199 protein-coding genes, 4 tRNA genes and 2 pseudogenes (1 of these 205 only partly in view) are annotated in these 203,105 nt (G+C 65.4%); 131 read left to right on the top strand and 74 right to left on the bottom strand.

Annotated features, from left to right (window positions below; translation table 11 throughout):
* The 5 genes from ACIBJI_RS00565 to ACIBJI_RS00585 form a co-directional block, all read left to right on the top strand.
* Positions 1-75, top strand: the final stretch of a protein-coding gene (locus ACIBJI_RS00565; RefSeq protein WP_364353521.1) for an ATP-dependent DNA ligase. It extends 1,437 nt beyond the left edge of the window; only the last 75 of its 1,512 coding nucleotides appear in the window; the start codon falls outside the window, past its left edge; its stop codon occupies positions 73-75.
* 380 nt (positions 76-455) lie between these two features.
* A complete protein-coding gene (locus ACIBJI_RS00570) occupies positions 456-1,712 on the top strand; it encodes a lipase family protein (RefSeq protein WP_397082603.1) in 1,257 nt (418 codons plus the stop codon).
* A gap of 90 nt (positions 1,713-1,802) precedes the next feature.
* Positions 1,803-3,074: an inorganic phosphate transporter gene (locus ACIBJI_RS00575; RefSeq protein WP_364353515.1), complete on the top strand. Its 1,272-nt coding sequence runs from the start codon at positions 1,803-1,805 to the stop codon at positions 3,072-3,074.
* A gap of 11 nt (positions 3,075-3,085) precedes the next feature.
* On the top strand, positions 3,086-3,367 hold the full coding sequence (locus ACIBJI_RS00580; RefSeq protein ID WP_364353512.1) for a hypothetical protein: 282 nt from the start codon (positions 3,086-3,088) through the stop codon (positions 3,365-3,367).
* Between the two features lie 13 nt (positions 3,368-3,380).
* Positions 3,381-3,737, top strand: coding sequence for a DUF3349 domain-containing protein (locus ACIBJI_RS00585; RefSeq protein WP_364353509.1), 357 nt, complete (start codon positions 3,381-3,383; stop codon positions 3,735-3,737).
* Between the two features lie 177 nt (positions 3,738-3,914).
* On the opposite strand, the gene ACIBJI_RS00590 is transcribed toward ACIBJI_RS00585, so the two are convergent.
* The 7 genes from ACIBJI_RS00590 to ACIBJI_RS00620 form a co-directional block, all read right to left on the bottom strand.
* Positions 3,915-5,330: a glycosyltransferase 87 family protein gene (locus ACIBJI_RS00590; RefSeq protein ID WP_364353506.1), complete on the bottom strand. Its 1,416-nt coding sequence runs from the start codon at positions 5,328-5,330 to the stop codon at positions 3,915-3,917.
* Positions 5,331-5,459: 129 nt separating this feature from the next.
* Positions 5,460-6,287: a class II fructose-bisphosphate aldolase gene (locus tag ACIBJI_RS00595; RefSeq protein WP_397082605.1), complete on the bottom strand. Its 828-nt coding sequence runs from the start codon at positions 6,285-6,287 to the stop codon at positions 5,460-5,462.
* The gene (locus tag ACIBJI_RS00600) at positions 6,284-7,234 is read right to left on the bottom strand and encodes a hexose kinase (RefSeq protein ID WP_364353500.1); all 951 of its coding nucleotides are present in this window, start codon (positions 7,232-7,234) and stop codon (positions 6,284-6,286) included. The genes ACIBJI_RS00595 and ACIBJI_RS00600 overlap by 4 nt, the downstream gene beginning before the upstream one ends.
* Complete coding sequence (locus tag ACIBJI_RS00605; protein WP_364353496.1) at positions 7,231-8,379, bottom strand: amidohydrolase family protein; 1,149 nt, start codon at positions 8,377-8,379, stop codon at positions 7,231-7,233. Before ACIBJI_RS00605 ends, ACIBJI_RS00600 begins: the two co-directional genes overlap by 4 nt.
* Entirely contained in the window at positions 8,376-8,510 is a 135-nt protein-coding gene (locus ACIBJI_RS00610) for a hypothetical protein (protein ID WP_364353493.1), read from the bottom strand. The genes ACIBJI_RS00605 and ACIBJI_RS00610 overlap by 4 nt, the downstream gene beginning before the upstream one ends.
* The gene (locus ACIBJI_RS00615) at positions 8,507-9,454 is read right to left on the bottom strand and encodes an ROK family protein (RefSeq protein WP_364353490.1); all 948 of its coding nucleotides are present in this window, start codon (positions 9,452-9,454) and stop codon (positions 8,507-8,509) included. The genes ACIBJI_RS00610 and ACIBJI_RS00615 overlap by 4 nt, the downstream gene beginning before the upstream one ends.
* Positions 9,455-9,484: 30 nt before the next feature.
* The gene (locus ACIBJI_RS00620) at positions 9,485-10,399 is read right to left on the bottom strand and encodes an SIS domain-containing protein (RefSeq protein ID WP_397082608.1); all 915 of its coding nucleotides are present in this window, start codon (positions 10,397-10,399) and stop codon (positions 9,485-9,487) included.
* Between the two features lie 193 nt (positions 10,400-10,592).
* On the opposite strand from ACIBJI_RS00620, the gene ACIBJI_RS00625 reads away from it, so the two are divergent.
* The 5 genes from ACIBJI_RS00625 (at position 10,593) to ACIBJI_RS00645 (ending at position 15,361) form a co-directional block, all read left to right on the top strand.
* Positions 10,593-11,843, top strand: coding sequence for an extracellular solute-binding protein (locus ACIBJI_RS00625; RefSeq protein WP_364353484.1), 1,251 nt, complete (start codon positions 10,593-10,595; stop codon positions 11,841-11,843).
* Between the two features lie 82 nt (positions 11,844-11,925).
* Positions 11,926-12,831 (top strand): carbohydrate ABC transporter permease, encoded by a 906-nt coding sequence (locus ACIBJI_RS00630; RefSeq protein WP_397082610.1) that lies wholly within the window; start codon positions 11,926-11,928, stop codon positions 12,829-12,831.
* Positions 12,828-13,733, top strand: a complete 906-nt coding sequence (locus ACIBJI_RS00635) for a carbohydrate ABC transporter permease (protein ID WP_397082612.1) — start codon at positions 12,828-12,830, stop codon at positions 13,731-13,733. The genes ACIBJI_RS00630 and ACIBJI_RS00635 overlap by 4 nt, the downstream gene beginning before the upstream one ends.
* A 56-nt stretch (positions 13,734-13,789) precedes the next feature.
* A complete protein-coding gene (locus tag ACIBJI_RS00640; protein ID WP_364353475.1) occupies positions 13,790-14,443 on the top strand; it encodes a TetR/AcrR family transcriptional regulator in 654 nt (217 codons plus the stop codon).
* Positions 14,444-14,488: 45 nt separating this feature from the next.
* A complete protein-coding gene (locus ACIBJI_RS00645; protein ID WP_397082615.1) occupies positions 14,489-15,361 on the top strand; it encodes an alpha/beta fold hydrolase in 873 nt (290 codons plus the stop codon).
* A gap of 32 nt (positions 15,362-15,393) precedes the next feature.
* Here the strand turns inward: ACIBJI_RS00645 and ACIBJI_RS00650 are convergent, their stop codons facing one another.
* Positions 15,394-16,185: a DeoR/GlpR family DNA-binding transcription regulator gene (locus ACIBJI_RS00650; RefSeq protein WP_364353469.1), complete on the bottom strand. Its 792-nt coding sequence runs from the start codon at positions 16,183-16,185 to the stop codon at positions 15,394-15,396.
* 120 nt (positions 16,186-16,305) lie between these two features.
* Positions 16,306-16,890 (bottom strand): TetR/AcrR family transcriptional regulator, encoded by a 585-nt coding sequence (locus ACIBJI_RS00655; protein WP_397082617.1) that lies wholly within the window; start codon positions 16,888-16,890, stop codon positions 16,306-16,308.
* 78 nt (positions 16,891-16,968) lie between these two features.
* Between ACIBJI_RS00655 and ACIBJI_RS00660 the strand changes: the two genes are divergently transcribed.
* A complete protein-coding gene (locus ACIBJI_RS00660; RefSeq protein ID WP_396958264.1) occupies positions 16,969-18,117 on the top strand; it encodes an FAD-dependent monooxygenase in 1,149 nt (382 codons plus the stop codon).
* 90 nt (positions 18,118-18,207) lie between these two features.
* On the opposite strand, the gene ACIBJI_RS00665 is transcribed toward ACIBJI_RS00660, so the two are convergent.
* The 3 genes from ACIBJI_RS00665 to pnuC all read right to left on the bottom strand — a co-directional run bounded on the left by ACIBJI_RS00665 (position 18,208) and on the right by pnuC (position 21,422).
* Complete coding sequence (locus tag ACIBJI_RS00665) at positions 18,208-19,173, bottom strand: sigma-70 family RNA polymerase sigma factor (RefSeq protein ID WP_364353460.1); 966 nt, start codon at positions 19,171-19,173, stop codon at positions 18,208-18,210.
* 35 nt (positions 19,174-19,208) lie between these two features.
* On the bottom strand, positions 19,209-20,663 hold the full coding sequence (locus ACIBJI_RS00670) for a DHA2 family efflux MFS transporter permease subunit (RefSeq protein WP_364353457.1): 1,455 nt from the start codon (positions 20,661-20,663) through the stop codon (positions 19,209-19,211).
* A 75-nt stretch (positions 20,664-20,738) separates the two neighbouring features.
* Positions 20,739-21,422: a nicotinamide riboside transporter PnuC gene (pnuC, locus tag ACIBJI_RS00675; RefSeq protein ID WP_364353454.1), complete on the bottom strand. Its 684-nt coding sequence runs from the start codon at positions 21,420-21,422 to the stop codon at positions 20,739-20,741.
* Positions 21,423-21,564: 142 nt separating this feature from the next.
* Between pnuC and ACIBJI_RS00680 the strand changes: the two genes are divergently transcribed.
* From ACIBJI_RS00680 to ACIBJI_RS00695, 4 genes are all read left to right on the top strand, one after another.
* On the top strand, positions 21,565-22,374 hold the full coding sequence (locus tag ACIBJI_RS00680) for an ABC transporter ATP-binding protein (protein ID WP_364353451.1): 810 nt from the start codon (positions 21,565-21,567) through the stop codon (positions 22,372-22,374).
* Between the two features lie 222 nt (positions 22,375-22,596).
* Positions 22,597-23,343, top strand: a complete 747-nt coding sequence (locus ACIBJI_RS00685) for an ABC transporter permease subunit (protein WP_364353448.1) — start codon at positions 22,597-22,599, stop codon at positions 23,341-23,343.
* A 334-nt stretch (positions 23,344-23,677) separates the two neighbouring features.
* Positions 23,678-24,415 (top strand): ABC transporter permease, encoded by a 738-nt coding sequence (locus ACIBJI_RS00690; RefSeq protein ID WP_245672143.1) that lies wholly within the window; start codon positions 23,678-23,680, stop codon positions 24,413-24,415.
* Between the two features lie 77 nt (positions 24,416-24,492).
* Positions 24,493-25,584, top strand: coding sequence for an ABC transporter substrate-binding protein (locus tag ACIBJI_RS00695; RefSeq protein WP_364353445.1), 1,092 nt, complete (start codon positions 24,493-24,495; stop codon positions 25,582-25,584).
* A gap of 2 nt (positions 25,585-25,586) precedes the next feature.
* Here ACIBJI_RS00695 and ACIBJI_RS00700 read toward each other — a convergent pair whose 3' ends face one another.
* Both ACIBJI_RS00700 and ACIBJI_RS00705 read right to left on the bottom strand, forming a co-directional pair.
* Positions 25,587-26,624 carry an XdhC family protein gene (locus ACIBJI_RS00700; RefSeq protein WP_364353443.1) on the bottom strand — a complete coding sequence of 346 codons (1,038 nt, stop codon included), beginning with the start codon at positions 26,622-26,624 and terminating at the stop codon, positions 25,587-25,589.
* Between the two features lie 14 nt (positions 26,625-26,638).
* A complete protein-coding gene (locus ACIBJI_RS00705) occupies positions 26,639-27,226 on the bottom strand; it encodes a nucleotidyltransferase family protein (protein WP_364353440.1) in 588 nt (195 codons plus the stop codon).
* 141 nt (positions 27,227-27,367) lie between these two features.
* Between ACIBJI_RS00705 and uraD the strand changes: the two genes are divergently transcribed.
* The 11 genes from uraD to puuE all read left to right on the top strand — a co-directional run bounded on the left by uraD (position 27,368) and on the right by puuE (position 39,386).
* Positions 27,368-27,874: a 2-oxo-4-hydroxy-4-carboxy-5-ureidoimidazoline decarboxylase gene (uraD, locus tag ACIBJI_RS00710; protein ID WP_396958266.1), complete on the top strand. Its 507-nt coding sequence runs from the start codon at positions 27,368-27,370 to the stop codon at positions 27,872-27,874.
* Positions 27,871-28,188, top strand: coding sequence for a hydroxyisourate hydrolase (uraH, locus tag ACIBJI_RS00715; protein ID WP_396958267.1), 318 nt, complete (start codon positions 27,871-27,873; stop codon positions 28,186-28,188). Before uraD ends, uraH begins: the two co-directional genes overlap by 4 nt.
* Before the next feature lie 7 nt (positions 28,189-28,195).
* Positions 28,196-29,101 (top strand): factor-independent urate hydroxylase, encoded by a 906-nt coding sequence (gene pucL / locus ACIBJI_RS00720; RefSeq protein WP_364353431.1) that lies wholly within the window; start codon positions 28,196-28,198, stop codon positions 29,099-29,101.
* Between the two features lie 5 nt (positions 29,102-29,106).
* Complete coding sequence (locus ACIBJI_RS00725; RefSeq protein WP_396958268.1) at positions 29,107-30,468, top strand: 8-oxoguanine deaminase; 1,362 nt, start codon at positions 29,107-29,109, stop codon at positions 30,466-30,468.
* 147 nt (positions 30,469-30,615) lie between these two features.
* Entirely contained in the window at positions 30,616-31,245 is a 630-nt protein-coding gene (locus ACIBJI_RS00730; RefSeq protein WP_364353425.1) for a TetR/AcrR family transcriptional regulator, read from the top strand.
* Complete coding sequence (locus tag ACIBJI_RS00735) at positions 31,242-31,928, top strand: VC0807 family protein (RefSeq protein ID WP_364353422.1); 687 nt, start codon at positions 31,242-31,244, stop codon at positions 31,926-31,928. Before ACIBJI_RS00730 ends, ACIBJI_RS00735 begins: the two co-directional genes overlap by 4 nt.
* A gap of 522 nt (positions 31,929-32,450) precedes the next feature.
* Positions 32,451-33,308, top strand: coding sequence for an FAD binding domain-containing protein (locus ACIBJI_RS00740; protein WP_396958269.1), 858 nt, complete (start codon positions 32,451-32,453; stop codon positions 33,306-33,308).
* The gene (locus ACIBJI_RS00745; RefSeq protein ID WP_396958270.1) at positions 33,305-36,112 is read left to right on the top strand and encodes a molybdopterin-dependent oxidoreductase; all 2,808 of its coding nucleotides are present in this window, start codon (positions 33,305-33,307) and stop codon (positions 36,110-36,112) included. Before ACIBJI_RS00740 ends, ACIBJI_RS00745 begins: the two co-directional genes overlap by 4 nt.
* Positions 36,113-36,244: 132 nt before the next feature.
* The gene (locus ACIBJI_RS00750) at positions 36,245-37,432 is read left to right on the top strand and encodes a DUF6986 family protein (RefSeq protein WP_364353413.1); all 1,188 of its coding nucleotides are present in this window, start codon (positions 36,245-36,247) and stop codon (positions 37,430-37,432) included.
* Between the two features lie 17 nt (positions 37,433-37,449).
* On the top strand, positions 37,450-38,472 hold the full coding sequence (alc, locus tag ACIBJI_RS00755) for an allantoicase (RefSeq protein ID WP_397082620.1): 1,023 nt from the start codon (positions 37,450-37,452) through the stop codon (positions 38,470-38,472).
* A gap of 5 nt (positions 38,473-38,477) precedes the next feature.
* On the top strand, positions 38,478-39,386 hold the full coding sequence (gene puuE / locus ACIBJI_RS00760; protein WP_364353406.1) for an allantoinase PuuE: 909 nt from the start codon (positions 38,478-38,480) through the stop codon (positions 39,384-39,386).
* A gap of 82 nt (positions 39,387-39,468) precedes the next feature.
* Here puuE and ACIBJI_RS00765 read toward each other — a convergent pair whose 3' ends face one another.
* Complete coding sequence (locus tag ACIBJI_RS00765) at positions 39,469-40,590, bottom strand: lipase family protein (protein ID WP_364353403.1); 1,122 nt, start codon at positions 40,588-40,590, stop codon at positions 39,469-39,471.
* 432 nt (positions 40,591-41,022) lie between these two features.
* Between ACIBJI_RS00765 and aceA the strand changes: the two genes are divergently transcribed.
* From aceA to ACIBJI_RS00795, 6 genes are all read left to right on the top strand, one after another.
* Positions 41,023-42,312, top strand: coding sequence for an isocitrate lyase (gene aceA, locus ACIBJI_RS00770; RefSeq protein ID WP_364353400.1), 1,290 nt, complete (start codon positions 41,023-41,025; stop codon positions 42,310-42,312).
* A 371-nt stretch (positions 42,313-42,683) separates the two neighbouring features.
* Positions 42,684-43,553 carry a 3-hydroxybutyryl-CoA dehydrogenase gene (locus ACIBJI_RS00775; RefSeq protein ID WP_364353397.1) on the top strand — a complete coding sequence of 290 codons (870 nt, stop codon included), beginning with the start codon at positions 42,684-42,686 and terminating at the stop codon, positions 43,551-43,553.
* A gap of 328 nt (positions 43,554-43,881) precedes the next feature.
* Entirely contained in the window at positions 43,882-46,188 is a 2,307-nt protein-coding gene (gene metE, locus ACIBJI_RS00780) for a 5-methyltetrahydropteroyltriglutamate--homocysteine S-methyltransferase (protein WP_364356388.1), read from the top strand.
* Positions 46,189-46,296: 108 nt separating this feature from the next.
* The gene (locus ACIBJI_RS00785; protein WP_364356385.1) at positions 46,297-46,716 is read left to right on the top strand and encodes a VOC family protein; all 420 of its coding nucleotides are present in this window, start codon (positions 46,297-46,299) and stop codon (positions 46,714-46,716) included.
* The gene (locus tag ACIBJI_RS00790) at positions 46,716-47,282 is read left to right on the top strand and encodes a TetR/AcrR family transcriptional regulator (protein ID WP_364356382.1); all 567 of its coding nucleotides are present in this window, start codon (positions 46,716-46,718) and stop codon (positions 47,280-47,282) included. Before ACIBJI_RS00785 ends, ACIBJI_RS00790 begins: the two co-directional genes overlap by 1 nt.
* Positions 47,283-47,441: 159 nt before the next feature.
* The gene (locus ACIBJI_RS00795) at positions 47,442-48,338 is read left to right on the top strand and encodes an LLM class flavin-dependent oxidoreductase (RefSeq protein ID WP_364356379.1); all 897 of its coding nucleotides are present in this window, start codon (positions 47,442-47,444) and stop codon (positions 48,336-48,338) included.
* Positions 48,339-48,348: 10 nt separating this feature from the next.
* Here ACIBJI_RS00795 and ACIBJI_RS00800 read toward each other — a convergent pair whose 3' ends face one another.
* Complete coding sequence (locus ACIBJI_RS00800; RefSeq protein WP_364356376.1) at positions 48,349-49,080, bottom strand: ZIP family metal transporter; 732 nt, start codon at positions 49,078-49,080, stop codon at positions 48,349-48,351.
* Between the two features lie 240 nt (positions 49,081-49,320).
* On the bottom strand, positions 49,321-49,881 hold the full coding sequence (locus ACIBJI_RS00805; protein WP_397082623.1) for a TetR/AcrR family transcriptional regulator: 561 nt from the start codon (positions 49,879-49,881) through the stop codon (positions 49,321-49,323).
* Between the two features lie 124 nt (positions 49,882-50,005).
* On the opposite strand from ACIBJI_RS00805, the gene ACIBJI_RS00810 reads away from it, so the two are divergent.
* Positions 50,006-51,307, top strand: coding sequence for a hypothetical protein (locus tag ACIBJI_RS00810; RefSeq protein WP_364356370.1), 1,302 nt, complete (start codon positions 50,006-50,008; stop codon positions 51,305-51,307).
* Here the strand turns inward: ACIBJI_RS00810 and ACIBJI_RS00815 are convergent, their stop codons facing one another.
* Positions 51,308-52,510 (bottom strand): AI-2E family transporter, encoded by a 1,203-nt coding sequence (locus ACIBJI_RS00815; protein WP_364356367.1) that lies wholly within the window; start codon positions 52,508-52,510, stop codon positions 51,308-51,310.
* A gap of 46 nt (positions 52,511-52,556) precedes the next feature.
* Positions 52,557-53,609: an NAD(P)-dependent alcohol dehydrogenase gene (locus ACIBJI_RS00820; RefSeq protein WP_364356364.1), complete on the bottom strand. Its 1,053-nt coding sequence runs from the start codon at positions 53,607-53,609 to the stop codon at positions 52,557-52,559.
* Positions 53,610-53,794: 185 nt separating this feature from the next.
* Here ACIBJI_RS00820 and ACIBJI_RS00825 point away from each other — a divergent pair, with 185 nt between their 5' ends.
* Positions 53,795-54,913: a S1C family serine protease gene (locus ACIBJI_RS00825; RefSeq protein WP_397082625.1), complete on the top strand. Its 1,119-nt coding sequence runs from the start codon at positions 53,795-53,797 to the stop codon at positions 54,911-54,913.
* Here the strand turns inward: ACIBJI_RS00825 and ACIBJI_RS00830 are convergent.
* The 10 genes from ACIBJI_RS00830 to ACIBJI_RS00875 all read right to left on the bottom strand — a co-directional run bounded on the left by ACIBJI_RS00830 (position 54,910) and on the right by ACIBJI_RS00875 (position 63,897).
* Positions 54,910-55,476 carry a vitamin K epoxide reductase family protein gene (locus tag ACIBJI_RS00830; protein ID WP_364356358.1) on the bottom strand — a complete coding sequence of 189 codons (567 nt, stop codon included), beginning with the start codon at positions 55,474-55,476 and terminating at the stop codon, positions 54,910-54,912. The genes ACIBJI_RS00825 and ACIBJI_RS00830 overlap by 4 nt on opposite strands.
* Positions 55,473-56,249: a DsbA family protein gene (locus tag ACIBJI_RS00835; RefSeq protein ID WP_397082627.1), complete on the bottom strand. Its 777-nt coding sequence runs from the start codon at positions 56,247-56,249 to the stop codon at positions 55,473-55,475. Before ACIBJI_RS00835 ends, ACIBJI_RS00830 begins: the two co-directional genes overlap by 4 nt.
* 126 nt (positions 56,250-56,375) lie before the next feature.
* Positions 56,376-57,221, bottom strand: a complete 846-nt coding sequence (locus ACIBJI_RS00840) for a polyphosphate kinase 2 family protein (protein ID WP_397082629.1) — start codon at positions 57,219-57,221, stop codon at positions 56,376-56,378.
* Between the two features lie 120 nt (positions 57,222-57,341).
* On the bottom strand, positions 57,342-58,037 hold the full coding sequence (locus ACIBJI_RS00845; protein ID WP_397082631.1) for an ESX secretion-associated protein EspG: 696 nt from the start codon (positions 58,035-58,037) through the stop codon (positions 57,342-57,344).
* The gene (locus ACIBJI_RS00850; RefSeq protein ID WP_364356346.1) at positions 58,034-58,693 is read right to left on the bottom strand and encodes a hypothetical protein; all 660 of its coding nucleotides are present in this window, start codon (positions 58,691-58,693) and stop codon (positions 58,034-58,036) included. Before ACIBJI_RS00850 ends, ACIBJI_RS00845 begins: the two co-directional genes overlap by 4 nt.
* Positions 58,694-58,696: 3 nt before the next feature.
* Positions 58,697-59,116, bottom strand: a complete 420-nt coding sequence (locus ACIBJI_RS00855; protein ID WP_397082633.1) for a hypothetical protein — start codon at positions 59,114-59,116, stop codon at positions 58,697-58,699.
* A gap of 231 nt (positions 59,117-59,347) precedes the next feature.
* Entirely contained in the window at positions 59,348-59,980 is a 633-nt protein-coding gene (locus tag ACIBJI_RS00860; RefSeq protein WP_397082635.1) for a class I SAM-dependent methyltransferase, read from the bottom strand.
* Between the two features lie 258 nt (positions 59,981-60,238).
* Entirely contained in the window at positions 60,239-61,492 is a 1,254-nt protein-coding gene (locus tag ACIBJI_RS00865) for a saccharopine dehydrogenase NADP-binding domain-containing protein (protein WP_364356422.1), read from the bottom strand.
* A gap of 27 nt (positions 61,493-61,519) precedes the next feature.
* Positions 61,520-62,959, bottom strand: a complete 1,440-nt coding sequence (locus ACIBJI_RS00870) for an AarF/ABC1/UbiB kinase family protein (protein ID WP_364356337.1) — start codon at positions 62,957-62,959, stop codon at positions 61,520-61,522.
* 257 nt (positions 62,960-63,216) lie between these two features.
* The gene (locus ACIBJI_RS00875; RefSeq protein ID WP_364356419.1) at positions 63,217-63,897 is read right to left on the bottom strand and encodes a TetR/AcrR family transcriptional regulator; all 681 of its coding nucleotides are present in this window, start codon (positions 63,895-63,897) and stop codon (positions 63,217-63,219) included.
* A gap of 423 nt (positions 63,898-64,320) precedes the next feature.
* Here ACIBJI_RS00875 and ACIBJI_RS00880 point away from each other — a divergent pair, with 423 nt between their 5' ends.
* From ACIBJI_RS00880 to ACIBJI_RS00895, 4 genes are all read left to right on the top strand, one after another.
* Positions 64,321-65,538, top strand: a complete 1,218-nt coding sequence (locus ACIBJI_RS00880; RefSeq protein ID WP_364356416.1) for a DUF445 family protein — start codon at positions 64,321-64,323, stop codon at positions 65,536-65,538.
* 156 nt (positions 65,539-65,694) lie between these two features.
* Positions 65,695-66,195, top strand: coding sequence for a helix-turn-helix transcriptional regulator (locus ACIBJI_RS00885; RefSeq protein ID WP_364356334.1), 501 nt, complete (start codon positions 65,695-65,697; stop codon positions 66,193-66,195).
* Positions 66,192-66,842, top strand: a complete 651-nt coding sequence (locus tag ACIBJI_RS00890; protein ID WP_396958281.1) for a heparin-binding hemagglutinin — start codon at positions 66,192-66,194, stop codon at positions 66,840-66,842. Before ACIBJI_RS00885 ends, ACIBJI_RS00890 begins: the two co-directional genes overlap by 4 nt.
* A gap of 73 nt (positions 66,843-66,915) precedes the next feature.
* The gene (locus ACIBJI_RS00895; RefSeq protein ID WP_396958282.1) at positions 66,916-67,212 is read left to right on the top strand and encodes a DUF2516 family protein; all 297 of its coding nucleotides are present in this window, start codon (positions 66,916-66,918) and stop codon (positions 67,210-67,212) included.
* Between the two features lie 74 nt (positions 67,213-67,286).
* On the opposite strand, the gene ACIBJI_RS00900 is transcribed toward ACIBJI_RS00895, so the two are convergent.
* The gene (locus ACIBJI_RS00900) at positions 67,287-68,912 is read right to left on the bottom strand and encodes a GMC oxidoreductase (protein ID WP_397082637.1); all 1,626 of its coding nucleotides are present in this window, start codon (positions 68,910-68,912) and stop codon (positions 67,287-67,289) included.
* Positions 68,913-69,014: 102 nt separating this feature from the next.
* Between ACIBJI_RS00900 and ACIBJI_RS00905 the strand changes: the two genes are divergently transcribed.
* Positions 69,015-70,295: a cytochrome P450 gene (locus ACIBJI_RS00905; RefSeq protein WP_396958284.1), complete on the top strand. Its 1,281-nt coding sequence runs from the start codon at positions 69,015-69,017 to the stop codon at positions 70,293-70,295.
* 556 nt (positions 70,296-70,851) lie between these two features.
* Complete coding sequence (locus ACIBJI_RS00910; RefSeq protein WP_396958285.1) at positions 70,852-71,886, top strand: alpha/beta fold hydrolase; 1,035 nt, start codon at positions 70,852-70,854, stop codon at positions 71,884-71,886.
* A gap of 4 nt (positions 71,887-71,890) precedes the next feature.
* On the opposite strand, the gene purU is transcribed toward ACIBJI_RS00910, so the two are convergent.
* Together purU and ACIBJI_RS00920 are read right to left on the bottom strand one after the other, a co-directional pair.
* The gene (gene purU, locus ACIBJI_RS00915) at positions 71,891-72,781 is read right to left on the bottom strand and encodes a formyltetrahydrofolate deformylase (RefSeq protein ID WP_396958286.1); all 891 of its coding nucleotides are present in this window, start codon (positions 72,779-72,781) and stop codon (positions 71,891-71,893) included.
* Positions 72,782-72,962: 181 nt separating this feature from the next.
* Positions 72,963-73,511 carry a GNAT family N-acetyltransferase gene (locus ACIBJI_RS00920; protein ID WP_396958287.1) on the bottom strand — a complete coding sequence of 183 codons (549 nt, stop codon included), beginning with the start codon at positions 73,509-73,511 and terminating at the stop codon, positions 72,963-72,965.
* A 201-nt stretch (positions 73,512-73,712) separates the two neighbouring features.
* On the opposite strand from ACIBJI_RS00920, the gene deoC reads away from it, so the two are divergent.
* Positions 73,713-74,339 (top strand): deoxyribose-phosphate aldolase, encoded by a 627-nt coding sequence (gene deoC, locus ACIBJI_RS00925; RefSeq protein ID WP_364356413.1) that lies wholly within the window; start codon positions 73,713-73,715, stop codon positions 74,337-74,339.
* 388 nt (positions 74,340-74,727) lie between these two features.
* On the opposite strand, the gene ACIBJI_RS00930 is transcribed toward deoC, so the two are convergent.
* Positions 74,728-75,459 (bottom strand): DUF2993 domain-containing protein, encoded by a 732-nt coding sequence (locus tag ACIBJI_RS00930; RefSeq protein WP_364356310.1) that lies wholly within the window; start codon positions 75,457-75,459, stop codon positions 74,728-74,730.
* 123 nt (positions 75,460-75,582) lie between these two features.
* Here ACIBJI_RS00930 and ACIBJI_RS00935 point away from each other — a divergent pair, with 123 nt between their 5' ends.
* Both ACIBJI_RS00935 and ACIBJI_RS00940 read left to right on the top strand, forming a co-directional pair.
* Complete coding sequence (locus ACIBJI_RS00935) at positions 75,583-76,191, top strand: hypothetical protein (protein WP_364356307.1); 609 nt, start codon at positions 75,583-75,585, stop codon at positions 76,189-76,191.
* Positions 76,192-76,285: 94 nt separating this feature from the next.
* Complete coding sequence (locus ACIBJI_RS00940; protein WP_397082639.1) at positions 76,286-77,761, top strand: hypothetical protein; 1,476 nt, start codon at positions 76,286-76,288, stop codon at positions 77,759-77,761.
* An 85-nt stretch (positions 77,762-77,846) separates the two neighbouring features.
* Here ACIBJI_RS00940 and ACIBJI_RS00945 read toward each other — a convergent pair whose 3' ends face one another.
* From ACIBJI_RS00945 to ACIBJI_RS00955, 3 genes are all read right to left on the bottom strand, one after another.
* Positions 77,847-78,650 (bottom strand): class I SAM-dependent methyltransferase, encoded by an 804-nt coding sequence (locus tag ACIBJI_RS00945; protein WP_397082641.1) that lies wholly within the window; start codon positions 78,648-78,650, stop codon positions 77,847-77,849.
* Positions 78,620-79,141, bottom strand: coding sequence for a DUF2505 domain-containing protein (locus tag ACIBJI_RS00950; protein ID WP_364356298.1), 522 nt, complete (start codon positions 79,139-79,141; stop codon positions 78,620-78,622). The genes ACIBJI_RS00945 and ACIBJI_RS00950 overlap by 31 nt, the downstream gene beginning before the upstream one ends.
* A 126-nt stretch (positions 79,142-79,267) precedes the next feature.
* Positions 79,268-79,753, bottom strand: coding sequence for a DUF2505 domain-containing protein (locus ACIBJI_RS00955; RefSeq protein ID WP_364356295.1), 486 nt, complete (start codon positions 79,751-79,753; stop codon positions 79,268-79,270).
* Positions 79,754-79,793: 40 nt separating this feature from the next.
* On the opposite strand from ACIBJI_RS00955, the gene ACIBJI_RS00960 reads away from it, so the two are divergent.
* The 5 genes from ACIBJI_RS00960 (at position 79,794) to ACIBJI_RS00980 (ending at position 85,699) form a co-directional block, all read left to right on the top strand.
* The gene (locus ACIBJI_RS00960) at positions 79,794-80,885 is read left to right on the top strand and encodes a UDP-N-acetylmuramate dehydrogenase (RefSeq protein ID WP_397083029.1); all 1,092 of its coding nucleotides are present in this window, start codon (positions 79,794-79,796) and stop codon (positions 80,883-80,885) included.
* A 139-nt stretch (positions 80,886-81,024) separates the two neighbouring features.
* Positions 81,025-82,197, top strand: coding sequence for an Ig-like domain-containing protein (locus ACIBJI_RS00965; RefSeq protein ID WP_397083031.1), 1,173 nt, complete (start codon positions 81,025-81,027; stop codon positions 82,195-82,197).
* Between the two features lie 38 nt (positions 82,198-82,235).
* A complete protein-coding gene (locus ACIBJI_RS00970) occupies positions 82,236-82,670 on the top strand; it encodes a helix-turn-helix transcriptional regulator (protein ID WP_364356292.1) in 435 nt (144 codons plus the stop codon).
* A 20-nt stretch (positions 82,671-82,690) separates the two neighbouring features.
* Complete coding sequence (locus tag ACIBJI_RS00975; protein ID WP_364356289.1) at positions 82,691-83,101, top strand: VOC family protein; 411 nt, start codon at positions 82,691-82,693, stop codon at positions 83,099-83,101.
* 189 nt (positions 83,102-83,290) lie between these two features.
* Positions 83,291-85,699, top strand: a complete 2,409-nt coding sequence (locus ACIBJI_RS00980; protein ID WP_397082643.1) for an ATP-binding cassette domain-containing protein — start codon at positions 83,291-83,293, stop codon at positions 85,697-85,699.
* Positions 85,700-85,751: 52 nt separating this feature from the next.
* On the opposite strand, the gene mscL is transcribed toward ACIBJI_RS00980, so the two are convergent.
* Positions 85,752-86,198 carry a large conductance mechanosensitive channel protein MscL gene (mscL, locus tag ACIBJI_RS00985; RefSeq protein WP_364356283.1) on the bottom strand — a complete coding sequence of 149 codons (447 nt, stop codon included), beginning with the start codon at positions 86,196-86,198 and terminating at the stop codon, positions 85,752-85,754.
* 153 nt (positions 86,199-86,351) lie between these two features.
* Positions 86,352-87,086, bottom strand: a complete 735-nt coding sequence (locus ACIBJI_RS00990; RefSeq protein ID WP_397082645.1) for an SDR family NAD(P)-dependent oxidoreductase — start codon at positions 87,084-87,086, stop codon at positions 86,352-86,354.
* Between the two features lie 187 nt (positions 87,087-87,273).
* On the opposite strand from ACIBJI_RS00990, the gene ACIBJI_RS00995 reads away from it, so the two are divergent.
* The 6 genes from ACIBJI_RS00995 to ACIBJI_RS01020 all read left to right on the top strand — a co-directional run bounded on the left by ACIBJI_RS00995 (position 87,274) and on the right by ACIBJI_RS01020 (position 94,448).
* Positions 87,274-88,095, top strand: a complete 822-nt coding sequence (locus ACIBJI_RS00995; RefSeq protein ID WP_397082647.1) for an alpha/beta fold hydrolase — start codon at positions 87,274-87,276, stop codon at positions 88,093-88,095.
* A 155-nt stretch (positions 88,096-88,250) separates the two neighbouring features.
* Positions 88,251-89,687 carry a D-inositol-3-phosphate glycosyltransferase gene (gene mshA, locus ACIBJI_RS01000; RefSeq protein ID WP_364356274.1) on the top strand — a complete coding sequence of 479 codons (1,437 nt, stop codon included), beginning with the start codon at positions 88,251-88,253 and terminating at the stop codon, positions 89,685-89,687.
* On the top strand, positions 89,684-90,187 hold the full coding sequence (locus ACIBJI_RS01005) for a YbjN domain-containing protein (RefSeq protein WP_364356271.1): 504 nt from the start codon (positions 89,684-89,686) through the stop codon (positions 90,185-90,187). Before mshA ends, ACIBJI_RS01005 begins: the two co-directional genes overlap by 4 nt.
* 195 nt (positions 90,188-90,382) lie before the next feature.
* On the top strand, positions 90,383-91,288 hold the full coding sequence (locus ACIBJI_RS01010) for an ROK family protein (protein ID WP_364356268.1): 906 nt from the start codon (positions 90,383-90,385) through the stop codon (positions 91,286-91,288).
* A gap of 51 nt (positions 91,289-91,339) precedes the next feature.
* Positions 91,340-92,077, top strand: a complete 738-nt coding sequence (locus tag ACIBJI_RS01015; protein WP_364356265.1) for a phosphoglyceromutase — start codon at positions 91,340-91,342, stop codon at positions 92,075-92,077.
* Between the two features lie 319 nt (positions 92,078-92,396).
* Entirely contained in the window at positions 92,397-94,448 is a 2,052-nt protein-coding gene (locus tag ACIBJI_RS01020; RefSeq protein WP_364356262.1) for a CocE/NonD family hydrolase, read from the top strand.
* 207 nt (positions 94,449-94,655) lie between these two features.
* Here the strand turns inward: ACIBJI_RS01020 and ACIBJI_RS01025 are convergent, their stop codons facing one another.
* Complete coding sequence (locus ACIBJI_RS01025; RefSeq protein WP_364356259.1) at positions 94,656-95,315, bottom strand: NAD(P)-binding domain-containing protein; 660 nt, start codon at positions 95,313-95,315, stop codon at positions 94,656-94,658.
* Between the two features lie 91 nt (positions 95,316-95,406).
* On the opposite strand from ACIBJI_RS01025, the gene ACIBJI_RS01030 reads away from it, so the two are divergent.
* The 3 genes from ACIBJI_RS01030 (at position 95,407) to ACIBJI_RS01040 (ending at position 97,842) form a co-directional block, all read left to right on the top strand.
* Positions 95,407-95,790: a helix-turn-helix domain-containing protein gene (locus tag ACIBJI_RS01030; RefSeq protein ID WP_364356256.1), complete on the top strand. Its 384-nt coding sequence runs from the start codon at positions 95,407-95,409 to the stop codon at positions 95,788-95,790.
* A 130-nt stretch (positions 95,791-95,920) separates the two neighbouring features.
* Positions 95,921-97,156 (top strand): ATP-binding protein, encoded by a 1,236-nt coding sequence (locus ACIBJI_RS01035; RefSeq protein ID WP_364356253.1) that lies wholly within the window; start codon positions 95,921-95,923, stop codon positions 97,154-97,156.
* Entirely contained in the window at positions 97,153-97,842 is a 690-nt protein-coding gene (locus ACIBJI_RS01040; protein WP_364356250.1) for a response regulator transcription factor, read from the top strand. The genes ACIBJI_RS01035 and ACIBJI_RS01040 overlap by 4 nt, the downstream gene beginning before the upstream one ends.
* Before the next feature lie 67 nt (positions 97,843-97,909).
* On the opposite strand, the gene ACIBJI_RS01045 is transcribed toward ACIBJI_RS01040, so the two are convergent.
* Both ACIBJI_RS01045 and ACIBJI_RS01050 read right to left on the bottom strand, forming a co-directional pair.
* On the bottom strand, positions 97,910-98,242 hold the full coding sequence (locus ACIBJI_RS01045; RefSeq protein ID WP_364356247.1) for a hypothetical protein: 333 nt from the start codon (positions 98,240-98,242) through the stop codon (positions 97,910-97,912).
* 79 nt (positions 98,243-98,321) lie between these two features.
* The gene (locus ACIBJI_RS01050) at positions 98,322-99,203 is read right to left on the bottom strand and encodes a hypothetical protein (RefSeq protein ID WP_396958291.1); all 882 of its coding nucleotides are present in this window, start codon (positions 99,201-99,203) and stop codon (positions 98,322-98,324) included.
* Between the two features lie 65 nt (positions 99,204-99,268).
* Here ACIBJI_RS01050 and ACIBJI_RS01055 point away from each other — a divergent pair, with 65 nt between their 5' ends.
* From ACIBJI_RS01055 to ACIBJI_RS01095, 9 genes are all read left to right on the top strand, one after another.
* On the top strand, positions 99,269-100,300 hold the full coding sequence (locus ACIBJI_RS01055) for a Ppx/GppA phosphatase family protein (protein ID WP_364356244.1): 1,032 nt from the start codon (positions 99,269-99,271) through the stop codon (positions 100,298-100,300).
* On the top strand, positions 100,297-102,033 hold the full coding sequence (locus ACIBJI_RS01060; protein WP_397082649.1) for a hypothetical protein: 1,737 nt from the start codon (positions 100,297-100,299) through the stop codon (positions 102,031-102,033). Before ACIBJI_RS01055 ends, ACIBJI_RS01060 begins: the two co-directional genes overlap by 4 nt.
* A 142-nt stretch (positions 102,034-102,175) precedes the next feature.
* Entirely contained in the window at positions 102,176-103,039 is an 864-nt protein-coding gene (locus ACIBJI_RS01065; RefSeq protein WP_397083033.1) for a sugar phosphate isomerase/epimerase family protein, read from the top strand.
* A gap of 104 nt (positions 103,040-103,143) precedes the next feature.
* On the top strand, positions 103,144-104,028 hold the full coding sequence (locus ACIBJI_RS01070; protein WP_397082651.1) for a thioesterase family protein: 885 nt from the start codon (positions 103,144-103,146) through the stop codon (positions 104,026-104,028).
* A 52-nt stretch (positions 104,029-104,080) separates the two neighbouring features.
* Positions 104,081-104,917, top strand: a complete 837-nt coding sequence (gene proC / locus ACIBJI_RS01075) for a pyrroline-5-carboxylate reductase (protein ID WP_397082653.1) — start codon at positions 104,081-104,083, stop codon at positions 104,915-104,917.
* A 207-nt stretch (positions 104,918-105,124) separates the two neighbouring features.
* The gene (locus tag ACIBJI_RS01080; protein WP_364356232.1) at positions 105,125-105,415 is read left to right on the top strand and encodes a helix-turn-helix domain-containing protein; all 291 of its coding nucleotides are present in this window, start codon (positions 105,125-105,127) and stop codon (positions 105,413-105,415) included.
* 168 nt (positions 105,416-105,583) lie between these two features.
* On the top strand, positions 105,584-105,685 hold the full coding sequence (locus tag ACIBJI_RS01085; RefSeq protein WP_003402602.1) for a 30S ribosomal protein bS22: 102 nt from the start codon (positions 105,584-105,586) through the stop codon (positions 105,683-105,685).
* Between the two features lie 248 nt (positions 105,686-105,933).
* A complete protein-coding gene (locus ACIBJI_RS01090) occupies positions 105,934-106,965 on the top strand; it encodes an NAD-dependent epimerase/dehydratase family protein (protein ID WP_364356398.1) in 1,032 nt (343 codons plus the stop codon).
* Positions 106,962-107,993 carry a lysophospholipid acyltransferase family protein gene (locus tag ACIBJI_RS01095; protein WP_364356229.1) on the top strand — a complete coding sequence of 344 codons (1,032 nt, stop codon included), beginning with the start codon at positions 106,962-106,964 and terminating at the stop codon, positions 107,991-107,993. The genes ACIBJI_RS01090 and ACIBJI_RS01095 overlap by 4 nt, the downstream gene beginning before the upstream one ends.
* Here the strand turns inward: ACIBJI_RS01095 and ACIBJI_RS01100 are convergent.
* Complete coding sequence (locus ACIBJI_RS01100; RefSeq protein ID WP_040696263.1) at positions 107,990-109,000, bottom strand: HAD family phosphatase; 1,011 nt, start codon at positions 108,998-109,000, stop codon at positions 107,990-107,992. The genes ACIBJI_RS01095 and ACIBJI_RS01100 overlap by 4 nt on opposite strands.
* A gap of 129 nt (positions 109,001-109,129) precedes the next feature.
* On the opposite strand from ACIBJI_RS01100, the gene ACIBJI_RS01105 reads away from it, so the two are divergent.
* The 5 genes from ACIBJI_RS01105 to ACIBJI_RS01125 all read left to right on the top strand — a co-directional run bounded on the left by ACIBJI_RS01105 (position 109,130) and on the right by ACIBJI_RS01125 (position 114,673).
* Entirely contained in the window at positions 109,130-109,390 is a 261-nt protein-coding gene (locus ACIBJI_RS01105; RefSeq protein ID WP_364356226.1) for a glutaredoxin family protein, read from the top strand.
* A 251-nt stretch (positions 109,391-109,641) separates the two neighbouring features.
* Positions 109,642-110,463 carry a redox-sensing transcriptional repressor Rex gene (locus ACIBJI_RS01110; RefSeq protein ID WP_364356223.1) on the top strand — a complete coding sequence of 274 codons (822 nt, stop codon included), beginning with the start codon at positions 109,642-109,644 and terminating at the stop codon, positions 110,461-110,463.
* A 73-nt stretch (positions 110,464-110,536) separates the two neighbouring features.
* Positions 110,537-112,006 (top strand): glutamyl-tRNA reductase, encoded by a 1,470-nt coding sequence (locus ACIBJI_RS01115; RefSeq protein WP_396958293.1) that lies wholly within the window; start codon positions 110,537-110,539, stop codon positions 112,004-112,006.
* A complete protein-coding gene (gene hemC / locus ACIBJI_RS01120) occupies positions 112,003-113,037 on the top strand; it encodes a hydroxymethylbilane synthase (RefSeq protein ID WP_396958294.1) in 1,035 nt (344 codons plus the stop codon). Before ACIBJI_RS01115 ends, hemC begins: the two co-directional genes overlap by 4 nt.
* Positions 113,038-113,110: 73 nt before the next feature.
* Positions 113,111-114,673 carry a bifunctional uroporphyrinogen-III C-methyltransferase/uroporphyrinogen-III synthase gene (locus ACIBJI_RS01125; protein ID WP_364356214.1) on the top strand — a complete coding sequence of 521 codons (1,563 nt, stop codon included), beginning with the start codon at positions 113,111-113,113 and terminating at the stop codon, positions 114,671-114,673.
* Positions 114,674-114,865: 192 nt separating this feature from the next.
* On the opposite strand, the gene ACIBJI_RS01130 is transcribed toward ACIBJI_RS01125, so the two are convergent.
* Both ACIBJI_RS01130 and ACIBJI_RS01135 read right to left on the bottom strand, forming a co-directional pair.
* Complete coding sequence (locus ACIBJI_RS01130) at positions 114,866-115,195, bottom strand: hypothetical protein (protein ID WP_364356211.1); 330 nt, start codon at positions 115,193-115,195, stop codon at positions 114,866-114,868.
* Between the two features lie 226 nt (positions 115,196-115,421).
* Positions 115,422-115,574: pseudogene (locus ACIBJI_RS01135) on the bottom strand (amidase family protein); the annotation flags it as partial.
* 150 nt (positions 115,575-115,724) lie between these two features.
* Between ACIBJI_RS01135 and ACIBJI_RS01140 the strand changes: the two are divergent.
* The 6 genes from ACIBJI_RS01140 (at position 115,725) to ACIBJI_RS01165 (ending at position 120,335) form a co-directional block, all read left to right on the top strand.
* Positions 115,725-116,687, top strand: a complete 963-nt coding sequence (locus ACIBJI_RS01140) for an SDR family NAD(P)-dependent oxidoreductase (protein ID WP_397082655.1) — start codon at positions 115,725-115,727, stop codon at positions 116,685-116,687.
* 58 nt (positions 116,688-116,745) lie between these two features.
* A complete protein-coding gene (hemB, locus tag ACIBJI_RS01145) occupies positions 116,746-117,723 on the top strand; it encodes a porphobilinogen synthase (protein ID WP_364356205.1) in 978 nt (325 codons plus the stop codon).
* A gap of 212 nt (positions 117,724-117,935) precedes the next feature.
* Complete coding sequence (locus ACIBJI_RS01150; protein WP_397082657.1) at positions 117,936-118,610, top strand: hypothetical protein; 675 nt, start codon at positions 117,936-117,938, stop codon at positions 118,608-118,610.
* Between the two features lie 331 nt (positions 118,611-118,941).
* Positions 118,942-119,475, top strand: coding sequence for a hypothetical protein (locus ACIBJI_RS01155; protein ID WP_364356199.1), 534 nt, complete (start codon positions 118,942-118,944; stop codon positions 119,473-119,475).
* On the top strand, positions 119,472-119,738 hold the full coding sequence (locus ACIBJI_RS01160; protein ID WP_364356196.1) for a hypothetical protein: 267 nt from the start codon (positions 119,472-119,474) through the stop codon (positions 119,736-119,738). The genes ACIBJI_RS01155 and ACIBJI_RS01160 overlap by 4 nt, the downstream gene beginning before the upstream one ends.
* A 351-nt stretch (positions 119,739-120,089) precedes the next feature.
* Positions 120,090-120,335 carry a hypothetical protein gene (locus ACIBJI_RS01165; RefSeq protein WP_364356194.1) on the top strand — a complete coding sequence of 82 codons (246 nt, stop codon included), beginning with the start codon at positions 120,090-120,092 and terminating at the stop codon, positions 120,333-120,335.
* On the opposite strand, the gene ACIBJI_RS01170 is transcribed toward ACIBJI_RS01165, so the two are convergent.
* The gene (locus tag ACIBJI_RS01170; RefSeq protein WP_364356191.1) at positions 120,332-120,709 is read right to left on the bottom strand and encodes a hypothetical protein; all 378 of its coding nucleotides are present in this window, start codon (positions 120,707-120,709) and stop codon (positions 120,332-120,334) included. The two genes, ACIBJI_RS01165 and ACIBJI_RS01170, sit on opposite strands and share 4 nt — an antisense overlap.
* A 190-nt stretch (positions 120,710-120,899) precedes the next feature.
* On the opposite strand from ACIBJI_RS01170, the gene hemL reads away from it, so the two are divergent.
* From hemL to ccsB, 6 genes are all read left to right on the top strand, one after another.
* Positions 120,900-122,237, top strand: a complete 1,338-nt coding sequence (hemL, locus tag ACIBJI_RS01175; protein WP_364356188.1) for a glutamate-1-semialdehyde 2,1-aminomutase — start codon at positions 120,900-120,902, stop codon at positions 122,235-122,237.
* Positions 122,238-122,539: 302 nt separating this feature from the next.
* Entirely contained in the window at positions 122,540-123,157 is a 618-nt protein-coding gene (locus ACIBJI_RS01180) for a histidine phosphatase family protein (RefSeq protein ID WP_364356394.1), read from the top strand.
* A gap of 62 nt (positions 123,158-123,219) precedes the next feature.
* Complete coding sequence (locus ACIBJI_RS01185) at positions 123,220-123,777, top strand: TlpA disulfide reductase family protein (protein ID WP_364356391.1); 558 nt, start codon at positions 123,220-123,222, stop codon at positions 123,775-123,777.
* Positions 123,778-124,047: 270 nt separating this feature from the next.
* On the top strand, positions 124,048-124,884 hold the full coding sequence (locus ACIBJI_RS01190) for a cytochrome c biogenesis CcdA family protein (RefSeq protein ID WP_364356185.1): 837 nt from the start codon (positions 124,048-124,050) through the stop codon (positions 124,882-124,884).
* Positions 124,881-126,518 carry a cytochrome c biogenesis protein ResB gene (locus tag ACIBJI_RS01195; RefSeq protein ID WP_364356182.1) on the top strand — a complete coding sequence of 546 codons (1,638 nt, stop codon included), beginning with the start codon at positions 124,881-124,883 and terminating at the stop codon, positions 126,516-126,518. Before ACIBJI_RS01190 ends, ACIBJI_RS01195 begins: the two co-directional genes overlap by 4 nt.
* 2 nt (positions 126,519-126,520) lie before the next feature.
* Positions 126,521-127,489 carry a c-type cytochrome biogenesis protein CcsB gene (gene ccsB, locus ACIBJI_RS01200; RefSeq protein ID WP_364356179.1) on the top strand — a complete coding sequence of 323 codons (969 nt, stop codon included), beginning with the start codon at positions 126,521-126,523 and terminating at the stop codon, positions 127,487-127,489.
* Between the two features lie 187 nt (positions 127,490-127,676).
* Here ccsB and ACIBJI_RS01205 read toward each other — a convergent pair whose 3' ends face one another.
* Positions 127,677-128,078, bottom strand: coding sequence for a hypothetical protein (locus ACIBJI_RS01205; protein ID WP_397082660.1), 402 nt, complete (start codon positions 128,076-128,078; stop codon positions 127,677-127,679).
* Positions 128,079-128,389: 311 nt separating this feature from the next.
* On the opposite strand from ACIBJI_RS01205, the gene ACIBJI_RS01210 reads away from it, so the two are divergent.
* Entirely contained in the window at positions 128,390-128,986 is a 597-nt protein-coding gene (locus ACIBJI_RS01210) for a hypothetical protein (RefSeq protein WP_397082661.1), read from the top strand.
* 904 nt (positions 128,987-129,890) lie between these two features.
* Here the strand turns inward: ACIBJI_RS01210 and ACIBJI_RS01215 are convergent.
* On the bottom strand, positions 129,891-130,472 hold the full coding sequence (locus ACIBJI_RS01215; protein ID WP_364356176.1) for a hypothetical protein: 582 nt from the start codon (positions 130,470-130,472) through the stop codon (positions 129,891-129,893).
* Between the two features lie 372 nt (positions 130,473-130,844).
* Here ACIBJI_RS01215 and ACIBJI_RS01220 point away from each other — a divergent pair, with 372 nt between their 5' ends.
* Complete coding sequence (locus ACIBJI_RS01220; protein WP_396958300.1) at positions 130,845-131,465, top strand: hypothetical protein; 621 nt, start codon at positions 130,845-130,847, stop codon at positions 131,463-131,465.
* Between the two features lie 447 nt (positions 131,466-131,912).
* Here ACIBJI_RS01220 and ACIBJI_RS01225 read toward each other — a convergent pair whose 3' ends face one another.
* Positions 131,913-132,110, bottom strand: coding sequence for a hypothetical protein (locus ACIBJI_RS01225; RefSeq protein WP_040696246.1), 198 nt, complete (start codon positions 132,108-132,110; stop codon positions 131,913-131,915).
* Positions 132,111-132,237: 127 nt separating this feature from the next.
* Entirely contained in the window at positions 132,238-132,447 is a 210-nt protein-coding gene (locus ACIBJI_RS01230) for a BldC family transcriptional regulator (RefSeq protein WP_364356169.1), read from the bottom strand.
* 183 nt (positions 132,448-132,630) lie between these two features.
* Here ACIBJI_RS01230 and ACIBJI_RS01235 point away from each other — a divergent pair, with 183 nt between their 5' ends.
* The 5 genes from ACIBJI_RS01235 to ACIBJI_RS01255 all read left to right on the top strand — a co-directional run bounded on the left by ACIBJI_RS01235 (position 132,631) and on the right by ACIBJI_RS01255 (position 135,429).
* Positions 132,631-132,981 carry a DUF4229 domain-containing protein gene (locus ACIBJI_RS01235; RefSeq protein WP_364356166.1) on the top strand — a complete coding sequence of 117 codons (351 nt, stop codon included), beginning with the start codon at positions 132,631-132,633 and terminating at the stop codon, positions 132,979-132,981.
* On the top strand, positions 132,978-134,063 hold the full coding sequence (locus ACIBJI_RS01240) for a PLP-dependent cysteine synthase family protein (protein ID WP_364356163.1): 1,086 nt from the start codon (positions 132,978-132,980) through the stop codon (positions 134,061-134,063). The genes ACIBJI_RS01235 and ACIBJI_RS01240 overlap by 4 nt, the downstream gene beginning before the upstream one ends.
* Positions 134,064-134,165: 102 nt before the next feature.
* Positions 134,166-134,387 carry a hypothetical protein gene (locus ACIBJI_RS01245; protein WP_040696163.1) on the top strand — a complete coding sequence of 74 codons (222 nt, stop codon included), beginning with the start codon at positions 134,166-134,168 and terminating at the stop codon, positions 134,385-134,387.
* Complete coding sequence (locus tag ACIBJI_RS01250) at positions 134,387-134,965, top strand: Clp protease N-terminal domain-containing protein (protein WP_397082664.1); 579 nt, start codon at positions 134,387-134,389, stop codon at positions 134,963-134,965. Before ACIBJI_RS01245 ends, ACIBJI_RS01250 begins: the two co-directional genes overlap by 1 nt.
* Before the next feature lie 77 nt (positions 134,966-135,042).
* Positions 135,043-135,429: a phage holin family protein gene (locus ACIBJI_RS01255; RefSeq protein WP_040696159.1), complete on the top strand. Its 387-nt coding sequence runs from the start codon at positions 135,043-135,045 to the stop codon at positions 135,427-135,429.
* 149 nt (positions 135,430-135,578) lie between these two features.
* Here ACIBJI_RS01255 and ACIBJI_RS01260 read toward each other — a convergent pair whose 3' ends face one another.
* Together ACIBJI_RS01260 and ACIBJI_RS01265 are read right to left on the bottom strand one after the other, a co-directional pair.
* Positions 135,579-136,451 (bottom strand): 1,4-dihydroxy-2-naphthoate polyprenyltransferase, encoded by an 873-nt coding sequence (locus ACIBJI_RS01260; RefSeq protein WP_396958303.1) that lies wholly within the window; start codon positions 136,449-136,451, stop codon positions 135,579-135,581.
* Between the two features lie 45 nt (positions 136,452-136,496).
* Positions 136,497-136,973 carry an SRPBCC family protein gene (locus tag ACIBJI_RS01265; RefSeq protein ID WP_364356152.1) on the bottom strand — a complete coding sequence of 159 codons (477 nt, stop codon included), beginning with the start codon at positions 136,971-136,973 and terminating at the stop codon, positions 136,497-136,499.
* A 218-nt stretch (positions 136,974-137,191) separates the two neighbouring features.
* Here ACIBJI_RS01265 and ACIBJI_RS01270 point away from each other — a divergent pair, with 218 nt between their 5' ends.
* On the top strand, positions 137,192-140,749 hold the full coding sequence (locus ACIBJI_RS01270) for an AfsR/SARP family transcriptional regulator (protein ID WP_397082666.1): 3,558 nt from the start codon (positions 137,192-137,194) through the stop codon (positions 140,747-140,749).
* A gap of 24 nt (positions 140,750-140,773) precedes the next feature.
* Here ACIBJI_RS01270 and ACIBJI_RS01275 read toward each other — a convergent pair whose 3' ends face one another.
* The 5 genes from ACIBJI_RS01275 to ACIBJI_RS01295 all read right to left on the bottom strand — a co-directional run bounded on the left by ACIBJI_RS01275 (position 140,774) and on the right by ACIBJI_RS01295 (position 145,765).
* Entirely contained in the window at positions 140,774-141,604 is an 831-nt protein-coding gene (locus ACIBJI_RS01275) for an ABC transporter permease (RefSeq protein ID WP_396958337.1), read from the bottom strand.
* Positions 141,605-141,609: 5 nt separating this feature from the next.
* The gene (locus tag ACIBJI_RS01280) at positions 141,610-142,596 is read right to left on the bottom strand and encodes an ATP-binding cassette domain-containing protein (RefSeq protein ID WP_364356143.1); all 987 of its coding nucleotides are present in this window, start codon (positions 142,594-142,596) and stop codon (positions 141,610-141,612) included.
* Between the two features lie 287 nt (positions 142,597-142,883).
* Entirely contained in the window at positions 142,884-144,044 is a 1,161-nt protein-coding gene (gene menE, locus ACIBJI_RS01285) for an o-succinylbenzoate--CoA ligase (RefSeq protein ID WP_364356140.1), read from the bottom strand.
* Positions 144,045-144,479: 435 nt separating this feature from the next.
* A complete protein-coding gene (locus ACIBJI_RS01290; RefSeq protein WP_364356137.1) occupies positions 144,480-144,872 on the bottom strand; it encodes a VOC family protein in 393 nt (130 codons plus the stop codon).
* Entirely contained in the window at positions 144,872-145,765 is an 894-nt protein-coding gene (locus ACIBJI_RS01295) for a 1,4-dihydroxy-2-naphthoyl-CoA synthase (RefSeq protein ID WP_364356134.1), read from the bottom strand. The genes ACIBJI_RS01290 and ACIBJI_RS01295 overlap by 1 nt, the downstream gene beginning before the upstream one ends.
* A 227-nt stretch (positions 145,766-145,992) precedes the next feature.
* Here ACIBJI_RS01295 and ACIBJI_RS01300 point away from each other — a divergent pair, with 227 nt between their 5' ends.
* From ACIBJI_RS01300 to menD, 3 genes are all read left to right on the top strand, one after another.
* Positions 145,993-146,625: a PaaI family thioesterase gene (locus ACIBJI_RS01300; protein WP_396958338.1), complete on the top strand. Its 633-nt coding sequence runs from the start codon at positions 145,993-145,995 to the stop codon at positions 146,623-146,625.
* Positions 146,626-146,745: 120 nt separating this feature from the next.
* A complete protein-coding gene (locus ACIBJI_RS01305; RefSeq protein WP_364356128.1) occupies positions 146,746-147,189 on the top strand; it encodes a DUF6918 family protein in 444 nt (147 codons plus the stop codon).
* Between the two features lie 547 nt (positions 147,190-147,736).
* The gene (gene menD, locus ACIBJI_RS01310; RefSeq protein ID WP_364358647.1) at positions 147,737-149,380 is read left to right on the top strand and encodes a 2-succinyl-5-enolpyruvyl-6-hydroxy-3-cyclohexene-1-carboxylic-acid synthase; all 1,644 of its coding nucleotides are present in this window, start codon (positions 147,737-147,739) and stop codon (positions 149,378-149,380) included.
* An 89-nt stretch (positions 149,381-149,469) separates the two neighbouring features.
* Here menD and ACIBJI_RS01315 read toward each other — a convergent pair whose 3' ends face one another.
* Complete coding sequence (locus ACIBJI_RS01315) at positions 149,470-149,694, bottom strand: hypothetical protein (RefSeq protein ID WP_364358644.1); 225 nt, start codon at positions 149,692-149,694, stop codon at positions 149,470-149,472.
* Between the two features lie 137 nt (positions 149,695-149,831).
* On the bottom strand, positions 149,832-150,068 hold the full coding sequence (locus ACIBJI_RS01320) for a hypothetical protein (protein ID WP_396958306.1): 237 nt from the start codon (positions 150,066-150,068) through the stop codon (positions 149,832-149,834).
* Between the two features lie 178 nt (positions 150,069-150,246).
* Between ACIBJI_RS01320 and ACIBJI_RS01325 the strand changes: the two genes are divergently transcribed.
* Positions 150,247-150,825 carry a TIGR03086 family metal-binding protein gene (locus ACIBJI_RS01325; RefSeq protein WP_396958307.1) on the top strand — a complete coding sequence of 193 codons (579 nt, stop codon included), beginning with the start codon at positions 150,247-150,249 and terminating at the stop codon, positions 150,823-150,825.
* On the opposite strand, the gene ACIBJI_RS01330 is transcribed toward ACIBJI_RS01325, so the two are convergent.
* Positions 150,826-151,326, bottom strand: a complete 501-nt coding sequence (locus tag ACIBJI_RS01330) for an SgcJ/EcaC family oxidoreductase (protein WP_396958308.1) — start codon at positions 151,324-151,326, stop codon at positions 150,826-150,828.
* A 64-nt stretch (positions 151,327-151,390) separates the two neighbouring features.
* Between ACIBJI_RS01330 and ACIBJI_RS01335 the strand changes: the two genes are divergently transcribed.
* Positions 151,391-151,861: a MarR family winged helix-turn-helix transcriptional regulator gene (locus ACIBJI_RS01335; RefSeq protein ID WP_396958309.1), complete on the top strand. Its 471-nt coding sequence runs from the start codon at positions 151,391-151,393 to the stop codon at positions 151,859-151,861.
* Between the two features lie 64 nt (positions 151,862-151,925).
* Here the strand turns inward: ACIBJI_RS01335 and ACIBJI_RS01340 are convergent, their stop codons facing one another.
* Complete coding sequence (locus ACIBJI_RS01340; protein ID WP_364358628.1) at positions 151,926-152,540, bottom strand: TetR/AcrR family transcriptional regulator C-terminal ligand-binding domain-containing protein; 615 nt, start codon at positions 152,538-152,540, stop codon at positions 151,926-151,928.
* A gap of 81 nt (positions 152,541-152,621) precedes the next feature.
* Here ACIBJI_RS01340 and ACIBJI_RS01345 point away from each other — a divergent pair, with 81 nt between their 5' ends.
* Complete coding sequence (locus ACIBJI_RS01345; protein WP_397082668.1) at positions 152,622-153,656, top strand: aldo/keto reductase; 1,035 nt, start codon at positions 152,622-152,624, stop codon at positions 153,654-153,656.
* A 75-nt stretch (positions 153,657-153,731) separates the two neighbouring features.
* Here ACIBJI_RS01345 and ACIBJI_RS01350 read toward each other — a convergent pair whose 3' ends face one another.
* The 7 genes from ACIBJI_RS01350 to ACIBJI_RS01380 form a co-directional block, all read right to left on the bottom strand.
* On the bottom strand, positions 153,732-157,928 hold the full coding sequence (locus ACIBJI_RS01350) for a molybdopterin-dependent oxidoreductase (protein WP_397082670.1): 4,197 nt from the start codon (positions 157,926-157,928) through the stop codon (positions 153,732-153,734).
* A gap of 138 nt (positions 157,929-158,066) precedes the next feature.
* Positions 158,067-158,780, bottom strand: coding sequence for a demethylmenaquinone methyltransferase (locus ACIBJI_RS01355; protein WP_364358619.1), 714 nt, complete (start codon positions 158,778-158,780; stop codon positions 158,067-158,069).
* 153 nt (positions 158,781-158,933) lie between these two features.
* Positions 158,934-160,076: a glycosyltransferase family 4 protein gene (locus ACIBJI_RS01360; protein ID WP_397082673.1), complete on the bottom strand. Its 1,143-nt coding sequence runs from the start codon at positions 160,074-160,076 to the stop codon at positions 158,934-158,936.
* An 89-nt stretch (positions 160,077-160,165) separates the two neighbouring features.
* Positions 160,166-160,648 carry a DUF3592 domain-containing protein gene (locus tag ACIBJI_RS01365; RefSeq protein ID WP_364358613.1) on the bottom strand — a complete coding sequence of 161 codons (483 nt, stop codon included), beginning with the start codon at positions 160,646-160,648 and terminating at the stop codon, positions 160,166-160,168.
* A 119-nt stretch (positions 160,649-160,767) separates the two neighbouring features.
* Positions 160,768-161,205 carry a VOC family protein gene (locus ACIBJI_RS01370; RefSeq protein WP_396958314.1) on the bottom strand — a complete coding sequence of 146 codons (438 nt, stop codon included), beginning with the start codon at positions 161,203-161,205 and terminating at the stop codon, positions 160,768-160,770.
* Positions 161,206-161,270: 65 nt separating this feature from the next.
* Complete coding sequence (locus ACIBJI_RS01375) at positions 161,271-161,684, bottom strand: AraC family transcriptional regulator (RefSeq protein ID WP_364358607.1); 414 nt, start codon at positions 161,682-161,684, stop codon at positions 161,271-161,273.
* A 1-nt stretch (position 161,685) separates the two neighbouring features.
* Positions 161,686-162,966 (bottom strand): geranylgeranyl reductase family protein, encoded by a 1,281-nt coding sequence (locus tag ACIBJI_RS01380; protein ID WP_396958315.1) that lies wholly within the window; start codon positions 162,964-162,966, stop codon positions 161,686-161,688.
* Positions 162,967-163,160: 194 nt separating this feature from the next.
* Between ACIBJI_RS01380 and ACIBJI_RS01385 the strand changes: the two genes are divergently transcribed.
* Complete coding sequence (locus ACIBJI_RS01385; protein ID WP_364358601.1) at positions 163,161-164,183, top strand: polyprenyl synthetase family protein; 1,023 nt, start codon at positions 163,161-163,163, stop codon at positions 164,181-164,183.
* Between the two features lie 366 nt (positions 164,184-164,549).
* Positions 164,550-165,425, top strand: a complete 876-nt coding sequence (gene htpX, locus ACIBJI_RS01390) for a zinc metalloprotease HtpX (protein WP_364358598.1) — start codon at positions 164,550-164,552, stop codon at positions 165,423-165,425.
* Between the two features lie 24 nt (positions 165,426-165,449).
* On the opposite strand, the gene ACIBJI_RS01395 is transcribed toward htpX, so the two are convergent.
* The gene (locus ACIBJI_RS01395; RefSeq protein WP_397082675.1) at positions 165,450-165,914 is read right to left on the bottom strand and encodes a MarR family transcriptional regulator; all 465 of its coding nucleotides are present in this window, start codon (positions 165,912-165,914) and stop codon (positions 165,450-165,452) included.
* Between the two features lie 125 nt (positions 165,915-166,039).
* On the opposite strand from ACIBJI_RS01395, the gene ACIBJI_RS01400 reads away from it, so the two are divergent.
* On the top strand, positions 166,040-167,038 hold the full coding sequence (locus ACIBJI_RS01400) for a nitroreductase/quinone reductase family protein (RefSeq protein ID WP_364358591.1): 999 nt from the start codon (positions 166,040-166,042) through the stop codon (positions 167,036-167,038).
* A 55-nt stretch (positions 167,039-167,093) separates the two neighbouring features.
* On the opposite strand, the gene ACIBJI_RS01405 is transcribed toward ACIBJI_RS01400, so the two are convergent.
* Positions 167,094-167,176, bottom strand: a tRNA-Tyr gene (locus tag ACIBJI_RS01405).
* 201 nt (positions 167,177-167,377) lie between these two features.
* Here ACIBJI_RS01405 and ACIBJI_RS01410 point away from each other — a divergent pair.
* From ACIBJI_RS01410 to ACIBJI_RS01460, 11 genes are all read left to right on the top strand, one after another.
* Positions 167,378-167,869, top strand: a complete 492-nt coding sequence (locus ACIBJI_RS01410; protein WP_364358588.1) for a YajQ family cyclic di-GMP-binding protein — start codon at positions 167,378-167,380, stop codon at positions 167,867-167,869.
* 141 nt (positions 167,870-168,010) lie between these two features.
* Positions 168,011-168,083, top strand: a tRNA-Thr gene (locus tag ACIBJI_RS01415).
* A 74-nt stretch (positions 168,084-168,157) separates the two neighbouring features.
* Positions 168,158-168,233 (top strand) — tRNA-Met (locus tag ACIBJI_RS01420).
* Positions 168,234-168,276: 43 nt separating this feature from the next.
* Entirely contained in the window at positions 168,277-168,447 is a 171-nt protein-coding gene (gene rpmG / locus ACIBJI_RS01425) for a 50S ribosomal protein L33 (RefSeq protein ID WP_011211653.1), read from the top strand.
* 263 nt (positions 168,448-168,710) lie between these two features.
* Entirely contained in the window at positions 168,711-169,769 is a 1,059-nt protein-coding gene (locus ACIBJI_RS01430; protein WP_396958339.1) for a fused (3R)-hydroxyacyl-ACP dehydratase subunits HadA/HadB, read from the top strand.
* A gap of 231 nt (positions 169,770-170,000) precedes the next feature.
* Positions 170,001-170,073, top strand: a tRNA-Trp gene (locus ACIBJI_RS01435).
* A 106-nt stretch (positions 170,074-170,179) separates the two neighbouring features.
* Positions 170,180-170,563, top strand: a complete 384-nt coding sequence (gene secE, locus ACIBJI_RS01440) for a preprotein translocase subunit SecE (protein WP_397082678.1) — start codon at positions 170,180-170,182, stop codon at positions 170,561-170,563.
* Between the two features lie 105 nt (positions 170,564-170,668).
* Complete coding sequence (gene nusG, locus ACIBJI_RS01445; protein ID WP_364358656.1) at positions 170,669-171,448, top strand: transcription termination/antitermination protein NusG; 780 nt, start codon at positions 170,669-170,671, stop codon at positions 171,446-171,448.
* A 108-nt stretch (positions 171,449-171,556) separates the two neighbouring features.
* Positions 171,557-171,991: a 50S ribosomal protein L11 gene (rplK, locus tag ACIBJI_RS01450; RefSeq protein ID WP_062983809.1), complete on the top strand. Its 435-nt coding sequence runs from the start codon at positions 171,557-171,559 to the stop codon at positions 171,989-171,991.
* Between the two features lie 78 nt (positions 171,992-172,069).
* Complete coding sequence (gene rplA / locus ACIBJI_RS01455) at positions 172,070-172,783, top strand: 50S ribosomal protein L1 (RefSeq protein ID WP_354960268.1); 714 nt, start codon at positions 172,070-172,072, stop codon at positions 172,781-172,783.
* Between the two features lie 189 nt (positions 172,784-172,972).
* Positions 172,973-173,527 carry an NADPH-dependent FMN reductase gene (locus ACIBJI_RS01460; RefSeq protein ID WP_364358581.1) on the top strand — a complete coding sequence of 185 codons (555 nt, stop codon included), beginning with the start codon at positions 172,973-172,975 and terminating at the stop codon, positions 173,525-173,527.
* A 72-nt stretch (positions 173,528-173,599) separates the two neighbouring features.
* Here the strand turns inward: ACIBJI_RS01460 and ACIBJI_RS01465 are convergent, their stop codons facing one another.
* Positions 173,600-175,213 carry an MFS transporter gene (locus tag ACIBJI_RS01465; RefSeq protein ID WP_397082680.1) on the bottom strand — a complete coding sequence of 538 codons (1,614 nt, stop codon included), beginning with the start codon at positions 175,211-175,213 and terminating at the stop codon, positions 173,600-173,602.
* A 541-nt stretch (positions 175,214-175,754) separates the two neighbouring features.
* On the opposite strand from ACIBJI_RS01465, the gene rplJ reads away from it, so the two are divergent.
* From rplJ to ACIBJI_RS01550, 17 genes and pseudogenes are all read left to right on the top strand, one after another.
* A complete protein-coding gene (gene rplJ, locus ACIBJI_RS01470; RefSeq protein ID WP_364358575.1) occupies positions 175,755-176,294 on the top strand; it encodes a 50S ribosomal protein L10 in 540 nt (179 codons plus the stop codon).
* A gap of 144 nt (positions 176,295-176,438) precedes the next feature.
* Positions 176,439-176,819 (top strand): 50S ribosomal protein L7/L12, encoded by a 381-nt coding sequence (gene rplL, locus ACIBJI_RS01475; protein ID WP_040696004.1) that lies wholly within the window; start codon positions 176,439-176,441, stop codon positions 176,817-176,819.
* Positions 176,820-177,061: 242 nt separating this feature from the next.
* Entirely contained in the window at positions 177,062-178,138 is a 1,077-nt protein-coding gene (locus ACIBJI_RS01480) for an ATP-binding cassette domain-containing protein (RefSeq protein WP_364358571.1), read from the top strand.
* Between the two features lie 98 nt (positions 178,139-178,236).
* Positions 178,237-178,944, top strand: a complete 708-nt coding sequence (locus ACIBJI_RS01485) for an ABC transporter permease (protein WP_364358653.1) — start codon at positions 178,237-178,239, stop codon at positions 178,942-178,944.
* 105 nt (positions 178,945-179,049) lie between these two features.
* On the top strand, positions 179,050-179,814 hold the full coding sequence (locus ACIBJI_RS01490; protein WP_364358650.1) for an ABC transporter permease: 765 nt from the start codon (positions 179,050-179,052) through the stop codon (positions 179,812-179,814).
* A 42-nt stretch (positions 179,815-179,856) separates the two neighbouring features.
* Positions 179,857-181,209 carry an MCE family protein gene (locus ACIBJI_RS01495; protein ID WP_396958318.1) on the top strand — a complete coding sequence of 451 codons (1,353 nt, stop codon included), beginning with the start codon at positions 179,857-179,859 and terminating at the stop codon, positions 181,207-181,209.
* Positions 181,206-182,285 (top strand): MCE family protein, encoded by a 1,080-nt coding sequence (locus ACIBJI_RS01500; protein WP_364358565.1) that lies wholly within the window; start codon positions 181,206-181,208, stop codon positions 182,283-182,285. The genes ACIBJI_RS01495 and ACIBJI_RS01500 overlap by 4 nt, the downstream gene beginning before the upstream one ends.
* Positions 182,285-183,295, top strand: a complete 1,011-nt coding sequence (locus ACIBJI_RS01505) for an MCE family protein (RefSeq protein WP_397082682.1) — start codon at positions 182,285-182,287, stop codon at positions 183,293-183,295. Before ACIBJI_RS01500 ends, ACIBJI_RS01505 begins: the two co-directional genes overlap by 1 nt.
* A 1-nt stretch (position 183,296) precedes the next feature.
* On the top strand, positions 183,297-184,571 hold the full coding sequence (locus ACIBJI_RS01510; RefSeq protein WP_364358559.1) for an MCE family protein: 1,275 nt from the start codon (positions 183,297-183,299) through the stop codon (positions 184,569-184,571).
* Between the two features lie 98 nt (positions 184,572-184,669).
* The gene (locus ACIBJI_RS01515; RefSeq protein WP_397083036.1) at positions 184,670-185,884 is read left to right on the top strand and encodes an MCE family protein; all 1,215 of its coding nucleotides are present in this window, start codon (positions 184,670-184,672) and stop codon (positions 185,882-185,884) included.
* On the top strand, positions 185,881-187,122 hold the full coding sequence (locus tag ACIBJI_RS01520) for an MCE family protein (RefSeq protein WP_364358553.1): 1,242 nt from the start codon (positions 185,881-185,883) through the stop codon (positions 187,120-187,122). Before ACIBJI_RS01515 ends, ACIBJI_RS01520 begins: the two co-directional genes overlap by 4 nt.
* Before the next feature lie 154 nt (positions 187,123-187,276).
* The gene (locus tag ACIBJI_RS01525; RefSeq protein ID WP_364358550.1) at positions 187,277-187,951 is read left to right on the top strand and encodes a hypothetical protein; all 675 of its coding nucleotides are present in this window, start codon (positions 187,277-187,279) and stop codon (positions 187,949-187,951) included.
* An 11-nt stretch (positions 187,952-187,962) separates the two neighbouring features.
* Positions 187,963-188,673 (top strand): hypothetical protein, encoded by a 711-nt coding sequence (locus ACIBJI_RS01530; RefSeq protein WP_364358547.1) that lies wholly within the window; start codon positions 187,963-187,965, stop codon positions 188,671-188,673.
* Between the two features lie 421 nt (positions 188,674-189,094).
* Positions 189,095-192,604 carry a DNA-directed RNA polymerase subunit beta gene (locus tag ACIBJI_RS01535; protein WP_397082685.1) on the top strand — a complete coding sequence of 1,170 codons (3,510 nt, stop codon included), beginning with the start codon at positions 189,095-189,097 and terminating at the stop codon, positions 192,602-192,604.
* 106 nt (positions 192,605-192,710) lie between these two features.
* On the top strand, positions 192,711-196,664 hold the full coding sequence (locus ACIBJI_RS01540) for a DNA-directed RNA polymerase subunit beta' (protein ID WP_364358081.1): 3,954 nt from the start codon (positions 192,711-192,713) through the stop codon (positions 196,662-196,664).
* A 68-nt stretch (positions 196,665-196,732) separates the two neighbouring features.
* The gene (locus tag ACIBJI_RS01545; protein WP_397082687.1) at positions 196,733-196,933 is read left to right on the top strand and encodes a hypothetical protein; all 201 of its coding nucleotides are present in this window, start codon (positions 196,733-196,735) and stop codon (positions 196,931-196,933) included.
* A gap of 115 nt (positions 196,934-197,048) precedes the next feature.
* Positions 197,049-197,336, top strand: a pseudogene (locus tag ACIBJI_RS01550) (type II toxin-antitoxin system VapC family toxin); the annotation flags it as partial.
* 29 nt (positions 197,337-197,365) lie between these two features.
* Here the strand turns inward: ACIBJI_RS01550 and ACIBJI_RS01555 are convergent.
* Entirely contained in the window at positions 197,366-198,049 is a 684-nt protein-coding gene (locus ACIBJI_RS01555; RefSeq protein ID WP_364358090.1) for a hypothetical protein, read from the bottom strand.
* Between the two features lie 231 nt (positions 198,050-198,280).
* On the opposite strand from ACIBJI_RS01555, the gene ACIBJI_RS01560 reads away from it, so the two are divergent.
* The gene (locus ACIBJI_RS01560; RefSeq protein ID WP_364358093.1) at positions 198,281-198,601 is read left to right on the top strand and encodes a CD225/dispanin family protein; all 321 of its coding nucleotides are present in this window, start codon (positions 198,281-198,283) and stop codon (positions 198,599-198,601) included.
* Positions 198,602-198,671: 70 nt separating this feature from the next.
* Positions 198,672-199,142, top strand: coding sequence for a DUF4442 domain-containing protein (locus ACIBJI_RS01565; RefSeq protein WP_364358096.1), 471 nt, complete (start codon positions 198,672-198,674; stop codon positions 199,140-199,142).
* Positions 199,143-199,197: 55 nt separating this feature from the next.
* Here ACIBJI_RS01565 and ACIBJI_RS01570 read toward each other — a convergent pair whose 3' ends face one another.
* A complete protein-coding gene (locus ACIBJI_RS01570) occupies positions 199,198-200,205 on the bottom strand; it encodes an aldo/keto reductase (protein ID WP_364358099.1) in 1,008 nt (335 codons plus the stop codon).
* A 100-nt stretch (positions 200,206-200,305) separates the two neighbouring features.
* Here ACIBJI_RS01570 and ACIBJI_RS01575 point away from each other — a divergent pair, with 100 nt between their 5' ends.
* Entirely contained in the window at positions 200,306-201,172 is an 867-nt protein-coding gene (locus tag ACIBJI_RS01575; protein WP_397082690.1) for a helix-turn-helix transcriptional regulator, read from the top strand.
* On the opposite strand, the gene ACIBJI_RS01580 is transcribed toward ACIBJI_RS01575, so the two are convergent.
* Entirely contained in the window at positions 201,162-201,806 is a 645-nt protein-coding gene (locus ACIBJI_RS01580) for a hypothetical protein (RefSeq protein ID WP_364358105.1), read from the bottom strand. The genes ACIBJI_RS01575 and ACIBJI_RS01580 overlap by 11 nt on opposite strands.
* Before the next feature lie 133 nt (positions 201,807-201,939).
* A complete protein-coding gene (locus tag ACIBJI_RS01585; protein WP_364358108.1) occupies positions 201,940-202,929 on the bottom strand; it encodes a pirin family protein in 990 nt (329 codons plus the stop codon).
* Between the last annotated feature and the right edge of the window lie 176 nt (positions 202,930-203,105).

Genomic DNA, 203,105 nt, shown 5'->3' on the forward strand with positions numbered 1-203,105 from the left:
GTCGTGCGCTATCGACCGGATAAATCCGCCGCCGATGTCGACACCATCGAAACGGTTCGCGCGCTGCTGCCATGAACGAGTCGGCCCCGTAGCCGCCCGCCCCCCGAGTTGCCGATCCGAACTCGGGCGGATTGTGCGGCTGCCGAGCACCATCGCGTCGAGCGCAGTCGAAACGTGGTGTCGGACGGCGCGACGAGCGGCGTTTCGACTGCGCTCGGCGCGCAGCCGGAGCTGATAGCGAAGCAATCTCTCTGGGCGGGGCACCGATGGTTGTTCGGTCGAGTGTCCGCCGCCAACAGAATTGTTATGCCGACCGTGCCGTCCGGTTCCCGGTGTTCGAGCTGGTCATAGGCCAGACTGGCTCCGGTTCAGTCCGGTACACGCGCGGAAACGGGGACTCGGCGTTGCTCGGTACAGCACGAAAACGAGAGACGGGGTCGCCCATCGGTCGGCCGATGCGGAAGGTGGCGTTGCTCGGTGCGGTGACCTGTATCGGGGTGGTAGCGGCGGTCGGTATGGCGGCGCCGGGAACGGCTGCGGCGGACCCGAATCCGACGGCCGATTTCCTGCATCCCGCGCGTGATCCCGCCTCGGTCATGCCTACCCCGCTGGATGACCCGTTCTACACACCGCCGCGGGGTTTCGAAAACCTACGTCCGGGCGCGGTGGTCGCGGCCCGTGTCGTCGATATCGGGTTGGAGCCGACGCCGGTCACCGCCACTGAACTGCTGATCCGATCGACCGATGCGAAGGACCGTCCGGTGCCGGTGGTGGCCACCTTGCTCGTGCCATCGACACCGTGGCAGGGTTCGGGACCCCGCCCGCTCGTCGCCGACAATGTGCCGATCGATTCACTCGGCAACCTCTGTGCGCCGTCGCAGCAGCTCAAGATGGGGCTAGCGGCCGGTCTCCGCTCGGTGCAGGTGCCGCTGTCGAAGAACTACGCGGTGATCGTGCCCGATCACCAGGGCCCGCGACAGGCATATGCGGCTGGTCGCATGGCCGGACATGCCGTGCTGGACGCGATACGCGCCGCCGTACAGACGCCCGAGTTGGGGCTCTCGCCCGATGCGCCCACTATCGTGTCCGGGTACTCCGGCGGTGCCATCGCCTCGGGCTGGGCGGCGCAACTCGCACCGGCATACGCGGGCGAGCTGAATCTCGTCGGTGCGGTGGTCGGTGGCGTGCCCGCCGACTTCGGCATGCTGATCGACACGATGAACGGCGCCAATGCCGCCACCGGTGTTTTCCTGGCCGCAACCCTCGGGCTGGCCAGGGAGTATCCGGAGATGATGGCGCTGTTCAACGACAACGGTTGGCGGCTATCGCATTTCGCGAAGGATCTCTGCTTTCTGGACGCCGCGTTGCTCGGTGCGCTCGCGCCGATACCCGCGGAAACACTCACCGACGTGCCGCACCCGACGAAGCTGCCGATGATCAGGGAGATCCTGGCCGAGAACCGCCTCGGCACCGCCGCACCGCGAGTGCCGGTCTTCCTGTATCACGGCATCAACGAGTTCTGGCTGCCATTCGCCGGGGCCGAGCACCTCTACGACGACTGGTGCCGGTTGGGGGTTCCGGTGCGCTTCGAGGCCTACCCCGGCGAGCATCTGATCGTCGGCAATGTCGGGGCTCGGGCCGCCGATTCCTGGATCGATCAACGCTTCGCGGGTGCGCCCGCTCCGGTCGGCTGCTCGAAGATCAACAGGTAGAGCGCAGATTCACGGTAACCGATCGGAAATGCGTCCCGACAAGCGGCAACCGCATGGCAATCCGGATCGCGAGTGCCGCACACTGGAGGGGTGACCGCGGACCTCTTGGTACTCCTTATCGTCATCGTCACGGCACTCGCATTCGATTTCACCAACGGCTTCCACGACACCGCCAATGCCATGGCGACCTCGATCGCCACCGGCGCACTGCGGCCACGGATCGCCGTCGCGGTATCCGCGGTCCTGAATCTGCTCGGCGCATTCCTGTCGGTCGCGGTCGCCGCGACGGTGGCCAAGGGCATCGTCCGGCTCGACGCCGTGCAGGGCGAGGCGCTGCTCATCATCGTGTTCGCTGGTCTGGTCGGCGGCATTCTGTGGAATCTGCTGACCTGGCTGTTCGGCCTGCCGTCGAGTTCCTCGCACGCATTGTTCGGCGGCCTGATCGGCGCCACCATCGCCGCACTCGGTTGGGGCGGGGTGATCTGGGCGCACGGCGCGGACGGCGTGCTGACCAAGATCGTGTTGCCCGCCCTGCTCGCGCCGATCGTGGCCGCACTGGTCTCCGCCATCGGCACCTGGGGCGTCTACCGGATTACCGGTCGGGCCGATCCCGACAAAGTGAACGAGGGCTTCCGCTGGGGCCAGATCGGGTCGGCGTCGCTGGTCTCGTTGGCGCACGGCACCAATGACGCGCAGAAGACCATGGGCGTGATCTTCCTGGCACTGGTCGCGCACGGCACCTTGACCAAGAACGACGAAATGCCGCTGTGGGTAATGGCGGCCTGTGCCGTCGCCATCGCCGCGGGCACCTACCTCGGCGGCTGGCGGATCATCCGCACCCTCGGCAAGGGCCTGGTCGAGATCGACTCACCGCAGGGGCTGACCGCCGAATCCTCTTCCGCCGCCATCATCCTCACCTCGGCCCATTTCGGGCTTCCGCTCTCGACCACACAGACCGCGACCGGATCCATTCTCGGCACCGGGCTCGGCAAGGGGGTGGAGGTGCGCTGGGGTGTGATGGGCCGGATGACGGTCGCCTGGCTGTTGACGCTGCCGCTGGCAGGTGTGGCCGGTGCGCTCTGCTGGGCCATCGCGCATTTCATCGGCGGATTGCCCGGTGTGCTGGTGGTATTCGCGCTGCTGATCGCGCTGTCGTTGGTGATGTATCTGCGGTCGCGGCGGGATCCGGTGGACACCACCAATGTCAATGAGTGGCCGGGCGACACGCCGGACTCCGACGCCGAGGTTGCGAAGAACACCGCGCCGGTCGCAGAGGACGGGCTCGCGCCGCCCGACGGATCGCCCGCGCCGGGACCTAATGCGCCCGCGCCGGGACCCAATAGTCGTTCGGCCCAGGTCTGAGGAGTCACATCGTGCACACACTCGTCACGAATCTGAACGCGCTATGGAAGGTGACCGTCGCGGGTCTGCTGCTCGGCGCCGGACTGCCGATCGTCTTCGCCGTCGGGGTGCGGCTCTGGTCGGTCGCCGATACTGTGCCCGCGGAAGGTGGCGCCGCCCAGCGCAATTACCCGGCACTGGTTGGGGCCTACGCCTGCTTCGCGTTGATCCTGGCCGCGATTGTCACCGGAATTCTGTACACCGCGAAGGCCTTCCTGGCCGCTCAATTCGGTATTCATCTGTTCGGAGCATGAGGAGGGCGAAATCGTGACTGATCCAGCGAAATCCGCTCAGGTCCGGCCGAATCTGCTCGGCCGGGTGATCGGCTGGTTGCGCGCCGGTTATCCACAGGGGATTCCGCGGTCGGACTATGTGGCCCTGTTCGCGGTGCTGCACCGCCATCTGACCGATTACGAGGTGGTGGCGATCGCCGAGGAGTTGGTTGACTCCAATCCGGACAGCGAGATCAGCCACGCCGATATCGAGGCGGCGATCGCGCGGATGGCGAAGGAGCAGCCGGACGCGCACGATATCGCCAGGGTCGCTTCACATCTGGCGGCGGGCGGCTGGCCGTTGGCGACCCCACTGACCGATCCCGAATCTGCCGATCCAACGGCCGGCTAGCGCACGGCCGATCGAGTTCCGTCGGGTGCGAGCGGCAGCGGCTGGCCTAGCCGTCCGGCGGCAGCGCGGTCTGATCGGTTCCCAGACGATTCACAGCTGGATTGCCGGCATTCTCGAGGTGATCGGAGCAGGATGATCGGTGTCGGCGAACGAGAAGCGGCTTCCAGCAATGGGGCCTTACCCCACGGCTTCCAATTCGCTCGACCCCGGCGGTTCACTGCTCGGACCGTCTTCCCGCCGACCGGCGGCGCCCACCCCTCGCTCGCGCCGCCGGTCCGCGAACTCCTCGTCGGGCAGCTGCGCAGCGGTCGGCCGGAGCGGAATCAGCCAGACGATCGCGGCGATCAGCGCGATGGTGGCGAGCAGGGTATACGAATCACCGAGCAGGAATTGCCATAGTGTCCAACGGAATTCGCGGCCCTCGGTCTGCGGTACCTGCCAGATCAGCCCCTGCGGCAGCAGCGGCAGCTCCGGATCCCATGCGCCGAACCGGTCGGACCGCAGCGGCCAGGCGAATACGAACAGATAGATGAGCGTGGGTACGGCGATCCGGACGGCGAGCGGACGGTGGCGCAGCACATGGATTACCCACAACAGGGCGGGGGCGATCCACACCCAGTAGTGGGTCCAGGAAATCGGCGAGACCAGCAGCATTACCGTGGCCGCGAGCAGTGCGCCCAACAATTCGTCACCGCGCAAGTGGGCGATCCGCGCCGCCGCCATTCCGGCCAGCGCGAGCAGTCCGGCGCAGACGAACGAGGATGTGGTGTCGTTCCAGGTCGACCATTCCAGGCGGCCGAACATGCCGTTGATCGACTGATTCTGCACATAGGCGAAGCCGATGCGGTTCTGCGAGGTCGTGGTCGTGGTCCAGAACTGCAGCGCTTGGGTCGGCCGGTACCAGAAGCCGATCGCCACCGTGGCGCCGAAGGTCGCGGCGGCCGTCGCGGCGGCCCGGAACTGGCGGGTGATGAGCAGATAGACGATGAAGACCGCCGGGGTCAGCTTCAGTCCGGTCGCGATGCCGATGAGGATGCCCCGATATCGGCTCTGCTCGGGCATGGCGAGATCCGCCAGGACCAAGGCCATGAGGATCGCGCTGAGCTGACCGAACCGGAACGTCTGCTGGACAGGTTCCAACCAGATCGCGGCGCCGGTGACGGCGATGCTCAATGCCAGCAAACCGGTTCCACGGCGGATTCGCTGAAGTCTGGCGGCGCTCCAGACGCTCACGAACAGTGACACCATGGTGAGCACCGTGACGCCGGTCCCGATGTAGTTGATCGGGAATCGCGACAGTTCGGCACAGATCCACGCGGCGAAGACGGGATACAGGAAGGGCAGGCCGAGCGGTCCGCGGCCGTCGTACAGCAGTGCGGGATGAGTCGCCGCGGCCGCACCGCCCCACATATAGACCTGGAGATCGACTTGGTGCCAGTACATCTGCCAGTTGGGCCGCAGAAATAGCAGCCAGGCGCCGATGGACAGGGAGGCGAATACTATTGCGGCACTGAGCGTTGATTTGTGCGAGACCTTGGGCTGCGTCCCCACACCGGCAGCGCGCTGTTCTCCTGTTTGCAGGATGACAGCCATGGAGTTGTTATTCCTTCATCAGGTGATACAGCTCGAGCGGACAGCAAATCCTTAGCTAAACTAAAGGCAATCCATCGTATCATCGCTGTTCACCGTCGGCTGCCCATAATTTTCCGGGGTCGGTGCGAGCTACCGGGCCAGCACCCGCAGCAGATGTTCCACCTCGGACCGGATCGCATCGCGGGCGGGCCGCAGGTACCTGCGCGGATCGGCAATGGTGGGATTGTCCGCGAGCGCCGTCCGGATCGCTTCGGTGGCAAGGACATTCAGCCTGGTGGCGATATTGATTTTGGTCATTCCGTGCGCGACGGCGGCACTCAGACCCGCATCGGGGACGCCGGAGGATCCGTGCAGTACAAGGGGGACGGGAACTTTCGCGGCTAGTCGGGCAATCAGGTCGTTATCGAGTTCGGCCGTGCGGCTTTGCATGGCGTGCGAGGAGCCGACGGCCACGGCGAGGGCGTCCACGCCGGTCGTCGCGACGAATTCGACGGCCTCATCCGGATCGGTCCGAACACCAGGGGCGTGCGCACCATCCTTACCGCCCACCTCGCCGAGTTCGGCCTCGACGAAGACATCGCGGTCGTGGCACCAGCGGACGATATCGGCGGTGGCGGCGACATTTTCGGTGTAATCGAGGTTTGAACCGTCGAACATGACCGAGCCGATGCCGAGGTCGACCGCGGTGCGGACGAGTTCGAACGAGGTGGCATGGTCCAGGTGTACGGCGATATCCGCGCTGCTGTCAGCGGCAATTCGCAAGCAGGCCGACGCGATCGGGGCAAGAGTGCCGTGGTAGTGCACCGTATTCTGCGAAAGTTGGAGCAGCACCGGCCGTTTCGCCGTCTCGGCGGCTGCGGCGATGGCCTCGGCATGTTCGATGGTGATCACATTGAAGGCGCCGAGTCCGCCCGGGCGGGCGGCCGCGATCAGGTCCGCTACGGGTCTCGATGTCATGGGGAGGTCTCCTGCGGGGTGGCTAGTCGTTCGACGATCACCGTCGGTGCGATCTGGGTGCGTACGCGGCGGTCGATTTCACCGGCGACGGGGATGACGACCGCGGCGGCCGAGGTGGCTACGGCGTCGACCAGCACAGCGGGCCAGTCCGGGGTGTCCTTCGCATCCGACAGTGCCGCGATCACCGCGGCAGTCGCGGAATCGCCCGCGCCGGTGGGATTTCCGGCGAGCGCTTCGGGCAGCACCGCTGACCACGCGCCATCGGCGGTGACCACGACCATGCCCTCGGCGCCGCGGGTGGCGATGACAGCGCGCACCCCACGTTCGATGAGCGGCAATGCGGCCGTGACGACTTCGTCCGGGGTCACCGGTACGCGTCCGGTGAGCCGTTCCAGCTCTTCGGTATTCGGCATCAGCACGATGCCGGGGACCTGCGCGGCCAGGCGCAATGCCTCGCCGTCGACATCGCAGATGGTCGGGACACCGGCGGCGATGGCGGTGCGCGCGATTTCGGCGGGCAGGCTGTGGGCGATACCGCCCGGCAGTGATCCGGAGATGACCAGGCCGTTGATATCGGGCAGCATGCCTGCCACGCGAACCGAGAGTTGGTCGGCAGCATGTGGATTCGAGACCCGCGCGCCCGGTTCCCACAGTGCGGTCGCGGTTCCGTCACCGGATTCGCTGATCACCACAGTGCGCCGAACCCAGGGCAGTGCGTGCACGAAGTCGACCGGCATCTCCAGCTCGGCTGCGGCCGCGAAGGCATGGTCGGAGAAACCCGTCGCCCTAGCGTATTTTCCGATCTGATTGAGCACCCGTGTCACATTGATGCCCTTGCCGCCGATGCGCTGTTCGACCGAACGGACCCGATGGGCCTGGCCGCGCTCGAAATGCTCTACCCGGTAGGTCATGTCGTAGGCGGGATTCATTGTCACGGTGAGGATCACGTCAACAACTGTCCACGTCTGAGCACCCGGCGCAACTGTAGATTGTCATCGACTATCAGCAGGTCGGCGAAATGGTCGGTCCTGAAGTCGCCCACATCGGTCAGTCCCGCTGCCGCGGCCGGTACCGAAGTGGCGGCAATCACGGCCTCGCGCAACGGCACACCGCATTCTCGGACCGCCCATGCGAGGCAGCGCAGGAGGTGTGCGGTGCCGCCCGCGATGGATCCATTGGATATCCGGGCCACGCCATCGGCGACGTGGACAACCTGCGGACCGAGCTGATATTCGCCGTCGGGCATCCCCGCGGCCTGCATCGCATCGGTGATCAGCGCGACCTGTCCGGGTGCGGTCGCGAAAACCAATGCGCCGAAACCGGAGTCGACGTGTACTCCATCGCCGATCAGCTCGACGACGACCTGGCGCTGCGCCGCGGCGACGAGTGCGGCGGCCACCGGGCCCGGCGTTCGGTGATGCAGTGGCGGCATTCCATTCGCCAAGTGCGTGACCAGATTGCCGAACCCATTGGGTCGCAGGGCCTGTCGGAACCGGGTGAAATCGGTATCGCTGTGGCCGAGCGACACCACCACGTCGCTGTCGGAAAGACGTTGGGCTACCTCGTCGAATCCGGGCAGCTCTGGGGCGATCGTCATGACCCGCAGATGGCCGTCGGCGGCGGCGAGCAGGCGTTCGGTCAGCTCCAGATCGGGGTCGCGCAGATATCGGGGATCCTGTGCACCGCACCGTGCGGCGGCCAGAAATGGTCCCTCGGCATGGATTCCGGCGATGGTGCCGTCCGCGGCAAGCGTACGCAGCGTGGCGACTTGCGCGATCATATCGGCCGGGGCGCCGGTGACAACGGTGGCCAGCACGGTGGTGGAGCCGTGCTTGTGATGAAATTCGGCGGCCGCGCGGGCTTCGTCGCCGTCGACGGTGTCGAAGCGGTGGCCGAAGCCGCCGTGGTTGTGAATATCGACGAGGCCGGGCAGTACAGTGCCGGAAAACGGCGGCACGGTCGAATCCGGATGTGCGGCAATCCAGTCCGCGAGTGACTGCACCCGATCGATCCGGCCTGCGCGTACGGACACGACGCCGTCGTCGAATTCGGATGTCGCCGATACGATCCGGCCGCGAATGTCGAGACTCATGCGGGCACCCTCGTATGGGCTCGGGCCAGCGCCATATCGGCGACGCGCGTTTCGCAGCGTGCGAGCGAAACCATCGGCTGGATGCGCCGCAGCCGACGCGCTGGACGCGCACCCGTCTCGACGCGAGTCACGTGAGCGCTCCCTGTCTGGCGAACAGGGCCGCACCCATGAGCCCCGCGCGGGCACCGAACTCGCCGAGCACCACTCTCGGTGCGGGCACCACGCGCAGGCGTTCGGCGATGGTGTGGTGCAGGGGCTCGGTGAGTGCGGCTCCGGCCCCGGCCAAGCCGCCGCCGAGAATGATCAGTTCGGGGCAGGCCGCGTGGATGAGGCCGAGCAGTCCGTCGGCGAGTGCGCTGATCGCTTCGTCGACGACGGCTTTGGCGTCGGAATCGGTATCCAGTATTGCGAAAACATCGGCTGCGCTCGCTGTTTCGTGTCCCGTGCGTTTCGCATAGGCCCGGGCGATGGACGCACCCGATGCCACGGTCTCCACGCAGCCGATATTGCCGCATGGACAGCGCAATCCGTCCGCATGCCGAACCGGGATATGGCCGTATTCGCCGGTCTGTCCATAGGCGCTGCGCATCAAACGGCCACCGACGGAAAGGGTGCCGCTGATACCGGTGCCCAGAATGACCACGCAGACGTCATCGTGACCGCGCCCGGCGCCGAACCGCCATTCGGCCCAGCCCGCCACCGCGACATCGTGCTCGATCAGCACCGGCATACCCCAGCGACCGGTGAACCGATCACCGATGTGCACATCACGCCAACCGACATTGCTACTGAATACCGCGATAGAACGGACCGGATCGACAATGCCCGGCAGCAGTACCGCCGCGCGTGCGACGCGATCGCGCTGGTCATCGGTCAACTCGGCGAGCAACTGGTCGCCGAGTGCCCCGATGGTTTCGAAGGCCGCCTCGCCCTGGGGCGTGGCCACCACACCCGCGGCGAGCACCATGCCCGCGGCGTCGGTGACCTCGCCCTTCATCGTGGTGCCGCCGACATCGAGGCCGAGCACCAGCAGATCATCGGTCAAGGCCGTGACCGGGGGCTGTTCCGTTCCCATATCCGCACAGTAGTTGCTGGTAGTGACCGGTCATCGATCCAGAACGACGGAACGGTTCAGGTTGCGCGGATGGTCCGGGTCGAGTCCTTGGTCGGCGGCGCGCAGCACGCAGAGTTGGTGCACACGGACCAGATCGGCCATCGGATCGATATCGCGGTGTTCGAAGTGCGCGCCGGTGACCGCCACATCTTCCGCGAAATTGGGGACGAGCGGCCCGAACGCCCACACGGCGCGGCCGGGGGTGGAGATGCTGATCGGGCCGTGCCGGTATTCGGTCTGCAGATACGACTCGGTCCACGACTGGCAGGATTCGCGCAGCTTGAGCCCCGCCTCCTCAGCGATAGCGGCCGCGAAACCCATCCCGACGAAGCTGATCTGCTCGGCACGACGCACGTCGGCCAGTGCTGTCGCCGGGGCTTCGGCGAGTACGGCCCTGGCCTGTTCGATGGCCGGACGCAGATCCGCGCCCAGATGCCAGCGCAGGATCGCCAGCGCGGTGGTGGCGAAGCGGGTCTGCACCACCGATTGCTCGTCGACCTCGTCGATCAGAATCGGATCGCCCAGGTCGAGCACCGGGGTGCCCGGACTGCTGCAGATGACCGTGCGCGGAATCCGGGTCGGTATCGCCCGCATCGCATCGACCACCTCGGTGGTAGTGCCGGAGCGGCAGATGACGAGGTAGCGGTCGTAATCGCGACCGGCGCGGACCTCGCTCGCGGGCCAGGCATCGGTTATGCCCTGGCCCGAACTCTCGCGCAGTGCCGCGATGGCACGGGACATGAACAGCGAGGTGCCGCAACCGATAACGGCGACGCGCTCGCCCGGTTGGGGCAGTATGGCGCGGTGTTCGGCGGCGGTGGTCTCGGCGCGGACCCAGTCGTCGGGCTGGGTGGCGACTTCGGCGGCCAGATGAGTCACGGGGGTGGGGCGAGCGGAGATCGGCACCACAACAGAATCGCCCCGAATGATCGTTCATGTCAAATTTACGAGCGAATCAGTCACATATGATCATTCTTGGGTCTAGCCTATCCGTAGCGACTGCATGCAGGTCGCTCGAAAGGGCCAGCACAGTCGATTCGTTCGCTCCATCATCGGCGGTGCGGTAGCGCCCGGAGTGAAAATTTGAAAGGTTCAGCTCGTGAAAAGACCCCTCCACGGTGTCCTCGCGGGGATCGCGCTGGTCACCGGCCTCGCGCTCGCCGTCACGTCCTGTGGTTTCGGCTCCAAGGATTCGGCCGATTCCGACAAGACGATCAACTTCCTTGCTCCCACCTACAGCGACGGTGCCAATGGCACGAAGGCGCTATGGGACCACATCATCGACGACTTCCAGAAGCAGAACCCGGACTACAAGGTCAATCTGCAGATGGAGTCCTGGGAGTCGATCAACGATGTGGTGAAGACCAAACTGCAGTCCAAGTCCACCACCCCGGATCTGCTGAATATCGACGCCTACGCCAGCTTCGCCGGGGACGGCATGCTCTATCCGGTCTCCGAGGTCGTTTCCCCGAATGTGCTGTCCGACGTGCAGCCCGGCTTCGCCAAGAACGCCTCGCTGAACGGCACGCAGTATGCGATGCCGCTGTTCGCCTCCACCCGCACCCTGTTCTATAACACCGATCTCTTCGCGAAGGCCGGGGTGAGCACGCCGCCCAAGACCTGGGCCGAGTTGACCGATGCCGCCAAGAAGATCCAGGCGCTCGGCGGCGGTGTCTCCGGCTACGGCTTGCCGCTGGGCAGTGAGGAATCGCAGGCCGAGACGTCGCTGTGGACCTTCGGTGCGGGCGGCAATTGGTCCGATGGCGACAAGATCACCGTGGATACCCCGCAGAATCTGGAGGGGGTCAAGGCCATGCGGGAGATCTTCGATGCCGGTGTCACCCAGCCGAATCCGGGTGCGACAAACCGCAAGGACGTCATCAATTCCTTCATCCAGGGCAAGATCGGGATGATCGAGGGCCTGCCGCCCACCATCGCCCAGATCGCCGATAAGAATCCGGGTCTGAAGTACGCCACCGCGCCTACACCGACCAAGGACGGTGCGCCGGTCACGCTCGGCGTGGCCGATCACCTGATGGCCTTCAAGAAGGACGGCAAGAAGGCCGAGACGATCAAGAAGTTCCTCGACTTCTTCTACTCGGCGAATGTGTACTCGAACTTCGTCAAGAACGAGCACTTCATCCCGATCACCACCAGTGCCACCGCGGTGCTCGCCGACGATCCGGTGACCAAGGCCTTCGCGGCGACCCTGCCAGTGGCCAAGTTCTACCCGAGCAATAACCCGAACTGGGCTGCCGCGCAGGGTGCCATGCATCAGCAGATGGGCACCATCGCGCAGGGTGCGGACCCGGCTCAGGTGTTGCAGCGGATTCAGGAAGCAGCGAAATAACGTGGGGCGCCCAGCGGCCCGAGCGACGAGCCCGGAGGAGGTAGCGCAGCGTGACCAGGGAGGGCCCCGGGAGGGTCGCAAATTGAACGGAGCTACCCGGGTACTCGCGGGGAAGAATTCGACACTGCGGGCCGTCCCCTGGATCGGGCCGTCCCTGGTGCTGATCGCGGCCATCGTCGCGTTCCCGGTCGGCTATATGGTCTGGACCAGCACCCGGGACCTGAGCGCCTACGGGCAGGACCGCGGTCCCGCCGGACTGGCCAATTACCGAAACCTCTTCGATATCAGCGAATTGGGATCGGTATTGGCGCATACCGTGGTCTGGGTGGTCAGCGTCGTGCTGATCACCCTGGTGCTCTCGGCGGGGCTCGCGCAGTTCCTGAACAAGGATTTCCCGGGACGCACCCTGGTGCGCATGGCGATTCTGGTGCCGTGGGCGGCCTCGGTCGTGATGACGACGACCATCTTCTATTACATGCTCGATCCCGATGTCGGCATCGCCAACCGGTTCCTGGTCGATATCGGGCTACTGGACCGCGGCTACGGCTTCACCAAGCAGCCGACGCCAGCCTTCCTGGTGGCGATCGGTGTCGCGGTCTTCGTCTCGATCCCGTTCACCACCTACACGATTCTGGCTGGGCTGCAATCGATTCCGGCCGAGATCGATGAGGCGGGACGGGTGGACGGCGCCCGTGCGTGGCAGCGCTATCGGTACCTCACACTGCCGCAACTGCGTCCGGCGATCGCGGTGGCCACGATCATCAACATCATCAATGTGTTCAACTCGCTGCCCATTCTGCAGGTAATCACCGGCAGCATCGCGGGCTTCGGTGCGGATACGACAACGACATTGACGTTCAAGCTGATTCGACAGAATCAACAGCTCGATACCGCTGCCGCCATGAGCGTGTTGAACTTCGCGCTGATCGTGGTCATCATCGCGATCTATGTGAAGGTCATCAAGCCGACTCAGCAGGTGGACGCATGACGACACAGGCCGACATTCACATCGAAGGTGTGGAAATCCCGCCGGACACCACGGTTGCCGAGGCCCCGACTGGCCGATCTCGGCGGCGGCGGTGGGAACTCACCGCGGTCGGGGTGGTGCTTGCCGTCATCTTCCTGACCCCGTTCGTGGTGATGGTGCTCGGCTCGCTGAAGAGCCGCGCCGAAATCCTGCGCATCCCGCCGACATATCTGCCCGAGACCTGGCATCCGGACAACTACACCACCATGTGGGATACCCCGGAGACGCCGCTGCCGTACAACTTGGCGAGCACGATCATCATCTCGGTCTGCGCCACTTTGCTGGTGCTCTTCGTGGCCATCCCGGCCGCATATTACACGGCGCGGCACAAGTTCCCGGGACGCGCGATATTCCTCGCGCTGGTGCTGGTCACCCAGATGTTGCAGCCGACGGTATTGGTCACCGGCCTGATCCGAGAGTTCTTCACCCTCGGCATCAATGACACCTGGCTGGCCATGATCCTGGTGAACGCCGCATTCAACCTCTCGTTCGCGGTGTGGATTCTGCACAGCTTCTTCGCCGCCATCCCGGTGGAGATCGAGGAGGCCGCGCAGCTCGACGGTCTGGGTCGCTGGCAGATCCTGATCCGGGTGAGTCTGCCGCTGGTCTGGCCGGGCATTGTCACCGCGACGATTTTCGTTGTGGTGGCCTGCTGGAACGAATTCGCGGCGAGCCTGGTGGTGCTGACCACCCCCGAGAATCAGCCGCTTTCGGTGGCGCTGACAAAGTTCGTCGGGCAGTACGACACGGCGTGGCAGTACGTCTTCGCGATCTCGACTGTTGGCATCGTTCCGGTGGTCATCCTGTTCGCGTTCATCGAGAAGCGACTGGTCGCGGGGCTTACCGCGGGCAGCGTCAAGTAAGTCGTTGCGATGTCCGTGGCCCGGGGTAGGCGCTTCCGACCGGTAGCATCGAATCCGTGGCACGGCAGGATGATCAACCCAAGGAGGGCCGCAGTTACGGCGGGCTGTCCAAGCAACAGCGGGTAGCCCAGCGGCAGGCACGACTCATCGATGCCGCGCTGGAATTATTCGGCACCCAGGGCTATGCGGCCACCTCGATCGAACGGCTGTGTGCCGTCGCGAATGTTTCCACGCGCAGTTTCTACGAGGATATGGGTAGTCGCGAGGCATTGTTGATCGCACTGGTCAATCGCATTACCTCGCATGCGGTCGAACGTGCGCTGGAAAGTATGGCAAAGACCGCAGGGCAACCGCTTTCCACACGGGTAGTCGATGCTTTCCGCGCCTATCTCGAGGTGACTTGTGCCGATCATCGTTCGGCGCGAGTGTGTTATGTCGAAGTCGTCGGCGTCAGTTCGGCAGTGGAGGATTGGCGCAGGCAGCAGCGCCGCCTGCTCTCATCACTGCTGATCAGCGAGGCGGAGCGAGCCGTCGAGCGCGGCGAGACCAAGGCGCGGCGATTCGATCTGTTCGCACTCGCGGTGATCGGTGCGGTGAATTCACTGGCCCAGGAGTTGGTGCGGACCACACATCCCGACACCGAGGTGGCGCTGGATGAAATATGCGAGGAGATCGCGTATTTCGTGAATTCTGGACTTGCGTTGAACTGATCAACGAACCAAAATGGTTTGGGCCCAACCGTTATAGTGAGAGCAATGGTGTTCGAGGGATTCGTCGAATTCGATATCGAGACCGCCGAGGGTCGCGTGCATGGGCGGCGTGGTGGTAACGGGCCGCCCGTCTTGTTACTGCACGGGATACCCGAGACACACCTCATGTGGCATAAGGTCGCGTCGCGGTTGGCCGAGCGGTTCACCATCGTGGCAACGGATCTGCGGGGATTCGGCGACAGCGCCTCGCCGCCGAGTCGGCCGGACCACAGTCCGCACAGCATGCGGGCCATCGCCGCCGAACAGGTCGAGGTGATGGCGAGCCTCGGCCATGATCGGTTCAGCGTGGTCGGTCATGATCGTGGCGCGCGGTGCGCGTATCGCATGGCGCTGGATCATCCGGAAATCGTTACGCGTCTGGCGGTTCTGGATATCGTGCCGACCGCTGACAGCTTCCGTGCGGCGGATATGGACTTCAGCCTCGGATTCTGGGTGTGGTCCTTCCTCGCCGCACCGGCACCGATTCCGGAACGGCTCATTGCCGGTGATCCGGCGATTCTGGTGAATCATATGCTCGATAGCTGGGCAGAGGATCCCGGTGTTTTCTCGGATGAAATCCGTACGGAATACATCGCGAAATTCCGCGACCCGGATACCGTGCATGCGATTTGCGAGGAATATCGGGCCGCCGCGACCCTCGATTATGCGCATGACGAGGCTGACCGCGGGCAGCGGCAGATCGAATGTCCGCTGCTCGTATTGTGGAGTGCCACAGGCGCTGTCGGCAGTTGGCATAGGCCGCTGGAGGTATGGCGCCGCTGGGCGGACGATGTCCGTGGTGGTCCGCTCGACGTCGGACATTTCCTGCCGGAGGAAGCCCCGGAGCAGACCGCTCGCCACCTCCTGGCGTTCCTCTGACGCCTATCCGGGACTTCGAAGTCCCCGCCGCGCTAAACCACGTCCACTCGAACCCCGGCAGCTCGAATCGTCGCCACCGCGGCCGGATCCGCATCCGAATCCGTCACCAGCACATCGACCTGCTCGATCCCGCAGATCCGGGCCAGCGCTGAGCGCTCCAGTTTGTCCGCGGTGGCGACGACCGTCACCTGACCGGACCGCCGGACCATCTCGGTGGTCACCCCGGCTTCATCGATATGCCGACACTGCGCGCCGCCCTCGGCGGAAATCGCATTGACCCCGAGAATCAGTGCGTCCAAACGCAATTCGGCCAGTGCTCGCTCGGCCAACGGTCCATGCAACTCATAGGACTCCCGGCGCGCCACCCCACCGAGCACGATTGTGCGCATATGTGGCCGCAACACCATCTCGCCCGCGATATTGAGCGCGTTGGTGACGATGGTCAGTGGGTCACCGGCGGCATTGGCTAAATCGGTTCGTCCGGCCAATGCGCGTGCCACGGCGGTCGTCGTTGTCCCACCGTTCATTCCGACTACCGCACTCGGTTCGATAAGTCCCGCAGCGTGTTCGGCGATCCGCTGCTTCGGCTCATCCGCGCCCTGCCGGTAGCGCGCGGGCAGGTCGTAGGCGACCGAAGTCGCGACCACACCGCCGTGTGTCCTGGTCGCCAACTGCTGTTCGGCGAGTGCGGTGAAGTCGCGGCGTACCGTCGCCGTGGAAACCCCGAGGCGTTCGGCGGCCTCCTCTACCGAAAGCCGCCCGGTGTCGGCGAGCAGTTCCAGCAGTCGGTTCCATCGCTGCGGCCGGTCCGTCGGTCCGGTCATGTCAAGCCTTCCCGTCCACGCGAGCGACCTGCTGGTTTTCCACGCACGCGAACAATCTGAGCACAGGCACGTGCCGACCGTAGAGATTCGGCCGCCGTATTACCAAGTCGGACACCTTCATCACCGCGCCCGCAATCCATCGAGCACGAGATCGACCACCCGACGGACCGCGTCCGCATACGACTCACCGGCCCGGGTATAGATCTGCAAGGTCATCAGCCCGGCCACCTCGCCGGGCTCGATATCGGCGCGCATAGCACCGGCCTGCTGCGCCTGCCTGGTCATCCGCGAGACCGATTCGACAATCCGCCCTCGCACCTCGTGCAACCGCGGATCGGCCTGTATCTCGGCGTGCAGATTCGGCTCGATCGCCGATGCGAGCGCCCCGACCCGTCGCTGCGCACATTCGTGCAGAAACCGCGCAAGCGCGGGCCACGCCGCATCCTCCTGCTCCAATGCGGTCGCCGCCATCTGCGCCAGTTCCGCGAGGTAGGACTGGGCAGTCTCGGCGATCAACGCATCCCGATCCGGGAAGTGCCGATACAGCGTGCCGACACCCACACCCGCCCGATCCGCGATCTCCTTCATCGGCACATCGACACCTTGCTCACGGAAGGTCACCAGCGTCGCGGCAATGATCTGATCCCGGTTGTTCCTGGCATCAGCCCTCTTCGGACCGGTCGTCGCCCTCACCTCCGAGTTCAAGTGGACGAAATCCTTCCGCTTACTGTACGCTCCCCATTAACCGGACGAAATTCGTCCACTTAATCGAAAGGTGTTGTCATGAACAAGACGGTTCTGATCTCCGGCGCGGGCATCGGCGGTGCGACCCTGGCGTACTGGCTGGCCGACCGCGGCTTCCAGGTCACGGTGGTCGAGCGGGCGACAGGCCAACGCTCGAGTGGCAATCCGGTCGACGTAAAAGGACCTGCCATCGATGTGGCCGAGCGCATGGGCATCATGCCGCACCTGCGCGCTGCGAATTCCGCTGTGTCCCAGATGAATTTCGTCAACGCGAGCGGCCGCCGCATCGCCGGGATGGATCTGAAGGCCTTCCAGGGATCGGCGGGCGACCGCGAGGTCGAGATCCCTCGAGCCGATCTCGCCGCGATCCTGCTCGACGCCAGCCGCGACAGCGCCGAATTCCTGTGGGGCGATACCATTACCGGCCTGACCCAGCACACCGACGGCGTCGATGTCACCTTCGAACATGCCGATCCGCGCCGCTTCGACTTCGTGATCGGCGCGGACGGCCTGCATTCGGTGGTGCGCCGCCTGACCTTCGGCGATGAATCCGAATTCGTCCGGCACATGGGCATCTACATCGCGACCATCCGAGTCGATGAGCCATTCGGCAGCGACCGCGAAGTCCTCATCTACAACACGCCGGGACGGGCACTGTCGGTGCACCCGACGAAGGGTCGCGCCCTCGCGGCATTCATGTTCCGGCACAAGGGGGTTCCCGGTTTCGACCATCGCGACATCGAACTGCACAAGCGCCTGGTCATCGAGGCCTTCACCGACCAGGGCTGGCGGGTTCCCGAATTGCTGGACCGCGTCCGCGACACCGACGACCTGTTCTTCGACGCCGTCAGCAAGGGTGAACTCCCGCGCTGGTCGCACGGACGCATCGCGCTGCTCGGTGACGCCGCATCCTGCGTCTCACTGTTCGGCGACGGCTCCACCCTCGCGATCGCCGGGGCGTACACGTTGGCGGAGGAACTGGCGGGCGCACCGGAGGACCACCAGGCCGCGTTCCAGCGCTACGAGACCCGGCACCGGGTGCTGGTCGACCCCAAACTCAATGGCGTGGCCACCGCGGCATCGATGCTCATACCGGCGACGAAGGCCGGAATCGCACTGCGCAATACCGCAACTCGCGTCCTTCCCGCTGTCACGGCACTGCGTGATCGGGCCAGGTGCGCCGCTTGAAAGGCGCCGTTCACCACTGGCGATACCGCCGCAAATTTCGGCATCCGCTCGCGGAGAACAGGCTCGGCGTTGTCCCTTCGCCTCCTCTGTTCAGAGGGTGGTAGGGAGCCCGAAGCCCGGGAAGAGGGTGGCGTCGAGGAAGACCGTGATTCGGTCGATGGCTTCGTCGCGGAGGGTGAGTAGGTGGATGGAATGTGCCTGGTAGGTGTCGTTTTGGTCGCGCCGGTAGTAGGCGATGGCGGGTTGGGTGTTGGCGGAGGTCGGGATTGCGCGCCAGAGGTCGGGGGTGGAACCACATCTGTCGGTGAAGAAGGCGACGACGTGGGCGCGGCCCGCGAACCAGAGGAGGGCGGGCGGCATTTCGAGGACTACATCGTCGCGCAGTAACTTGGCGAAAGAAGCCATGTCGGCGTTGCCGAAGGTGGTTACGTAGCGGTCGATCATCGCGCGTTCGTCCGGGCTCAACGATTCCGAGATGCGGTCGAGCATGGGGGCGTCTTTCTCCAATTGGGCGCGGGCGCGTTGCAGTGCGCTATTGACTGCGGCGGTGGAGGTTTCGAGTAGGTCGGCGACCTCGGCTGCGGACCAGGCGAGTACGTCGCGCAGGATCAAGACCGCGCGCTGTCGGGCGGGTAGGTACTGCAGGGCCGCGATGAATGCGAGGCGGATGCCGCTGCGGGCCGCGATCACGGTTGCCGGATCGTCGGACGCGGTGCCGAGTAGTGCGTCGGGAATCGGCTCCAGCCAAGGGATTTCGGGATGACGCTGCGGTTTGGTGACCAAGGTTTCGCTGGGCCCGACAAGTCCGGTGGGCAGCGCCCGCCTGCCGCGCTGTTCGAGCGCGGTCAGGCAGGCGTTGGTGGCGATCCGATACAGCCAAGTGCGCAGCGACGCGCGCTGTTCGTCATAACGGTCGGCCGAGCGCCAGGCCCGCAGCATCGTCTCCTGAACCAGATCCTCGGCGTCGTGAATCGAGCCGAGCATCCGATAGCAGTGCGCGAGCAGTTCGGGCCGGTAGGGCGCGGTGCGCGCCGCGAAATCCGCACTGACCGTCATGGGTGCACAACCTACCGAGGAATCTGTGGCGCTGGTCATGCCTTCACCCCCGTATCGGCCGCCGAGTCGGAGGCAACCCCGTCGCTCGGTGTGCCCGTAGGGTCGGCCGACATGGTGTTCGGTGCGGGCGTACCGGCCGGAATCAGCAGGCCGATCGCGGCGCCCAGGAGCGCAAGCAGGGCAGCGGTCCCGATGGCGGCGGCGAAACCGTCACTGAAGGCCCGAGCGCTGGCGAAGCCGCCTACGGCCGCGAAAACCGCTGCCGGAACCGCGATTCCAAAGGCGCCGCCAAGTTGGCGCAGAGTGTTGTAGGTGCCCGATGCCGCCCCGACGGCGGGCATCGGAACGGCGCGCAGTACCGCACTTTGTGCGGCGGGAATCGCCATCGACACGCCTATGCCGGAGACGACGAAGGGCGCGATCATCGCCGCGTACGGCAGGTCCGGCCCAGCGGTGAGAGCAATCCACCCGTAACCGACGGCCTGCATGAGCAAACCGGTGACAACCAACGGACGCTCACCGAACCGGTTGACCTGCTTGCCTGCGATTGGTGCCACCAGGAACAGGGTGACCGTCCACGGCGCCAACCGCAGTCCGGCGCCGAGCGGACCTTGCTGCTGCACGATCTGCAGGAACTGGGCGAAGAAGAACGCGCCACTGAAAATCGAGGCGGCCAGCAGGAAGCCGACCGCATTGCCCGCGGAGAAGGCCCGCGAGGCAAAGAAGCGCATGGGAATCAGCGGCGCGCTGACGCGCAGTTCCCAGCGCGCGAATCCGACTGAAGCCACCGCGCCCACCAGGAAGGCGAGCACGACTTCGATACTGGTCCAACCGGATTCATTGCCGCGAATCAGGCCCCAGACGATCCCGAAAGCGGCGACGCTCACCAATGCGATTCCGAGAAAGTCCAGTCTGCGCGCCTCGCCCATACTTTCGGCGAGCCGCGTGCGCACCAATGGAATCAGCACCGCACCGATCGGCAGGTTCAACCAGAAGATCCACTGCCAGGCCAGGCCCTGCACCACCGCACCGCCGACCAGCGGCCCTCCGAGGGTGGCCAATCCGGTTGCCGCCGCGAATAATCCGAGCGCCTTGGTCCGCTGCTCCGGCTGGAAAGCCGCCGAGAGCAAGGCAACCGCCACGGGCATGATGGCGGCGGCCCCGATGCCCTGTGCCGTCCGCGCGGCGATCAACAGACCCAGATTCGGTGCCAGCGCACATCCGGCCGACGCCGCACTGAAAAGTGCCAGCCCGCCGACGAGCACCCGCCGACGGCCGTAGCGGTCACCGAGCGCCGCGCCCGCCATCAACAGCACGGCGAAACTGAGGTTGTATGCGTTGATCGTCCATTCCAGCTCGCCGATCGATGCGTGCAGGTCGAGCTGGATCGCATGCATCGCGGTCGTGACGACCAGTGCGTCGAGCACGATCATCAGGCCCGCGAATGATGTCAGCGCCAGCACCCAGCGCTGCCCCGTGGTCATCTTCATTGCATTCCTCCGATGGGTTGTGCGGATACATACCGGCGCCGTGGCGCCGATTCATCGGAGGTTGGGAAAAAAGCTTCAGGAACGCGAAGGCACGAGATCAGCGACGACAGGGGCTTCGCGCAAGGTGCGCACCCAGACGGCGAAGCCCCACGCGACGAAGCCCGCATAGATCAGATACAGCGTCGCCGACGGGTAATAGCCCGCCTTCAACAGCAATGGCACGCCGACGAGATCGACGGCGATCCAGATCAGCCAGAATTCGGCGAGCCCGCGTGCCATCCCGTAGGTCGCCAGCACCGATCCGGTGAAGATCCACGCCTCCGCCCACGGCCCGTAGGAACCGATCAACGCGAACAATCGAGCGAATGCGGCCGTGCCGACCAACATCGCGGCCACCAGCACCAGCCGTTCGCGCCCACTGGCCCAGCGCGGTACGACACCGCGGTGTTCGAGTCCGGTTTCGGCACGAGCATGCCGATGCCAGCTCCACCAGCCGTACACGCTGACCGCGATGAACATCAGCTGACGCCCGGCTTGTCCGGCCATATTCAAATGCTGTGGAGTGTTGAAGATTCCGCCGACGAAAACGGTGAACAGCAGGGCATTGCCCGCGATCCCGATCGGCCAGGCCCACACCCGCCGCCGCATACCGCCGACCGCGGAGGCCAGACCGAAGCCATTGCCGATGATCTCGCGCCAGAGGATCTCCGAGCCCGCGATATGCAGCTTGGCGTCGAGCAGCGCGAAAAGTGGGTTCACCTCCGCTGTAACCCGAGCGGGTCGCTATCTCATCCCAACCTGCGGGTTCGACGCAGGCGGATCGGAAATCACGTAACGATTGCGCAATCTGGGGTGGCGATTCGCAATATCCGTGCAACGACCTGCTCCTAGTGTTTTGGTCATGACGGCGAGCGGTACCGAGGAGCCCACTGGCGGGACGGGCATCCACATCAGCGGTTTGACGAAGACATTCCGGGTCGGGCGGAAGACGGTGCAGGCGCTGGACGAGGTGGAGCTGCATACCGAACAGGGCGCGTTCTTATCCCTGCTCGGCCCATCGGGCTGCGGCAAGTCGACGGTGCTGCGCATCCTGGCCGGACTGGAGACACCGACCGCGGGTAAGGCGCTCATCGACGGTGAAACGCCCGCCCAACTGCGCAGCCGCCACGAACTCGGCATCGCCTTCCAGGATTCGGCGCTGCTGCCGTGGCGTTCGGTGGAATCCAATATCAAGCTGCCCCTGCAGGTCGCGGGCATTTCACCGGATCCGGGACTGATCGCGGATCTGGTCCGGCTGGTCGGCCTCGAGGGCTTCGAGAAGGCCAAACCGGCGCAGCTGTCCGGCGGTATGCGCCAACGTGTTTCGATTGCGCGCGCCCTGGTCGTCAAGCCGACCGTCCTACTGCTCGACGAGCCCTTCGGCGCACTCGACGATATGACCCGGCAGCGGCTGAATCTGGAATTGCTGCGGATCTGGACCGAGAAGCCCGCGACCACCCTCATGGTTACGCACGGCATCGCGGAGGCGGTGTTCCTCTCCGATGTGGTCGCGGTGATGAGTCCGCGGCCGGGCCGGGTGCTGGAACTGGTGAAGATCGATCTGCCGCGCCCGCGCACGCCCGAGATGATGCGCACGCCGGAATTCCACAAGTTGCACGACTACCTCTCCGAGCTGTTGTTCGGGAAGTCCGGCAAGGGCGGTGTCGCATGAGTGAGCGCAGCGAGCGAATGCTGAATACAGCCGAGCGAATCGTAGTGCGGTCGTGCACAACCGGAACGGTCCGTGAGGTGTGGGCATGAATGGCATTCGAGAGCCGCGGTCGCGTGACCTGACCAGATGCCTGGCCCACGCACGCCAGGGCTGGCAGCGGGTCAGGCATGATCGGCCGCGGCAGCCGGTGGTATGCCGCCGACGCCGCCGAGGGGGTGCGGCATGAAACGGATCGGTGGACTGATCGGCGTCTTGGGATTGGTCGCGATCTGGTGGCTGCTGGCGGCGCTGGAGGTCGCGGGCGGCACCATCCCCAGCCCGTGGACCGTTCTGCACAACATGTACACCGATGGCTGGGATCTGTACGGCCCCAACTTCCGGATCACTGCGCTGGGCGCGCTGAAGGGGTTCATCTGGGGTAATGCGTTGGCCATCGGTCTGGCATTCCTGATCGTGCTGATCCCGTGGATCGAACCGCTGGCCACCCAGCTCGCTATCCTCAGTTACTGCATCCCGCTGCTCGCGCTCGGGCCGATCATCCTGGTGGTCTTCGGCGGTCGCACCCCGACGGTATTCCTCGCGGCGATGTACTGCTTCTTCACCACCATGGTCGGCACGGTCACCGGACTGCGCTCGGCCGATGTCACGAGCCTCGACTTGATCCGCGCCTACGGCGGTGGTCGCTGGCAGCAGCTCTATCGGGTGCAGGCGATCGCGGCGCTGCCGAATATGTTCGCGGCGTTGAAGATTGCCGCCCCGTCGGCCGTGCTCGGTGCGATCATCGGCGAGTACCTCGGCGGGGTGGACAGCGGCATCGGTGTCGCACTGACCGCCGCGCAATCCGCCTATAACGTGCCGCGCACCTGGGGCATGGCACTGGCTGCCGCCGCACTCGCAGGGCTCGGCTACGCGATTGTCGCGATTGTCGCTCGATTGGTCACCCCGTGGACCGGCCAGGAGGCGAGATGAGCCGCGCACTAGCGCCGCGTCCAGATAGCTTGCTCGCCGACTGTAGTGATATGGCGGTCGAATACGGCGTGGGCGACCACCATTTGACTCCGCTCGGCGGAACTCCGCAGCGAGTTGGCGTACGTCGGGCAAAGCAGTGCGCGTTGGGCAAGACCGCGCGCGGCCCGTTTGGAGGAGTGCGATGACCGACGAACTCGTGCCGATGGACAACGTGACTGCCGCCGCGCCGCCACCCGTCGAGGCGAGCACGCGGCCCCAGCGCAGCGCCGCCGCCCTCGCCGTCCTCACCCGCATCGGCCGCTTCCTGTTCCCCCTGGTCACCGCGCTGCTGCTGATGCTGGTGATCTGGTACGTCTTCCTGAAGGCCTTCCCTCAAGTCGGCCCCCGAGTAGGCAAAACACCCAGCGATATCTGGAAGTACCTGTTCAACTCTTCCGGCGCACACACCGCACGCCAGGCGATCTTCGACGACCTGCAGATCACCCTGCGTGACGCCGCGATCGGTTTCGGCGTCGGCATGCTGGCGGCTCTCGTCGTCGCGGCGCTGTTCGTCTCGTTCTCGGTGGTCGAGCAGACATTCATGCCCGTGGCCATGCTCTTGCGTTCGGTGCCCCTGGTGGCGCTGACCCCGATCATCGTGCTGGTGTTCGGTCGCGGACTGGCCGGTGTGACGGTGCTCGCGGCGATCGTGGTGTTTTTCCCGGCACTGGTCATGATCATGGCCGGTTTGCGCAATGCACCGCGGCAAGCGATGGACCTGGTGGCCGCATACGGCGGCTCCCGCTGGACCGGGCTGCGCATGGTCGCCGTGCCCGCCGCCCTGCCCTCGGTCTTCGCGGCGGCGCGAATCTCGGTGCCCGGCGCGTTGATCGGCGCATTGCTCGGTGAATGGTTGGGTAGTGGAACCGGGTTGGGGGCCAGTCTGATTCGCGCTATCCCGACCTTCCAATACAGCAAGCTGTGGGCCTCGATCGTTATCGTGACCATTGTTTCGGTGCTGCTGTACGCGATCGTCGGCGTCATCGAGAATCTGGTACTGGCGCGCTTCGGGCCCGAAGCGGGCCGCCGCTGACCGGTCAGTTTTCGTAAAATCAGTGCTCGGAACGCCAAAGTAAAGAAATCGAAACGGAATCCCCCTAGATTCGGCCCATGAACCCCGTACAACGCTCTTCGTTCGGGCCGCACCTGAACCGGCGATCCCTGCTTCGTTACTCCGCGCTGGCCGGCGCAGCATTGGGCGGCGCGAGCCTGCTGGCCGCATGCGGCGATGATTCGAAAGACTCGTCGGGCGGGTCGGTGGCGGACGGATCCAAGTACGGTTCCGTCGCGATCCAGCTGTCCTGGCTCAAGAACATCGAATTCGCGGGCGAATACTTCGCCGATTCGAAGGGCTACTACAAGGAGGCCGGATTCGGTTCGGTGAATCTGATTGCCGGTGGTGCGGCGAGCACCTCGGTCGAGGCAGGCCTGGACACCGGCAAGGTCTGGCTCGGCACCTCGGCCCCGCAGACCACCGCCCCCGCGATCCTGGAGGGCCTACCCGCCAAGATCGTCGCGACCACCTATCAGAAGAACCCGTTCTGCATCGTCAGCTCCGCCGCCAAGCCGATCAAGACCCCGCAGGATATGAAGGGCCGCAAGATCGGCGTCCAGGACACCAATCAGCTGATCTTCAACGCCCTGTTGAACGCCAACGGTATGAAGCCCAGCGATGTGACCATCGTGCCCGCGCAATACGATCCGACCCCGCTGGCCAACGGCGAGGTCGACGGCTGGGTCAGCTATGTGACCAATGAGCCGATCACGTTGACCGCCAAGGGATTTCAGAATGTCAATTTCCTCTTCGCGGACTACAACCTGCCGCTGGTGGCCGAGACCCTGACGGTCAAGCAGTCCACCATCGATAAGGAACGCGACAAGCTGAAGGCCTTCCTGATCGCCGAGATCAAGGGCTGGAAGGATGCGGTGGCGAATCCGGCCGAATCGGGGCGCCTGGCGGTCGAGGTGTACGGAAAGGATCAGAAACTCGATCTGAACGAACAGACTCAGGAGGCGACCGCGCAGAACGGCCTCGTCGTTTCCGCGGATTCGACCGCCAATGGTTTGCTGACCATGACTGATCAGTTGATCGAGCAGAATATCGCCGCACTGCGCAATGCCAAGATCGATATCAAGGCCGACCAGCTGTTCGACCTCTCGGTGCTGCGCGAGGTGTACGCGGAGAATCCTGGCCTGAAGTAGCGCTAAAGTGCCACCGGGGCGCTGGCCGGGAATTCCCTGAATTGCGGTTCGGCGCTCCGGTTTTCGGTGATCTGACGCCCGGCTCCGGAGCGGGCGACAAGCAGTTCGGCGGCGATCGAAACGGCGACTTCGGCGGCGGTGCGTGCCCCGATATCGAGACCGGCGGGGGAGTGCAGGCGGGCCAGAGTCGCGTCATCGAAACCGCCCGCCCTCAGATCCTCGATGCGTCTCAGGTGTGCGGACCAGGAGCCGTTGGCGGCGAGGTAACCCAGTTCGGGTAGCCGAAGTGCCACCGTGAGCAGTGGGATTTCGAACGTCGGATCGTGCCCGAGGACGACAATCGCCGTGCTGCCATCGATTTCGCCCGCCGCCGAGAGCGTATTCAGGTACCGGTGCGGCCAGTCGACGACCACCTCGGCGCCCGGGAAGGCTTCGGGTGTTGCGAAGGTGTCGCGGGAATCGCAGATCGTGACGCGGTAGCCGAGCAGTTTGGCCTGTACGGACAGTGCTGCGGCAAAGGCGTTGGCGCCGAAGATGATCAGCCGTGGCGGCGGCGGGAACGAGGCCACGAACACATCGGATTCGGGCAGCGCTACCAGTTCGGTCGCATGCCGCTGCGGGGTGATCAGATGCTGTCCGATCAGATCCGGATCCGGATTCCACACCACGGTGAACAGGCTAACCCTGCGGTGCGCGGCGATTTCGGCGGCTATGGAGGGGAATTCCGGAAAGTCCCGGCGTGAGAACGGCTCGACGAAAACATCGACCATGCCGCCGGAGTCCAATCCGGGCTCGCCCGGCGGGACACCGAGGCGGTGCAGTCCGCGTCGACCGCTGCGCGCGGCATCGGCGGCGGCCTCGATCACTGTCGACTCGACGCTGCCGCCGAGGAGCGAACCGTAGACCGCGCCATTGGCATCTACCAGGATCGATGTCCCGACCGGCAGCGGTCCGGAACCAACAGTTCGCACGACGGTGGCCAGTCCACCTGTTCGGCCCGAATGCCACACCCGCAATAGGTCGTCGACGATGTCCCGCATCTGTTCAGCTCCGCTCACGCGTGCGGCGTGGCCGGGAAGTCACGATCATCGCCTGTCGCCAAATCGTCGCACGTGACGCACACCATATCGTTATTACCGGCCAAATAGGTGCGCCCGCCGGAATCTCTAACGGCTGCCTGATACACCGAGGTCCAATGCTTGTGGGACATCACGACGGGATGCCCGGGTGTGGTGTGGAACACAGCCCGCGCCAAGCCGGTCGGTGCCGCGAAGGCCGCGGCGACGACTCGGGCGACCACATCGGCTCCGACGTCGGGGGTATCCACCGGCATGATCGCGACGTACTCGGCGGGCGTATGCGCGACGGCTCGCAAACCCGCCCGCAGTGAGGCCCCGAGGCCGGTCGCCCAGTCCGCTGCCCACACATGATCGACACCCTTGGGTAGATCGACCGCATCCGGTGACGGTCCGGTCGCGCCGAGCACCACGATCACCGGATCGCAGCCGCCGTCGCGCAGGGCCGCTAGCGCCGACCGCAGCCAGGCGCCGCCCTCGGCCAATGCCTTGGGCATCCCGTAGCGCGTCCCGGCGCCCGCGGCCAGGACGATGCCCGCGCAGACCGGTTCGGGTGATACAGCCATGAGCAGACGGTAGCCCGGCCGCGTAGCTGATGGGTTACGGAAAAGTGCTGTGACGTCGACGGCCGGACGCCGACGACACGCCGGAAGTGATCTATCCCTATTCGACTGGCGACCGGGTCGGTCGTATTCGATGCTGGTCCGATGACACACGACGGGTGGGGCCTCGCGGAATTCAACGCATTGCCCGAAGCGAAGGCGAATGCGGCCTTGCTCGTGTGTTGCGCTTCGCCGGAATGGGCGCGGGCTCTGGTCGCCGGACGGCCGTACGCGAATACTGATGCCGTATTCGATGCTGCCGACGCGGTGCTGGCGGAATTGTCGGAGGCGGAGGTCGATCGCGCACTCGACGGACATCCGCGTATCGGTGCCCGGCCCCATACTGCGGCATCCGCGCGGGAGCAGGCCGGGGTCGCCGGGGCCGAGGATGCCGTGCGGGTGCGGCTGGCCGAGGGCAATCTGGCCTATGAGGAGAAGTTCGGCCATATCTACCTGGTGTGCGCGACCGGTAAGTCCGGGGACGAGCTGCTGGAATTGCTCAGTGCCCGGCTCGGAAATGATCCGGAGACCGAAAGGCTGGTTATGCGAAGGGAATTGGCGAAGATCAATCGGATTCGGTTGGCGCGGCTGCTGGTCGGGGATGCCGAATGAGCACGCTTAGTACACATGTGCTCGATGCCGCCGCCGGCGCGCCGGCTGCCGGTATCGCAGTGGTGCTCTATCGGGACACCGAGGTGCTCGGTTCCGGAACAACCGATGACGACGGCCGGATCGCTTCCCTCGGTACTTCACTGCCACCCGAGACGTATCGGCTGGTGTTCGATACCGGCGCATACTTCGCCGAGCGGGAGATCGAATCGTTCTATCCGGAGATCTGCGTCACATTCGTCGTCATCGAAGAGCGGCACTACCACGTCCCATTGTTGTTGTCGCCCTTCGCCTTTTCCACCTACCGAGGGAGCTGAGCCGGCTATGGAGCTGACCGGACCGATCGTGCTGTCCGACAACCGGTATGGAAAGGCGGAGAACCGCATCGTCCGGATTTATCGGGACCAGCCGCGTCACGAGATCCGCGATGTGAACGTATCCACGGTGCTGCGTGGCGATTTCGCCAATGCGTATGTCGCCGGTGACCAGTCGAAGGTATTGCCCACCGATAGCCAGAAGCAGACCGCCTACGCGTACGCGAAAAAGCCTGGGCTGCAACCGATCGAAGACTATGCGCTAACGCTCGCCGCACATTTTGTCGACGAGATCGCACCGGTCGACAGCGCGCGCATCGAGGTCGAAGAGTATGCCTGGCAGCGCGTTACCGTCGACGGAAGCGAGCACGATCACACCTGGGTGCGGCAGGGGCCAGAGGTGCGGACCGCGACGGTCACGGTCGCGGGTAAGGGCGAGCGGCAGCAGGCCTGGGTGATCGGCGGGGTCAAGGATCTGGTGATCCTCAAGTCGACCGGCTCGGAATTCGCCGACTTCCTCACCGACGATTTTACCGTGCTCGCGCCGACGAGCGACCGGATGCTCGCGACATCCCTCGTCGCGCAGTGGCGATTCGCCGCCACGACCGACGTGGACTGGGATGCGGTGTACGCGGGCGTCCGGCAGCGGATGGTCGAGGTCTTCGCGACGCTGCATTCGAAGGCTATGCAGCAGACGCTCTTCGAAATGGGCAAGGCCGCACTCGAGGCCTTTCCGGTGCTCGCCGAAATCCGGCTGGCCGCGCCGAATAAGCATCATTTCGACTACGACCTCGCTCGATTCGGCATCGCGAACCACGGCGAGGTCTTTCACGCCGATGACCGGCCCTACGGGCTCATCCATGCCACTGTGCAGCGGGAAGATGCCCCGGAAGCCGGGCCCGCATGGCTACCGTAGGCACTATGACGACAACGACGGTCATCGACGGGTGCGCCGTGGCGACCGTCGATCCGAACGGCACCGAATACCGTCGCGGGTATGTGACAGTGCAGGGCAACCGGATCACCGCGGTCGGTGCGGGTGACGCGCCCGATCTCGGCGCGGACACGCACCGCATCGATGGCCGCGGCTGCCTGCTCACGCCGGGACTGGTGAACACCCATCACCATCTCTACCAGTGGGTCACTCGGGGTCTGGCCGCGGATAACACGCTGTTCGAATGGCTCACCACGCTCTATCCGATCTGGGCGGGTATCGATGAAGATGCGGTTCGCGTCGCCGCGACCGGTGCGCTCGCCGCGCTGGCCCGGACGGGCTGCACCACCTCCACCGACCATCACTACGTATTCCCGCGCGAAGGGGGCGACCTGCTCGGCGCGGAGATCGCCGCGGCCGCCGAGGTCGGCTTGCGATTCCATCCGACGCGCGGCTCGATGGATCTCGGGCAGAGTTCGGGTGGTTTGCCGCCCGACGAGGTGGTGGAGACCCTCGACGCCATTCTCGCCGCGAGCGCGGATGCCGTTGCCCGCTGGCATGATCCGTCATTCGACTCGATGCTGCGGATCGCACTCGCACCGTGTTCGCCGTTCTCGGTGACCACGGAGTTGCTGCGCGAATCCGCGGTACTGGCACGCGATCTCGGCGTACGCCTGCATACCCATCTGGCCGAGACGATCGATGAAGCGCAGTTCTGTGCGGATAAGTTCGGCTGCACACCCGCGCAGTACATGGAGCGACTCGGTTGGCTCGGCTCGGATGTCTGGTACGCACATGGCATCCACCTGGACGACGCTGCCATCGACACCATGGCGAAAACCGGTACCGGAGTGGCGCATTGCCCCACCTCGAATGCGCGGATCGGCGCGGGTACGGCGCGCACGGCGGATCTGGTCGCGGCGGGCGTGCCGGTCGGCCTCGGCGTGGACGGTGCGGCGAGCAATGAATCCAGTTCGATGATCGAGGAGCCGCGCAATGCGCTGCTCTATGCGAGGGCCAAGGGCGGACCGCGTGCGATCAGCACTCGAAAAGCGTTGGAGCTGGCCACTATCGGTGGTGCGCGGGTGCTGGGGCGAGAAGCCGAAATCGGGTCGATCGAACCGGGCAAGCTTGCCGATCTCGCCCTGTGGCGCCTCGATACACCCGCACACGCGGGCATCGATGACCCGGTGACCGCATTGATTCTCGGCTCGGCACCGCCACTGGCGGCATTGATCGTCAACGGGCGCATGGTCGTTCGAGATGGTGAGGTGCGCACGGTGGACGAGGCGAAGGTCGGCGGCGAGGTCGCGCGGGCGCAGGCGGCGCTCGTCGCGAAGGCGGGATAGCGCCGTCACGGCTGTCGCCTTCGTATCGAGCGAGCTTGATGCGCGCGGCGATCGGCGCTGCGCAGACACTACGACCAATACCCATCGGAGTTTGCTCGTCTGTTCCGAATATTGCTTAGCTGAGCAAGACGCACTAATGTTTTGCTTATGCAAGCAAGGAGTGGCTCAGGTAAGCGTGAGGCGCGGACCTTCACCGAGACCGCGCGCCGCGCGCAGATCGTGGAGGCCGCGATCGAGGTGATCGCCGAGGCCGGCTATCCGAATGCGTCGTTTGCGAAGATCGCCAACCAGGCGGGGCTGAGTAGTACCGGCATGATCTCCTACCACTTCGAGGGCAAAGATGATCTGATCCGCGAGGTGGCCACCGAGATCGTGCGCGTGAATACGGAATTCGTCGTCGCCAAGCTCGACGCCGAGTCCGGATATACCGCTCAATTACGCACCTGGTTCACGGCCAACCTGGCACTGCTCGGCGAGTACCCCCGACATCAGCGGGCGCTGGCAAGCATCATCGCCAACATCCGTCCCGACGACCCGCAGAAGTTCGGCCTGGTCGAGCATCTGGCCGAGATCACCCGTGCCGAGGAGCGGTGGATGCGAGAAGCGCAGCGGGCCGGCGCATTTCGCGACTTCGATCCCGCCATCATGGTGCTGGCCATCCGGGGCGCGCGGGAGGCGGCCATTACCCGAGCCGGCCTCGACCCCGACTTCGATACCGCGGCCTGCGCACGCGAACTGGCCGACCTATTCGATTACGCCACACGGAGGCAATCGTGATCACGTCCCGAGCCGAGATGAACCAGCAGCAGTCGATTGCGGCGGATCGCACGTCGCGACAGAAAAATGCCGCTGCGCGCCGCCTCGTCGCGCGACAATTGATCGTGGAACTGGTGCTGCCGATCGGCGGCTACTACGGCTTGCGTGCGGCGGGAGTGAATCCGTGGCTGGCGCTGATCGCGCCCGCCGCGCTCACCGTGCCATTCCTCACCTACCACGCGATCCGGCAGCGCCGCGTCGACACGGTGGCGCTGTTCACTCTCACCATGATCGTGGTGGGCGCGGTGATGTCGCTGGTGACCGGTGATCCCCGCACGCTGATGGTGCGTGACAGCTGGATCTTCGGCGTGCTAGGCCTGTGGATCTTGGCCACCCTGTTCACCCAGCAGCCCTTCATACGCACAACTTCCCGCGCGATCGTCACGGCGAAGATCGGCGAGGAGGGCTACCGGCAGTGGGATGCACGCTGGGATAACGACTCCCAATTCCGCCGCCAGCTGCGAGTGCTGACCGCGGTCTGGGGGTCAACCTTCTCTGGAGACGCACTGGTACGCGTTGTGCTCGCCTACACGCTCCCGATCGACTCGGTCCCGCTGGTGAGCAGCCTGCAATGGCTGGTAGTCCTTGCCGGGGTGTGGACCTTTCACACCGTCTACGTCACCAGGAAAGGACTGAAAGTCTGAGCTGGTGTATATGGTCGCACGCGGTATCCCGAGCTCGCAATGTGCCGAGAGTGCCTGTGCCACTGGAAATTTTGAGTCGTTGCTGATGTCACTGAAGTCGATACGTGTGTTTGCAGCCCGGTTTGGCTCTCGCTGCGCCGACCTCCACCAACCCGTATCCCGGCAGCGCCACGCGGATCCGGTTCGGCGCTCCGATGCCGCAACGCCTTGGTTTCTGCGACGGATCCAGTCGTGCGAGGGCTGTACCCGGATACACAACCCGATCGCCGGGCCCGGTCCGTCGTGTGCAGACCGGACCTGGCTGGTCTTCGGGGGCAAACGCGTATTCAGTGGGTCGGGCGAGTTGCCGTGGTTAAGACGAATGTCCTGATCAGACGGTATTGCTGGATACTGGAACTACAGACGTCGCGGACTGCGCGGTTCCGTGGGTAACGACCGCGCAACCTGGGACGGGTGTCGCGCAACATCGCGGCAACCCACGGCTTCTACTGTGGCGGTAGCGGTAGTGGAGCGAGGTGTGGTGTGGATCTGGACACGATTCGAGATGTGATTGTGGCGCGGGGGCGGGCCGACCTGGCTGTTGTGGGCGGGGGTTGTGCGGTGCTCGCCGGGGGGACGTTCTTGTTCTCGGAGCCGCAGCAGGAGCTGGATCGGCTGGTCGATATAGCCGCGCTCGGGTGGGCTGCTCTGACGGAGACGGGGGAGGGGTTGGAGATCGCGGCTACCTGCACGTTGGCGGAGTTCGCCGGGGCTGGGGTCGGGCGGGAGTTGGGGGTGGCGGTGTTGCGGGTGGAGTGGCCGGGGACGGCGTTGTTCGCGCGTGCGTGTCGGGCGTTGGTGGCCTCGCACAAGATATGGCGGACGGCGACGGTGGGCGGGAATGTGTGTTTGTCGTTGCCCGCCGGGGCGGTGTTGGGGGCGCTGGTGGCATTGGACGGCGTCGCGCTGGTGTGGTCGCCGGATGGCGATGATCGGCGGATTCCCTTGCGGGAGTTCGTGCTCGGGCCGGGACGCAATGTGCTCGGTCCCGGTGAGGTGTTGCGGTCGATCACCGTTCCGACTCGAAGTCTGCACGCGCGCACCGCATTCCGGAAGATCGCGCTGGCTCCGCTCGGTCGCTCCGGTGCGGTTGTGATGGGTCGGCGCGAGGCGGACGGCCGCTGCGCACTGACCATAACCGCGGCGACGACCCGCCCCATAGTGCTGGATTTCGATGCGACGCCTGGTGATGCGGAGGTGCGGGGTGCGGTAGCAGCCATCGACCCGACACTGTGGTTCGACGATCCGCACGGAGCACCGGACTGGCGTCGCCATGTCGCCGGTGTGCTCGCTCGCGAGGTCGCGGCCGAGCTACGCACCGAAGCCGGTGATGGGCAATGAGATTCGAGGTCGATGGTCGCTTGGTGCAGGCCGAACCTCGTCCGGGGCAATGCCTGCGTACGCTGTTGCGCGAACACGGCCATTTCGCGGTGAAAAAAGGTTGTGATGCGGGCGATTGCGGTGCGTGCACCGTGCAACTGGACGGTGTGCCGGTGCACTCGTGCATCATTCCCGCCTATCGTGCCGCGGACCGCTCCATCACCACCGCTTCCGGCCTCGGTACCGCCGAAGAGCCGCACCCCGTCCAGCAGCGGTTCGTGGACTCGGCGGCCTTCCAATGCGGTTTCTGCACCGCGGGCATGGTGGTCACCGCCGCGGGTCTCGGCTGCGGTGGCCGGAGCGCCCCGGATCCCGAGGCACTGCCAGAGCTCATGAAGGGAAATCTCTGTCGCTGCACCGGATATAGCACGATTGCCGATGCCCTGGGCGCTGCTTCCCCCTCGGATCCTGATGGCGTATCGGCGCATGGTGCGGACGCGACCATATACCTGAACCCTGCTGCTCGGCACGTCTCATCGGAGGAGGCCACTGGACGAGCGGGCACCGGTGTCGGCGCGCCCGCCGGACCTCGAATTGTCACGGGTGCAGAACCCTTCACCTTCGACGTCAGCCCCGAGGGCGAGGACGCACCTCCGACGGCCCCGCTACATATCGCCGTCCTGCCGAGCCCGCACCCCCACGCGCGAATCGTCTCCATCGACACCTCGGCCGCCGAAAACCTGCCGGGCGTGTATGCGGTGCTCACCTACGCGGACGCCCCCGATCTCGCCTTTTCCACCGCACGCCACGAACTGCGAGTCGACGATCCGGATGACACCTATGTGCTGGATCGCACGGTGCGATTCATCGGACAGCGGGTCGCCGCCGTGGTGGCGCAGAGCCTGGATATCGCCCGCGCAGGTTGCCGAGCACTACAGGTCGAATACGAAATCCTGCCGGCGGTATTCGATCCGGCCGATGCATTGCTTTCGGACGCGCCGAAACTGCATGCCGATAAACCGGATTCGGCTCGTATCGCCGATCCAGAACGCAATCTGATCGCCGAGATCAACGGTGCGGTCGGTGACGTCGAGGCGGGCCTCGCCGCGGCGGCACAGGTGGTCAGTGGTGTCTGGCACTCCCCGCGGGCCCAGCACGTACATCTGGAAACCCACGGCGGTATCGGCTGGTTGGACGCGGACGGCAGGCTGGTCATCCGCTGCAGCACACAGGTCCCGTTCCTGGTGCGCGACGAGGTGTGCCAGATATTCGGGCTACCGCGTGACCGGGTGCGCGTATTCGCCAAGCGCGTGGGCGGTGGATTCGGCGCCAAACAGGAGATGCTGGCCGAGGACCTGATAGCGCTGGCGGTACTGCGCACCGGTCGTCCCGTGCAATACGAATTCACCCGCTCCGATGAATTCACCAGCGCCACTTGCCGTCATCCGATGCGGGTGGCGGTCACCGCGGGCGCGAATGCCGACGGCGTGCTGACCGCACTGTCGATCGACGTGCTCGCCGATGCCGGTGCCTACGGCAATCACAGTGCGGGCGTGCTGTTCCACGGCGTCGGCGAATCCATCGAGGTCTACCGTTGCGCCAATAAGCGCGTCGAGGCGAAGACGGTCTACACCAACAACATTCCCTCCGGCGCATTCCGCGGCTACGGCCTCGGCCAGATCATCTTCGGCGTCGAATCGGCCATGGATGAACTGGCGCGCGCGCTCGATATCGACCCGTTCGAATTCCGCCGCCGCAATGTCATCGTCCCCGGCGACGCATTCGTCGGCGCGGAAGTGGGCGACAGCGATCTGGACTTCGGCAGCTACGGCCTCGATCAATGCCTCGACCTCGCCGAACGATCCTTGCTGCGCGGCAATGGTGTTCGCGCTCCCGGTCCGCAATGGCGCGTAGGTACCGGTATGGCGCTGGCCATGATCGCCACCATCCCACCGCGCGGCCACCGCTCCGAGGCAACCGTCGCCTTGCTCCCCGACGGACGCTACGAACTCCGGGTCGGCACAGTCGAATTCGGCAACGGCACCACAACAGTGCACGCCCAACTCGCGGCAACGGCACTGCACACCGACATGCGCCGCATTGTGATCCGGCAATCGGACACCGATGTCGTCGGCCACGACACCGGCGCCTTCGGATCCACCGGCATCACCGTCGCGGGCAAGGCCTCCTATGCCGCAGCCGTGGCATTGCGCGAGCACATCCTGGTCCGGGCCGCCAAGCTGACCGGTCGCGCCGAAGCGGAGTGCGTCCTGGTTGCCGATGGCGTCCGCTGCGGCGATCGACTGATCGGCGCCACCGAGCTCCTGGCCGACGGCGAGTTGTCCGGACACGGCGAACACGCGGGCAGCCCGCGATCGGTCAGCTTCAATGTGCAGGCATTCCGGGTCGCCGTGCAGCCCGAGACCGGGTTGGTGCGCATCCTGCAATCCGTCCAGGCCGCCGACGCGGGCACGGTGCTCAATCCGGTGCAATGCCGCGGCCAGGTGGTCGGCGGCGTGGCGCAAGCCATCGGCACCGCGCTCTACGAGGACATGCGCTGCGCGCAAGGCGAGGTAACCACGCGGACGCTGCGGCACTATCACATCCCGCAGTTCGCCGATCTGCCGCACACCGAGGTCTACTTCGCCGAAACCGCCGATGACCTGGGCCCGCTCGGCGCCAAGTCGATGAGCGAATCCCCGTACAACCCGGTCGCCCCCGCCTTGGCGAATGCCATCCGCGATGCTGTCGGGGTACGACAGACCGGTTTGCCGATGACGGCGGACCGGATCTGGCGCGCCCTTCAGGAAGGAGACCAGGGGTGAGCACTCAGCGACGTGAGCGTCAGGCCCGGAGGAGGCAGCGTGCGTAACCACCCGGGTCCGGGAAACACAGCGCCGGCGAGCGGCGCAAATTCGACACGGCTACCCGAGAACGCCCGCGCTCGCATCGACGCGATGCTCGACACGGTCGACGCCGAGTTGCGGACCCGGTATCCGGGCTCCGACGGCCGGGTCCAGCCGATCCACACCGCCTACGTCCCCGCCGACCGGGCCACGGCCACGACCCCCGTCGAATGGGGTGCGGCGGCGATAGAACTGCTCGATCGCCACCATGATCTGCTCGCCGGAATCGACGGCACAGCCGCGCTGCCCGCCGTGCGCAGCCAACTCGAGCAGCGGCCGATCCAGGATCTGCGCATCGACTTCGAAGACGGTTACGGATTCCGCGCCGACGCCGAGGAGGACCAGGCCGCCACCGATGCCGGCGCGACACTCGCCGCGTGGGCGCAGCAACCCGGTGGGCCGACCAGCTTCGGCATCCGGATGAAGGGCTTGGCGGGTATCGAACGCACTCGCGCCCTGCGCACCCTCGAGCTGGTCTTGGATGCCGCGGGCGGTGTGCCGCGGGGTTTCGTCTTCACCGTCCCGAAAATCCGTGCGGCGCACCAGGCTGCGGCGCTGGTCACCCTGTGTGACGGACTCGAGCGCGGCTGCGGGCTCGATGCGGGCACCCTGCGATTCGAACTGCAGATCGAGAGCCCGCAGGCGATTATCGCCGCCGACGGCAGCGTCCCGGTCGCCAAGATGCTTCGCATGTCCGAAGGCCGTTGCAGTGCTTTGCATTTCGGCACCTATGACTACACCGCAGCGTGCGGTATCGCCGCACCCGATCAGGCGCTCGACCATCCGACGGCGGACTACGCGAAGTCGATCATGCAGGTGGCCGCGGCCCAGACGGGTGTGTGGATCTGTGACGGCTCCACCCAGATCGTGCCGGACCGCGATCCGGAATCCGCACTGCGCAACCATCATCGGCTTGTCGGCCGGGCGCTGCGCCTGGGTTACTACCAGGGCTGGGACATGCATCCGGGCCACCTGATCACCCGCTGGCTGGCCACCTACGAATTCTTCCGTCGCGCCATCGACGTCGCGGTGCCACGTCTGGTCGCCTACCTCGACCGGCGCTGCGGCGGCGTCATGGACGAGCCCGCCACCGCGGAAGCCTTGGCGGCCACCGTTTTACGCGGCCTGAACTGCGGCGCACGCACCGCCGATGAGCTGCGCGCGCTCGCACCGGTACTGACTCCCGGGGTGCTGCGGGCACTCGTCGCGCGCGAGCCGATTCCGCAGGAGACGCTGTGAACTACGCAGGAGGTGTAATGAGTGGAGCATCGCGTAGCGATTCCGTGGACGGTGATCGGCGGGCGACGGGTGGGCCCGACGCCGCAGTTTTCACGCAGCTGCCCGACCTTGCCGTCCGGGCGCTCGGCGGCTCGGTCATCTGGGCCAACGACGAATTCTTCGCCGAGAAAGAGAATTTGATCAATCCGGGACCGTCGGAATACCGACCGTCGACCTTCGGACACAAGGGCCAGATCTACGACGGCTGGGAAACCCGCAGGCACCGCGGCCGCCCCGGCGACGATTGCGCCATCGTGCGGCTGGGCGTACCCGGCGTGATCCGCGGCATCGTGGTGGACACCGCCTGGTTCAAGGGCAACTATCCGCCCGCGGTTTCGCTCTCAGCACTCGAGATCGACGGCTATCCATCCGCGGAAACCATCGCCGAGCGCGACGACTGGGTGACCCTGATCGACCGGGCCCCGGTAACCGGTGACAGCCGCAATCCATTCTCGATCGAGAACGAAAACCGTTGGACCCATGTGAAACTCACCATGCACCCGGACGGCGGCGTCGCCCGGCTGCGCGTGCACGGCGAGGGCAGGCCCGACCCGAATCTGCTCGGCCTTGGCCCACTGGACCTGGCCGCCCTGGAAAACGGCGCCCTGGTCCTCGACTGTTCCAACCGCTTCTACAGTTCGCCGAACCAACTGCTCTACCCGGGTCTCGCGCGAAAAATGGGTGACGGCTGGGAAACCGCCCGCCGCCGCGACGACAGCAACGACTGGGTGCGGATCCGGCTGGCCGGACCCGGCCTCATCCGCCTCGCGGAGATCGATACGTCGTACTTCCTCGGTAATAGCCCAGGCTCGGCCCGACTCACCGGCCGCACCACCGACGGCACCGAACTCGAATTGCTCCCGCGCACCGAACTGCTGCCCGATACCAGGCACCGCTTCGTGATTGCGCCGATGGCGGCCTCGGTGGAGGAGGTCCGACTGGATATATACCCGGACGGCGGGCTCGCACGGCTGCGCCTCTACGGCGAACTCGGGGGCTGAGTGGCATGGGTGAACGAGATTTCGTCGGCTACGGCGCGACGCCACCGGATCCGCAGTGGCCCGATGGTGCGAAGATCGCGGTCCAGTTCGTCCTCAATTACGAAGAGGGCGCGGAGCACAATGTGCTCGACGGCGATCCGCATTCGGAGACTTTTCTCTCGGAAATGACTCCCGCGCAAGCGTTTCCGAATCGCCACATGAGCATGGAATCGCTCTACGAATACGGCTCTCGCGCCGGACTGTGGCGCGTACTGCGCGTCTTCGCACGCCGCGACCTACCGCTGACCATCTTCGCCGTCGCCCACGCTATGCAGCGAAATCCGGAGGCGGTGGCGGCCTTTCAGGAACTCGGTCACGAAATCGCCAGTCACGGCCTGCGCTGGCAGTCCTACCAACTCACCGACCGCGACATCGAGCGCGAGCATATGGCCGAGGCCGTGCGCATCCTCACCGAACTAACCGGCGCGGCCCCGCTCGGTTGGTACACCGGCCGCGATTCACCGCACACCAGGGAACTGGTGGTCGAACACGGCGGTTTCGTCTACGACTCGGACTCCTACGCCGACGATCTCCCGTACTGGGTCACCGTGCGTGGCAGGAACCACCTGGTCGTCCCGTACACCCTCGACACCAACGACATGCGCTTCGCCTCACCCGCGGGCTTCCCGAGCGGCGAACAATTCTTCGCCCACCTCCGCGACGCCTTCGATGTGCTCTATCGCGAAGGCGCGGAGGGCAGTCCGAAGATGCTGTCGATCGGTCTGCACTGTCGTCTGGTCGGCCGTCCGGCTCGCATAGCCGCCCTCGAGCACTTCCTCGACCATGTCCAGTCTCATAACGATGTCTGGATCACCCGACGCATCGATATCGCCGAACACTGGCACCGTACCCACCAACCGATCGGCCGCGACTAGCGGCAGCGAGTGTGCCCGACAACCGCGCAAATTCCGCGGTGATGACACCGAAGGCGGTTACGGATAGGTCGTTCGGATCGCGTCAGGCAAACTGATTGCGGACGAACGACAGCGAATTCGCCAATGACGCGTTGACCGTCCCGTCGTGATCGTAGGGGTAGACGTAGAACGTGACCGGCTGCTGATTGGCCGCGAGCACTGCGGCGAACCGCAGTGTCTGCGGGGCGATCACATCCGTATCGAGCAGGCCCTGGCCCAGGAACAGTGGCTTGTCGTAACCGGATTCGGGCAGGCCCATATACCCGGATAACAGTCCGTGCAGGTTCGGAATCTGTGCGAGCGGCCGTGCGAACAGGTCGCCGACCAGCACGTCGTTCGCGCCCAGCGCGTCGGCCAGCGGGGTGACGCACATCTCGCGGGCCCGGCCGAGCCATTCGCGGCCGGAGTCGGTCAGGACGGACTCGATGTCAAGCTGCGGATAGGTCGTGCGCAACCCGTTCAGGATGTAGAGCAGGTACGCGGTGCTGTGGTGGTTCAACTCGACAGCTGGCACCTGCGGCCCGAGCAGCTGCAGTATGTCTTCGATATACGCGGGTACGCCGGTGCCGACCGCGCCGCGGTAATCGAGTTCCGGTCCGCCGAATTCGGTCGCGTACCGGGCGGTGAACACGGCCGCACCGCCGCCCTGTGACTGCCCGACGACCATCCACCTCTTCGCCAGCGACGAGTACTGTCTGGTCGCGGCCTTGACCGCGTCGACGACATTGTGTGCTTCCACGCGTCCATCGAGGTAGGGATGGTCGCCCGGCGTACCGAGTCCGGCATAGTCCGCGGCCACGATCGCGTATCCCTGTCGCAGCCAGGTCCCCAGATACGCCCAGTCCCGTTCGACCGCGCTGGGTCCGGCGATGCTGTAGGCGCAGTTGTCGCCGAGCCCGACGGTGCCGTGCGCCCACGCGATCACCGGCCAGCCACCCTCGGGTGCCTCCCCGGGCGGGAAATAGACCGCGGCGCTGGCCACCGTCGGCGCATCGTTCGTGGTGGTCGTCGCATACAAGATGCGGCTGGAATCCACCGACCCGGGCAGCGTCGCCACCGCGGCCAGCGGCGCGACGGATTCCACCGTGCTCGGATCGGCGCTCGCCGCGGGCGACTGCACGCCAAGGCCACATACGACGGCAACGGCGAGCCACAGTTTCCGCATAAAAAGCTCCTCTCGGACGCTGAGCGTCTCTCCCCGATGGACTCGGTCCGTCAATCGAACCATCGCGCCCATCTCGAGGTGGCGGGGACCACACAGACGCTTGTGAAGGTGCTCACAACCCGGAATGCCGAGCGCGTCGGATGGCGGGCCGGGGAGCGATCGCAAACAGTACGAGCGTTACGCTAAAACCGCACGTCAGAGCTACCGGCGGGTAGGTTGCATGCTTGCAATTCGCAGGCAAATTTCGCAAGGTTAGCAAAGGCCGGTCGAAACCTAGCTCCGATTCACACTTGCAACAGGTAGACGGCTATTTCCTGGTGTGCAATCGTGTGGAAGTACACCCCATTGGCCTAGCAAGCCTGCAAATTGCCGCCACAGCAGTTCGAGCGATGCTCGACCGTGGGGCACCGAAACGAAGAAGTGGAGTCAGAGATGTCGAACGCCGGCACCCCGAAGACCGCTGCGGAGATCCAGCAGGATTGGGACACCAACCCGCGCTGGAAGGGCATCACCCGCAACTACACCGCCGAGCAGGTGTCGAAGCTGCAGGGCACCGTCGTCGAAGAGGCCACCCTCGCCCGTCGTGGCTCGGAGATCCTCTGGGATCTGGTCAACAACGAGGACTACATCAACTCCCTCGGTGCCCTCACCGGTAACCAGGCGGTTCAGCAGGTCCGTGCCGGCCTGAAGGCCATCTACCTGTCCGGTTGGCAGGTCGCCGGCGACGCGAACCTGTCCGGCCACACCTACCCGGACCAGTCGCTGTACCCGGCCAACTCGGTTCCGTCCGTGGTCCGCCGCATCAACAACGCGTTGCTGCGCGCCGACGAGATCGCCAAGGTCGAGGGCGACACCTCCGTCTCCAACTGGCTGGCCCCGATCGTCGCCGACGCCGAGGCCGGCTTCGGTGGCGCGCTGAACGCCTACGAACTGCAGAAGGCCATGATCGCCGCCGGTGCCGCCGGTGTGCACTGGGAAGACCAGCTGGCCTCCGAGAAGAAGTGTGGCCACCTGGGCGGCAAGGTGCTGATCCCGACCCAGCAGCACATCCGCACCCTGACCTCCGCGCGTCTGGCCGCCGACGTCGCCGACGTGCCGTCGGTGATCATCGCCCGCACCGACGCCGAGGCCGCCACCCTGATCACCTCGGACGTGGACGAGCGCGACCGTGAGTTCCTGGACGGCACCCGCACCGCCGAGGGCTTCTTCGGTGTGAAGAACGGCATCGAGCCCTGCATCGCGCGCGCCAAGGCCTACGCCCCCTACGCCGACCTCATCTGGATGGAGACCGGCGTGCCGGACCTCGAGGTCGCCCGCAAGTTCGCCGAGTCCGTCCGCAGCGAGTTCCCGGACCAGCTGCTGGCCTACAACTGCTCGCCGTCCTTCAACTGGAAGGCCCACCTGGACGACGCGACCATCGCGAAGTTCCAGCGTGAGCTCGGCGCGATGGGCTTCAAGTTCCAGTTCATCACCCTGGCCGGCTTCCACTCGCTCAACTACGGCATGTTCGACCTGGCCCACGGCTACGCCCGCGAGGGCATGACCGCCTTCGTCGACCTGCAGGAGCGCGAGTTCAAGGCCGCCGCCGAGCGTGGATTCACCGCCATCAAGCACCAGCGTGAGGTCGGTGCCGGCTACTTCGACACCATCGCCACCACCGTGGACCCGAACACCTCGACGGCGGCCCTGAAGGGTTCCACCGAAGAGGGCCAGTTCCACTGATACATGGCGGCGCTCCGCGCCGCGTGTTCGCGGCCCCCAAGGCTCGCTTCCGAGCACTCGAGACTCGCGCCTTCGGCGCATGCGCTTCGAGTACTCGGAAGCGAGCCGGCCGCGAACGGGCTCGTCGGGCTCGCCCCGTACGGGGGTACGGAAGCCCTCGACGTCGCCACACCGTGTTTGCACAGGGAATTGAGGTTCCCAACGTGAATACCGCTAATCCTCTACTCCAGTAGGGGTGTACCGCCCTCCCGGCTGAACAGCCCCGGCCGGGAGGGCATCCCTATACCTTGGACCATCGAAGGCTGGCTCTTATCGGAGCACCCTTCGTCATCAGCCACCCGACAGCCAGACAAAAACAGCAGGAGCGGGACGTGAGCAGCGAGAAGATTCAGCGCGTCGGCATCATCGGTGCCGGACAGATGGGTGCCGGAATCGCGGAAGTGTGTGCGCGGGCGCATATCGATGTGCTCGTCTACGAACAGACCCGGGAGCTAGCCGCCGCGGGCCGCGCTCGCATCCTGCGCTCGCTGGATCGCGGCGTGAGTAGCGGCAAGATCACCGAGCGCGAGCGCGAACAGGCCGCATGGCGGCTGCGGTTCACCTCCGACCTCGGCGATTTCGCCGACCGCCAGCTGGTGGTCGAGGCGGTGCTCGAGGACGAGAAGGTGAAGACCGCCATCTTCGCCGAACTCGACAAGGTCGTCACCGATCCGGACGCCGTGCTGGCCTCCAACACCTCCTCCATCCCGATCATGAAGATCGCCGTCGCCACCGCCAACCCGGAGCGCGTGGTCGGCATGCACTTCTTCAACCCGGTGCCGGTGCTGCCGCTGGTCGAGCTGGTCACCACGTTGAAGACCAGCGCGGCCGTGTCCGCGAGGGCCGAGGCCTTCGCCGGCGAGGTGCTCGGCAAGCAGGTCGTGCGCTCGGCCGACCGCTCCGGCTTCGTGGTGAACGCGCTGCTGGTTCCGTACCTGCTCTCGGCCATCCGGATGGTCGAATCCGGCTTCGCCACCAAGGAAGACGTCGACAAGGCGATGGTGCTCGGCTGCGCCCACCCGATGGGTCCGCTGGCGCTCACCGACCTGGTCGGCCTCGACACCGTGAAATCCATTGCCGACTCCATGTACCAGGAGTTCAAGGAGCCGCTGTACTCGGCGCCGCCGCTGCTGATGCGCATGGTCGAGGCCGGTCTACTCGGCAAGAAGACCGGCGCAGGTTTCTACCAGTACAAGGTCTGATAACGCGTCGCTTCTGGTCTGATACCGCGGTGGTGGCGCCACTCGGACGAGAGCCATCAGACGTCGCAAATCAGACAGAGTAGACGCTGTCAGCGGATTAGTCTGTTGAAGACGTGCTGTCGTGGGCGCCTGCCACTGTTATGCCCTACGCAAGCACCACGGAGCGAGTCTTACGAGCGACCGTTCGCGGCCCGTCTCGCGTCCGAGCCGTCGAAGCGCATGCGCCGCAGGCGCGAGTCTCGTCGGCTCGGACGCGAGACACCAGGGGGCCGCGAACACGCCGCGCCGCAGGCGCGGCCAATCAACACAGCAAGGGAGTGCCCCGCTCATGGTGAACGTTCAGGACGGTTACGGATCCAGCATTCTCGGCTACCCGAGGATCGGGCCGCACCGGGAACTCAAGCGGGCCCTCGAGGGCTATTGGCGTGGTGGGGTTTCGCGCGACGAACTGCTCGCGGTCGGGCGCGATATCCAGGAGCGGCAGTACAACGGGTTGGCCGCCACCGGGCTGACCCAGGTGCCGGGCAACACCTTCTCCTTCTACGACCACATTCTCGACAATGCGCTGCTGTTCGGTGCGGTGCCCGCGCGGTTCAAGCCCTACCAGGACGAGTTGCATCCGCTGGACTTCTACTTCCTGATGGCGCGCGGTCGGCCGGATCTGCCGCCGCTGGAGCTGGTGCGGTTCTTCGGTACGAATTACCACTACCGCCAGCCCGAGCTCGACGAGAACACCGAATTCTCGCTGCACCCAGAGGCTTTGCTCGACGAATGGGATCGCGCCAAGGCCGGTGATATCGAGTTGCGTCCGGTGGTGGTCGGCCCGGTGTCGCTGCTGCTGCTGTCCAAGGCGGGCCATATCCCCGGTGAGGCAGGCGGTTTCGACACGCTGAGCCTGTTGGACAAGCTGCTTCCGGTGTACGAGGAGCTGTTCGAGATCCTCGCCAAGCGCGGGTCCACCTGTGTGCAGTTGGACGAGCCGTGCTTCACCAGTGAGCGCACGCCTGCGGAACTCGCCGCGTTCGAGCGTGCCTACCAACGACTTTCGACCTCTGCCCTGCGTCCGCGCATGCTCGTCACCGGGCAATACGGTGATTTCGGTGAGGCGCTGCGCATCCTGGCCGAGACCAATGTCGAGGCCATCGGACTGGATCTGGCCAGTTATCGGATCCAGCCGGAAGAGCTCGCCGAGATTCCCGGCATTCGGCGTAAGCGCCTGTACGCGGGCGTGATCAGCGGTCACAATGTCTGGCGCGCGGATCGTTATGTGACGCTGGAATACCTCAACGAGCTGGCCAAGGTGTGCCCCGATCTGGTGGTGTCCACCGGCACGACACTGCTGCATGTGCCCTATGACGTGCTCGCCGAATACGAAATCGAGGGCAATGTCGCCGACCGCCTCGCCTTCGCGCGACAGAAGGTGGGCGAGGTGGTTTCGCTCGCCAAGGCGCTCACCGAGGGACCGTCGGACAAGTGGCGCAAGCGGCCGACCGAGGTGCATTTCAAGCAGAAACACGCGGTGCGGCAACGGGTTTACGCGATCACGCCCGGCATGCGCTCGCGCGAACCGTACGAGGTGCGCCGCGAAGCTCAGCAGCGCAAGCTGAATCTGCCGCCGGTGCCCGCGACCACACTGGGTTCCTTCCCGCAGACGAACAAGATTCGTCAGGCGCGCTACGACCTGGGCGAGGGCAAACTGTCCTACGACGAATACCGCAAGAAGATCGAGGCCGAGATCGAGGCCACGATCCGCCTGCAGGAGGACATCGGCCTGGATGTGCTCGTGCACGGTGAGCATGAGCGCAACGACATGATCCAGTACTTCGCCGAGCTGCTCGACGGCTTCGCGACCACCCACTTCGGCTGGGTGCAGGTGTACGGATCCCGTTGTGTGCGACCGCCGATCATCTACGGTGACGTGTCGCGGCCCGCGCCGATGTCGGTCGAGTGGATCAGCTATGCCCAGTCGTTGACCGATAAGCCGGTCAAGGGCATGGTGACCGGTCCGGTCACTATGATCGCGCGTTCGTTCGTGCGCCAGGATCAGCCGCTGTACGAGACCGCCGATCAGGTCGCGCTTGCCATTCGCGATGAGGTCGTGGATCTGGAACGGGCCGGGATTTCGATCATCCAGGTCGACGAGCCCGCCATTCGCGAGCTGCTACCCATGCGACCGCACGGGCGCGCCGAATATCTGCGGTGGGCGGTCGCGGCGTTCCGCCTGGCCACCTCCGGCGTCAAGCCGGAGACCCAGATTCATACGCATATCGGTTATTCCGGTCGCACCGAGGTGGTCGACGCGATCGAGGAACTCGACGCCGATGTCACCGCGATCGTCGCGACCCGCTCGATCGAATGGGTGCTCAAGGCGCTCAAGGAAGATTCCGTATCGGGTCACGGCCTGAGTCACGGCGTCGGTCCCGGTGTCTACGAGAGCCGTTCGGCGCGGATCCCGGATATCGATGAGCTCGACGAATTGCTTACGGCCGCGGCCGAAGCCATCAGTCCGGAACGCCTGTGGGCGAATCCGGACGGCGGTCTGAAGACCCGGCACTACTGGCAGCTCGAGCCCTCGCTGCGCAATATGGTCGCGGCCGCTCGCCGCGTTCGCCGGCGGGCCGCGCCGACGGAGTAATACCGAAGACGAAGGCCGCCGCCATGTCTCGGACGTGGCGGCGGTCTTTTGCGGCTCGGTGATGAATGCCATATCAAATCGGTACAGTGCGTACTGTATCGTTGAGATATGGCTGAGCAGACATGGCCCGAGTCGTTGCCGGTGGCCCAGGTTCGAATTGCCAGGCCCACCGATCGATTGGTAGAGGTCGTGCGGTTCTACGTCGAGGGGTTGGGACTGCGCGAGCTCTACCGATTCGAAAATCACGCGGGCTACGACGGTGTGATGCTCGGATTGCCGGGCACCGGATATCACCTGGAATTCACCACCCACGTGGACGGCAGTCCCGGCGATGCGCCGAGCGCGGAAAACCTGCTGGTGCTCTACTTTTCGACCGAAACCCAGATGTACGACGTCGCACAGCGCCTCGGTGAATTCGGCGTGCAGCCGGTCCCCGCCGAGAATCCGTACTGGGCGGCCAACGGCGGCTTGACCTTTCCGGATCCGGACGGTTGGCGAGTCGTCCTGATGCCGCGTCCAGTGTTCTGATGCCGGGACGCGCCCGCGAAGACCGCATAGATACCGCGGTGCTCGCCGCGACTCGAGAGCTGTTGGACGAGAACGGCTATGCCGAACTGTCCATCGGCCAGGTCGCGGCCAGAGCCGGACTGCACCGCCCGGCGATCTACCGCCGCTGGCCCTCGAAACGTCACCTCGTTGTCGATGTCGTCGCCGACCTACTGGGACTGCGACCAACTCCGAACACCGGCGACCTGCGCGCCGATCTGACCATCGCAATGCGCAATCTGGTTGCCGCACTACGCGATACCTCGCTGAACCACGTCCTTCCCGCCCTGGTGGCGGATCTCGCCAACGACCCGGAACTACGCGCGCATTTCCTTGCAACGGTATTCGAACCACGCAGACGAAGTACCGCGATCGCCCTGGAGTCGGCCATCCACCGTGGTGATATCGATCCGGGTGTCGACCTCGATTTCGTCCTCGACGCGGTCGCCGCCCCGATCTACTACCGCGCCCTCTTCGGCCATCTACCGCTGAACGAAACCCTCGCCGACCAGTCGGTCGATGCCGTGCTGCGCGCTATCGCTCGCTGACCCAGCCGAGTCTGCGCCGGAATCGGCGGGCGACTGTCGGTGTTGATCTGATGGGCCGGGCAGCTCGTCTACCAACCGGGCACCGGTGTACAGGGCGCGCGGTGAATCGACAGGGTGCCCGGCGTGCCGCTGTCAAGACACGGATCGGGAGCCAACGCCATGCCTTTGAGAGAAACAGTCGGTGAGAGCAAGGGCCTTCGGCTCGGTATCGCACCGCATGGGTTATGGCCCGAGAACGCCGACGACCTCGACGATGTCGTCGAAACCGCTCGTACCGCAGAGCAATTGGGCTTCGATCATATTGTCGCAGGCAGCCATGTGCTGGCTGGTGAGCTGGGTGTCACGCATGAGCCGCTGATCATGCTGTCGGCCATCGCCGGCGCGACCTCGCGCATCGGCATCGCGACCAGCGTGCTGATCCTGCCGCTGTACAACCCGGTCGTGCTGGCCCATCAGACCGCGACACTCGACCGACTGTCGCGCGGGCGGTTTGCGCTCGGCGTCGGAACCGGTTGGGACCGTGCGGAATTCGATGCCGTGGGAGTGCCATTCAAGGAACGCGGCAAGCTCACAGGCGAGCATCTGGAAGTGCTGGCCGCGTTGTGGCGAGGTGAGGCCGAGCCACGGCTCGGTATCGCGCCGCGCACGGCCGGTGGACCACCAGTTTGGGTCGGCGGAAGCAGCGATGCCGCACTGCGCAGAGCCGTGCGCTTCGGCAGCGCATGGCACGGTCCGGTCGCCGATCCGGCCGAGCTGCGGCGAATCCACAACCGGCTCACCGAGCTCGCCGAAGCATCCGCCATCGAGCGGCAGCCGCTGCGACTGACTTCGGTCGCCTTCGTGGTCCCACCCGGATTCACCGCCATCGGCCGCGATCCAGGACGGTTGCTCGGTGGCGGGCAGCCGACGGCCGCAAGCATCGTCGACGAACTCGGTGCCCTCCACGAAGCCGGACTGCACGCCTGCTCGATCTGGCTGCCGGTGCCCGGTCCCGCATTCGCCGAGGCCGTGGCCTGGGTGGCCCAGGAAGTGCTGCCGCAACTCGACGAGCGCTGACCACTGCTGGTCAGTGACTGAGTGTGGCCACGACGAGCATGAATATCGCGCCGGTGACGGTGCAGGCCAGGGTCAGTCGGGACGGGTGTTCGGCGTGGGCCTCGGGGAGGATGTCAGCGGTGGCGAGGTAGAGCAGGAAACCGGCGAAGTAGCCGAGGTAGAGGCCCACGGTTGCGGCCGGAACCCGGATGACGGTGCCGATCACCGCACCGACTACCGGGGCGATGGCGTCCAACGTGAGCAGGATCAGCGCGCGTCGGTGGGCGCTGCCGTACAGCGTGGTGATGGTGAAAGTGTTGAAGCCATCGGCGAAGTCGTGACAGATGACGGCGATGGCGACCGCGATACCGACGGTGGCTCCGGCTTGGAAGCCCAAACCGATACCGAGACCGTCGAGGGTGCTGTGGAAGATCAGCCCCGCCGCGGCGAGCAGACCGACGGATTCGAAACCGTGCTTGTGTGAACCGAATTCGCCTTCATGGCCGGTGTGGATGGCGACCGCGCGCTCGATGATGTGGATGGTGACAAAACCAACGACGGTGGCGATGAGCGCCGCCGGGACACCGAGCACGATCTCCCCTGATTGCTCCAAAGCCTCCGGTAGCAGGTCGAAGAACACCACACCCAACATGACACCCGCCGCCAGTCCCAGCACCAGATGTTTGCGGTCGCCGATCCGCACCGCAACCAGCCCGCCGACCAAGGTCGAGCACATCGATACCAGCGCGAGCAGAATCGCCATCGGTCCAGCATCGGTCACTCGTCGCCGAGGCGATGCGATATTCGCGCAGTAAGTTCGCTACCTGTTCGCGAAGCCAGCGGCACGACGCATTGGCAGCGGCCGCCATTTCGGGCGCGCAGAGCGTGGATGTGGCCGAGCGGATCAACGCGTGAGCGGGCTACGGCGCACAGAGGGGTGAGCGAGCGACGATTCGCGCCCAGCGGGACCACCCGGAAGCACGCATAGACAACGGTGCGGCGGTCAAGTACCGCTCTCAGCTGGGAGCAGTGCGCCGAGAGTGCACAGACCTGCGGTGATATCGGCAGCGGTGGGGGCGTTTTCCGGGTCGACCAGGTGTTGGATCAGCAGCCCGCCGATCATGGTTTGCAGGACGGCGCCTACTTGCGGGTTCTGCCCACCGAAGAAGTCGGATAGTTCGGTGCGCGCCCGTTCCTGGGCGGCACCCAGTTCGGCGCGCAGTTCGGGGGAGTGCAGTGCCTGGGCCAGACTTTCGCCATTGGCGGTCCAAAGGGCGTGATCCTCGGTGAACGAGGTGGTCAGCTGCTGTAAGAAGTCCTGCAGTCGCGCGACCGGATCCGCGGTGTCGCGGGCGGGGAGTGAATCGAGAATCCGCTGGACCGCATCCGCGCTCGATTCCATCATCGCCTGATTGAGCAGCTTGTCGCGGGTGCCGAAGTGGTAGTTGATGGCGGCCAGGTTGGTGCCGGAGGCGGCCACGATATCCCGCACGGTGGTGCGCGCGTATCCGCGTTCGGCCAGGCACTGCTTGGCCGCGGCGAGCAGATCTTCTCGGGTTCCCACCTCATCAGCGTGGCATACATCTGTTTATGACACACGTTTCAAACAATTGTTTGTGACAAGCGTTTGAAACAACTGTATGTTGAGGGCGTAGCCTGCTCCACCACACAGAAGTACGAGACGACCAATGACCGCACAGCGACCGCTTTCTCCGTTCGAACTCACCTACTTCGGCTCCGAAACCCGACTCGGCAGCGTGCCGACCGGCGGTATGCCGCTGTTCATCGGTTCCACCGTGCACGGCCTGCTGGATGTCGAGATCCTGCGCCGAGTGCTCGACGAACTGACGGCCGACCACCCACTGCTGCGCAGCAAGCCGGTGGCCGATGCCGACGGAACCTTGTATTTCCGCCGGGACGACGCCTACCGGCCCCGCCTCGAGATAGCCGAGGGCGGTGAAGCCGAGTACCTGAATCTGGTGAACGGACCACGGGATTGGCGCGACGGCCTGTTCCGCGCCCATCTACTCCGCGACGGTGAGCGCGATCAGATCGTCCTGGTCATCCATCACGGAATCGCCGATGGCAGGTCGGCTTTCGCGCTACTCGCGCAGATGTGGCAGCGCTACACCGCGCATGCGACGGGAACCGCGCTGCCACAGGCGGATGCCGATCAGGGGTTGCCCGAGGGCATCGATATCCAACTTGCCGAGGTGGTTTCGGATGCGGAGGTAGCCGGGGCACTCGACGGGGTCCTCGCGGCGGCCTCGATGATGGGTCCGGAATCGGCTCCGCGCACCTTGCCGATCGACGGTGACGGGATCGGCGACGATCCGCTGGGCCGATTCGCGGTGCAGCGAATCGAACTGGATACCAAGGAAACCCAGATCCTGATCGACGCCGCTCGCGCGCGCGGGCTTTCGATCAACAGCCTGCTCAGCGGCGCCGCACTCGTCGCATTCCGTTCCCAGCTCGAACCTATGCGGGGAAAGCTCCCGGTATTCTGTGGCCACGCGGTGGACGTGCGATCCGAGCTGAATCCACCGCTGCCCGCGCACGCGATGCTGAATTGTGCGTCCGGTGTTGGCACCTTCGCGCTCGTCGCCGAGAATGCGAGCCCGATCGATATCGCACACGAGGTGGCCGCGGGCATGGCGACCGCATTGGAGCAGCGCGAAGCCCCAATATTTTTGCTCGCCTCACAGCGCGTCCAGGACGCGGCAATTGCCGCGATCTTCGCGGCCCCGCCGACCGTCGCCATCTCCAATATCGGTCGTCTGCCCGCACATTCGACGCCAGCCGGTATCCGCCACATTCGCGACGACGTCTACGCCATGGGCCCCGGCATGCCGCCGAAGCTCACCGCCTTCACCATCGGCGGGCGCCTGACCATCCAGGTCGAGTACGACACCGCCCAGCACAGCCGCGCCCAAATGGGCAAGGTCAGCTTGGCGCTGATCGACGCACTGCAGGGCATTCGCGCCGAATGATCACTCCAGTGACCGACCGCTTCCGCTGAGGCGAATAGTCAACTGGCGCATCCATTTCCGTTGTTTCTTCGGCGGCTGCTCGGTCTTTTCGGTATCGCTGTCCGTTTCGACCTCATAACGGCGGATATAGGCGCCCGCGAACGCCTGCACCGTCGCGGTGACCGGAATCGCCAGCAGCGCACCGGTCGGCCCGAGTATCGCCGCACCCGCAATGACCGCGCCGAATGCCACGGCCGGATGCATATCCAGCGTGGTCGCGGTGATTCTCGGTTGCAGCACATAGTTTTCGAACTGCTGGTACACCACGATGAAGCCCAGAATCCACAGCGCGGTGGACGGACCGTGCACCAGTGCGACGAGTACCGGCAGCGCACCGGCGAGATAGGTGCCGACGGTCGGAATGAACTGGGAGACAACGCCGACCCACAGCGCTAGCGCGAATGCGGAAGGCACATCGAGGATGCGCAGCGCGGCATAGTGCGCGATCGTCGAGCACAGCGCGAGCAGCCCGCGCGAATAGATATAGCCGCCGGTCTTGTCGACGGCGATATCCCAGGCGCGCAACACATGTCGCTGGTGGCGCGGCGGCAGCAACGAGCAGACCGCATTGCGGAAGCGCGGTCCGTCGGCGGCGAAGTAGTAGGTGAACAACAGCACGCCGAGGGACTGGAAGATTGCCCCGACCGCGGCGGTGCCGACACCCCAGGCATTACCGGCCAGCCCGACTAGATAGCGGTCGATGGTGGAACTCCACTCACCAAGATACTTCCGCAGATCATTGCCGGACAGATTCGTCTTGAAGTTGCGATTGGCCCAGTCGACGGCCTGATCCGCGTTTTCGGGCGCGTTCTTGACAAGGGTGGTGACCTGGTCGACCAGTAGCGCGCCGAGCGTCCACACGAATGCGACGGTGCCGACGGCCAACACCAGGAACACCACCCCGGTCGCCAACCCGCGCCGAACCCCGCGCGCGGCAAGCCAATTCACCGCTGGCTCGATGGCAAAGGCAAGGAACAGCGAAACCAGCAGCACCAGTAGGAAACCCTGCAATTTCTGCAGAATCCAGAAGCCGCACACCAGCCCGGCCACCGTCGCCGCCGCGAGCAGGAATGCTCGCAACAGCCACGGCGGCGGCCCTGCGGTCACATCGGCGATGACCACCGCCGTTTCGGCGGGTGGGGATTGCTCTTCATCCGCAGACACATCGCCAAGCTAGCGAACCGGCGACGAATCGGCGTAACGACACGGACTAGATCGTCGAGGCGTCGATCACGAACCGGTACCGCACATCGCTGGCGACGACCCGGTCGTATGCGCCATCGATCTCATCGGCCGAGATCAGCTCGATCTCCGCACCGATTCCGTGGTTGACGCAGAAGTCCAGCATCTCCTGGGTCTGCGCGATACCACCGATCATCGACCCTGCCAGCGCCCGCCGGTATCCGGCGATGGTGAAAGGCTTGACGCTCAACGGCTTCTCGGGCATACCGAGGATCACCAGGGTGCCGTCCAGCCTCAGCAGGCGCAGGTAGCTGTCGATCGGCAGATCGGCCGAGACGGTATTGAGGATCAGATCGAAGTGGTTGCGCAGATCGCGGAAGGTTTGCTTATCGCCGGTCGCGTAGTAGTGGTGCGCGCCGAAGCGTTTGCCGTCGTCCTGCTTGCTGAGCGAATGACTCAGCACGGTGACCTCGGCCCCCATCGCCGCGGCGATCTTCACCCCGACGTGTCCGAGTCCACCCATGCCGATGATCGCGACCCGCTTACCCGGCCCCGCATTCCAGTGCCGCAGCGGGGAGAACACCGTGATACCCGCGCAAAGCAGCGGCGCCGCGACATCGAGTCCGATGCCCTCCGGAATCGACAGTACGAAGTTCTCGGTCACCACGACCTGGCTCGAATAGCCGCCCATTGTGTACCCACCCGGCTGGATGGATGCGTCCACCTGGGTGTTGTAGGTCATGGTGGCGCCGTTTTCGCAGTACTGCTCCTCATTGGCCAGACAGGGACCGCAAACGCCGCAGGAATCGACCATGCAGCCGACGCCGACGCGATCGCCGACCCGATGCTTGGTCACCTCCGGACCGACCGCGGCGACAATGCCCGCGATCTCGTGTCCGGGGACGCACGGGTATTTGGCGCCGCCCCATTCATCGCGGGCGGTGTGGATATCGGAATGGCAGATGCCCGCGTATTCGACATCTATCAGCACATCGCGTCGTCCGAGCTCGCGCCGCTCGATCGTGAGCTTCTCGAAATGCCCATCGGGCGTGGACATCGCATACGCAGCAGCAACGCTCATGCCCGCGCCTCACTGGCGCTCGGCTTCGGCATGCGCGGTGGGCGCCGCGTCATAATTCGCTCACTGCGTTCGCTCATGCGTACATGCCTACCGCCGCAGCGGAGGTTTGCCAAACGCGCCGCCGAATATTGATCTCCGGCCACAATGGAATTGGTCAAGGGCCCAGCCGGAGGCGGGAGAGCGGCATGGACGACGAGCGGCACCGCGCGCCCGAGCGGCAGCGAGAAGGTGGCGGGCGCGCGTTGGCGCTGATCGCGGCCTTCCTGCTCGCCGTGGCCGCGTTCTTCGGCTTCCGCGGTGAACTGCCCGACTGGTCGTCGACCTCTGGTGCGGACAACTCCCCGCCCGCCCTACTCGAGCCGCTGCCGCCGCTGGATCCGGTGGCGGTCGCCCAGGCCGTGGAACCGGCGCTGGTGAATATCAGCACGTCCTCGCGGCCGTTCGGACTCGGTGCGGCCGGATCCGGGATCGTGCTCACCGCCGACGGACAGGTGCTGACCAGCCATCATGTGGTCAAGGGCGCCGAAACCGTGACGGTCACCGATGTCGGCAACGGCGCCGTCTACGACGCGAAGGTGCTCGGCTACGACGGCGGTGCCGATATCGCGCTGCTGGAGCTCAGCGGCGCCACCGATCTGACAATCGCGCGCATCGGCCGCTCCGCCGAGCTGCGCGTGCACGAGGACGTGCTCGCCATCGGCAATGCGGGCGGTGCGGGTGGCACGCCGACCTCGATCCAGGGCAATGTCACCGATCTGAACAGCTCGATCGTCGCGCTGAATTCCTCCGATCTGACCCGCAAAGCGCTGACCGGGATGGTGGAGATCGCGGCACCGGTCACCGCCGGACAGTCCGGCGGTGCGCTCGCCGATCCCGATGGCACGGTGGTCGGGGTGATCACCGCCGCCTCCGGCGAGACCTCGCGCGAGGTCGGGCGCACCCCTAACGGCTATGCGGTGCCGATCGACACCGCGATGCGGGTGGTGGGCCAGATTCGTTCCGGCACGCCCACCGAAACCGTGCACATCGGGCCGACCGCGACGCTCGGTGTACTGATCTCCGACGCGAAACCGAGTGGGGCACGGATCGATGTCGCACTGTACGGGTTGCCGGCTCGCGCCGCCGGGCTCATCGATGGCGATGTGATCACCTCGATCGACGACCGTGACATCACAACCGCGACGGCGTTGCGGGCCGCGATCAATGTGCACAAACCCGCTGACACCGTGCAGTTGGGTGTCCTCGGTCTCGGCGGAGTGCAGCGCAAGGTCACCGTGGTGCTCGCGCTGGGCACACCGAACTAGACCAGCGACAGCCAGTAATCCTGGAACTTCAGGAAGATCAGCAGCAGCACCACGGCGTAGAACACCGCGACGAAGGTCCAGCGCCACTCGACGACGATCCGCATCGGCCCCTGCGCACCAGCCCATAGCTGTTCGGTGGCCACCGCGAGCAGCGGCGTGATGATCGCCCACACCACCATGCAGTACGGGCACAGCGCGCCGATCCGGTACAGGCTCTGGAAGATCAGCCAGCAGATGAAGATCGTGCCGAGCACGGTGCCCACCCACAGCCCGCCCCAGATCCAGCGCGGGAAGCGCACATTGGCGACGGCGAGCACCGCGAGGGTGACGACCACCGAGAAGCCGACGATGCCGATGATCGGATTGGGAAATCCGAATCTGGCGGCCTGTTCGGTGGTCATTACGCTGCCGCAGGACAGGATCGGGTTGATGCTGCACGAGGGCCGGTAGCTCGGATCGGTGAACAGCTTGAACCGCTCGATGGTCAACGTGACCGAGGCGAGCCAGCCGGCCAGCCCGCCGATCAGCAGCACCCAGGCGGACCTGGATGTCGCGGTGTTCACTGGCCCGCGGCGGCGGCGATCGCGGGTGCGAGGCCGCCGGGAACCATCAGTTCCTGGCTGGACTGGAGCTGTTTGCCATTGACGAAGACCGTCGGGGTGGATTTGATTCCGCTGGTCAGCATGTCCTTGGTCTTGGCCCCGATGTACTTGTTGTAGCTGTCGTCCATGATGCACTGCCCGACCGAATCGGGAAGGCCGAGGCCCTTCGCGATGGTGATCAGCTGGTCATCGCTCAGCCCCGCGCTGCCCTCGGCGGGCTGCTGCTCGTACATGGTGGACAACCAGCCGAGGTACTTCGACGGATCCGCCTCGGCGACGCAGTAGGCCGCATTGGCCGCGCGCGAGGAGTACTTCGTAGTGGAGGCCTTGTCCAGGAACGAAATGATGTTGTATTCGACGATGGCCGTGCCCTTGTCGACGGCATCCTTGATGACCTGCGCGTTGGCGGTTTCGAAGGCCTTGCAGGCCGGGCACTGCAGGTCGGCGACGACACGGACGGTCACCTTCGCGTCCGGCTTGCCGATGCGGACCGCACCGTTATCGGTGATGGTCGCGGCGGCCCCATTGGGCAGCTGGCTCGCGGTGGCGGCGATGGACGGGGTGGCACCGAGATCGTTCTTGTCGGCGTTCTTCACCGCGATACCGATGCCGATCGCCGCGATGAGCCCGACCAGCACAACGGCCACGCCCACCTGGATGAGGATCTTGCGGTTGCGGTCGGCGCGCTCCGCCGCCGCGAGCGGATTCGTTTTACCACCCGGTTTTTTGCTCACCGTGCGTTCACCACGCCTTTCGCTTGCCTGCCGGTTTCCTGCCGCCACGATGGTAGATCCGGAACACCCCCGGGGCGTGGACGGGCACGGCCACATCATCCGTGGTCAACCTGAGAGGAACCTTGGTCAGGCCCGGGTGAGCCTGCGCTGCTGATCCTCGACATCGAATAGGGCCGGCGGCCAGTCGAGTTTCAGCCCCGCCAGCGCATCGATGAGCAGTTCGGTGACCACGAGGCGGGTGAACCACTTGTGATCGGACGGAATCACATGCCATGGGGCGTAGTCGGTCGAGGTGCGGTCCAGCACCACCTGGTAGGCCTCCTGATAGGCAGGCCAGTAGCCGCGTTCGTCGATATCGGCGGGATTGAACTTCCAATATTTATCCGGTCGGTTCAGCCGTTCGCGCAGCCGCTTCTTCTGTTCGTCGAGCGAGACGAACATGGCGACCTTCACCAGCGTGGTGCCCTGGTCGACCAGTTCCCGCTCGAAGACGTTGATCTCGTCGTAGCGCGGTTCCCAGACCTGCGGCGGCACCAGATTATGCACCCGCACGACCAGCACATCCTCATAGTGCGAGCGGTCGAAGACACCGAGTTGGCCGGCACGCGGCAGGGCCTTGCGGATGCGCCACAGGAAGTGGTTGCTCTTCTCCTCCTCGGTCGGGACGCCGAAGGAGGCATGGTCGACGCCCTGCGGATCGACCGAACCGATCACGTGGCGGACGATGCCGCCCTTGCCCGCGGTATCCATCCCCTGCAGCACCAGCAGCACGCTGCGGGTATCGCCGGAACGGCCGTTGGCATAGAGCTTCTCCTGCAGATCCGACAGCACGGTGGTGCGTTCGGCGAGCAGCTTCTGGCCCTGCCTCTTGTCACCATTGAATCCGGGCGTACCGGAGGCGTCGAGATCAGCGATGCGCAAGCCATCGGCCCGCAGGGCCTCACTGGGCGGCAGAGACCATTTCTTCGCCATCGATGTATCTTATGGCTGTATTCGTGGCCGCGCCTTCGGCGCGAACGGGTCGCTCGTAAGATTCGCTCCGTTCGGGTGCGCGGATGCTGCGACGTGGCGACTGCCAGTGCCTGGCGACGGTCAGCTGACCTGGGCCAGGCGGAGCAGCTGACCGGCGAAATCCTCGTCGGTGACCGGGGTCAGGGTCAGCTCGTGCGAGGTGCTGAGCAGATAGCGTCCGTCGCCGGTGAAATCGAGCCAGCTGCGGTGCCGGGTGGGCGGCGACATCGGGTTTTCCGGTTCCACGGTCACGGTGATGAAGCCGCGACCGTCCACCGGTTTTCGCAGGGCCTGGCGGAACCGGGCCGCGCGGCGATGGCCATTGGTGGCGCTGTCGCCTTCGTCGGAATTCAATACCGCGTCCTGCGGCTCCCGCATGGGCGCTAGCTTGCCCGGCTCGGCTGGACCGATGATCTCGACCAGATTTTTGCCGAGGTTGCGGGCGTGGGACATGCGCACCGTCACCTTGTCGATATCGGCGATCAGAATGCCCGCGTGGTTGTGCACCACCGCTGCGAAAACAAGGATCCGCTTGGCCCCCGACTCACCGGAGATGGTGATGGTGGTGGCGTCGGTGCGCGCGCACAGCATGAGTGCGGCGGCCAGATCGGCATCGGCCTGGCGAGCGAAACGCTGGGGTAGTCGCAGTGCGGCGTACTCGGATTCGGTGCGGACGGTGGCGGCGGGCGCCAGATTGACCGGGTAGGGGCGGCGGTCCAGACTCGTTTCGTTCTCCCAGACATGCGTGAATTCGTCCGGGGTGAATACCCATTTCACCGTGTGCCCCCGGGATCCGCCCGCGCGATCTGTGGTCCATCGGGTGGCGGGGTGAATCGGGGGACACGGTCGCCGGAGGTGGGCATGATCGGGGTGTAGACATAGGTCATCGTGTCCTGGACATCGGCCTGCGCCGTAGCAGCGGCCATGTCGTGGTCCATCCTGCGTTGTCCGCCGTGGATCGCCTCGGCGGCCGGATCTTCCAGAGCACGATACTGCGGCGGCGGTGGAATCGCCGCTCGGATGGCCTGTGCCGCATCGGAATTGAGCTCCATCAGGCGCTCTACCGCGCGGCAGATATCGTGCGCCTCGGTGCCGGCGCGGACGAATTCGCGGGTGGCGCGCAGTGCGGCATCGGCGGAACGACCAGACCAGTGCGCGAATTCGCGATTTGTGGCATCGGAGAAAGCCTGGAATGCCTCGGCGACCGCGGTGGCATTGGCGCGCCAGGCATCGGCGACCCGGCCGAGAGCCGCGGGATCGATGACCTCGTGCACCAGATCCCAGATCTCCTGGTGCGTAAAGGCGCCGAACAGTTCGCGCTCGGGAGCGTAGGGGGGATCGGTTCCGCCGCTGGCCGATCGGGCGGAGGCGGCGACGGCGCGCTGCTGGACCCGGATGGCGTCGGCGGCTGCCCTGGTGACGGAATCGGCCATGGGTCAGTGGTTTCCGTCGGCCTGTTCGCCGCGCGGCGACTCCAGGTAGTCGGTGATCAGCTGTAGCGCGGCGCGGTTCGCGGCCTCGGCATCCTCGAAACGTTTGCCCGCGGCCAGATAGGCGGCCTTGTACAGCAGGGCGGTCTCCTGGAATGCGGTGACGGTGTCGAGGAATTGAGTGCCCTTGTCGCCGAAGCCTTTTGCCAGGCCGTGGCCCGTCGGCAGATTGGGGAAGCCCGTTACATCGGTGACGAGATGTCCGGTGGCCGTGGCTTTTTGTAGATCCTCGACGAGCTTGTCGCATGCGGCGGCAAGGTTTTCGGCGACATCCTCGGCCAATTCGAAGGGGGCGCCGCCGCTGGTTCCGGTGGCTGCGGCATACAACTGTCTGGCCATCCGCTGACCGGTATCCGGTACCGCCATCTGGGTCGCCCCCTCACGTTCGGTCCACCCACCGTTGCGGGCACTTTACCGCCCCCACCCACCGCCCCGTAACGCCTTATCCCCATCCCCAACCAACACTCCGCCGTAATGTGCCCCCTCACATACGTTCTGGGCATATCGCACACCTTGGTGCTTGGGGTGCAGCGTGTCGTGCGGTGAGTCGGTGTGCGAGGTGTAGCGAAGGTGTGCGGGATGCGCGGAGGTGTGGGGTCAGGTGGGGCGGGTGGCGCTCAGGTATTGGAGGGAGCGGTGGATCTGTTGGTCGATGTCGGTGAGGCCGTGTTCGGCAAAGAGTTCGGGGAAGGTGTCGGTGTCGAAGACGCGTAGACCGGCCCAGCCGGCGACGATTTGGCTGGCGCGGCTGAAGGGCGGGTCCCAACGGTGGCTGGTCGTGATGGCGACGCGGCCGCCAGGGGCGAGGACGCGGATCATTTCGCGGGTTGCCGCAATCGGATCGGGGATCAAATAGAGCGCGCCGAAGCAGCAGACGGCGTCGAAGGTGCCCTCGGCGAAGGGCAGGTTGCGGGCGTCACCGCGGAGGTAGCCGACGCGCGGACCCGCGTTATCGGCGACGGCGCGGGCGAGCATCGGTGCGGAGTAGTCCAGACCGATGGCGTAGCCGTCTCCGTCGAGGGCATTGCTCAGGTAGCGAGTGAAGTTGCCTGGGCCGCAGGCGATATCGAGTACCTTCTGCGACGCGTCGAGACGCAGGGTGGTGACGGCGTCGCGGCGGTCGGCGGTGGTGCTGCGGCCGCTCGCCAGATAGAACAGTGCAGGCCGCCAAGCCTTTTCGTAGATCGCGGCGAGGGCGGGGGCGTTCATGGTGCGTCGAGCGAGGTTCACCGCACCGACCTCGGGTCGGCTGGTAGCGGTGCGGTGACCCGTCTATGACGCTCGACTGGTCCGGATCTCATTTGTGCTCCTCGTCGTTGGGGAGTTCCGATCACGCGATCGAAGTGTCCGCATCTCGAGCTCTCGCATAACCTCCCGGTTCGGGTGCGGTGTGTCGCGCGGCGAGTCGATGTGCGAGATCTGCCGACGGTCTGCCACGTACGCGGAGGGTATGTGAGGCGGCGGCTGGTCGGGCGACGCGGAAGGCAGTTAGGTGCGCTCGACCTCGATGGTCATGCCCGTGGCGCGCAACCGCTCGGTGAGCGCGTCGCCCATCGCGGATGCGGGGGTGAGGATGCCTGCCAATTCGGGCTGCTTCGCACCGTCGAATGCCAGGCACAGTCCGGCCTGTCCGAGCATGACGGCGGTGGCCTGGTAGCCGGGATCGCCGGTGCCGGAGAAGGTCGCCACGTATTTCCCGCCCGAAGACGTGCGCGCGTAGGTCTTCATGCTGAACCAGCCACTGGTGCGCGCCTGTTCGCTCGGTCCGGTGCCGGGCTTGGGCACGATCCGGTCGAGTAGCTTGCGGCCCACCGAGACTCGCGACAGCACCGCACCGGCGGCCATCGTCGCCACGATGCCGCCTGCCATACTGGCGGCCACCAGCGGTGCCGCGGCAGACTTGCCCGCGTTCATCACCTCGCGGTAGCGGAAGTTCTTGCCGTAGACCCAGCCGAGCAGGCCATTGGTGCGGCGCACGATCTTGGTGTTGTGCGCGGCCATGACGAAGGTGCCGACCCATCCGTCCAGGCTTGGATCGATGCTGCTTGCCCGCTGCAGCGCCTGGTCGGTTTGACGGCCGACATCGGGTTCCATCGACTTATCCGGGCTGAGCGAATACGGGTGGCTCATCACCGAACCCTTGGCCGGATCGGCCGCGATGGCCTCCATCATGGCCCGGCCGGAGTCGATGGTGCCCCCGCTCACGCCGCCCTTCAGCGATGCGATCAGCGTGGTGTCCTCGAGCTCGCCGGTGTTGTCCGCGACCGTGCGCTTGTACAGCTGGTACACGCTCAGATCCGACGGAATCGAGTCGTAGCCACAGGAATTCACGATCTTTGCGCCGGTCTCCACCGCCTGCTCGTGATACCCGTCGATCGCGTCCCGGATGAACAGCGGTTCACCGGTGAGGTCGGCATAGTGGGTCCCGGCCTTCGCGCACGCGGCCACCAGCGGCAGGCCGTAGCGCAGGTACGGGCCCACAGTGGTCACCACGACCGCGGCTCGCGCGGCCAGTTCGTCCAGAGCGGCCTGGTCGGTCGAATCGGCGACCACCAGACCCCAATTCGCGGCGGCCGGGCCGAGTTCGTCACGGACCGTGGTCAATTTGTCGAGCGAGCGACCCGCCAATGCGATGCGCGCCTCAGCAGGCGCCGCGCCGAGTAGATACTCCGCGGTGAGCTTGCCGACGAAACCCGTTGCGCCGAAGAGCACTAGGTCGAATTCTCGGTTGTCTGCCATGATCTTCCGTTCGATAGCCGCTGTGGTGGATTATTTGGTGCCGGAACCGCGCGGGGTCGGCTTCTTCGCCCGCGCCCGCGGTTTCTTGGTCGGCGTCGGCTTGCGCTCGATCAACCACTCCCGATGCGCCTTACCCAAATCGGTGACCGGTTCCTCGTCGTAGAGCCATTCGCGGGCGATCTTGTGCCAGTTCGCGGTGCATTCGAGTTGGCCGAGCATGCCGAAGGTGAGGAAGTCGGCGCGCCGGGAGAACAGGTGCTCCGGCGGCAGATTCTGTTGCTTCATCCCGGCGAATTCACTGGCCCGCGGATCGACAGCGAGCAGAAACGCACCGCTTGCCAGCTCCGGGGTAATGGTCAGCTCCTCGTCGGTCAGACACCATTCCGAGGCCGCGAGCACATATTCCAGGCATTCCTCGGCGCCGATCTCGTCCGGCGAATCGATCACGCCACGCTCGATCATCAACTGCCGCAGGTCTTCGGCCCGATCCTCGGCCGCCGCGCGCAGACAGATCGTCTCGAACCGCACATGTCCGGGATCCATCCGATTGAACAGGCCGAAGTCGAGGAAGCCGACCCGGCCGTCGTTGGCCAGCAACACATTTCCCGGATGTGGGTCGCCACAGAATTCGTTGAAGCTGAACAGCGAACCGACATAGAAGCGGTAGATGATCTCGCCCATTCGATTGCGTTCGGTCGCGGGCAGCTGCCGGATCTCCTCGAATCCCTTGCCCGCCACATATTCACTGACCAGCACGCGCGTCGTACTGAGTTCGGGCAGCGACCGCGGCACCATGATGAACGGATGTCCGGCGTAGAGCTCGGCGATCTGGAGTTGGGTATCGGCCTCGGCGTGATAGTCGAGTTCGCTCTCCATATTCAGCCGCAACTCGTCGAGTACGGCGGGCGTCACCCATGGCATCGCCGATTGCAGTACGCGCCGGAACATGGCCAGATTCTTGAGATCGGCGCGCACCGCCGCATCGATGCCCGGGTACTGCACCTTCACCGCGACCTGACGTCCGTCGTGCAGCCGCCCCAGATACACCTGCCCGATCGAGGCCGCGGCAATGGGCTCGGGCTGGAATTCGGCGAATACCGCGTCCAGCCGCTGCCCGAAGTCCTCCTCGATCACCTGTCGCATCGATTCGAACGAGACCGTCGGCGCGGCGTTGCGCAGCACAGCGAGTCGTTTCTGGAAGCGTTCCCGATGGCTCTCCGGTACCAGATCCAGATCGAGCACCGACATCATCTGGCCGAGCTTCATGGCCACGCCCTTCATGGTCCCGAGGACCGTGACCACCTGCTCGGTGGTGCGGATCATGGACTCCTCGGCCATCTTCGCGCGTACGGCCTCCGACCTGCCCCGCATGGATAGGCGTGTGCGCTGGGTTCGGATTACCGAACTGGCTGCCACCGCACCCAGCTTGGTGCCACGAGCAAGCCGAGAAGTCGGCACTTGCTTCGCCATCGAGGTACCTCCATTGGTGCCAGCGGTCGGCGCGACGGGCGCGCAGGCGGTAGCTTGCGTAACCACGTAGCGACCCGCGCAGACCGCCATCAGGCAGAGCGCGGTGACGTGGGACACCCGCGTACCGCTGGGCTTCAGAGTAGCCAACCTCGCGGCGGTGTCGAGACCGCCGTCACTATTTCAGCTAGCGCCCCAGCTAGCGGCCTGTTAGCGCGCGAAGTCGGGCGATTGATCAGTTGGCGATCACGAGCTAGCGCTCAGGCGCCGGTCTGCGGCGGGTCCGGCAGGATGTGCGGCTGTGCGTTGAAGATCGCACGGGAGCCGCCAGCGCGCGCCATGCCCTCGATGGCACTCCAGGCCATCATGGTCAGGTAGTCGATGACTTCCTCGCGCGACATCGCCTTATCCGTGGTCCACCAGTGTGTTGCCAACTGGATGCCGCCGACCAGCACATACGACCACAGCAGCGCGCCCTCGGTCGCGAAGCCGTGCTCGGCGCCGCGATCAATGATGACCGTGGTGACGACCTCGGCGAAGAGTTTCTCGAATTCGGCCAGCGAGGACTGATCGGTCGAGCCGTTGCCCATGATGAACCGGTAGACCTCCGGGTCCTCGTCGACCGTGCCGACGTAGGCGGCCAGGGCCGAACGGACCAGGTGGTACTCGTCCGCGTCGAGGCTGATCGCCTCGTACACCCGCGGCATCAGGGTGCTCTCGATGAACCGCTGCATGGTCGCGTGGACCAGGTCGTTCTTATCCGAGAAGTACCGGTAGAGCACGGTTTTCGAGACGCCGATCTCCGCGGCGATCTCGTCCATGCCCGCATTGCTGCCTCGCGTGCGAATAGCCGCGAGGGTGCCATCGACCAGCTCTTCGCGGCGGTCGATCTTGTGCTGCCGCCATCGGCGCTTGCGACCGTCCGTCCGGCCGGTGCGCACCGCCGCCGGTCGTTCGGCAAGCTCGCCGACATCGACAAGGTCATCGGTGGACAGCGTGAGCTCCCTCGTTTGTATGGGTTCGTGGACCACCAGCTTAGGTCCAGGCAACGACCGACATGCGCGTTTGGGTGTGGGTTGCGACAGGTTGCACATAATCGGGCCATTCGGCGTCGGTTGCGTGTCGCTCGAGATCGGCCGGGAGCTCGGTCGGTGACACACAGCAGAATGGATGTCATGGAGAAAGCTCCCGGCAACACGGCGGCGCGAGCGACGGGCCCGGAGGCGGTAGCGGAGCGTAACCACGAAGGGCCCCGCGAACGCCGCCAATCCAGTACAGCGGTGCTGGATACGCCCAGGTCCGCAGCACCGACCAGTTTCGCGGCCTTCGTCGACGAGGCGGGCAAGCGTCGCGATCTGTTCAAGATGAAGGCCCTGGCCACCGGGTTTTTGGCGTTCGCGACGGCGATCTATCTGTTCTGCCGCTGGTTGGAATCGCGCGGGGCGGGTGATGATTGGGTCGGTTACCTGCGGGCCGCGTCCGAGGCGGGCATGGTCGGCGCACTCGCCGACTGGTTCGCCGTGACCGCGCTGTTTCGCCATCCGCTCGGCCTGCCGATCCCGCATACCGCGATCATCAGGAAGAAGAAGGATCAGCTCGGTGCCAGTCTCGGCGCCTTCGTCGGCTCGAATTTCCTTGCTCCGGATGTGGTCTCGGCGAAGGTGAATTCGGCGCAGGTCTCCTGGCGGGTGGGGCGCTGGATGGCTGATCCCGGACATGCGGGCCGGGTGGCGCAGGAGAGTTCGACCATTCTGCGCGCGGTGGTCGGGGTGCTGCGGGACGAGGATGTCGAGCAGGTGATCGACAACACCATCGTCAAGCGGATCGCCGAACCGCTGTGGGGTCCGCCGATCGGACGGGTGCTTGCTGAGCTGCTCGCCGACAATCGGCAGTTGCCGCTGCTCGACATGCTTGCCGAGCGTGCGCACCAGTGGGCGCTCGGTTCGCAGGAAACGATCGACCGGATCGTTTTGCGGGACGCGCCGCAATGGGCTCCGAAATTCGTAAACATTCTGCTTTCAGAAAGGATCTATCGAGAACTGGTCGAGTTCACCTGGAAGGTGCGGTCGAATCCGGAACACGAGGTGCGGCTCGCGGCGAATCGGTTCCTCGAGGAATTCGCCTACGACCTGCAGCACGACGACGCCATGATCAAAAAGGCCGAGCGGATCAAGGCGCAGATCATGGGTCGCGAGGAGATCACCGGCATGGCCGAGGCGACCTGGCGCGCGGCCAAGCGGCTGATCCTGGAATCCGCCGACGATCCGAACTCCACGTTGCGGCGCAAGGTCGCCGAGAATGTGCAGCAGCTCGGGGAGCGGCTGCGCGACGATGCCGAGATGCGTGCCAAAGTCGACGATTGGATCGACCGCGGCGCGCGGTATCTGGTGGAAAACTATGCCGGGGAGATCACCACTCTGGTCACCGATACGGTTGCCAGGTGGGATGCCGAGGAAGCTAGCAAGAAGATCGAATTGCAGGTTGGGCGTGATCTGCAATTCATTCGCATCAATGGCACCGTCGTAGGATCGCTGGCAGGGCTGGTGATCTACACGATTTCGCATTTGATGTTCGGCGGCTGACCGCCGCGGCGTGAGTTCAGGCCCGGAGGCAGCAGCCTGCGTAACCATGGCGAACTGGGTGGAGCGCGCTGTTACCGGAACGGTGCTAACAGTGTGCTTGCAATAGCTAGCACCCTGCCTTAGAATTGGATACGTACAACCGCCAGAAGGTGAGTGATGGCAGACCAGCCCGAAGGTTCCGCCGAGTACACCGACGATTCGCAGGAGAGATCCAGCGGTGTCGGCGAAAAGGCGGCGCGTGTGGCCAACGCGGCACACGACATCGGAGGTTTCATCAGGGCACAGCGAGAAGCCGCGCAAGTCTCGTTGCGTCAGCTCGCCACGCTGGCGGGAGTGAGCAATCCGTACCTCAGCCAGATCGAGCGCGGATTGCGTAATCCGTCCGCTGAAGTACTCGCGCAGATCGCAAAGGCACTGCGGGTCTCTTCGGAGGTGTTGTACGTACGGGCTGGCTATCTCGAGCAACGGCCGCACAGTCCGGTCCGGGATGCCCTGCTTGCCGATACGTCGATCAGCGAGCGGCAGAAGCAGGTGCTGCTGGAAATCTATGAATCGTTTCGCCGGGAAAACGGAGGAAGCGAGCCAGGGGGGAACGAGTGGGACAGCGACGTTCCGAGCACATCACCAACTCCGCCACGCCAGGAGAGCGAAGAATGACCGAAAACGCAACCATCAAGCCACTGTTCGCAACCGTCGGTGCCGGTGATGCCGTGTACACCGCGGTTGTCGACGCCGTCAGCCAGGTGCGTGAGCGCGCCGCCACCGCCGATGTCAGCGGTCGCGTCGAAGAGGCGCGCGAGCGGTTCGCCAACGTACCCGCCGATGTCCGGGCCCAGTTCGAGACGCTGCGCGAGCGGCTGTCCGGACTGCCCTCGGAGTTGCCGGAGGACCTCGCCGAGTTGCGCGAGAAGTTCACCCCGGAGGAGCTGAAGGCGCTCGCCGAGAAGTACTACACCCAGGTGCTCGACATCTACGCGGATCTGGCTGTGCGCGGCGAGGAGACCGTCGAGCGGCTCCGCGCCAACCACCTGGTCGAGGATCAGATCGAGCGCGTCGAGACGCTGTACAAGGATGCGGCCAGCCGCGCCGAGGATGCCCTCGCCAAGGTCAACGAGTTGATCGGCCGTCCGGTCAAGGAAGAAGACGAGGCCGAGGTCGAGCCGGTCGTCGAGGCCGAGGTCATCGATGTGACCACCGAGACCGCGCCCGCCACCGACGGCGCCGCCGCCAAGAAGGCTCCGGCCAAGAAGGCGCCCGCCGCCAAGAAGGCTCCGGCCAAGAAGGCGGCCCCCAAGAAGGCCTGACGCCCTTACCTTCTCCACGCCGACGGCCCCGCACACCCGACGTGTGCGGGGTCGTTGCTTCTATGATGGGCTGGTGGACACAGCGCACGGATTGGCCAGCTGGATCTTGTACGGGCTGCGGCTCTTGGCGCTCGGCGCGACGATTTTCGCGCTCATCCACGCCATCCGCCAGCGTCCCGACGCCTTCACCGCGGTCGACAAGCTGACCAAACCGATCTGGATCGCGATCCTCGGTGCCGCGCTGTTGTTCCTGCTGCTGTCGCTGAGCGTCACGAGTTTGCTTGCGCTGGTGTCGATTATCGCGACCGGCGTGTACCTGGCCGATGTGCGGCCGAAGGTGGACGAGGTTCAGCGCGGGCCGCGCTGGTAGTAGTGCGCTCGGTTGAGCTGTCGGGGGAGTGCGGCGCTCGCGGTTGGCTGCGTCGTGCTCGGCACGTCCGCCAACTACTCCCCGGAACGAATGATCTCTTCGATATTGCGCTCAGCAAGCGCACAGATCGTCAACGAGGGGTTCACTGTTCCGGTGCTGCCGGGTAAAGCCGCCCCGTCCATCACGTACAGGCCTCGATAACCACATACCCGACCGTACGGGTCCGTCGCGCGTCCGATCACCGCGCCGCCCAACGGATGTGAGGTGAATGAGGCGTCCGCCTCCAAGGCCGGTTGGGCGATGGACGGGCATTGGCAGGTCGCCTTGTTGTTGACTTCCCGCGCTCGCGCCAGGTAGTCGGTGGCACCGTTTGCTGGCCACTGCAGCGCGACGCTCCCGTCGGTCGGGTTGTAGACGAAACGGCCGCGCGTGTCGTCGAGCACAATGCCCAGCGACGCGACGATACCGATGTCGAAGGGCGTCGTGCCGGGGACGAACCAGTTCTCCAGCGACACGGGTGCGCCCGCCTCGTCCAGAATCCGGCTCGCGGACGGCGTGCCCTGCGTACCGACCTCGAGCGAGTTCGCAGGCCGCGCCAAGGCGACGTCGCCGTTGCTGCCCCAGCCTTCGCCGATATGCTCGTTCAGGTTCGGCAGCGCTCCGGTTTCCCGCGCGCATACCAGCAGCTCGGAGGTGCCGATGGAGCCCGCGGCGAGGAACAGCTTGTCGCAGGTCAGTGTTCGTATGCGGAGCACCTCGCCGGTAGGTGCGAGTTTGGTCACGGTGACGGTATAGCGACCCGACGCTCCCGGTTCCTTGGCGACGGCGTCCACGCGATGGCCGGGATAGATCTGGGCGCAGCCGGTGTCCTCGGCATAGCGCAGGTAGTTCTGGCTCAGATCGAACTTCGCGCCGTTGGAATTGCCGAGGTTCGAACAGCCGACCGTCGCCGACGGCATCGATCGTCCGGTCAGCTCGTCGCGGATGACGTCCCAATTCCAACTGCCGTCGATGCGCTGCGGCGTGTAGCCGGCCGCGCGGACCTGCTCGTCCCAGGCCCGCGAGTGGGTGAACGCGAAAGAGTCGTAGATATCGTTCGGTATCGAGCTCAGCCGCAACGTATTTCGGACCCTGGGGTAGTAGACGTCGTGCATCTCGCGGTAGTCGACCACACCCTGGAACACGCTGTCGAAGAACCGCTGCTCCGGCTCGATCATCACTCCGGTGAACACCACCGAACCACCGCCCACGCATGCACCGTGCCACACGTCGATACCCGGATAACTGGAAACGTCGAGGACCCCGCCGAACGGATCGATTTGCACCGGGATCTTGTTCACGCCGGTAAAGGTGGCGCGGTGCCAGAAGCCGCGGCCATCCGGAATCGTGTCGGTGGCGAAGATGTTGCGCCACGGATCACTGGGCCAGCGCGACCCCCGCTCGAGCACCGCGACCTGGGTCCCCGACTGCGCCAGACGCAGGGCGGTGATCGACGCCCCGAATCCCGATCCGATGACGATCGCAGGCACATGATCGGCCGGGTCCGGCAGCGGCGCGAAGATCTCCGGCACCAGCGTGCGGTACACCGACGATCTCGGGCTCGGGCTGTAGTCATCGGCCCGCGCCGCAAGCGTGCTTCCACTCGCAAAACCCAGCATCGTCGCCAGGCCAGCGCCCTTGACGAAACCGCGCCTGTCCATGGTGCCTCTCACCCGATCCGAAAGTTGCTCCAGCAGCCGATAGCTCCAGTCCGTCCATAGCGGCTATCTATCATATGAAAAGGGGGAGTCGGAGGTGACAACATGTGGATACGCGTATGGATCCGGTGGCTGATGATGCATGGCGTGCCACGGTTCTACCTCCTGTGGGCGGCGCGTCGGGGCGATCCCCTCGGACAGATCGCGGTCGGTCCGGATCGTTTGCTCGGCTCGTCGCAGTACATCGAGGAGATCCGCCAGCGAGGCCGGATGCCCAAGGTGTCGGGTTTGCGCGTGACCGCGGACTACGAATTGTGCCGACTCATCCTGCGAGACCGTCGCTTCAGCGTTGTCACGCCCAACCATTCGGCCTTGCCGAAGCCCATCCGCTGGGTGATGACCAAAACGGATCCTGGACTTCCCAACCTCGCGGAGCCACCCTCGATGCTGGTGACCGATCCGCCCGACCACACCCGGTACCGACGCCTGGTCGGGCAGGCGTTCACCCCGAAGGCGATCGCCAAACTACGGGAGCGGGTTGTCGAAGTGACCGATGACCTGCTCGACCGCCTGGAATCGGAGCCGCGACCGGATCTGATCGTCAACTTTTCCGCACAGTTGCCGGTCGCGATCATCGCCGAGATTCTCGGGTTGCCCGCGCATATGCATTCGACCCTGCTGAAGTGGGGAGATTCCGGTGCACCGCTGCTCGAACGCGGCCTGAGCTGGAGCACCTACCGCCACGCCATCGACGACTTGGCCGAGGTGCAGCGGTACTTCGACCAACACCTCGATGGACTCACCACCCAGCCGGGCGAAGATGTGCTCAGCATGCTGGTGAAGGGTGGTGAGCTGACTCGCCGCGAGCAGATGGCCAATGCGGCGCTGCTGCTGGACGCCGGATTCTTGACGACGGTGAATATGCTCGGCAACGGAATCGCCCTGCTGACAAGCCATCGTGACCAGCTGGAACTGCTGGCGGCGCGGCCGGAGCTGTGGCCACGCGCGGTCGAGGAAATCCTGCGCTACGACGGACCGGTGCGGATGACGGGCCGAGTCACGAACTGTGAGGTTCACATCGCCGATCAGCGCGTCGAATCCGGATCCCTGGTCCTGCTGTCGTTGGCGGGCGCAAACTACGACCCCGCCGTCTTCCCCGATCCCGAACGATTCGATGTGACCAGGGCCAACGCCGCGGATCATCTCGCGTTCGGCAGCGGGTTGCATGGTTGCCTGGGCGCCACGCTGGCCCGATTGGAGGGCTCCATCGCGCTGCGAGCCCTCTTCGAGCGGTACCCGGATCTGTCTCTGGACGGTCCGCCGATACCGCATCCCCTGCGCAATCTGCACGCCTACCGCTCCATGCCCGTCAAACTGAGTGCTTGAGCCGGTCGCGGCTGAGGTTGGGGATGGCCGTATTGAGCGCTCGCGGTCTGCGCGCGGTGGTCGGCTAGTCGGGAGATTGGGCTCTCGGCCCCAGAGGTAGCTGGGCGACGGGTGCTGGGCGGGAATTCGGTGGGTGGCGGGTGCTGGGCGGGAAAATTCGGCAGCTGGCGGACGCCGGGCGCGCGAATTCGGTGGGCGGCGGGTGCTGGGCGGGAAATTCGGCAGCTGGCGGATGCCGGGGCGCGCGAATTCGGTGGGCGGCGGGTGCTGGTCGGAGATTCGGCTGGGCGGCGGGAATGGATTTTCGATCGACTTGGAGAGATCTGGTCGGAGGAACGGAGATTCGATTCGAGTGTGGTCCGCAGGTGGGCGCAATGGTTGGTTCGTGCTGGTGACGGCAGGTTTGAACCTTCGAGCGGTTGGGCGGATGGGCCCGGATTTGTGATCGGTCACAAGGATGGGCGGGGAGAAGTGGGGATAACTTTTGGGGTGCTTGCACTAGCAAGCACGGCGGTTTGCGTTTAGTGTATCGGGGAGTAACACAAAGGAGTGTCCGATGCGTGCAATGCCGCCTGCGCTGGTGGACTTCCCTGGTCGGGTCCGGGGGTTGCTTCACACACACCGCGCCAACCTGCGGTCGCGTACCTATGCGACCGCGGCCTTCAATCCGCCGACCGGGCCGTATGAGGTCGTTCCGGTGGTCACTCGGGATGGTGCGCGTTTGCGCGTACACGTCTACGGACCGGCCGATGCGCAGACGATCGTGCTGGTACACGGCTGGACCTGCGCCATCGAATACTGGAATGCGCAGATCAACGAGTTTGCCGATCAGTACCGCGTAGTCGTCTACGACGTGCGCGGTCACGGCGAGAGCGAACTCGGCTCCAGCCCTCTGACCACCGATCTGCTCGCCGACGATCTGGCCACTGTGCTCGATGCCACACTGCGCCCGGGCGAGCGGGCGGTTGTGGTCGGCCACAGCCTCGGCGGCATGACCCTGCAGGCCTGGGCCGGACGTTATCCGGACCGAGTCGCGAAGCAGGCATGCGCAGTACTGTTGACCAACACTGCGCCGGGGCGACTGATCGCCGAGACGACCGTCCTCCCGTTCCTCAATGCCCCACTCCCGTTGCTGAATTGGCGAATCGCGCTGCCGTACGCCCTCGGCCGCCTCGGCCTCGGCGCCGCGCTCGTCTTCCCGCCGATCGCCCCGGTGAAGTGGGCGTTCGCCCGACAGATCATGAGCTCGCGCTCCACCGGCGACGTAGTCGACTACAGCCTGGCGGTCGTCCGCTCCTGCCCCGCCCGCGTCCGTGCGAAATTCGGAATCCTGCTCGCCGAACTGGATCTCGGCGAATCGGCCCGCAACCTCGTCGTACCGACCACAATCCTGGCCGGCGAATTCGACGATATGACCCCGCCGGTACACGCCGAGCGAATCGCCGAAATGCTCAGGGAGACAGGCAGCCTGGTCAAGTACGAGGTGCTCCCGCAGGGACATCTGGGAAACACCGAGATGTACGAGCGGTTCAACGAGGAACTGGTTCTGATCCTCGATTCGATGCGTCAGCTCGCCAAAGCAGCCGGGTAAGGGGTCAGGAGAAGACCACGGTTCGGCGGCCGTGGACCAGGACGCGGCCCTCGAGGTGCCAGCGAAGGCCGCGGGCCAGGACTACGCGTTCGATATCGCGGCCCTGGCGGACCATATCGCGGACTTCGTCAGCATGGTCGATGCGGATCACGTCTTGTTCGATGATGGGACCCGCGTCGAGTTCGGCGGTGACGTAGTGACAGGTCGCCCCGATCAGTTTGACGCCGCGAGCGAAGGCCTGATGGTAGGGCCGGGCGCCGACGAACGAGGGCAGGAAGCTGTGATGGATATTGATCGCCTTGCCTGCCCAGTGTTCGCACAGTTCGGCGGGCAGCACCTGCATGAAGCGGGCCAAGACGACGGCGTGCGGGTCGTGGGCGTCGACCAGGGCGCGGACTTCCTCGAAGGCGGGGCCGCGTTCGGCCGGATCCTTCGGGAAGGGCACGTGGTGGAACTTCACGCCGTGCGCCTCGGTCATCCCAGCGAGGTCCGGGTGATTGCCGATCACCGCTTCGATGGTGGCAGGCAGTTCACCGCTCGCGGCACGACCGAGCAGATCGTGCAGGCAGTGGCCGTCTTTGCTGACCAGTAGTACGGCTCGGCGACGCTCACCGGAGTCCAGCAGTTGCCACTCTGTCTCCGTGCCGAAGTCGGCCGCGACTCCGGCGAACCGGTCGCGCAGTTCGGCGATGCCGAACGGCACCGTCGACGCCTTGATCGCCTGACGGGTGAAGAACCAGCCGATATCCGGATCGGAGTGATAACCCGCCTCCACAATGGACCCCCCGAACTCCGCGATGAAGGAGGTGATCCTGGCGATGATGCCGGGACGGTCCGGGCACCCGAGGGTGAGCACGTAGCGTCGGTCGTCCGAGGCAGGTGGAGCGGAACTCATGGGCTCATCCTCCCAGGTCGAGTATGTGCAATTCGCACCACCTGCGGGACCAGGTGTTGAGCGACCTCGCCGCCGAGAAAGCGCTCTTGGCGGGCCGCTGTCGGTGTTTGCCTCCACCGAGACATGCTGATCTTGAAATCGTCGGCCCCGACCCGTGCCCGGAAAACCCGCAGCGACCCACCTACAACTCGTAAAACGGCTCCGCATAACGGAATTCACCAGTGATCTGCGAGTCATACGCCGACAGCGTGCGCACCTGGAAGTGGGAAACCCAGGCCGGTTCGTTCGGCGTTATGCCGAGGCGGGCGGCGGGCAGGAAGCCGAACTGGGGGTAGTAGTCGAGGTGGCCGAGCAGGCCGATCAGGGGTTCGTCGAGGGCGTCGGCGGCGCCGAGAGCGGCGTGCATCAGGGCCGCGCCGACGCCATTGCCCTGATGTTCGGCCAGGACGCCGATCGGGCCGAGGGCGAGCACCGGGAACGGGCCGACACCCGCTCGGGTGAGGCAGACGTGGCCGATGACGGTGTCGTGTTCCACCGCGACCATCGATAGGGTGGGGATCCAGCCGGAGTCGCTGCGCAACCGGGTGACGAGGTCGACCTCGGGTGGGTCTTCGGTGAGTGCGGCCGTCTCCCGGTCGTTATCGGCGTTCGCGTACTGCGGTCCGAAGGCGCTGCGGTGGACGGCCGCGATCGCGGCGGCATCGTCGGCGCGTTCGCGACGGATCAGCACGGTGTCTTCTCCTCCTGAACGATTGGGCCATCCGCAACTGCGCAACACCTCGGCCGTGCAGTCGCAAGCGCTGTCTAGCTCCACCGACACTATCGAGTGTGCGCGATGTGTCGGAGGCACGCAACGGAATTCGCCACCGGTGTGCCAGACTCTCACCTTGTGGCAAATTCCGCGTCGCTGACCAGGGCCGAAGTGGCGGCCATGATCGATCACACGCTACTGGCGCCGGAGGCGACGGCCGCGGAGGTGGACGCGTTGGTCGCGCAAGCACGCGAACTCGGCGTCTACGCGATCTGCGTATCGCCGTCCATGCTGCCGATTCGGGCATCCGGCGTGGTGGTCGCCACAGTCGCCGGATTCCCTTCTGGAAAGCACCATTCGCTCGTCAAGGGCGCCGAGGCGCGCCTCGCGGTCGAGCAGGGTGCGGCCGAGGTCGACATGGTGATCGATGTCGGAGCCGCGCGCGCAGGCGATTACAGCGCGGTGCTGTCCGATATCGTGACGGTGCGTGAGGCTATGGGGGATCGCGCGGTGCTCAAGGTGATCATCGAATCGGCGGCGCTGTCCGATGCCGCGATCGTCGAGGTCTGCCGCGCCGCCGAACGTGCCGGCGCCGATTTCGTGAAGACCTCCACGGGATTCCACCCCTCCGGTGGTGCCAGCGTGCACGCGGTCCAGTTGATGGCCGAGACCGTCGGCGGACGTCTCGGTGTGAAGGCCAGCGGTGGCATCCGCACCTGCGAGGCCGCCGCCGAACTGATCGCTGCGGGCGCGACTCGTCTCGGACTGTCGAAATCCCGTGCGGTGCTGGAGGGTTTCCCGGCCTGATGCCGAACGCGTCGTCGAAGCATGCCGAGCGTGTGGGCTAATTCCTCTGTTGATTGCGATATCTCGGTCGGATCGCGTATGCCGCTGGTTCGACCGCGACGACGACCGCCACCGCGGGCGGTCGTCGCGGGCTTGATCCGCTCGTGCCCCTGCTGCGCACCGTCGGCAACCCAGACCTGCGTTGCTGGCGGACCTGGGTACAGCAAACGTGACTGATGACGCGGCGGCGGTCGGTCGAACCGGATGGAACCGAGGCCTGGGTCGGGCGTTGCATGGCGGATCCGACTACGGACCCCGGGGATTCGACAACCCAGCTATGGAAATGCCTACCTAGAACGCGTTTTCACCGACCGAAAGTCCGCTGCACCGCGCGGCCCGATGAGCCGCCTCAGCAGCTGACATTGCCGTTATTCTGCGCGGCGGGCAGTTCGGTGCGCCCACCGGCCAGCTTCACCACGACGCCGTTATCGGTGACCTTGACATCGGTGGCCTTCAGGCCCAGCGGGTAGCTCTGCAGACTCTGCGTGAACACTTCGACGATGCCCGACACCACATCGGTCGGTATCCCCATGCCGAGCAGCGCCGCCGACTTCGTCTCGATCTGCACGGTGCCGTCCTTGATCTCCGGCTTCACCTGCAGCTGCGCGAGTCCGCCGAGCACATCCAGGGTCAGCATCCCGGTCGACGATGCGGACGACACGCCGCTGACCAGGCCGCCGAGCGTCTCCCGGATGCCGTCGTTGCCCCAGGTGACGTCGGCTGAGGAGCTGCCGATGGTGCCGCCGCTGCCATTATCGCTGATCTCGACGTCGTTGAACTTGGCGTGCACCACCATGCCGACGGCCGGACCGAACTTGGAATCGTCGCTGTTCACCTTCAAGTGATCGACCTTCCCGTCGATCCAGGTGATCAGCATCGGCTTGGCTCCGAAGCTCACATCGATCTTCGAACCCATATCCTTCTCGAACTGTGTGCTGATGCACCGCGAAACCTGGTAGCGCGCGTATGCCTCCCCGCCGACCAGCACGGTAGCGAGCAGAATTGTGACCACGACGAGCGCGATCACGAGTGCCCGCCGGTTGACCGCCCGGGGCGGTGGGCTCTGCGTTCCTGTGTTCATGGGTCGCTCGTTGGGCTGGCTCATGCGCTCGATTCTTCCCGACCTTTCTGTGCTCGCTATGAGGGCGCTGTGAGGGGTTCGATTGTGACATGTGACACAGAATTCGAGCGTAGCCTGGTCGACATGGCTGGCGATGCGGCGGGCCGTGCACGCGATTCCGCCGAGCACGGGTGGCGTGTGCTGCGGCGATTGGCTGGGCGCCATGCCGGGTTCTTTACTACCAGGCAGGTGCTGCGCGCCGGATGTGAGGCGCGTGTTCGCGTCGGTCTGGGCGACGGCTCGGTGTCGCGAGCCGGGGTCGGGATTTTGCGGTTGGCCGAGTGGCCCACCGGCCCCCTCGACGAATACGCCATGTGGGCGGCTTGGTTCGACGGGGCCGCCGCGGTATCGCATCAGAGTGCTGCGGAGTTGCATGGACTCGGTCGACTACGGCCGCGATTCCTGCATTTGTCGGTCGGTTCCGGACGACCGCCGGTCACCCCGCGACTGGTGGTGCTGCGCCGCCCGCTGATTCCGGCCGATCTCGAATCCGCGGGCGCATTTCTGGTGACCACGCCGGTGCGCACGGTGCTCGATCTGGCCGAGGCCGATATCGGGCAATCCGCATTGGATGAGGTGGTCGGCGATGCGGTTGCCATCCATCGCTGCGATAGCGACGAAATCCGGTCCGCGAGTGTGCGACTACCGCCGCGTGCGGCGGCACGGGTGCGCCGGGCCCTCACCGCTGTGTGATCGGCGCGGTGAAGTCGCGAATGATCCGATTCGGCTATCAATTCGGTCGATCTCCGGTTTTGCCCGGCGCGCAATCATGGCAGGGTGACTGACCATGGGGACGGTAGGTCAGGGCAAGTGGGATCTCGTCTTTCCGTCCGGAGCGCCCGAGCGCATCGGCGATATGTTCGCCACCGCCGTGGTCGCCGATGCGGTGCGCAGATATGACGCCGACCTCGCACAACAGGTCGAAACCTGCCGTGACTGGCGCTGCGGCTACCGCGGCATCTTCCGTGGCCTGACCGCGCTGGCCGCGAGCTCGCCCGCGGTGTCGGTGGGGACCGCGACCGACGGTTTGCGGGCCGCACGCCAGCTGCTGCGTTTCGTGACCGGGCACACGATCGCACCGCTGCACAGCGTCGACATCGATGCGATCGCCACACCCGATGGACTCCAAACCGGTCGGATCGACGGTACTGCGAAACCTGCCCCCAGACTCGAAATCCCGTTCCGTGGAGAACTATTGGCCGAAGAGGCGCTGTGGCAGCAGCTGACCGACTGGCGTCGCCGCGGCATAATCGAGCCTGCCTTCGCAGCGGCGGTGGAGCGGGTGATCGATCATCCGGAGTGGTTGTCGCTGCCGGGTTTTCGAGTGATCGTGACCGGGGCGGCGGCCGAACTCGGTCCGCTACGGCCGCTATTGCACTGGGGCGCTGACGTTCTCGCGATAGACCTACCCGGAGCGCAGCGATGGCGCGAGATTTCGGACCTCGCGAAGGCGGGAGCGGGTCGGCTGCGCTACCCCGTCACGGCGGGACCCGGCGCGGATATCACCAGGCAGTTCCCGGCATTGGTGCACTGGATCCGCGCCCAGTTCGACCGCGACGCCCGCCCGGTATTCGGCCTGTACGCGAATGGTCCCGGACCGCAAGGGGTTCGACTGGCCGCGGCCATGGATGTCCTCGTCGAGGATCTGCTCGAGCACCGCGATGACGCCGCCATCGCATACCTCGGTTCGCCGACCGACTGCTATGCCGTGCCCGAGGACGTCATCGCGGACGCTCACGCCCGTCTGCGCGAGCGCGGCGTCGGCCCGCACCTGTTGCGCGTGCTCACCGCATCAGCCCTGTACCGGCCCAACTACCGCACCACGAACCCCGACCACCTCGGCGCGACCTGGAGCGTCGCCGACACACTGCTCTCCGCCGAGGGGCCGAATCACGCACTGGCCCAACGCCTCCTGCGCTGGCGCACGGTCCTCGCGCACACCGCGGGCCGCACGGTCTCATGTGTCGTCGCACCACCCGCCATGACGAAATCCCTCCGCGCCCAACGCTCCCTCGCCGCCTCCTACCGCGGCGCCCGGCACTTCGGCATCGAAGTCTTCGAGCCCGACACCGCCCGAACTCTGCTGGCGGCCAAGCTCGTTGCCGATCTCTCCGCCCCACCCGAAGCCGACTCGAACCCCGAGAACATATTCGTGGCCGGTGCCGCCCACGGCGGCCTCTGGCGTCAGCCCTTCGAGCCGACCTCGATCCTCCCGCTCGCGGCGCTGACCGGCTATTTCCGCACGCTCCTCGGCCGTCCCTGACGACCGAGGCCGATCGCCGCCGGGTCTTCTCGGGCGCGCGTCGCCGACCGAGAAGCCCCCGCCACCAGTGCCACCTGATCTTGATCTAAGGCGTTGAGTTGGGGGCGACGACGGGCCAGGGGACCGAGAGCACACAGTCGCGCATGCGGCGGCGATAGGTGCGGACCGGGTAACCCTCCTGGCGGAGGGTCTCGGCCGCTGCACGCCAGCGCACTCGGGGGCCGAAGGGGGCGAGCGGCGCGGCACGAGCCCACGCGCGATCAGCGGCCGTCAGCAGCGCGTGGATCGGTTCGCCGGGAACGTTGCGGTGGATCAACACCTTCGGCAGGCGCTCGGCGATATCGGACGGACGTTCGACCGTGAACGGATCCCACGCCAGGGTGAGCGAGAGCGGTCCGGATCGATCCAACAGCACCCAAGCGCAACGCTTGCCCAGCTCATCGCAGGTGCCGTCGACGAGTAAACCGGCCGGATCCATCCCGGACAGAATGGTGGCCCACGCATCGGGAACGGCCGGCTCCGGATATTGGCGCAGCACATTGAACGCGCGCACCAGCACCGGCCGCAGTCCGGCCAATTCGAAGCCGCCGCGCGCGAAGGTGACGCCGTCGCGGGCGGGCACCACACGTTCCGGATCGATCTCGAGCCCGACCACCCGCACGTCCGCGCGGACGGTGCGCAGGCGGGCCGCCAACTCCAGCGTGGTCCACGGACTCGCCCCATAGCCGAGGTCGACGACCAGTGGATCGGCCGCATCGCGCAGTCGACCGGTGACCAACTCGTCGTGGATCAGCCAGCGGTCGCTACGTCGTAATCGATTGACACCAGTGGTGCCCCTGGTGATGGTGCCGACCGGCCTCAGCGGGTCGGGTTTTGCTCTTCCAGCCACTTCACGGTCTGCTCGGCCTCGCCGCGGAACAGGTCGACCAGGTTGACCAGCATCAGCTGTTCGAGTCGCGGGCCGACCATTGGGATGAACACCTTGGCCTCGGAGGAGAATCGCATGGTGCAGCCGGTGTCGGTGGGGAACAGGCGAATGGTGCCGCCGAGGCTGCCCGGCCCGGCCGGAATGGAGGCCGAGAACTTGCCGACCGACTCGTTCTCGTCGAACGGTCCCCAGCTCTCCTTGCGGGTGATGACCATATCTTTGCGCATGACCGCCTGCGCGATCTCCGGCAGCATGTCGCGCGGCAGGATGTGGTTCAGCACGACATCGATACCCGAGTCGCTGACATCGAGGCTCGCGACTTCGTTACCGGGCGCTATTTTCGACATCTCCGCGCACCGGTCTTCCCAGTACTCCCGGGTCGACATCGCCGCGTACAGCTCCTTGGTGGTGTGCAGCGGGAAGCGGGCTGAATAGTCCAGTCGGCGAGCCATGAGGGTGTACGTTACCGGGACCGCATGCCGCCGCATCGCTCGGCGGTGGGTCTGGGGATTCGCCACAACTCCACACTCACGCCACGCGGAATCAGCACATCGTGTTCACTGCCCTGCCGACCAACCTCAGTGCTTGCCGACCCAGTTGTTCGTGAATTCTTCCTCGTTGGCCAGCAGTTCGGTCAACCGCTCGGCGATCGCGGCCTCGATCTTTCCGCCGAACAGCGGAATCTTCACCTCGATGGTGCCCTTGGTCTGTGCCACCGAACCGGAGCCGTCGGCCGTGAGCTCGATTGTCCCGTGGACCTCGGCGGGCGCACCCTCGACCCGCGCGGTGAAGGTGGCCGAATCGCCGGTCCAGCGCTCGGTGCGCGGGATGATCAGATCGCCGGGCCGCACCGCGGTGATCGCCGGCGGCAGCAGTTCGGCGGCGATGATCTGCGCCATCTCGACAATGACCTGGTCGCCGTTGGCGGTGACCGAATCCAGCCGGGCTTTATCGCCACCCACCTCGGCGATGCGGTCCTTCCAGTACTGCTCATCGGCGAAGGCCGCGCGTACGGCGGCAACCGGAGACGAGTAGTGAGCCGTGTACGCCAGGGGTGTAGCCATGGTCGAACAGGCTACCGTCTGGGGCGTGCGAACTTCACGGGTGGTGTCGGCGGACCAGCTGCGCGAGCTGCTGGTCGATAGCGGTGCGCGGCTGCGCGAATCGGTGCGGCTGGCCGAGCTGACTACATTGCGGGTCGGCGGTCCGGCCACGGTCGCGGAGTGCGCGACGACCGAAGCGCTGATCGCGACGGTCCGGACGCTGGACACCGCGGGCATTCCAGTACTGCTGCTCGCGGGCGGATCCAACCTGCTCGTCGGCGACGACGGCTTCGACGGTGTGGTGGTCCTGGTGCGCAACGAGACGGTCGAGATCGGCGCGGACAGTGTGGTTGCCGAAGCAGGTGCGAACTGGGACGCGGTGGTCGCGGCCACGATCGAGGCCGGTCTCGGGGGGCTGGAATGCCTGTCGGGCATTCCCGGATCCGCCGGTGCGACGCCGGTACAGAACGTCGGTGCGTACGGCGTGGAGGTCGAGAGCCTGCTGCGCCGGGTGCGCCTGCTGGACCGCGCGAGCGGTGAGATCCGCTGGGTCGAACCGGCCGAACTCGGCTTCGGCTACCGCACCAGCGCCCTCAAGCATCGCGATACCGCCGTGGTGCTCGAGGTGGACTTCGCACTCAATCCCGACGGCTCGAGCGCACCGTTGCGCTACGGCGAACTCGCGAACGCACTCGGCGCGGACAATGGTGACTCCCGTCCCGCCGACCAAGTCCGGGCGGCGGTGCTGAAGCTGCGCGCGGGCAAGGGCATGGTCCTCGACCCCGCCGATAACGACACCTGGAGCGCGGGCTCGTTCTTCACCAATCCGGTCGTTGCGAACCATCGGGTCGAGCAAGTGAAGGCTGCGATCACCGCCCATGTGGGCGATGTCACGATCCCGACCTATCCGGCTTCCGACGGCGTCAAATTCTCCGCGGGCTGGCTCATCGAACGGGCGGGTTTCGCCAAGGGTTTTCCGGGCCCGGACGCCCCGGCCCGGCTGTCTACGAAACATACGTTGGCCTTGACCAACCGCGGCAGCGCGACCGCCGCCGATCTGGTCGCACTGGCCCGTACGGTCCGCGACGGTGTAGCCGAGCGATTCGGGATCCGGCTGGAACCTGAGCCGGTACCCATCGGGGTGGCTCTCTAAACGGTGAAACGGACACCACACTCTTCGCTGGCCGGGCACCCGGTTTTCGCCGCGTAAATTCGATGAAGTGAGCCATCGCCCAGTCATTCACAGACCGGCCGCCGCCGTCTCCGCCGTGCTGCTCGTGGTAGTCGCGCTGATGGCCGGATGCACGTCCGACAAAGGTGGTAAGAGTGACTCCGCCGAAGACAACGCCCCCGTCGCGAAGGTCACGCTGACACCTGCCGCCGACGCCAAGAACGTCAATCCGACCGCACCGATCTCGGTCACCGTCACCGACGGCACCATCGACCAGATCGCGCTGACCAATGCCAACGGCAAGCAGGTCGCCGGCGAACTCGCCGCGGACAAGCACAGCTACCGGACCACCGAACCGCTCGGCTACGACGCCGAATACACCTGGTCCGGCACCGCAGTAGGCCCCGACCACAGGCCGGCCCCGATCGAGGGCACCTTCACCACCCTGGCGCCGAAGAACACCTTCCCCGCGACGCTCAATATCGCCGATAACCAGGAAGTCGGCATCGCCGCGCCGATCATCTTGCAGTTCAAGGGATCTGTGCAGAACAAGGCCGCCGTGGAGAAGGCGCTCACGGTCACCACCAACCCGCCGACCGAGGGCGCCTGGGCCTGGTTCCCGGACGACAACGGCGGCTCGCGCGTGCATTGGCGGCCGAAGGACTACTGGGCGCCCGGCACCACCGTGCACGTCACGGCCAAGCTCTACGGCCTGGATCTCGGCGGCGGAAACTACGGATATTCGGATCTCACTTCGGATTTCCGCATCGGCCGCAGCCAGATCGTCAAGGCCAACGCACCGAGCCATCGCATGCAGGTCGTTCGCGACGGACAGATCGTCTTGGACTTCGCGGTCAGCTACGGCCAGGGCAATGAAGCGCGCAACGTCACCCGTTCCGGTGTGCACGTCGTCACCGAGAAGTACGAAGACTTCATGATGTCGAATCCGCCGTTCTACACCAACGTTCGCGAACGCTGGGCCGTACGCATCTCGAATAACGGCGAATTCATTCACGCCAACCCGGAATCCCTTTCGGCACAGGGCTCTTCGAATGTCACCAACGGCTGCATCAACCTGTCGCCGACCGATGCGCAGGCCTTCTTTCCGACCGCCCTCTACGGCGATCCGGTCGAGGTAACCGGCACATCGATCGCGCTGTCGGCCGCCGACGGCGATCTCTACGACTGGACCATCGATTGGAATACCTGGACGGGGCTGTCGGCATTGCAGGGCGAGCCCAAGAATCCGGTATCCGCGACACCCGTGCCGCCGCTGCCGGCCGGTGGTCGCTGAGCTAGGCAAACCCAGCGCGACATGCGACGATCGGTCAGGTGACCAGCAAACCAGCCACGGAGGACCACCTACGCGAGCTCGCGCGCCTGCGTCGCATCCGTGACCGGATCGACCGGGAATACGACCAACCGCTCGATGTCGAGCGGCTGGCTCGCGACGAGCACATATCGGCCGGTCACCTGAGCCGCCAGTTCAAGCTCGCCTACGGCGAGTCGCCGTACTCCTACCTGATGACGCGGCGCATCGAGCGCGCGATGTCGTTGTTGCGGCGCGGCGATCTCAGCGTGACCGAGGTCTGTTTCGCGGTCGGCTGCCAGTCGCTGGGGACCTTCAGTACGCGGTTCACCGAGCTGGTCGGGATACCGCCCAGCGCCTACCGGGAGCAGGCCGAACACGCCACGGTGGACCTGCCGACGCTGGTCGTCAAAAGGGTGACCAGACCGATCAGGAATCGAGAAGCGCGGGTCACCTAGCAGCAATTAGCGTGAAAGCCATGGACATCATCATTCAAGCGAGCTTCCTTCCACAGGACGACCCGGAGGCCGCCCTCACCTTCTACCGCGACGCCCTCGGCTTCGAGCTGCGCAAAGACGTCGGATTCAACGGAATGCGCTGGCTCACCGTCGGCCCGGTCGACCAGCCCGGCACATCCATTGTCCTGCACCCACCGGCCGCCGATCCGGGCATCACCGATGAGGAGCGCCGCACCATCGCCGAGATGATGGCCAAGGGCACCTACGCCAGCATCCTGTTGGCTACCAAGGATGTCGACGCTACCTTCGAGAAGGTGCAGGCCACCAATGCCGAGGTCGTCCAGGAGCCGACCGATCAGCCATACGGGGTCCGCGACTGCGCCTTCCGTGATCCCGCCGGAAACATGGTCCGTATCCAGCAGTTGAGCTGAGTGCGATCGCTGCGCTCGACGCCGGTGACTACCGCGGGTCACCGGCGTCGAGCCAACGGCAAGCCACTTGCCACGACTCCCGCCGTAGAAGAACCGAAACGCACTGCTCGAAGCTGATTAGATCGAGCTAGTGGACTCCGACGGAGACCGCGCAGGCGGCCCGCGCAACCAGATGGAGAACCGATCGGCATGGCCAAGAAGATGGACACGCAACCCCACGCTGCCGACAGCCACGATCTGATCCGCGTGCTCGGCGCACGCGTGAACAACCTCAAAGACATCAGCATCGAAATCCCGAAGCGCCGGCTGACGGTGTTCACCGGTGTATCCGGCTCGGGCAAGAGTTCGCTGGTATTCGATACCATCGCCGCCGAGTCGCAGCGGCTGATCAACGAGACCTACAGCAGCTTCGTGCAGGGCTTCATGCCCACACTTGCGCGGCCCGAGGTCGACGTGCTCGACGGGCTGACCACCGCGATCATCGTCGACCAGCAGCGCATGGGCGTCGATCCGCGCTCCACGGTCGGCACCGCCACCGACGCCAATGCCATGCTGCGCATCCTGTTCAGCCGACTCGGCAAGCCGCATATCGGCTCGCCGCAGGCGTTCTCCTTCAATGTCGCTTCGATCAGCGGCGCGGGTGCGGTCGCGATCGAGCGCGCCGGGAAGACGGTGAAGGAGCGCCGCAGCTTCAGCATCACCGGCGGCATGTGTCCGCGCTGTGAGGGCCGTGGTTCGGTCAACGACATCGACCTGACCCAGCTGTACGACGATACGAAATCGCTGAACGAGGGCGCGCTCACCATCCCCGGCTACAGCATGGACGGCTGGTTCGGCCGCATCTTCACCGGTTGCGGCTTCTTCGATCCGGATAAGCCGATCAAGAAGTACAACAAGCGCGAACTCAACGATCTGCTCTACAAGGAACCGACCAAGATCAAGGTCGACGGCATCAACCTGACCTATGAGGGCCTGATCCCGCGGATCCGCAAGTCGATGCTGTCCAAGGACGTCGACGCGCTGCAGCCGCATATCCGCGCGTTCGTGGAGCGGGCGGTCACCTTCCAGACCTGCCCCGAATGCGATGGCACCCGGCTCAGCGAGTTGGCGCGATCGTCGAAGATCAAGGGCATCAGCATCGCTGACGCCTGCGCTATGCAGATCAGCGATCTGGCCGAATGGGTCAGCGGGCTGAAGGAACCGTCGGTGGCGCCGCTACTGACCTCGCTGCGGCATACCCTCGACTCGTTCGTGGAGATCGGGCTCGGCTACCTCTCGCTGGAACGGCCCGCGGGCACGCTGTCGGGCGGTGAGGCGCAACGCGTCAAGATGATCCGCCACCTCGGCTCCTCGCTCACCGACGTCACCTACGTATTCGACGAGCCCACCGCGGGCCTGCACCCGCATGACATCCAGCGGATGAACGAACTGCTGCTGCGGCTGCGGGACAAGGGCAATACGGTGCTTGTGGTCGAGCACAAGCCGGAGACGATCGTCATCGCCGACCACATCGTCGACCTGGGTCCCGGCGCCGGTACCGGCGGCGGCACCGTCTGCTTCGAGGGCAGCGTCGATGGGCTGCGCGGCAGCGGCACCATTACCGGCCGCCACTTCGACGATCGGGCCGCGCTGAAGGAGACGGTGCGAAAGCCCAACGGCGCGTTGGAGATTCGCGGGGCATCGACGAACAACCTGCGTGATGTCGATGTAGACATTCCGCTCGGTGTGCTCGCCGTCATCACCGGTGTCGCTGGCTCGGGTAAGAGTTCACTTGTGCACGGTTCCATTCCGGCTGGCGCGGCTCGACTCGATGGCCGCTCCGCAAGCTCCGCGGACGTGGTGTCGGTCGATCAGGGCCAGATCCGCGGCTCTCGGCGGAGCAACCCGGCGACCTACACCGGACTGCTGGACCCGATCCGCAAGGCCTTCGCGAAGGAAAACGGTGTCAAGCCGGCGCTTTTCAGTGCCAACTCCGAGGGCGCATGCCCCAACTGCAATGGCGCGGGCGTCATCTACACCGACCTGGCGGTCATGGCCGGTGTGGCGACCACCTGTGAGGTGTGCGAGGGCAAGCGGTTCCAGGCCGCGGTGCTCGAGTACCACCTCGGTGGCCGCGATATCAGCGAGGTGCTCGCGATGTCGGTGGCTGAGGCGCAGGAGTTCTTCAGCGGCGGCCCGGCGCGTACACCGGCCGCGGAGAAGATTCTCGACCGGCTCGCCGATGTCGGGCTCGGCTACCTCACCCTCGGCCAGCCGCTCACCACGCTGTCCGGCGGCGAGCGGCAGCGGCTCAAGCTGGCCACTCATATGACGGAGAAGGGTGGCGTCTACGTCCTCGACGAGCCGACGACCGGCCTGCACCTCGCCGATGTCGAACAGTTGCTCGGCCTGCTCGATCGGTTGGTCGACTCCGGTAAGTCGGTGATCGTCATCGAGCATCACCAGGCGGTCATGGCGCACGCCGACTGGATTATCGACCTCGGTCCCGGCGCCGGCCACGACGGCGGCAAGATCGTCTTCGAGGGCACGCCCGCCGACCTGGTCGCCGAGCGTGCCACCCTCACCGGCGAACATCTGGCGGCATACGTCGGCGCATGAACGAGAATCGCCCCCGCTCGGACGAACCGTGCGGGGGCGAAACGCGGGGCGATTACCGCGCGTTCTCCTTGACGAGCGAACCGTCCTTACCGAACGATTCGGCATCGACGACCGAATCCTTCTGCTGCTTGGCGAGCAGATCGCGAATCTCGATGAGCAATTCGATCTCGCTCGGCTCGGCCACCTTGGCGGTGCCGAAGCGGTTCTTCAGCGTCTTCATCGGCACCATCAGCACGAAGTACAGCACCCCGGCGACCAGCATGAAGTCGATGAGCGCGGTGATGATCGGCCCGATCGCGATGAAGGTGGCCGGCTTACCGGAGACCAGCTGAACTCCGAGCCCCAGCTCATTGGTCTTACCCAACACCGCGAGCAGCGGATTGATGATTCCCTTTGTCACTGCCGTCACCACTGCGGTGAACGAGGTACCCATGACGACCGCGACGGCGAGATCGATGACATTCCCGCGCATCAGGAAATCTTTGAAACCCTTGAGCATGAGCCGAGCTACTCCAATCTGGTTAAATGCTTGTCCGCCTCCCCGCGCCTTTTGCCCGGTAGTCGGGTGCCACCCGAGTTCACATCCGGGCCGGCGGTCCTGTGTCTGCTGGGTTCGGGCGTACCCGGTGAGTTACTTGCGAGGCCGATTCGATCAGCCGCGGCGAGCGAAGCGTCCGGGACCAGCCTGATCACGGGGTTTGACGATGATCTGGTCCAGATTCACATGTGACGGTCGCGACGCCACGAACCCGATGATCGCCGCGATATCCTGCGCGACCAGCGGATCGATACCCTCGTACACCTTGGCGGCACGCTCCTCGTCCCCGGCGAAACGCACCAGCGAGAACTCGGTTTCCACTGCGCCGGGCGCGATTTCGGTGAGCCGCACCGGCTGGCCGAGCAGTTCGCCGCGCAATGTGCGGTGCAGTACGGCCTGTGCGTGCTTGGCCGAAGTGTAGCCGGATCCGTTGTCATAGGCCTCGAAGGCGGCGACCGAGGTGATGGTGACGATGAGCCCGTCACCCGAGGCGATCAGCTTCGGCAGCAACGCCTTGGTCACCCGCAGCGTGCCGAGCACATTGGTTTCCCACATCCAGCGCCAGTCGTCCAGATCCGCCTCGGTCACCGGGGCCAGCCCCTTCGCGCCGCCCGCATTGTTGACCAGCACATCGGCGTTCTCGATCGCATCAGTGAAGGCGCATACGGAATCTTCCGAGGTCACATCGAGTTCGAGTGCGGTACCGCCGATTTCGTCGGCGAGGCGCCGCAGCCGATCGAGCCTGCGCGCGCCGACGACCACGTGATAGCCCTGTTTGGCGAGTTCCCGGGCGGTGGCTTCGCCGATTCCCGAGCTGGCTCCAGTGACGACGGCAGTGCGAATGCTCATGGTCCCGATCCTAAGTGCAGAAAATTTGCCGAAGACCGCGGCCGCGTGGAACGCATGAGCTGATTACGTGGGTAGCTCGCCGGGTACGTCCAGCAGCCGATCGGCCACTGACCGCCGGTCCGCGACGGGCCGTCCGCGGCACCTACGACGGGCAAAAGTCCGCCGGAGGCGGACTAGCCTCGGTGGCATGGCTATTCGGGAAGCGGTCAGTGCGGACGGAACGAGCATCGTCTATCGGGGCAGTGGCCCGGCCGACGGCAGGCCGCTGGTGCTGGTGCACGGCTGGTCGGCCAATCTGCAGTGCTGGGGCGCGGCCGCGGACGAACTGGCCGAGCGCTTCCGGGTACTCGCCGTCGACCTGCGCGGCCACGGCTACTCCGGCGCCCCGGCGACCGGCTACGACGATCCGAAGAATTGGGCCGCCGATATCGCCGCGGTGCTCGCCGCCGAGGGCGTCGACTCGGGTGCGGTGCTGCTCGGCTGGTCCTACGGCGGCATCGTGATCAGCGACTATCTGACCACCTACGGCACCGGCGCGGTCGCGGGCGTCATCTACTCGGGTTCGATGGCCAATATCGGCCGCGCACCCGGTGCGGAGACCGGTTCGTCCATGCAGGAGGCCATTCCCGGCGTTTTCGAGGAGAGTGCGGGTCGTGCGTTGCGCGCATTCGGTGCTTTCGGCAATGCCAACACCGGACCGGGTCCGGATAAGGGCGTCGATGCGCAGCGCATCTTCGGCGCGAGCCTCGGCACGCCGCCTCGGGTGCGCAAGGCGCTGTTCTACCGGACCGTCGACAACACCGAAACGCTACGTGCCCTGGACATTCCGGTGCTGGTCCTGCACGGAACCAAGGATCCGGTCGTGCCGATCGAGAACGGTCGCTACATCCTCGACGCGGTGCCCGATGGCCGCGGCTCGTTCTGGGAGGACGCCCAGCACGGGCTGTTCATCGAGGATCGCGCCCGCTTCGTCGCCGAGGTCAGCGCGTTCATCGACGGTCTGAACTAGACGTCCGAAATTCGCTGGCGCCGCACGCTCGGCTCCAGCAGACTTGTCGTATCTCGGCGGATAGCGAACCGCGCGTGAGAACTCTCACGAAACTGCTGTGACGACTGTCACTTGGCCCGGTTACGGCGTCTGAGTTGGGCAATTCAACGTGCACTATGGATGGTGTGAGTCAACGCCCGGACCTACGGCCGAATCGGATCGCCGTGTTATCGGTGCACACCTCACCACTTGCTCAACCGGGCACCGGTGATGCGGGCGGCATGAACGTCTATGTGCTGCAAACCGCCATTCAGCTGGCCCGACGCGGCACCGAGGTCGAGATTTTCACCCGGGCCACCTCCTCGAACGTCCCGCCGGTACAGGAGGCGGCCCCGGGGGTCCTGGTGCGCAATGTGGTGGCGGGCCCGTTCGAGGGGCTGGACAAGCACGACCTGCCGACCCAGCTGTGCCCGTTCACCGCCGAGGTGCTGCGTCAAGAGGCCAGACACCTGCCCGGTCACTACGACCTCGTCCATTCGCACTATTGGCTCTCCGGTCAGGTCGGCTGGCTGGCGCGCGATCGCTGGCGGGTGCCGCTGGTGCACACCGCGCATACCTTGGCGGCGGTGAAGAACGCGGCGCTGGCCGAGGGCGACTGCCCCGAACCCGCGACCCGCGAGATCGGCGAAAAGCAGGTGATCGCCGAGGCCGATCGGATGGTCGCCAATACCGCGGAGGAGGCGCGCCAGCTCATCGAGTTGTACGGCGCCGATGCCGAGCGCATCGATGTGGTGCCGCCCGGCGCTGATCTGACTCGCTACTGTCCCGGTGAAAAGGCCGCGGCCCGAGCCGAATTGGGTCTGGCCACCGACGAACGGATCGTCGCGTTCATCGGCCGCATCCAGCCGCTCAAGGCCCCGGATGTGCTGGTCCGCGCGGCCGCGGAATTGCTCTACCGCGACCCGTCACGCAAGCTGCGGGTGCTCATTGTCGGCGGCCCGTCAGGCACTGGACTGGAGCGCCCCGATGCACTGATCGAACTCGCCGCCGCACTCGGCATCGCCGAGCATGTCACCTTCCTGCCGCCGCAGCCGCCGGACCGCCTGGTGCAGGTGTATCGGGCCGCCGACCTGGTCGCGGTGCCCAGCTACAACGAATCCTTCGGCCTGGTCGCCATCGAAGCGCAGGCCAGCGGCACCCCGGTGCTCGCGGCCGATGTGGGCGGGCTCGGCACCGCCGTGCGGCACGGTGAGACCGGCCTGCTCGTGCCCGGACATCGGACTCCGGACTGGGCCGATGCCCTCGGCCACCTGCTCGATGACGGTGAGCGCCTACGTCGGATGGGTATGCGCGCGGTCGAGCATGCCGGGCATTTCTCCTGGGAGCACACCGCGGACGGACTGCTCGCCAGTTATTCGGCGGCGTTGGCCGATTTTCGTGCGCTGCGCGCCGGTCTCGGTGCGGGCCGGCGCAAGGTCTTCGAGGCCGCGCGGGCGGAACTGCCGGGCGAACGCGCTAGCCTCCCGGGAGAACTCAGTGCTGTTCTCCTCGGCGAGATCAGTCAGGCCAGATCGCGGGCGCTGTGGCGGCGCCGGACGGGAGCGCACCGATGAGCACGGAAGCCGCGACCGCACAGCTGATCGACGAAACGCTGCGCGAGCGCGAGATCGAGTACACCCATCCAAGCCAGGAGACCTTCGTCGTCATCCTGCCCGGTGAGCGCAAACTGAAGACCACCGTGATGCTCACCGTCGGCAAGCACGGACTGCGGATCGAATCGTTCGTCTGCCGCAAGCCCGACGAGAACTTCGAGGGCGTCTACAAATTCCTGCTGCGCCGCAACCGCCGCCTCTACGCCGTGGCCTACACCCTGGACCGGGTCGGCGATATCTACCTGGTCGGCCGCTTGGCCACCCATGCCGTCACCTCCGACGAACTGGATCGAATCTTCGGCCAGATCCTCGAGGCCGTCGAGGCCGACTTCAACGTCCTGCTGGAACTCGGCTTCGCCGAATCCATTCGTCGGGAATGGAAGTGGCGCGTATCGCGCGGGGAATCCCTGCAGAACCTGCGCGCCTTCGAGCATCTGGTCGAGGCCGCCGACCAGCCCTGAATCCGACCGCGACGGTAGTCATATGGGTGCTGTCGAGTGCCATTCGAGCCGCCACACCTGACTACCGTCGATATGTCGCGTGCTCATGGTCCGCGCAGTCCCGGGAATACCGCGCCGGTGTGGGCGCGGTGGGCGACAATCGCGCTGTGGCGCATACGCTCGTGTGGGCCGCATAGCACGGAAGGTCGCACGGCGATGATGGTTCTTGCTCTGGATATCGGTGCGACGAAATTCGCTGCCGGGGTGGTCTACGGGGGCCGGAAGGTGCGCGATGTGCGGCGGGTCGATGTGCCACGCGAATCGGTGTGGGCCGGGTGCCGCGCCCTGCTGCTGGAAGTGGCCGGTGACGCGACGGTTTCGGCGATCGGGATCGGCTCGGCCGGGCCGGTCGATGTGCGGACCGGTGTCACCAGGCCGCTGAACATTCCGGAATGGAAGCCGGGCTTTCCGATCGTCGCCGAGGTGCAGCGGCTGTTCCCTTCCGCCGCAGTGCGGTTCGCCATCGACGGTGCCTGCCTTGCGCTGGCCGAACATCACCTCGGCGCGCTGCGCGGCATTCCGAACGGCCTGGCCATGACGGTTTCCTCGGGCATCGGCGGCGGCATCATCGCAGACGGTCGGGTGGTGCTCGGGCGCACCGGCAATGCCGGACACGTCGGCCACATCGTGGTGCCGGGTTGGGATGTGCCGTGTGAATGCGGCGGCGTCGGCTGCGTCGAGGCGATTGCCAGCGGCATGTCATCGGTGCGCTGGGCACGCGAACAGGGTTGGCGTGGCGAGACCGGTGCCGCGCTGGCGAAGGCAGCACACACCGGCAATGAGATCGCACTCGCCGCGCTGCATCGGGCCGGAACCGCACTCGGCACGGCCATCGCCTCCGCAGCCTCGACGCTCGATATAGATCGGGTGGTGATCGGCGGCGGCTTCGCGCAATCGGGCGAACCACTGTGGCAACCGCTGCGTGCGGCCGTGACCCGGCACGTCGGCTTGGACTTCCTGCGCGAGCTGCGGGTGGTGCCGTCGCGAATCACCAATGGCGCCACCCTGGTTGGCGCGGGCGTGCTCGCCGCGGGCCACGATACGGCCGATGCCATCTCCTGAGCAGTGGGAACGGATGCGAGCCCGGTTCGCGTACATGCCAGAATGGCCTGCATGACGTACACCCTCGTGTTGCTGCGCCACGGCGAGAGCGAATGGAATGCCATGAACCTTTTCACCGGCTGGGTGGATGTGCACTTGACCGATAAGGGCATCGCCGAGGGCAAGCGCGCCGGGGAACTGCTGGCCGAACACGGCATCCTGCCGGATATCGTCTACACCTCGGTGCTGCGTCGCGCGATCAGCACCGCGAATATCGCACTGGACGCCGCCGACCGGCACTGGATCCCGGTCGTGCGCGACTGGCGCCTCAACGAGCGCCACTACGGTGATCTGCAGGGCAAGAACAAGGCGCAGGTCCGCGACCAGTACGGCGACGAGCAGTTCATGCTGTGGCGGCGCAGCTACGACACCCCGCCGCCGCCCATCGACCCGGCCAATGAGTACAGCCAGGAGAGCGACCCGCGCTACGACGGCATCGACGTCCCCAAGACCGAATGTCTGCTCGATGTGGTGAACCGGATGGTCCCGTACTGGGAGTCGACCATCTCCAAGGACCTGCTCTCGGGCAAGACCGTTCTCGTTGCGGCACACGGCAATTCGCTGCGTGCTTTGGTCAAGCACCTGGATCGGATCTCCGATGACGATATCGCCGGGCTGAATATCCCCACCGGTATCCCGCTGCGCTACGAGTTGGACGAGAACCTGCGCCCGGTTCGTCCGCGCGAATATCTCGACCCTGAAGCCGCCGCGGCGGGTGCCGCGGCCGTCGCCAGCCAGGGCGGTAAATAAGCACTCAGATCGATAGGATCACGCGCCGCGACCGGGTTTCGGTCGCGGCGCGTTGCTGTTTCGACGGTGACACGCGGTTTGCCCCGATTGGAAATGGAACTGGGGCGCGAGTCGTGATCGGTTAGCTGCGCCTGTCTGGGTTAGTGTGAATTCTGCAGGTGGGCCTGAATTTTTTCAGGCTTGTGCAGGCGTTATGCGGTGTTGGTTGCTATATGTGAACCGACATTCGACTCATAATTCGGGTAACCCCGAGTTCGAACCTACTCGTCGGTATGTAAGCTCTGGTCGTTCGACCAGTCCGAGAGGCGGATCACCCCTGATGCAGACAATGTTGCGTGCCACAGTGGCGGCAGTCGCCACGGCGGTGCTCATTCCATTCGTCACCCAGAGCGCGATCGCCGCGCCGGAGCCGTCCGGTCCCGACGGGGGCGCGGCCGGCGCCGCCTGGGTCGCGGCCGAGGACGGTCCCCAGCAGTACCCGAATGTGAATATCCAGTGGGATGTCCCGATCACCATGAGCGACGGCACCGTCCTCCAGGGCAACGTGTACCGCCCGGCGGATTCTGCGGGGCGTCCGATCGACACCTCGACGCCCACCGTGGTCAATCTGACTCCGTACACCAAACTGGTCTCGAATATCGCCGACAGCGCCATGTCCATCCCTGGCCTGTCCGACGCTCTGATCGAACTGTTCCGACAGATCGACCTCAGCGGCACCCCACTATCCGGTGTCACCGATCTGACCAAATCCTTCGGCGGCGGCGAACTGCGCAACTTCGCGGTCGACCGTCAGCTCATCAAGAGCGGTTACACCCAGGTCGTCGTCGATGTGCGTGGCACCGGTTTCTCCCAGGGCACCTGGGACATGTTGCGCCAGCGCGAACAGCAGGACACCTACGAGGTGATCGACTGGGTCGCGAGTCAGCCGTGGTCCAACGGCCGCATCGGCATGAACGGCCTGTCGTATTCGGGCATCAACCAGCTCCAGGTGGCCGCGATGCGACCGCCCGCCCTGAAGGCGATCTTCCCTGTCGTGCCGGGCAGCGACCTGGTCAACGATGTGCTCGCACCTGGCGGCGGATTCGGCTTCAACTTCATTCCGCTGTGGCTGACCGCCATCAACGGCCTCAAGCTCGTACCGGATGTCGCATCGATACTCAACGGACAGTTCGATATGAAGTGGCTCGCGGATCGCGCGAAGGATCCGTTCACCTTCATGGATGTGCTGCTCAACGTCTACAGCACCACCCGGATCGAGGACCTGGACCCGCGTGCCAAGGAACTGCTGACCGGTTCGTCGACATCGCGCGCGGCTTGGCTCGGCGATCCGAGCAAGATTCAGGTGCCCACCTTCGTCACCGGTGGCTGGCACGATCTGTTCACCTACTCGGAATCCAAGATCTACAACGAAATTCCGCTGCCCGCGGGCCAGAAACAGCTGCTGATGGGCAATACCTACCACGTCAGCTCCGGCAATGAATACGGTAAGCCCGGCCTGCCGCCGCGTCTGGACGTGCTGCAGCGTGCCTGGTTCGACAAGTGGCTCAAGGGAATCGACAACGGTATCGATCAGTACGGCCCGATCACGCTGCGCCAGCAGGGCGGCGGCTGGATCACCACCGACTCGTTCGCCGATCCGCAGACCGGATCCCGAGATGCCGAATATCGCCGGATGTATCTGTCCGCCAACCGAAGTGGCACCGCGAACAGCCGGTACGACGGATCGTTGCTCGCCGCGGCGAGCCCGGACCCGGCGCGGCTCACGGTCGCGCCAGGCCTGACTACCCTGTGCTCCAACGACGCAGCGCAGGGTAGCGCGGGTTTCCTCTCGATCATCGATGGCTGTGCCAAGGACTCCCGGATCGCGGAGCTGAACGGGCTGACCTTCACCAGCGACCCGGTCGTCGAGCCGACAATCATCTCCGGCCGAATCGCCGCGCACCTCAATACTGTTCAGGATGCGACTGACGGCTACTGGGTGGTCACGGTGAACGATGTCGCTCCGGACGGTCAGTCCACCGTGCTGTCCTCGGGCCAGTTGATGGCGTCGCTGCGTCAGGTCGACGAGCCGAACAGCACCCGTTCCGCCAGCGGCGATTACACCGACCCGCGTGCCTACACATCGCTCGACCTGCGTCAGCCGACCGTGCCGGGGGAGGAGACGACCCTCGATATCGCTCTGCCCGCCACCGAGGCGATTCTGCAGCCGGGCCATCGCCTGCGCGTGGATGTCTTCGCGGGCAACTTTCCCAAGGGCCTGCCGGTACTGCCGATGCTGATCGATACGGGTCTGAAACCGCAGCACATCCAGTTGGATCCGGACCGGGCGAGCTTCGTCAACGTTCCGGTGCAGGGCAGGCCGGGATGGTGAAACTGACCTGACAACAGAGTTGAGCTATCCGCTCGGGTAGCGGCGCCTCTTCGGCTTTATCCGAATGCGCCCGAGTTTCGCGAATAACCAGTGCGGACGAACGCGGGCTGATAAGCCGAATCCGGCCCGAGCGTGCACCTCTCGCGCATTCATGCTCGAATCCGCGGGGTATGGGCGATTGGTGCACGCTCGGACCGTTCTCACGGGCTAGTCGGCCACGGCGAACGCCGCGTCCAATGGCGGGAAGATCGCGCGGGCGTCCGCGCCGGAGAACCAGAGACCGACGGTGAATACCGAGGTGGCCTCCAGGTATTTGGCCCGATGCAGGCCGCCCGCCGAAATCGGTTGGAGTGCCAGATCTTCCGCCAGCGCCGCGACCTGTTCGACGGCGGAAGCATCGTCACCGCAGATCGGTACCGCCAGCCTGCGGTCCTCGAAGACACGAGTTTCCGATTCCCAGACCTCGGCCGCGCAGACGTTGAACGCTTTCACCACATGCGCCTCGGGAACCGTCGCCGCGATGCGAGCGGCGACCGCGTCCTCGGACAGCACGAATGCCGGAACTCCTGCCGGCGCGGCCTCGTCCGGCAGGAACGCATTGGTGCAGTCGATCACAGTCCGCCCGGCGAGTTTTCCGCCGATCTCACCCAGTACTTCGTCAAGGGCGCTTACCGGTAGCGCCAGCAGCACGACCGCCCCGAATTCGGCGGCCGCGCCGACGCTTCCGGCTCGCGCTCCGTGCCCGATGGTTGCCGCCAGCGCGTCCGCGCGGGAACGAGCGCCGATGAGGACCTCGTGCCCGGCTGCGGCCCAGCCGCCGCCGAGTGCCTTCGCCATCGCGCCCGCCCCGATGATTCCGATTCGCATATCAACTCCTGATTCGGGATGTATACGGCACTGACGCTAGAGATTTCGATAGGCACCCGAAGGTGCGCAATGACGATGGCAGGCTGGTCTCATGACGGTCGAACATGCCGAACCAGTGGAATTCGCGCCCTATGGCGACTACGAGGCCGACTGTCCGGCCCGCCTCGGCGTCGACCTGTTCGGTAACCGCTGGCTCGCGGTCATCGTCTACATGTTGCGCGAGGGCCCGATGCGCCCCGGTGACCTGCGCACCGCCATCGGCGGCATCAGCCAGAAGATGCTCACGCAAACGCTGCGCCGGATGGAAACCATGACGCTCATCGAGCGCCACCGCTACGCCGAGGCGCCGCCGCGCGTCGAATACGAACTGACCGAAGCCGGACGCGATCTGCTCATTACGATCTATTCCCTCGGCGAATGGGCCGACCGCCACGGCGACTCGGTGCGCTCGGCAATGTCGGATTCCGACGAGTGAAAACGATCCGGACGCCATCGCGCGAACAACGCGTAAACAAGCGGCTAACGGGCCTGGAAGTGCCCATGACCTGCGTGAAACTTCGCGTACCCCGAGTTGGGTTGTCGGTTGGCGACCGTACGATTCAAGTGTGAGTGTTCCGCAGGCCGTACTGCTGGCAGTTCTCGCGGCTGTCGTCGGCCTGGCAGTCGGCGGGCTACTGATCCCGTTCATGAACGCCAGGCAGGCCGCCCGCAGGCAGGCAGATTCCGGTCTCACCATGTCGCAGGTGCTCGACCTGATCGTGCTCGCCTCCGAGAGCGGAATCGCGGTCGTCGACGAATACCGCGATGTGGTGCTGGTCAATCCGCGCGCCGAGGAACTAGGCCTGGTCCGCAACCGGCTGCTCGACGAACGCGCCTGGGCCGCGGTGGAGAAAGTGCTCGCCACCGGCGAATCCACCGAATTCGATCTCACCGCCAAGAACCCGATGCCCGGCCGCAGCCGGATCGCGGTGCGGGGGGTAGCCAGACAGTTATCGCGCGAAGAGACCAGTTTCACCGTGCTGTTCGCCGACGACGATTCCGAACAGGCCCGCATGGAGGCGACCCGACGGGACTTCGTCGCCAATGTCAGCCACGAACTCAAGACCCCCGTCGGCGCGATGAGCCTGCTGGCCGAGGCCATGCTGGAATCCGCCGAGGACCCCGAGGCCGTCCGGCACTTCGGTCAGCGCGTACTCGGTGAATCCCGGCGCCTGGGCAAGATGGTCACCGAATTGATCGCGCTGTCGCGACTACAGGGCGCGGAAAAGCTACCCGAGCTAGAGGTGGTCGACGTCGACACCGTGGTCATGCAGGCGGTCGACCGCTCCCGCACCGCCGCCGAGGCCGCGGGCATCACCGTCAGCACCGATCGCCCGAGCGGACTCGAGGTGCTCGGCGATGAAACCCTGCTCGTCACCGCATTGTCCAACCTGGTGGAGAACGCCATCGCGTACTCACCCGCCGGTTCCCACGTCTCGGTGAGCCGCTCACTGCGCGGCGATCACGTCGCGATGGCGGTGACCGATCGCGGCATCGGCATCGCCAAGGAAGACCAGGAGCGGGTCTTCGAACGGTTCTTCCGATCCGATAAGGCGCGCTCGCGCGCCACCGGTGGTACCGGCCTCGGCCTGGCTATCGTCAAGCATGTGGCGGCCAACCACAACGGTGAGATCACCCTGTGGAGCAAGCTCGGCACCGGATCGACGTTCACCCTGCGAATACCTGCCCACCATGAAACCGGCGGCGAAGAAGAAGTCGACGGTCCCGCGGTGAGCATGAGAGAAACACACCCGCGCCCCTCGGGGCCGGGCAGACCCAATGGTGTGGAGGCACGCAGATGACGAGTGTTCTGATCGTCGAAGATGAGGAGTCGCTGGCCGATCCGCTTGCGTTCCTGCTGCGCAAGGAGGGCTTCGACGTCACGGTCGTCGGTGACGGACCATCCGCGCTCGCCGAATTCGACCGCTCCGGCGCCGATATCGTGCTGCTCGACCTGATGCTGCCCGGTATGAGCGGCACCGATGTGTGCAAACAGCTGCGCACCCGCAGCGGCGTCCCGGTGATCATGGTCACCGCGCGTGACAGCGAGATCGACAAGGTGGTGGGCCTGGAGCTCGGCGCCGACGACTACGTCACCAAGCCGTACTCGGCGCGCGAACTGATCGCCCGCATCCGTGCCGTGCTGCGCCGCGGCGCGGGCGATGAACTGGACGGCGGCAATGAGAGCGGTGTGCTCGAGGCCGGTCCGGTCCGGATGGATGTCGACCGCCACACCGTGCACGTCAACGGCAGGCAGGTCACCCTGCCATTGAAGGAATTCGATCTGCTCGAATATCTGCTGCGCAATTCCGGGCGAGTGCTCACCCGGGGCCAGCTGATCGACCGGGTCTGGGGCGCCGACTATGTCGGCGACACCAAGACCCTCGACGTGCACGTCAAGCGGTTGCGCTCGAAGATCGAGGGCGATCCGGCCAAACCGGAGCATCTGGTCACCGTCCGCGGCCTCGGCTACAAGCTCGAGGCCTGACCGCCTCCCCGAATATTCGCAGACGCCGAGGCCCCGACAACCTCGGCGTCTGCTGCGTGCGTCCGAATCAGGGCAGGTAGACCCAGGTGGGGCCGAGGCCGGGGAGGTCGTTCTTGTGCAGGGTGATCCAGCCGAGGTCGTCTTCCTGCATGCAGTCGTAGACGTCGCCCGCGCTGGTGCCGCGGCAGGCGATGGTGCGGGTGACGCCGTAGGGACTCATGATCAGGTTCTTGCCGTTCGCCTGGGCGTTGATCGCCTCGGGGGTATTGGCGGGCAGGAAGTCGGCGGTGAAATCGGCGTATTTGGCCGGGTCGCCATTGGGCTCGGCATGCGCGGCACCGGTCAGCGCGGCGGTGGCGCCGAGCGCGATGGCGGTCAGGGTCAGGGCTTTTTTCAACATGACCGCACATCCAACCGCATCCGAGTAAAGCCTGCATGGCGGGCAGGTGAATCACCCCAGATAGGTCACCCCAGATAGGTCACGCCGACTGGTCTGTGACGTGGTCGTCGGATCTCATTCGATTTGCATGCACGGTCGCGGGATGGATCGCGATGAGGCCGAGTCCCTCGCGGCGTTTGCAGTGTCTGGCCAGCTCTTCGTAGGCGGGTGCGCCGAGTAATTCCTTCAGTTCGGGAGCGTAGGACTGCCACACCGGACGGGTGCCGACGTGGGCGTCGGGGGAGCCTGAGCAGTACCAATCCAGGTCCTCGCCGCCGGGTCCCCAGCCGCGCCGGTCGTATTCGGTGATGGTGGTCTTCAGGATTTGCGCGCCGTCCGGGCGTTCCACCCAGTCCTGGGTGCGCCGGATCGGCAGCTGCCAGCACACGTCCGGCTTCACCTCGAGCGGCTCGATGCCCTTGCGCAGCGCCATGGTGTGCAGCGCGCAGCCGACGCCGCCCTCGAAGCCTGGGCGGTTGAGGAAAATGCAGGCGCCGTCGAAGCGGCGGGTGCGCAGCGCGGGCTCGTCCTCCAGTTCGTCGAGCTCGAGATAGCCCTTCTTGGTGATCTTGCCGTCGGCGTCGGTCGCCTCATCCATCAGCTGCCAGTCGCTCGGTGTGAGCATTTTCACAGCATTGGTCAATCGTTTGCGGTCGTCCTTGTCGGAGAGGAACGCGCCGTGCGAGCAGCAGCCGTCATCGGGGCGGTCGCTCAGAATTCCCTGACACGCCGGAGTTCCGAAAACGCACGTCCAGCGCGACAGCAACCAGGTCAAATCCGCGACGATCACATGCTCGTCGTTTGCTGGATCCACGAACTCGATCCATTCACGGGGAAAGTCGAGATCGACCTCCGGTGCCGGATCGATCTTTCCCGCTGGTCGGGGCCTCTTGGAGCCGCTGTTCGTTGCGCCTACCGTCACACTTCAGGACGCTAACAGTTCAGTCGCCTGGGCTAAAGGGCCGGATCACCCAGTACCGTATTCATGTGCGGCTTGGGGTACTCGATGTCGGAAGCAATACCGTCCACCTGCTAGTGGTGGACGCCCATCGCGGTGGTCACCCGATGCCGATGAGCTCGACAAAGGCCACCCTCCGGCTATCGGAGAATATCGATTCCGACGGCTGCATCACCGTCCAGGGGGCCGAACGGCTGATCGCGACGGTGGCCGAATTCGCCAGCATCGCCGAGACTTCCCGCTGCGTGGAGCTGATGCCGTTCGCGACCTCCGCGCTGCGTGAGGCCGCGAACTCCGATGAGGTACTCGCCAGGGTCCGCGCCGAAACGGGTGTCGAACTGCAGGTGCTCTCCGGTGTCGACGAGGCCCGGCTGACCTTCCTCGCCGTGCGCCGCTGGTACGGCTGGAGCGCGGGGCGGATCCTCAATCTCGATATCGGCGGCGGCTCACTGGAAATGACCAACGGCGGCGACGAGGAACCCGATCTCGCGGTCTCGCTGCAACTCGGTGCCGGACGGTTGACCAGAGAGTGGCTGCGTGAGGATCCGCCGGGTAAGCGCCGCGTCGCGGTGCTGCGCGATTGGCTCGACGCGGAGCTCGTCGCACCGGCGAAAGAGCTGCTGGAGACCGGAAAACCGGATCTGGCGGTCGGTACCTCGAAGACGTTTCGGTCGCTTGCCCGGTTGACCGGAGCGGCACCTTCTTCGGCCGGGTTGCGGGTGCGCCGTACACTTACCAGCTCAGGTCTGCGCCAACTGATTGCCTTCATCTCGAGAATGACGGCGGCGGACCGTGCAGAATTGGAAGGCGTAAGTTCTGATCGGTCACAGCAATTGGTGGCTGGCGCATTGGTCGCGGAGGCGAGTATGCGGGCACTATCGCTGGATACCCTCGAGATTTGTCCGTGGGCACTGCGCGAGGGGCTGATCCTGCGCAAACTGGATACCGATATGAACGGCGGACCGAGAGCTACGGCTTTGCCGGGTGTCGTTGTGGAAACGAGCGGTAAGCCGGTGCCCGGCGGTGGTCTATCGGGCCCGATGGAAACGGTGTCGTCATGAGTGAGGATTCCAAGCAGCTCTCGGTTGCCGAGCTGCTGGCACGCAATGGCCAGCAGGGCGCATCCGCCGGTGGCGGCGGACGGCGGCGGCGCAGTGGTCGCGGCATCTCGGTGGCCGAGCTGACCGGTGATCTGCCCGCCATTCCGGCCGGCGGTGGCGGTGGCGGTGGCCATTCGGCGCACGCCGCACCCGAGGACGACGAACCGGCGTACGAGCCAGTCGCGTACGAAGCCAATGGGTACGAGGCGAACGGGTACGAGGCGAACGGGTACGAGGCGAACGGGTACGACGCGTCGGGTTACCAACCTTCCGGCTTCCAGTCGGGCGGGTACGCGTCCGGTTTCGAAACGCCTGCGCAGGAACCCACTTCGTATGCCGCGCCGGATCCGGCGCCCTACGCCGCACCCGACTTGCCCAACTACTCGCCGATGTCGGGGCCGATCACCCGGTACGACCCACTCTCGGCCTACGCCCCTGCGGAAGCACCGGCCGATCCGCTGCCCCCGCCGGGATATTCGAGCCGAGTCATGCCTGGGCGGGAGATGCCGGATTCGTCGTCGCGGCATGCCGCGCCCGCGGAGCCGCTGTCCACGCCGATATCGGATCTGTACGCTCCGGCTCCCGATCCGTACACCCCGGCTCCCGATCCGTACACCCCGGCTCCCGATCCGTACGCGCGGGACCCGCTGGCCGATGGGGCGGTCGGCTCGGGAAGCACCGGCCGCCGACATCGGCACGCCGAACCGGCGGAGGAGACCACCGATGTACGGCCGCTGCGCGATCTCGGCCGAAACATGGGCGCCCCGCCCGAAAGCCCGCCGAACGGATCGAGATCCGGCGGTCGGGCCGCCCGGCGACGCGCGGCGGAGGCAGCCGAAGCCGAGGCCAACAACGCCGGACCATCGACCGCTCCATGGTCGCCGTCCACCAATGGCTTCACACCGGAATCCGCGCCGCTGCCGATATCCCCGCTGCCGGACGGTCCGTCGCGCGGAGGTCATCCCGAGCCGCCGGATCAGCGAAGATCCGCACGGCGCGATGGTCCGCCCGACCGCGCTCTGCCCGCCTGGTCGGCGCGAAGAAACGTAGCGCCCAATAACAGTGCGCCCGAATCAGAGAGCGTCCCAACTGCCGGGTGGTCACTGGCCAGTCAGGATCAGCAGCTCGTCTCCGGCCAGACCGTGGCGGGCGACCTGCTGCGCGACGAGGTCGAGCGCGCCGAGGCCCAGCGGGCGAACGGGCGCGCCGCGGAGCGCAACGGGCGTGGCCGACGTGGCAGATCAAAGCCCGTCGAGCCGGATGATGTGTACGACGGTCTAACCGATGTGTATGAACCGTTCCCGACCGGCGATGTCCTCGACGACGACGAGGATTTCGACGGTGACGATGTCGATTCGGAACATTCGTTCGCCTCCCGCTTGTCCCCGAGACGCGCTCGCTCGCGGATCGCACGCAAGTCCGAGTACGACGCCAATCGCCGACAGTGGATGATTCTGGGCGGTCAGAGCACCGGCGCGGCGGTCGCCGGAATGTTGCTGTTCAAGGGCTTCGAGCGCATGTGGGAAATGCTGCCCTGGGTGGCGCTGTGCTTGGCGATGATCGTGATCTTGGGCTTGGTGGCACTGGTGCGAATACTGCGGCGCACCGATGACATTCTCAGCACGGTGATAGCCGTCGTTGTCGGCATCTTCGTCACCCTGGGACCGCTAGCCTTTCTACTCAGTACGAACTGAGCAGGGAGCGGTTGTGGGGAACATCGGGCAGGCGGACGACACCAGAACGGCGAGCGCGGCCACAGGGCGCGCTCCAGATCCCGACGTGCGCACCGAACCCCATTCGCCGGTCGAAGCGGCCGGTGGATCCGGCGGTCAGCAGATCCTCGTCGGTCTCTCGACGGCCTCGGTATATCCGCAGAACACCGAGTCGGCCTTCCAGTACGCGGCCGAAATCGGTTACGACGGTATCGAATTGATGGTCTGGGCCGAACCGGCCAGCCAGAGCATCGCCGCGGTTCAGGCCTATTCCCGCAAATACGGTGTGCCGGTACTGGCGATTCACGCACCGTGCCTGCTGATCTCCCAGCGGGTGTGGGGTTCGGATCCGGTGGCCAAACTCGAGCGCAGTGTGCGCACCGCTGAGGCGCTCGGTGCGGGCACCGTGGTGGTGCATCCGCCGTTCCGCTGGCAGCGCAGATATTCGCAGGGCTTCGCCGATCAGGTGGCCGAGTTGGAGGAGCACAGCCACGTCATCGTCGCGGTGGAGAATATGTTCCCCATGCGCGCGGACACTCTCTTCGGCCGCAAAACCGGCTCGGCGAAGCGGCTGGAGCGCCGTGGCGGACCCGGTCCCGGCCTGACCGCGTTCAGTCCGTCCTACGATCCGACCGATACCGGATTCCGGCACTACACCCTCGATATCTCACATACCGCGACCGCGGGCGCCGATCCGCTGGCGCTGGCCGCGCGGATGGGCCAGGGCCTCGCGCACCTGCATCTCGCCGACGGCCGCGGCGCGGCCCACGACGAGCATCTGGTGCCGGGCGAGGGCACCCAGCCCTGTGTCGAGCTGTGCGCGGCACTGCTGCGGTCGGGTTTCGCCGGTCATGCGGTCGCCGAGATCAATACCCAGAACGCGCGCACCACCCAGGGCCGTACGGACATGCTGAACCGCACGCTGGAGTTCGCCAGGACGCACCTCAACGCATCCGCTCCGGCTCCGACGCACGCCAACCAGGTGTGATGCCGCACCTATCTGCCGGCAGAATTCCGACCGCGAATCGCTTCGTTCTACGCTGTACGAACGCCGCGTCTCGCCGATGCGGCCGACCGACGACAGGAGTGACGATGCCGGAGCTGACCGCCGAACTCGAGCAGGCCATCACGACGGACGCACCCTTCAGTCGGGTGTGCACACTGACCGAACTGCTGTCGGCCAACCCGGATAGCGGCCGCTACCTGGGCATCATCGACAAAATCTGGACCATCGGGCCGAAGGTGCACGGCGGCACCATGGTCGCGGCCAGCGCCGCCGCGGCCACCCGCTGGCTGCGCGCCTCCGATCCGGCGCTGGTTGGTATGGCGCCCATCGCGGCGAGCTCCGATTTCCTCGGCGCGCCCGAGCCTGGAGAGGTCGAGTACGAGGTGCACATCCGCAAGGTCGGTCGTCAGATCTGCCTGGTCGATGTGAACCTGATCCAGAGTGGGCGCACGCTGGTGCGTACCGCGTTCACCTTCGGCCATCTCGACGATGCCGACCCGATCTACGCGCAGCAGCACGCTGATATGCCGATCGAACCGCCCGCCGACGCCATCGGTTACCGGGATTCGTCGATGGGCAAGATCGTCCATGTGGCGCGCGGTGCCGAACTGTTCATCGATCGGGAGTGGGCCCGATTCCTCGACGGCGCGAAAGGTGAACCGCGCCTGCGTCTTTGGATGCGTCCGTTCGAGGGCGACCAGCGGGATGCGGACATCGCCATGTACTTCGCGATCATGTCCGCCGATATGAGCCCGCCGGTCCCGCAGAACCTCGGCCAATTCGGTTGGGCCCCGACGGTTCAGATGACCACCTACCTGCGCCGCCGCCCGGCCCCCGGCTGGCTGCGGATCATCGCGACCAGCCACGAGGTCGGCGCGCGCATGTTCGACGAGGACCAGCTGATTCTCGACTCGACCGGCGCGGTTGTCGCACAGAGCCGCCAGCTCGCGCTGGTGCCGCAGCAGCGCTAGGACCGGTTCCCCAGCGCCCTGCCGATATTGCCGCGCGATTAGCCTTAGCGCTATGACGAGAGTTGCGGTGATCGGTGGCGGTCGCATCGGGGAGGCGTTGATCGCCGGATTGCTCGAATCCGGACGGGCGGCGAAGGATTTGGTCGTCGTCGAGACACATGCCGATCGGGCCGAACTCATCGGCGATCGCTTCGGCGTGCGGGTCACCGATTCGATCGCGGACGCGATCGTCGGTGCGGATGTTCTGGTCATTGCCGTCAAGCCGGGTGATGTGGATACGGTCCTGACCCAGCTCGGCAAGGCCGAACTCGACGCCGACCGCGATCAGATCCTGGTGTCGCTGGCGGCGGGTGTGCCGACGGCGCGACTGGAGAACAAGCTGCCCGCCGGCTTCCCGGTGGTGCGGGTGATGCCGAATACCCCGATGCTGGTCGGCCAGGGCATGAGTGTGCTCGCACCGGGCCGCTACGCCCGCTTGGAACAGCTGGCCCAGGTGACCGAGCTGCTCGCCGCGGTCGGCAAGGTGGCAACTGTGACCGAGGCGCAGATGGATGCGGTGACCGCGGTCTCGGGTTCCGGACCCGCGTACTTCTTCCTGGTGGTCGAGGCCATGATCGACGCCGCTGTCGGACTCGGCCTGACCCGCGACGTCGCCACCGAGCTCGTCGTGCAGACCATGCTCGGCTCGGCCGCCCTGCTCGAGAGCTCCGGACAGACCGCCGCCGAGCTGCGTGCCGCGGTGACTTCGCCGGCGGGTACGACCGCCGCCGCGGTGCGTGAATTGGAGCGTGGCGGGGTGCGCTCGGCCTTCCTCGAGGCATTGCATGCGGCGAAGCACCGATCCGCGGAACAGGGTGCCAGTGACGGGGCTGGCGGCAGCGCTTCCTGAGCGATCTTGGACGGGCGTTCATCAAACATCGTGCGTCTACAGGGTGACCGGTCGGTTCCCAGCGTGTAAACCGGATTTCTCACACCCGTCGCAGTAATCCCACTGGTCCCGCTAAGCTTCAAGGAGCACGTGCGTGTCTGTTCCGCCGGTGGGGAAGCTGGCGGCGCGGACGTGCCGGAGGTCAGTGGTGCGATGATGTCTAACAAGATGTCTGCAAATAGTTCAGGGACGTCGCCAGGAAGTTCCGGACCATCGAGTGGCCGGGCTGGTTCCCGGACCCAAGGCGGTTCGGCGAATCCGTCGCAGTCAGTGCTCGGAGGAGGTACTCAGTTCCTCACCGTCGCCGAGGTTGCCAATCTCATGCGGGTATCCAAGATGACGGTCTATCGGCTGGTGCACTCGGGTGAGTTGCCCGCCGTGCGGGTCGGTCGCTCGTTCCGGGTGCATGCCAAGGCGGTGCACGACTATTTGGAGACGTCCTACTTCGACGCTGGATGAGGCGGTTTCATCAGCTTGACGGTGTCCCGGTAGGATGAATCCTCGGTTCGTGTGCGCCTGCCGGCGGCACCGCTTTGTGGTGTCCGGTGCCAGCTGGCGGCGCGGACGCTGAAATAGGCGTACGTGATTGGCGTGCGCGCCGAGTAGAGAGAACGCGAGGACAACCCTATGGGTTCTGTGATCAAGAAGCGCCGCAAGCGCATGTCGAAGAAGAAGCACCGCAAGCTGCTTCGCCGCACGCGTGTTCAGCGGCGCAAACTCGGCAAGTGAGTAGCTGCGCATTAGCTGAGAGGCCCGTCACCGATTGGTGGCGGGCTTTTCTTTTTGAAACAGCGAATTTTGAAATTTGCTCATGTATCAGGTGACTGAAGTCATCGTTAGAAGCTGGTTAATACCCTCTGCGCATCGCAGTCGACCGGTTACTCTGGTACCGCAGTAAACAGAATTGGGGGCTGTCACAGTTGGGATCCGGTGCGGTGGGTTCTGAGATACGGGATGGACATACACCCAAAGTGGTTATGGTGACCGGTGCCAGCCGATTCTTCGGCGGCAACGTGGTCGCCCGTTTGACCCAGGATCAGAACATCGAACGCATCCTGGCCGTCGACACCATGACCCCGAGTCGTGAGCTGCAACGGCGCATGGGCCGCGCCGAATTCGTCCGCGCCGATATTCGAAATCCTTTGATTCGCAAGGTAATCGGCGGCAATGAGGTCGACACCGTTGTACACGTCGCGATGCTCACGCATCCGCCGGCCGGCGGCGGCCGGGCGGTGATGAAGGATCTCAACGTCCTCGGCGCGATGCAGCTACTCGCGGTCTGTCAGAAATCGCCTTCGGTGCGGCGCGTGGTGGTGCGCTCGACGTCTGCGGTCTACGGATGCAGTGCGAAGGATCCCGCCAAATTCACCGAAGAAATGAGCGCGCGAACCCCACCGAGTGGTTGGTTTGCTCGCGACATGATCGAAATCGAAGGATTCGTCCGCGGACTCGCTCGGCGCCGTCCCGATATAGCCGCTTCCATTTTGCGTTTGGCGCCCATTGTCGGCCCGCGATTGGCCCGCCGCGGTGTGCAGTATCTGCGTTCACCGGTCGCGCCGACGGTCCTCGGCCGCGATGCCAGGCTGCAGTTGCTGCATGAGGAGGACGCCATCGCCGCGATGGCCCATGCGGCGCGGCAGGCGCCCGGCGGCACCTACAACATCGCCGGGGACGGCGCACTGGTGCTATCGCAGGCGATCCGGCGTGCGGGGCGGATCGAGCTGCCGATCCCGTGGTCGGTCTTCCGCACCGCGGGCCGCGCGATCATGGGCCCGATCATGCGTGATTTCACGAGTGAGCAGATCGACTATTTCCATTTCGGCTGTGGCCTCGACACCACCCGCATGCGCACCGAACTCGAGTTCGTCCCGCGCTGGACGACGGTGCAGGCATTCGACGACTTCATTGGGGGCGCAGCGTCGCGGCCCGTCATCGATCCAGCGTGGATCGATGCCGCAGAACATAAACTGCTCGGCCTGCTCGGGGCCGGTACGGGAGCACATACATGAATGACGTAGCGAAAGTCATCCAACTCCACGATCTGAATATCGAAACGCGCCAGCGGACCACGCCGCGGCGCTGGCCGGAGCCGCTGACCGGCGAGGTCACGCCCAGCCCGGTGGTGACGTCGCTGACCGAACGTCTCGCGGCCGCCGAACCCCCGCCGCCGCGTTCGGTGTCGGATATGCTGCGCGGCGCCATCGGCAAGCAGATCCGCAGCACTGCGGATTTCGCGCGCCGTCGGCTCACCGGCGACTATCAGATCGACGAATTCGGATTCGACGAACATCTGCTCGAATCGTTGATCCTGCCCGCGCTGCGGCCGCTCTCGGATTACTGGTTCCGGGTGCAGGTCAACGGGATCGAGAATATTCCGGAAGCCGGTGGTGCGCTGATCGTCGCCAACCACGCGGGCACCATCCCGCTCGACGGGCTGATGCTGCAACTGGCGATCCATGACCGGCATCCGAAGGAACGCGCGCTGCGCCTGCTAGCCGCCGATCTCGTCTTCGAGACGCCGGTGCTCGGCGTGCTCGCCCGCAAGGCCGGACACACCCTGGCCTGCCATCCGGACGCCGAAAGGCTTCTGCGCGCAGGGGAATTGACCGGGGTATTTCCCGAGGGCTTCAAGGGCGTCGGTAAGCAGTTCACCGATCGCTATAAGCTGCAGCGCTTCGGTCGTGGCGGATTCGTCGCGGCGGCGGTGCGCACCGGCACGCCGATCATTCCGTGCTCGATCGTCGGTTCGGAGGAGATCTATCCGAAGCTGGCCGATATCAAGCCGCTGGCCCGGCTGCTCAATCTGCCCTACTTCCCGGTGACGCCGCTGTTCCCGCATCTGGGTCCGCTCGGTGCGCTGCCGCTGCCGTCGAAGTGGTACATCGAATTCGGCGAGCCGATCGCGACCACCGGCTATGAGGCCGAGGACGCGGACGATCCGATGACCATGTTCGAGGTCACCGACCAGGTCCGCGAAACCATTCAGCAGACCCTCTACAAGCTGCTCACCAAGCGCCGCAACCCGTTCACGGGCTAGTGCTCGCGGCGCCGGGTGACCGCCGCGGCGACCGCACCGCCGGCGGCGCCGAGTGCCAGCGCGGTCGGCACGCCGATCTTGGCTGCCTTGCGTCCGGTACGGAAATCGCGGATCTCCCAGCCGCGATTCTTGGCTACCTCGCGTAGGTCCGAATCCGGATTGATCGCTACCGCGGTGCCGACCAGCGACAGCATCGGCACATCGTTGTGGCTGTCGGAGTAGGCCGTACAACGCTTGAGGTTCAAGCCTTCTCGGATCGCCAGCGTACGCACCGCATGCGCCTTACCGAGTCCGTGCAGGATGTCGCCGACCAGTCGCCCGGTGAACTTTCCGTCCACGCTCTCGGCGACCGTACCGAGCGCACCGGTCAGCCCGAGTCGCTTCGCGATGACCTGCGCCAGCTCGACCGGCGTCGCGGTTACCAGCCAGACCTGCTGTCCGGCGTCCAGATGCATCTGTGCCAAAGCCCTTGTGCCGGGCCAGATCTTGTCGGCGATGATCTCGTCGTAGATCTCCTCGCCGAGGGCGGCGAGCTCGGCGGTGGGACGGCCCGCGATGAATGCCAGCGCCTTCTCCCGGCCCGCGGCCATATCGGTGCTGTTCTCCTTGCCGGTGACCCGGAATTTCACCTGCTTCCAGGCGACGTCCACCAGATCGGAGGTCTTGAAGTATTTGCGCGCGGCCAAGCCGCGGGCGAAATGCACGATCGACGCGCCCTGCACCATGGTGTTGTCGACATCGAAAAATGCCGCCGCGGTCAGATCCCGCGGCACCTCGGGCCCGGTGGCCTCGATATCGGCTTCGGCGAGTTCGGCATCGTGCAGCGACAGCGCCGCCTCGGCACTGGCCTCACCGGCCAGATTGGCCCGCAGCTCTTCCTCGCTCGGGCCGAACGGGCTGCGAGAGATGCGCGCGAGCTGGTCCTGCAGACCCTGGCCGAGCCGACCCTGATTCCACCGCACCGGAAACTCACCGAATCGTCCCGCGATGAAACCTGCCCTTGCCACCTTCGATTGTTCCGGCACCAGTACCTCCGCCCGTCGCGCGAACCACAACCACATTAGCTGGCCGCGGTGACAGTTAAGGCACTACCGCGCGCTCCGATCGGGGCGTGGCGAGGGGATTTAATATCGGCCATGACCAATCCCACACATTCGGTGACGCTGTTGACGAGATCGGGCTGCGGGCTCTGCGTCACCGCGCTCGAGCAACTCCGGGCGATCTGCGCCGATTTCGATATCGAGCCGTCCACCGTCGATGTCGACGAAGCCGCCGCAACCGTCCCTGGCCTGCGCGCGGAGTACGGCGACCGGCTTCCCGTGGTGCTTTTGGACGGCCGTGAGCACAGCTATTTCGATGTCGACGAGCCCCGATTGCGGGCCGACTTGACTCGCTGAGGGATTGCTGATCCGGCCCGATTCCGCCGCGATGCTGGTCGCGGCGGAAAATGAGGCCAAATTCACCGACTTTGTGAAGGGCTGCACAAGCGGTTACGGTGGTGGCACGCGACCCGCTCGCCGAGGCTGCGGATCCACCGCGTAATGAACCCAGCATTCCGAATACTTCGACCATGGCACCGGACCGCCCCGAGCCCGAGGTCGAACGACGAACCGGACCTCGCCGGAGGCCGGAACGAGGAGCCGACGACGTGACAGAGCAGCATGAGGCGCCGAGTGGCGTCTCCGGCAGGGCTCTGCAGAAGGACATCCCCCAGGCCACCGTGGCGCGGTTGGCCACCTATCTCCGGGTCTTGGCCATGTTGGCCGACGACGGTGTTGCCATCGTATCGAGTGAGGAACTGGCTGTCGCGGCGGGTGTCAATTCGGCCAAATTGCGCAAGGACCTTTCCTTCCTCGGCCCCAACGGTGTTCGGGGTGTCGGCTATGACGTCGCCAAGTTGCGCACCAGGATCGAAGATGTGCTCGGGCTGTCACAGGGACATCGGGTGGTACTGGTCGGCGCCGGAAATCTGGGCCGCGCCCTGGTGGGCTACGGCGGATTCCGGCGCCGCGGTTTCACCGTGGTCGGCATGTTCGACAACCATCCCGAGGTGATCGGCCGCTCTGTCGCTGGTCTGGTGGTGCGCGATGTCGCCGATCTGGCCCCGGCCATCGATGCGTTGAAGCCGACCATCGGCGTGCTCACGGTGCCCGACGCCGCGGCACAGGATGTCTGCGATCTGCTGGTCGCCTCCGGGCTGCAATCGATTCTGAGCTTTGCCCCGTGTGAGCTGACCGCACCGGAGACGGTGGAGGTGCGCCGGGTCGATCTGGCGGTCGAGTTGCAGATGCTGTCTTTCGAGACCGCACGCAATGCGCCGCCGCTGCCCGAGGTCGCGCACGCCGTTTCCGGTCGCATCGCCCACCGCGCGCCCGCGCACACCGCTGCCGGACATCCGGCACTCAAGCACTCGACGACCTCGCATTCGGCAACGGAGCCATCCAGCAAGGGATCGGTGGTTACACCATGAGAGAGCGCAGCGAACGAATCCTGTGCCAGCGCGCCATGCGCATGACGGAGCCGAGCGCCGGCGAGGCGCGGTCATGAGCATTCTTTTAGTCGGGATTTCGCATCGCAGCGCGCCCGTCTCGATTCTGGAGAAGGTCGCGATCACCGACGCGGACCGGCCGAAACTGATCGATCGAATGCTCGCCTCCAGTCATGTCTCCGAGGCGATGATCGTCTCCACCTGCAACCGCGTCGAGGTCTACGCCGTGGTGGACGCCTTCCACGGCGGTCTCGCCGAGGTCGGCGAACTGCTGACCAAACATTCCGGCCTGCCGCTGCCGGATCTGACCAAGCACGCCTACGTCCGCTACAGCGAGGCCGCCGCCGAACACCTGTTCGCGGTCGCCAGCGGCCTGGATTCGATGGTGATCGGCGAGCAGCAGGTGCTCAGCCAGATCCGCGGCGCCTACGCTTCCGCCGATGCCCAGCAGGCGGTCGGGCGAACCATGCACGAACTCGCACAGCACGCGCTGCGCGTCGGCAAGCGGGTGCATTCGGAGACCGGTATCGACCGGGCCGGCGCTTCGGTGGTTTCGGTCGCCCTGGATCGATCGCAGCAGGTGCTCGGCCCGCTCGCCGGGCAGACCGCCGTGGTGCTCGGGGCCGGGGCAATGGGCGGACTCGCCGTCGCGCATCTGTCGCGGGCGGGCATCGGGCGCATCATCGTGGTGAATCGCACGTCGGCCCGGGCCAAGCGGCTGGCAGCGACCGCGCGCAGTCACGGTGTCGAGGCACATTCGATGGAACTGTCGCGCCTGACCGAGGCCATGGCGGCCGCGGACGTCGTGATCACCTGCACCGGCGCGGTCGGCGCGGTGGTGACGCTGGCCGACACCCATCGCGCACTCGCCGAACGTGAGCGCGCCAGCCAGGTGGAACGGCCGTTGGTGTTCTGCGATCTCGGTCTGCCGCGCGATGTCGAACACGCCGTCGCCGGACTGCCTGGCGTCTCAGTCATCGATATCGAGACGTTGCAGCGCGATCCGGCGGCCGGTGCGGCCGCCGACGATACCGTCGCCGCCCGCTCGATCGTCGCCGACGAACTCGCGAAATATCTTGCGGGCCAGCGCATGGCGGAGGTCACCCCGACCGTCGCCGCCTTGCGGCAGCGCGCGGCCGAGGTGGTCGAGGCCGAATTGCTGCGCCTGGATTCCCGACTGCCCGGACTGGCCGATCCGGAACGTGACGAGGTGGCGCGCACCGTGCGTCGCGTGGTGGACAAGTTGCTCCACGCGCCGACGGTGCGCGTAAAACAGTTGGCCTCCACCCCGGGCGGCGATACCTACGCCGAGGCGCTGCGGGAACTGTTCGAGCTCAAACCCGGTGCGGCGCAAGCGGTTGCGGCTCCTATGGAGCTCAGTTCGATCAGCGACGAGCACACCGCGATTCGCTTCCTCGGCGATGTTTCGGTCGACCCGCAAGCGATCGTCGACGGCAGCGAGATCGCATTGGCCGACGACTTCACCGCCGGACACCGCGGCGAAGAACAGGGGCAGACGGCATGACAGTCGTGCAGGAAGAGGCAAACGTGACCGCAGGCAGCATTCGCGTGCCGTGGCGGATCGGCACCAGAGGCAGTTTGCTCGCCCTCACCCAGGCGGGCACCATCCGCGACAACCTGATCGCGGCCGGACACGATGCGGAGCTGGTGGTCGTCAAGACCCCGGGCGATCTGTCCTCGGATCCGGTGCAGCAAATCGGTGTCGGCGTGTTCACCTCGGCACTGCGCGACGAACTGGCCGCCGGGAATATCGATATCGCGGTGCATTCGTACAAAGACCTGCCGACCGCCCAGGATCCGCGTTTCACCATCGCCGCCATCCCGCCGCGCGAGGATCCGCGTGACGCACTGGTCGCGCGCGACGGTCTAGTGCTCGGCGAACTCCCCGCCGGTGCCCAGGTCGGCACCTCGGCGCCGCGCCGCGTGGCCCAGTTGCGTGCCCTCGGACTCGGCTTGGACATCGTGCCGCTGCGCGGCAATCTCGACACCCGGCTGCGCAAGGTCAGCGAAGGGGAGTTGGACGCGGTCGTGGTGGCCAGGGCCGGACTGGCCAGAATCGGTCGGCTCGACGTGGTCACCGAGGCGCTCGAGCCGGTGCAGATGTTGCCTGCGCCCGCACAGGGTGCGTTGGCGGTCGAATGCCGCAGCGATGACAGCGGACTGATCAAGGCGCTGACTGAACTCGACGACGCCGCGACCCGTGCGTCTGTCATTGCCGAACGGTCGCTGCTGGCCGAACTGGAGGCCGGTTGCACCGCGCCGATCGGCGCGATCGCCGAGGTCGTCGAATCGCTCGACGATGACGGCAGAATTGTCGACGAACTCTCGTTGCGCGGTTGCGCGGCGGCCGTCGACGGCTCCGATGTATTGCGAGCCTCCGTGGTCGGCGCTCCGGAGCGCGCCGCGGAGCTCGGCCGTGAGTTGGCCCGGGAACTGCTCGATCTGGGCGCTCGCGAGTTGCTCAGCACGCCGGAATCAGCGGTTAGTCCGCCCACTGACTTTTCCAATTCCAGCCCAATGGAGAACAACCAATGAGCGAGCGCAGCGAGCGAATCAACAGCACAGCGCCCCCGGCGATGTCCGTGCCGAGCGCTAGCGAGGTACGGGCATGAACCGAGCACACAAGAAGCATCCGGGTCGGATCCTGTTTGTCGGGTCGGGGCCCGGCGACGCGGCACTGCTGACAGTGCGTGCGCGCGAGGTGCTGGGGCGGGCGACATTGGCCTTCACCGATCCCGATGTCGACAAGGGCGTGCTCGCCCTGATCGGTATCGCGGTCGAACCGAGCGAGGACGGTGAGCGTCCGGTGGACGTGCGGCCCGCGCTCGGCGACCCCGCCGAGGTAGCCAAGACGCTGATCGCCGAGGCCCGCAGTGGGCACGATGTGGTCCGTGTCGTCGCGGGCGACCCGCTGACGACCGATTCGGTGATCGCCGAGGTCAATGCGGTGACGCGCTCGCATATGGTTTTCGAGGTGCTGCCGGGCCTGCCCAATGGTTCCGCCGTGCCCAGCTTCGCCGGTATCGCGCTCGGCTCCGGACACACCGAGGCCGATGTACGCGGTGAGGTCGACTGGGCCGCACTGGCCGCCGCGCCCGGCCCGCTGGTGCTGTCGGCGACCTCGGGTCATCTGGCCGAAACCGCGAGTGCGCTGGTCGAACACGGTATGGCGCCGCAGACCCCGGTCGCGGTGACGGTGCGTGGCACCACCCGCCAGCAGCGCACCATCGAGGCCACCCTGGCCACGCTCAACAGCGCGGCCTCCGAATTGGTCGGCCCGCTGGTGGTGACCATCGGCAAGGTGGTCGCGCAGCGGTCGAAGATGTCGTGGTGGGAGTCGCGGGCGCTGTACGGCTGGACCGTGCTGGTGCCGCGCACCAAGGATCAGGCCGCCGAGATGAGCGAGCGGCTGGTCACCCACGGCGCCATTCCGATGGAGGTGCCGACCATCGCGGTCGAGCCGCCGCGCAGCCCGGCGCAGATGGAGCGCGCGGTCAAGGGCTTGGTCGACGGCCGCTACCAGTGGGTGGTGTTCACCTCCACCAATGCGGTGCGCGCGGTCTGGGAGAAGTTCGCCGAATTCGGTCTGGACGCACGGGCCTTCTCCGGTGTGAAGATCGCCTGCGTCGGCGAAGCCACCGCGGACAAGGTGCGCTCGTTCGGCATCAACCCGGAGCTGGTGCCGAGCGGCGAACAGTCCTCCGAGGGGCTACTCGCCGACTTCCCGCCCTACGACGATGTTTTCGACCCGGTGAACCGAGTCCTGTTGCCGCGCGCGGACATTGCCACCGAAACCCTGGCCGAAGGTCTGCGCGACCGCGGCTGGGAAATCGATGACGTAACTGCCTACCGCACCGTGCGCGCCTCGCCGCCGCCCGCCGAGACCCGCGAGATGATCAAGACCGGTGGCTTCGACGCGGTGTTGTTCACCTCGTCCTCCACGGTCCGCAATTTGGTCGGTATCGCGGGTAAGCCCCACGCGCGCACCATCGTTGCGTGCATCGGCCCGAAGACCGCCGAGACGGCCATCGAATTCGGCTTGCGCGTGGATGTGCAGCCGGAGGTCGCCCAGGTCGGTCCGCTGGTCGAGGCGTTGGCCGAGCATGCGGCTCGACTGCGCGCCGAGGGGCTGCTGCCCCCGCCGCGCAAGAAGAGCCGCCGCAGCCGCTGAATATCCGTTGCCTACCCGGTTGTGCGGCGAAGGCAGGCCTTTCGAGCGACCTGCAAGCAATCGCTAGCTGACCGTTTCGAGCGACCTGCAAGCAATCGCTAGCTGACCGTTTCGAGCGACCTGCAAGCAATCGCTAGCGGTGTGGCCCTTCGCCGCACAACCGGAGCTGCCGCAACCGTTGAGCTCCGTTGATCAGCGGCTGTAGCGCATCAGGGTCCGCACCAACCGGCAGGTGGTGTCGGACGGCGGGCGGATATCGATGAGTTCGGCTGTGCGCCGGATCCTTTCGTTGCTGGCTTGGCTCGGCAGGTAGATCCCGGAGTCGAGCAGGGCGATGGTCAGCCGCATCGCCTTGAGCCGCCGATTGTGCGAGATGTACCACTTGCGCGGCCGCCCGGTGGGCAGTGGCCGCTTCTGCAGCGGAACATAGGGCCGATCGATAACCTTCGACTTCGGTGCGGTGTTGGGCACGGTGGCGTCCTCCCGTCGCGATCGGGAACCCGGAGCGATTCCCTCGAACACACCTTCGATTTTACTCCTGCCCACCGACAAAAAACGCCCGCCCACAAGGGCTTTCGCACGCTACAGCCAACCGTGCGGTGATCCGCGAATCCCGCGTTCCAGCCGGAACAACCGGGGACGCGGTGCCCGGCTGTGAGACGGGATGCTCGGTGCGCGTGATTTGTTGGCGGGTGCGTGTTCAGACATCATCCGCCCCTCGCACCGCACTCTTCGAGCGCCGGTACATCACCCCGCAGCAGGCCGCGGGAATGCGCACCGATCCGAGACCGTCGTTGCGGTGCGCCACCGTTACCGATCCGGCCGCAACGGCCGCGGCCGAACCGCCGGACGAGCCGCCAGAGCTGGGCGCGGGATTCCACAGGTTCCGGGTGATGTGGCCGGCGACCGCCGGGGGCTCGCGGTGTCGCGCAGCGGGCTTATCGAATCTTCGAGACATCCTTCACGGGGATGATGTGGTGTCCTCCGATCGGCCGAAAGGTCGGGCCGGTAGGAGGAAGTGGCCCGCGCCACCCGCCGAGATGATCGGTGCATGCATACGGAATCGACACCGGATACCGAATCCACTGGGGGACAGAGTCGTTCACGCCGGGCGTTCATGGGACTCGCGGCCGCCGGTGCGGGTGCCGCCGCGGTTGCGACGGCCGTTGTGGTGCCGCCGTACCTGCGCGATCCGCCGACCGATCCGCTTCCGACGGCGGCTTCGAGTGGGCGCTTCGCCGGGAAGGTGGTGCTGGTGACCGGCGGTACATCCGGTATCGGCGAGGCCGCGGTGCGAGCCTTCGCCGCCGAGGGCGCGTCCGTGGTGTTCTGCGGTCGCCGCGAACAGCTCGGCAAACAGGTCGCCGAATCCATCGGCGGCGCAGCACACTACGTGCGCGCTGACGTTCGCGTTCGGGCTGATATCGAACAACTGGTCGCCGAGGTGGAGCGCCGGTTCGGTCGCCTGGATGTGGCATTGAACAATGCGGGGATCAGAATCGAGGGCGCGGCCGAGGAACTGCCGATCGAGCAGTGGGACGACGTCCTCGATACCAATCTGCGCGGAGTCTTCCTCTCGGTGAAATACGAGGTACCGCTATTGGAGCGCTCGGGCGGCGGGGTGATCCTGTGCACGACCTCGAAATCATTGATGGCCGATGCGCCGGCCTACTCGGCGAGTAAGGCCGGGATCGAGGGGATGGTCGGCTCGATGGCCCAGCAGTACGGCCCGCGCGGTATCCGGGTCAATGCGATCGCGCCGGGTACCACCGATACCGCGTTGATCCGCCCGGCCGGCCTGCCGGATGCGATGTGGTCGGTGTTCAAGGACGCGTGGGGTCCACTGAATGTCTCCGCGCTGGGCCGAATGGCCGAGCCTGCGGAGATCGCTCGCGCGATCCTGGCACTATGCGGCGACGACCTCGGATATATGGCGGGGTCGACCGTATTGGTCGGCGGCGGTCCGTTCGGCGGCGGAAAGATGCAGATGCCGCCGAGGTTCCCGGCCCGCTGATCCGTCGGCGCACCCGCCGCCTGCGACTCGCATTCGGACCGGGCGTATCGTGCGGTTTATGACCGGATTGGACCGCCCGCGGCGGTTGCGCCGTACCCCCGCCCTGCGTCGTCTCGTGGCCGAAACAACTCTCGAGCCACGGCAATTGGTGCTGCCGATGTTCGTCGCCGACGGACTGGAGGAGCCGCGCGAGATCGGCTCCATGCCCGGCGTGCTGCAGCATTCGATGGATTCCCTGCGCAAGGCGGCGGTCGAGGCGGTCACCGCCGGTGTGGGCGGGCTCATGCTCTTCGGTGTGCCGCTGCCCGAGGACAAGGACGCCACCGGCAGCAAGGCCAGCGATCCCGACGGCGTTCTCAACCGGGGTCTGCGCGCGCTCGCGGACGAGGTCGGCGATTCGACGGTGGTCATGGCCGATACCTGTCTGGACGAATTCACCGATCACGGGCACTGCGGCGTGCTGTCGGCGGACGGTGCCGTCGACAACGACGCCACCCTGCACCGCTACGTGGAGATGGCCCTCGCACAGGCCGAAGCCGGTGCGGATCTGCTCGGTACCAGCGGCATGATGGACGGTCAGGTCGGCGCGATCCGGCGCGGACTGGACGCGGTCGGGCGCACCGATACCGGCATCCTCGCCTACGCGGCGAAGTACGCATCGGCCTTCTACGGTCCGTTCCGCGAGGCGGTCGCGTCCTCGCTGGAAGGGGATCGGCGCAGTTATCAGCAGGATCCGGCGAACCGCCGCGAGGCTATCCGGGAGCTGCAACTGGATCTGGCCGAAGGCGCGGACATCGTGATGGTCAAGCCCGCGATGTCGTATCTGGACATCCTGCGCGATGTCGCCGACCAATCGACGGTGCCGGTGGCCGCATATCAAATCTCGGGCGAATACGCGATGATCACTGCCGCCGCCCAGCGCGGCTGGATCGACCGCCGCGCCGCCATTCTGGAATCGTTGATCGGCATCCGCCGGGCCGGCGCGGATATGGTGCTCACCTACTGGGCGACCGAGGCCGCGCACTGGCTGTCGTGACGAATCCGCCCAGACCCGAGGCCCCGGAGTCGGAGTCCGGCAGTCCGAAGTCGTTGGAGTCGTCGAGCTCGGAGTCGGCATCGCAGTCATCCTCCGAGCCGGGTGGATCCGATTCGCCGGACCGCGAGTCGGGCGGGGCGGAGTCGCTCGGGTCGAGTCCGCGAGGAGCCGATACTCAGGGACCGAATCCTGCCGAGCCCCCGCCGGAGGGCGTGCATCCAGCTGCGGCGCATCCGCCCGGCCCGATTCCGCCCGGCCCGATTCCGCCCGGCCCGATTCCGCCCGGACTGCATCCGCAGGGCGCGATTCCGCCGGGGGAGTATGCACCGATGCCGTACCCGCTTGGGATGTATCCACCGGGGCCGCACCCGCGTGGACCAATTGTCGGACCGCCGCGGCCGCGGCCCGAACCGCCGGAGGACATTCGGACGGCGCGGCAATTGTGGTGGGGCGTAATTGGATTCGGCATTCTGCAGATGATCGGGTCGGTCGTTGCGGCGTTTCAGCAGCGCAAGGATTTCGCACAGAAGATGTACGACCAGGTACACGTCGGCGATCCGAATTTCACGATGGCCAATGCCGAGCTAATGGTCTCGTTGGCCTTTGTTGTCGCTGTGGTGATCGGGTTGGCGCTGGCCGCATTCGCTTTGCTGTTCGTGCACCAGTTCGTGCGCGGAAAGCTGTGGGCGCGCACGCTTTTGACCGCTGTCGGCGTCTGGCTCGTACTGGTCGCGGTGGGCACGCTGTTCGCGCTGGAAGCGGTGACCGGGGCGGCCTCGCTGCTGGCCGGTGGTGCGGCAATCGTGCAGGGCGTGCTGGCGGCGGGTGCGGTGTATTTGAGTCACCGTCCGGACTCGACTGCCTACTTCCAGCTGAATCGCAGGTGACCCGCGGCTGGAGCGGTCGCGAGTTTGTCAAGAAATCGGCAGCATGTATCGTGAGGGTTGTCACAGAGGACATGGGAACCGGAAGTCACTTGTTGCGCGTTGTCTTACGTTTTGTAAGTACGTCGACCAGATGGCTCCGGGAGATCGGAGGCATCGATGCGAGTGGTGATCCAACAGCCGCAGAGCATTCGACGAGATCTGCTCGTGCTGAGCCTGCTGATCTTGTTCGCGTTGGTCACCGTCGCCGTGCTGCTGTTGCCCGGCGCGGTCGGCTGATCAGGAGTCGGGTGTCGATTTCCGTCGCCGTGCTCGGCGCGACCGGGAGCATGGTGTGACGGCTTCTGGGGATGGCGCGACCATCTTGTTCGCCGAACCGGGCGCGCGCTGGCGTTCGGTGGCCTACGGGCCGTTGTTGTGCCTGATCGTGCTGATTCTGGAATTGGTGACCGCTGACCAGGTGCACTGGTTCGCCCTCATCTTCTGTGCCGCGCTGATCGCGGGTTTTGTTGTCCTGCAGGTGATCGCGGGACAGCGGCATGTGAGCGTCGAGCTGACTCCCAGCACGCTGCGCGAGGGCACTGAGACCCTACCGCTGGCGACCATCGACGCGGTGCTGCCCGAGCGGGACGAGGACTCCTGGGATGATGAGGACTGGGAATCGGCGCGTTCGCTCGGCGAGCTGAGCGGAGTGCCGCGCCGGCGCAAGGGCATCGGGCTGCGGCTCGTCGGTGGTGAACTGGTGCAGGCGTGGGCGAAGGATCATCGCGGTCTGCGGGCCGCGCTCACCGAAGCGCTCGGCGGGACCGAAGATCTGTCCACGCGGACCGAGGAAGTCGAAGACAGCGAGAACGGAGCGGATCGTTGACGCGCTTGATCGCGATCGGTGACCGGATGCTTGCGGCATTGGTCGAATTGACGCTCGCGCTCGGGTGTGCGGTTCTCGCGGTGGTGAGCTGGCGCAACGGGCTGATCACCACCACCTTCGCGCCGTCGGGGGACGTGCCCGGCTTCGACTCCACCCGCTACGGCGCTCCGTGGCTGGTGCTGGCCGCTTTCCTGGTAATGGTGGCCGGTGTGCTCGCGATCGATGCCGTCGCCCGCACGGTGCGTGCCGCGCGTTCGCGCTGAACCAGGGCAATCACCGGCGATCCACATCGCCGCACCAGTTCGGTCGTGAATTTCGCGGGAAAATCGCAGGCATGATGCCCACAATCCCGTCGTTTTCGCTGCTGAACCTGCTTCCGGTCCCGTTGGCCTGTCTGCTGACAACCGGCTTCGCCTTGTTCTGCGTCGGCGCCACCGCGTAGCGCCGTATCACGCTCGGGCGCAACGGCCGATCCGGGACGTGCCCTGGCGCATCCGCCGCGACTGCACTACCGTGCAAGTGCCGCGCCGCGAGGTGCAACGGTCGGCATTCAGTGAATACTGTTGTGGCCGTTACGCTTTCGGCCGGTATCCGAATTGTGTCGACTGGGAGAAATGCTTGTGATTCGTTTTGCCGGGAAAGTGTGCGCTGCGGTCGTCGCGACGGCCGCGATCGGTGCGGCGCCCGCATGGGCCGCGCCGGGACTGCCCCTGGAGCCCGCCGCCCAGACCGACACTCAGACCGAGGTGTCCCAACCCGCGCCGATCTTCGTGCCCGATTCCGGTTCGGCGGGTGTGTACAACAACTTCATGTGCCAGCTGCACACCATTTCGGCCTCGGCGCCGTGCATGTATACCTAGTCCCAGCTCTGATAAATGTCCAGCGCGCGGCCGTCCCTGGTGCCCGGCGCGTTGACATACAGGGTGACGGTGCCGTCCGGATGGCTGGCCGCCTCCATGATGACCTGGCGCAATGAGGCGTGTACTCCGCCGTTCTCGTCGCGGTAGATCTCGGTGTCACTCTTGAGTCCGGCACCGATCCGGTTCAGCGGCACCACCATGGTGACCAGCGCGGGCAGTGGTCCGTCGCTGAGGGCCGCGGTCTCCGCGTGATTCAGATGCAGCCCGACCCGGTCGGGCTGGCTGACCGGATCCGCGGCGGCTGCGGTCCCGGCGCCGAAGGTGACGGTGGCGAGCGCGGTGAAGAGCGTGGCGCTGATGACGGCGAACCGCATTGGACCCTCCCGATGGGCTAGATGGTGCGACGACGCACCGAGATTACGCATCAGTAATCGGTCAGTGACCGATATCGGCCGCAACCATGATCGGCGTGTTGCGCCGAAGAGGCTGCGGTGCGTGCGGTCTGCGTCACTCGACTACACCCTGTCGTCGACTCGTTCCAATCGGGCTGAGACACTGGATGTCGTGAGTTCTTCTCCGCGCGTGACCAGGGCATCGGTGCCGGTCTCGGCTCAGCTCTTCGACCGGGCCGCTTCGGTGATTCCGGGTGGTGTGAATTCGCCGGTGCGGGCCTTCAAGTCCGTCGGCGGCACACCGCGATTCATCGCATCGGCCAAGGGCTACACGCTCATCGATGTCGACGGCAACGAATACGTCGACCTGGTGTGTTCTTGGGGGCCGATGATTCTCGGCCACGCGCATCCCGAGGTGGTCGCGGCGGTGCAGCGTGCGGCCGTCGGCGGACTGTCCTTCGGTGCGCCGACCGAAGCCGAGATCGAGCTCGCCGAGCTGATCGCCGAACGGATGGCGCCGGTGGACCGGGTCCGCTTGGTCAACTCCGGCACCGAGGCGACCATGAGCGCGGTCCGGCTGGCCCGCGGCTACACCGGCCGCTCCAAGATCATCAAGTTTTCGGGTTGCTATCACGGCCATGTGGACGCGCTGCTCGCCGATGCCGGCTCCGGTGTCGCAACGCTCGGCCTGCCGACCTCGCCCGGGGTTACCGGCGCGCAGGCGGGCGACACCATCGTGCTGCCGTACAACGACATCGAGGCCGTTGCCGCCGCCTTCGCCGCGCATCCGGGCGAAATCGCCTGCGTGATCACCGAGGCGGCGGCGGGCAATATGGGTGCGGTCGCGCCGCTGCCCGGTTTCAACGAGGGCCTGCGCAAGCTGACCGCCGATGATGGCGCGCTGCTGATCATGGACGAGGTGATGACCGGATTCCGGGTGAGCCGGTCCGGCTGGTTCGGCCGCGACGGTGTCGCCGGTGACCTCTACACCTTCGGCAAGGTGATGAGCGGTGGTCTACCTGCTGCCGCATTCGGCGGGCGCGCCGAGATCATGAATCACCTTGCGCCGCTTGGTCCGGTGTATCAGGCGGGCACCCTCTCCGGTAACCCGGTCGCGGTCGCCGCTGGGCTCGCCTCGCTGCGTGCGGCCGATGACGCGGTGTACGCGGCACTCGATCGCAATGCCGAGCGACTGGGCGGCTTGTTCACCGAGGCACTCGGTGCCGCAGGGGTCGAGCATCAGGTCCAGTTCGCGGGCAATATGGTGAGCGTGTTCTTCGCCGACCGTCCGGTCACCGACTACGCCACTGCCAAAGCCAGCCAGACCTGGCGTTTCCCCGCCTTCTTCCACGCACTGCTCGACGGCGGTGTGTACGCGCCGCCGAGCGCGTTCGAGGCATGGTTCGTCTCCGCGGCGCTCGACGAGGACGCATTCGACCGTATCGCCGCCGCCCTGCCCGCCGCCGCACATGCGGCCGCGGCCGCCACCCCCGAAGGATCCCGCGCGTGAGTTCCGACCAGCCAGATTCAGAAATGCGCGAACTACCAGATACCTCTGTCGACAGCGCGGAAGCCGCCGTTGTCGCCGACGAGTCCGATGCCGCTGCGCCCGAGCAGTCCAGCGCCATTGACGAATCGGGCATTGTCGCGCAGCCCGGCGACGCTGCCGCATCCGGTGTCACCGCCGAGGCCGTCGGCCAGCCTGATTCCGACGAGACCGAGGAGTCTGTCGCCGTCGCGTCGCCGCGTACCTCCGGCACCGTCACCCGTCCGCGCGGCGAGGAGTCGGTCGATGACGATTCGGTCGAGACCATCGTGCATGTGCTGCGGCACGGCGAGGTGCACAACCCGAAGGGCATTCTCTACGGTCGCCTGCCCGGGTTCAGTCTGTCGGTCACCGGTCGGTCGCAGGCCGGTGCGGTCGCGCGGTCGCTGGCCGATCACGACATCGCGCTGGTGATCGCCTCGCCGCTGCAGCGTGCGCAAGAGACCGCCGAGCCGATCGCGCGTCAGCACGGGCTACTGGTTCGCACCGACGAGAATCTGATCGAGGCCGGTAATACCTTCGAGGGCCTGCGGGTTTCGGTCGGCGATGGTGCGCTGCGCAAGCCGAGGCACTGGTGGAAGCTGCGCGATCCGTTCACCCCGTCCTGGGGCGAGCCGTATCTGCAGATCGCGCACCGCATGCTGGCCGCGGTCAATAAGGCCAGGGTCGAGGCGGCTGGACACGAGGCGGTGCTGGTTTCGCATCAGCTGCCGGTCTGGACGCTGCGGCGGTTCCTGCAGGGCCAGCGGCTCTGGCACGATCCGCGGCACCGGCAGTGCTCGCTCGCCTCGCTGACCTCGCTGGTCTACCAGGGCGACACCCTCGTCGACATCGTCTACTCCGAGCCCGCTGGCGGTTCGGATCCCACGGTGCACGGCGCATGAGAACTTCTTCCCGGCCGTCGGCCCGGCGTTCGGCGCCGGTCCTGCTCGCGTGCGTGGCCCTGATGGCCGCGCTCGCGGGGTGTTCGACCGGGAAGGATGCGGTGGCCTCCGGCGGTACGTTCGAATTCGTCTCGCCCGGCGGCAGAACCGATATTTTCTACGATCCGCCCGCCGCGCGTGGCACCATCGGCAAGCTCGCCGGGCCGGATCTGATGACCTCGGGTAAGACCACCTCGGTCGCCGACTTCCCGGACAAGGTGGTCGTGCTCAATCTGTGGGGGCAGTGGTGCGGGCCGTGCCGTGCCGAGGCGCCCGCGCTCGACAAGGTCTACGAGGCAACCAAGGACAGGGGCGTCGTTTTCCTCGGCATCAATGTCCGTGATTTCCAGCAGGACAAGGCGCAGGACTTCGTCGTCGACAACAAGGTCGGTTATCCGTCCGTCTACGACCCGTCCATGCGCACCCTGCTCGCGCTCGGCGGTAACTTCCCGACCAGTGTCATTCCCACCACGTTGGTGCTGGACCGGCAACATCGGGTCGCCGCTGTCTTCCTCCGCTCGCTCTTGGCGGAAGACCTCCAACCAATTGTCGAACGCATTGCGGCGGAAGGTTCGCAGTGATTCGTTCGGCCCACGCCGTAATTACGTCCCGCTCGGTAGCGAGCGGTAGGAAGGTGCAATCGTGAATCGCGATCGCCGTACTCGTAGCCCGCGTGCCTGTCGCCCGCGGCAGGCCGCCCGTCTCGTCCGCGGTGTCTGGACGGTCGATGACCGGTGGGTCGGCGTTTCCGCCGTACCGCGCAGCGCCGCAGCCGATTCCATGATGGACTTCGCACCGGAACCCGCGCCGGTGCCCGAGCGAGCTGATCGACCCCCGGTGGAGTCCGACTGATGGTGCTTGCCGCAGTAGGTGATTCGTTCCAGCAGACGGCGGCGACGGGGCCGCTGTTATTGGCGCTCGGTGCGTGCGTACTGGCCGGACTGGTCTCGTTCGCCTCGCCGTGTGTGGTGCCGCTGGTACCGGGTTACCTGTCCTATCTGGCCGGGCTGGTCGGCGCCGAAGCGCCGCCCGCCACCGCTGCGCAGACCAAAGGTCTTGGCGGCAAAGCGGTTTCGGTGGATCGGGCTGCGGCACGTACGGATCGAATCCGAGTGGCCGGTGCGGCCGGACTGTTCGTGGCGGGCTTCACCGTGGTGTTCGTGCTCGCCACCGCAACGGTTTTCGGTGTCATCCAGACCTTGAACGTGAATCGTGAACTGCTGCAACGGGTCGGTGGTGTGGTCACCATCCTGATGGGTCTGGTGTTCATCGGCCTGGTCCCCGCGTTGCAGCGCGATACCCGGATGGAGCCGCGCAGGCTCACGAGCATTCTGGGCGCTCCGCTGCTCGGCGCGGTTTTCGCGCTCGGTTGGACACCGTGTCTCGGGCCGACGCTGTCCGGAGTGATGGCGGTTTCGGCCGGGACCGAGGGCACGACGGCCGTGCGCGGGGTTGCGCTGATCGTCGCCTACTGTCTCGGCCTCGGACTGCCGTTCGTGATCCTGGCCTTCGGGTCGGCGAGCGCGTTGCGCGGCGTCGGTTGGCTGCGGCGCAATTCGCGCACCATTCAGATCATCGGGGGCATATTGCTCGTCGCGGTCGGGATCGCGCTGGTCACCGGGGCGTGGGACCAATTCGTCGCCTGGGTGCGCGACGCATTCGTTTCCGAGGTGACGCTGCCGATATGACCGTGCTCGACAAACCCGAGGCGCCGGTGACGCCGCCGCGTCAGTCGCTACCGGGTCGCGCGTGGGCGCTCGTGCGCAATGGCTGGCGTGGGCTCACCAGTATGCGCACCGCGCTGGTATTGCTGTTCCTGCTGGCCTTGGGTGCGATTCCGGGTGCCCTGCTGCCGCAGCGAAATCTCAACGAGGGCAAGGTCGATCAATACATCGCCGACCGGCCGACGCTCGGGCCGTGGATGGACCGGTTCCAGCTGTTCGACGTGTTCTCCAGCTTTTGGTTCACGGCAATCTATGCGCTGCTGTTCATTTCGCTCGTCGGCTGTATTCTGCCGCGCTGCCTGGACCACTATCGCGCACTGCGCACCCCGCCGGTTCGGGTGCCGCGCAACCTGTCTCGGCTGCCGCATCACTACTCCGAGACGATCGATGGCACCCCGGACGTCGTGCTCGAGCATGCGCGAAAGGGACTGCGCGGCTGGCGGACCGAGGTGCGCGAAGGTACTCGAGAAGGCGAGATCACCCTCTCCGCGGAGAAGGGGTACACCCGCGAACTCGGCAACCTGGTCTTCCACCTGGCCCTGGTCGGGCTACTCGTCGCCATCGCGGTCGGCAAGCTGTTCGGTTATGAGGGCAGCGTGATCGTCATCGCGAACAACGGGCCCGGCTTCTGTACCACTTCGCCCGCCGTCTTCGACTCGTTCAAGGCGGGCAATATCAACGACGGCACCGGTATGGCGCCGCTGTGCGTGCGGGTCAAGGACTTCAAGGCCGACTACCTGCAGAACGGGCAGGCCGAGATGTTCACCTCGCATATCGAATATCAGGCCGGGGGCGATCTGCAGAGCGATACCTGGCGTGATGCGCAGATCCAGGTGAATCATCCGCTGCGCGTCGCGGGGGACCGGTTGTATCTGCAGGGCCACGGTTTCGCGCCGACATTCACGGTCACCTTCCCGAACGGGCAAACCCGCACCGAATCCGTGCAATGGCGGCCCGACAATGCGCAGACCTTCCTGTCCAGTGGTGTGCTGCGGATCGATCCGCCCGGCGGCATGTACGCGACCGACGAAGAGCGCCGCAAGAACCAGATCGCAATCGAGGGCCTGTTCGCGCCGACCGCGCTACTGCACGGCAGCCTGCTCACCTCGTCGTTCCCGACCATGGACGATCCGGCCGTCGCGGTGGACATCTATCGCGGCGATACCGGTCTCGATACCGGTAAGCCGCAGTCGCTGTTCGCGCTGGATCCGGAGCAGGTCAAGCAGGGGCGACTGACCAAGGAGGCGAGGGTCAACCTGCGTCCCGGCGAGTCGGCGACGCTGCCCAATGGCACCAAGGTCACCTTCAACGGCGCGCAGGAATACGTGAATCTGCAGGTATCGCACGATCCGGCGCAGCAGTGGGTGCTGGTGAGCGCACTGGCCATGATGGCCGGGCTGCTGGTGTCGCTGCTGGTGAAGCGGCGGCGCATTTGGATCCGCGGCTACCCGGCCGAGGACGAAGCAGGTACCGTGGACCAACGACGCACCGTAGTAGAGATGGGCGGGCTCGCCAGAACCGATCAGGCGGGCTGGGGCAGCGAATTCGATCGCCTGCGCAAGCGCCTGCTCGGTGACCGATCCGCCACAGGAGAGTGACCATGCCGATCGACGAGACCATCGCCCAGTACAGCGATCTCGCCTTCAAATCGGCGATCGTCGTGTACGCGCTGGTGCTGGTGCTGCTGATCGTGCAGTACGCGGCGGCGCGCACGCAGAAGGTCGTCGCGCGTGAACTGGTGACCGCGGGCGGCGGCTCCGATCGTCCCGCCGGACCCGGCCGGGTCGAGACGCCGCAAGCCAAGCCGTTCGCCGAACGCGCTGGCAATATGGCGTTCTCGGTACTGTTCGTCGCGATCGCCCTGCATGTGACCTCGATCGTGTTGCGCGGCTTCGCGACCCACCGCTTCCCGCTCGGCAATATGTACGAATTCGTCACCATGGCGACCGCTGCGGCCGCCGTGGTCGGCATGGTGTTCCTGCGCGAACAGCGTTACCGCTCGATGTGGGTATTCCTGCTCGTCCCGATCCTGATCCTGCTGTTCCTGGCCGGCACTGTGCTCTACGCCGACGCGGCACCCGTTGTGCCCGCACTGAAGTCGTTCTGGCTGCCCGTGCATGTCACCATCGTCAGCATCGGCAGCGGCGTCTTCCTGGTCTCCGGCATCGCCAGCCTGCTGTTCCTCTATCGCCTGCGTCAGCCCGAAGGCGCCGAATCCGACAACATCCTGGGCACCATCGCCCGCCGCCTCCCCGACGCCCGCACCCTCGACCGCCTCGCCTACAAAACCACCATCATCGGCTTCCCCCTCTTCGGCGCCGGCGTAATCCTCGGCGCCATCTGGGCCGAAGCCGCCTGGGGCCGCTTCTGGGGCTGGGACCCCAAGGAAACCTGCTCCTTCATAGCCTGGGTGTTGTACGCCGCCTACCTCCACGCCCGCGCCACATCAGGTTGGCGCGACACCAAGGCCGCGTACATCAATATCGCGGGTTTCGTCGCGATGCTGTTCAACCTTTTCATCATCAACATCGTGATCAGTGGGTTGCATTCGTACGCAGGGCTGAACTGAGGATCGAAATAAGTGCTCTGAGCTGCTGATTAACGATTGTCGGCGGAGTTGGCGGCCGACGTGGTCGGCGTCTCGGTACGCAGTGAGTACGCAGTAGATTGCAGCCGGTCCCGTAGAACGCCAGCGACCGCTGTTCGCGTGGATTCGTCGGCGTCCGGCCAAAGGTGCGCGTAGTAGCGCAATGTTGTCACGGCGCTTCCGTGGCGAACTCGGGTCTGAACCGTCTTGATGTCGGCGCCCTGGCTGAACAGCAGGGAGGCGTAGTAATGGCGGAGGTCCTGGAAGCTGCCCCTTCCGGCAGTCCGGGTATCTCATCCTTTATACCGCGCAGGTTCCACCCGATTACCCAGGGCGACACCGGCTTGCACAGTTCGTCGCACACGAGGTTGGTGCCGGATCGAGCGGCGGATGTCTCGAGCATGTCGACCAGCTCGGCGGGAATCGGCAAGGGGTTGTAGCTGGCCTTCGTCTCGAGTGGCTTGTCCGGCCACTGTCGTTGCGGGTAGACCATGGCGCCGTCGAAGTCGACATCGTCGAAGCGGAGGCCGGCCGCTTCTGCGATCCGAAGCCCGACGAATGCGCCGAGCAAGACCGCGGTTCGCAGGTGCGGGGCATTGAATCGTGAAGTGCCCAGACCTGTTGGGTCGTCGCGACATAGACCTTCTGCTGTCCGGCCTGCGGTGATGTCCGACGCGAGCAGGGGTTCCGAGCCAAGAGCCCGTCATGTACAGCCTCACCGAGGATCTGTGACACCGCTCTCCTGAAGCGAGTGTCGCAGTTTCGAACCCCACCGAGGGCAGCGTTGATGCATAGGCATCAATGCTCGGCGTCGAAAGACTGCGGACCATCGCGCGCGGTAATGCGGCATGTCGGCTCATCTAGGTGGGAGGATTACGGGCCATGTGGATCTCGACGCTCGCCGCCGAAGCTGCCAACGATCCCGGGAGAGGACCCGTTGTCCTCTGGATCGCTGCCGCTGCGGGTGGATACGTATCGGCGATCGCCGGGCTGATCGCTGCGTGGATATCCGAGAAGACTGCCGCCTCTGGAGGGATACCGGGCCGCCCTGAAGTACCCGCGGTCGCCACAGAGGCCATCAACGCTCCCGACGCAATACAGGAGGCCCTCGAAGAAGCATCGAACGATCTCGCGAACTACAGAGTCCGCTCGATACTCATGCTCCACAGGCTGGCCGACCTGATGTTGATACTTGCAATCACAGCTGCGATCGCGGGGCCGCTGACTGGATTTGCGCTAGGTAGCTACTTGGCAGGCGGAATCATCGGCGGCATTGTCGCACCCGCCTACACCGCGCATCGTCGGCTGGAGAATGCAGCGGCACGCCGCGAAGCATCAGTCGACGCAGCTGATCGGGGCAAGCATGAATCTGGCATGCGAAACGTAGAGCTTCAACGGAAACAGTGGGAATTGGAGACGGAAAAGCGACTGTTTAATTTGGAGTGGGAGCAGAACCGGGCAGAGCAACAGGGCGCATGAGTAGGAGCGTGCGTCCCCGCTCTGCAATGTGGGGTGGCGGTTGATCCATAGGCATCAAACCGCCGCGCGGTCCACCAGTCGGGCGCGACGAACGCACGGCAATACGCGATGATGACAAATGAACTCCCTGGTGCAGCAATTGATCTCAGCAATTACTGCTTTACCAGGAGTTCACTCGAATCTCGAGCGTCACACGCTCACTCAGAAGCACCAGACGGCACTGCCGAGGGGGATACACCACGTCGCTGATCCGAATGATCCGTCGACCGGAGCTATGGTGGACGATGGAGGCGCCGCGGTCGAATCGGCAGTGGCTGCGGGCGCCGCGAGGACGAGCAGGGGCGCGGCCATAACAGTCGCGGCTAGGGTTTTGACGATTTTGCTAGACATTTTGCTTCCTTACAACGAGCTTTATGATGTCCGCGTAGTGGGCCGCGCTGCCGAGCTACCCGGACTGGGGCTGCGAGTGCGATACGTGCCGAATCGACTTTGCGACACGCGATTCGCTACTTGGTGACGTACATGATGCATTCCCGATAGGGACGTCAGGCTGGCAGCTACAGCATCGACCGAACCCGAGACGTCATTCGGTACCGCGGAACGCGTCAACAACAGCTTACCGCTGGCTACCAGACGATTCGGCCGCACGAGAACATTTAGAAGCTAACTTTTCTGTTTGAGTCAGCGTCTGAGAACTGTGTCAGGTGTGGGCGGGCCGGCGTGACATGACGGCGATCATGGCGATGTAGACGATGGCTTCGTGGTGGTCGAGTGTAAGGGGCTTGGCGCGCGCGTTACTCGAGCATCCCCGGCTCGCGGTCGGGAGGTAACCGCCGGGAGCGGCAAGAAATCGGGAATCCGTGGGGTGCAGGGGCTTCCGGTGTTGTCGTGCGCCCGGCGATAGCTACAAGCGGTGGACGCAGACTACGAATTGGCGTTGTTGGTACACGATTCCGCGGTCGCTGGAGGAGCAGACGTTCACGTTTGTGGTGTTTTGTTTGATGTCCATGACGCGGACGGCGTTGGGGACGCCTTTGGTGTTGCACTCGAGGCGCTTCGGGTTGTCTTTGTTCGGGTCCATGCAGCCGCCGATTACCCAGTCGATGTCCAGGCAGAGGGCGGCGCGGTTGACGCCGCGCAGGGTGTCGTTGAGGGCGCGGTCGGCGTCGGTGGGGCAAGCGGCGTTTTCGGCCGCCTTGTCGATGACCTTGTAGTTGGAGGTCGCGCTGCCGCAGGCGGACTTGCCGAGCGTCGGGTTGTCGCCGCTGCCGCCGATCTCGATGCAGTCACCGACGTCGATCTTCAGGCCGCCCGCGATCTTGTCGAAGGTGCTGCGGATGGCGGAGGTGGTCGGCGGGGCCTCGGGAGTGGTCAGCGGTAGCTCGGGGAACGGTTCCGGCGAGGTGGTCGGCGCGAGGTCGTTCTGAGCTGCGGGCGACGGGCTGCTCGCGGTGGACTTGTCGTTGCTCAGCGACATCGCCGCCACGGCCACTACGGCCGCGGCCAGCGCGGTTACAGCTATGAAGACCGTCAAGGTGAGACCCGCACGGACACGTTGACGCGACACCTGTGACGTCCTCCAGGGCTGTTCGAACTCGCGCGCCGAGATACGAAGTTGAAAGTTGCAATGGTGAGAGATCACGTCATGCCTACACCATCAGATGCGTGCGCGTCGAGTCACCCATTTTTGAGGATAAAAAGGATACTTGTGTGAAATGATCATAGGTCGGATGCTGGGGTAACAATCGAATAACGATGGCTGTCAGGGGTTCCCAAATGCCGTGCGGGGCAACAAGCTACGTGGCGCTAGACGCGTCAACCGGCTACCGGGGCCGGTGCTTGTCAGAAGGAAACCTTGATGAAGTTCGGCACGTTCGCCGTCACCCTCGTGTCCATCGCCGCCGTGGGAATCGCAGCGGGAACCGCGAATGCGAAGCCAGCGGAAGTTGCCAAAGAGGTGTCGGCCTCCGGCGTCGAGCAGGGAATCGGTTACCACACGGTGGCTTCCGAAATCTCGGATGGGCACCGGGACCGCGTCCTCACCACCGAGGTCGACAGCGGCAAGTTCGAACTCGCCGACAACGGCACCAAGGTCCTGCTGAAGTCCGATGCCGGCGCTGTGGTGACGGAAGTCCCCTTGACCTACGAGCTCTCCGGCACCAAGGTCGCGGTCGACCAGACGATCTCCGATAACGGCCGAACCCTCGCTCTCACGCCGAAATTGAGCGCCAAGAACATCGGCGAGATGCAGCCGGTCAATTCCATGGCCCGCCTGACCGACGAAATCAACAAGAACATCGTCGGCGTGGTCCTCGGCGGCGTTCTCGGCCTCGTCATCGGCGCCATCGTCGGCGTGTTCTTCTTCAGCATCATCACCGGCCCGATCGGCGCCGTAATCGGCGCGATCGCCGGCGGCTACATCATGGGCGGGCAGTCGTTCATGGACGCCCTGATGGCCGTCATCAACGGCGAGCCGTGATCGTTTGAGCAGTCGAACGGCACGCTGAGGAATACGACGGCGGCCTTCGCTGACTCGAGTTTCGGCGACCTCGTCGGCTTATTGACCGAGGAGGATCTGCGGCCGGTCGTACTTCGCTTGGTTGCCGGCCGCGTCGGTCGGCCGCGGATCGAGAAACAACACCCGAGCCTCGGAGGCATCTCTCGTTCGCGTGGGCTGTCGAGGCCGAACCCGACTTCTCGTCCACGTGCCAGGAAGTGCGTTGGCGCGACCGCGGTGGTCGTGAGTGATCATTTGCGATACCAGCCCGCTGGTGGCTGGTTGCGGAACGGTAGAAACCGATTTGCGGCGCATGGGCGCGATTCAGCATTGGCGCAGAAAAACAAACCGCGCGGGCAGTATGCGTTGCGCGACTGAAGGATTCGCGTCTGCCTACCGGAAACGCCCGGCGAACCGGGCGTACCCTACTCAGCGCTCGGCAGACCCGTCACCATCACGATGCTGGCGCGAAATGCGCCAGAGGAATTCGGGGTCGTCATCGGGCCCCATGATGCGCTTGCGCTGCGGCGAACGCGTGGGCGGTCCGGCTGTCTTCTCGGGGCCGAACGCCTTCCAGCACAACACCGCGACTGCCACAACTGCGATGAGTGCCAACAGGTACGTCACGTCGCTCACCTCCTGCTAACGAGGGTAGTCGCGTGCGTAGCCTTCGAACACCGCAGACACGAAATTGGTGGGTGCGGGCCCCTAGACAGGGATATCGAACTCACAGCTACGGGCCCGCGGACCATGATCAGCGCGCGGTGGCCTCGGTGGTCAGCGACTCGAGCAGCTGGAGTACTTCGGATTCGCGGAACCGACGGTGCCCACCCGGTGTGCGCAGCGATCCCAGGCGCCCGGCGTGCGCCCAGCGGGTGACGGTCTTCGGATCGACGTGGAACATGGCGGCCACTTGGCCCGGTGTCAGCAGGGTGTCCTGGCCGCCGACGGTGATCGCAGTCATAGCAAACCTCTCCGTTCTCGACAGTTCCCTCATCAGATGGCGTCATCGTTGCACTGCAACCCCTAGGTACTCGAACCACCTACAGTTGGTAAAGGGGAAGTAATAGACAAAACGGATACGCGCCCTGGCCTCGACGGCAGGTAGCGCCGAGGGTGGGCCATAGCTTCGCATAGGCTGGACGGCGTGAGTGAGGCAACTCCACCGAAGGGTGAACCCGAACAGCAAACCACTGGCATCAGCGCGCGGCTGGCCCGCAACCTGGCGCTGTACACGCTTGCCAGGCTCGGTCTGGTCGTGGTCATCACCGCCGCGATCGTCGGCGTCGCCAGGCTCGTCTCGGTGGAGATCCCACTGGTGGTCGCCGCCCTGTTCGCGTTGATCATCGCGATGCCGCTGTCGCTGACGCTGTTCAAGAAGTTGCGCGCACGGGTCAACGAGGACATCGCGGTCGTCGATGCGAAGCGCCGCCAGGATAAGGCGCAGCTGCGCGCCCGGCTTCGGGGTGACGACGACCCGCCCGGGACGGACTCGTGAAGTACTGCGATCGCAGTGCGCCACGCGCCTGGGTCGACAATGCCGTGCGGCTCATCGAGGCCGATACGCAGCGCAGCGCCGACACCCACCTGATCCGGTACCCGCTGCCCGCCTCATGGCGGGTCCAGCTGTATCTGAAGGACGAGTCGACCCACATCACCGGCAGCCTCAAGCACCGGCTGGCGCGGTCGCTGTTCCTGTACGCGATCTGCAACGGCTGGGTCACCGAGGGCACCACGGTGGTCGAGGCGTCCTCCGGTTCGACCGCGGTCAGCGAGGCGTATTTCGCCAAATTGCTCGGCCTGGATTTCGTCGCGGTGATGCCCGCGAGCACCTCGCCGCAGAAGATCGAGTTGATCGAAGCCCAAGGCGGCCGTTGTCATTTCGTACAGCGACCACCGGATATGTACACCGAGGCGGCGCGTCTTGCCGCCGAATGCGGTGGCCACTTCATGGATCAGTTCACCCATGCCGAGCGCGCCACCGACTGGCGCGGCAATAACAACATCGCCGAATCCATCTTCCAGCAAATGGAATTGGAGGCGCATCCGGTGCCGGACTGGATCGTGGTCGGTGCGGGTACCGGCGGCACCAGCGCCACCATCGGTCGCTACATTCGCTATCACCGCTACCCGTCGAAACTGGCCGTGGTCGACCCGGAGAACTCCGCGTTCTACGGCGGCTACGAAACCGCTGACGCCGGTTATCAGACCGGAATGCCCTCGCGCATAGAGGGAATCGGCCGCCCGCGGGTCGAGCCGTCGTTCATCGGTCAGGTGGTGGATCGGATGATCGAGGTGCCCGATGCCGCATCGGTCGCCACTGCCCGCCTCGCGAGTCGGGTAATCGGCCGCCGCGTAGGCGGTTCCACCGGAACCAATCTGTGGGGTGCGTTCGCACTCATCGCCGAAATGATCTCCGCCGGTCGTTCGGGCAGTGTGGTCACCCTGCTCTGTGACGGCGGAGATCGTTATGCCGGAACATATTTCGATGACGCATGGGTCCAGGCGCAGGACATGAACCTCACCGAACCCGCCGCGATCCTGGACAAGTTCGCCGCGACCGGAATCTGGTCCGGCTAGCAAGCGATACCGCAACCCCGGCCGCAGTGCCGGGGTTTTCTTTCGGCGAACATCGTCAATTTTCGTTGACAACTCCGGAGTTCGTCAATCAAAATTGACGACATGACTGAAGCGACCACACTGGCGGCCGCCGCAGGCAGTCCCGACCCCAAGGTCGGGCTGCGCGCGGTGCTCGCACTGCGTCGGCTGCTCGAACGGCTCGAAGCGATTCAGGTGACCAATGCCCGCGAACAGGGCTGGTCCTGGCAGGCGATCGCGGAGGCGCTCGAGGTCAGTAAGCAGGCGGTCCACCAGAAATACAACCGGAGAGGCGGGAACCGCTGATGTTCGAACGGTTCAGCAGGTCGGCGCGGACGGTGATCGTCATCGCCCAGGAAGACGCGCGCGAACTGCGCGCACCCAGGATCGAGGTGGAGCATGTGCTACTCGGTCTGTTGTCACAGGGCGAGCCGGAATTGAAGACATTGCTCGAGGAGGCCGGGCTAACCCACCGAGACGTGCTGGAAAGCCTCGGCCAACAGGCCAAAGGCCAGCCGCTCGGTGCGGAGGACGCCGAGGCGCTGCGCTCGATCGGCATCGATCTGGATGCGGTGCGCGAGAGTTTGGAGGCCACCTTCGGCGAGGATGCGCTGGAACGGGCCGTGCCCGAGGAGCGGTCCCGATTCGGCCGCGGCCGCGATCGGAACTGGGGGCACATTCCGTTTACCAGGGACGCCAAGAAGGTATTGGAGTTGGGACTGCGCGAAGCCTTGGCCCGCAAGGACAGGTCCATCGAATCCGGGCATCTGCTGCTAGGCATTCTGCGCGCGCCCAATGCGACCACAACCCGCATCCTGGGCGGTCCGAAGGCGATCGACGCCCTCCGACCGAAGGTGCACGCGCTGCTCGACCGTGCGGCGTGAGAGGTCGGGCATGTGCGCGCCACCCCATTCGCGCTTTGGGGCAGCACATGCCCGCCGGTCGGGCCTAGCATCAAGCCATGCAGCTTCTGATTCGCTTGATTATCAACGCCGTTGCCATCTGGCTGGCGGCAGCCTGGGTCGACAAGATCGAGATTTGGAGTCCCGAGGACAAGGGCAATGGCGGCAAAGTCATTGTCATCCTGGCCGTCGCCGTGGTCTTCACCGTGGTGAACGCCCTGGTCAAGCCGATCGTGAAACTTCTATCGTTACCGCTGGTCATCGTCACCCTCGGCCTGTTTCTGCTGGTGATCAACGCGCTGATGTTGTGGCTCACCGCGAAGATCACCGAGACCACCGACTACGGCCTACGTATCGACGGCTTCTGGGCAGCGGTGTGGGGCGGGATCATTGTCGCGGTGGTCAACTGGATCCTCGGCGTCCTGGTTCCGGACGGCGACGACTAGTAGCTTCCTGGCGCGCTCACAGCTCGCTCGAAGGCGGAATGGGTCCGAGCGTGCATTCTTTGCGCGAACTAGGCGGAAATCGCCGAATTCGGCCGGAAAGTGCATGCTCGGCTCCGCCGGCGCCAACCGGGTGCCGCGCTTCGCGGTCCCTAACCCACGATACCCAGCGCCAACGCGGTAACCGCCGACCACACCAACAGCGCCAACCCCGAATCGCGCAGCGCCGGAATCAATTCCAGCCCGCCCTTACCGGAGCGCACCGGTGCGTTGGCGCGCACTGCCAGCGGCACGGCGACCAGTCCGACCAGTGCCCACGGCGTGCGGACGACCAACAGCAGCGTCGCGATGAACGGCACCGCGAGCAGCGCCAAGTGCAGCGTGCGAGTCCGCGGATCGCCGAGTTTGACCGCGAGGGTGACTTTCCCGGATTCGGTATCGGTCGGAATGTCACGCAGATTATTGGCGACCAGCACCGCGCTGGAGAATGCCCCGACGCCGATCGCGAGCACCAGGCCCGCCCATTCGATCCGCTCGGCCTGGACGAATTCGGTACCGAGCACACCGATCAGACCGAAGAAGACGAAGACCGCCAACTCACCGAACCCGCTGTAGCCATACGGCTTGCTGCCGCCGGTGTAGAACCAGGCACCGGCCAGGCATGCCGCGCCGACCAGCAGCAACCACCACGCCGTCGCGATGACCAGCACCAGCCCGAAGATCGCGCCGATGGCCAGGCTGATGATCGCGGCATTCTTGACCGCGGCGGGCGAGGCGAGCTTCTGCCCGACCAGCCGCAGCGGACCGACCCGCACGTCATCTGTTCCGCGGATACCGTCGGAATAGTCGTTGGCGTAATTCACCCCGATGATCAGGGCCAGCGAAACCAGCAGCGCGAGAACGGCTTTCCACCACACCGCGCCTTCGATGGAGGCGGCGGCGCCGGTTCCGGCAAGAACAGGGGCGATCGCGTTCGGCAGGGTACGGGGCCGTGCGCCCTCGATCCATTGCGCTGCAGTAGCCATATTCGCAGCCTAATGCGCGGCCGCGATTCGGTCCGCTCGGGCGGTTCAGTTGGCTTCGGCGGCGGTCTTCAGTCGGTCGAGGCCCTTCTCGAAGTCCTTGCCGATCATATTGTCGATCGGGAACACCTTTCCGATCACGCCCATCAGGCCCTTGTGCTGGCCTCTCATCCGCCAGACCACCTCGGTGCGGGGTTCTCCTCCTTCGAGGGCCGAGACCGGGTTCAGCTCGAAGGTCGTCTTGTTGGTGGCCTTGAACGGCTTCTCGAAGGCCAGCCGGATATCTATTTCCCGGTCGTCGCTGGAGGTGATCTCCATGCTGCCGCGACCGGCCTTGCGGTTGCCGTCCCAGGCGTACTGGGCGCCGACTCCAGCGTCCGGCCCGGAGTACTTCCGCTGCAGTTGCGGATCGACGTCCTCCCACGGCGACCACTTGGTCCACTCGTGGAAGTTATCGATCAGCCCATGAATGCGCGCGGGCTCGGCCGTGATCACAGCCTGCCGAACGATTTCGAACTCAGCCATGCGCACAGCGTAAGCGCCTTACCGGTCCGAACAGGGGCGAAAAACCATGTCAGCCTGGCAGACAGTATTCGATTTCGGCACTCCCGGGTCCCTTCATGGGCCCGCCCGTCTCCCACCGCCACCCTCGACGGACGGCCTGGCGGCCGACTGTTCTTGCCGTTGCGCTACCGCCTCCGGGCCCGTCGCTCGCGCCGGGGCTCGCATACGATAACCACGGAATGTTTCCCGATCAGAGCGGCCCGAACGGCCGAAGTCAAACCCTGACGACGCCCGCAGGCGAATCGGTCGTAGTGGCCCTGCTGGGCGAAATCGCGCTACGCCGAGACGGCACGCTCGCAGCGCTCCCCGGCGCACGGTCGCGACTGCTGCTCGCCGCGCTGGCCCTGTGTCCCGGCCGCAGCCGCAGCGCCCAGGCGCTGATCGATGAGGTGTGGGGTGAGCAGCCGCCGCGCGCGCCGATGAACGCGCTGCACACCCAGGTGTCGCGGCTGCGCTCGGCGCTACCGGATGCGGCCCTGGAGATCGGCCCGGCGGGCTACCGCCTGAGGCTGACCGCCGATCAGGTCGATTTGACCCTCGTGGACGACTTGGTGCACGCGGCCCGCGTCAAACAAGCCGACGGTGACCACGCCGGATGTCTCGAGGTGCTGACCCAGGCCAGATCGCTCTGGCGCGGCGAGCCCGGTGCCGACTTACCCGCGGGCGACCTCGCCGACGAACTGCGCACAGCGGCCGCGCGCCGGTGGTCCGAACTGGAGGCGATCGAGGTCGCCGCCCGGGTCGCCACCGGTGATCTCGACGGCGCGGTGGCCATCACCCGCCGCACCGCGGTCGCAAAGCCACTCGACGAGGCCGCGCACGCCACCTTGATGCGGCTGCTCGCCGCGGCCGGGCGGCCGAACGAAGCCCTCGATGTCTTCGCATCGATGCGCGGGCGGCTGGTCGAAGAACTCGGCGCGGATCCGGGCCCGGCGCTGGTGGAACTCAATACCGCGATCCTGCGCGGTGATCCGGTGCCCGGATTCGCATCGCGGGCCGATCATGGTGGGGCCGTGCCGAAGCCGACGCCCGCTACGAATTCGGCCACATCGGGTGATCCGACGATATCGGTCGCGGTAGGTGATTCGGTCGCGCGGTATTCCGCCGGGCGGGACTCGGTGTCACTGGATTCGATTGGACGAGTTTCCGATTCGGCCGTTGCCGCACCGCCGAGTACCCTCGCCGCGATCGGACTGCGCGCGGCCCCCAATGCGCTGCTCGGACGTGCCGCCGATCTGGACGCACTCGAGCAACTGCTGCACCGCTCCCGAGTGACGACCGTCCTCGGCCCCGGCGGCACCGGAAAGACCAGGGTGGCCAACGAATTGGGTGCTCGGGTCGCGCGCAGCGAATCCGTGGTGCTGGTGGAGCTGGCGTCGGTACGGGCCGATACGGCCGCCGACGCCGACCCACGCGCCGATATCGAAGCCGCGATCAGCACGACCCTCGGCCTCGGCGAGATCGTCCGGGAGACGGCATGGCGGCGCTCCACCGGCTACAGCGATGCCGGTCGGCGATTGCGAGATGCGCTCGCGGCCCGGCCGACGCTGTTGATATTGGATAACTGTGAGCATCTGATCGACGCGGTCGCCGAAGTGGTCGCCGATCTGGTCGGCAGCTGCGACCAGCTCAGTGTCCTTACCACAAGCCGAGCACCACTGGCGATCACCGCGGAAACGGTCTATCCGCTGGCGCCCTTGGCAATCGACGCGGCCGGATCACCGGCCACCGACCTGTTCATGGCCAGAGCGCGTGCGGTGCGGCCGACCGTGCGCCTGGATCCCGAAGTGGTGGCCCGGCTGTGCGGCACGCTGGACGGCCTGCCGCTGGCCATCGAACTCGCGGCCGCCCGTGTGCGGACCATGAGCGTCGAGGAAATCGAGACCCGCCTGGAACACCGATTCGCCTTGCTGCGCAGCGGAGATCGCTCCTCGCCGGAACGGCACCGCACCTTGCACGCCGTCATCGCGTGGAGCTGGAATCTGCTCGAAGCGCCGCAACAGATCGCCTTGCGCAGGCTGTGCCGCTTTCCGGCCGGATTCACCCTCGATGCAGCCGAAGTGGTGGCGGGTGGCCCGGATGTCGACGATGTGACCACGGCCGTGGACGGACTGGTCAGCCAATCGCTGCTCACCGTCCTGGACGACGACGAGGGCCTGATCGGAACCCGCTACCGAATGCTGGAAACGGTGCGCGAATTCGGTGAGGAACAGCTCGCACTGACCGGGTCCGATGCTGCGGCAGGCATTTCGGGTGTGGTCGACGAGCGTCCGGTGGTGATGGATCGCATGTCGCGCTGGGCCCGTGACTATTCGATCGCCACGGTGCACCGTTATCTCTCCGACGAGCAGGTGGCCACGGTGCTCTCGGTCGGTGCGGAGCTCGACAACCTTGTCACGGTGCTGCGATATGCGTTGGAGCGCAGGGACGCCCGCACGGTGTACCGAGTGTTCCCGATCGCCGGCACGCTATGGGTAATGCGCGGCGCGCACATGGAGCTGAGCAGTTGGGCGCGCCGGATTCTCCCCCTGGCACCTGAACCCGGTCCGGTGCGCGGTACGGTCGCGGATCTGCAGATGCTCGCGCACTTGCAGATCGGTATGCACATGTTGTACCTGAACAGCGGTTTGCGTCAGGTGGCGACCACGCGGGCACGGATCCGTCGATTGCTCAGCACTGCAATAGATCTCAATAGTGGAGCGCGTTTTCTCGGCGTCATGGCCTGCGGGGATATCTCGGGCTCGGATTCGCCGAGGCTGTTCGCGGACGGCGCCCGGTCGCCGGACCCGCTGGTGCGCGCCGCAGCGGTGTTCATGCGCGCGAATGTCCGGGAAAACTCCGGCCATGTCTACGGTTCCACCCGGGACGCGAAAGCCGCCCTGCAGCTGATCGAGGGAAGCGATGTCTGGGGGACGGCCATGGTCACCCAGCATCTCGGGCAGCTCGCCGGACAGACCGCACACTATGCCGATGCGGTGGTGTACTACCGCCGGGCCGCGGAACTGTTGCGGGAGTTGCGCGCACACGAGGAAGCCGTGGAGATGCGCAGCTATCTCGCGGTGTCGTTGATCGGCGCGGGTCGGCTCGACGAGGCGCGGCGGGAATTGGGCTTCGCGCTCGGCGCCGCAGATGGTGATCCGGCGCACGGTACCGCGATCGACGATCCGCACATCCGACGCAACCACCGCCTGGCGCCGGTTGTCATCGGAATGGCGGAACTCGAACTTGCCGAGGGCGATACCGACGCCGGGCTGCGCCATTATCGGCGGGCACTGGACCTGTACGGCTGGCCCGATGACGAACCGATGCCCGGCCCGGGCATCCTGATGACCGCGAGCGGCGCCGTGGACGCATACGTGCTGCACGGGCGGGCGGCGGAGGCCGACGATATCGCGCGCACGCTGATTCGCCTCGCGACGGGCCGACTCGGGCAGTTCTACGACCTGCCACAGATCGGCGCGGTCGGCAACGCGGTCGGAACATTTTATCTCGCGGTCGGACGCGATTCGAAGATCGGCTTGGAGTTGCTTTCGCTGGCCACCAAGGTGACGGCGCGACAGGACAATCCGTCGGCCCAATTGCGACATCACGCGGCACTGCACCGAACAACGGTGGGGGACGGGCGCTTCGACGAAGCACTGACCCGGGCCGCCGGCATGCGTCGGCGGCAAGCGGCGGCCAGGATCCTCGACCTCCTACAGGAACTGTCGTGCGACAACGAAAATCGCGGTGGGTGACTCACCCACCGCGACTTCCGGGAATCATGCTCGGCGCATGTACGCCTTGATGCTCAGCGGTGCGAAGATCGCGATCACGATCACCGAGCCGATCAGCGACCAGGCCAGATCGCTGCCGTAGACATTGCCGTTCATCAGCGCTCGGGCCGCGTTCACCATGTAGTACACGGGATTCACGTGATTGAGCCCCTGCATCCATCCCGGCATGGTGCTCACCTGAGCGAACGCGCCGGACATGAAGGTCAGCGGGAACATCACCATCATCGAAATGCCCTGCACGCCTGCGGCACTCTTACCGGTGACACCGACCAGCGCCCAGATCCAGCTCACCGCGAACGAGCAGACCACGATGACCAGACCGGCCACCACGACACCGGCGACACCGCCCTCGGGCCGGTAGCCGATGGCCAGGCCGACCACGATGGTCAGCGTCGTCGCCAGCGCGTAGCGCACCATATCGGCGATCAACGCACCCGCCAGCACCGAAATGCGGGCGATGGGCAGGGATTTGAACCGGTCGAAGACGCCCTTGTCCATATCCTCGCGCAACTGGGTGCCGGTGACGACCGAGGTCAGGATCACGGTCTGCACCAGAATGCCGGGAATCAGGACCGGCAGATAGTTCGAAACGCTCCCGCCGATCGCCCCGCCGAAGATGTAGGCGAACAGCGCGGTGAACAGGATCGGCTGAATCGTCACATCGAACAGTTGCTCGGGATTGTGCTTGATTTTCAAGATACCCCGATAGGCCATGGTGAGCGAGGTCGACATGGTCTGTTGCAGGCTGATCTTATTGCTGACCTCGGGAATCGAGGTCGCTGCCGCATGCCGCGCGGTGGTGCTTTCGGCGGTGATGGTCGTCATGCCGCGCTCCGTTCGGAATCGTTGTCGTCGGCCGGGTGGCCGGTGATGGTGAGGAAGACCTCGTCGAGGCTGGGTTTGGTGACGGTGATCTCGTCGATCTCGATCTCCCACTCGCGCAGGCGGATCAGCAGGTCGGCGGTCATGCCCGCGTCCGCGAGCGGCGCGGTGAGCCGTCCGGCCTCCGGCGTGATCTGGGCGTCGACGCCGAGGAAGTCACCGACAACCCGGCGGGCTTCCTCGAGCTGGGCCCGGTCGACCAGCGTCAGATGCAGTGAAGAGCCGCCGACCGAGGATTTGAGTTCGTCGGCGGTGCCATCGGCGATCACCTTGCCGTGGTCGATTACGGCGATCCGGTCGGCGAGCTGATCGGCCTCGTCCAGGTATTGCGTGGTGAGCAACACCGTCGCGCCCTCCCGGACCAAGCGGCGGATGGTCTCCCACATCTGGGCGCGGGTGCGCGGATCGAGTCCGGTGGTCGGCTCGTCCAGGAACAGCAGCGGTGGTGTCGCGATCAGGCTGGCGGCCAGATCGAGACGGCGTCGCATGCCGCCGGAGAAGTTCTTCAGCGGCTTATTCGCCGCCTCGGTGAGGTCGAACTCCTCCAGCAGTTCGACCGACTTGCGCCTGGCATCGACGCGGCTGAGGCCGAGCAGGCGGGAGAAGATGATCAGATTTTCGGTGGCGCTGAGATCCTCGTCGACCGAGGCGTACTGCCCGGTGACGCCGACCAGGGACCGGACGGCCGTCGGTTCCGCGACGACGTCACGGCCGAAGATGCGGGCGCTGCCGCCGTCAGGGCGCAGCAGGGTGGCCAACATGCGGATGGTCGTGGTCTTGCCCGCGCCGTTCGGTCCGAGCACGCCGTAGACCGAGCCCTGCGGAACCGCCAGGCTCACACCGTCGACGGCCCGCTGTTCCCCGAACACCTTGACCAGGCTGTCCGCCTCGACGGCGAGCGCTGAAGTGGGTGTGTAAGAAGTCATGCCCAAGACTTTGCGGCCCGTGTCTTGCACTGTCCTTGCACCGCGGTGTCACCGCACTCTTGCACCCGCTTGCATGTTCGCGCGCCCCAACAACATCGAGGACCTATCGCGAGCTTGCTCGGACGAGGTACCGGCCGCACGTGGGCCATCCTGGCCGTGTGCGTCGCGCGGCTGCGAGTCTGTTGGGCGTTTCCGCGCTCGTCAGCCTTGTACGGTGCCCGACTCGAGCCGTTGATGTCGATCGTCGACAGCAGCGGTCGCGACGGATTCGGCCGCGGGCCCCGGCCTCAGTGCGCCGATTCCGCGAGGAGATGCTCACGGAGCCTGGCTCGGTCCGGCTTGCCCGGTCCGCGCAGCGGGAGCTCGTCGAGGATTGCCAGCTCGCGCGGCGCGGCGATGGAATCGAGTTCGCGCACGACGTGATCGCGCAGTTCCTCGAGAGTCGGGCTGGCGCCGGGCGCGGGAACCACCGCGACCGCGACCCGCTGGCCGAGCCGATCGTCGGGTAGGCCGAGCACCACGCATTCGCTGATGCCAGGATGGGTGATCAGCACGGCCTCGACGACCTGCGGGACGACGAGCAGTCCACCGGTCATGATCGCCTCGTCGAGACGTCCGGTGATGCTGAGCACGCCGTTCTCATAAGTGCCCGCGTCTTCGGTGCGGAACCAGCCGGGTTCGGCGAACGCCGGATGGTCCGGATGGCCGCGATAGCCTTTGGCGATCATCGCGCCGCCGAGCAGCACGCGGCCGTCCTCGATGCGAATCTCGGTGCCCTCCAGCGGAACTCCGTCGTACACACAGCCGCCGCAGGTTTCGCTCATGCCGTAGGTGCGAACGACGTTGATACCGGCGGCTTTCGCGCGCTCGTAGACCGGTGCAGGGGTGGCCGCGCCGCCGACCAGCACGCCGTCCAACTGGGCAAGTGCCGCCGCGGCGGTGGGCGCCTCCAGCGACTTGATGAGCTGGGTCGGTACCAACGCGGTGTAGCGGCGTTCACCGCGCATACCGGAAATCGCGCCGGCCAGCGCCTCGGGTAGGAAGCCACCGGAAACGTCCAGCACACTGGGTTCGGTACCGGCCAGAATGCTGCGCAGCAGTACCTGAATGCCCGCGATGTGATGGGTCGGCAGGGCGAGCAGCCAGGTGCCGGGACCACCGAGTCGATCGTGTGTCGCGGTCCCGCTGGCCCGCAGCGCGGCTGAACTGAGCATGGCGCCCTTCGGCACGCCGGTGGTGCCGGAGGTGGTCACCACCAGCGCGACCTCGTCATCGATCAGTTCGCCGGGTGTGAGTGCGTCGCTCAGTCGCCGGGCCTCCCGACGGTCGCTGGTCGGTATCGGCAGCCACGCGGGGCCGTTGCCCTCCAACACTTCTCGCAGATGCGGCATGACATCGCCCAGTCCCGATCCGGTCGGCATCGGCAGCGTCCGCAGGGTGCGGCTCATGCCCGCGCCTCGCTAGCGCTCGGCACGGTCATGCCCGAAGGCGCTGCGCTGTTGATTCGCTCGCTGGGCTCGCTCATGGATTTCGCCCCCGTCATGCGCGATCGCACCTCGCTGGTGCTCGGCGCCGTCGTGCGCAGGCGCGCTGTGTTCATGGTTCGCTCGCTGCGCTCCCTCACGAGTCTGATCGTGTCATGTCAACGTGACCGCACGCGGCAGGGGTCGGTTTGCTGGGGCGGCGCGCTGGAGGTTCGGCCGCGTCAGGGGAGGAGAAGGCAGGTACGCCGGACATCGAGACTGCGATTCACTCGGAGGACGGTACTCAGCGGTGGTCGCCCGGACGTCGGCGGTCGAGCGGCCATGTGTGGGTTATCGTCCTCGTCGGTGTCGGCATTGGCAACTCGAGCCGCCCCGCCCGTGCCACCGTTGCCGTCGTGATCAGTCCGGTGACCAGCGCGAATCACGTCGGATCGGATGCTCGGCGGGAACTTCGACCAAAACGATCGGCACCCCGTCCGGATCGCGCACCCACATTTCGATCAGTCCCCACGGCTCCTGCACCGGCTCCCGCTCGATGCGAATCCCCTTCAGCGCGAGCTCTGCCGCCGCGTCCGAAATGTCGCGAACCTGCAGCCAGAGCGCACCTTCGAAGGTGGTCGATTTGCCGGATCCGCCGTGCGCGGCGACCTCGATCAGCGACTGTCCAGCGAAGAAAACCGTGCCGCCCGGATACTCGCGTGCGATCGCCAATCCGAGTCCGTCGCGGTAGAACGCGAGGGTCGCCTGGTAGTCGGCGGGCCGCAGAATGACCCGGCTGCTGAGGATGTCCATCAGAAGTACCAGGGGTAGGGGGTCCAGTCCGGCTCGCGCTTTTCCAGGAAGGCGTCGCGACCCTCGATCGCCTCATCGGTCATATAGGCCATCCGGGTGGCCTCGCCCGCGAAGAGCTGCTGACCCACCAGACCGTCGTCGAGCAGATTGAACGCGTACTTCAACATGCGCTGGGCCTGTGGGGATTTGCCGTTGATATCGGCGCTCCACTCCAGCGCGACGTTTTCCAGTTCGGCGTGATCGACGACCTTGTTCACCGCGCCCATCTGATGCATTTCCTCGGCGGTATAGGGACGACCGAGGAAGAAGATTTCCCGCGCGAATTTCTGGCCCACCATTTTCGCCAGATACGCGCTGCCGTAACCGCCGTCGAAGCTGCCGACATCGGCGTCGGTCTGCTTGAACCTGGCGTGCTCGCGGCTGGCCAGGGTCAGATCGCAGACCACGTGCAGACTGTGCCCGCCGCCCGCGGCCCAGCCGTTGACCAGCGCGATGACCACCTTCGGCATGAACCGGATCAGCCGCTGCACCTCGAGGATGTGCAGGCGGCCCGCACGCGCCTGGTCGACGGTGTCCGCGGTCTCGCCCTCGGCGTACTGGTAGCCGCTGCGGCCGCGAATGCGCTGGTCACCACCCGAGCAGAAGGCCCAGCCGCCGTCCTTGGGGCTGGGGCCGTTGCCGGTGATCAGCACGGCGCCGACGTCCGGGGTCATCCTGGCGTGATCGAGCGCGCGGTAGAGCTCATCGACCGTATGGGGGCGGAACGCATTGCGAACCTCCGGCCGATCGAAGGCCACCCGGACGGTGCCCTGCTCGATATGCCGGTGATAGGTGATGTCGGTTAGGTTCTCGAATCCCGGAACGGGCCGCCACAGCTTCGGATTGAACGTCACCCCTGTGATTATTGCCCCCACCGATGTTTCGGATGCCAGCGACTTCCATGCGAACTTCTATGGTGTCGATTCCATTACTCGGCGGTACGACTTGACGGTGTATAACAACGCGATACCGTGCAAGCATGACTTCAGCATCGCGGAGCGATTCGATGAGGGGCGGCGGTCGGGCGACGGGAGGGCGTCCGGCAGTTCCAGAGCGCGCCGGCGGGCGGTCCGGTCCGCGCATCGACGACAGCGCGGTGGACGAATCCCGGTACGAAAGCCACGGCGGCTTCCCCAAGGTCTCCCGCGCGCGAGTCGGCGCCAACTTCGGCCCGCTCGTCGAGGCCCTGCGCACGCTGCAGGATCTGGCCGTCTGCGTGGACGCCCCCGACGAGATCTACGGCGAGGCGCTCGACCGCACCCGCGAACTCATCGATCTGCTCGAGCCGCATCGCGCACCCGAACTCCAGGGCCCGGCGGGCCGCGCGGTCGAATTGCCCGGGCGCGGCAGCCTTTTGCTGCTGCCGTGGCAAGTGGTCGAAGCGGGACCAGACGGCATCGTGATGACCGGTGAATTCCGTCGCTTCCATCTCGGCGGCAACGGCGCCGCACACGGTGGCGTGCTCCCGCTGCTGTTCGACGATCTGCTCGGCATGATCGTGCACTACGCGGGGCGACCGATCAGCCGCACCGCCTATCTGCACGTGAACTACCGCAAGATCACCCCGTTGCAGACGCCGCTGACCGTGCGGGGTCGCGTCGATCGCATCGAAGGGCGCAAAACCTTCATCACCGCCGAATTGGTCGATGAGCAGGGCAATTTCCTCGCGGATTGTGAAGGGCTGATGGTCCAGTTACTGCCGTGGCAGCCGTAGGCGAGGGCGGACTTCGTCCGGCTGCGCCTCATTAGCGGATGAGTACCGTGTGACTCCGCGCACCAGTGCGTATAGTGACGTGCGCTCGTTCATCGACATTGATCCCGGAGGAACCTGAAAGTGGTTGCAGCACTGTCTGAATCCCTGCTCGACGACGCAAAGCGCACGGCCTTCCTTGCCGATGCCAAGGAGGTTCTGGATGCCGAGGTGTCGGACAAGGGTGGTGCGTCGGGCCTGGCCGTCAAGGGTGGCTACGCGGCGGTCAAGAAGATCAGCCCGTCCATCGTGCCGGACGCGCTGGAGTCCTTGGCCCCCAAGCTCGTAGCGCAACTGGAGCCGTTCTGGCAGGAATACACGGCGAGCGGGTCCGGCAAGTTCGCCGACCTGCTGGTCGCCAAGTCGGATGAGGTCGCCGAGGCTCTGCTCTCGGTGACCGACGCGCGCGCCGCGGCCTCCACGCGCCCGGCGCTGCAGAAGGTCTACTCCTCCATGCGTTCCTCGGCCAAGAAGAACGTCATCGAGGCCCTGCCGCGGCTGGGCGACCTCGTACAGCGGCACGCCTGAGCTGTTTCTGATGGCCGCGCCTTCGGCGCGGCGGGTTCGCGGCCCCCTGGTGTCTCGCGTCCGAGTCGTCGAGACTCGCGCCTGCGGCGCATGCGCTTCGACGACTCGGACGCGAGACGGGCCGCGAACGGTCGCTCGTAAGACTCGCTCCGTTGTGGGTGCGTGAGTGACGGGAGTTCGTGTCTTCGTCGTATGCGCTTCGGCGACTCGGCTGTTTCTGATGGTCGCGCCTTCGGCGCGGACGCGAGACGGGCCGCGAACGTCGCTCGTAAGACTCGCTCCGTGTGGTCGGGTTGGGGGTAACGTTGCACCGCAAATCGATTCGCTGTGCTGATGCGGATCATCGATCTGCGGCGCATGCCAGCCGCCCGCGTCCGGTGGTGGACGCGGGCGGCAAAATCCCAATCGAACACATGTGCGTGAGGCAGCGCAGCGAGCGAACCAATGGCACAGCGCCCTCTGGGCACCATGGTGCCGAGTGTTAGCGAGGTGCCGATGTGAGCAGGGTGACGAAGACGTCGAAGCAACTGTCTGAGAGGCTGGAGGCGTGAATCCGTCTACAGCACAGGCGCAAGTGGTCGTTGACGAACTCGCGCGCGGGGGTGTGCGGGATGTCGTGCTGTGTCCAGGGTCGAGAAACGCGCCCCTGGCATTCGCACTACAGGCGGCCGATGCGGCGGGCCGACTCCGCCTGCATATGCGCATCGACGAGCGAACCGCGGGCTTCCTGGCCATCGGTCTCGCCATCGCCAGCCGACTGCCGGTACCGGTGGTGATGACCTCTGGGACCGCCGTAGCCAATCTCGGCCCCGCGGTGCTGGAGGCGAACTACGCCCGGGTTCCGCTGGTGGTGCTCAGCGCGAACCGGCCTTACGAAATGCTCGGTTCCGGCGCCAATCAGACCGTCGAACAGTTAGGGCTGTTCGGTAGCCAGGTCCGTGCCTCGATCAGCCTCGGACTCGCCGAGGAAGAGTCCGTTACGGACGGCGGCGTGCCCTACGGCCAGCAGAACAGCCAGTGGCGTTCGGCCGTCTGCCGGGTGCTGGCGGCGGCCCGCGGCACCCGTTCCGGCAATGCCGGGCCGGTGCATTTCGATATTCCACTGCGCGAACCGCTGGTGCCGGATCACATGCCGGACGAGTGGGCGCCTCAGGGCCGCCCCGGCGGCGAGGCATGGACGAGCACTCGGTACGCGACCCTCGATGTGCCGCTGGATCTCGACCTGACGCCCGATACGGTCGTCATCTCCGGCCACGGCGCCGGATTGCGCCCGGAACTGGCCGAGCTGCCCACGGTGGCCGAACCCACGGCCCCGATGCACGGTCCGTCCCTGCATCCGCTGGCCTTGCCGCTGCTGAAGCCGCGGCAGGCGATCATTACCGGGCGGCCGACGCTACATCGTCAGGTCGCGAAGGTGCTGGCCGATCCGGCCGTGACCGTCTACGCGCTCACCACCGGTCCGCGCTGGCCCGATGTCTCGGGCAATGTGGTCGGCACCGGAACCAGGGCGGTGACCACGGGTGCGCCCAGTGCGGACTGGCTCGCGCACTGCCGCGAACTCGATGCGAATGCCGGTCGGGTCGTGCGCACGGAACTGGCCAACCATCCCAAGCCGACCGGGCTGCACGTGGCCGCGGTGGTGATGGACGCGCTGCGCGATGGCGATCAGCTGCTGCTCGGCGCATCCAATCCGGTGCGCGACGCGGCCCTGGTCTCGCATCCGCGACCAGGTGTTCGGGTGCTGTCCAATCGCGGTGTGGCCGGTATCGACGGCACCGTTTCCACGGCCGTCGGCGCGGCACTGCACCACACCGGCCGCACCATCGCGCTGCTCGGAGACCTCACCTTCCTGCACGATGCATCCGGCCTGCTCATCGGCCGAGGTGAACCCCGCCCAGCCGATCTGACCATCGTGGTCGCCAATGACGACGGCGGTGGCATCTTCGAACTCCTGGAACAGGGCGATCCGCAGTACGCCGGTGTTTTCGAGCGGGTCTTCGGTACGCCGCACGGGATGGACCTGGCCGCGCTGTGTGCCGCCTACCGTATTCCGCACAAGCAGGTCGATACCGAGCAGTTGGCGGTCGAGTTGGCCGAGCATGCGCACGGGTTGCGGGTGCTCGAGGTCGCGACCGAGCGTTCCAGTCTGCGGGAGTTGCACGCGAGGGTGCGAGCAAAGATCGCGCCGTGAGTTCGGACCGGCTCTGAGCGTGCGCTTTTCGCTCCGCGCTCAGCAGTGCACGGGGGCAGTTCGCGAAGGGACAGTTCGCGGAGGGCCGATCAATACTCCGGCTCGGAATCGCGCTCGTCATCGAGCGGCACGGGGATCGACTGTTCCACAACATCGGCCGGATCGGCACTGAAGGCATCCCGGGTGACCGCCGCCGCGAGGTCGCTTTCGGAGCTGTCGTCGATATCATCGGCGGGGTCGGCGGGGACGCTCTGCTCGACGTAGTCGCCTTCCGTAGCCGCGTCGATGGTGCGGGACGTGCTTGGATCGGTCATCGTTCATTCCTCTCCGCGCGTGGTTTTGGGTTGGGTACCCGATACTCTGCCGAACGAACAACAGGTGCCGCGAGAATCACAGCGCAATCCGACACTGTCGAGAATGCTCCTAGTCGGCTCGGGCGGCAACCCATCCGCTACTCGCCTTCGACCGGACCCGAACCATTCGCCGGGAATTCGACGAGCGCCAATGTGCGCCCCGCCATGAACCGTGCCGTTCGAACGGCGACGCCCGTTCGCGTCACTTCGCTGACCTCGACCACACCACGCGCGATGCGCACCTCGACCTTGCGCCCGGCCCGCGTCGCGGCCACTTCATAACTGCGAGACCCGTCGCCGAAATCGACGACGATCTCCACTCGATCGCCCTTCATCTACCAATTCTCCGCTTTTCCAGCACCTTTCGCCGCTACGACTTGGTTGCGATAGACGGCGGCGGGAAGGCCTGGCAAGCCGTCGAACCGTTCCCGACGCGGGCAGGATCGTGGCGCCGATGAATTCCGTTGGCGCGCGCCGTCTCAATCGATGACGTCCGTTGCCGAGGAGGCCCCGATGCACCCGAATTTCGATCTCGAACCGGCCGCAACCGCCCTGGAGGCGGTGGTCGGCGCCATTGCCGACGATCACCTCACCGCGTCCACACCCTGCACCGACACCAGCGTGCGCGACCTGCTCGCCCACGTCGTCGGACTGACCGAGGCTTTCCGGCAGGCCGCGACCAAGGAAGCGGTCGGCCGCTCGGTCCCGCCCGCTGTCGGCCCGCAGAGCGACCTGCCCGCCGACTGGCGCTTCCGCATTTCGGCCCAGCTGAAGGCGCTCGTCGAGTCCTGGCGCGATCCGGCGGCCTGGGACGGCGAAACCGAAGCGGGCGGGGTGACCGCCCCGGCGGTCGTCATGGCCGCGATCGCCCTGGACGAAATCGTCATCCACACTTGGGATCTCGCCCGTGCTACCGGTCAGCAACCGGACGTCGACCCCGCCCACCTGGCCATCCTGCTCGAATTTCTGAGGGACACACCGCCCGAGGGCACCCCGGGCATGTTCGGCCCGGTCATCCAAGTCCCCGACACCGCCCCGCTCCTGGACCGCATCGTCGGACTCACCGGCCGCGACCCCGCCTGGTCCCGCTGATCACTTGCGGCCGAGGCCCAGCGTGCGCGCGATACGGGCCATCAGCTGAGACATCCTGGCCGGGAACGAATCCGGCTCCGGAACCGTGACCGGTCGTACGCGGCCGTTGTGAATCGCGGTGATCCGCCACCCATCGGGGGTCCGCACCAGCACCACGGTCTGCCGCGACAGGCGGCGCTCGGGCAGCCGCGACCGCCACGGCATCAGCACCGAAGCGGTGCCGTGCAGGATCGCGACATCCGCAGTCACGTACCGGATCGACTCCAATTCGCCGACCAGCGCCGAACCGGCGAGCACGCCGCGAAAGAGCTTGTCGTGGTTGGCCTGGTGTTCCGTACGGCCGATCGCCCGGGTGCCGTCGTAGGACACGTAATCGGAGTCGTCGGTGAACAATGCGCCGAATGCCGCGGCATCGTTATCGGTCCAGGTCTGCATGAGCTGCTGGAAAACCGCACTGAGTTGTGTGTCGTCGGTGCTGGCGCGATCGAGGGTCTCGTTCATGGTGCTGGGCTCCTTCTGTGCTATCATTTCGATGAACGAAATATACGATAACAGAAAGATTCGAATGTCGAAAGATGAAACTATCGGAGAGATCGGGATGCAGCTCCGCCTGCTGCAGGAGAGCTTCGACGCCTTCGATGAGGCCGTCGCCGCTCGTCTCGGCCTCAATCGCACCGATACTCGCTGCCTCGACGTCGTTCTCGGTCGCGGTCCACTTGCGGCCGGCGAATTGAGTGTTCAGCTCAAGCTGAGTCCCGCCGCGACCACCACCGTCATCGATCGACTCGTCCGTGCCGGATTCGTCGCCCGCAGCCAGGATCCGTCCAATCGTCGCCGCGTCCTGGTCGAAGCCACCGAGGCCGCGCAAGCGACGGCTGCTGAAATCTTCGGTCCGGTCGGCCAGGCGGGTGCGAAAGCGTTGGCTCGCTACAACTCCGACCAACTGGACGTCATCCTCGACTTCCTGCGCACCGCACTGGAAGTCCACCGAGCTCAAACCGACCGTCAGATAGCCGCCCTGAACCACTCCGGATAACCCGCAACGAGTTGTCCGAGATCGGGATCGGGTGGAATCGCCCGAGAGTTCCGCCTGATCTTGTTCATGACTTCGCGTAGATGCCCGCTGTTGCGGCTTGGGTAGCGGCTGCGGCGGCGGTGACGGCGGCCGCGTCGTCGATCGGGTCGCCGCTGGCGAGCAGGCGATAGTAGAGGGGGGCCGACACGGCGGTGAGGACGGCGCGGGCGTCGGTGTTCTCGGGGATTTCGCCGCGGGCGATGGCGGCTTCGATGCACGGGGTCCATTCGGTGAGGCGGATGTCGTAGAAGCGGCGCAGGGCGGCTGCGGCGGTTTCGTCGCAGGTGGCGGCGGCGATCACAGCCTGGAAGAGCTTGCCTTGGCGGGGGTTGGTGAGGGTTTTGGCGACCAGACGGGCATTGGCGGTGAGATCGCCGAGCAGGGAGCCGGTATCCGCGTGTGGCAGCGATTGTTCGGCCATATCGATGAGCAGGTCGGCGACAAGTCCGGTCGAGTTGCGCCAGCGGCGGTAGGCCGTGGTCTTGCCGACCTCCGCGCGCGCCGCGACCTCGGTCAGATCCAGGTGCGCGAAACCGCGCTCGGCGAGCAGATCGCCCGCCGCCTGCAGCACCGCCTCGCGGACGCGGGCAGTGCGCCCACCAGGGCGAACCGAGCCGGGAACGGCATTGTCAGACTCCATAACGGAACTCCAGTTTCATTTACAGCGCATCGGGTGTATGGTTGAATCGTTAACGGAACTATAGACCCTTTAGGAGTCATCATGGAGTACCGTCGGCTCGGCGCATCAGGTCTGCTCGTCCCGGCGCTGAGCTTCGGCGCGGGCACCTTCGGCGGGCGTGGCGAACTGTTCAGCGCGTGGGGTGATACCGATGCGGAGCAGGCGCGTCGACTGGTCGATATCAGCCTGGACGCGGGCGTAACGATGTTCGATACGGCCGATGTCTATTCCGATGGCGCCTCCGAGGAGGTGCTCGGTGCGGCCATCAAGGGCAGGCGCGACCGACTGCTGCTGTCCACCAAAGCGAGTCTGCCGACCGGTCCAGGTCCGTTCGACGCGGGTTCCGGCCGTTCGCGCCTGATCAAAACGGTCGAGGGGTCGCTGCGCAGGCTCGGCACCGACTACATCGACCTGTTCCAACTGCACGCATTCGACGCGCACACCCCGGTCGAGGAAGTCCTTGCGGTACTGGACGATCTGGTGCGCGCGGGCAAGATCCGCTACCTCGGCGCCTCCAACTTCGCGGGCTGGCAGCTGATGAAATCCCTTGCGGCGGCGGATCGGCTCGGCCTGACCCGCTACGTCGCCCACCAGGTCTACTACTCACTTGTCGGCCGCGACTACGAATGGGAACTCATGCCGCTCGGCCAGGATCAGGGCGTCGGCGCGGTGGTGTGGAGTCCGCTCGGCTGGGGCCGACTGACCGGGAAAATCCGTCGCGGCCAACCACTTCCGGAAGGCAGCCGCCTGCATCAGACCGCGCAGGCGGGTCCGCCGGTAGATGACGAGAAGCTCTATGACGTGGTCGACATCCTCGACGAACTCGCCGCCGAGACCGGCAAAACCGTCCCGCAGATCGCGCTCAACTGGCTGCTGCGCCGTCCAACGGTGTCGACCGTCATCGTCGGCGCACGCAATGAGGCGCAGCTGCGCCAGAACCTCGGCGCGATCGGCTGGGAACTCGATGCCGACCAAATCGCCCGCCTCGACAAGGCCAGCGCGACCACACCGGCGTACCCCTACTATCCGTACTATCGGCTGCCGGACTTCGCGCGGCTGAATGCTCCCGCGGTGTGAGTCCTAGCGCCCACTCCTCCTCGAATCTGCGGGTTCCCGCCGGATCTGGACAGGATTGGGCGCTCAGGCGGACCCTCAGTACACGTCGCGAACGTACCGCTTCTCGGCGACCAACTGCTTCCGGAACGCCAGCGCCCCGTCCTCGTCGAGCTTGCCGTGGATTCTGGCAATGGTCAGCAGGGTGTCGTCGACATCCTTGGCCATGCGCGCGGCATCACCGCACACATAGAAGTGCGCGCCGTCACGCAGCCAGGACCACAGCTCGGCCCCGTGCTCGATCATCCGGTGCTGCACGTAGATCCGCTCGCGCTGGTCGCGGGAGAAGGCCAGATCGAGTCGGGTGAGGAAGCCCGAGCGGAACATATCCTCCAATTCCGCTCGGTAGTAGAAGTTCTGGGCGGCATGCTGATCGCCGAAGAACAGCCAGTTGCGGCCGCTGCACCCGAGGGCGCGGCGTTCCTGCAGGAAGCCGCGGAAGGGCGCGATGCCGGTACCGGGGCCGACCATGATCATCGAGGTGGCGGGGTCCAGCGGCGGTCGGAAATGCGGTGCACGCTGCAGGAAGATCGGCACCGCGGATTCGGCGGCGTCGGCACGGTCGGCGAGGAAGGTCGAGCACACCCCGCCGCGGCGTGCGGCGGATCCGGTCGCGGCCGGATCGCCGTACCGGACAACACCGACGGTGAGTTGCACCTCGTCGGGACTGACCAGCGGACTCGACGAAATCGAATACTGGCGCGGCTGTAGCTTTTTCAGCGTGCCCAGCCATTCGACGAGATCGGCGCGCACCGGAAAATCGCGCAGCACATCGACGGCCTGCCGGTCCCACAGGTAGTTGTCGAGCTCATTGCGATTATCGCGGCGCAGCAGTTTGGCCAGCCGGTTGTTGGTATTGCGTTCGGCGATGAAAGTAAGCAGGTCGTGGCTGACCTTCGTGATGTCGTAGCGGGTCCGCAGCGCCTGGGCCAGCGGCAATTCCTGGTTGTCGACCTCGACAATCCGGCGACCGTCCAACCCGGTCGCGCCGAGCCATTCGGCCACCATCGAATCGCCATTCGTCGGCCAGACCCCGAGCGAATCGCCGACCTCGTAGTTCGCTTTCAGCCCGCGCAGGTCGAAGCCGAACTGGCGCACTTCCTTCTGCGATCCGACATGCGACAGCGGCTCATTGCGCACCAGCGGGGCGGTCACCGGGGCGTTGCGGGTGAACGGCGCCGGTCCGGCGGTCTGCGTTCCGACCGACGGTGCGGTACGGCTCAGCACCATCGTGCCACCGGTGGACCGCTCGGGCGGCCGAGCTCCGCCGGGACCGGCCGAACTCGCTTCGGGTGCACCGCCGTCGAGTGCGGCTAGCACCTCGTCGAGCCAGCGCGCCGCGGCTTCCTCGTAATCGGGTTCGCTGTCGACGCGTGTGAGCAGCCGGGTGGCCCCGCGCTCGGTCAGCTTCGCGTCCAGTTTGCGACCGTGGCCGCAGAAGTCGTCATAGGAGGAATCGCCGAGCGCGAATACCGCGTACCGCATGCCGGCCAATCGGATCACGCTGTCGTCCAGGCGTTCCCAGAAGTCGGTTCCGTTATCCGGCGGACCGCCGTCGCCGAAGGTACTGCTGATCACCAGCACATCGCCGGTGAGTTCGTGGAGTTCGCACGAGTCCATATCGAGCAGCCGCGGCGCGAAACCGGATTCGGCCAGGCGCGCCGCCGTCGTGGCCGCGAACTCTTCGGCCGTGCCGGTCTGTGAGGCCCACAGCACGGTGATCGGACGGGCGGGTTCGTCGGGAGCCGTATCGGCGGGCGCGGATTCGGTTACCGCACTTCGCGAATACATACCGGCCAAAAGCCCATCGATCCACAACCGACTGTTCTTGGCCAGCGGCGCGGATTCGGGCAGCACCGGCTGACCCGTCACCGGAATGGATTGCAACGCCGAGAGATATCCGGCCAGATAGATCCGCTCGGTCTCGCTGAGCGTCGGGGCGGTACCCGCGTCGAGCCCCAGCATGACCGCCAGCGGGTGCGAGCCATGGTTCGCGGCGGTTTCCGGTACACCTGCCGAAGGGGTTGCGGCCGCTTTCGGCATCACCGCGACCCGGCGCAACGACACCGCGCACGCCTTGAATTCGGGCTGCAACGAATCCGGATCCACCGCGTCATTGGTTACGGCATTGATCGTCAGATATTCGCCCTGCTCGTCATTCCAATGAAACGGCGCGAAGCAATCACCGGGCCGCACCCGGTCGCTGATCTGCACCGGCAGCACCGCTCGCCCACGCCGGGAAGCGATTTCGAGCTGGTCACCCGCTTCGACCCCGAGCCGCTCGGCATCATCGGGATGCACCTCCACCAACGGCTGTCCGGTCAACTTGGTCAGCTTGTCGATCTTGCCGGTCTTGGTCATGGTGTGCCATTGATGCTGCAAGCGGCCGGTATTGAGCATGAAAGGGTAGTCGTCGTCGGGCATTTCCGTCGGCGACATATGCGGGCGCGGCCAGAACACCGCGCGACGGCTCGGTGTCGCGAACGCCAACCGGGGCTGGCGTCCGGCTTCGTCGACGAAAAGTTCCTGGCTGACACCGTTATTGAGGTAGCGGATCGGGTTGCGCTCGCGGTCGGTCTCGGCGCACGGCCACTGCATCGGCCCCTCGCGCAACCGCTGGTAGCTCATCCCACGCAGGTCGTATCCGGTGGTCGGATTGGCGAACTGCTTGATCTCGTCGAAAACCTCGGCACTGGAGCAGTATTCGAAGCCTGCGAAACCCATCGCGGTGGCGACCTGCGCGATCAGCAGCCAGTCCGGTCGGGCATCGCCGATCGGATCCACCGAGCGCCGCAGCAGCGTGACATTGCGCTCCGAATTGACCATCACCGCATCGGCTTCGGCCCACAGCGTGGCGGGCAGCAGTATGTCGGCGTAGGAGTTGGTGGCGGTATCGGTGTAGGCGTCCTGCACGATGACCAGCTCGGCCGCCTCCAGCCCACCGATGACCGTCTTCCGGTTGGCGACGGTGGCAACGGGATTGGTGCAGATGATCCAGGCCGCCTTGATCTGCCCCTCGGATAGCTCGCGGAACATCTCGATGGTGCCCGGACCGGTCTCGGTACGCAGCGTGCCGGGTTCGACCCCCCACGCGGTCTCCACGAAGCTGCGGTCGGCGGGGGAGAGCAGGCTGCGCTGGCCGGGCAAACCCGGTCCCATATACCCCATTTCGCGCCCGCCCATGGCGTTGGGCTGACCGGTCAGCGAGAACGGCCCGCTGCCCGGACGACAAATAGCCCCGGTGGCGAGGTGCAGATTGCAGAGTGCGTTGGTGTTCCAGGTGCCGTGGGTGGACTGGTTGAGTCCCATGGTCCACAGCGACATCCATTCCCCGGCCTCGCCGATCCAGCGCGCGGCCGTGCGGATATCGGCCTCGGACAGCCCGGTGATCGCGGCGACCTTGTCCGGCGGGTAATCGGCGAGGAATTCCGGCATCGCCGCCCATCCCTCGGTGTGCTCGGCGATGAAGTCCGCGTCGATATCACCGTTCTCGACGAGCAGATGCAGTAGGCAGTTGAGCAGCGCGAGATCGGTACCCGGTGCGATCTGCAGGAACAGATCGGCCCGCGCGGCAGTATCGGTGCGCCGCGGATCCACCACTATCAGTTTCGCCCCCGCCTTGACCCGGTCGATCATGCGCAGATAGAGGATCGGGTGGCAGTCGGCCATGTTCGCACCGATCACGAAGAACAGATCGGCGTGTTCGAAGTCGTCATAGGAGCCGGGCGGCCCGTCCGCGCCGAGCGACTGCTTATAGCCGGTGCCGGCGCTGGCCATGCACAGTCGGGAATTGGCCTCGATGTGCTTGGTCCGCAGGTACCCCTTGGCCAGTTTAGTCGCCAGATACTGCGCCTCCAGCGACATCTGCCCGGAGACGTACAGCGCGATGGCGTCCGGTCCGTGTTCGTCCAGGATCGCCCGCAGCCGGGTGGCTACCTCGTGCACCGCCTCGTCGACAGGCACGGGCACCGGTACCTGGCCGCGCTCGGGCCGCCGGTACGCGGTCTCCATCCGCCCCGGGGCCGCCATCAACTCCTGGTGGGTCGCCCCCTTGGTGCACAGGCGGCCGGCGTTCGTCGGATGCAGTTTGTCGCCGCGCACCTTGGCGATGACCGGCGCGCCGCCCGCACCCGGGCGGGTCTCGACAACGACGCCGCAGCCGACGCCGCAGTACGAGCACGCCGTTCTGGCGGTGCTCGCGCGGTCGATGCCTGCATCGGTCATGCCACCGATCATGCGCACCGCCGATTGCGGCCGATTTACCCAACGTTATCGACAGATGACAATTAACCTCACCGCGGCAAATCTCCCGCGTGAGGTGTGGCGTGCGCCACGAAAATATGCCGCGACCAGGTGCGCAGTCCGATCAGGCGGTCAGCCCAGTTTGTAAGCGCGGTGCAGTGCGACGATGCCGCCGGTCAGATTGCGCCATTTCACCGACGACCAGCCCGCATCGGCGATCCGCAGCGCCAATCGCCGCTGATTCGGCCAGGCCCGGATGGATTCGGCGAGGTAGACGTAGGCATCCGGATTACTGCTCACCGCCACCGCGACTTTCGGCAGCGCCTTCATCAGGTACTCCAGATAGATGGTGCTGAAGACCGGCACGATCGGCGTGGAGAATTCGCAAATCACCATCCGCCCGCCCGGCTTGGTGACCCGCAGCATCTCGCGCAGCGCGGCATCGGTTTCGGAGATATTGCGCAGACCGTAGGAGATGGTCACCGCGTCGAACGAATCGTCGGCGAAGGGCAGTGCCGTGGCATCGGCGGCCACCATCGGCACATTGCGGAACTTGCCCGCGGCGAGCATGCCCTGGGAGAAGTCGGCCGCCAGACACCAGGCACCGGATTTCGCCAGGTCCAGCGTCGAAATGCCGGTACCCGCGGCGAGGTCGAGCACGCGCTCACCCGGCCGCGGCGCGACGGCCTTGCGCACCGCCCAGCGCCAATATCGGTCCTGTCCCAAGGAGATGACGGTATTGGTCAGGTCGTACCGCTTCGCGACCCCGTCGAACATCGACGCGACCTCGTGCGGCTGCTTGTCCAGCGAAGCCCGAACCGGTTCCCGCTGCTCTGTTTTCGCCACGCCCCCGAACCTACCGCGCGTAACACATGCGGGGCGAGACTCCCGCGCCGAACTGGCCCAGACAATCCGTGCCATCGGCCGGCGCGCCCGCGTTTTTCATGGTCACACCAGGTAATCGGCGTTCGGAGGTCGCGAAACTCACACGCGGATCGATTACGCGGTGTGCGGCAACTGGGTCCGAATCCCCGTGATATCGGCGTAGTGGCCCATCAATTCGGTGCAGATGGCGGGCCAGGTCCGGTGCAGCACCGACTTGCGGGCAGCTGCGGCGAATCGCGCCCGCAATACCGGATCACGAAGCGCCGCAACCGCACTGGGCAGCAGCTCGGCGAAGCGATCCACCGGCAGCAGGTAGCCGTTGCGGCAGTGCGCGATGAGATCGCGTGGTCCGCCCGCATCCGGGCCGATCACCGGCACCCCGGCCGCTAGTGCCTCCTGCACGCCCTGACAGAACGTCTCGTGCTCACCCGCGTGCACCATCACATCCAGGCTCGCGTACGCCTCGGCCAGTTCGTCACCGCCGAGCTCACCGGTGAAGATCGCGGTGGGCATCATCCGCGCCAACCGGGCCCGCTCCGGCCCGTCTCCGACGATCACCAGTTGGATCGCTGGGTCGCTGCCCAGCACCGCGAGCCGCTCCACATGCTTCTCCGGTGCCAGCCGCCCGACAAACCCAACCAGCAGCTTGTCCTGACCGCGCAACCAGCAGGCTCGCAGCTCCGGCCGCTTCGCCGACGGCGTGAACCGACCGATATCGACACCGCGACCCCAGCGGTGCACCCGCGGAATACCGTGCCGCCGCAAATCCTCGGCCGCCGCGCGTGACGGCGCCAATGTCCGTGTCGCGCCCTCATGAATCCGGCGCGTCCAGGCCCAGGCCGCCCGACTGGCCAGCCCCAGCCCGTAACTTTTCGCGAATCCGGCCACATCGGTCTGATAGATCGCGACCGTCGGCAGATCCAGCCGCATCGCCGCACCGAGACCACCCGCGCCGAGCAGGAACGGCGAGGCCAGATGCACCACATCGGCATCGAATTCGTCGATCGCGGCGGTGATACCGGGCTGTGGCAGGCCCACCGGCAGCGAGCTGACTTTCGGCACCATCACCGCTGGTACCAGATGCACTGGGAACCTTTTATAGATCCGTGGGGCGGCGGGCAGCCCGTGCGGCGTGGCCGGCGCGATCACCAGCGCCTCGTGCCCGTGCTGGTCCAGGTGGTCCAGCACCCGGAGCACGGAATTGACGACGCCGTTCATATTCGGCAGGAACGACTCCGAAACGATGGCTACGCGCACCATCCCAGGTTGACCCGCGCAACGCGCCACGCCGTCACGTCGAGATGACCGATACACAAAGATCCGGCGAACTGTCGGGGCTGCTCGCCTCAGGCGGCGCCGGCCGCGGCGTGGGGTCCGTTCACCGGGTCGGGCGTGCGGCGCTGTGCTCGCAGCAGCAGCCACATCGTGGGCACCGCGACCGCCCACACCACAAGAATCACCGACAGCGCGGGCTGAATCGCGACCCGCGCGTCGCGCCCGGCCACCCGGACCAGATCCGGATCCTTGCGGCTGTACTCCACATTGATCCGCTCACCGGCGGTGAGGTTGGTCGGATAGAGCACCCCGACCTTCGGATTGTGCGTCTTCCCGTCCGGTGTGACATAGATGACCGCCGAACGCAGCCGCCCGGCGGAGAGCACCTCGGCGGAGGTCACACCCTTGTCGGAGCTGATCAGATAGTCGTTGCGCCAGGCGGCGAGCACCAGCAGCACGACGAGGGCGCTGAGGAAGACCGCAGCCGTCAGCACCCCGATCCTGGCCCGCCGCAGGCGGTTCGAACGCCTTTCGGACTGGCTGGTTTCCGACACCACCACAGGCTACTTGCCGCCTCCGATGCGATGTGCGCGCATGTCCCGAAAATTCAGCTTCACATATCGAGGAGTGGGTCGCCGCGCAGGCGAGCGCCTGACGCGTTCGGGCTCGTCGGCTACCCGGCGAAATCCTCCGGGCTGAATTCCTTGGGCTCCACCAGCACCAGCCAGTTGCCGGAGTTGTCCCGGATGATCGCCTCCGTGCCATAGGGGCGTTCGGCGGGCGGCTGGACGAACTCCACACCCTTGGCGGTCAATTCCTCGAAGGTCTTCTGGCAGTCATCGGTCTTCAGACCGACCGCGCCGTGGGTGCCATTGGCCAGGGCACGGCGGATGGCATCGGCGAGATTCTCATCCAGCGGCGGTCCCGGAATCATCAGGGTGATCTCTAGTTCCGGATGATCGGGATGTGCGACGCTGACCCAGCGGAATCCGTTGTCGCCCATCGTCACATCGCTGGTCTCGACGAACCCCAGCTTTTCGGTGTACCACTGCTTGGCCGCGTCCTGGTCGGTGACGTACACGGTGACCAAGGAGACATTCGTAATAGTCATGCCCAAAGGCTAGGAAACGCGTCGACCCGCACGCTTCTCCGAAATTGCTGAGCTCTGCGAACCGCTCAACTTCGCGGCTTGCGATCCGATAGCCCGTGCATGAACACATAACAGCCCGGAATCCGCGGCGCGCCGTCCGCGAATTTGGCCTGATACTCCGACGGCGTCACCCCGACCAACTGCCGGAACTTACTGCTGAACGACCCGAGGCTGCTGTACCCGACCATCATGCAGACCTCGGTCACGGTGAGGTTGGTGGCCCGCAGATAATCCTGCGCCCGCTCGATCCGTCGCTGTGCCAGATACGCCGCGGGCGTCACGCCGTACACGGCCGCGAACGCGCGCAGGAAGTGATACTTCGAAACTCCCGCGGCAGCGGCTAGTTCGTCCAGATTCAACGGCTCGGCATAGTTGCGGTCCGCAAGATCCCGCGCCCGCCGCAGATGCGGAAGTAGGTAGAGCGCGGGTAGTCCGGTCATCTCAGGTGAAGGGTGCGAGTTCGTCGAAGCGGTAGGACGCCCGCCCCGCGGCCCGCCAGGCCCTGGCCGTCAGATCCAGATCCTCATCGGTGACCAGATTGCCCATCACCCGAACCGCGGTGCGCTGCAGATACTTCGACCGCATCACCGGCGGCCCGCCCATCGGCACCATCCGCGGGTGGGTCGCCAAACCGGCGATGCGCCGTGCCACCGAGAACGTCCGCCCGTAGCGGGCACGCAATAGCTGCGGCCACACCGTCGTGAGATCCGGTTCGTCCAGCAGTCCGGCGAGCATGTGCCCGCCCTCGAGTCCGTAGTCGATGCCCTCGCCGTTCAGCGGATTCACACAGCCCGCGGCATCGCCGATCAGCACCCAATTGCGCCCCGCGATATTCGATACCGCGCCGCCCATCGGCAGCAGCGCGGAGGCGACCGCCCGCAGCGAACCCTCGAACTGCCACTCCTCGCGGCGCAACGAGGTGTAGTGCTCCAGTAGGGGTTTCAGCGCGATATGCGAGGGCCGCTTCTCGGTGGCGAGCGAGCCGACGCCGATATTCACCTCCCCATTGCCCAGCGGGAACACCCAGCCGTAGCCGGGCACCAAATCGCCGTCGGCATTGCGCAGCTCCAGATGCGAAGTGATCCACTGGTCATCGCTGCGCGCGGATTTGATGTAGGCGCGGGCCGCGGTGCCATAGGCGTACTGCCGATGCCAGGTGCGCCCGAGTAGTTTGCCGATCGGGGAGCGGACACCGTCGGCGACGACGAGCGTCTTGCATGCGATCGAATGCGGGCCCTCCGCCGTCTTCACCGTCACACCGGTGACGCGATCACCCTCCCGGATGACATCGATCACTTTCGTGCCATCCAGCATCCGGGCACCCGACTTCACGGCTGTCTCACGCAGCTTGTCGTCGAGTTCGGTTCGGGGAACGGCACTTCCATACGTTGGGAACGAGCCGCCCGGCCACGGCAGCAGCGCCTCACGACCGAAACCCGTCATCCGCAGGCCATGGTTCACGGTGTGCGCCCGCAGCCAAGCGCCGAGGCCGAGGTGCTCCAATTCGGCGGTCGCGCGGGGGGTGAGTCCATCGCCGCAGGTCTTGTCACGTGGGAAGACGGCGGAATCGGTGAGCATGACATCACGTCCGGCCCGCGCGGCCCATGCGGCGGCCGCCGATCCGGCCGGCCCGGCACCGACCACGAGCACTTCGGTCTGTGTGGGAATCGCGCTCTGCGTCTCCCCGTCCCCGCCCGCGGGAGTGGCATCCGGTGAACCCATGCGCTCAATACTCGCAGGAGCATTCCGTTCGTGTCGATGGCGCCTGCCCGTGGCGCAGACCATGCGATCGATGTGGTCGGAAAACGATATGGAAAAGTGTCTGATACACCGCATAGTGACGGTGTTCATGGGCCGCGCGGCGGGGACACGCTAGGTTCTCTACCGTGGGGTCGGACGCATCGCTGGGAGAAGAGATGAGCACATCGGCTGTGAGTGATGAGAGCACGGTGGTGGCCGGAGTCGATCTCGGTGACACCGAGCTCGCCCAGACCGTGCGCAATGGCCTCATCGATGTCGAAAAACTCCTGATCGACGAGCTGTCCGACGGCGAGCTGTTCCTACAGGAGGCGGCGCTGCATCTGGCCAAGGCCGGGGGTAAGCGATTCCGCCCGCTGTTCACCATCCTCACCGGCCAGCTCGGTCCGCGCCCCACCGATCCGGCGCTGATCACGGCGGGCACCGTGGTCGAACTGGTGCACCTGGCGACCCTCTACCACGACGACGTCATGGACGAGGCCACCATGCGTCGCGGCGCCCCGAGCGTGAATTCGCGCTGGGGCAACAGCATCGCCATCCTCGCCGGCGACTATCTGTTCGCGCACGCGTCACGGCTCACCTCGACTCTGGGCCCCGATGCGGTGCGGATCATCGCCGAAACCTTCGCCGAGCTGGTCACCGGTCAGATGCGGGAAACCATGGGCGCCCGCGAATCCCAGGATCCGGTCGAGCATTACCTGCGCGTGGTGTGGGAGAAGACCGGCTCACTGATCGCCGCCGCCGGACGCTTCGGCGGCACCTTCTCCGGCGCCGATGCCGAACACGTCGAGCGGCTGGCCCGGCTCGGTGATGCGGTCGGCACCGCCTTCCAGATCTCCGACGACATCATCGATATCTCCTCGGCCGCCGAACAATCCGGTAAGACGCCGGGCACCGACCTGCGCGAGGGCGTGCACACCCTGCCGGTGCTGTACGCGCTGCGCGATGAGGGCGCCGAGGGCGACCGGCTGCGCAAACTGCTCGCCCACCCGCTGCAGACCGACGACGAGGTCGAGGAGGCGCTGTCGCTGCTCGCCCACTCCCGGGGCATGGTGCTGGCCAAGGAGAAGCTGCAGAGCTACGCCGATATCGCGCACGCCGAACTCTCCGCGCTGCCATCGGGCCCGGCCAACGACGCGCTGGAGCGCCTGGTCCGCTACACCATCGAGCGCGTCGGCTAGTGCCGCGTCCCGATAGCTCCTGCCGTATCAAGCCTTGGCTCGGAGTGTTCGAACGCCGTCGAATGGTGCTCGCCCACGCTGCATCGACCGCCATATCACTGCGCTCGGCGAGCAGTCGGAGCCAAGCTGTCCGGACGACGCGCTAGGTGGCACGGAGCTCACATTTCGATCAGGAACCTTCGCTCGTGCCTCGGCGTTGACCTGGTGTAATCCAATCGGTGAGATCGTGGTAGACGCGACGACTGATTTCGTGAGTACATGGGTAACTCGCCGGGTACGCCCAGAACCCACCAGGCGCTCGACGCAGGACCTGTGACCAAGTCTCGCGGCACTGACGGTATGGCCTGAATACGCGGAGAGGCGGACATGCACGGGTATGCGAATGGGCTGAAGACGTTCGGGCTCATGGTCGGCCTCTCGGCCTTGATCGTGTTCGCAGGGGCGTTGTTCCGCAGTCCGATGATTCTCTTCTTCGCGATCCTGATCGCGGTCGGCATGAATGCCTACGCCTATTTCTACAGCGACAAGATCGCGCTGAAGGCCATGCACGCGCAGCCGGTCAGTGAGCTGGAGGCTCCGGTCATCTACCGCATCGTGCGCGAGCTCGCGACTACCGCGCGTCAGCCGATGCCGCAGCTCTATATCAGTCCGACCAACGCCCCCAACGCCTTCGCGACCGGACGCAATCCGCGACATGCCGCAGTCTGTTGCACCAGTGGCATCCTGCAGATCCTCGACGAGCGCGAACTGCGTGCCGTACTCGGCCACGAGCTATCGCACGTCTACAACCGCGACATTCTGATCTCCTCGATCGCGGGTGCACTGGCCGCGGTCATCTCCGGCCTGGCCAACCTGGCCTTCTTCGCCTCGATGTTCGGCGGCAATCGCAATGGCGAGGGCCCCAATATCCTCGGCGTGATCCTGGTGACGCTGCTCGGGCCGATCGCCGCGACCCTGGTCAAATTGGCCGTCTCCCGCTCCCGCGAATATCAAGCCGATCAGTCCGGCGCCGAGCTGACCGGTGACCCGCTCGCCCTGGCCTCGGCGCTGCGCAAGCTGGAGCGCGGCGTACAGGCCGCCCCGCTGCCTCCTGAGCCGCAGCTGACGGCGCAGTCGCACCTGATGATCGCCAACCCGTTCCGGGCCGGTGAGCGTGCGGCGCGCCTGTTTTCCACCCACCCGCCGATGGCCGAACGCATCGCCCGCCTCGAGGAAATGGCGGGCGGGCCCCGCAACTACTGATCGCTGGGCCCACCCGCAACGCACTCAATCGTGTTCGGCCGCGAGTTCCTGCTCGTAGGCTCGTAGCGTCTCCACGAACATATGGCGCTGCTCGGCATTCAACGGTTCGAGCACCTTCCGCCACGCCCGCGCACTGCCACCGAGCCATGCGTTGACCGACTTCTCGTGCGCCGCCGCGATCGCGACGATAGTGCGACGGCGATCCGCCGCATCCGAGCGCCGCTCCAGTACCCCCTGACGGCTCAGATCGCCCACCATCAGGCTCACGGTCGTCGGCGCGACTTCCAGCCGCGCGGCCAGCTCGTTCACCGTCATCGGCCCCTCGAACACCAGATTCGCCAGCAGTGACAGATGCCGCGGCGCGAGCGAAAACGATTGCAGTTCTTCGGGAACACGCATCTTCTTGGCCCTTCCCACCACCCGCGGCATGAGCAGCAGCAGACTCCGAATGCCCTCGTCCACCCCGATGCCACGCGCACCCGTTGACATCCCGCACACCTCCAAATAGCCTTTGCTTACAAAGTATTTTTGCTTGCAAAGCAAAATCTAATCTCTCTCGCAAGGCTAGTACCAGCGGTCGTCGGTCTGCCCGGCGATCCGGAAGGGCACAGGACATGACAGAGGCACAGCCGACTTCGTCGGCGGGTTTCAATGCGGCGATCATCGACGAGTTCCGCGCGAACGCGGGGTCGGTCGGCGCGATGTTCGAGGGTGTGCCGCTCATCCTGCTGACCACGGTCGGCGCGAAAAGTGGACGCGAGCACACGACGCCGGTCGTCTATTGCCGAGACGGCGATCGTCTACTGATCTTCGGCTCGAACGGTGGCGCCGACACCCATCCGGCGTGGTTCTACAACGTGCAGCGGAATCCGGCCGTCACTGTGGAGATCGCCGAAGCGGCCGGCGTCGAGACTTTTCGGGCAACCGCAACAGTGCTGGCTGGTGCCGAGCGCGATCAGCGCTACGCCGAACAGGCCGAGCGCGATCCGGCATTTGCCGCATACCAAGCGGGAACCTCGAGAGTCATACCGGTGATCGCGCTGTCTCGCGAACAGCGAGCCGCGATCGGCCGCCGCGGCGTGATCGTCGGTGCGGCGGTCGCCGCGACCGCGGTGGCGGGCGTCTCCGCCGCGATCGTTGGCTCGGGTGATGTGGCCCCGCAGCAGGCGGCCCCGCGCGCAGCCGCCATCGGTGACCATCTGCGGACCGTGCATGAGCAATTGCGGCGCGATCTCGCGACGGTTCGCACGCAACTGGATCGGCTCGACGACTCGAGTGAAAACCTAAGCCTGCCAACGGATCTACGCAGCCACTGTGTCGCATTTTGTGGTGCGCTGCACGAGCATCACACCAATGAGGACGGTGTCTTTCCGGCGTTGGTCCGCCAGCATCCCGAATTGGCTCCGGTGGTCGAGCGGCTGCAGCGTGAGCACGGTGTGGTTGCGACGGCACTCGCCGAATTGCAACTGTTGCTCAACAGTGCCGACCCGGTTCGTTTGCGTGCCGAATTCGACCGTCTCGCGAATGAATTGGAAACCCATTTCAGCTACGAGGAGGACGAGCTCGTCGCAACCCTGAATGCGACCGACCCGACCGCACTTCGACAGCGGTAAATGCGCGCACAAACGAGAAACCCCCGCCGATCATGTGATCGGCGGGGGTTTTCGGTGGCAGGTGTAGGATTCGAACCTACGTAGGCTTTCACCGACAGATTTACAGTCTGCTCCCATTGGCCGCTCGGGCAACCTGCCGTCGCGCTTCTCGGCGCGCAGTGCAGCTTACAACGAACCCGCACCCAGAATGCAAACCGGCTGGCCATCGGCCATGCGACGGGACTACCGTCACGCTCCGGGGTAGAACTGACGATGACCGGAAACCGGTCGCTAGCGACTGCTTGCAGGTCGCTCGAAAGGGTCAGCAGACCCGTTGGACCGCCAGGACAGGAGCGAAGTGTGGCCGATTCGTCTTTCGATGTTGTCAGCAAGGTCGACCGTCAGGAGGTCGACAACGCGCTGCATCAGGCGGAGAAGGAGCTGAACACCCGCTACGACTTCCGTGGCACGGGCGCGAGTATCGAATGGTCCGGTGAGGACAAGATCGTGCTCAGCGCCGAGGCCGAGGAGCGGGTCAAGGCGGCGCTCGAGGTATTCAAGGAAAAGCTGATTCGCCGCGATATCTCGCTCAAGGCCTTCGATGCCGGCGAGCCCGCGGCCTCCGGCAAGACCTACAAAATCACCGGCACGCTGGTGCAGGGCATCGACGCCGAGCATGCGAAGAAGATTTCCAAGAAGATCCGCGACGAGGGCCCCAAGGGTGTCAAGGCGCAGATCCAAGGCGAGGAACTGCGCGTCTCCAGTAAGAAGCGCGACGATCTGCAGGCGGTGATCGCATTGCTCAAGGGTGAGGACTTCGGCATCGCGCTACAGTTCGTCAATTACCGGTAGGCTTTGGGCGGCCGCTGTATGTGGCCGCAAAAACCGCTCTGACCACCCGGTTTGGAGGTGCGACCGGTGAGTGTGTAACCTCGTTCAAGACTTCGCCGCGCCGGAGTCCTGAACGTTAGGCCACGGTGCGGAGCTAGTCATGCCCCCTTAGCTCAGTCGGCAGAGCGTTTCCATGGTAAGGAAAAGGTCAACGGTTCGATTCCGTTAGGGGGCTCGCCGGATTGCCGGTGGTGACCGACTCGGCATCTCCAAGGTTGGGCGCGGCATCACCGAGCAATGCGACCCCGTGGCGGTGTAGCTCAGTCGGTAGAGCAAACGACTCATAATCGTTGTGTCGCCGGTTCAAGTCCGGCCATCGCTACCAAAGACCGATCAGACCATCTGGTTGACCCGAAAGAAGGAATATCGTGGCCGCGAAGTCCACCGATGTCCGGCCAAAGATCACCTTGGCCTGCGAGCAGTGCAAGCACCGCAACTACATCACCAAGAAGAACCGGCGCAACGACCCGGATCGGCTGGAGCTGAAGAAGTTCTGCCCGAACTGCGGCACCCACCGGGCGCACCGCGAATCCCGCTAGTTCACCACGCGTGCCGCGGCCGCGTTGATTGGCTTCCGGGTGCGTCCCGGATTATCGGGTCGTGACACTTGCGAGGGCCGGACATATGTCCGGCCCTGACGTGTTTCACGACTCGAGTGCGGTGGGCGTTGCGAGCGAAGCGAGTAACCGATCGACACAGCCGCCAAGCGGGCACGACGGAGCCGAGCGCTAGCGAGGCGCAGTCGTGAACGCTCCGTCGACTCCGGGGCTCGGGGTCAGATAGGTACAGTCCTCCCGTGACAATCAACACCGGTACAGACGAAGCGGTCGCAACGGACGAAGAACTCGATCCCGCGGCGCATGCCGCGGCGATGGTCGGTCATCACTACCGCGTCGACGACTACTACGAGGTCGGCCGCGAGAAGGTGCGCGAATACGCCCGCGCCGTGCAGGACTACCACCCCGCGCACTGGGACGAGGACGCGGCACAGGAGTACGGCTACGACGGACTGCTCGCCCCGCTCACCTTCATCTCCCTGGTCGGAATTCTCGCCCAGCGCAAACTCTTCGAGCAGATCGTCACGGGCTACGACCTGAGTCAGATCATGCAGACCGATCAGATCCTGGAATTCCACCGCCCCATCAAGGTCGGCGACCGGCTGGTCTGCGATGTTTACCTGCACTCGTTCCGGCAGGCCTTCGGCGGCGACATCATCGTCACCAAGAACATCGTCACCGCGCAGAACGACGAGATGGTGCTCACCACCTACACCACACTGATCGGGCGTAGCGGCGGCGATATCGATCCGAACCTGCAGGGCGCGGTCCGCAATGTGCTCATGCACGGCATCGACGAGGACGCCCCGAGCCATCATCCGCGCACTGTGGCTGACACCCACGTGCCCGCTGTGCCCGCGCCCGTGATCGCACCGAGCAAGCACGCGATCAACTTCGAGGACATCGCCGTCGGCGACGAACTGCCCGCGCGCATCGTCCGGCTCACTCGCGGCGATCTGGTCAACTACGCCGGTGTCTCCGGGGATGCGAATCCGATCCACTGGAGTGACGAGGTCGTCAAACTCGTCGGCCTGGAGAACGTGGTCGCGCACGGCATGCTCACCATGGGCCTCGGCGGCGGTTTCGTGACCTCCTGGCTCGGCGATCCCGGCGCGGTCAAGGAGTACAACGTGCGCTTCACCAGCCCGGTCTACGTCGGCTCCGAGGAACCTGCGGAGGTCGAGTTCGCGGGTAAGGTGAAGTCGGTGGATCCGGAGACCCGGACCGCGGTCGTCGCCATCGTGGCGAAGTCGGCGGGCAAGAAGATCTTCGGGCGCGCCACCGCGACGGTCCAACTGGCCTGACCTGGTCGAGCGACCCTGATTGGCATATGCCGCAGGCGGTAACGTACACTCAGATTTCTGGGGTCACCAGCCGCTGCGCGCTGCTCTGCAAGGGCTGGTTCCAGGTGAGTCCGCAAGGATTCGCCGACGGGGCCGGCAACTGCCGGAGTGGCGCGCGTGTTGTGTGATACCAGATAGAAGAACGACAACTGAATACAGAACAGTGGTTGGACAGCTGGATCGTTCGACCGAAGGGGCGTAGCTCAACTGGCAGAGCAGCGGTCTCCAAAACCGCAGGTTGCAGGTTCAAGTCCTGTCGCCCCTGCCCTGGATGCCAGCGACGAAAGGATCGACGTGAGCGAGCGTAGCGAGCGAGCCATTGGCACATCGCGCATCGCGCACGGCGGCGCCGAGCGCAGCGAGGTGACGGCGTGAGCGACGAGCGGGATACTCGCCGCGGCGCGCATGCCGAGGACGACGACACCGCCGCGGTGGCTCGCCCGAGCGGTAAGCGGTCCGCGCGGCGCAGTCGGAATGCCGATTCGGGCTCGGTCGCCACGATCGATCGACCGTCGTCAGCCAAGGCAGCCAAGAAGACCGATCAGGCCGAACGCAAGAAGACGGGTAACCCGTTCAAGCGTTTGATCAAGTTCCTGCGCGAAGTAGTCGCGGAACTGCGCAAGGTGATCTGGCCCAACCGGAAGCAGATGGTCACCTATACGAGCGTTGTTCTGGTGTTCGTGATCTTCATGGTCGCGTTCATCAGCGGGTTGGATCTGGCGTTCATCAAGGGTGTCAACTGGCTGTTCGGCTAGCCGATCGCCGCCGACGCCGGTAGCCGACCCCGGGTCGGCGCGTTACAGCGCGCCAGGCCCGGTACGCAAAGGATGTACGTGACGACACAGGAAGCGAGTGCCCCAGTGAGCACCCCGGAGAACGACACAACCGACGAGTTCCCGGTCGACGACGCGGTGCAGACCGTCGAGGAGTCCGCTGCCGTCGAGGAAGCTGTTGTCGACGAATCCGACGCCGCTGACGCCGAAGTTGTCGAGGCCGCTCCTGTCGATGCCGAACCCGCCGATCCGGTCGCCGAAATGAAGGCCGCGCTGCGACGCGCCCCCGGCGATTGGTACGTGATTCACTCGTACGCCGGTTACGAGAACAAGGTGAAGGCCAACCTCGAAACCCGCGTGCAGAACCTGGACCTCGAGGATTACATCTTCCAGGTCGAGGTGCCGACCGAAGAGGTCACCGAGATCAAGAACGGCCAGCGCAAGCACGTCAACCGCAAGGTGCTGCCCGGTTACATCCTGGTCCGGATGGAACTCAACGACGAGTCGTGGGGCGCGGTGCGCAACACCCCCGGTGTCACGGGTTTCGTCGGCGCCACCTCGCGGCCGTCGCCGCTTTCCATCGACGATGTGGTGAAGTTCCTGGTCCCGGCCGCGCAGCAGCAGAAGAAGCCCGCTGCCGAGGCCGCTGCCGCGACTTCGGCCGCCACCGATATCGCGCCCAAGCCGGTCATCGAGGTCGACTTCGAGGTCGGCGAGTCGGTGACCGTGATGGACGGCCCGTTCGCGACGCTGCCCGCCAGCATTTCCGAGGTCAATGCCGAGCAGCAGAAGCTCAAGGTGCTCGTGTCGATCTTCGGTCGCGAGACTCCGGTCGAGCTGGCGTTCACCCAGGTCGCGAAGATCTAGTTCCGCGGTTTCGGCTCCGGCTGGGATCGCGGGATGAATCGGCCCGGCGCACGGGTTGATTCACCAGGCTTGCAAAGAGCAAGGACACCAAAACCCTAGGAAAGAAAGATGCCCCCCAAGAAGAAGAAGCTCGCCGGGATCATCAAGCTCCAGATCCAGGCCGGCCAGGCGAACCCGGCCCCTCCGGTCGGCCCCGCGCTCGGTCAGCACGGCGTCAACATCATGGAGTTCTGCAAGGCGTACAACGCCGCGACCGAGTCGCAGCGTGGCAACGTCATTCCGGTCGAGATCTCGGTGTACGAGGACCGGTCCTTCGACTTCAAGCTGAAGACCCCGCCCGCCGCCAAGCTGCTCCTCAAGGCCGCCGGTGTGCAGAAGGGCTCGGCCGAGCCGCACAAGACCAAGGTCGCGAAGGTCACCATGGACCAGGTCCGGGAGATCGCCAAGACCAAGCAGGAAGATCTGAACGCCAAGGACATCGACCAGGCGGCCAAGATCATCGCGGGTACCGCGCGTTCGATGGGCATCACCGTCGAGGCGTGAGTCTCGCACTCGCAATCCCGGTGGGAGGGTCGGCCAGACCCGATAACCACTTCTGAACCACATTAAGGACAGACAATCATGGCAAAACGAAGCAAGGCGTATCTCGCCGCGGCCGAGAAGGTCGATCGCACTCAGCTCTACTCCCCGCTGGCCGCCGCGCGTCTGGCGAAGGAGACCGCTACCACCAAGACCGACGCGACCGTTGAGGTCGCCGTTCGTCTCGGTGTGGATCCCCGCAAGGCCGACCAGATGGTCCGCGGCACGGTCAACCTGCCGCACGGCACCGGTAAGACCGCCCGCGTCATCGTGTTCGCGGCCGGTGAGAAGGCCGCCGAGGCCGAGGCCGCCGGTGCGGACGCCGTCGGTGCAGAGGATCTGATCGAGCGGATCCAGGGCGGCTGGCTGGACTTCGACGCCGCGATCGCCACCCCGGACCAGATGGCCAAGGTCGGTCGGATCGCGCGTGTCCTGGGCCCGCGCGGCCTGATGCCGAACCCGAAGACGGGCACGGTCACCAACGATGTGACCAAGGCCGTCAACGACATCAAGGGCGGCAAGATCAACTTCCGCGTCGACAAGCAGGCCAACCTGCACTTCGTCATCGGCAAGGCGTCCTTCGACGATGCCAAGCTGGTGGAGAACTACGGCGCCGCGCTGGACGAGATCCTGCGTGCCAAGCCGTCGACCGCCAAGGGCCGCTACGTCAAGAAGGTCACGGTCTCGACGAACACCGGACCGGGCATCCCGGTGGACCCGAACCGCACCCGCAACCTCCTCGACGAGGATGCGTAAGTAGCACCCCGGCTCTTCGATAGCCCAGCTCTTCGGAAGCTGAGCGTTATCGCAGGAAGCTGAGTTTTACCGCAAGGGCGGGAACGCGATTCGCGTTCCCGCCCTTGTGCATATTCGGCTGATTTTCCCAGGTGGCGGTATGGGCGCTCGCGGTGCTGCGGACGCACCGCGATTCGGACTATTTCACGCGTGGCGACGGTTGGCCATGAGGTGACCGCCGTACTACTCATCTCCGGAAGCACGCGCAGTGCTTCGACCAATACCGCCGCACTGCGCACAGTCGCGGCGATCGCGCCGGAGGGTGTCGAGACCTTCTGGTACGAAGGCCTCGGTGAACTTCCCGCCTTCAGTCCGGATGACGACGGTACCGGTCATCCGTCGGTTGTCGCACTGCACGAACATATTTCGCGCGCCGATGCGGTCCTGCTCTGTACTCCGGAATACGCGGGTACCCTCCCCGGCAGCTTCAAGAATCTGCTCGACTGGACCGTCGGCACTGCCGACCTCTACGAAAAGCCGACTGCCTTCCTCAATGTCGCCGCCCAAGGCCGCGGCGAAGGCGCGGCCACCACCCTGACCACGGTGCTGGGCTACGTCGGTGCCATCGTCGATCCGGCCACCTGTGCCCGACTCCCGGTAGCCCGCGATGCCGTCGACACCGACGGCCTGGTCACCACCCCCGAATTCCGCAGCGGGGCACTGACAGCCCTCATCCGCCTGGTCCACCAGACCACCCCCGCCTGACCACCCGCCCAGGCGAGTCGAATGGTGGCTTTCGGGCCGGGGTCCGAGCCACCATTCGACTCGTTTCGATGGTCAGTTTTCCTGGGGCTCTGAGGATTTGCGCCAGCCGAGTAGCACCGATTCGCCCTCCTGCACACCCCACGGTAGGAAGATGGCGACGATCAGCGCGCACACCACGACCGCGCCCGCGGCGACCAGGGATGCGGCGTGGGAACCCTGCAGTGCTGCCGTTTTCATTGCGGTGATCAGGTTTTCGCGCTGGACCTCGAAGAATGGTGCGAGTTCTCGTTTGCGGATCTCGAGCACGCTGAGCGGACTGGCCTTCACCAGACTGCGCTGGTCGGAGTCCATCATCCCGGCGGGCACCCGGTCGATCAGCGGCGAGACGCGAGTTGTGTAGTAGGAGGCCACGATCGAGCCGAGGACCGCGACGCCGAGGGTACCGCCGATCTCGCGGGTGGTGTCGTTGACCGCGGATCCCGCGCCCGCTTCGTTCAGCGGTAGCGATCCCATGACCGATTCGGTCGCCGGGCCCTGCACGATGGCCAGGCCCAGTGCCATCGAAACCATGGACGGCAACACGTCGATGACATAACTGCTGTCCACCGTCACCTGCCCGCCGAGATACAGCCCGACCCCGGTGAGCAACAGCCCGAATACGATCACCGGCGTGGTGCCGATGCGGGTCGCCATGAGCGTCGCGATCGGTGCGCCGATCGCCACCGAAAACGCGAATGGCAGTGCGGCGATACCGAATTCGAGTGGCGTGTATTCGCGCACCCCTTGGAAGTACTGAGTAATGAGGAATAGGAATCCGAACATCGAGAAGTAGCCGACCGCAATCGCCAAGGCGGGCATGGAGAATCGGCGATTGCGGAACAGCCGCATATCGAGAATCGGTGCGTTGGTACGCAATTCCCACGTGATGAAGGCCGCGAGCAGTGCGACACCGAGTGCGCCGACACTGAGCGTGGTGGTGGAAAGCCAGCCGTAGCGCGGCGCTTCGATAATTGCCCACACCAGCGCGGTGATGCCGGTGACCGACAATCCGATGCCCGGCAGATCGAGCCGTCCCACCTGGGCGGATCGCGATTCGGGCACCCAGATCAGGGTGGTGGCCAGCGCGATCAGTGCCACCGGCACATTGATCCAGAAGACCGAATGCCAAGAAAAGTGTTCCAGCAGCCAGCCGCCCGAGATCGGGCCGATCGCGATGGCGAAGCCGGCCATGGCCGTCCAGGCGGCGATGGCCAGTGCCCGCTCGCGTTTATCGGTGAAGATATTGATGATCAGCGCCAGGGTGGCGGGGAAGACGGCCGCGGCGAAGGCACCCATGGCAGCGCGGGCGGCGATGACACTGCCCATGGATTCCGACAGCGCCCCGCCGACCGACATGACGGCCACGCCGACCAGGCCGATCATCATGACGCGGCGGCGTCCGTAGCGGTCGCCGAGATTGCCGAAGGCCAGCAACAATCCGGCGAAGGTCAGGGTGTACGCATCGACGACCCATTGCAGGCCGCTGACGCTGGTGGCCAATTCCACTCCGATGGAGGGCAGGGCCACATTCACGATGGTGTTGTCGAGGACGACCAGCAGCTCCGCCGAACAGATGACGGCAAGAGCGATGAAGCGTCTGGTGCGTCGTTCCAACAGCACCGGTGGATCGACTATGGAGGTTGCCATAGTTCAGTAGTCAAGCAGTAACTGTCACCCGTGGTAACACTTTGTTGTGGCGATATCCGCCACAACTGTCAGCGATTGTGATTGGCGACACGTTGTCGAAGCTATGCGGGCACTGGCTGATTTCGCGAATAACTCGACGGATGCGTCCAATACGCAACTCCGGCATAGCCGCAGGTCCACGACGTTCGTCCGGTGGCACTCGCGAACGGCGAAAGTTCCGGGGAGGCTGAGGGAGTGCCGTTTTGGCAGATGGGGATGGGTTCGGCTACTCTGGACCGAAGTAATCGACAAGTTCGATGACTACCCAATCCGTTCTACCGAAGACCGTTGGTCGCTGCGCCCATTCGGGCGTGGTCGAAGGTCCGGCATCAAGCCGGCGGCCCACGCAGGGAGGACCGAGGCTGGGAATTGACTTGGGCCATGCCCGGGTCGATCACCTATTGCGCCCCGGAACGCTCTGCGTTCGGGGCGTTTGCTTTATCGCTGGCCCCTGGTACTCGGCAGTTCGAATACGAACCGACATCCAGAGAGGAGGCGAAGTATGGCAAAACCCGAGAAGGTCACCGCGGTCGAGGAGATCACGGAGCAGTTCAAGAGCTCGTCGGCCACCGTCATCACGGAATACCGTGGTCTGTCGGTCGGTAAGCTCACCGATCTGCGTCGCGCGCTCGGCGAAGGCGCTACCTACTCCGTCGCCAAGAACACCCTGGTCAAGCGGGCGGCCGCGGAAGCGGGCGTCGTTGGCCTGGACGACTTGTTCGTCGGACCGACCGCCATCGCCTTCATCAAGGGCGAGCCGGTCGACGCGGCGAAGGCCATCAAGACCTTCGCTAAGGACAACAAGGCGCTCATCATCAAGGGCGGGTACATGGACGGCGCCGCGCTGTCCGTTGCCGAGGTCGAGAAGATCGCCGACCTGGAGTCCCGCGAGGTGCTGCTGGCCAAGCTGGCCGGCGCGATGAAGGGCAACCTGGCGAAGGCTGCCGGTCTGTTCAATGCTCCCGCTTCGCAGGTGGCCCGCCTGGCCGCCGCGCTGCAGGAGAAGAAGCAGGCCGAAGAAGGCGGAGCTGCCGCCGAGTAACACCCCCGCGGCATGAGCGAGGGGCCCGTAGCGGTAGCGCAGTCGCAACCACGCAGGGCCCCGCGAATGCCGCAAATTCAACACAGCGGGTGGATCGCGTGCGGCTCGCCCACATAGACAACCAACTACCGAAAGGAACCAACAATGGCCAACGTTGACGAACTGCTCGAGACCTTCGGCAACATGACCCTGCTCGAGCTGTCGGACTTCGTCAAGAAGTTCGAGGAGAAGTTCGAGGTCACCGCGGCTGCTCCGGTCGCCGTCGCCGCCGTCGGTGGCGCTGCCGCTCCGGCCGAGGCCGCCGAGGAGCAGGACGAGTTCGACGTCATCCTCGAGGGTGCCGGCGACAAGAAGATCCAGGTCATCAAGGTGGTCCGCGAGATCGTCTCGGGCCTGGGTCTGAAGGAAGCCAAGGACCTGGTCGAGAGCGCCCCGAAGCCGATCCTGGAGAAGGTCGCCAAGGATGCCGCCGAGGCTGCCAAGGCGAAGCTGGAAGAGGCCGGCGCCAAGGTCTCCGTCAAGTAATTCGCGAGTTACTCGCCGAGCGGGCGGTCCCCATTGGGGGCCGCCCGTTTGCATTGTCGTGACGCGTGCGACGGTAATGCGAATATTGCGAGTGATCCGGGGTTACTCTTCGGTCAGGTTAGGGTGTGCCGCGTCATGCTCATGGGATACAGTGACCGCACCCACTGTGACGCGACACACCGTGATACCGAATAGCGCGGTTCGCCGGTGGGTGGTTCGCTGAGAAATTTGTGGAGGTTGGCGTGGGCGTCGAGGTCAGGACCGAGGGTGTTACCAAGTCCTTCGGTTCACAGCGTATTTGGCAGGATGTCTCACTGACGCTGCCCTCGGGTGAGGTCAGCGCGCTGCTCGGCCCCTCGGGTACCGGTAAATCCGTCTTTCTGAAGTCACTGATCGGCCTGCTGCGTCCGGAGCGCGGTTCGATCTTCATCGACGGAACCGATATCACCACCTGCTCCAATAAGGAGCTCTACGAAATCCGCAAGCTCTTCGGTGTGCTGTTCCAGGACGGCGCGCTGTTCGGCTCGATGAATCTCTTCGACAATGTCGCTTTCCCATTGCGCGAGCACACGAAGAAGACCGAATCCGACATCAAGAAGATCGTGATGGAGAAGCTCGAGCTGACCGGTCTGCTCGGCGCGGAGGGCAAGCTCCCGGGTGAGATCTCCGGTGGTATGCGCAAGCGCGCCGGTCTGGCCCGCGCTTTGGTGTTGGACCCGCAGATCATCCTGGTCGACGAGCCCGACTCCGGTCTGGACCCGGTCCGTACCTCTTACCTGTCGCAGCTGCTGATCGATATCAACGCGCAGATCGACGCGACGATCTTGATCGTGACCCACAACATCAACCTGGCCCGTACCGTGCCCGACAACATCGGCATGCTGTTCCGTCGCTCGTTGGTGATGTTCGGTCCGCGCGAGGTGCTGCTCACCTCGGAGGAGCCGGTGGTCAAGCAGTTCCTCAACGGACGCATGATCGGTCCGATCGGTATGTCGGAGGAGAAGGACGAGGCGCAGATGGCGCGCGAGCAGGCCCTCGTCGACGCAGGGCACCACCATGGTGGCGCCGAGGAGGTCGAGGGCATCATCCCGCAGATGCGGGCCACTCCGGGGATGCCGGTGCGCCAGGCTGTGATTCGCCGCCAGGCGCGCGTCCGCGAAATCATGCACACCCTGCCGCACGCGGCCCAGGCGGCTATCCGGGATTCACTTGCGGAGAGCGACGACACGCAGGTGATGGCGTACCAGAATGGGGACCTGGGCGGATACCAAGGTGGGTCGTTCGACACTACCGTGCGCCACAACACAACTAACGGGTAACATCTGCGATCGTGAATTCCACCCTGGCGCGATTGCGGACTCCAGTAGAGTCGGGGTTTGGCCAGGCCGGCAACATCTTTGCGCTGCTCATCGACGTTATGCGCAAGACGTTCAAACGGCCTTTCCAGTTGCGCGAATTCATCGAGCAGTCGTGGTTCATCGCGAGTGTCTCGATCTTGCCCAGCGCACTGGTCGCCATCCCGTTCGGTGCGGTTGTCGCGCTGCAGACCGGCTCTTTGATCAAACAACTAGGCGCCGAGTCTTTTACCGGCGCAACCAGCGTGCTGGCTACCGTCCAGCAGGCCGCTCCCGTTGTGACCGCGTTGATCATCGCGGGCGCGGCTGGCTCGGCGGTCGCCGCCGACCTGGGCGCGCGCAGCATCCGTGAGGAGATCGACGCGATGGAGGTGCTCGGCATCGACCCGGTGCAGCGACTGGTCGTGCCGCGCGTGCTCGGCATGATGCTGGTCGCGCTGCTGCTCAACGGTCTGGTGTCGGTCGTCGGTATCGCCGGCGGCTACTTCTTCAACGTGCTGCTGCAGGGCGGAACACCGGGCGCCTACCTCGCTTCGTTCTCCGCACTGGCCCAGCTGCCGGACCTGTGGATCGGTGAGATAAAGGCCTTGGTATTCGGTCTGCTCGCAGGCGTGATCGCCGCGTACAAAGGGTTGCATCCAAAAGGGGGCCCGAAAGGAGTCGGAGACGCGGTGAACCAATCCGTGGTTATCACCTTCATGGTTCTGTTCTTCGTGAACTTGATCCTGACACTGGTGTATTTGCAGGTCGTCCCCGCCAAGGGCGCCTGACCCGTGGCCACCTCGTACCGTCCCCCGGTGCTGGCGAAATCTGCCCGCCGGGCCCGTGAGATCGCACGTGTGCCGGTTAATGTCATCGATCGCGCAGGCGACCAGATGTCGTTCTATTCCAAGGCCATCGCCTGGATTCCGCGCACCGCGGTGCACTACCGCAAGGAGGTCATGCGGCTGCTGGCCGAGGTGACCTTCGGCAGTGGTGCGCTGGCCGTCATCGGCGGCACCATCGGCGTCATCGTGTTCATGTCCGGCTCGGTCGGCGTCGTTGTCGGCCTGCAGGGCTTCAAGGCCTTGGATGCGCTCGGCAGTTCGGTGCTGACCGGCTTCCTCACCGCCTATATCAATACCCGTGAGATCGCCCCGCTGGTCGCCGCGCTCGCGCTCTCGGCAACGGTGGGTTGTGGTTTCACCGCCCAGCTCGGCGCGATGCGGATCTCCGAGGAGATCGACGCGCTCGAGGTGATGGCGGTGCCGGGTCTGCCGTTCCTGGTCACCACCCGGGTGATCGCGGGCTTCCTCGCGGTTATCCCGCTCTACATCGTCGGCCTGCTCGGCACCTTCCTGGCTTCGCGAATGATCAGCATCTGGTTCAACGGACAATCCAGTGGTTCCTATGACCACTATTTCAGTCTGTTCCTGCCACCAGAAGACGTCTTGTATTCATTCGTCAAAGTGTTGGTCTTCGCGTTCGTAATCATCATGGTGCATTGCTATTACGGCTTCAATGCCACCGGCGGACCGGCCGGTGTCGGTGTCGCGGTGGGTCGCGCTGTGCGCGCGGCGATCGTGCTCGTGAATGTGCTCGATTTCTTCCTGAGTCTCGCCATCTGGGGCACTACGACAACAGTGCGGGTTGCCGGATGAGCGAGCGGGGCATCGAAATGGGAGCGGCAGTGAGGTGCCGTCATGAGTAATAACGTGCAGATGTGGCGCGCGACGGAGAAATTGCGCGTCCGGTTGCTCGGTATCGCATTCTTCGTGGTCTGCGCACTATTCCTGGTCACTACGGTCGCGATCTACAACAAGGCGTTCGTCGACACCGTTCGGGTCCAATTGATCACCGACAGCGTGGGAAATGCGTTGACCCGCAATGCCGATGTGAAGGTGCGCGGCGTCAATGTCGGCGAGGTCAGATCCAGCCGGTCCGAGGGCGGCAAGGTGACCCTCGACCTCGCGATCGTTCCGGGTAAGGCAGAGCAGATTCCGGTCAACGCGACGGCCCGGCTGCTGCCGAAGACGCTGTTCGGCGAGCGGTATGTGGATCTGGTCATCCCGGACGAGCCGAGCAAGCAGCACCTGACCGAGGGCGTGACCCTGCATCAGGACACCAGCGGCAATGCCATCGAGATCAGCAAGCTGCTCGACGATGTGCTGCCGCTGCTGCAGGCGATTCCGCCGCAGGATCTCGCCTCGACGCTCGGCGCACTGTCCCAAGCGCTGTCGGGGCAGGGCCTGGCGCTCGGTGAGTCGGTGGAGAAGTTGGATCACATCTTCCGTGAGGTCAACGGGGTCATGCCGGATCTGAAGCAGGATCTGGTGAGCTTCGCCGATGTGGCCGCCACCTACTCCGACGCGCTGCCGCAGTTGGTCGACGCTTTCAACAACCTGCGCACCACCAACGCGACCATCGTGCAGCGCCGCCCGCAGATCGACACCCTGCTGGCCACGCTGAATCCGACCGCGGCCACCACCGCGGACTTCCTGATCGCCAACCGCGACAACATCATCGATGTGGCCGCCGATTCGCGGCCCGCGCTGGAACAGCTGGCGACCTACTCGCCGACCTACACCTGCGCATTGGCGAACTTCGCCAAGATGAAGCCGCGCATCGACCAGCTCATGGGCATGGGCACCGCGCGTCCAGGCTCGCGAGTCACCATCGAGCTGACCAACACCCGCGGCAAGTATCTGCCCAACCAGGACGAGCCGCGTTGGCTGGACACCCGCGGACCTTGGTGCGTGCCGGAGTACCCGGTCTTCACCGATCCCGGCCAGTACACCGGCGGACCGAGCAACGACGGTTCCTATGCGGTGCCGAGCCGCAATCCGGGTGACCAGGACAGCGGCAAGTTGTCGGCGCCGCAGTTCGGCATGTACCCCGCGGCGAATGTGCCGAGCACGGTCGGTTCACCGGCCGAACAGCAGACCCTCGGCGCGATCTACGGCGCGGCGAACGGTGTTTCGCCCGACCAGGTGCCCAGCTGGGTCACCCGGATCGGTGCACCCGCATTCCGTGGCAGCGAGGTGAGCGTGCGATGAAGGAAACGTTGCGCGGCCTCGGCGGGCCGCTGACCAAGCTCGTCATCTTCGTCGTCGTCACGCTGTTGGCGACGACGATCCTCGGGCTCTCGATCGCCAACTACACCGGCGGCGGCACCGCCTTCAGGGCGCGCTTCACCGATGTCACCTCGCTCAATGCCGGTGACGAGGTGCGTATCGCCGGTGTCCGGGTCGGCAAGGTCACCAGCGTCAAGATCGTGGACAAGCGCCAAGCCGAGGTCGGATTCGAACTGACCGACCGCGATTGGCTGCCCGCCTCGACGACGGCGACCATCAAGTACCGCAACCTGGTCGGCCAGCGCTATATCGCGCTCGAGCAGGGCACGGGGGAGCAGGGCCGCAAACTCAATAAAGGCGCGACCATCGGGCTCGAGCACACCAGGCCCGCGCTGAACCTGACCACCCTGTTCAACGGTTTCCGGCCGCTGTTCCAGACGCTGACCGCCGATGACGTGAACAAGCTGTCCTACGAGATCATCCAGGTCTTCCAGGGTGAGCAGGGCACCATCCACGATCTGGTGGCGACCACCGCGAACCTGACGAACAAGATCGCCGACAAGGATGCGGTCATCGGTGATCTGGTGCGGAACCTGACGGCCGTACTCAATGCGGTCAACGAGCGCGAAGGTCAGTTCGATCAGCTGATCGTCAATACCGAGGCGCTGGTCAGCGGATTGGCCGCCGAACGCGACACCATCGGCAGCTCGGTCACCTCGCTCGGCAATCTGGCCTCGGCCACCGCGGATCTGCTGGTGCCGACCCGCCCGACGCTGCAGGGTTCGATCGCCGGGCTCAGCCAGCTCACCGGCACCATCGACGAGCGCAAGGACGAAGTGAATACGTCGCTGACGAATTTGCCGATCAAGATGGAAAAGCTCGGCCGAGTCGGCAGTTACGGCTCCTGGTTCCAGTTCTATCTGTGCGGTATCGACATCGTGGTCGGACCGGGCGCGGTTGATGCGCCGCAGCTCAACCTCCCGGCCGGGCTGCCGACGGTCAACCAGCCGCTCTACACCAATGCCGCACCGCGCTGCCAGGGGAAGGGTGGTCACTGATGGACGACCGGATCCTGCTCGGCAAGCGCAGCCCCGCGTTCATGGGTGTGCTCGGCGTTGCGATGGTGCTGCTCGTGGCGGTCTCCGCGTTCTTCCTGGACAGGTTGCCGATCATCGGCGCGGGCACCAAGTACACCGCGCAGTTCTCCGAGGCCGCGGGCATCAAGAAGGGCAATGAGGTCCGCATCGCCGGTGTGAAGGTCGGTGCGGTATCGGATGTTCGGCTCGACGGCAATAAGGTGCTCGTCGACTTCCGCACCCAGGACGCCTGGATCGGCAACGAGACCACCGCCTCCATCCAGATCAAGACCGTCCTCGGACAGAAGTATCTGGCATTGGATCCGAAGGGTTCCGAGCCCGCCGATCCGAGCAAGGTGATCCCGTTGTCGCGCACGGTGTCCCCGTACGACGTGGTGGACGCATTCAGCGATGCTGCCAAGAACATCGACCAGATCGACACCGCGCAGCTGGCCACCAGCATGCGGGTGCTCTCGGAGGCGTTCGAGACCACACCGCCGGAGATCCGCAACTCCATCGACGGTGTCGCCCGGCTCTCGGAAACCCTCGGCAAGCGCGATGAGGAACTGAAGAAGCTGTTCGCGGCGACCAGGCAGACCACCGGTGTGCTCGCCGACCGCAATCAGCAGTTCGAGCGCCTGCTGGCCAACGGCGGACAGTTGTTGGCCGAGTTGAACATTCGTCAGCAGTCCATCGCACAGCTGCTGACCGGAGCCAAGACGGTGTCGGCCGAGCTGAGCGCGTTGGTCGCCGATAACGAGAAGCAGATGGGTACGGCGTTGACCAACCTCGAGGCCTCCATCAATCTGCTGAACGAGAACCAGCAGAACATTTCCAAGACGCTGGAACTCGCGGCGCCGTTCTACGGCCTCTACGCCAATGTGCTCGGTACCGGACGCTGGTTCGACGCGGTGATCGTGAATCTGCTCCCGCCCGGTCTGCCGGAGATTCCGGGCGACCGTCCGCCGGTGCGCACCATGGGAGGTAACTGACATGGGGGTGAACTGGCCTCGTAAGGAGCCGCTCACCGCGCTGCGCACCTCGCGTCGCGGCACCAAGGCGACCATCGCGATCGGCGTGATCGCGGCGCTGGTACTGGCCGGTGCGCTCTGGTGGCTTTTCGACCGGATGACCACGACCAAGATCACCGCGTACTTCGACCGCTCCGTCGGCATCTACGAGGGTTCGGATGTGCGCATCCTGGGTGTGCCGGTGGGCAAGGTGGATTCGGTTGAACCGCAAGGCGAGCAGGTCAAGGTGGTGATGAGCGTCGATCGCAGCTTCGACGTGCCCGCCGAGGCCAAGGCCGCGCAGATCACGCCGTCGATCGTGTCCGACCGCTACATCCAGCTGACCCCGGCCTACACCAGCGGACCGAAAATGGCTCGCACGGCGACCATTCCGCGCGATCGCACGGTCACTCCGATCGAGGTCGACCAGCTGTACAAGAGCATCACGGAACTCTCGGATGCATTGGGCCCCAACGGCGCCAACGCCCAGGGGGCGGTGAACCAATTGGTGCGCACCTCGGCGGCGAATCTGGCGGGCAATGGAGAGGCGTTGGCCAACAGCATCACTCAGCTCTCGCGCGCAGCGCGGTACCTGGGCGATGCCCGCGGCGATATCTTCGACACCGTCAAGAATCTGCAGACCTTCGTCACCATGCTGGCCCAGAACGACCAGCAGGTGCGGCAATTCAATGCCCAGCTCGCGGATCTGTCGACCTTCCTCGCCGGGGAGCGCCAGGATCTCGGTGCGGCACTGAACCTGCTTTCGGTCGCACTCGGCGATGTCGCCCGGTTCATCGACGAGAACCGGGATCTGATCCAGCAGAATGCCCAGGGCCTGACCACGCTCACCGCGACGCTGGCCAAGCAGCGCGACGACCTGGCCGCGACACTACCGGTGCTGCCGCTGGCGCTGAGCAACCTGATCAATATCCACAATGCCGAATCCGGCACCCTCGATATGCGCGCCAACTTCACCGATCTGCAGGATCCGTTCGGCGCGGTGTGCAAGATGCTGGATCTGAGCAAGTTGATGCCGGGCGATCCGAAGTTCGAGGCGCTCGGCAAGCAGATGCGCCCGATTCTGGAGCACTGCAAGGAAATCACCGACCAGATCACCGCCGGTGTGAAGACGCCGACGCTGATCCTGCCGTTCGGCATCCTCAGCAATGACAACCAGCAGCGTGACCCGGTGCCGGGCACGGTTCCCGGCACCCCGTCCGATCAACTTCCGCCCTCGCAGGGAGGTGGCCAGCGATGAACACGCGAATTCGTTCCGCGGCACGTACTCTCGCCGTAGCGACTGCTCGCAGGTCGCTCGAAATGATCAGCGGGGCGACTGCTCGCAGGTCGGTCGAAATGGTCAGCGCCGTGCTGGTGGTCGGCATGAGCACGGTCCTGGTGACCTCGTGCTCGTCCGAGGGTATCTACGCGGTGCCGCTGCCCGGTGGCGCCGATGTCGGCAACCGTCCGATGACCATCGATATCCGGTTCGACGATGTGCTCGATCTGGTGCCGCAGTCCGCGATCAAGGTCGAGGGCGTGGCGGTCGGCCGCGTCGAGAAGATCGCGCTGGCACCGGACGGCTGGACCGCCAGCGTGCGCGCGGTGGTGAACTCCTCGGTCGATCTGCCCGCCAATGCGCGGGCCGAGGTGCGGCAGTCGAATCTGCTCGGCGAGAAGTTCATCGAACTTTCCAAGCCCGCCGAGGAACCCGATAGCAAAAAGCTCGCCAATGGCGCGGTCATCCCGGCCGATCACACTCGGCACGCGACCGAGGTCGAGCAGGTGCTCGGTGCGCTGTCGTTGCTGCTCAACGGTGGTGGCGTCGCGCAGTTGCAGCCGATCGTCACGGAGCTGAACAAGACCCTCGGCGGCCGCGAACAGCGGGTGCGTTCGCTGCTGGATCAGGCCAATACCCTGATCGGCGGGCTGAACGAGCAGGTCGACGACATCACCAGGGCCATCGACGGACTGGCCACGCTGAGCGGTCGGGTGAGCACCCAGACCGATCAGATCAGCCGGATCATCGATGAGCTGCCGCAGGGCATCAAGATCCTGAACGAGCAACGGCCACAACTGATTTCGCTGCTGCAGCAGCTGGATCGGGTGGGTCAGGCCGGTTTCGACGTGTTGAACCACTCGAAGGAAGATCTGATCAAGGATCTGACCTCGCTGCGTCCGACACTGCAGGAACTCGGCAAGGCCGCACCGGATCTGGTGACCGCGCTGCCGCTGGTGCCGACCTATCCGTTCCCGGACTCGACGCTGGAGGGCACCTTCGGCGGCCAGGTGAACACCTGGCTCTCGGTCGATCAGCAGATCGGTGTCACACTCAGCAATCTCGGTGTCGGCAAGGGTGATCCGGTCTATATCCCACCGCCCTACGGCCCCGAGGTGCCGGTGAATCCGACCAACCCGTACTACGGCGGCAACGGTCCGCGCCCGGGTTGGCCGACGGTATCGCTGCTGCCGCTGCCGCCCAATATTCCTCGCTTCCCGGCCGGCCTGCCGCAGCTGCCGACCGATCCGCTCGGGGCGATTCTCGACCAGATCGGAGGTGGTCAGCGATGACCCGTCTGGTGCGCTACCAGCTGGTCGCATTCGCCCTGATCGCGGTGCTCGGCGTGGTTTACGTCGGCGCCAAATACGTTCGGCTCGAGCACATGCTCGGCATCGGTGAGTACAGGGTGAAGGTCGACGCCAAGCAGACCGGCGGTATCTACAAGGGCGCCGAGGTGACCTACCGCGGCGTCCCGGTCGGCCGGGTCGGCGATCTCGAACTGACCGATTCGGGTGTGGCTATCGACCTTGTGCTCGATTCGAGTGCGCCGAAGGTTCCGGATTCGGCTCGCGCGGTGATCGCAAACCGCTCGGCCATCGGTGAGCAGTACGTCGATCTGCAGCCCGATGCCGATCACGGCCCGTATTTGCGCGACGGTTCGGTCATCGCCTCGGCGACGACACCGATTTCGGTCGAGCAGCTGGTGCAGAGTGTGGACACCTTCACCCGCTCGGTCGATCTCACCGCGCTCAACACCACCGTCACCGAACTCGGCAAGGCCTTCGACGGCAAGGGCGACGACCTGAAGGTCTTCATCGATTCGCTGAACAAATTCACCGCGACGTTCAACGACAGCCTGCCGCAGACGATCCAGCTGATCCGCGACGGCCGGATCGCCCTGGGCACTCAGGCCGAGCAGTCGGGTTACATTCGGCAGTTCAGCCAGGGCCTCGATGAACTCACCGCGCAGCTGCGCTCCAGCGATCCGGACATCCGGCGCCTCATCGGCACCGGCACTGATGCGGGCGAGCAGATCACCGCGCTGCTGAACGAGAGCGGCGGCGCCCTCACCGAGGATCTGACCAACCTGCGTCAGCTGCTCCTGTCCATCTCGCCGAAGTTCTACGTGCTGCGCCCGCTGCTGCAAATGCTGCCGGGGTTGTCCATCGGCGCGTCGTCCACCGCACCCGGCGACGGGACCAGCCATTTCGGTCTGGTGCTCGAGGCGAACAATCCGCCCGCCTGCACCCAGGGCTATGAGGGCACCAAGGCCATCCTCGATCAGATGAAGCGGGAGAATCCGGACTTCGACGACACCCGCGACGAATTCCCGTTCAACAAGGACGCGAAATGCACTGTGCCGTTCGGTAATCCGACCGCGGTGCGTGGTGGAATGCGCGCCGATCTGGCGGATCCGAGCATTGTGCAGCCCTGGGATGCCAACCCCAAGACCGATCCCGAGAAGCTGAATCTGAACCCGATCGCCGTGCAGATGGCCACCCTGTTGGGGGTCACGCCCAAGCGGTGAACAGGACCTACGCGGCTACGCCGCAGTAACAATAGTTAGGGTGTCTGGCCGTGAGCGAGCGAACCAAGAATACTGCGCCCATGATGGGCACGACCGTGCCGAGCGTTAGCGGGGTACGGTCGTGAGCATCGACATATCCAAGGAAACGCCGGCGGTGACCGACTCCGATTCCACGGAAGCTGATGCCGCGGCGCATGACGCGAAGGCATCGGATCCCGTGCGCCCGACGGTGGCGTCCGCGGACGCCACCCGCGGACGACTCGCGGTCACCATGGTCGCGGCAGCCGCGCTGGTCGTCGCGTTGATCGCCGCGGTCTGGTTCGGCACCGGCTGGGTGCGCGCGGCGTTCTTCACCGACGGTCCGCGCGTCGAGGCGCGTGATACGGCGCTCGCCGATGCCAGGCAGGCCGCGATCAATCTGATGTCGCTGGATCCCAATGATGTCGACGGTTCGATCAAGCTGATCCAGTCGTCGATGACCGGATCGCTGCTCGACGATGCCACCAAAACCCAGGATCAGTTCCGCGAGCAGGCCGAGCAGGCCAAGACCAGGCTGGAGTCCAAGGTCATCGGCTCCTCGCTGACCGCGCTGAATTCCGAGCGCGACCACGCCTCCGCGCTCATCGTGCTGCAGACCACCCGGACTGCCCCGGATGTCGCGCCGTACTCCTACCGCCAGACCTGGACCCTTGATGTGGTCAAGCAGGGTGAGGTGTGGAAGGCCGAGAAGGCGAGTCCATTGAGTCAACCCACCCCCCTGAATCAGCCGACTGCCGGGCAGCCCGGCGCGACGCCATCCGGGGGCGCTGCGCCCAAGCCCGGATCGTAGGAGAACCCGTCATGGCATCTCGTCGACCAGTCAATCGGGTCACTCCCCGTAACCGTCCCACCGTCGGCCGCACCGCGGCGAATACCGGGTCCGCCACCGTGCGCCGCAGCACCCGAGCGGCCGAGGAAGCGAGCACGAAGCGGCGGGCGAAGGTCGCAGGTACCGCGGAATCGGTCGGTCCGGCTGCGCAGCCAGCCGAACCGTCGCGGCCGTGGTCGCAGCGGCTGCGTCCGGGCGCGGGGTGGGGCGTGGTCGCGGGCCTGCTCGTTGCCGCCGTGCTGCTCGGCGCATTCGCCACGGTCGCGGCCTTCCGTCCCGGCATCGACGATTCCAATGCGGCCTATGTGGACAGCAAGGCCACCGAAGAGGTGACCGCGGCCGCCTCGCACGCTTTGAAGACCATCTACGCCTACGACGTGAACAAGCTCGACGGCTACAAGGATGCCGTGCACGGGGTTGTCACCGGGCAGATGCTGGCCGATTTCGACAAGTACGCCGATACCAATCTCGCCGCCCTGAAACAGGCGCAGACCAGCGCCGATGCCCTCGCCGACCCGATCGGGGTGACCTTGCTCACCGAGGATCGGGCCGAGCTGCTGGTGAACTTCGTGGTCAGCGCGAACAAGAACGGGGTCGCCCAGCAGAGCGCGTCCGGACCGATCGTGCTGAAAATGCAGAAGGTGGACGGCAAGTGGCTGGCCGCGGCCATCGTCGATCAGTGATTTCGGCGGCATAAGCCCAGCGGGGCAGGGGATCTGGCCGATCATGGCGTCGGGCCCGCCACTTGACGAGTTTCGCCGGACACGTCACGCTATTCACAACAGCGGCAGCTGTCACAGTGGCTTCAAGAGCCCCGTGGCCACCCGACGCAGCCAGCGATTCGGGCATGGCACGCGGTCATAACGGTCACGGCGTGCCGCCACGCGGCGGATGGTTCGGGTGGTACTTTGACACCACCTTGCGTATTGGTGTACGGTTGGACGTTGCGCTGGCTGCCTCCTGTCCATACCTCGATTTGCACACGTAAGTTCCACCTTCCGGTGTTACTTCCGTTGTTGCCTGTTCGGGTTTCGTTCGGGTTGTATCCAGCGGAATTCGTAGCAGGCAAGCGACGGTCGCGGACCACCACGCGACGCGCGTGAGGTGCTGGAAGGACGCATCTTGGCAGTCTCCACCCAGACCAAGGCAGTTGCCGGAATCCCCGGAGCCCCGTTGCGGGTGTCTTTCGCGAAGATCCGTGAACCCTTGGAGGTGCCCGGACTTCTCGATCTACAGACCGACTCATTTGCATGGTTGATCGGCTCGCCCTCGTGGCGTGAAAAAGCCGCGGCTCGCGGCGACGGCGGACTAACGGGCGGTCTGGAGGAGGTGCTCGAGGAGCTTTCGCCGATCGAGGACTTCTCCGGGTCGATGTCGCTTTCTTTCTCTGATCCTCGTTTCGAGGAGGTCAAGGCCTCCATCGACGAGTGCAAAGACAAGGACATGACCTACGCGGCGCCGTTGTTCGTGACCGCAGAGTTCATCAACAACAACACCGGTGAGATCAAGAGCCAGACGGTCTTCATGGGTGATTTCCCGATGATGACCGATAAGGGCACGTTCATCATCAACGGCACCGAGCGCGTCGTCGTTTCGCAGCTGGTGCGTTCGCCGGGTGTGTATTTCGATCACAGCGTCGACAAGGCCACGGAGAAGGATCTGCACAGTGTGCGGGTGATTCCGTCGCGTGGCGCTTGGCTGGAGTTCGATATCGATAAGCGCGACACCGTTGGCGTGCGTATCGATCGTAAGCGCCGGCAGCCGGTCACCGTGCTGCTCAAGGCGCTGGGTTGGACGAACGAGGAGATCGTCGAGCGTTTCGGCTTCTCCGAGATCATGATGTCGACCCTGGAGAAGGACAACACCGCCGGTCAGGACGAGGCGCTGCTGGACATCTACCGCAAGCTGCGTCCGGGCGAGCCGCCGACCAAGGAGTCCGCGCAGACCCTGCTGGAGAACCTGTTCTTCAAGGAGAAGCGCTACGACCTGGCGCGCGTCGGTCGCTACAAGATCAACAAGAAGCTCGGCATCCACCTCGGCGAGCCGATCACCGCATCGGTGCTCACCAAGGAAGACATCGTCACCACGATCGAGTACCTGGTGCGTCTGCACTCCGGTGATCGGGCGATGACCGCGCCGGGCGGCGAAGAGGTGCCGGTCGAGGTCGACGACATCGACCACTTCGGCAACCGTCGTCTGCGCACCGTCGGCGAGCTGATCCAGAACCAGATCCGGGTCGGCCTTTCCCGCATGGAGCGCGTGGTCCGCGAGCGGATGACCACCCAGGACGTCGAGGCCATCACGCCGCAGACCCTGATCAACATCCGTCCCGTCGTGGCCGCGATCAAGGAGTTCTTCGGAACCTCGCAGCTGTCGCAGTTCATGGACCAGAACAACCCGCTGTCGGGTCTGACCCACAAGCGTCGCCTCTCGGCGCTGGGCCCGGGTGGTCTGTCCCGTGAGCGCGCGGGTCTGGAAGTCCGCGACGTGCACACCTCGCACTACGGCCGCATGTGCCCGATCGAGACCCCGGAAGGCCCGAACATCGGCCTGATCGGTTCGCTGTCGGTGTACGCGCGGGTCAACCCGTTCGGCTTCATCGAGACGCCGTACCGCAAGGTGGTCGACGGCGTGGTCACCGATGAGGTCAAGTACCTCACCGCCGACGAAGAGGACCGCCACGTCCGTGCGCAGGCCAACTCGCCGGTCGACGTCGACGGCCGCTTCATCGACGAGCGTGTGCTCTGCCGCCGGGGCAATGACGAGAACGAACTCGTCCCCGCCTCCGAGGTCGACTACATGGATGTTTCGCCGCGTCAGATGGTTTCGGTCGCGACCGCGATGATTCCGTTCCTCGAGCACGACGACGCCAACCGTGCCCTCATGGGTGCGAACATGCAGCGTCAGGCCGTGCCGCTGATCCGTTCCGAATCCCCGATCGTGGGTACCGGTATGGAGCTGCGCGCCGCGGTCGACGCCGGTGACGTCGTGGTGAACGAGAAGTCCGGTGTGGTGGAAGAGGTTTCGGCCGATTACGTCACCGTGATGGCCGACGACGGCACCCGCAAGAGCTACCGGATGCGCAAGTTCGCCCGCTCGAACCAGGGCACCTGCGCGAACCAGCGGCCGATCGTGGACGAGGGCCAGCGCGTCGAGACCGGTCAGGTGCTCGCCGATGGTCCCTGCACCGAGAACGGTGAGATGGCGCTCGGCAAGAACCTGCTCGTGGCGATCATGCCGTGGGAGGGCCACAACTACGAGGACGCGATCATCCTGTCGCAGCGCCTCGTGGAAGAGGACGTGCTCACCTCGATCCACATCGAGGAGCACGAAATCGACGCCCGCGACACCAAGCTCGGTGCCGAGGAGATCACCCGGGACATCCCGAACGTCTCCGACGAGGTCCTCGCGGACCTGGACGAGCGCGGCATCGTGCGCATCGGCGCCGAGGTTCGCGACGGCGACATCCTGGTCGGCAAGGTCACCCCGAAGGGTGAGACCGAGCTGACCCCGGAGGAGCGGCTGCTGCGCGCGATCTTCGGTGAGAAGGCGCGCGAAGTGCGCGACACCTCGCTGAAGGTGCCACACGGTGAGTCCGGCAAGGTCATCGGCATCCGCGTGTTCTCGCGCGAGGACGACGACGATCTGCCTCCGGGCGTCAACGAGCTGGTCCGGGTGTACGTGGCGCAGAAGCGCAAGATCCAGGACGGCGACAAGCTGGCCGGTCGCCACGGCAACAAGGGTGTCATCGGCAAGATCCTCGCGACCGAGGACATGCCGTTCATGCCCGATGGCACCCCGGTGGACATCATCCTGAACACCCACGGTGTGCCGCGTCGTATGAACATCGGCCAGATCTTGGAGACCCACCTCGGGTGGATCGGCAAGGCCGGCTGGGATGTCGGCGCGGGTGCGGACGGTGGTTCCCGTCCGGACTGGGCCAAGGCACTGCCGGAGGAGATGCTGGCGGCTCCGGCCGAGTCCAACATCGCCACCCCGGTGTTCGACGGCGCTCGTGAAGAGGAGCTGACCGGCCTGCTCGCCTCGACCTTGCCGAACCGCGACGGTGAGCGCATGGTCGACGACAACGGCAAGGCGACGCTGTTCGACGGACGTTCCGGTGAGCCCTTCCCGTACCCGGTGGCCGTCGGCTACATGTACATCCTGAAGCTGCACCACCTGGTCGACGACAAGATCCACGCCCGTTCGACCGGTCCGTACTCGATGATCACCCAGCAGCCGCTCGGTGGTAAGGCGCAGTTCGGTGGTCAGCGCTTCGGTGAGATGGAGTGCTGGGCCATGCAGGCCTACGGCGCCGCCTACACGCTGCAGGAGCTGCTGACCATCAAGTCCGACGACGTGGTCGGTCGCGTGAAGGTGTACGAGGCGATCGTCAAGGGCGAGAACATTCCGGAGCCGGGCATTCCGGAGTCGTTCAAGGTGCTCCTCAAGGAGCTCCAGTCGCTGTGCCTCAACGTCGAGGTGCTGTCTTCGGACGGCGCGGCGATCGAGATGCGCGACGGCGATGATGAGGATCTGGAGCGCGCGGCCGCGAACCTGGGCATCAATCTGTCCAGGAACGAAGCCGCCACCGTCGACGATCTGGCGAACTAGGCGGTAGGGCCGGATGGCGTGCACGCCGACGACATCCGGCCTCCGCGCTCGACCAACTAGTGAACTTTTTGCTCGAATTCGACCCGAATAGGGGAAAGGAAGTTACGTGCTAGACGTCAACTTCTTCGATGAACTCCGGATCGGTCTGGCCACCGCCGAAGACATCCGCCAGTGGTCCTTCGGCGAGGTGAAAAAGCCGGAGACCATCAACTACCGCACGCTCAAGCCGGAGAAGGACGGCCTGTTCTGCGAGAAGATCTTCGGTCCCACCCGGGACTGGGAGTGCTACTGCGGTAAGTACAAGCGCGTCCGCTTCAAGGGCATCATCTGTGAGCGCTGTGGCGTCGAGGTGACTCGCGCCAAGGTGCGCCGTGAGCGGATGGGCCACATCGAGCTGGCCGCTCCGGTTACCCACATCTGGTACTTCAAGGGCGTGCCTTCGCGCCTCGGGTACCTGCTCGACCTGGCGCCGAAGGATCTGGAAAAGATCATCTACTTCGCCGCCTACGTCATTGTCGGCGTCGACGAGGAGCTGCGTCACAACGAGCTCTCCACGCTCGAGGCCGAGATGGAGGTCGAGAAGAAGGCGGTCGCCGATCAGCGCGACGCCGATCTCGAGGCCCGCGCCCAGAAGCTCGAGGCCGACCTGGCCGAGCTCGAGGCCGAGGGTGCCAAATCCGATGTCCGCCGCAAGGTCAAGGACGGCGGCGAGCGCGAAATGCGTCAGCTGCGCGACCGTGCCCAGCGCGAGCTGGACCGGCTCGACGAGATCTGGAGCACCTTCACCAAGCTGTCGGTCAAGCAGCTCATCGTCGATGAGGTGCTCTACCGCGAGCTGATCGACCGCTACGGCGAGTACTTCACCGGCGCCATGGGTGCGGAGTCCATCCAGAAGCTGATGGAGAACTTCGACATCGACGCCGAGGCCGAATCGCTGCGCGAGACCATCCGCAGCGGTAAGGGCCAGAAGAAGCTGCGCGCGCTCAAGCGGCTCAAGGTCGTCGCGGCCTTCCAGGCCAACGGCAACTCGCCCATGGGCATGGTGCTCGACGCCGTTCCGGTGATCCCGCCGGAGCTGCGCCCGATGGTTCAGCTCGACGGTGGCCGCTTCGCCACCTCCGACCTGAACGACCTGTACCGCCGCGTGATCAACCGCAACAACCGCCTCAAGCGACTGATCGATCTGGGCGCGCCCGAGATCATCGTCAACAACGAGAAGCGGATGCTGCAGGAGTCCGTGGACGCACTCTTCGACAACGGCCGCCGCGGCCGCCCGGTCACCGGACCGGGTAACCGCCCGCTGAAGTCGCTGAGCGATCTGCTCAAGGGTAAGCAGGGTCGTTTCCGTCAGAACCTGCTCGGTAAGCGCGTCGACTACTCGGGCCGTTCGGTCATCGTGGTCGGTCCGCAGCTGAAGCTGCACCAGTGCGGTCTGCCCAAGCTGATGGCGCTGGAGCTGTTCAAGCCGTTCGTGATGAAGCGTCTGGTCGATCTGAACCATGCGCAGAACATCAAGTCCGCCAAGCGGATGGTGGAGCGGCAGCGTCCCCAGGTGTGGGATGTCCTCGAAGAGGTCATCGCCGAACACCCGGTGCTGCTGAACCGTGCGCCCACCCTGCACCGCCTCGGCATCCAGGCCTTCGAGCCGCAGCTGGTGGAAGGTAAGGCCATCCAGCTGCACCCGCTGGTCTGTGAGGCGTTCAACGCCGACTTCGACGGTGACCAGATGGCCGTGCACCTGCCGCTGTCCGCGGAGGCGCAGGCCGAGGCCCGCATCCTGATGCTGTCCTCGAACAACATCCTCTCGCCTGCCTCGGGTCGCCCGCTGGCCATGCCGCGTCTGGACATGGTGACCGGTCTGTACTACCTGACCCGCCTGGAAGAGGGCGCGAAGGGCGAGTACCAGGCGGCCACCAAGGATGCACCGGAGCAGGGCGTGTACTCCTCGCCCGCAGAGGCGCAGATGGCGGTGGACCGCGGTGAGCTCACCGTGCGTTCGCTGATCAAGGTGCGCCTCACCGACCAGCGCCCGCCGAAGGCTGTCGAGGCGGAGCTGTTCCCGGATGGCTGGAACCGCGGCGACGCGTGGATCGCCGAGACCACCCTTGGTCGCGTGCTGTTCAACGAGCTGCTCCCGGCGGACTACGCGTTCATCAACGAGCAGATGCCGAAGAAGCGTCAGGCAACGATCATCAACGATCTGGCCGAGCGCTACCCGATGATCGTGGTCGCGCAGACCGTCGACAAGCTCAAGGACGCGGGCTTCTACTGGGCCACCCGTTCCGGCGTGACGGTCTCGATGTCGGACGTGCTCGTTCCGCCGGAGAAGACCGAGATCATGGAGCGCTACGAGGCGCAGTCCGATCAGATCGAGAAGAAGTACCAGCGTGGTGCTCTCGACCACCAGGAGCGCAACAACGCCCTGGTCAAGATCTGGCAGGAAGCGACCGAAGAGGTCGGTAAGGCGCTGCGTGCGCACTACCCGGCCGACAACCCGATCATCACGATCGTCGACTCGGGCGCGACCGGTAACTTCACCCAGACTCGTACCCTCGCCGGTATGAAGGGCCTGGTTACCAACCCGAAGGGTGAGTTCATCCCGCGGCCGATCAAGTCCTCCTTCCGTGAGGGCCTGACGGTGCTGGAGTACTTCATCAACACCCACGGTGCTCGTAAGGGTCTGGCCGACACCGCGCTTCGTACCGCGGACTCGGGTTACCTGACCCGTCGTCTGGTGGACGTCTCGCAGGATGTCATCGTGCGCGAGCACGACTGCGCCACCGAGCGCGGCATCGTGGTGCCGATCGCCGAGAGGCAGCCCGACGGCTCGCTCATCCGGGACGCGCACGTGGAGACCTCCGCGTACGCCCGGACGCTCGCCTCGGACGCGGTGGACACCAAGGGCAACGTTGTCGTGGCGAAGGGCGCCGACCTCGGCGACCCGGCCATCGAGGCGCTGCTCGACGCCGGTATCACCGAGGTGAAGGTCCGCTCCGTGCTGACCTGTACCACCGGCACCGGCGTGTGCGCGACCTGCTACGGCCGCTCCATGGCGACCGGCAAGCTGGTCGACATCGGTGAGGCCGTCGGTATCGTCGCCGCGCAGTCCATCGGTGAGCCCGGTACCCAGCTGACCATGCGTACCTTCCACCAGGGTGGTGTCGCGGGTGACGACATCACCGGCGGTCTGCCCCGTGTGCAGGAGCTCTTCGAGGCTCGTGTGCCCAAGGGCAAGGCGCCGATCGCTGAGGTCTCGGGTCGGGTGCGGCTCGAGGACGACGATCGCTTCTACAAGATCACCATCATCCCGGATGACGGTGGCGAAGAGGTTGTCTACGACAAGCTCTCGAAGCGTCAGCGTCTGCGTGTGTTCAAGCACGACGACGGCACCGAGCGTCTGCTCTCCGACGGTGACCACGTCGAGGTCGGCCAGCAGCTGCTGGAAGGCGCGGCGGATCCGCACGAGGTGCTGCGTGTGATGGGCCCCCGTCAGGTGCAGATCCATCTGGTCCACGAGGTCCAAGAGGTCTACCGCTCGCAGGGTGTGTCGATCCACGACAAGCACATCGAGGTCATCGTGCGCCAGATGCTGCGTCGCGTGACGATCATCGATTCCGGTGCCACGGAGTTCCTGCCCGGTTCGCTCACCGAGCGTTCCGAGTTCGAGGCCTCCAACCGTCGCGTCGTCGCCGAGGGCAATGAGCCCGCGGCCGGTCGCCCGGTGCTGATGGGTATCACGAAGGCGTCGCTCGCGACCGATTCGTGGCTGTCGGCGGCATCCTTCCAGGAGACCACGCGAGTCCTGACCGACGCGGCCATCAACTGCCGCTCGGACAAGCTCATCGGTCTGAAGGAAAACGTGATCATCGGCAAGCTGATCCCGGCCGGTACCGGTATCAACCGCTACCGCAACATCCAGGTCCAGCCGACCGAAGAGGCTCGTGCCGCGGCGTACGCGGTGCCGTCCTACGACGACACCTACTACTCGCCGGACAGCTTCGGCGCCACCACCGGTGCCGCGGTCCCGCTCGACGATTACGGTTTCAGCGACTACCGGTAGTCGGTAATTGGCAATCGCCCCGCTCCAACAGGAGCGGGGCGATTCTCGTTTCACGGTATTGTCAAAGTGTGAGCGTGGCGTATGACCACTACCCAGAACTGCATCGTCTCGTCGAGCAACTCCGACCAGAGGTTGCGCCCGCAGCGCCCGCAGCGCTGCTGCGATTGGTTGAGGGTGGCGCAAGCGATCGGCTCGCCGCACTGCCGTCCTTCGACGGCCCAGAAGACCTTAGTGAGCGGATGGATACCGAACTCTTTGAGGCCCAGTAAAACTGATCGTCGATGCTAATGTCCTGGTCGCAGTGATGAATCGGCGGGATAGACGGCACGCTGAGATGAGTGCGCTCCTGGTAGGTCGGACTGATGAGCTGGTTGTCCTCCGTATGTAGTGGCTGAGGTCACCTACTTGATGCAGAAGTACGCCAGTGCACAGGCCGAAATCCAGTTCATGGAAGCCGTGCGGGACGGAGTCTTCCGTGAGGAGTTCGATGCCGCGGACACGCTGCGGATTATCGAGCTGATGAAGCAGTTCGCGAGCTTTCCACTGGGCGCTGCGGACGCTTCTCTGATTGCGGTTGCCGAGCGACTCGGAATACGGGAAATCGCTAATGCGGACAACCACTTTCGTGCGGTGAATACCGCCGGACTAGGTTTCATCAATGTTCTGCCGTAGATGATGACCGGCGGTCAGCCGGCAGATTTCTAGCGATCCTGATGACGCACTCGGGGACAGGTTTTGCCTGCGATGTGGCATTTCTCCTCGAAGCCAGCCGGTAGCCAGTTACCTGACTGCAACAGGGGATGGCTCGGGAACTGGGTGTGGGCCGCAAGTGCGAAAATCAGTACGGCCCATGGGCTTTGGACCTGCAGTAGATGTGGATTGCCGTTTCGGTCCGGATAGCGGCAGACCATTCGGTCGGGACCGGGCATATCCACCATTTCCAGACCGGCCCAGTGCACCGAGAACGAATGATCCGCGTTGTAGCAGTACATCCGTCGGTCCGAAACCATTACTGTCCCAGGGCGTTCGGCTACCCAGCGCGGGCGCAGTCCGGCCTCGGCCTGGCGGCGGCGCGAGCGGTTCGCCATAGCATTGCCGAGATGGGCGGCGGCCACAAAGGATAACGATCCGACTGCGGTCACACTGTTGTGATTCCAGGTACCGTCCCCGACCGCGCGCCACTGAAACCAGACGGCAGGCCCCTCTGCCAGAGGGATTTCGGCGGGTTCGGTTCGGACCATGGTCGCCCGGGGCGGCAGTTCGGCAAGTCGGTCGTGCAGTAGGAAGTCGATGACACCACAGGTGTACAGCAGATGGTCGTCGGCCGTGGACCAACCCACCTGCTGCGCGATGATCCGGTCGATATCGGCGGTCGGGTCGTACATCGGCCCCTACCGTCCGATCGGCCGCAGACACATCGGCTTTCCCTCAGTTCTTCGCGCCAACGCCGTCATGCAATATCCAATCGCGATAGATATGCCACCGTTGTCAATTGTGCCCAAGGGGAGCCGATCGCGCGATCATCCGCCGTCTGCACGAGTACGCGAAAAGATTCGTAGGCTGGAAGGGCCCGAAATGCCGGGCCTGGCCACCGACTTCGAGACGGGACTACATCCATGACGTACGGACAACAGCCCGGCTATGGCTATCCTCCAGCGCAGCCGCAGTTCGAGCCACCGGCGCATCTGGGCTTCGCGCTCGTCGCGACGATTATCGGCACGCTGACCTGTCTGGTGGGGACGGCGCTCGGGCTGGTCGCGATCGTCTTCGGCGCGCAAGTGCACTCGAAGTGGATCGCGGGCGACGTCGCGGGAGCGACGGACGCGTCGAGGAAGGCGCGAGGCTGGGCGATCGGGGCCATGGTCGCGAATGTGGTGTGCGTAGTACTCGCGGTCGGCTACCTGGCCGTCACGCTCACCCGATCGTCTTCCTACTGATCCATGGTGGACAACCGCTGTCCCGCCGGGGTATGAAATTAGAACACGTTTCAGTTCAGTGGGAGATGCGATGGATGACGCGGCTATGGGCGATCTGGTGATGGCCGGATTTCAGAAGCTGGGATTTATCCAGTTCACCGGCATCGAAGGAGTGGAGTTCAGCTCGGGCCGCAATGTTGTGACGATCGCGCCGAAGCCCGAACATCTCAACCACAATGGTGATCTGCATGCCGCGGTGCTGTTCGGGCTAGCCGAGACCGCGGCGATGGGTGCGTCGATCTCGGGCATTGTCGATCTCATGGGTGAGACGTTCATCGTCGCCCGTGGCGGCCGGATCGAATACCTCGCGCGGGCCAAGGGGGAGGCGGGTCCATTCGTCGCGACCTCCGAGTTGACCGCCGAAACCTTGGAACAAGTGCGCGCCGATATCGCGGCGCGCGCCGATGTCGAACTCGAGGTGCCGGTGGAAATCACTGATAGCACTGGCAAGCCTGTTGCCGCATCGGCATTCACGGCGGTCATTCGGCCACGTCGGAAGTGACCGATTGCCCGGGGTCGGGAGGGCGACCCGAACGCGCGCCCTCCCGTAAACCACGTCAGCGCTCGCTGTCGAGCAGCGCCATCTGCGCGGCCGCATAACGCTCGCCCGCGATCTGATCGGCCGGCACTGCGGCTTCGATGGTTGCCAGTTCGTCGGCGCTGAGCTGGATATCCACGGCTCCAAGGGATTCCGTCCAGCGCTGGCGAGTGCGCGCACCGAGGATCGGCACGATATCCGCGCCCCTGGTCAGCACCCAGGCAATGGCCAATTGCGCGACCGAAACATCCTTCTCCGCAGCGATTTTCGCGAGAGCGTCGACCAATTTCAGGTTCTGGTCGAGATTTTCACCCTGGAAGCGCGGGCTGTGCGCGCGGAAGTCGGTCGGCGCGAAGGTCGCGCCCGGACGAACCGAATCGCTGAGCAGACCACGTGACAGCACTCCGTAGGCGGTGACGCCGATGCCGAGTTCCCTTACCGTGGGCAGGATTTCGGCCTCGATACTCCGGGAGATCAGCGAGTATTCGATCTGCAGATCCGCGATCGGATGCACGGCGGCGGCCCGACGGATGGTTTCGACGCCGACCTCGGACAGGCCGATGTGGCGGATATAACCCGCCTCGACGAGTTCGGCCATGGCGCCGATCGTCTCCTCGATCGCGACATTCGGGTCCAAGCGCGCGGGGCGGTAGACGTCGATGTAATCCACGCCGAGGCGCTGCAGGCTGTAGGTGAGGAAGTTGCGCAGCGCGACGGGGCGACTATCGGTGCCGCCCCAGGTGCCACCCGGCCCGCGCAGTGCGCCGAACTTCACGCTCAGCACCATGTCCTCGCGGGGACGCTCGGCAATCGCCTTGCCGATCAGCATCTCATTGTGACCGGCGCCATAGAAGTCGCCGGTATCGATGAGGTTGGCGCCGGAGTCCAGTGCGGCGTGGATGGTGGCAATCGATTCGGCGTCGTCGGCGGCCCCGTACATGCCGGACATGCCCATGGCGCCGAGTCCGATGCGGCTGACCGCTGGTCCGGTATTGCCGAGCTTGCTGGTGAGCTTCGATGTCGTCATAGGACCAGCTTGGCCGCTGTGCACGCGTGGCGGCAGAGATCGCTTATCGGGGGATCGGCGATCCCTGGCTGACTCGCGCGTATTGCGGGAAAGTATTGCTATGGACCGATCCGAACTGGCCGATTTCCTGCGCCGGCGTCGCGAACAGTTGACGCCCGCGGACGTCGGACTGCCACCGGGGGTGCGCCGGCGCACCCCCGGTTTGCGCAGGGACGAGGTTGCCATGCTGGCGGGTATGTCCACCGACTACTACACCCGTCTCGAGCAGTCCCGCGGCCCGCGCCCATCCACCCAGGTGCTGGCGTCGCTGGCGCGGGCGCTGCGCTTCAGCAATGACGAGCGCGACCACCTGTATCACCTGTGCGACCACGCCCCGCCCGGAGGTGAGTCCGCCGACAAACACGTCGGTCCCGGGATCATGCATGTGCTCGCGAAACTGGACGACACCGCGGCCACGGTCATTACTGACCTCGGCGAGGTATTGGTGCAGAACCGAATGCACACCCTGCTCGTCGGCGACCACGCGAATCGGCGCGGCTGGGATCGGTTCTATGCCTGGCGCTGGTTCACCGATCCGCAGTCGCGCTCGATCTTCCCGGAGGACGACTGGGAGCGGTTGGGGCGCAATCACGTCGCGGATCTGCGCGCCACCGCGGCGCGCCGATCCGGCGATGCCGACGTCACCGAATACGTGAGCCGATTGCGTACCGCGAGTGCGGAATTCGAGCAGTTGTGGCACGAACACGAAGTGGCGGTGCGGACTTCGGATATCAAGCGGATCCTGCATCCGGAGGTCGGCGCGATCGATACGGTCTGCGAAACCCTGCTCACCCCGAACGCGGCACAGCGCCTACTGGTCTATATGCCGCGTCCGGGCACCGATGCCGCGGAGAAGCTGGATCTATTGCGCGTCATCGGGACGCAGCGCCTGCTACCGCACGACGATATCGGCTCGCTCAGGGATTGAGATCGAAGTAATCCATCGCCGCCTGAACGGCCGGTTCACCACCACCCGCGGACAGACCGGCGAACGCGCCGATGGTCCCGCCGACCACGGTCATGACCGGGACGGTGACGAAGTCGAAGACGAAAAGGCCGAGCGGGAAACCGAGGACGAATCCGATAGCGGCACCGATGGCGGCACCCGTCAACACCTGCGGCATGGACTTCTCGACCTGATCGAAAAAGCGCTCCTCGGTGCTCACCTCCCGCACCGGGTCATCGGTCGTGCTGATCGGTGTGAGTGCGAGCCGGGTACCCGCCTCATCGATGGTCGGCACCAGATCGATCCGATGCCCGGCGATCTTCACTACGGTTGGCAGTGCGGCGACCACCTGTCCGTTCGGATCGGTCAGCGAGATGACCTTGTTGTCGCGGACCAGGTCCCAGCGGCCCTCCGAAATGGTCGTCACCACGGCGTGCCGGTTCTGCGTCGCCGCGACGTGGTAGCCGAGGTGCTGGAAGATGCCCTGCAGATCGAGTGGTACGTCGGCGGTCGAATTAGGCGCGGGCACTGCGGGTTCGGCATGTACGACGCTGGTGCCTATCGTGGTGGCCGCGAGCGCAAGCAGTGCCGTCGCGGTGATTCTGGAGATCCTCATCCTGCTCTTTCATCCGACCACCGGCGTGGAATGTCCGGTTTGCTCCGGACGAAGATACCGTTTCGTGATCGAATGTTGAAGGGTTTCCTCCCCGATACCAGGTGAGTCCCGATTGTTTTGTGGTGCTTCGTATTCAGGTCCTGGCCGAACCCATGCGCCGCTTGCGCGGCTTCAGATGCAGACCGGGCAGCGGCGGGGCGGGAATGCGCTGTTGCGGTGTGTGGCCCGCGATATCGGCGAAACGTTCGACAACATGCTTTTCCCAATCGTTTCGGGCCTCGACGATGTCTTCATGGCTGCGGCCGACGAAGTTCCACCACATCACCAGTTCTTCGCCGAATGGCTCGCCGCCGATGAGCGCGAAATGCGCGCCCTCGGTGCTCGTCAGCGGCAACTCGTCGCGGCCGGCGCCCAGGTAGAGCAGTGGGCCCGCGGCGATTTCGGTGCCATCGACGGTGACATTGCCCTCGACCACCATGAGCGCGTGCTCGAAATCGGGATCCAGGGCAATGGTGGTGTCGACGCCCGGTTCGATCCGCACATCCGCGCCGACGATCGGCGTGTACACCTTGGCAGGCGAGGTGAGTCCGGCGAACGTGCCGATCAGCACGATGGCTCGCACTCCGGGAGCCTCGTAGACCGGCAGGTCACGATGCTGTTCGAAGTGTGGATCAATCCCGAGGCTATTGCCGGGCAACGCGATCCACAGTTGTAGGCCGTGCCCGGCTTGCGCCCCCGCGACGCCGTATTCGGAATGCGCGATGCCGCGTCCGGAGGTCATCAGATTCAGCTGTCCCGGCTCGATCTCCACATCGGAGCCGACCGAGTCGCGGTGGCGGATACGGCCGTCGAACGGCCAGGTCACCGTCTGCAATCCGATATGCGGATGCGGATCGATATCCGGTGACGCACCCGTCTTGGTGACCGTGGGCGAGCCGAAGTGATCGAGGAAGCACCAGGCGCCGACGGTCGGCAGATCACGTTGCGGCAGTACACGTTCCACGTAAACGCCGCGCACACCGCCGAGCGGGACCTCGCGCGCCGGATAGATCTCCGCGACCGGACCGCAACCGGGTGTCGCCTCGCAGACCGCTTCGTCCGGATGCGGATCCAGGTCACTCATGCCTGCACCTCGCTGGCGCTCGGTTCCGGCATGACCGACCTTGTCGCTGTGCTGATGGTTCGCTCGCTGCGCTCACTCACGTGCCTGCACCTCGCTGGCGCTCGGTTCCGGCATGACCGACCTTGTCGCTGTGCTGATGGTTCGCTCGCTGCGCTCACTCACGTGCCTGCACCTCG

Origin of the sequence: Nocardia sp. NPDC050408, assembly GCF_044458905.1 — a bacterium.
In the GTDB taxonomy this organism is placed as follows: domain Bacteria; phylum Actinomycetota; class Actinomycetes; order Mycobacteriales; family Mycobacteriaceae; genus Nocardia.

Bases quoted from the DNA above. Each gene is read 5' to 3' on its own strand.
- alc (WP_397082620.1), top strand. From the start codon at position 37,450: ATGAGTGGAGCATCGCGTAGCGATTCCGTGGACGGTGATCGGCGGGCG.
- ACIBJI_RS00850 (WP_364356346.1), bottom strand. From the start codon at position 58,693: ATGGCCGATTCCGTCACCAGGGCAGCCGCCGACGCCATCCGGGTCCAG.
- ACIBJI_RS01080 (WP_364356232.1), top strand. From the start codon at position 105,125: ATGTCTGCAAATAGTTCAGGGACGTCGCCAGGAAGTTCCGGACCATCG.
- ACIBJI_RS00705 (WP_364353440.1), bottom strand. From the start codon at position 27,226: ATGGCTGTATCACCCGAACCGGTCTGCGCGGGCATCGTCCTGGCCGCG.
- ACIBJI_RS00980 (WP_397082643.1), top strand. From the start codon at position 83,291: ATGGCCAAGAAGATGGACACGCAACCCCACGCTGCCGACAGCCACGAT.
- ACIBJI_RS00650 (WP_364353469.1), bottom strand. From the start codon at position 16,185: ATGACCGGACCGACGGACCGGCCGCAGCGATGGAACCGACTGCTGGAA.
- ACIBJI_RS01520 (WP_364358553.1), top strand. From the start codon at position 185,881: ATGACCCGTCTGGTGCGCTACCAGCTGGTCGCATTCGCCCTGATCGCG.
- ACIBJI_RS00800 (WP_364356376.1), bottom strand. From the start codon at position 49,080: ATGGCGATTCTGCTCGCGCTGGTATCGATGTGCTCGACCTTGGTCGGC.
- ACIBJI_RS00910 (WP_396958285.1), top strand. From the start codon at position 70,852: ATGCGTGCAATGCCGCCTGCGCTGGTGGACTTCCCTGGTCGGGTCCGG.
- ACIBJI_RS01320 (WP_396958306.1), bottom strand. From the start codon at position 150,068: ATGAAGGGCGATCGAGTGGAGATCGTCGTCGATTTCGGCGACGGGTCT.
- ACIBJI_RS01030 (WP_364356256.1), top strand. From the start codon at position 95,407: ATGACGGTCGAACATGCCGAACCAGTGGAATTCGCGCCCTATGGCGAC.
- rplA (WP_354960268.1), top strand. From the start codon at position 172,070: ATGGCAAAACGAAGCAAGGCGTATCTCGCCGCGGCCGAGAAGGTCGAT.
- ACIBJI_RS00745 (WP_396958270.1), top strand. From the start codon at position 33,305: ATGAGATTCGAGGTCGATGGTCGCTTGGTGCAGGCCGAACCTCGTCCG.
- ACIBJI_RS01190 (WP_364356185.1), top strand. From the start codon at position 124,048: ATGGTGCTTGCCGCAGTAGGTGATTCGTTCCAGCAGACGGCGGCGACG.
- ACIBJI_RS01185 (WP_364356391.1), top strand. From the start codon at position 123,220: ATGGCCGCGCTCGCGGGGTGTTCGACCGGGAAGGATGCGGTGGCCTCC.
- uraD (WP_396958266.1), top strand. From the start codon at position 27,368: ATGACACACGACGGGTGGGGCCTCGCGGAATTCAACGCATTGCCCGAA.
- ACIBJI_RS00950 (WP_364356298.1), bottom strand. From the start codon at position 79,141: ATGGCTCGCCGACTGGACTATTCAGCCCGCTTCCCGCTGCACACCACC.
- ACIBJI_RS00810 (WP_364356370.1), top strand. From the start codon at position 50,006: ATGACCGCACAGCGACCGCTTTCTCCGTTCGAACTCACCTACTTCGGC.
- ACIBJI_RS01270 (WP_397082666.1), top strand. From the start codon at position 137,192: ATGTTTCCCGATCAGAGCGGCCCGAACGGCCGAAGTCAAACCCTGACG.
- ACIBJI_RS00900 (WP_397082637.1), bottom strand. From the start codon at position 68,912: ATGGACAGGCGCGGTTTCGTCAAGGGCGCTGGCCTGGCGACGATGCTG.
- ACIBJI_RS01490 (WP_364358650.1), top strand. From the start codon at position 179,050: ATGTCGTTCTATTCCAAGGCCATCGCCTGGATTCCGCGCACCGCGGTG.
- ACIBJI_RS01325 (WP_396958307.1), top strand. From the start codon at position 150,247: ATGCACCCGAATTTCGATCTCGAACCGGCCGCAACCGCCCTGGAGGCG.
- ACIBJI_RS01040 (WP_364356250.1), top strand. From the start codon at position 97,153: ATGACGAGTGTTCTGATCGTCGAAGATGAGGAGTCGCTGGCCGATCCG.
- ACIBJI_RS01370 (WP_396958314.1), bottom strand. From the start codon at position 161,205: ATGACTATTACGAATGTCTCCTTGGTCACCGTGTACGTCACCGACCAG.
- ACIBJI_RS00690 (WP_245672143.1), top strand. From the start codon at position 23,678: ATGCTGGTGATCTGGTACGTCTTCCTGAAGGCCTTCCCTCAAGTCGGC.
- ACIBJI_RS00570 (WP_397082603.1), top strand. From the start codon at position 456: ATGCGGAAGGTGGCGTTGCTCGGTGCGGTGACCTGTATCGGGGTGGTA.
- ACIBJI_RS00855 (WP_397082633.1), bottom strand. From the start codon at position 59,116: ATGGCGGTACCGGATACCGGTCAGCGGATGGCCAGACAGTTGTATGCC.
- purU (WP_396958286.1), bottom strand. From the start codon at position 72,781: ATGAGTTCCGCTCCACCTGCCTCGGACGACCGACGCTACGTGCTCACC.
- ccsB (WP_364356179.1), top strand. From the start codon at position 126,521: ATGCCGATCGACGAGACCATCGCCCAGTACAGCGATCTCGCCTTCAAA.
- ACIBJI_RS01465 (WP_397082680.1), bottom strand. From the start codon at position 175,213: ATGGCAACCTCCATAGTCGATCCACCGGTGCTGTTGGAACGACGCACC.
- ACIBJI_RS00700 (WP_364353443.1), bottom strand. From the start codon at position 26,624: ATGCGGGACATCGTCGACGACCTATTGCGGGTGTGGCATTCGGGCCGA.
- ACIBJI_RS01090 (WP_364356398.1), top strand. From the start codon at position 105,934: ATGGTGACCGGTGCCAGCCGATTCTTCGGCGGCAACGTGGTCGCCCGT.
- ACIBJI_RS01575 (WP_397082690.1), top strand. From the start codon at position 200,306: ATGGACCGATCCGAACTGGCCGATTTCCTGCGCCGGCGTCGCGAACAG.
- menE (WP_364356140.1), bottom strand. From the start codon at position 144,044: ATGAGCCGCACCCTGCGGACGCTGCCGATGCCGACCGGATCGGGACTG.
- ACIBJI_RS01335 (WP_396958309.1), top strand. From the start codon at position 151,391: ATGTCGAAAGATGAAACTATCGGAGAGATCGGGATGCAGCTCCGCCTG.
- ACIBJI_RS00725 (WP_396958268.1), top strand. From the start codon at position 29,107: ATGACGACAACGACGGTCATCGACGGGTGCGCCGTGGCGACCGTCGAT.
- ACIBJI_RS01195 (WP_364356182.1), top strand. From the start codon at position 124,881: ATGACCGTGCTCGACAAACCCGAGGCGCCGGTGACGCCGCCGCGTCAG.
- deoC (WP_364356413.1), top strand. From the start codon at position 73,713: ATGATCGATCACACGCTACTGGCGCCGGAGGCGACGGCCGCGGAGGTG.
- ACIBJI_RS00665 (WP_364353460.1), bottom strand. From the start codon at position 19,173: ATGACGGTCAGTGCGGATTTCGCGGCGCGCACCGCGCCCTACCGGCCC.
- mscL (WP_364356283.1), bottom strand. From the start codon at position 86,198: ATGCTCAAGGGTTTCAAAGATTTCCTGATGCGCGGGAATGTCATCGAT.
- htpX (WP_364358598.1), top strand. From the start codon at position 164,550: ATGCACGGGTATGCGAATGGGCTGAAGACGTTCGGGCTCATGGTCGGC.
- ACIBJI_RS01505 (WP_397082682.1), top strand. From the start codon at position 182,285: ATGGACGACCGGATCCTGCTCGGCAAGCGCAGCCCCGCGTTCATGGGT.
- ACIBJI_RS00905 (WP_396958284.1), top strand. From the start codon at position 69,015: ATGTGGATACGCGTATGGATCCGGTGGCTGATGATGCATGGCGTGCCA.
- ACIBJI_RS00825 (WP_397082625.1), top strand. From the start codon at position 53,795: ATGGACGACGAGCGGCACCGCGCGCCCGAGCGGCAGCGAGAAGGTGGC.
- ACIBJI_RS01580 (WP_364358105.1), bottom strand. From the start codon at position 201,806: ATGAGGATCTCCAGAATCACCGCGACGGCACTGCTTGCGCTCGCGGCC.
- ACIBJI_RS00880 (WP_364356416.1), top strand. From the start codon at position 64,321: ATGAAGGCCCTGGCCACCGGGTTTTTGGCGTTCGCGACGGCGATCTAT.
- ACIBJI_RS01115 (WP_396958293.1), top strand. From the start codon at position 110,537: ATGAGCATTCTTTTAGTCGGGATTTCGCATCGCAGCGCGCCCGTCTCG.
- aceA (WP_364353400.1), top strand. From the start codon at position 41,023: ATGTCGAACGCCGGCACCCCGAAGACCGCTGCGGAGATCCAGCAGGAT.
- ACIBJI_RS01060 (WP_397082649.1), top strand. From the start codon at position 100,297: ATGAGTGAGGATTCCAAGCAGCTCTCGGTTGCCGAGCTGCTGGCACGC.
- ACIBJI_RS01070 (WP_397082651.1), top strand. From the start codon at position 103,144: ATGCCGGAGCTGACCGCCGAACTCGAGCAGGCCATCACGACGGACGCA.
- ACIBJI_RS01140 (WP_397082655.1), top strand. From the start codon at position 115,725: ATGCATACGGAATCGACACCGGATACCGAATCCACTGGGGGACAGAGT.
- ACIBJI_RS00955 (WP_364356295.1), bottom strand. From the start codon at position 79,753: ATGGCTACACCCCTGGCGTACACGGCTCACTACTCGTCTCCGGTTGCC.
- ACIBJI_RS01515 (WP_397083036.1), top strand. From the start codon at position 184,670: ATGGTCAGCGCCGTGCTGGTGGTCGGCATGAGCACGGTCCTGGTGACC.
- ACIBJI_RS00660 (WP_396958264.1), top strand. From the start codon at position 16,969: ATGAACAAGACGGTTCTGATCTCCGGCGCGGGCATCGGCGGTGCGACC.
- ACIBJI_RS01165 (WP_364356194.1), top strand. From the start codon at position 120,090: ATGCTTGTGATTCGTTTTGCCGGGAAAGTGTGCGCTGCGGTCGTCGCG.
- ACIBJI_RS01500 (WP_364358565.1), top strand. From the start codon at position 181,206: ATGAAGGAAACGTTGCGCGGCCTCGGCGGGCCGCTGACCAAGCTCGTC.
- ACIBJI_RS00765 (WP_364353403.1), bottom strand. From the start codon at position 40,590: ATGCGGAAACTGTGGCTCGCCGTTGCCGTCGTATGTGGCCTTGGCGTG.
- ACIBJI_RS01385 (WP_364358601.1), top strand. From the start codon at position 163,161: ATGAGCACATCGGCTGTGAGTGATGAGAGCACGGTGGTGGCCGGAGTC.
- ACIBJI_RS00885 (WP_364356334.1), top strand. From the start codon at position 65,695: ATGGCAGACCAGCCCGAAGGTTCCGCCGAGTACACCGACGATTCGCAG.
- ACIBJI_RS01560 (WP_364358093.1), top strand. From the start codon at position 198,281: ATGACGTACGGACAACAGCCCGGCTATGGCTATCCTCCAGCGCAGCCG.
- ACIBJI_RS00605 (WP_364353496.1), bottom strand. From the start codon at position 8,379: ATGAGTCTCGACATTCGCGGCCGGATCGTATCGGCGACATCCGAATTC.
- ACIBJI_RS00685 (WP_364353448.1), top strand. From the start codon at position 22,597: ATGAAACGGATCGGTGGACTGATCGGCGTCTTGGGATTGGTCGCGATC.
- hemC (WP_396958294.1), top strand. From the start codon at position 112,003: ATGACAGTCGTGCAGGAAGAGGCAAACGTGACCGCAGGCAGCATTCGC.
- ACIBJI_RS00940 (WP_397082639.1), top strand. From the start codon at position 76,286: ATGGGGACGGTAGGTCAGGGCAAGTGGGATCTCGTCTTTCCGTCCGGA.
- ACIBJI_RS01350 (WP_397082670.1), bottom strand. From the start codon at position 157,928: ATGATCGGTGGCATGACCGATGCAGGCATCGACCGCGCGAGCACCGCC.
- ACIBJI_RS01485 (WP_364358653.1), top strand. From the start codon at position 178,237: ATGCGCAAGACGTTCAAACGGCCTTTCCAGTTGCGCGAATTCATCGAG.
- pucL (WP_364353431.1), top strand. From the start codon at position 28,196: ATGGAGCTGACCGGACCGATCGTGCTGTCCGACAACCGGTATGGAAAG.
- ACIBJI_RS01045 (WP_364356247.1), bottom strand. From the start codon at position 98,242: ATGTTGAAAAAAGCCCTGACCCTGACCGCCATCGCGCTCGGCGCCACC.
- rplJ (WP_364358575.1), top strand. From the start codon at position 175,755: ATGGCAAAACCCGAGAAGGTCACCGCGGTCGAGGAGATCACGGAGCAG.
- ACIBJI_RS00965 (WP_397083031.1), top strand. From the start codon at position 81,025: ATGGCCGGATGCACGTCCGACAAAGGTGGTAAGAGTGACTCCGCCGAA.
- ACIBJI_RS01015 (WP_364356265.1), top strand. From the start codon at position 91,340: ATGACGTACACCCTCGTGTTGCTGCGCCACGGCGAGAGCGAATGGAAT.
- ACIBJI_RS01010 (WP_364356268.1), top strand. From the start codon at position 90,383: ATGATGGTTCTTGCTCTGGATATCGGTGCGACGAAATTCGCTGCCGGG.
- uraH (WP_396958267.1), top strand. From the start codon at position 27,871: ATGAGCACGCTTAGTACACATGTGCTCGATGCCGCCGCCGGCGCGCCG.
- ACIBJI_RS01570 (WP_364358099.1), bottom strand. From the start codon at position 200,205: ATGACGACATCGAAGCTCACCAGCAAGCTCGGCAATACCGGACCAGCG.
- ACIBJI_RS01315 (WP_364358644.1), bottom strand. From the start codon at position 149,694: ATGACCGATCCAAGCACGTCCCGCACCATCGACGCGGCTACGGAAGGC.
- ACIBJI_RS01005 (WP_364356271.1), top strand. From the start codon at position 89,684: ATGAGCACGGAAGCCGCGACCGCACAGCTGATCGACGAAACGCTGCGC.
- ACIBJI_RS00750 (WP_364353413.1), top strand. From the start codon at position 36,245: ATGCTCGACACGGTCGACGCCGAGTTGCGGACCCGGTATCCGGGCTCC.
- rplL (WP_040696004.1), top strand. From the start codon at position 176,439: ATGGCCAACGTTGACGAACTGCTCGAGACCTTCGGCAACATGACCCTG.
- hemB (WP_364356205.1), top strand. From the start codon at position 116,746: ATGACCGGATTGGACCGCCCGCGGCGGTTGCGCCGTACCCCCGCCCTG.
- ACIBJI_RS01025 (WP_364356259.1), bottom strand. From the start codon at position 95,315: ATGCGAATCGGAATCATCGGGGCGGGCGCGATGGCGAAGGCACTCGGC.
- ACIBJI_RS01290 (WP_364356137.1), bottom strand. From the start codon at position 144,872: ATGGACATCCTCAGCAGCCGGGTCATTCTGCGGCCCGCCGACTACCAG.
- ACIBJI_RS00975 (WP_364356289.1), top strand. From the start codon at position 82,691: ATGGACATCATCATTCAAGCGAGCTTCCTTCCACAGGACGACCCGGAG.
- ACIBJI_RS00695 (WP_364353445.1), top strand. From the start codon at position 24,493: ATGAACCCCGTACAACGCTCTTCGTTCGGGCCGCACCTGAACCGGCGA.
- ACIBJI_RS00840 (WP_397082629.1), bottom strand. From the start codon at position 57,221: ATGGCGAAGAAATGGTCTCTGCCGCCCAGTGAGGCCCTGCGGGCCGAT.
- metE (WP_364356388.1), top strand. From the start codon at position 43,882: ATGGTGAACGTTCAGGACGGTTACGGATCCAGCATTCTCGGCTACCCG.
- mshA (WP_364356274.1), top strand. From the start codon at position 88,251: ATGGATGGTGTGAGTCAACGCCCGGACCTACGGCCGAATCGGATCGCC.
- ACIBJI_RS01210 (WP_397082661.1), top strand. From the start codon at position 128,390: ATGTGGATCTCGACGCTCGCCGCCGAAGCTGCCAACGATCCCGGGAGA.
- ACIBJI_RS01380 (WP_396958315.1), bottom strand. From the start codon at position 162,966: ATGGGTTCACCGGATGCCACTCCCGCGGGCGGGGACGGGGAGACGCAG.
- ACIBJI_RS01170 (WP_364356191.1), bottom strand. From the start codon at position 120,709: ATGCGGTTCGCCGTCATCAGCGCCACGCTCTTCACCGCGCTCGCCACC.
- rplK (WP_062983809.1), top strand. From the start codon at position 171,557: ATGCCCCCCAAGAAGAAGAAGCTCGCCGGGATCATCAAGCTCCAGATC.
- ACIBJI_RS00890 (WP_396958281.1), top strand. From the start codon at position 66,192: ATGACCGAAAACGCAACCATCAAGCCACTGTTCGCAACCGTCGGTGCC.
- ACIBJI_RS01250 (WP_397082664.1), top strand. From the start codon at position 134,387: ATGTTCGAACGGTTCAGCAGGTCGGCGCGGACGGTGATCGTCATCGCC.
- ACIBJI_RS01510 (WP_364358559.1), top strand. From the start codon at position 183,297: ATGGGGGTGAACTGGCCTCGTAAGGAGCCGCTCACCGCGCTGCGCACC.
- ACIBJI_RS01565 (WP_364358096.1), top strand. From the start codon at position 198,672: ATGGATGACGCGGCTATGGGCGATCTGGTGATGGCCGGATTTCAGAAG.
- ACIBJI_RS00795 (WP_364356379.1), top strand. From the start codon at position 47,442: ATGCCTTTGAGAGAAACAGTCGGTGAGAGCAAGGGCCTTCGGCTCGGT.
- ACIBJI_RS01345 (WP_397082668.1), top strand. From the start codon at position 152,622: ATGGAGTACCGTCGGCTCGGCGCATCAGGTCTGCTCGTCCCGGCGCTG.
- ACIBJI_RS01280 (WP_364356143.1), bottom strand. From the start codon at position 142,596: ATGACTTCTTACACACCCACTTCAGCGCTCGCCGTCGAGGCGGACAGC.
- ACIBJI_RS01340 (WP_364358628.1), bottom strand. From the start codon at position 152,540: ATGGAGTCTGACAATGCCGTTCCCGGCTCGGTTCGCCCTGGTGGGCGC.
- ACIBJI_RS00635 (WP_397082612.1), top strand. From the start codon at position 12,828: ATGACGACACAGGCCGACATTCACATCGAAGGTGTGGAAATCCCGCCG.
- ACIBJI_RS00670 (WP_364353457.1), bottom strand. From the start codon at position 20,663: ATGAAGATGACCACGGGGCAGCGCTGGGTGCTGGCGCTGACATCATTC.
- ACIBJI_RS01585 (WP_364358108.1), bottom strand. From the start codon at position 202,929: ATGAGTGACCTGGATCCGCATCCGGACGAAGCGGTCTGCGAGGCGACA.
- proC (WP_397082653.1), top strand. From the start codon at position 104,081: ATGACGAGAGTTGCGGTGATCGGTGGCGGTCGCATCGGGGAGGCGTTG.
- ACIBJI_RS01375 (WP_364358607.1), bottom strand. From the start codon at position 161,684: ATGACCGGACTACCCGCGCTCTACCTACTTCCGCATCTGCGGCGGGCG.
- ACIBJI_RS01230 (WP_364356169.1), bottom strand. From the start codon at position 132,447: ATGACTGCGATCACCGTCGGCGGCCAGGACACCCTGCTGACACCGGGC.
- ACIBJI_RS01105 (WP_364356226.1), top strand. From the start codon at position 109,130: ATGACCAATCCCACACATTCGGTGACGCTGTTGACGAGATCGGGCTGC.
- puuE (WP_364353406.1), top strand. From the start codon at position 38,478: ATGGGTGAACGAGATTTCGTCGGCTACGGCGCGACGCCACCGGATCCG.
- ACIBJI_RS01095 (WP_364356229.1), top strand. From the start codon at position 106,962: ATGAATGACGTAGCGAAAGTCATCCAACTCCACGATCTGAATATCGAA.
- ACIBJI_RS00590 (WP_364353506.1), bottom strand. From the start codon at position 5,330: ATGGCTGTCATCCTGCAAACAGGAGAACAGCGCGCTGCCGGTGTGGGG.
- ACIBJI_RS00870 (WP_364356337.1), bottom strand. From the start codon at position 62,959: ATGGCGAAGCAAGTGCCGACTTCTCGGCTTGCTCGTGGCACCAAGCTG.
- ACIBJI_RS01260 (WP_396958303.1), bottom strand. From the start codon at position 136,451: ATGGCTACTGCAGCGCAATGGATCGAGGGCGCACGGCCCCGTACCCTG.
- ACIBJI_RS00680 (WP_364353451.1), top strand. From the start codon at position 21,565: ATGACGGCGAGCGGTACCGAGGAGCCCACTGGCGGGACGGGCATCCAC.
- ACIBJI_RS01085 (WP_003402602.1), top strand. From the start codon at position 105,584: ATGGGTTCTGTGATCAAGAAGCGCCGCAAGCGCATGTCGAAGAAGAAG.
- ACIBJI_RS00995 (WP_397082647.1), top strand. From the start codon at position 87,274: ATGGCTATTCGGGAAGCGGTCAGTGCGGACGGAACGAGCATCGTCTAT.
- ACIBJI_RS01125 (WP_364356214.1), top strand. From the start codon at position 113,111: ATGAACCGAGCACACAAGAAGCATCCGGGTCGGATCCTGTTTGTCGGG.
- ACIBJI_RS01495 (WP_396958318.1), top strand. From the start codon at position 179,857: ATGAGTAATAACGTGCAGATGTGGCGCGCGACGGAGAAATTGCGCGTC.
- ACIBJI_RS00730 (WP_364353425.1), top strand. From the start codon at position 30,616: ATGCAAGCAAGGAGTGGCTCAGGTAAGCGTGAGGCGCGGACCTTCACC.
- ACIBJI_RS01220 (WP_396958300.1), top strand. From the start codon at position 130,845: ATGAAGTTCGGCACGTTCGCCGTCACCCTCGTGTCCATCGCCGCCGTG.
- ACIBJI_RS00935 (WP_364356307.1), top strand. From the start codon at position 75,583: ATGGCTGGCGATGCGGCGGGCCGTGCACGCGATTCCGCCGAGCACGGG.
- ACIBJI_RS01395 (WP_397082675.1), bottom strand. From the start codon at position 165,914: ATGTCAACGGGTGCGCGTGGCATCGGGGTGGACGAGGGCATTCGGAGT.
- ACIBJI_RS01265 (WP_364356152.1), bottom strand. From the start codon at position 136,973: ATGGCTGAGTTCGAAATCGTTCGGCAGGCTGTGATCACGGCCGAGCCC.
- ACIBJI_RS00820 (WP_364356364.1), bottom strand. From the start codon at position 53,609: ATGAGCGTTGCTGCTGCGTATGCGATGTCCACGCCCGATGGGCATTTC.
- ACIBJI_RS01530 (WP_364358547.1), top strand. From the start codon at position 187,963: ATGGCATCTCGTCGACCAGTCAATCGGGTCACTCCCCGTAACCGTCCC.
- ACIBJI_RS00595 (WP_397082605.1), bottom strand. From the start codon at position 6,287: ATGACATCGAGACCCGTAGCGGACCTGATCGCGGCCGCCCGCCCGGGC.
- ACIBJI_RS00990 (WP_397082645.1), bottom strand. From the start codon at position 87,086: ATGAGCATTCGCACTGCCGTCGTCACTGGAGCCAGCTCGGGAATCGGC.
- ACIBJI_RS01555 (WP_364358090.1), bottom strand. From the start codon at position 198,049: ATGTACGACCCGACCGCCGATATCGACCGGATCATCGCGCAGCAGGTG.
- ACIBJI_RS00790 (WP_364356382.1), top strand. From the start codon at position 46,716: ATGCCGGGACGCGCCCGCGAAGACCGCATAGATACCGCGGTGCTCGCC.
- ACIBJI_RS00785 (WP_364356385.1), top strand. From the start codon at position 46,297: ATGGCTGAGCAGACATGGCCCGAGTCGTTGCCGGTGGCCCAGGTTCGA.
- ACIBJI_RS01400 (WP_364358591.1), top strand. From the start codon at position 166,040: ATGACAGAGGCACAGCCGACTTCGTCGGCGGGTTTCAATGCGGCGATC.
- ACIBJI_RS01245 (WP_040696163.1), top strand. From the start codon at position 134,166: ATGACTGAAGCGACCACACTGGCGGCCGCCGCAGGCAGTCCCGACCCC.
- ACIBJI_RS00645 (WP_397082615.1), top strand. From the start codon at position 14,489: ATGGTGTTCGAGGGATTCGTCGAATTCGATATCGAGACCGCCGAGGGT.
- ACIBJI_RS00615 (WP_364353490.1), bottom strand. From the start codon at position 9,454: ATGGGAACGGAACAGCCCCCGGTCACGGCCTTGACCGATGATCTGCTG.
- ACIBJI_RS01020 (WP_364356262.1), top strand. From the start codon at position 92,397: ATGCAGACAATGTTGCGTGCCACAGTGGCGGCAGTCGCCACGGCGGTG.
- ACIBJI_RS01255 (WP_040696159.1), top strand. From the start codon at position 135,043: ATGCAGCTTCTGATTCGCTTGATTATCAACGCCGTTGCCATCTGGCTG.
- ACIBJI_RS00930 (WP_364356310.1), bottom strand. From the start codon at position 75,459: ATGAACACAGGAACGCAGAGCCCACCGCCCCGGGCGGTCAACCGGCGG.
- ACIBJI_RS01330 (WP_396958308.1), bottom strand. From the start codon at position 151,326: ATGAACGAGACCCTCGATCGCGCCAGCACCGACGACACACAACTCAGT.